The following is a 182525-nucleotide window of genomic DNA, read 5'->3' as shown; positions in this document are numbered from 1 at the left end:
AGTTGGCTCTTTCCGGCGAGGGGTCCGCGGTCCCACGGGCGATGGGACCAGGGTGAGGACGCTGGGTGCCTGGGCTCCTTCGCGTGGGCGCGCGAACTCCTCGAGGGGTAGTTGGCTCTTTCCGGCAAGGAGTCCGCAGTCCCACGGGCGACGGAACCAGGGTGGGGACGCTGGGTGCCTGGGCTCCTTCGCGTGGGCGGCCCTCCGTCCTGAGCTCTTTCGGCCGCTCGCCGTGGGGCTGACGGTCGGCTGCGGAAGCCAAGTCATTCGTGACCCTCCCGGGCTCTGATGCTACAATCGAGAGTCAGCAGTCGGACTAGCGAGGGAAGGGCGAGGTCATGGCCTATCGCGACCTGCGCGAGTTCATCCAGCGGCTCGAACAGCAGGGCCAGGTCAGGCGCATCCGGGCTCCGGTGTCTCCCAACCTGGAGATCACCGAGATCACCGATCGGGTGTCCAAGGGGCCGGCCGCGGCCAATTTCGCCCTGCTTTTCGAGCACGTACACGGCTCCACCATGCCGGTGCTCACCAACGCCTTCGGCTCCGCCCAACGGATGGCCTGGGCGCTGGGGGTGGAGCAGCTAGACGACCTCACCGCCAACCTGGAGCGCATGCTGGTCCCCGAGATCCCGGGCAGCCTGGTGGGTAAGCTCAGGCGCCTGGGCGACCTGCTGGACGTCGCCCGAGCCGGGCCTCGGATGGTAAAGGACGCTCCCTGCCAGGAGGTGATACAGACCGACAGCCCTAGCCTCGAGGGCCTGCCTATACTGAAGTGCTGGCCCGACGACGGAGGGCGGTACATCACCCTGCCGGCCGTCATCACCCGCGACCCGGCCACTGGCCGGCGCAACGTGGGGATGTACCGCCTGCAGGTCTTTGACGAGCGGACCCTGGGAATGCACTGGCAGAGGCATAAGGGAGGGGCGGAACACGAGCGGGAAGGTCGGCGGCTGGGCGAGAGCCGGCTGGAGGCGGCTATCGCTTTGGGCGGGGACCCTGCCATCACCTACTGCGCCTCCGCTCCCCTGCCCCAGGGCGTAGACGAGATGCTCCTGGCCGGCTGGCTCCGCGGTCGCGGCGTAGATATGGTCAGGTGCGTGAGCGTGGACCTAGAGGTGCCGGCGGATGCCGAGATCGTCCTCGAGGGCTACGTGGACCTAGGGGAGCGCCGGCTGGAGGGCCCCTTTGGCGATCACACCGGCTACTACAGCTTGGCCGGTCTGTACCCCGTCTTCCACCTTACCGCTCTGACTCGCCGTCGCGACGCCATCTACCCGGCGACAGTGGTGGGCCGGCCGCCCATGGAGGACTACTGGATGGGGAAGGCCACCGAGCGGCTGTTCCTGCCCCTGGTGCGCCTGATGCTGCCGGACGTGGTGGACATGAACATGCCGGCGGAGGGTGTCTTCCACAACATGGTCATCGTGTCCGTGCGCAAGCGCTACCCGGGCCACGTGCGCAGCATCATGTATGGGCTGTGGGGCCTGGGCCTATTGATGCTGGCCAAGAACCTGATCGTGGTGGACGAGCATGTCAACGTCCATGACCTGTCGGAAGTGGCCTGGCGGGTGGGCAACAGCGTGGATCCCGCCCGGGACCTGGTCCTGGCGGAGGGGCCGGTGGACGACCTGGACCACGCCAGCCTGAGGCCCGGCTATGGGGGCAAGCTGGGGATAGACGCCACTGCTAAGGACTCGGGCGACGGGTTCGACCGGGAGTGGCCGCGAGAGATCGTCATGAGCCAGGAGGTCAAGCGCTTGGTGGAGGACCGTTGGAGTGAGTACGGCCTCTAGCCGCCTGGCGCTGCTGCTGGAGAACGTCAAGTTCTCCCACACCGTCTTCGCCCTGCCTTTCGCCTACACCGGGATGGTGCTGGCGGCGCGGGGGCTGCCAACGGTGGGCCAGTTCCTGTGGATCACGCTGGCCATGGCAGGGGCGCGCACGCTGGCCATGTCGGCCAATCGCCTGATAGATGCCCGCGTGGACGCGCGCAACCGACGCACGGCCGGGCGTCCCCTCACCAGCGGGCGGCTGGGAAGGGCGGAAGTGCTGGCAGTGATGGCAGTCAGCCTGGCGGTCTACCTGCTGGCGGCCTGGAGGCTAAACGAGCTGACCCGGAGGCTGGCCCCGGTGGCGCTGGTGTTCCTCATCGGCTACTCCTACACCAAGCGGTTCACCTGGCTGAGCCACTGGGTTCTGGGAATCACCGACGGGGCCGGCGCTGCCGGCGGCTGGATCGGAGTGACGGGCCGGTTCGAGCCGGGAACCTGGGTGCTGTGGTTCGTGGTGGCAGTGTGGATCGCCGGCTTCGACTTGATCTACGCTTGCCAGGACGTGGACTTCGACCGCCGCGAGGGCTTGTACTCGGTCCCGGCCCGATTCGGGCTGGCGGCGGCCCTGAACGTGGCCCGAGCCTGCCACGTGCTCACCGCCGTGGGCTTGCTGGCGCTGGGAGTGATGCGGGGGCTTGGAGCGTTCTACTGGATGACGTGGGCGGGCGCGAGTGCCTTACTGGCCTACGAGAACTGCCTTGTGAGCCCGGGCGATCTGTCGCGGCTGGATGTGGCCTTCTTCAACGTGAATGGCTACATCAGTGTGCTGGTGTTCGTCGGGGTGTTCCTCAGTCTGGTTGTGGCCGGATAGCCCCGAGGAGGGGAGCGAGTGGCGATGAGAGAAGCGCGGTTGGTTGTGGCTCTTGGTCTACTGGCGTTGGTGCTGCTTGGGCTGGGATGTGCTCCCGCAGGGGAGACCGTAGCTGGGACGGCTGCCTCTCCCGTTTCCTCCTCTGCCGGTGACGACGTGCTCCGCATAGGCGTTCTGCCCCTGGCGGAGACGGTGCCCTTCTACGTGGCCCAGGACGAGGGCTACTTCGAGGACGAGGGGTTGCGAGTGGAGCTGGTGCCCGTGGCCAGCGCCGTCGAGCGTGACCAGCTCATGATAGCCGGGCAGCTGGACGGACAGGTGAGCGACCTGGTGGCCACCGTGCTCTTCAACGCCGAGGAGCCCCGACTGAGGATCGTGCGTCGGGCCCGCCAGGCTCGGCCCGACTCGCACCAGTTCGCCATCCTGGTGCCCGGTGACAGTCCGGTGCGGTCGGCAGCGGACCTGGCCGGGGTCGAGATCGCGGTGTCGGAGAACTCGGTCATCCAGTACGTTACCGAGAGGCTGCTGAGCATCGAGGGTCTCGAGGCGGGCGACGTGCGCACGGTGAACGTGCCCAAGATCCCAGTGCGCATGGAGCTTCTGACGCAGGGGAAGCTGGCCGCCGCCACTCTCCCTGACCCGATGTCTTCGCTGGCGCTGTTGCAGGGAGCGCGGTTGATCGTGGACGACTCACTCCACCCTGAGATCAGCCAGAGCGTGGTGGCCTTCCGTGCCGACGTCATCGAGCAGCGCGAGGACGACGTGGCCCGGTTCATGGCTGCCTACGAGAGGGCCCTGGAGGAGATCGAGGCCGATCCGCAGCGGTTCCACGACCTGCTGGTGGAGAAAGGACGGGTGCCGGATGCGCTCCGGGGCAGCTATACGTTCCCGCCGCTTCCCCCGCCCTCGGTGCCCACCGAGGACGAGTGGTCGGATGTGGTGGCGTGGGCCCAGGAGAAGGGCCTAATCTCGGCGCCGGTGGCGTATGGCGACTCGGTGGACGACCGATTCGTTCGCGAGGGGGGCAGCGCTGGGGGATGATTGAGCTCGACGGCGTCACCTTCGCCTACTCCCGCGGGTCCACGCCGGTATTCGAGTCCTTCTGCTGGGCCGTCGGCCAGGGGGAGTCCTGGGCGGTGGTGGGGCCCTCGGGGAGCGGTAAGAGCACCCTTCTGTATTTGATCGCCGGGCTGCGAGAGCCCGGCCGAGGGAGAGTGCTGATCGAGGGGGAGCCGGCGTCGTCGGGCCTGCGACGGGGGGCGGTGGGGCTGGTGCTACAGGACTATGGTCTCCTTCCCTGGGCCACCGCCCTGGAGAACGCGGCCCTGGGGTTGCGCGTGAGGCGGATGTACGGCATCCCCACCAACGGCGCCTCCGTCACTCCCGAGGGCTGGCTGGAAAGGCTCGGGATTGCCCACCTGCGGGGCAAGTACCCCAGCCAGCTATCCGGTGGGGAACGGCAACGGGTGGCCATTGCCCGGGCTCTGGCCCTGGGGCCTCGGGTGCTCCTTCTGGACGAACCCTTCTCCGCCCTGGACGCGTTGCAGAGGGAGGACATGGAACGGCTGACGCTGGCCATCGGGCGGGAGACTGGCGCCACCACTGTGTTCGTCACTCACAGCATCGAGGAGGCCGTGTACGTGGGGCGGCGCATCTTGGTGCTACGGTGGCCGCCCAACCGGGTGGCCACCGTAGTGGATAATCCGGCCAGTGGCGGCGGACCGACGGCGGACGTGGAGGCGATGGCACGTAAGTGCGCTGAAGTGAGAGAGGTTCTGACGGGGGAGGCCGGGCTGTGAGGAGGCGCGACCTCCTGGCGGCCACCCTGGCGCTGCTGGCCCTCTGGCAGGTGGCCGCCATGCTGGTGCATGCCTCCATCCTGCCTACCCCTCTCAGGGTGGTAGCAGCGCTTTGGCGCGAGGCGCCCCGCGGTCTGGGGGCGCATTTCCTGGCCAGCGCCGGACGGGTGGCGGCCAGCATCGTCATCGCCGTGGCGCTGGCCGCGCCCGCGGGGCTGGTGCTGGGGCAGAGCCGCCGGCTGAATCGTCTGCTGTCGCCGGTGGTGTACGTGCTGCACCCCATTCCCAAGATCGTGTTCCTGCCCCTGATCTTGCTGTTCCTGGGCATCGGGGACGGCTCTAAGGTGTTCATCATCTCCCTCATCCTGTTCTTCCAGGTGCTGGTGGTGGTTCGGGACGAGGCGGCCAACCTTCGTCCCGAACTGCTCTACTCGGTGCGGTCCCTGGGGGCGGGCCGGCTGGCGCTGTTACGGTTCGTGTATCTGCCGGCGGGGCTGCCTGCGGTGCTGACGGCGCTCCGTTTGAGCGTAGGCACGGCGGTGGCGGTGCTGTTCTTCGCCGAGTCTTTCGCCACCAGCGCCGGCCTGGGCTACTACATCTTCGTGGAAACCTGGACGCGGCTGGCCTATGCCGAGATGTACGCCGGGGTAGTGGCCATGAGCGTGCTGGGCCTGGGGCTCTACCTGGGGATAGACCGGCTGGAGCGGCGGCTGTGCCCGTATCTGTTCCTGGAGTGAGCCTGCCATCTCCGAGCGACAAGGCTGCCTACGTCAGCCGCATGTTCGCCAGCATCGCCGGCCGCTACGATCTTATGAACCGCCTGATGACCGCGGGCAGGGACCGGGCCTGGCGGGCGGCCGCCGTGGCTTGGCTGGACCCGCGGCCGGGCCAAGTGGTGCTGGATCTGGGTACTGGTACGGGAGACTTCCTGCCCCTGCTCGCCGGTCATGGCTGCCGGAGCGTAGGGGCAGACTTCTCTCTCCCCATGATGCAGGCTGGTCGAGCCAAACTGGCCCGGGCCTCGGCGCCGGTGTCCCTGGTAGCCGGGGATGCCACCAGGCTTCCCTTCGCCGACGCCACCTTCGACGGGCTGGTCAACGGCTTCTTGTTACGCAATGTGGCCGACCTGGACGCAGCCTTGGCCGAGATGCTCCGCGTCCTCAAGCCGGGCGGGCGGGTCGTCTGCCTGGAGATCACCTGGCCTCGATTGCCCCTCTTTCGGGAGGGTTTCGGGCTTTACTTCGGGCGGCTTGTGCCTCTGGTGGGGCGGCTCATCAGTAGGGACGCAGCAGCCTACTCCTACCTGCCTAGCTCGGTGGCTGCTTTCCTCTCCGCACCCGAACTGGCAGGCAGGATGCGGGCGGCGGGGTTCCAGGAAGTGGCCTGGCGCCGCCTGGCCCTGGGGGCGGTAGCGCTGCATCGCGGGCAGCGCTGAACCGGTCACGCTCCCTCGGGGCCGCCGATCGTGACTGTGTCCAGGAGCACTGCGCCGGAGGGCAGCGTACGCGCCGACTGCAGCGGGAGGCGTTCGCCGGTGCGCCAGTTGTACAGGCCCATGAGCAAGCGGTAGTCCCCCGGGGGCAGGTCGGGCGGTAGGTCCAGCGAGTAAGTCTCGGCCACTGCCTCCAGGGAAGGCGAAGCGGAGTCCCGGGCGCCCAGAGGGGGGCCGTCCCACTGGGCCAGGGGGTGCTCCTGGGCGTCGACCAGGTGGAGGAAGAGCGACAGGTTCAGCGGCGGGCGGTTTGGAACCCTCCAACCCAGGGTAACGTCTAGCGCTCCCCCGGGCTGGTAGTCTCCCGAGTGGACGGTCCAGCCTAGCACCGACGGTGCCTCATCGCCGAAGGCGACGGGCTCCGGGTGTTCCAGTAGGGCGAGCAGCTCCGGCGCCGCCGGCGAGATGGTGACCTCGGCGGCAACCACGGCCGATCCCCCCAGCGCCACTACCAGCTGGGCCGGACCCGGAGGCAGGTCGGTGGGGAGGACGAGGGGGATGGCCTCGGTGATCACCTCTCCGGGACGCCACAGTCGGGTGGGGAGCCCTCCCCGCAGTGGGGGCCTCTCTGGAGCCACGATCGCCTCCTGGCCGTCGGGGACGCGCAGGCTCACGCTCACCGTGAGGTCCTCATCCAGCTGTGCGAGGCACTTCCAGGTGAGGAGCAAGGATGCCGTGGTACCGGGCGTGAGAGCGGGAAGGCCACGCAGGCCGGCCCGTTCCAGCTGCACCTCTGGGCGGAGGGAAGCCTCGACCGGCCAAGTCGTGTGGGCTCTGGGAGGGTAACTGGGCAGGCGCCGATAGAGCCTCATGCGGGCGGCCGGATCTCCCTGGGCTGAGTAGTCGAACTCGGCCGCCGGCCGGTAGGCGAGGGCGAACCAGAGCTCTCTCTCCACCGCTTCCCAGGCGGTGGCGTCCAGGGCTAGAAGATATTCCGGCCAGTAGTAGTTCACTGCCAACACCAGGCTCTGCCCCCAGTCCACCAAGCGCTCGGCCAGGAATGGAGAGGCGAGACCCATGGTGTCCACCACTTCCAGGCCGGAGTAGTACCCCACCACGCCGATCTCCAGCAGGGCTACGCAATCGCCGGGCCGGGCATTGGACGCCAGCCATTCGCCGACGTCGCGATAGGCGAGCGCGCGGGCGGGACTGAGCTTCGCCATGCGCAAGGAGTGAGACAGCATTTGGCCGGCGGCCACCACCGCAGCCGCGACTACGATTGCCACCGCTGCCTTACGCAGCTGGGTGGGGCGATCGCCGATAGCCTGCAGGCCCTCGATCGCCAACACCGCGATCAGCGGCACCAGAGGCACGTAGTACCAGCCGAAGTGGGGCATGCCGGTGAGCTGGTAGGCGAGCACGTACAGGCCGCCCCACAGCACGTAGGGCCGCCACGGTGCTGAGCCGGAGGCAGGTCCCCGTGCCGTCACCCAGAGCCCGATGCCGGCTGCGCCCAGGTAGGCGGCCAGAACCGGCCACTGTCCCAGTCGAGCCCCGGCCAGAGTCAGGCCACCGTGGACGAAGTCGCCCCCGCCGAAGCCGGCGCGGTGAGCCAGGCCCGCCTTGGCGGGAAGGGAGTTGGGCAAGGGGGAACCGAAGGTCAGCCAGGCGTACAGGTACCAGGGTGCCGCGATGAGGCCGACGAGAGCCGCTTCTGGCCAGGGCAGGCGGCGTTCCCGCAGCGCGGCGGCGGCCAGGACCGCCACCACTGCCAGGCCCCCGTCCAGCCGGGTGACCGCCGCGATGGCCGCCAGGCCGGCCGCTGCTCGAGTGTGGCCGCAGCCGACCAGCCGCAAGGCAACGAGGCACAAGAGGGCATAGAGAGCCGATTCCATGCCCAGGTTCTCCACGAAGGTGGCGCTGGCGGCCAGCACCAGGAGGGGAGGTGCCACCCAGGCAGGACGGTCGCGGTATGACCAACCTAGCACTGCCACGACGCCCGCCCAGGAGAGGGCCCCGAGCCACACTGCCAGATCGGCAAGATTCAGACCTAGCCGGTGGCCCGCGGCCAGCAGGAAGGCGAACAGCGGCGTGCTGGTACCGAGGACGAGCTCACCGGGGTTGTACACCAGTCCGTGGCCTGAGGCCAGGTTCCGAGCGTAGCGGAAGGTGATGTAGGCGTCATCGGCCAGGAGACGGTCCTGGGAGGCGGCCGTCACCAGCGCCACAGCTACCGCCAGGGCTGAGAGGAGAAGAGTGGAACGACGACGGCGCTGATACGGCGACGACGGTCGCTGATCTCCCATGTGCTCGTCCCCCGTTCTGGTGACCTTGATACTACGTGCGCCAAGGCCGATAGGGAAAGCCAGGCTTCGAGGAATCAGCGGGGGGTGGTCGGCGCCATGTCGGCGTTGCCACAGTGCCATGGAAACGGGACCTTGATGGGAACAGGTCAGTTCCGTATACTCGGGCGGAATCCAGAGGCAACTGCCCGGCACACGAGGAGGCTGCGGTGAAGAAGATCATAAACGACCCCTTCCAGTTCGTGGACGAACTGCTCGAGGGCATCCTCCTGGCCTACCCTTGGCATCTCAAGCAGGTCGAGGGGGAGCGCAGGGCGCTGGTGCGCGCCGATGCCCCGGTCAGGGGAAAGGTGGGCATAACCACAGGCGGTGGTTCGGGCCACATCCCGGTGTTTCTAGGCTACGTGGGGCCGGGTCTATGCGATGGGGTGGCGATCGGCAACGTCTTCTCCTCGCCGCCGCCTGAGGCGATGCTGGCGGCGACCAAGGCGGTGGATGGTGGCGAAGGTGTGCTCTATCTGTACGGCAACTACGGCGGAGACGTGATGAACTTCGACATGGCGGCGGAGATGGCCGACATGGAAGGCATCACGGTCAAGACCGTGCTGGCTCACGACGACGTGGTCTCAGCCCCGCCCGAGCAGGCCGAGCGCCGCCGCGCGGTGGCAGGGCTCTACTTCGCCTACAAGATCGCGGGGGCCTGCGCCGCCGAGGGCAAGGACCTGGATGGGGTGGCGGAGGCGGCTCAGCGAGCAGCGGATCTGACCCGCAGCATGGGCGTGGCTCTGTCGCCGTGCACCGTGCCAGCGGCGGGCAAGCCCACCTTCGAGATCGGCGAGGACGAGATGGAGCTGGGCATGGGCATCCATGGCGAGCCGGGGCTGGAGCGGGGGAAGCTCAGGCCGGCGGACGAAATCGCGACCGCCATTGTGGAGAGGGTGGTGGCCGACTTGCCTTTCCGCAGTGGGGATGAGGTGGCTGTGCTGGTGAATGGCCTGGGGGCGACGCCGCCGGAGGAGCTCTTCGTCCTCTACCGTAAGGCTCACCAATTGCTGAGCGACCATGGCCTGAAGATTCACAAGGCCCTGGTGGGCGAGTACGCCACTTCGCTGGAGATGGCGGGAGCCTCTATTAGTCTTCTCAGGCTGGACGATGACCTGAAGCGGTGGTTGGACGCGCCGGCTTTCTCGCCCTTCCTGCTGCAGCAGCGGATGACGCCATGAAGGACTCGGTGACTGTCGAGGAGATGCGCGCGGCGCTGGACAAGGTGGGCGCCGAAGCCGCCGCCAGTGCCGAGCGGCTGCGACAGCTGGATGCGGCCGCCGGCGATGGCGACCTGGGTGTGACCATGACGGTGGGCTGGGGAGCGGTGCGGGAGGCTCTCCCCGGCCTGGGGCAGGGCGACCTGGGTAGCTTGCTGGCGCAGGCTGGCATGACCTTCAACCGCGCCGCGGCGTCCACCTTCGGCGTGCTGCTGGCGACGGCGCTCATGCGGGCCGGGAGGGAGTTGAGAGGCATGACCGAGGCACGCTTGCCGGACGTCATCAAGGCGGCGGAAGCGGCGTTCGCCGGGGTGAAGGAGCGGGGCAAGGCAGACGTGGGCGACAAGACCATGCTGGATGCTCTCGACCCGGCGATCGCGGCGCTCAAGGAGACGCAGGCAGCGGGGAAGCCTCTGAGCGAGGCACTCGATGCGGCGGCACAGGCGGCCATGCGCGGCGCCGAAGCCACCGCCGGCAAGACCCCGAAGTTCGGGCGGGCGTCGTGGCTGGGGCCGCGGGCGGCCGAGGTGCAAGACCCCGGTGCTACGGCCGTGGCCATCATGCTCCAGTCCCTGGCCGAGGCGCTTCAGTAGCAGGGTAAGTTGTCGTGAAGAGCGGTCTGGCGGGAGCAGCCCGGGCTGCTCCCCCTCTGTCTTGAGGAGTAAGTGATGCCTATTACTATCGTTGGTCTGGGACCGGGGCCGTTGGAGCAGATGAGCCTCGGTGCCTGGCGGGTACTGGAATCGGCGACGACGGTGCTCGTGCGCACGGCTCGACACCCGACCGTGCGGCAGTTGCCCCCTGAGATCCAGGTGCGCTCCTTCGACGTCGTCTACGAGAGCCACGAGGCCTTCGAGCAGGTCTACGAGGAGATCGCCGGCCAGGTGGTAGAGCTGGGCCGGGGAGAGGGGCAGGTGGTGTACGCTGTTCCCGGGCACCCGCTGGTGGGCGAGGCTACGGTGCAGCGCATCCTGGCGCTGGCGCGCCGGGAAGGCATCCGAGTGGAGATCGTGCCCAGCGAATCCTTCCTGTCCGCCATCCTGGTGGCGCTGGGTCTAGATGGCCTCGACCTGCAGGTAGTGGACGCCACCGAGGTGGCTCAGCTCTGGCACCCGCCCCTGAGGGTGGATGGGCCGGCCATCCTGGGCCAGCTCTACGACCGCAGCATCGCTTCCGAGGTCAAGCTGACCCTGCTCAACGCCTACCCGCCGGATCACGAGGTGGTTCTGGTGCGGGCCGCCGGAACCGCCGAGCAGGTAGTGCGCCGTCTTCCCCTGGAGGAGCTGGACCGTCAGCCCGACATAGACCATCTCACCTCGCTGTATGTGCCTCCGAGGGCTTCCCCCGCCAGCCTGGAGAGCTTCCAGGACACAGTGGCGCGGTTGCGCTCGCCGAGCGGCTGCCCATGGGACCGGGAGCAGACTCACCAGTCTCTACGGGAGACGCTGTTGGAGGAAGCCTACGAGGTCTTGGAGGCCCTGGACAGCCAGGACCCGCAGCAGCTCCGCGTTGAGCTGGGCGACTTGCTCATGCAGATATGCATGCACGCCCAGATTGCCACGGAGGAGGGCTTCTTCACCATCTACGATGTAGTGGCGGCCATAGATGAGAAGATCCGGCGTCGCCATCCTCACGTGTTCGGAGACACTACAGTGAGCGACTCGGAGGAGGTGTTGCGCCACTGGGAGGAGATCAAGCGCTCCGAACGCGGTGAGGAGGACTCACGTTCACTGCTGGCCGGAGTGCCGTCCGGGCTGCCGGCCCTGGCCCAGGCCAATGCCTACCAGAAGCGAGTGGCTCGGGTGGGGTTCGACTGGCGCCAGGCGGAAGGAGTCTGGAACAAGGTGGGAGAGGAGATCGCCGAGTTGCGCCGCGCCCTGCCGGAGGAGCGGGAAGCGGAGTTCGGGGATCTGCTGTTCACCCTAGTGAACCTGGCCCGGCACCTGACAGTGGATGCGGAGACGGCGCTACGGCAGGCGAACGCTCGCTTCCGGCGACGCTTCGAACGAATGCAGGAGTTGGCAGCCGAGCGCGGGTTGGAGTTGGCCAGGCTAAGCCTGGAGGAGCAGGATCGCCTGTGGGATGAGGCCAAGCGTGAGGAGCGGGGCAGGGAGGCCCAGGGCTGAGCAACATAGTGACGAGGGCCGAGGCATGACTAGGCTGATCCAGATAGGGATGGGGGGCATGGGCGGCGCCTGGCTGCGCGCCATACGGGAGTCCGACGAAGCGGAGCACGCGGCGTTCGTCGAGATCAACGACGACATCGCTCGCAGTCAGTGCCAGCAGTTCGGGCTCGATCCGGCCTTGGTCTTCCGGTCCTTGCCGGAAGCGATCGAGGCGGTGAAGGCGGACGGGGTGGTGGTGGTGACGCCGCCGCAGTTCCACCGGGAGCACTCGGTTCAGGCGCTGCGGGCGGGGCTGCCGGTCCTCTCCGAGAAGCCCTTGGCCGACAGCATGGAGGCGGCCCGGGAGATAGTGCGCGTGGCCGACGAGACGGGCGTGCTGCACATGGTGGCCCAGAACTACCGCTATAGCGCCCCGATCCAGACGCTCAAGAGCGTCCTGGATTCGTCGAGGCTAGGAGAGGTGGGGGCGGTCTCGGTGCAGTTCTTCCGGGGTCCACACTTCGGGGGCTTCCGGGAGCGGATGCCCTTCCCCCTCATCGTGGACATGAGCATCCACCACTTCGACCTGATGCGGTTCCTGTTGGGTCTAGAGGCGGTGGAGATCAGCGGGTTCAGCTTCAACCCATCGTGGAGCTGGTTCGAGGGCGACGCGTCGGCGCTCGTGTCGCTCCGCTTCGCTCAGGCTGAGGGGCGTGGCACAGGAGCGGACGTGTTCGTAGGCTATCATGCTTCCTGGTGTTCAAACGGCGCCGAGACCCCCTGGAACGGTGAGTGGCGCTTCGATTGCGAGGGGGGCGTGGTGACGCTGGAGCAGGATCGTGTAAAGGTGTATCAGGGCAGCCCGGACGGGGAATACGTCGCTCCCGTTGCTCTGGAGCGGACCGGTCAGGCGCACCTGCTGCACCAGTTCGTGGAGGCGCTCGCCGGTGGACCGAGGCCGGAGACGGTGTGTCAAGATAACATTAAGTCCCTGAAAATCGTCTTCGACACCTTGACGGCGATAGGTGATGCGTGATGCGTGATGCGTGATACACGCATCTTGATCAGTACGGGTCACGCATCACGTATCACGCATCACGCATCACGTATCACGTATCACCTATCAGTCATCGCCAGTCCATTCGGTAGAGGTCCCAGCTCCCGGGGACCTGGCCCACGCTGAGAACCTGGCGGGGCGTGCCGCCGGTTGCTTCGACCACCCAGATGCCCCATTCGCCGCCGCGGTTGGAGAGGAAGGCGAGGTACCGGCCATCGGGAGACCACGCGGGGGCAGCGTCCAGGCCCTGGTCGTCGGTGATGCGGGTGGGCTGCCTTCCTTCCCGGGTAGTCACCCAGATGCTGTGGGTGGCGGACCGGGGGGCGGAGAATGCCACTCGCGTGCCGTCGGGCGACCACACGGGCATGTCGTCGTTGGGGTTGTCCGTGAGTCTCCCGAGTGGGGTGCCATCGGGCAGCCCAAGGTACAGGCCGCAATTGTTGCCGGTAGGATCGCAGCCCCGGTAGACCAGGGTCCCGTCGGGGCCCCAATCGGGCGACTTGCCGTAGCCAATGCTGGTGGCGTCCCCACCGGTGAACCAGGACTCCGATACGTACAGCCGCCACTTGCGGTCGCTCTCGCGGGTGGAGGCGAAGGCCAGGCGACCATTGCCTGGCTCCCAAGTCGGGTACTGGTCTTCAGCGTGAGACGAGGCGGTGCTGGTGAAGGTTCCATCCCGGGCGGCTATGCTGACGCCGAGCCGGTCTGGGGCCAGGTTATGATACGCTAGGTATCCGTCATCGCGGACGGAGGGCTGCTCGCCGCTGGGGATCAGGAGCTCGGGGCGCTGCCCTGGCCCCGCCGCCAGGGTATAGATGCCGGTGACTCCGGTCTGCGGATCTACGAGGGTGAAGTACAGTTTGCCCTGGCCGGGCAGCGAGGCGAGGGCACCGCTCTCCGGCGACGTGGGTGATGGGGTGGCTCCCGGCGTGCCGGTGACGCCCGGCGTGATAACGATCGGGGGTTCCTGGCAGTAGCGCTCGGCCAGAGAGGCCTTGGTATCCACCGTCGGGCTCCGTCGGATGTCGGAAGCCAGGGCGTACTGCTCCGCTGCCTGGCACCAGGAGCCCTCCGATGAGAGCTGATCGCCGTAGCGCACGTAGGCCGTGGCGAGGCGGTCTTCCGTGTCTGCGTAGGCGGGGCTCAAGCTGTAGAGGTGGGCGAGCCTCTCCACCGCCGTGGGCCAGTCGTGGCCCCAGGCATCGGCTGCCTGCAGATAGAGGCTGGCCAGCGTTACCTGCCGCCGGACGTCCACACTGTCGGGGTTCAGCTCCAGAGCCTGTCTGAACCACTCTAGGGCGACAGCCACGTCATCGGCCTCAAGAGCCTGCGCTCCGGCGCCGTACATGCTCTGGAAAAGGAAGGTCTGTACCTGTTCGGCCTTGTAGTCGGGAGCAAGGTTCTGCACCTCCCGCAAGGTGGCGATGGCCTTGCTCCAGGCTTCCTGCTCCATCTCGTCCTGGGCTCGCGAAAGGAGGCTGGCGGCGACCTCCTCCCGCGCCTGAGAGGTGGGAGTGGGCCGGGCGAGCATGGCCTTGCGGGATTGTTCCAGCAGGCTGCCGGTATCCAAGTAGCCCGGTCGGATGCGCTCTACGTACTCGAACTCGGCCACGGCCAGGGCATAGTCGCCCACTTCCAGCGAGGCCACCCCTCGATGGTAATGTTCAGCCACGGTGGTCAGCTTGATCCGTTCGCGCTCCTGGAGCCCGCTGTAGACCCCGTAGGCCCCGGCGGCTGCCAGGAAGAGAAGCAGTCCGGCGGCGATCAGGACGCCATACAGAAGGGGACGGCTTCGCAGCCGGGGCCTCTCGGGCGTGACAGGCGGACGCCTGTCCGTATCCGGCAGGATGGCCGATACGTCGCTGTAGCTGCCGCAGTTCGGGCACTCGGTTCCGGGCCCGGGAAGAGGATGCCCGCAGACCTCGCACCTTACTTCACTGGCGATCTCCTGGGTCAAGAGATGCTTACTCCTACCCGGTGAGTGGGGGCTTCGTGGAGTGCGGGGAGCCCCTCCTCGGCGGCCTGAGTGGTGGGCAGAGCCGCCTCGTCCGGCTTGTCGGACACGCCTATCACGAGAGCACCACTAGCCTTCCAGAGCGTGATCAGCTCGGTCACTTCTCGGGTCAGCACGATCTCGGAGCGCAGGGCGTCGTGGGCTGACGGCGTGCCGGTCAGGTGACCCATGCGGGCGATAGTGGCACGGTACTCTTGGTAGCGGAACTCCTTGAAGGGCGTGGGATCGCCGGCCCGAAAGCGGCAGTACACCGAGTCATGCACCTGAGCCAGCGGGGTACCCGACAAGAGGCTGCGGTGATCGTCCACCCATTCGATGAACTGAGCGAAAGTGCGCAGAGAGCCTTCATGCACCGCCCGGACGACGTCGTCCAGGGACCGCAAGCCGGTGCCGATGACCAGACAGATGTAGACCAGGTAATCCTGGTTGTCGGCGGTGAAGGAGTGATACTCCGGCTGATTGAGGTGCTGGTAGGCGGTCAGGAAACGAGGCTCGTCGTACTGGGAACCCAACAGGTCCGTGGCGGTGGAGCGCACCCCGGCGACGCGGGCCTCATCTATGACGTGGTCGTTGCGCCCGCGCGCCCCGATAGCCGTCTTGTCGAGGTCAATCACCGCCAGGGTATCCTCTCCCGGCTCCAATCCGCGCCCTGCGAGGGACTGGTGGAAGTCGGCCAGCAAGCCCCAGCGATTGGCCACGAAGAGGCCGCATTCCACCTCCTCCAAGACGGGTGGGGCGGCAGGCTTCTCGGTGCATATGACAGCGGCGCCCTCCCAGCCCGTGACTGAACGCAGATTGGCGAATGCAGTCCCGTCGTTCAGGCGAGTGTCCCCCACGGCTAGCACCCGCGCGATCGGGCCGCGGCCTTGTAGAGCAGCGGCCTGGCGGGAGATATGGGCTACTACCAGGGCATAGTCGCTTTCGAGCTTGCGCGGAATCTGCCCTGGCGGCAGACCGAGCGCCGCAATGGATTCGCTCAGTCGCGGCAAGGACGGATTCACGGGCTCCAGGTTGCGGTAGACGATCAGGTCGCCCAGGAAGTCGCTGATGGAGTAGAGCCCATCTACGGTCACGGGCGGCCGTCCGTGAGGCGGGCTCGCATGGTCTGGGCCAGGTCGAGAACGTCCCGAAGGACAGCGGCAGCCGTGACCTCGGCTCCGGCGCCCGGGCCGGATAGCCTCAGGGGAGAGGAATACCGCGCACTGGAAATGACCACCAGGTTGTCCGGTCCCCTGAGCGCCCCGAACGCGGACTGGCGGGGGACCGAGCGCAGGCCGATGGCGACGCCATCGGGAGCGACGTGGGCCAAGTAGCGGAGCACTTCACCGCGCTCAGCGGCCGACCGGTGGCTTCGGTCGTACTCTGAGTCCAGTTGGGGCGCCTGGGCCAAGAACTCGTCCACTTCCATGTCCGCCCACTCTGAGGGATAGAGCGCCTCCACCGCGATGTCTGCCAGTTCCAGGCGCAGACCCAGGGTCCGAGCCAGGATGAGAGCCTTGCGGGCGACGTCCATACCGCCAAGGTCATCGCGGGGATCAGGTTCGGTGTATCCCTCCTCTCGCGCCTTGACCACGGCGGACGAGTAGCTGTCCCCCTCCTCGATGCGGGAGAGGAGGAAACCCAGCGTCCCGCTCAGCATACCGTCAATCTCCCGCACCTGGTCTCCGGTCTGGAGCAGGTAGGTAAGCGAGTAGACCACGGGAAGGCCGGCACCCACCGTGGCCTCATAGCGCAGCAGGCCCTCGCTGGTCAGTGAATCCCAAACCTGTTGCCGGGCGCAAAGAGGGCGCTTGTTGGCGAGGACGATGCCCCAGCCCCGCTCCACAGCCGCCAGCAAGAGGGGAAGGGTCGAGTCCGAAGCGGTGGTGTCCAGGAGAATGGTGGGCTCGTCCAGGGAAGCCAGCCAGTCGCTGAAGGCATCGGGAGAGATGCCACCGGGAACGGAGGCTAGGCTGCTGCCCCCCATCTTGGCGTCCAGCACCCTCCGCGCCTGGGAACCGGTCAAACCGGAGCCGGATACGACAGCGCCCCGACTGTCCGCCAGGGCGACCAGTTTGAGGCCCTCTGTGGGGCCCCCCTCCAGGGCCAGGTACTGCCGCAGTAGCGCCGACCCGACACCGCCTACGCCGAGCTGAGCAAGGCCGAGTGTTCTCATCCGCTGGTCTGTCCCTCTGAAGGTCGCGGCCCAGTATATGCTCCCGGTATCGGCATCGCAATGACGGGGATGCAGGCTAACACGGCGACATCAGCCACGCCTTCCCGCTTACCGAGAGCTGCCCACACCGGCTCAGGGCGAGACCGGGCCGCGCCCCCTTCTGCCGACGAAACCGAACGGACCTCGCAGGATGCTCATGGGTTACCTCTGAGCTGTGGACACACGACAGTCGGTGTAGTATGCTCGCGCCTGACCCAGCTCGAATGCCGGCCGGGCGAGCTTGGTGAGGTCGGTGGCCGGAGGGGATGGGCCGCTGCGTGCGGTTGGGATCTGCCTGGCACGCGTGTATGCGGGCCACGTCGCTGCAGGAGGCCAAGGTGAGAAGGAACGGTTTCCTCGCTATCGCCGTGCTGCTCGTCGTTCTGGCGGCCGGAGTGACTGGGTCGCTGTACCTCTGGGTGGAAGCTAGAGCGCAGCAGCAAGGGCCCACTCCCCCGGTCGTCCTTGCCCCGCAGGGGGAGGTAGTAGCTGACCACGACCCCTCGGCTCCTTTGGCGATCGAGTTCAGCCAGCCCATGGACCGAGGTACCGTGGAGTCGGCCCTGCAACTGACAGCTGGGCTGACGTTCAGGGCAGAGTGGAAGGACGACCGCACTCTGCTTCTCCACCTAGAGGGCTTGCGCCGCGGGGCCACGTACCGGGTTGGACTGGCGGCGACTGCCAGCAGCCTGGAGGGCGCAACCCTGACTAGGCCCTCTAGTTGGACGCTGCTCATCGCCGCCGCGCTGGAAATCAGCACCATGCAACCGGACGATGGCGCGGCGGACGTGCCTCTCGACTCCCCCATCACGGTTGTCTTCAGCCAGCCGGTAGTGCCGCTGGGGACGGAGCTGGACCGGACGGACCTGCCCCAACCCCTGAGCTTCGATCCGGCGGTGACCGGCCGTGGCCGGTGGGTAAGCACCAGCGTGTATCGCTTCGTCCCCTCCGTGGGGCTCGACCCCTCTACTACGTACCGGGTCTCGGTATCGCCCGCGCTCACCGACGCCCGGGGCAACTCCCTGGCGGAGCCCTTCGAGTGGTCGTTCACCACCGTCGCCCCGCACGTGCTGCGCTACTCGCCCCAGGGCATCCCGGGCAAGATGCCTGACCGCTGGGCGGTGGGGGCGCGGCCGACGGAGCCGGTGAAGATAACGTTCGCCCAGCCCATGGACCGGGAAAGCGTGGAGGAGGCCCTGGAGGTCTCCTACGTCCACGACGGCATGAGCGGGGTCGAAGGGAGGGTGCGCTGGTTCGCCAACACCCTGGTCTTCACGCCCACGAGCCCGTGGGAGCGGGGGGCGATGGTGCGGGTCAGCCTCTCGGGAGCGCTGACGGCTGGCGGCGTGATTATGGAGCCGCTGGAGTGGGAGTTCGGTGTGCTCCAGGAACTCCGCCTACTGAGCAGCGACCCCCAGGATGGGGCCGAGGGGGTGATGCCCGGCAGCTCCGTGGTGCTGCGCTTCAGCTCGCCGGTGGACTCGGAGTCCTTCGCCGAGCAACTGCAGATTAGCCCTAAGCCCGACTACTTTTACACCTACTGGGAAAGCCAGAGCACGGTGTACATGGAGTTTGGGCCCAAGGCCAGCACCACCTACCGGATCACCATTGGGGCGGACCTGAAGGACATCACCGGCTGGCGACTGGGCGAGGAGGTGGTCATCACCTTCACCACCGGCGATTACCCCCCTACGTACCAACTGCTGGATTCGTGGCAGCCCTGGGCCTTCGGCGACCAGGATGAGCCTGCCGTATACGCGTCGTACCGGAACGTGGAGCGGCTGGAGCTGGCTCTGTACTCCATGTCGCTGCCCGACTTCGTGCGCTACTACGGGGACGACTGGCGCTTCCGCGACACCTATCGTCCCGCTCCCAGGGACCTTCTGCGCGCCTGGACGGTGGAACTGGATGGGGACCGCAACGAGTGGGGTACCCTGGCAGAGCCCCTGGCCGAGGGCGGAGGACCGCTGGCTCCTGGCCTGTACTACCTTACCGCCAGCTCCCCCGAGGTACGCAAGATCTATCCAGCGGACCAGCAGCGACAGGTGGTGGTGGTAGCGGCTCAGAACGTGACGTTCAAATGGGCCGGCCAGCAGGGCCTGGCCTGGGTGATCGACTGGCACGAGGGAACGCCCGCCGCCAACGTTCGGGTGACCTTCCTCGATGCCGCCGGCAGGGAAACCAGCTCGGGAACTACGGATTCTGACGGCATCTACGTGGGCAGTCTGGCCCGACAGGAGCCCTGGACCCCGCACGCCGTTCTGGTGGGCGAACCCGGAAGCGAGGACTTCGGGCTGGTACTGAGTTCGTGGACGAACGGCATATCACCCTGGAAGTACGACGTGTACCAGTCCTGGTATGCGTCTCCCTACACGCTCTACCTCTACACGGACCGGCCCATCTACCGGCCCGGTCAGACGGTCTACTTCAAGGGCATCGTCCGGCGCGACGATGATGCTCGCTACCGCGTGCCTACTGATCTGCCTCCCTTCGACTTGGTCGCCGTGGATCCGCAGGGCCAGGAGATCATGCGGCAGCGGTTCACGCTGAACGAGATGGGCACCTTCCATGGCAGTCTCGAGCTGGCCGAGGACGCGCCGCTGGGGAGCTTCAGCCTCTGGGTCCCGAGCGACCAGTTGGAGGTCGGGTTTGGGACCAGCTTCGAGGTGGCGGAGTACCGGCGTCCCGAGTTTGAGGTGTTGGTCACCCCGGATCGGGACGAGTACATCCAGGGCGACGACGTGACTGTGGCGGTGGAGTCCAGCTACTACTTCGGCGGTCCGGTCGCCGATGCCGCGGTGCGTTGGACGGTTCTCACCCAGGACTGGTTCTTCGCCTGGACGGGCGAGGGCTACTACGACTTCAGCGATTATGACTACCTGAGAGAGCGACGCTACTTCGGCCCTTACGGCGAGGTGCTGTCAGAAGGGGAGGGCCGCACCGACTCCGAAGGTCGGTTCATCCTTACCATCCCGGCGGACATCGCCGACCGCACCCTGAGCCAGGTCTTCACCATCGAGGCTACCATCACGGACGTGAACGCGCAGGCGGTGAGCGGGCGCGCTTCGGTGGTGGTACACCGGGGCGAGTTCTACCTGGGCCTGCGGCCAGATTCATACGTTAGCCCTGCGGGCGAGGAAGCGACGGTCCACGTTCTGAGTGTGGACGGGGACAGCCAGCCCGTGCCCGGCCGGACGGTGGAGCTCACCTTCTACGAGCATCGCTGGTACAACGTCAGGCAGAAGGTCGGGGGCTACTACGAGTGGAAGACCACGGAGGAGGATATCGAGGTCGCCCGCCAGACGGTGCGGACCGACGCCGAGGGGAGGGCCCAGGCTTCCTTTGTGCCCGAAGCGGCAGGTTCGTACAAGGTAGTGGCCGAAAGCGAGGACGATCGGGGCAACGAGATTCGCTCCTCCACCTACCTGTGGGTGAGCGGCCCAGGGTACGTATCCTGGCCCGTCCAGGAGGACTACACCATCGAGCTCGTCCCGGACAAGAAGTCGTACCGGGCGGGAGAGACAGCTCGGGTGCTCATTCCCAGCCCCTACGAGGGCGCGGTGAGCTTGCTGTTCACCAGCGAGCGCGGCCGAGTTCTGGACTACGAGGTGATGAAGCTGGAGGGGAGCGCCCAGGTGCTGGAAGTGCCCATCACCGAGGAGTTCGCCCCCAACGTCTATTTCGTGGCCGTGCTCGTGCGCGGAGCCGACGAGTCGGCCTCGCTGCCGCCGTTCCAGATCGGTTTCGCTGGCGTCCAGGTGGGCACTGAGGCCCTCGAACTGACGCTGGAGCTGCAACCCGACCGGACGGGCGCTTACCGCCCCGGTGACACGGCGGAGTTCTCCATAACCGCGCGCGACCACGAGGGCCAACCGGTCGAGGCTGAGCTCTCGCTCAGCCTGGTGGACAAGTCGGTGCTGGCCCTCTCGGAGCGGCAGTCGGCGGACATCGTGGCTCACTTCTACAGCCAGCGCGGCCTGGGAGTGCAGACCGCAGTGGCGCTCACCCTCTCCACCGGCGACCTGCAGCGCCGGGCGGAGGGCGCTCTCGGCAAGGGCGGTGGCGGCGGCGAGGGAGGTGGGGTGCGCGAACGCTTCCCGGAGACGGCTTACTGGGAGCCCGTGCTGCGCACCGACGCGGCCGGCGAGGCGGAGGCCAGCATCGTCCTGCCGGACAACCTGACCACCTGGACGCTGGAGGCCAAGGCCGTCACCGAGGACACCCTGGTGGGGCAGGCGACGGTCGAGATCGTGGCCACCAAGGATCTGCTCCTGCGTCCGGTCCTGCCGCGGTTCCTGGTGGTGGGGGACCAGGCTCAGGTGGGGGCGGTGGTCCACAACAACACCCAGGACGCTCTCACCGTGGCGGTGGAGTGCGCTCTCGAGGGCCTCGAGGGGTCTCCCGAACCCCAGGAAGTCACTGTAGAGGGGGGCGGCAGGCGCCTGGTGACCTGGCTGGTGGCGGCTGAGCACAGAGGGGAGGCCAGCGTCACCGTCTCTGCCTCGGGAGGTTCGCTGTCGGATGCCGTGCGCCTGCGCTTGCCGGTGTACGCCATGACTGTGCCCGAGGTGGTGGCCACTAGCGGTGAGGTGCCGCCTCACGGCGAGGTCTATGAATCGGTAGTGCTGCCGGCCCGCTACACCGAGGGCGAGCTCTCGGTGAGGGTGGAGGCTTCTCTGGTGGCCGGGATGATCCCGGGGCTGGACTTCCTCCGGCACTATCCCTACGAGTGCGTGGAGCAGACGCTTAGCCGGTTCCTCCCTAACGTGGTCACCGCCAAGGCACTGCGGGAGGCTGGGGTCGAGGACATCGAACTGGCGCAGGGTCTGTCCCAGCAGGTCGGCATCGGGCTCCAGCGGCTGTACAACAACCAGCATGGGGACGGCGGCTGGGGATGGTGGTACCGCGATCGGAGCGATCCCTATCTGTCGGCGTACGTGGTACTGGGCCTGGTGAAGGCGCAGGAGGCGGGCTATGCGGTGGATGCCCGGGTGGTGGACCGGGCTACGGCGTTCCTGGTGGCTTCGCTGCATCAGGCTGCCGGGTCCGACAAGCGGGCTCTAGATGCGGACACGCGGGCGTACATATCGTACGTGCTGGCCGAGGCCGGCGAGGGGGACCTGGGAGCCTCAGTGAGGCTGTACGAGGAGCGCTCCAAGCTCAGCAACCGAGGCAAGGCCCACCTGCTCATGGCCCTGGCGGCGCTCAGCCCGGAGGAGGTGCGCCGGCTGGACGTGCTGCTGGATGACCTGGAGGCCGCCGCGGTGCTGAGCGCCACCACCGCTCACTGGCAGGACGAAGTGCAGTGGCGGACCATGGGCACCGATGCGGTGACCACGGCCACGGTGCTGCAGGCGCTTTCCCGCGTCGCGCCCGACCACCGCCTGACGGCGGGTGCGGCCCGTTGGCTGATGTCGGCCCGCGAACGGGGCCACTGGCGGAGCACCTACGAGACCGCCGTCAGCCTCATGGCGCTGACCGAGTTCATGGTGGCCAAGGGAGAGCTGGACGCGGGCTATGCCTGGTCGGTGGCCCTCAACGAGCGGGAACTGGGGTCAGGTACCTTCGATGCCGAGAACCTGGATGAGGCTCAGACCTTGGTGGTAGATGTGGCCCGCCTGCTGGCGCGGGAGCCGAACCTGCTGCGGCTGAGCCGACGCCCGGCCGGGGATAGCGAGGCCGATACGGGTGCGATGTACTACTCGGCCTCGCTGGAGTACTACCCTCCGGCGGATGAGCTCAGGCCGGTGAGCTCTGGGATCACGGTAGCACGGGAGTACAGCCGCGCCGATGGGGGCCAGATCGGCCTGACCTCGGCGGCCATCAACGACACGGTGCGGGTCAAGCTGACCGTCGTGGCTCCGACGGACCTCTATCACGTGGTAGTGGAGGATCCCCTGCCGGCCGGCTGCGAAGGGCTGGACACCAGCCTGCGCACCACCAGCGTGGTGGGGGTGCAGCCCGAGGTGCGGGCGGTAGACGATCCTTGGGGATGGTGGTGGTTCAGCCACACGGAGATGCGGGACGACAGGGTGGTGTTGTTCGCCAGCTACCTGCCCCAGGGGACGTACGAGTACACCTACTACATGCGGGCCAGCATCGCTGGAAACTTCAACGTACGCCCCGCCCGGGCTTATCAGATGTACTTCCCCGACGTCTACGGGCACAGCGACGGGGGCTCGTTCGCGGTGGAGGGGGAATAGGACACTGATATCGCTGATACTACGCAGAGCTCATGCCTCGCGGGGCACCACAGAGAACGAAAACGGTGTCGTAGGGGCAGACCCCCGTGTCTGCCCTCGGGCGGGCAAAGGCGCGTCTGCCCCTACGACACCGTTTCCAGGTCAGGTCACTGCTGATCAGAAGGGCGATATAAAGTCCAGATCAGCGGAAATCAGCGTAGTATCAGCGTCATCTTGCGTTCCAGCCTACTCCATGGGGACCACCTGGCCGTTGGTGGCGTCCACCGCGAGGACGGGCAGTTGGTCGCTTACTTCCAGGTTGTAGATCCACCAGATGGGCTTGCCTAGGTTCGGGTCCATGGCCAGGGCGTAGTCGAGTTCGCTGTCCCCGGGTGGGGAGGCACCCAGGCTATTGAGGTAGACCTGGCGTGCATCGCTCGAGTCGAGCGCAACCGCCTGAAGGTCGAGGGGCTGGGGCTTGGGGCGCTGTCCCAGGGCCTCCGCTTCGGTGGTGCCGGTCACCTTGCCGTCCGCCACCTGGACGTAGAACTCAATCACGTCCTCCGGCCGGCCGAAGCGATAGAACCAACCGGCTTGCGCGGGCATGAAGGGAATATTGCGCTCCATGATGAAGGAGGGCTCTATGCCCAGGAAGTGGGCCTGCTCGCTCCAGCGCTGGGCAGCCTCGGTTGCCAGATCCAGCCAGGCGAGAGCGGGCTGGCTGCGCCCGGTGTCCAGGGGAAGCCCCGGACGGGTGAACGGTATGGGCGACACCGGGCTGACGAAGATGGTCTCCGCCTGAGTGGGGGCCGGCCGGGGAGTGGCGGTGGCAGCGGCGGCCGCCGCGGTCGGCGAAGACAGGGGTGCCGGGGTATCGGTGGGCGGGGGGCTCGAGCGCCCGCAGGCGACCACCAGAAGAGCCAGGGTGGCGAGCAGGGCGATAGTTCTAGACCGCATGGAGAGGTGCTCCTTCCGAGAGAGGTGGGCGGTAGTATAGTGCGGCGTATGGCGAAGGGCCACCGGTCAGGCCGGTGGCCCTTTCGAGAGCCTTCGCTGGCTCGATCAGGCGACTACGGAGCCGGAACCGCAGTGTAAGCCAGGAGGTAATCACCCGGCGTGGCGGCGTAGCGGTCGTCGCTGTTCTCATTCACCACCACCACTAGGGGCTGGCCATTGGTGGATGTGACTGTGGCCGAGACGCTGCTGCCGTCGGGGAGAGGATCACCGGCGCCGGTGAGCTGGATGAAGTTGTAGGTGCCGTTCGGGGGCACATTGCTGGCGCTGCGGCTGTGGCCGGTGGAGTAGGTCACGGTAATGTTGGCGGCACTGCTGCCCACATTCTGCACCGTCACGGCGGAGAACCAGCCGTAGAAGGCCTTCAACACCACCGGGGCATTCACAGTCACGGCGGCCTGGGTGGGCGCGTTGTAGCTTGCCAGCAGCCCCTTGGCCTTGTCCTCCTGGTTCACCAGGACCACGATGCTGCGGCCATTGGTGGATTCGACTCGGGCGGAGAAGATGCCATTGGTGTTGCCCGAAGGCAGATTGGGATTGTTGGGCTGGTAGTACTCGACCGAGGTGCGCGGAGCCAGAGTCCTGGTTTCCACCTGACCGTTGGAGTACGTCACTCGGATCTGAGCATCGGTGGTGTCAATGTTCTGGACGGTGAGTGAGCTCACAAAGCCGTAGTAGTTGTTGAGGAGCGACGGAGCGTAGGCTGAGGTGGTGCCGGTGGTGTAGGCGTTGTAGTCGGAGTACTCGCCGTGCATGGCGGAGCTCCAGATGTTGCACACCCCCACCAAAGCGGTGTTGGACTCCACCTGAACCGAGTAGCGGCCCTGAGAGCCAGAGGGTAGCGGGGCTATGTCCTGGAGAGCGAAAACACGCGACCCGTTGCCGGGGATCGTGCCTGTAGCCGTGTGAGCTAGGGCGCCGGCGTTGTTGTAGAAGCGCATGGTCACGTTGGCCTGGGTGGCCTCAGTGTTCTGCAGCACCAGCTCCGACCAGAACCCGTAGTAATCCTTGTAGGTGCCCGGGAAGTACAGAAGGGTGCCGGCCGCGGTGGCATCAATGCCGTTGTAGGCGCCGGCGGTGCTGGGGTTGGTGGAGCTGGAGTTAGCCACCACCAGCAGCGGCACGTTGCTCTGGATGACGGCGCTGTACTGGCCGTCAGGCAGGCCCGTGACGTCGGCCGGCACGAACAGAGAACGGGAGCCGCCGTCCGGGATGGCGGAGGCGAGCGGAAAGCTCAGTTCCAGGTTGCCGTCGGCGCTGTAGAAGTTGATGGTCACGTTGGCAGCCTGACCATCGTCGGTAGGGTTCTGGATGTTGATGCTGCTCACCCAGGTGCCCGGGGCCTTGGTGGTGGTGCTGCCCTGGGCCAGCGCGCCCATGGGAAGGAACGCGACCAGTAGTGCAACTACCATGGCGAACGCTAGAGCTTTGCCGATGCGGGATGACATATCAGACCTCCAGTTCTGGATGGCACGATGGCCTCGTCTTGTGGGGTCACTGTATCCGGCCCTGCGAGACGCAGCAATACCACTTTGGTGGTACTGCTAGCGTATCGGAAGGGTTAGCTGCTTTCGTCTGGGTGACGGCAGAACCGCATGGCCGCGGCCATCAGGTCGTCGGGGGAGCCGACGTCGAGGTATGACCCCTCGGTGAAGGGATGGCAGGTGACGGTGAGGCCTGATTGAGCGGCTGAGGTGAAAGCATCGCCCAGAAGAAGCTCGCCCTGATTCTGGGCGCGTGCCCGATCGCAGAACTCGCCCAGGAAGGAGGTGAAGGCAGAACCCCAGCAGGCGATCCCCCACATGTACTGCAGGCTACTGGCGCGGGGTTTGTCCACGCATCGCACCAGACGCTGTCGCGCGTCCAGCTCCACCATGCCGAACCGCCAGGGCTCCGAGGTGGCGAACAGCCCCAAGGTGAGGTCGGCACGACGCTCCCGGTGATGGCGGAGGAGAAGGGCGAAGCAGTCGGGAGGCTCGATGATGGTGTCAGGCATGCCAAACAGGACGGTAGCATCGCCCAGCCAGGGGCGGGCCAGGTCCAGGGCGGCGGGCATGCCAGTGGGGTGCTCCTGCACCAAATAGGCCATGCTCACGCCGTGAGCGCTTCCGTCGCCGTAGAAGCGCAGTATGTCTGCCTTGCTCGAGTTCACGATCATGAATATGCGGCTGGCACCGCCGCGCACTAAGGCTTCCACCAGGTACTCGCTCACCGCCTTGGGGGACAGCTTGCGGATGCCGTTGACGTCCCGCCAGCGGAAACCGATGGGGAATAGCTCCTTGCTGGAGGGTAGGGGCGCCACCCGAGTGCCGGCCCCCGCTGCCGGGATAAGCCCCACCAGATCGCTCACGTCTCCCCCCTCTGCCTCAGGAGTAGTTGGCACGCAGCGGCGGTGGCCAGGCCGCACAGCCAGGTACCCAGGATGAGCACTAGCCGCGCAGCCACGGACAGCAGCCCCGCCGTGACCATGCCGGCCGTGGATGACAGGGCCCCGGCCAGGGCGAACTCCCGGAGGAAGCCCAGGCCGCCCAGTGCCACCGAGCCCAATATGCCGGCGACGGAGGCGGCCACCCAGGTACCATACAGCAGCGGACGCGCCGGAAGCGATGCCCCGATGGCCGTGCCCAGGCACTCCAGGTAGAGTCCCCCGACCAGCCAGACTGCCACGTAGGTGACGGTCATTGCCAGAATGGTGCCGGAGGGCAGGCGGGCAAGTGCGGCTACCCGCTCGGCCAGTGTCCCCCGCCCTAGGCGACGCACGACGCTGGCTCCCACACGCGAGAGACCACGGCGGGCCGGAGGCAATATGGGTGCTGCTACTAGGACGGCACCCGGGAGGAGCCCCCAGGGCCAGACCAGCAGGGCCAGGGCTAGGCCCGCGCCGGTGCATAGCTGAATCGCTAGCTCGACCCCCACGGCCAGCGCGGCGCCCGAAGCCGCGCCGTCCGGGCGGTAGAGGAGCAGCCGGCTGGCGGTGGACCAGTAGAAGGCACCGGGCAGATTACGCGTCAAGGCGGACACGCTGAACCGCAGCACGTCACGGAGCCAGCCGCCGTCGCCCACCAGGTCACGGGTGAGGAGGTGCCAAACGCCGGCTTGAGCCCAGTGGTTGAGGGCGACGAGGGCCAGAGCAGCGGCCAGTCGGTTCCACCGGAGGTCTGGCCTGGCGGAGACCAGAGTCCGTGCGTCCGCGCTAGTAGCGGCGGCGGCGAAGGCCAGGGAGGCCAAGGCCAACAGGCCGACGGCCAGGGGCAACAGCCATCGGCGGCGAGCAGCGAGCACCTCAACCCTCGCGCACGGCCAGCGTGGTCAGGCTCGACACCAGCCGCAACCGGCCCAAGACCCAGAAGAAGGGTGCTTCGGCCAGGCGCAGCGGGAGGGAGAAGATGGCTATCTCCATCCACCCCGGGGCTCGTCGGCTCCGGAGCCAGAAGCGCAGGCTGGTATTGAAGGCGAAGAAGGCGCCGGCGGGGGCCGTCACCTGCACCACGCGGAAGCCTCGGGACCTGAGTAGGTCGGCAAGGGCATCCTGGCGGAAGACGTTGAGGTGGCGGGGCAGTTCGTATCCTACCCAGTAGGGCCCAAAGAGCCGGGCATCCAGGCTGCCCCGATTCGGAGTTGAGAGCGCCAGGAGCCCCCCAGGACGGAGCACGCGATAGGCCTCTGCCACAGCCCACCCTGGGTCGTACAGGTGCTCCAGTACCTCCCAGAGCGTGACCACGTCGGCCGACTCGTCCGGCAGGGACGCCTCTTCCCAGCGGGCCCGGACGACCTCGGCCCCCGCCCGGGCGCAGGCCGACGCGGCCTCTGCGTTCGGCTCGACGGCGATAGCCCGCCACTGAGGCCGGGCGGCCACCTCGGCCACGAACCCGCCCGCGCCGCTACCCACGTCCACCAAGACCCCTCCGGGGATGTGACGCTCGATGAGGCGCAGGCGCTTGCGGTGGCCGTATCCCCTGTCGGCCCGCGCCAGCCGGTTACGCGTCTGCGGGGCCTGGTGCTGGTCATAGTCACCCTGGTAGAAACGAGACATCACCTCGGGCAGGGGGCGGGGGTTGAGGTAGTGATGACCACAGCGGGCGCACCGGCAAACAGTGAAAGTGCCTTGGTGGGCGAGGTTGAGGTCGGTGCGACGCACAACCACCCGGCCCTCGGGCTCCCCGCAGAGGGGACAGGTAGTGGTCTCGAAGCCTTCCGGCAGCTCTACGCCCGAGTCAGTCATGGCCGCGCCACGATTCTAGCACGCCCTCCAGGTAGGGACGCACCCGGCCGCAGTTGCCCTTGGCCGTCTCCCGCAGGGCGAACCAGGCCGTCATCAGGGCCAAGTTGGTGAGAGTACTGTGCTTGCGGTAGAAGCGCACCGAGCTTCGCCCCATGGTCCGCCACCAGCGGGCAGGGCGGGCGTCCTTCTGGGTGCTCACGGACACCTTGTGGTAGACGAGCGCATCGGGAGCAAACCCGATCGCGAGCCCGACCTGCCGCAGGCGAGCGGAGAAGTCCCAGTCGTCGTAGTAGAAGAAGTAGCCCTCATCGAAGAGGCCCACCTGGCGCAGGGCTTCCAGGCTCACGAAAAGGGTACAGGACGGAGCGTAGTCCAGGGCGAAGGGCTGGGAGTACTCCGGGCCGTCAGGCCGATCCAGGCCGATCATCTTGACGCCGGGAGGGAAGCGGCGCCAGCGCCCCCCGGCGCACCAGAGCCGGGAGTGGTCAGCGTAGTGAAGGATCTTGGGCATGAGCATGGCCGGCCGAGGCGGTTCTCCCGCCCGACGTTCCAGCGCCCCCAGCGCTCCCCGGTCGAAGGTCACGTCGTTGTTGGTGATGAGCACGTGGGTGGCCCCTGGCGGCACCCCGGCGCGCACCCCGTAGTTGTATCCCCCGGCCACGCCGAGGTTCTCCCCGCTTGACAGCACACGTACCGATGGGAACCGGGCGCGGACGGCCTCAGGAGTGCCGTCGGTGGAGCCGTTGTCGGCTACCACCACCCACTCGGGTGCTGGCCGCAGGGCCAGGAGGGAGTCCAGGCACTCCAGGGTGTCGTCCACGTGGTTCCAGGCCAGAACCAGGGCGCAGGTCTTCATAGGGGGCTAACCCAGCTCGTACAGATGGACGAAGCGGTGCACCAGTCGGTCCCAGTAGTAGCTCTCAGCGGCGGCCAGAGCGGCCCGGGAGCGCTCCTGCCTGTCGGCTGGGTCGTCCAGGGCAGCCACTATGCCCTCGGCCAGGGCCTGAGCGTCGCCGGGAGGCACGAAGTAACCCGCTGCTCCCTCGCCCAGGGTGGCGATCCGGTCGCCCACGTCGCTGGTCAGAGTGGGAGTGCCGACCGCCATGGCCTCGACTAGTTTCAGGGGTGCCCGAGCCCGGTGTGCCGGATCGTCGCGGGCCGGGTCCACCGACAGGTCGGCGGTCTGCAGCCAGGCCAGGGCCTCCTCGGGTCCCACCGCACCTACGAACAGGGCCCTCTTGCCGATGCCCAGTTGCTGGGCCCGCTCCCGCAGTGCAGGAGCATCTTCGCCCCCGCCCACGAGCACCAGCCGGAGCTGGGGACGTCGCTGGGCGGCCAGGGCAAAGCTGTCCAGCAGCAGGTCCACGGCGTGATTGGCGAGGCTGAGGCTGCCAACGTACACGACTAGAGGGCCGTCCTGCAAGCCGTGCCGACGGCGCAGCTCGGCGCCCAGGCCAGACGGCAAGGACTGCACCCTCCGGCGGTCCACTCCATTGGGTACCAGCACCACGCGCGCTTCGGGCACGCCTAGAGAGCGGACCCGGGCGGCACTGACGCTCGTATTGACGCTAACGGCCCGAGCCCGGCGGACCAGCCCGTCCTCCACCCGGGCCACCAGTGAGCGCTGCCAGCCTCGCTGGAAGTTGTTGGAGCCGGCTTCGTGGTCGTCGCAGTCCACGTAGACGCGCCCATTCCGCCACCACCCCGGCCGGGCCAGCGTAGCCAGGCCGTTGATGGGCTGGGCCTTAGCGATGTGGAGGGCGTCGGCTTCCACATCTCTCAGGGCGACGGCCATGGCGAGGGCGGCTCGGCCGGCGACCCAGGGCAGCATCCAGGCGGGGAAGTAGGTCTTGGTTCCCGCCCGCTTGCGCACGTGCATCTGAGCCACGTAGAGGACGTGGACCCCGTCGCGCGAGAAACGCCGCTGGTGGCAGGCGGCCAGGTCGGGATGAAGGCAGACCAACGTCACCCGGTGGCCGAGCCGTGCCAGCTCACGGGCCAGGGGCCAGTAGCGACCCCGACCCGACGGGTCATCGAGGCTCTGTGGGATGGCGAAGATCAGACGCATTCCCGGCCACACTTTCCAGCAGTTCCACCAGGCCCCGCCAACTGAAGCGCTCCTTTCGCTCGCTCACCCCTCGTTCCAGCGTTGGGCCCAGGCCCAGGTTGTAGAAGCGTCGCAAGGCGCAGGCGAGGTCGTCCGGGTCGCCGGGGCGAACCAGTAGACCGTTTACGCCATCTTCCACCACGTCGGGCAGCCCGCCTATGGCCGTGGTGATCACCGGCTTGCCGGCCCCGAAGGCCAGCTGCGCCACAGCGCTCTGCGTGGCCGAGAGGTAGGGCAGGACGACCGCATCGCAGGCGGAGAGGTAGGGGGCCAACTCCTCATTGGGCACGTATCCCGAGCGCCAGGTTACGCAACCAGCGATGCCGAGCTCACGGGCCAAGGCCCGGTACTCCTCGAGCGGCTCCCAAAACTCGCCCGCCACCAGCAGGCGAACGTCCCGTTGGGGGAAGGCTCGCGCCAGGGCGGCGAGTAGTATCCGCAGGCCCTTGTACGGGCGAACCAGCCCCAGGAAGAGGAGCACTCGCCCCTCGCTGATGCCGAGGAAGGCTCTGGCCTCGTCCTGAGGGGGCAGTTCTGAGAGCAGGGCGGAGTAGGTGGGGATGGGGTGCACCTCGACGGGTGGACGTAGGCCGAGGGCGCCCGCTTTCTCCCGCTCCTCTTGGGAGTGGACCACGAGCGCGGAGGCGGCACTCAGAGCCCACCGCACGGCGGCGCGGTCCCAAGCTCGTGGCTCGTGGGGCATCACGTTGTGGCACACGAAGACGGTGCGCGTTCGGCCGCGCGAGAGGAGCCGCGCCAGCGAGCCCAGTGAAGGAGCCCAGAAGGGCACCCACCATTGGGCCACCACCAGGTCAGGGCGGAACTGCTGTACTTCGCGGGCTACCGTTCGCCAGGTCCAGGGCAGCAGGGGGTCCAGGGAGAACCGGGCGGGCACGGCCAGGGGATGGGCACTGGGGTCGCGGTCGGTGTGGCCCGGGTAGAGCCAGCGTGGGTACTGGCGACGAAAGGAGAACACCCGCACCTCGTGGCGCTCGGCCAGGGCCGAGGCCAGGAGGGCGGTGTAGTGGGCAATGCCTCCGCGGTAGGGGTGCACGGGCCCTACCAGAGCGAATCTCACCGCGTCTTTCTCACGATCAGGTCCGCCAGAAGCCCGAGGGCACCGATCTGGATGGCGGTCAGGAAGATCATCAGGGTGATGGCGGGGACGTAGAAGCTGCGGTAGACGATGAAGTCGCGCAGCAGCTTGACCACAGCGATCACGAACAGCACCAGCGTGGCAGGCAGGAAGATGCGCAGGGGGTTGAAGTACATGACGCTGCGCACCACCAGCGAGATGTAGTTGTAGGTGTCACGGATGGGGTGGAAGGAGGAGCGGCCCTTCCGCGGGAAGTAGTCTATGGGCATGAAGGCCACGCTCATGCCGTTGCTCAGAGCGGCGATGGTGATGGTGCTCACCCACGAGTGAGTGTTGGGCAGTATGTTGCGGAACTCCTGCCAGACTTCTTTGCGGAAGGCACGCATGCCCGAGTTGAGGTCGGGGATGTCGGTCTGAGTCAGATAGCAGGCCAACTTGCGGATGAACCACTTGGCCGAGCTGCGCAGGAGACGAACGGTGCCGGCCTCTCGACGGCGGGCACCGATCACCATATCGTGGTTGCCCTCGATGAGCGTGGCGAACATCTGGGGAAAGTCGCGCACGGGGTAGGTGCCGTCTCCGTCGGTCATGCCCACGACTTCACCCCGAGCTGCTTGAGTGCCCGTGTTACGGGCGGCGCCAGTGCCCCGGTTCTGAGGGTGCTGCAGTAGCCGCACCCAGGGCCGCTCCCGGACCACCTCGGCGGTCCGGTCGCGGCTGCCATCGTCCACCACGATAACCTCGTAGGAGTAGGGGCTGGCGTCCATAGCCTCCCGGATGGAATCCAGGTCGGCGCCGATGGCCGCCTCCTCGTTGTACGCAGGAATGACTATGCTAACCTGAACGGAGTCACCGATCGCCTCTGGCTCCTGCACTGGCCCCCTCCTGCACGGTCACGGGGCACAGTCTAACGCAAACACCAGGGCGCCGCCATCCCGGTGTAGGAGGTGGAAGCGGGGGTGGTTCAAAAGCCTGTCGGCGGGGATGGGGCCACCCACAGAGCCTACGAACACGTGAGTGATACCGGCGTCGCAGAAGGCCTGACGCGCTTCGTCGGAGGTGGGATCCTCGGCGCTCAGGCGCGACAGAAGCTGAACCTGAGTCACGTAGCCAGGGGAGACCACCTCGGTGCCGTAGTTGATGACGGGAACAGACGCTGCCCGGCCGGTCGCCAGGGGTAGCCACCAGCCCGCGTCCGATCCCACCACCACGCCCCCCTCGCCGGAGGCAGAGAAGGAGTTCACCAGGAACCGGGCCTGTTGGGGCGTGTGGGCTCGAACCCAGTCGAAGGCGCGCACATCCTCCTCTCGGACGAGGACGTAGGTGTTGTCCACCAGATCGCCATGGGAAGCGAACCCGGCCGCCAGGCCCAGCAGGAGCACGGCCCCCAGCAGGAGGCGCTCGCTGCCAGGCGACCGGGCCCGGCGCAGGAGTCCTTCCAAGGCCATGCCCACGCCAAGCGACAGGGGCAGGTAGAGGGCCATAAAGACCGAGATGAAGGTGATCAGACTGAGGCTACGCAGACCGGTGCGGTAACCGTTAGCTGCCGCCGTGAGTGCCAGTAGCCACACGGCCAGGGCCAAGACCTGACGGCGCCACCGCCTCAACCCCAGCCCGACGCCTATGGCTGCCAGCGCCAACACCCAGGGGGAAACGTAGTCCCAGAGCCGGGGCACGCCGAAGTAGGCGCCCACGAACCCCTCGGCGTAGCTTACTGGAGCCAGAGTGGCGACCCGGCGCTGCACGGAGAGGACATGCCGGACCCAGGGAGCGCTCAGTGCCACCCCCACTGCGGCCGCGCTTGCAGGCAGCACCAGGTGCCTCCAGCGACGGCCATCTCCGGGTAGCGCGATCGCGGCCAGCCCGCAGAAGAGGCCTAGGGCGAAGATGAGGACCCGGTAGTGGACGAACACCAGGCCGGCTACCGACAGGGCCAGTAGGGCGGCCGCGCGCACCCGGGCGGGACGGCGTTCGACGGTAGCCAGACCCAGATAGGCCAGCAGCGGCAGCAGGACCTGCCCTCCCAGCTGGGGGTCGCGGCTCCAGTTGAGATAGTACTGGGGCATCAGGGTCAGCATCCCGGACGCCAGGGCAGCGCCCAGCCCCACGCGCCGGTCGCGGAAGAGGGCCAGTGCCAGCAAATACAGGCTCAGCGGAGTCACGGCATTGAGGAACCGCTCGGTCCAGAAGACGGCCCACCAGGGCTCTACCGGGGTGAGCCAGGCCACGGCCGCCGCCCAGGAGTGGAACCCGAAGTGATAGGAGAAAGTGGCGCTGGTGGGGATGAAGGGCTCCCAGTTGGGCGGGATGCCGCCGCGCACCAGGATGAGGGCGGTAGCGGCGGTGTGGTTGACTGCGTCGCCCCAGAGGGGCCAGGTTGCCTCCCGTGCCTGCCACCAGCGCAGGACCAAAGTGGCCAGCAAGATGATCAGCAGAGCCAGGCTGTCAACGCCTAGGTCGAGGTTGACCACGTAAGCAGAGGAACCGACGCTTGGCGCAGTCCGGCGAATGAGCAGGAGCAGCATGGCGAGCCCGGTCACGGTCACGTAGGCGGCTACTGCCGTGCCCGTCAGGCGCAGGCTGAGCGCGGAGGAGAGAGCGATGAGGACGGGCCAGGCGGCTAGACCGAGAAGGGTGCGGACGGCCGCGCGGGTCCAGGCGTCCTCATGCCAGAGGGGCGGGTAGAGACTGCCCAGGAGGTAACCGGCCGGGTACGAGAGAAGAGTCAGGGCCAGGAGCGACTGGAGCGCGATCAGGCGGCCACCTCCGGTAGTCCCTCCGCGCGATCAGGCCGGCGGGTCGTCAGTCCCCGGGTTTTCCCTGCCTCTCGAGCAATCCGTAGAGCAGGATCCCCGCCAGGATGGCCGTACCGGCGACCAGGCCCGTGCCTATCACCGCGTAGGCCAGCAGCCGGGGTACGGGCCCTACGGCGTAGCGCCAGGCCAGCAGGCCGCAAGCGCTGAGCAGAAAGAGCAGGCCTAGGCCCATGGCCGCCATGCTGGCCTGAAGCAGACGTTGGCGGTGCATAGCCTGCGCCGACCTCCTCAAGGCTGCGCGGCCAGCCCGCTTTCACGGGTCGCCGGCACCAGGTAACATCTTCGGCCTTGCCGCGGAGTGGAGCCAAACTTATCACTCAGGCGAGTCCAAGGTCAAGACGTTGCCGCAGGGAGCCGCCTCCGCCATAATCGCGGCGGGACGGTTCATCGGGCGTTCCGGGCCCGGTGCCAGTTGGCCACAAGGGCAGGTAGGCAATGACCCACAGAGAGGTACCACCCATCCTGGTGGTGGCGGGCTACTCCGACAGCGGCAAGACCACGCTCATAGAGCGGCTGGTACCCGAGTTGCGGCGTCGCGGCCTTCGCGTAGGGGTGGTGAAGCACCTGGGCAGCCACTTCGACCTCGATTCGCCCGGTAAGGATACCCATCGCTTCTGGGAGTCGGGGGCCGACTCGGTGGGGGTGTTGGCGCCGGATCGAACGCTGGTGATGTGGCGGGATGCCAACGCGGACCTCAAGGCCCTGGCCAGCCTGATGCCCGTGGACCTGGTGTTAGCCGAAGGCTTCAAGTCGGGCTCCGGTCCCCGAATCCTGGTGACCGGGGGGAGGGCCGATGCCGGCGCGCAATGGGGGCGGGGGCGAGAGGTGATCGCCGCGGTAGGTGGGGCGGAGGCGGAGGGGCCGTGGCCAGCGCACTCCCCTGACGACATAGCGGGAGTAGCGGATCGGGTAGAGGCGTGGCTGCTCAGCCTTCGAGACGCGCGATGATGGCCGTGCCGGCCAGGTGCCACGCAGACAGCCACAGGACCAGAATGCCGAGAGCCATCCCCAGAGCCAGATGAACCAGGTCGTGGCTCCGCCGCCGGGACGTGGGCACGCCCTGCTGGTGGCGACCGTTCCGGCTGCCTACCATGCCCAGCGCCAGGTACGACATGAGGAGAGAGGAGCCGCCGTAGCTGACGAGGGGGAGAGTGACGCCCGTGAGGGGTAGCAGGCCGCTGGTGCCGCCCGTGATGAGGACCGCCTGACCGATCAGGAGGGAAGCGACGCCCGTGGCCAGGAGGGCTTCCAGATGGGTGCGCGCCTGGAGATACGTCTGCCGGATCTGAGCCAGTAGCACCCCGTACAGACCCAGAGTCAGCAGAGTGCCCGCCAGCCCCAGACGTTCCCCTATGGGGGCGATGATGCTATCGGTGTGGGCGGCGGGGACGTGCACCGTGTCTGGCGCCAGCAACCCGCGGCCGAGCGCTCCTCCGGCTGCCAGCGCTCGCAGGCTCTGCACCACGTGGTAGGAGGCGCCGGTGGGGTCGCTCCAGGGGTCGAGCCAAGTGATGAACCGCAGGCGGACATAGGGCAGCAGAAGGTAAGCCACGCTTCCGGCCGCGGCGAGAGCGACGATGCCCAGAACCAGCCCCTTCCAGCGGCCAGTGGCGGCGAAGATCATGAGTGCGCCCACGCCGGCGACCACGAACGCGGCCCCAAGGTCGCCCTGAGCCGCCAGCACCGCCAGGCTGACGCCGATGGCCGGCAGAACCCAGGACCGACGACTGCCGGAGCTTGGTCTTGCTAGCGTCAAGGCCAGGAGGAGGGTGAGAGAGAGCTTGAGCAGCTCCGAGGGCTCGAAGTAGAAGGGCCCGACGGCCAACCACTGCTTGTGAGGACCACCCGACGGGTTGACGCCGACGACGAAGGTGAGCAGCACCAGTGCCAGTGCCAGCGAGAACAGCGGCACGCTCAGGCGGTCGAGCCGGTCTTCGTCGCCGGCGCACAGAGCTACCCCGGAGTAGGCGCCTAGAGAGAGCAAGGACCAGAAGCACTGGAGGTAGGCGAAGGCGGGGGCCTCCACGGCCAGCACGAAGAGCCCGATCAGGTTGAGGGCCAGGGCGGTGGGGAGGAGGAGGAAGCGCGTAGCCGGCGCCGCCCGGATGAAGACGACGCCGATCGTGGTGGCAGCCAGCGGTACCATCAGCATCAGCAGGGCCAGGCCCGAAGAGATGGCAGCTTCCTGGGCCAAATACGTGGTGATGGCCACAGCTGCCAGGGTCTCCAAGCCAAGGGCGACGACTAGCAAGGATCGAAGTCGTTCGCCCGACCAGGCGTGCAGCACGGCGATGGGCTTGCTACTGGTGTTGGCCAAGGATGAGCGACAACCTCTCCTGGGTCTCCGGTGGCACCAGATCGAGATCGGTCATGATAGCGTTCTTGAGGGCATCGCGGCACGTACTCTCGCACTCGAGAGGAAACCGATCAGCCAGGAGGCGGATGGCCTGGCGGGCGATGCCGATATTGGCCTGCAGGTTGGCCACAATGGCCTCCACCGTCACCGGCTCTTCCGTCTCGTGCCAGACGTCATAGTCGGTCACGTGGGCCATGCAGGCGTAGCAGAGTCCCGCCTCGCGGGCTAGTTGGGCTTCGGGGGAGGCGGTCATGCCGATTATGTCCGCGCCCCAGGAGCGGAACGCGTGCGATTCGGCCTTGGTGCTGAAGCGCGGGCCCTCGATGGTGATGAAGGTTGCCCCTTCATGGACGGTGGCGCCGCGCACTTGCCGAATGACCTCAGCCAGTACTCGGCTCAAGTGCGGGCAGAAAGGATCGGCGAAACCTATGTGGGCGACGATGCCGTGGCTGAAGAAGGTGTTGGGCTGGCGCAGTCGGGTGAAGTCTATCAGCTGATGGGGGACGACGACGTCTCTTGGCCGAAGCTCTTCCCGAAGGCTCCCGCAGGCGCTGACCGATACCACGTGAGTGACTCCAAGCGACTTGAGGGCCCAGATGTTGGCGCGGGAGTTTAGCTCGGTGGGGCTGATGCGGTGCCCACGCCCATGACGAGGGAGGAAGGCCACGGATGCCGGGCCTAGCCGGCCGAGGATGATGGTATCCGAGGGCGGGCCGAAGGGTGTATCCACTGAGACTTCGGTCACGGAGCCCAGTCCCTCGATGTCGTAAAGGCCACTTCCACCGATGATCCCCAGTTCCGCGTCGGGCATTGATCTCTCCTGCCTGGCTGCCACGGCAGAACCGGCCCAGCCGGCGCTGATGGGCCGCACCCCATGGCCGGGTGACCGGTCGCCGCGATAAGAAGGCCGCCGGCCGGTTGCGGCGGATCGCGCAATCGTGCGGCGGCCACGCTCAAGCTGCGATTGTAGGCAACCGAAGCGGGATGGTCAAGCGGGAGTCGGGCGCGCCGTCCCCCGCCAGTGCCTACCGCGCCTCGGGCGCGGATACCTCAAGAGGAGACTGGAACCTGCGAGGATGCTGGCGCCTTGCCCTTCTAGCCGGCCGAAGAGCCGGTGAGCAGAGCACCTGCGTCCGACTGCCGGCTGAACACACTCCTCCCGCCGATCCTGAGCTCTTACATCCTGAGGCCTCAACCATGCCTGGCGTCGCTCCGAGCCATGGGGTAAGATAACTAGAGTACCCACAAGGAGGATGGACCTACCCGTGAGTCAGGCGAGCCAGCGCCCGGCCGGCGTGAGCACTCCGCGCCTGGTGAACCAGAGCGAGGAGGAGTTCGCCCGATTACTGGACTATTACCAGATCGAGTGGCAGTACGAACCGCGCTCGTTCCCGTTGAGGTGGGACGCGGAGGGCCAGGTGGTGGAGGCCTTCACCCCTGACTTCTACCTACCTCAGGAGGATCTCTACATCGAGCTGACTACCATGCGGCAGAGCCTGGTGAACCGCAAGAACCGCAAGCTCCGCCGTCTCCGGGAGCTCTACCCCGAGATCAACATCAAGCTCCTGTACCGGGGCGACTATCAGGCACTGCTAGCCAAGTACGGCATCGCTGAAGAGACGGAAGAGGTGTAGCCGCACCCTCAGGTGAAGCCCTTCATGCTTGACGAGGCCATTTCCGAGGTCGTCCTTTCCCAGGAGCAGATAGCGCACCGGGTGCGGGAGTTGGGCGAAGAGATTGCCGCAGACTATGCTGATTTGGAGCCCGTACTGGTAGGCATCCTGAAAGGGATGTTCATCTTCATGGCTGACCTGGTGCGCGCCATCCCGATCTCCCTGGTGGTGGACTTCATGGCCATCTCGAGGTATGGCCCCACTGCAAAGACGAAAGGTGTGGTTCGCATCGTCAAGGACCTGGACGTCAGCATCACCGGGCGGCATGTCCTCTTCGTCGAGGACATCATAGATACAGGCATGACCCTGAACTACATCCTGAAGACGCTGTCGGCGCGGCGTCCGGCAAGCCTGAAGGTGTGTGCGCTGGTGGACGTACCGCGTCGCCGCATCATTGACCTTCCCATTGCTTACCGGGGCTTCACCATCGAAGATGGGTTCCTGGTCGGGTACGGCCTAGATTACCGCGAGCGGTATCGCAATCTGCCGTATATGGCTATGCTGGGCCAGGGGCGGCGGCCATGAGAGTGACACGTGATGCGTGGATACGTAATAAGCGGCGACCGACGGACGGCTGAGGCTACACCTCCTGCGGCCATCAGCTATCACTCTTCACGCATCATCTAGTGGTGGCGGTTCACGGTGAACCGCCAGACGATGATGTCCTCGTGGGGGGCTATGCCCGCCTTGCGCATGGCGATGCTCAGTTGCTGCTCTGAAGTCTCTACCCCCTCCAGGTCGGGGAGCAGTAGGCCGCGCCGCCATCCGGATTGGACGATGACTCCGTACCGCTTGGGGTCTAGATCCTCCAGGGAGTAGACTCTCTCTGGCGGTGAGAGCACGTCCACCGAGATGACCAGGTCGTCCAGCTCCTCCGGGCAGACGGGGGGGAAGCGAGGGTCGCGCGTGGCGGCACTGACGGCGTTCTGGATGATCTCGCAGGCCAGGTTGGGGGTGGTGGGCTCGAACGTGCCTATGCAACCTCGCAGGCTTCCGTCGCGACGGTGAATGGACACGAAAGCCCCGGCGCGTCCCTGCAACTGGGGCGGGATCTCCGCGGGGGGCTCGATCAACTCGCCCCGTTCCACGTAAGCGCGAATGGCTTGTTCTGCCAGCTTGACCGGCGCGCTGGTTCCGGTCATGCGAACCTCACGTCCTCACTCCAGTGCCGGGTCTCTCTCGCGGCGGCGCCGTATGCGCGCCAGCGGGGCTAGCACCTCGGCCAGCGTAGGCTGACCGATCTCCTGCAGCTCGTAGCGGACCCGTTCGATAGGACGGCTGACCTGCAGCACCCGGCTCAGGTCTATGGGGGTGGCGGCGATGATGAGATCGGCCGGCGTGCGCTCGATGGTTTCCTGCAACTCGTGCATCTGCCGGGGGCCGTAGCCCATGGCCGGGAGCGTGGGGCCAAGGTTGGGGTAAGCGCGGAAGGTGTCGGCGATAGAGCCTACCGCGTAGGGGCGGGGATCCACCAGTTCCGCGGCGCCGAATCGCCGCGCTGCCACCACCCCGGCGCCGAAGGCCATGCCCCCGTGGGTGACGGTCGGTCCGTCCTCCACCACCAAGACCTTCTTGCCCCGTATCATAGCGGGGTTGTCCACGGCGATGGGAGAGGCAGCCTCGATGATCTGCGCAGTGGGGTTGATGGAAGCGACGTTGTCGCGTACGGCATCAATGTCGGCGCGGGAGGCGCTATCGACTTTGTTGATGACCACGCAGTCCGCCATGCGCACGTTGGCCTCACCCGGGTGGAAGCGAAGCTCGTGGCCCGGCCGGAGAGGATCCACCACTACGATGTGCAGGTCGGGACGGTAGAAAGGCAGATCGTTGTTGCCACCGTCCCACACGATGATGTCGGAATCCGCTTCGGCCTGTTCCAGTATGGCGGCGTAGTCTATGCCGGCATAGACGGTGTGGCCTCGCTCTATGTGGGGCTCATACTCCTCGCGCTCCTCGATGGTACACGCGTGCCGGTCCAGGTCATCCAGGTTGGCGAACCGCTGGACGCGCTGACGGGTCAGGTCTCCGTAGGGCATAGGGTGGCGGACCACCGCTATCCGTCGTCCCCAGGCGGCCAGGATGTCACATACGCGTCTGGTGGTCTGGCTCTTGCCCGAGCCCGTTCGGGCGGCGCAGACCGACACGACCGGGCGAGAGGATCTGAGCGCGGTGGAGTCCATCCCCATGAGGCGGAAGTCAATCCCGACGGCCAGGCACCGGCTGGCCAGGTGCATCACCTCTTCGTGAGAGACGTCGCTGTAGGCGAAGACTGCCTCCTGAGCCCCGAGCTCACGGATCAGGGCCTCCAGTTCGGACTCGGGATGGATGGGGATGCCTTCGGGGTAGAGGGGCCCGGCCAGATCCGGTGGCAGGAGGCGACCGCTGATGTTGGGTATCTGGGTGGCGGTAAAGGCAACCACTCTGACGCTGGGGTCATCGCGGAAGGCGACGTTGAAGTTGTGGAAATCGCGGCCGGCGGCGCCAAGGATGATCACCTTCTTCTCGGGCATGTGGCGGTCTCCGTAGGCTCTACGCCAGACGGGCGAGCTGCACTCCCAACTCGTAGAGCAGCACCATTGGAGTCATCACCACCATCATGGTGACTGGGTCAGGGGTGGGAGTGACGATGGCCGCCACGACGGCCAGGATCACGACGGCATAACGCCTGCCGCTGGCGAGCTTCTTATGGTCCACCACCCCTAGCTTGCTGAGGAAGTAGATGAGCAGAGGGGTCTCGAACACGAGGCCCACCCAGAACATGAGGGTAGTGACGAAGTCAATATAGCGCTGCACCTGGTAGGTGGGCGAGATGATGTCCGCCATGAAACCGCTCAGATACCTGATGGAGAAGGGGATGACCACGAGAGCGGCGAAGACGGCCCCAGAGGCGAAGGCGATGGTGCCGGAGGGCAGCAGCCAGTAGAGGTAGCGCCGCTCGTTGGGGTACAGGCCGGGGAGGATGAACTGGACGATCTGGTAGAGGATCACCGGCATGGAGATGATGACGCCTAGAACGAGCGCTACCTTGAAGTACATGAAGATGGAGTCGGTAGGGCCCAGAGCCACTACTTCAGCCTGCTCGGGGAGGGGGCGGATGAGCAGCTCGAAAACCTGGCGTGCGAAAATGAAACCGATCACCGTTCCGATGGCCACCCCAATGACAGCCTTCATGATGCGGTCACGGAGCTCGATGAGGTGCTCCATGAGCGTCATCTCGCCCTCATTGAGCTCGGGTGGACACTCCGCTGCGGTCGGCTTAGGCAGCCGCGACGACCCGGCACCACCGGGCCGTCGCGACTCGGCCACGTCTAGAGCTTTGCTGGTCTCAGCCACGTTTCACCCTTCCTAGCCGCGCCGCCACTGCCCGGCGGGGACGCGGGTTGAGGCGAGCCGCACTTGTTGCCGGATGAGCTCGAGGCGCCCCCGGCCTGGGCGCTGCCAGGCGGGCCATCCGTGCCTCTCGCGAGGCGGCGACGAGGTCGACCTGGTGGCCGTTGCCGCTGTGGGTGGCCCGTGGGGCCTGACGCCACACCGGGAAGACCTTGGTTCCCACGACTTCATTCAGGCTGCGCCAGCCGCCGTCCTCTCCCCGGACCAGCAGCGTGCCCACTATCTCTTCCGCCAACTCCTCCTTAGCCGGCCCCTTCGCCGAGGCCACGTCTCGACCGCTCTTGGTCGCTGCTGCACTGTGCGAGGGAGCGGGGGCCGAGCTTACCGGCGCGGCTGCCTTGGCCGGGCCCGAGGCCGGTCTTGGTGCCGATGTGGCGGAGGTTGTACTAGTGCTGGCGGCGGCAGGCTGAGCCTGCGCGCTGGCTGTAGCGGTGCGCCTGGTCCCTGCAGCCTCGGCCGCCTTGGCGCCTTCGTTTACGGCGGCAGAAGCTTCCTTGACGGCCTCATCTACCGAGGCGGCTACTTCCTTGGCGGCGCCGGCCAGGTCTCGCTGAATGTCCACCACGTCGGAGCGGATGTGCTGCATTTCCTCGCGGACGGTCTCCAGGTCTCGGGTGATCTCGCGCCAGTCCTCGAGGAGCTCTGGGTCGAGGTTGTTCACCATGTTGCGCAGATCACGGACCGCTTGGCCGGCCCTGCGGGCGACCTCAGGCAGTCTCTGAGGCCCGAACACGAGCAGGGCCATGATCAGTAGAAGGAGGAACTCGCCTGGTCCGATGTTGAAGAAGTTCATACGCCCTCGGGCACTCCTAACTCCTGCCGGCGGCCTGGTAGCCGCGTACCATCGCTCCAAGCACCCCGTTCACGAAGCGTGGCGAGCTATCGGTACCATATCGCTTGGCCAACTCGACCGCTTCGTTGATGGCCACCTTCTGGGGAGAGTCGCCATAGAGAAGCTCAAAAGCGGCGAGCCGCAGTATGCTGGCGTCAACTGGGGCAACCTGCGCCAGGGGCCAGCCGGGAGCGTGATCCTCAATGGCACCATCCAGGACTGAACGGTGCTCGGCCACTCCCTCGACTAGGTGCCGGGCAAACTTGACCACGCTGGGCGAGTACTGCAGTTCCTGCAGCCGGCGCTCGAGGACGACGAGAGGATCGCGGCGGGCAACCTCCGCCTCGTAGAGGACTTCCAGTGCCAGCGCTCGGGCGATCCTTCGTGGTTTCATGACCGGTCAGGCATAGGTAGCTGCCCGTACCCCCTCGATCTCGATGTTGACATGCTGTACCTGCATGTCGGTCATCTCAGTAATGGCTCGGGCCACAGCGCTCTGCACCCGCCTGCTTACCTCGAGCAGGCTGAACCCGGCGCTGATGACGAGATGCAGCTGTATCGCCACAGTGTCCCCATCAATGCGGAGCTGCACCCCACGGACTCGACGGCCTCGTGCAACTCGAAGCCAGCGACCGCACCCCCCCTCCTGCAGCCGCGCTACCCCGGGGACCGATAAGGCCGTCAACGCAGCGATGGTGGCAATGACGCGGGGATGGACGACGATCCGATCACGGCCGGATGGCACGAGCACCCTCCATGAACGAAATGCTAATGCATCAGGAGACCACCGTCAACACTAAGGACCTGCCCGGTGATGAAGCCAGCGCGCTCTGATGCCAGAAAGACCACCGCGGCCGAGACGTCAGCGGGCTGTCCCAGCCGGCCCAGGGGAGTATTGCGCAGCGCTTCGGCCACGAGCGATTCAGGCAGCCCGGCTGTCATCTCGGTCTCGATTAGGCCCGGGGCCACCAGGTTGACGGTGATGTTGCGCGATCCGACTTCCTTGGCCAGGGCCTTGGTGAACCCTACCAGCCCGGCCTTGGCCGCGCTGTAATTGGTCTGCCCCGCGTTGCCGCCCAACCCGGACACGGAGCCGATATTGATGATGCGACCGTACCGCTGCCGCATCATGGGACGGAGGGCGGCCTTACTGCAAGCACAAGTGCCCTTGAGAACTGTATCCAAGACCAAGTCCCAGTCGTCCTCGGACAGGCGCAGGAGCAATGTGTCCCGGGTGACACCGGCGTTGTTGACTAGGATATCCAGCCGGCCCATTGCCTCTACAGCCTGCTGAACCATCTCGCCCGCGGCAGCGAAGTTCGAGACGTCTGCCTGCAGGGCAAGTGCCCGTCGCCCGAGCTCCCGGATTCGCTCCACCACTTCCTCGGCCGCCGTCCGGTTACCGCGGTAGTTCACCACCACATCGACACCACTCTCTGCCAGGTCCAGCGCCACCTGGCGGCCGATGCCTCTGCTTCCCCCGGTCACCAGAGCCACTCTATTGAAAGATGATGCTTGAATCATGGTGTCTCCTCCAGTTCCCGTATCACCGTCTCGACCTCGTCTGCCGTGGTGACGGGCCGGATCGAGGGCGCCCCTCCGATACGCCTGCATAGACCGGCCAGGACGGGGCGTGGCCCGAGCTCCCAGAGCCTCTCAGCCCCCGCCAGTACCATCTCCTGGACCACTCGAGGCCAGTGAAGGGGCCGCACGAGCTGGCTCACCATCTCCGAGCGGATGGTATCGGGGGTGCTCAGAGCCTGTATGTAGGCGTTGCCTACCACGGGGAAAGCTGGAGGCTGGATGACCGCCTGAGCGACGAAGGGAGCGAAGGCTTCGGCGGCGCTTTGCAGAAGTGTAGTATGAGACGCTACCCCGACGGCCAGGCGCACCAAACGCCGAGCGCCGCGCTCTCGGGCCAGCTTCTCTACCAGATCTAGCGACCGATTGTGCCCTGCGACGACTAGCTGGCCGGGGCAGTTGTAGTTGGCCACGGCGACATGACCACTGGTGGCCTCTCCCGCCTGGGCGCAGATCTCCTCCGTCGTCTCTTCCGTCAAGCCGAGCACGGCCAGCATGCCCGTGCCGCCATCACGGCCTGCGGCCGCATCCATGCACTGAGCACGGGCTCGGACTAGCCGAAGCCCCTCTGCGAGCTCCAGGGCTTCGGCGGCAACCAGGGCACTATACTCCCCCAGGCTGTGTCCCGCTGCGACCACGGGGTGCACACCGGTACGCTGTTGCATCACGCGCCAAAGGGCGATGCTGGTGACCAGCACGGCCGGCTGGGCGTTGCATGTACGCTCCAACTGCTCGTCGGGGCCCTGGAAGCATAGCTGGGAGAGGGGCTCGCCCAGAGCCTCGTCGGCCTCATCGAAAGCGGAGCGAGCCTCAGGGAAGCGCGCATAGAGGTCCGCGCCCATTCCGGCGAACTGAGTGCCCTGACCGGGGAATACCAAGGCGAGCCCCGAGGTGAGCACTAGCCGGCTCCCACGGTGACGTAGCGGGCAAGGCTCTGAAGGCAGGCCTCCGCCTCCGCCATGATGCGCTCGATGACTTGGGCACAGGGGAGGATGTCATTGACCAGGCCACAGGACTGGCCGCTCATGACGGACCCGGTCTCTACATCGCCCTCCAGCGCGGCACGGCGGAGCCGTCCGGTACCGAAGCGGATGACCTCTTCCTCCGAACAGCCGCTTCGCTCCAGCTCGGCGAACTCATGTGTCATCCGATTGCGGATGGCGCGCACCGGGTGCCCCAGCGAATGCCCCGTGGTCACGGTGGCGCGATCGCCTGAGCGGACGAGCTTCTGCTTGTAGTTGTCGTGGGCGATGCACTCAGTAGTGCACACAAACCGGGTTCCCATCTGAATCCCCTGAGCCCCGAGGGCTAGCGCCGCTACCAGCCCGCGGCCGTCGGCGATGCCTCCGGCTGCGATCACCGGCACGCTGACGGCATCCACCACCTGCGGGACCAGGGGCATGGTCCCCACGTCCCCGATGTGGCCTCCGGACTCGGTGCCTTCGGCGACCAAGGCATCTACTCCGGAACGGGCCAGACGCCTCGCCAGGGCCACGGAGGCGACTACGGGAATGACCACGATGCCAGCTTGCTTGAGCTTGGGAACGTGTGGGCCAGGGTTGCCGGCGCCGGTCATGATGACCCGCACTCCCTCCTCGATGCACACGTCAATGACACTGGGCACGTGAGGTGAGAAGAGGGGTATGTTGACTCCGAAGGGCCGGTCAGTGAGGCTCTTGGCCAGGCGTACCTGGTCCCGCACGTAGTCGGGAGGGCAATCGCCCCCGCCGATAACCCCCAATCCGCCGGCCTCGGAGACGGCTGCGGCGAGCTCGGCGGTAGCGATCCACGCCATGCCGCCCTGGACGATGGGATAGGTGGTACCGAGCAGGTCACATAGTGGGGTTCTGATCATGCTGCCTCCTGATGTCGGGAGCAGGCCACGGGCGCAGGGAAAGGGACGGCCGTGCACACGAGGCGCACGGCCGATCGGCTTTGAGCTCTACGCTCCGTCGGGCAGCCTAGCCTTCACCCATGTCTACCACGTCCCGACCGCGATAGGTGCCACATGAGGGGCAGACGTGGTGCGGTAGGCGCGACTCGCCGCATTGCGGGCAGCGCACGAGGTTGAGCCGGGGCAGGACATCGTGTGCCCTACGGCGATCCCTGCGCCCCTTTGATACTTTTCTCTTCGGTACTGCTCCCATGTCTTCTCCTATAACACTCCCGGTTCTACTGAGTCGCGGCCTGGTTGAAGACCTGGCGCAGGGCCTCCCACCGGGCGTCAGGCTCGGGTTCGCATTCACAAGGACCCTCGTTCAGGTCCTGCCCGCACCGCGGACAGATGCCGGCACAGGCGACGGTGCACAGGGTCTTGAGCGGCACGCTGGCTTCCAACTCCTGTCGGGCTGCCTCATCCAGGTCGAGCACATTGTTCGGCCCGATGAGCAACTCCTCTTCTATGACCTCGTCCGGTTCCGGCCAGACGCGAAAGCCAGTGCGAATGTCCACTGTGGGACGGTACTCATCGGCGATGTGCACGGTCAGGGTGGTCTCAGCCTTCTTGAGGCAGCGAGCGCAATCCACCTCGGCCTGAGAGCTCAGGTCGGCCTCGACCAGTATTCCTTTCTGCGTACGCATCAATCGGACCGAGCCGGTTATCTGGCCGACGAGCCGGGCGCCCTCGAGCTGGAACTGGGGTTCCTCGTCCACCTGGTACTGCCGCGTAGCGCCGCTCGGGCCCTTGAGGAGTTCAGCGACGTTGTACTGCATCACAGCCTCCAACCCTCAATTATAGGGTCTGCCGAGAGAGGGCAGCAAACTGATCGGTTCCGGGGGGACAGGCAGGCGAGAAGGCACCGCTAGGATAAGGAGTGACGACGTCGAGAGCTCTGCCAGCACTAGGCGCTGGCATGCCGTCCCACCTGGGCTGGCGGCGAGCTAGGAGGCAACCAACATCGGGCGCAGGGTGGCCCAAGTCCAGCGAGATTCAGAGAAGCTGACCCTCCGGCCAGGGGAGGGAACCGGCCGCCGGATCAGGCGGCGGGGGTAGGAGTAAGGGGGACCGGGAGCCCCGGCGAGGGAGGCCATCAGGTGCGCGTGCCGGTCTGCCCATCCTCGTTGGCGCTGACGCTGGCCAGTCCATTGCGCACTACTCGCTGGACGTTAGTCAGATGCTGGTCGAGTTGGCGGAGCACTTGGGCAGCGTACTCGTCGGCCCCCTGGCGGAGGGCTGCGGCCTGCTGCTCGGCCTGACGGACAATCTGCTCCGATCGAGCCCTGGCGGCTTGGGCCAGTTCGTGGTCATCTATCATGAGACTGATGCGCCGACGCGCTTCCTCGGTGATGCGGTCGGCTTCCTCCTGGGCCTCGGACACGATACGAGCCCGCTCCTGCTGCATGCGCCGAGCCGCCTTGATCTCCTCGGGGACGGCGATGCGCAACTGATCTATGATCTCGAGGAACTCCTCTTCGTTTATCACCACACTGGAGCTCAGAGGAAGGCGACGACTCCGGTTGAGCAGCGATTCCAGGCGATCTACCAGTTGGAGGATATCCATGTCCTCAACCCTCCCGGCCACTGGAGGCTGTATCTGCACGGTTCCGAAGTCGATCGGCCACGGCACGGGCGACATGCTCGGGCACCATGCACCGGATGTTGCCCCCTGCTCTGGCGACGTCCTTCACGATGGTCGAGCTGAGAAACGCATGCTCGAGGCTAGTCATCAAGCAGACGGTGTCCACCCGAGAGTCAAGCTTCCGGTTAGTCAGGGCCATCTGGTACTCGTATTCGAAGTCGTAGGTCACCCGCAGGCCACGCACGATAACACGCGCCCCCTGGGCGCGGGCAAAGGCGACTGTCAGACCTGAGTAAGGCACCACAGAGGCGTTGGTGATGTCCGCCACTGCCTCCCGGAAGAGTCCTACCCTCTCCTCCACGGAGAAGAGGAGGTCCTTGTTGGGCCTATCGTACACCCCTATTACCAGTTTGTCGAAGAGCTGGGCCGCCCTGCGCGCGATATCCAGATGGCCGTGGTGAATGGGATCGAAGGTGCCGGGATAGATCGCTACAATCACTTGCTCTCCGCCTTCAGGCCGTGGTCAGGTCGGGCTCCCAGAAGCGCACCAGGGAGGCACGCAGGTCCCGGTGTTGCGGCGCTATCAATTCAGGATCGTCCGCGATGATCCGCTGGGCTGTTGCCCTAGCCAGTTCCAGCGTTCGCATATCGCTCAGGCGGGCTACCTTGAGGTCGGGCAGGCCGCTCTGACGTGTGCCCAGGAATTCCCCAGGCCCTCTTAGCTCGAGGTCTATCTCGGCTAGCCGGAATCCGTCGGTTTCGTTCTCGATGGCCCGCAGTCTGCGCTCACCTAGCTCGCCTGCCCGATCGGAAAGGAGGATGCAGTAGGAGCGGTGCTGGCCTCGGCCCACGCGGCCGCGGAATTGATGGAGCTGTGCCAGGCCAAAGCGGTGGGCCTCCTCGACCATCATGACGGTGGCGTTGGGGACGTCTATGCCCACCTCGACCACGGACGTGGACACCAGAATGTCCAGGTCGCCTCGGGCGAAGGCCTGCATGGTCTGCTCCTTCTCGTCAGGACGCAGCCGGCCGTGGAGCAACCCCAGGCGCAGGTCAGGGAAGATCGTGGTGCGCAGCCGCTCATACTCCTCCACGGCGGCTCGTGTGTCCTCCAGCTCCGAGCCCTCGATCACGGGGCAGATCACGAAGACCTGCCGACCCCGCTCCACCTCCGTGCGGAGGAAGGCGTAGATCCGCTCTCGGTCCCTATCGCCGCGCCAGGCGGTGACGATGGTCTGACGGCCTGGAGGAAGTTCGTCCAGGGTGGAGACGTCCATGTCCCCGTACAGAGTGAGCGCCAAGGTGCGGGGGATGGGAGTAGCGCTCATCGCTAGCACGTGAGGGTGTCGGCCTTTGGCGGCCAACTCCGCCCTCTGGATCACTCCGAAGCGATGCTGCTCGTCCACCACCACTAGACCTAGGTCGTGGAATGCCACCTCCTGCTGTATCAGGGCCTGGGTGCCCACCACGAGGTTGACGCGCCCATCCGCCACCGCCTCCCTCGTGGCAGCCTTCTCTTGGGACGACAGGCTGCCAGTGAGCAGCGCTACTCGAGCGGAAGCGAAGCGGGCATCCTCGGTGTGCTCCAGGAGGCGCTGAATCCCGTGGTAGTGCTGCTCAGCCAGGATCTCCGTGGGTGCCATAAGGGCGGCCTGTTTGCCGTTGGCTATCGCCATCAGCATCGCGCCTAAGGCGACCACTGTCTTGCCCGAGCCCACGTCCCCTTGAAGGAGCCGGACCATGGGATGGCGTTGAGCCATGTCCCGTCGGATCTCCTCGAGCGCGCGCTTCTGGGCGCCGGTCAACTGGAAGGGAAGACCGCTCTGGAACTGCTCAATCCAGGCATCGTCCACCGGGAGGGGCTCACTTGGAGCCTGGTGGGCTCGGAGCCGGCGTTGCAGCAGGCCCAGCTGAAGGACGAGAAACTCATCGAACGAAAGCCGCTTGCGGGCCCGGTCTAGCTCGTCCCAATCGGCGGGAAAGTGCATCGCCTGAATGGCCCACTGTAGGTCGATCAGGCCCAGGCGCCGCCGCAGCTCCTGGGGAAGCGGATCGCGTACTGCGGCCAGGTAGGTGTCCAGGGCGCGCTTGACGACCTTGCGGACCCAGCGGTGGCCTAGTCCCTCGGTCAGGGGATAGATGGGAACCAGACGTGCGGTGTTGAGGTGCTCCCGGGTGAGGGGTTCCCACTCCGGCGACTCGAAGTTCAGCTGACCGAGGTGCTGCCCCACCCGTCCTGAGACGATGAAGTCTCGGCCTGGCCGGAGCCGACTCTCCAGCGCACGCCGGTTGAACCAAGTGGCCTGGATGCTGCCCGTGGTGTCGGAGAGAGTGGCGGTGATGACCCGAAGGTTGGTGCGCACCTGTCGGGTGCGAACGTTGGATACCCTCACCATGACGGATACCTCGTCGCCCACCCGCAGCCGGTTGATAGTCTTCAGGGCCGAGTAGTCATCGTGCCGCCGGGGGAAGAGGTACAGGAGATCGCGAATGGTGTGTACGCCCAGCCGAGCGAGCTGCCGCTTCCGCAAGCTGCCGACGCCGGGAATGTGCTCAACCGGCTGGTCAAGTTCGGCCTCGGTGGCCTCGGTCGCCCGAGTGATGTCTTCCTGCTGCTCCCGTTCCCGTGCTGGGGGGGCGCTGAAGCGATCGCGCAGCCGGCTCATCACCAGGCGAGCGGCTTGCTCGCGCTCCTCGGGGGTCTTGTTGCCATAGCCTGACAGGTGCTCGACTACTTCGGCGGCGAAGCCGCGATCGAGACCCTCGGAGGCGGCGTTCTCAGCCCAGTGCTCCAAGAAGGCGTCCAGACCGCCGATTACGGCGCGGTTAGCGTACCGTTGATCTCTCTCTTGGCGCAGGACTACGGCCAGCTTCTTCAGAGCTGCACCTACGCCGGCCGGCACCGATTGGCTCACCATCCGCCTTGCAGCCCCTCAGAGACGAACAGGCCTACGGCCGCCGTGCCCACTAAGGCGGCGACAAGCGGGCCGTAAGGGACGACGGGCACCTCTAGCCCCGGGCAGCTCTGCATGATGCGCTCTCGAAGCTCCTCCACGTCCAGCGGCAAGGGCGACGGACCAACCAAGATGGCCAGCTCAGAGACGGTGGCAAACTCGAGCACGAAGTCCGTCAGCTTCTCCACCGGAGTAGTGCGAGGAGTGACCTTCTCCAGGGGCAGAAGGCGACCCTCCTCCAAGACCACGAGGGGACGCACACCCAGTATTCCGGCCAGGATAGCCTGGGCCGGCTGAATGTCCACCGACTGCTCCAGGGATTCGAAGTCCTCACTGTAGAATAGGGTGTAGACGCGCGACATAAGGGAGCGAACCAGCTGGGTGACCTCCGGCAGCTGGGCCTCCTGGGCGGCGGCCAGGGCGACCGTCTGCACGATGCGCTTCAGACCGTAGGAGACGGACATCGAGTCTATGATCTCGATGCGGGCTCGGCCAAAGAGACCCCGGGAGACCTCCTGAATGGGTTCAGCCACTGGGACCAGCCCGTTAGCCACGTGGACGAAGAGCGCCACCTGGCCAGCGCGCGTCACAGCCTCGAGGAGAGCGGTAACGTCGTCTGTGGAAGGAGGCAGCGGGGTGACCTTGGCGTTGCCTTGTGCTAGGATCTCCATCAGCCGTTCGGTGCTGATGTCTCTGTCCTGCTTGTAGATGGTGTTGCCCACCGAGTAGCGCAGCGGCAGCACGGCCACCTGCAGTTCCTCCGCCTCTTCGGGAGTGAGTTCAGCCGCACTATCGGTGATGATCCTGACGCTATTCATGAGGAAATGCTCCTCTAGCCGTCCGCGCTCTTGAGAGCCAGTTCATTCCACTGCGACGATAAACTGATAGTGAGGCTGACCGCCGTCCACTACCTCAATCTCTAGGTCCGGATAGCGCTTGGCGATGGCCTCGGAGAGCTGCCGGGCGTCCTCTTCAGACGTGTCGCGGCCTCTGTAGATGGTGGCGATCTCATAGGCTTCGGCATCAAACTCGCGCAGGGCCCGGAGAGCCACCCGGACTACGTTGCTGCCAGTGGCGACCAAGTCTGTGTTGAGGAGAGCGATATACTCTCCCTCCTTCACCCGAATGCCATTGACTCGCGCCGCTCGAGTGGCAACGGTGAGTTCGATGGTCTGAACCTCCCGGCTGCTCTGGGTCATGGTCTCGATATTCTCATCCAGGTCGAGCTCGTAGTTGAAGGCCAGGAGGGCTCCGATGCCCTGAGGAACCGTGCGCGTGGGGACGAGAGCGACACGCTTGCGGGACATGGGCAGGACTTGCTGAGCGGCCATGATGACGTTGGTGTTGTTGGGCAGGATCACCACCGACTCATTGGGGAGCGACTCAACCGCCTCCAGCAGCTCCTCGACACTGGGATTCATCGTCTGGCCGCCCTCGACCACCACGTCCGCCCCCAAGCTCTCCAGCACTCTCCTGAAGCCCGCGCCCTGAGCCACGGCCACGATGCCGACCTTCTTCTGGGGCTTAAGCTCCGGCTCCCGGGAGCGCTCGGAGATGAAGTGCTGGTACTGCTCCTGCATGTTTTCCACCACTACGTCGCTGACGGAGCCGATGGTTACGGCGTAGTTGAGCGGGTCACCGGGTCGATCGGTGTGAATGTGGACCTTAACTGTAGTGGAGTCGCCCACCACCAGCAGGCTGTCGCCCATGCCGGCCAGCTGGGCGCGGATGTCCTCCACGTCCAGCTGGCGACCGCTGATGATGAACTGAGTGTCGTACCCGTACTCGCTCTCGGTGGCGAAGGTGGAGAGGTCTACCGTGCGGCGAAGCTCGCCATTGGCCCGCACGGTGAGGCCGCAGAGGTGGCGGTAGACCCCCTCTAGGATGATGAAAAGCCCCTGTCCCCCGGCGTCGACTACCCCTGCCTCGGCGAGCACGGGCAGAAGCGAGGGGGTGGCGGCAACGGCATGTCGGGCGGCGTCGGTAGCAACGCCCAGAAGCTGGCGCACGTCCATGCTTTCGTTACGGGCGGCGCGGGAGGTGGCTGAGGCGACCTCTTTGGCCACGGTGAGGATGGTACCCTCGACCGGGCGCATGACACCTTGATACGCCATGTCTCTGGCGGCGACGAAGGCTTCGGCCAGGGCCCGGGCACCCAGCTCCTGCACCCCCTGCAGGGCGATGGACATGCCTCTGAGCAACTGGGAAAGGATGACCCCCGAGTTGCCCCGCGCGCCCATCAGGGCGCCTCGCGCCACTGCCTGCAACACGTCGGAGATCTCACCCATCGTGCCGTTGCTGGCCTCGGCCACGGCGGCGCGAAGGGTGAGGACCATGTTGGTGCCCGTGTCCCCGTCGGGGACGGGGAAGACGTTCAGGGCGTTGATGGCCTCGGCATGGTTCTCCAGCCAGGCCAGACCGGCCGCCAGAGCCTGGTGCAGGGCTGCTCCGTCACAGCGAGCGGAGGGGGCGTTCCGACCTTCCGCAGCCGTGCTCTGGGGGAGGCCGAAGCTGCTGTCGGTCACCTGGGTCTCCTCCACTGGGCTACACTCCCGGTTGGCGTGGGCCAATGCGCACATCCTGCACGAACACGTTCACACACAGGGCCGACGTCCCGAGAGCTTGCTCCAGGCGGAAGCGTACGGCATCTATGACGTTGTCTGCCACCGTGATGATACGGGTTCCGTACTCGATGATCACGTGCAGATCCACCTCGATAGCGTCCGCAGCCACAGTGACATGGATACCCTTGGTGGGAGGAGGGCGACGGATGGCGGTCAAGAGTACCTCCTGCCAGGTGCGTGCGGACATGCCCACGACGCCGTAGCACTCGGAGACGGCTTCGGCGGCGATTGTGGCTATGGCGGAGGGACATACCTCAATGGTGCCTCTGTCGCTCATGGCGTCTCAGCTTCGGCCCAGCTGGTGTCGGCGTCCAGCCCAAAGGGGCCCAGTGGTTGGCTCCCGAAGGAGCAGGCTGGCCGCGGCAGCGGCGTCCCGAGCCGTGCCATCCCCGACATGGTGCGCCTGTGGGATTGCCCCAGTCCGAGCCAGTGTGATATGCTCTGCCGTAGCGGCGGGCGGTAGCTCGTCGCCATCGAGTGCGCAAGATATCGGGGGTGATTGCGTTGGCCAAGTGTCAAATATGCGGCAAAGGCACTGCCTTTGGCAACAACGTGAGCCATAGTAAGAGGGCGACGAAGCGAGCCTTCCGGCCCAACCTGCAGAAGACGCTGATACTCCGTGACGGGAAGCCCAAGCGGATCGTGGTGTGCACCAACTGCCTGAAGACGGTACACTCGCGCTAGCCCTGAGCACGGCCTTGAGGTTCGGCGGGCAGCCCCAAAGCGGCTGCCCGTAGTGCTCTGATGGCGGCCTCGACCGGCTTCCCGGCTGAGAAGATGGCCGCCCCCGCCACCAACACGTTCGCGCCCGCCTGCACTAGCCCGCGGGCGGTGCGGAGGCTTACCCCGCCGTCCACCTCCACGTCCAGGTGAGGACGGCCTCGTTCGGAAACCAGCGTGCGTAGGCGGGCTATCTTGTCGTACATAGTGGGGATGAACTGCTGGCCCCCGAATCCCGGCTCGACGGTCATGATCAGGATCAGATCCACGAAAGGGATCACCTCCTCGGCGCAACTGAGAGAGGTGGCGGGGTTCAGGACTAGGCCAGCGGATGAACCGGCCTCCTTGATTGACTCGATGAGCCGGTGCAAAGTCCAGTTCCCTTCCTGGTGCACCAGAAGCATATCCGCCCCGGCGTGGGCGAAGTCGGTCACATAGCGGGCCGGATCCTCTACCATTAGGTGAACGTGCAGGGGGAGCGATGTGGTGCGGCGTACCGCTTCGACCACAAGAGGGCCGACAGTTATATTGGGAACGAAGCGGCCATCCATGACGTCCACGTGAATAGCGTCGGCGCCGCCGCGCTCCGCTGCGGCCACTTCCTCTCCCAAGCGGCTGAAGTCGGCGGACAGAATGGACGGCGCGATCTTGATGGGTAGTAGAGTGGCGGTCATACCGGCCATGGTACTAGCCGGGCGGGCCCGTGGCAAGGGCTACGCAGGTGCGGGCTAGAGCCAGGGGGAACAGACAGGAGGTGCACGTGGCGACGAAGCAGCCGAGGCAATCGGTGGTGAGGGCAATGGCATTCTTGGCGTTGCTGGTCGCGAGCGTGGCGCTGATGCTATCAGGGTGCGGGTCTCGGCCGACTGCGACCCCCACCCCTACGGCGACGCCTACCACCGCCTCGACGGCTACGTCTACCGCCACATCCACACCCACGGCGACGCCCACCCCGACGATTGTTCCCACACCCACCCGCGACCCCAACCTCAATCCGCTGACTGGGCAGCCGGTGGCTGAGGCCCGGCTGCTGAGGCGGCCGCCCATCTTGGCTCGGGTGGGCAACGACCCGCCCATTCGTCCTCAGGCGGGGCTGGCCGAGGCGGACATCGTCTACGAGGACATCATGGATGGCTGGTGGGTGACGAGGCTGACGGCCATCTACCTCGCCCACGATCCGGAGACTATTGGGCCCATTCGGAGCGCGCGGTTGGTGAACATCGAGTTGGCCAACCAGTACCAGGGCGCTCTGGTGCACTCGGGGGCAAGCGATCAGGTGAGGTGGTTCATATCGCAGGAGCCCTTCATCAACCTGGACGAGTTCTTCCACCCGCAGCCCTTCTACTACGTCAATAGCCTAGGCTGGATGGGCCGCCTGCACACGTCCGCGCCTGCCATCAGGGAGTACCTGGAGAGCCGAGGCTGGAACGGCCCAGTGGAGATTGAGGGGTTCGCCTTCTCCGACGAGGCTCCCAGCGGGGAGCCGGCCGAGGTAGTGAGCATCCCCTATCCCGAGAGCAGCGCCGTCACTTTCCGCTATGACGAAGCTAGCGGCTGCTACCTTCGCTGGGTGCGCGGCGTTCCTCACTCGGACCGGAACACGGGTGAGCAGTTGGGGGTGAGCAACGTGATCGTGCAGTTCGTGGAGCATCAGGCCACGGACATCGTGGAAGACACCAACGGCGCCACCTCCATTCGGATCGTGATGATGGGCCGGGGCCCGGCCTGGCTCTTCCGGGACGGCGTGGTGCTGAAGGGCTTCTGGGAGCGAAACGAGAAGCACGAACTGACCCGCTTCGTGACTGCCGACGGAGCGGATATGGAACTGAAGCCGGGACAGACCTGGGTGGAGCTGGTGCCCCCTGGGTACGACATCGAGTACGGGACGGCGGAGTAGCCCGGCACCGCGCCCAAGAGACTGTCCCGCCGGGGCAGGTCGTCATCACAGAGGACCGATGCGCGTAAGGGCATCAAACAGGGGCTGGAGATGCACTACTGGGGTGAGTACGACGTGGTTGTGGCTGGCGGTGGCATAGCCGGAGTAGCCTCCGCCATTGAGGCAGCCCGCTGCGGAGTGTCCGTAGCCCTGGTGGAGAAGACGGTGCTCCTCGGGGGCCTGGCCACCACCGGGCTGATCCTGGTGTACCTGCCTCTGTGCGACGGCAACGGCACCCAGGTCACGTTTGGGATCGCCGAGGAGCTCCTGCACTTGAGCCTGAGATATGGGCCGGGCGAGGTGCCCAAAGGATGGCGCGAGGGCGCGGACCTGGAGGAGCCCAGCCGCTACCGGGTGGTGTTCAACCCTGCGTCGTTCGCCCTGGCGCTAGACGAAGTGGTAGAGGAAGCCGGCATCGAGGTATGGCTGGACACCCTGGTGACCCGGCCGATGGTAGAGAACGGGCGGGTCGTGGGGCTGGAGGTGGAGAACAAAGGCGGGCGGGGCGAGCTGCGCGGGCGCTGCCTTGTGGATGCCACCGGGGATGCCGACCTTGCCTGGCGCGCCGGCGCCCCGTGCGTGGAAGGGCGCAACTGGCTCAGCCTCTGGGTGCTGGAAGTAGACGCGTCGGACGGGGGCGCCGGGAGCGCCCTGCCGAAGATGACCTGGGTGGGCAGCGACGCTAACGGCCGGGGTCAGCCAGGCGATGCCCCGCAGCTGTCTGGATGCGGTCCTCGCGATGCCACTGAGTTCGTGCTTGCTGGCCGACGCTTGCTGCGGGAGCGCTATCGCGACTGCTACCAATCCGGCAAGGCGACGCGGGAGACCCTGTACCCGGTGACGCTGCCGGCGATGCCTCAGTTCCGCACCGTCAGGCGCATCGTAGGGCGCGACGGGATGCGTCCGGGACAGGCTGGCATGGCGCGCGCGGACTCGATCGGGTTGGTGGCGGATTGGCGCCGGGCCGGTCCGGTATGGGAGATCCCCTATGGCGCCCTGCTGCCGCAGGGAGTGGAGAGCCTGGTGGTAGCGGGCCGCTGCCTGGATGCCGAGGGCGACGCCTGGGAGGTGGCCCGGGTGATCCCGCCGGCGGCGCTTACGGGCCAGGCGGCCGGCGCAGCGGCAGCCCTGGCGGTGCGGGCCCAGACTACGCCGGACTTGCTGGACGTGGGGGCGCTGCAAGAGCATCTTCGCCGTCGGGGAGTGCGGCTGCATCTGAGTGAGGTGGGCCTCTAGGCCGCCGGTCCGAGGCGGTTGGAGAGGGCAGGTCGATAGCGAGTACAACCGCTCGGTGGCGTGGGGCGGCTGCCGCCAGTCTGACGCAGGAGCCAAGCCGAGCTGGCCCGCCGTCCACCCGATCGAGCTCAAGCGTGCAGCTCCGAACCGCCATGTCCCCCCAGCCGGACCGGGCGCTGGCTCGCCTGCATTCGGCACTCACGCGATCGGCCCCACCGGCGCTTCTCGCTGAGGTAGGGCCCGGAGGGGGCCTGGCCCGGTGGCGGCGATCGGCCGCCTCCACAGCTTCGCCTCACACACCGTCGTCCTCTGACCGCTATCGCCCAGCCGAGGCGCAGCAGGCGCAGGCGACAGCAGTCTTCGCGGCCTCCAAGGGCGCACGGGCTAACGCATTTCCTACACACTTCCTGTCGAACACTTATTCGCCCAGGCACCTTCCGATGCTATTATGGTGCGAACCCTATCCGATTTGGCACCATCAATCCTGGAGGTCTTCGATGAAGCGTTTGGCGATCCTTGTTCTCGTTGTACTGGCTGTCGGCCTACCTATGGGTGCCTGGGCGCATACGCAAGACAGTCCTATGAGCTCGGACCTCATAGCCGGCCAGCACACCGATGTCGGTGACGTCCTCGTTTGGAACGATAGTGAGGCTCTGTACGTGACCATCGCTGGCCGGGGATGGTGCATTGGTGAGGCGCACCTGCACGTGGCCACTAGCCTCGACAGCATTCCTCAAGCGCGTGGCAATCCCATTCCAGGCCGCTTCGAGCACAAGCGGGAGGGCGAGTGCACCCCAGGAGCCTCCAAGAGGGTGTCGCTTGGATCGTGGGGTGTCGGTACCACGTTGTACATCGCTGCTCACGCGGAGGTCTACCCCTGGATTGATAGTGGGGGTTCGTGCTGCCCGTGCCCTCCTTGTGGAGACCTGTGCGACCGTTGCGACTGCAGCGGTGAGGGTGAGACCGCTTGGGGCGCCGGGAGCCCCTTCCCTGGCGCCAACTGGGCGACCTATATCACTTACGTGGTACAATAGCGCCTCAGTCGCTCCCGGTCAGCCTGCACCCAGCCGGGGCCCGCACGCGCGGGCCCCTTCGCTTCCCCATGCGCGTTGACTCTGCCATCCCCCGCGCGTAGATTGCTGCCACTCAGATCGGATCCAGTCGTGGGGCAGGCCATCCCGGCCGACTCCACCCTGAATCTGGTGTTGGCGGGGGAGACGGCATGAAGAAGGGACTGATGTTCGCGCGCAGCTTCGGAGGGTTCCACCCGGCGGACCATGCTTTTGGGGTCGTCTCTAGAGAGTTGGAGCGGCGCGGAATTGCCACAGTGGAGAAGGCCACTGAGATGGACGCCTTCAGCCACCTGGGTGGGTACGACCTGCTCCTGGTCTATAGCGACCGGGGCGAAATGACGGACGATCAGGCCCGGTCGCTGGTCTCCTGGGTGGAAGCCGGCGGGGCTCTGGTGGTGCTGCACGGGGGCATGGCCGCATTTCCCCAGAACCGCATCTACCATGAGCTTCTGGGGGCGGACTTCAACGGCCACCCGCCGCGCATGCCCTTCACCGTCTGGACGGTGGACCGCGAGCACATGATCACCCGACGGGCCCCGGAGTCGTTCACCATCGAGGACGAGCTTTACCTGGTGACGCAGCGGTGCGACTTCCACCCCCTGTTGGAGGCGCGCCAGTTGGGCCAACCGGTGCCCATATCCTGGGTGCGCCAACAAGGCGACGGTCGGGTGTTCTACCTGGGCCTGGGGCACGACAAGCGCGCCCTGGCCGACGCCAACTTCCTCGATCTGACCTGCCACGGCACGCGGTGGGCTCTGGGCCAGCGGCCGGGGCCGGATGTGCGCCTAGCCCTGGTCGGCTACGGCAACCAGTTCGGCATGGGGCACTTCCACGGCACGCTGGCGACTGTTACCCCGGGGATCACCCTGGTGGCGGCGTGTGACCTGAACCCGAAGCAGATGGAGCTGGCCGCCGAGCACTGGCCCGGCATACGCACCTGCACCGATCCGCTGCAGATCGCCTCCGATCCCGAGGTGGACCTGGCGGTGGTCATAGTTCCCCACAACGCCCACGCATCAGTGACCCACCGGCTGCTGGACGGGGGCAAACACGTGATGGTGGAGAAGCCCTTCACCATCACAGGGGCTGAGGCGGCCGGGCTCATCGAGAAGGCAGCGGCGAAGGGGCTGACTCTGACTGTCTTCCACAACCGCCGCTGGGACCGCGACTATATGGCCGTGAGGACGGTGGCCGAGTCGGGTGAGATAGGGGAGCCCTACCTGTACGAGCTGTTCCTGGCGGGGTATGGCCACCCGGGCTACTGGTGGCGGTCGGACAAGGACGTGTCCGGGGGGCTGATGCACGACTGGGGGGCGCACGGGGTGGACTGGGGCCTGAACCTCATCCGCGATGACGTCGTGGCCGTGAGTGCGTGGACGCAGAAGCGCCGCTGGTTCGATGTCAACGTGGCCGACGCGGCCAAGATGGTAGTGAAGTTCTCCGGGGGCCAGCTGATGGACATCGAGTTCGGCACGCTTTCCGCCTCGCGCAAGGCCTACATGCGGCTACTGGGCACCCGGGGCGCGGTGGAGGTGCGACCGCCTCACCGCGACATCGGCGGCAACGTACTCGTCTACCGGGCGGGCCAGGACGGCATGGCCGAGGAGCTGCTCCCTTACCGGCCCGCGAAGAAGGGGCCGCATACCTGGTCGGACTGGTCACAGGTGGAGGACCTGTACCGCCGCCTGGCGGATCACCTCATCCTGGGCGATCCAGTGCCTGTGACCCCGGAGTCCGCAGCGCGGGTGATTGGTGTGATCGAGGCCGCGAACCGGTCCGCCGAGTCCGGTCGGCCGGAGAAGCCGACGTACTGGTAGGGAATCGTCGCAGGGAAGGGGATTCTACCGCAGAGATCGCAGAGATCGCAGAGAAGACGCATTGACTCTTCGCCCCTTCTTCTCCTCCCCTTCTCTCTGCGCTCTCTGCGGTGAGATCTCCCCTATGGATGGGATGGTGAGATGACTTCACGCGAGCGGATGCTAATTGCCATGACGGGTGGCATGCCCGACCGGGTGCCGGCCACGCCCGACATCTCCAATATGGTGCCCAGCCGGCTGACGGGCAAGCCCTTCTGGGAGGTGTACTACTTCCGCCAGCCTCCCCTGTGGCAGGCCTACACCGAGGCGGTGCGCTACTTCGGGATAGATGGTTGGTTCACGTACGGAGACATGCAGTTCCAGTACCCGGGCGAGCGTTACCAGGCCATTGAAGACATCCGGAAGGGAGATGGCCGCTGGGTGGTGATGGTGAGGGGGCTGCTGGATCGGCTTCCCTGGCGATCGGTCACTACGTACTACGAGGGAGATCCGCCCACCGTCACCGAGAAGCCCATCGAGGACCTCGAGGCCAGGTGGGACCTGGTGGAGAAGTGGATGGCGCCGCCGTTGGGGTACAACCCCTCCCTGCTGCGCCAGCAGCGGGAGGAGTGGGGCGACCTGGGCATCTTCGGGGTGGCGATGGGCTACCCCGGGTTCCAGTCATGGTACGGGCTGTTCAAGGGCAGTCTGGCGGACTTGGCCTACTGGTACTATGAGAAACACGACCTGATCGAGGCCCTGCGGCAGCTCCACCACCGATTGGCGGTGACGCAGATGGAGATGATCCTCCAGGAGCGTCCCGACTTCGTGCTCCTGGGAGGCTCAGGCACCATCACCCTCCAGTCGCCCCGGATTGCTCGTGAGCTCTCCCTGCCCACCATCAAGGCACTAACGGCCATGGCGAAGCAGGCCGGGGTGCCCACCATGCTGCACTCCTGCGGGATAGAGCGGGACCTGGTGCGGTGGTGCGCTGAGGAGACCGATCTGGACTGCATCAACCCCCTGGAAGTCCCTCCTATGGGCGACTGCGACCTGGCCGAGCTCAAGCGCACCTACGGCGACCGGATCGCTCTCATGGGCAACCTGCACACCACCGATGTGATGCTCCGGGGGACGCCCGAGGAAGTGATGCGAGCCTCGAGGGAGGCGATAGAGGCGGCGGGACATGGCGGCGGGTTCATTCTCTCCACCGGGGACCAGTGTGGCCGGGATACCCCGGACGAGAACATCCGCGCCTTGGTCGAAGCCGCGCGCATGTACGGGGAGTACTGATCTCATCGCCGAGAGCGCAGGGGAGACGCGGCGACGGGGAGAGGGGGAGACACGGAGACCGGGAGACGCGGAGACGGGAGTGACTGACCAGTCTCCCCCTCTCCGTGTCTCCGTGTCTCCGCGTCTCCCCCTGCGGTGCTCCTCTTGACGGTGAGAACATACGTTCTTATACTGGGGTCATGGTGCGGGCTCTGGGCGTGGATGAGAAGCTGGAGCTGCTGGTGGGAGCAGCCTGCGTGGAGGCCAGCTCCGCTGAGCTGGCATGCTCCCCCGGGCCGGATCTGACCGGCGCCGTCTTTCGGGCCGCGGCGGGCGGGAGACGCGTGCCTCTACTCAAGGTCCTGCTCAGCAACGCCTGTCAGAACGACTGCGCCTACTGCGCCACCCGGGCCAGTGCCCGCGTGCGGCGGTGCACTCTGAGTCCGGACCAACTGGCCCGATCCTTCGACGACATGCGGCGGAGCGGGCTGGTTCAGGGCCTGTTCCTCAGTTCAGGCCTGTGCGGCGACTCGGTGCGCACCATGGATCGGCTACTGGACACGGTGGAGATCGTGCGAGGCCGCTATCAGTTCACCGGCTATGTGCACCTGAAGGTGATGCCTGGCGCCACGGACGACCAGGTAGAGCGCGCCGGCCTCATAGCGGACCGCATCTCGGTGAATCTGGAGGCACCCAACCCCGCTCGCCTCGGCCGGATCGCGCCCGACAAGGACTTCGGGGCGCTGCTGGGGCTGATGGACCGGATGCGGGCACTCAGGGCGCGCATCCCCGGGTTCGCGCCTGCCGGCCCCACCACCCAGTTCGTGGCCGGGTCGGCAGGGGAGAGCGATCGGGAGCTGCTGGCCTGCGCCGATGGGCTCTATCGGGGCTATGGGCTCCGCCGCGCCTACTACAGCCCCTTCCGGCCCGTGCCCGATTCGCCTCTGCAGGATGTGCCCCCCATGGCCCCAGCTCGGGAGCGTCGCCTGTATCAAGCGGATGCTCTGCTGCGGGAGTACGGTTTCTCCGCCGATGAGATCCCGTACGACGACCAGGGGGATCTGGAAAGTGGCATGGACCCGAAGCTGGCCTGGGCGCTGAGGCACCCGGAGCGCTTTCCGGTGGAGGTCAACACCGCCAGCCGGCAGGCTCTGGTGCGGGTGCCAGGGATCGGCCCCACCGGCGCCCGGCGGCTGCTGGAGGCCCGCCGCCATGCTACCATCCGCGATTTGACCCAGTTGGCGCGCTTGGGGATGCGAGCCGAGACATGCGCTCCCTTCGTGCTGCTGGCTGGCCGACGTCCCCCGATGCAGATGCCTCTTCCGTTGTCCGGCTGACTCCGTGCCTCCCCCTGCCCATCTGGCTGCCGACTGTATCTCTGCTCCAGGTAGGCTGCCGGTAACAGCTCAGGATCAAGGGGACGGATTTGGAGCAGCACCGGCGCTCAGACTGCGGGAGCGGGCCCCGGCTGGATCGCCGGTACGCCCTCCTTCGAGAAGTGCGCGCCCGCCCGTGCCCTGTGTCCATGCGCCGGCCGCGCCTGGGGGCGCGGACTCCTCGGGAAGAAGGAGTGCGCGCGTGAGCGTGCCCTGTGTCCATGCGCCTGGGGGCCCGGGCTGCTCGAGAGGGACTTGAGCGCCATCGCCTTGGCCGCGCAGCCGGCCGAAGAGCCTAGCCCTAGAGCTTGTGAAGGAACCACCTACGCGGGTCTGCCCCGTACGACTGCCGCCTGAGCACCGGCGGTTGTGGGCTTCCCTCGGCCTCGCTATGATCTGCGCTCGGACAGACGGTGTGGATGGAGTTGGCCGGCGAGTTAGGATGAGTAAGCGGGCGATCGTGTTATCCCTGGCGCTTCTGGTGCTGGGAGCATCGGCTTACACGGCGGCGGACATCCTGGAGGGGATGCCTCACTGCCAGGACGAAGTGGCTTACCTCTTCCAAGCCCGGGTGCTGGCGGCCGGGCGTCTCTACCTTCCCTCCTTGCCCGAGAGTGTGCGCGGCTTCTTCGACCACGAGTTCATCGTCAACAACGGCAAGTGGTATGGGAAGTACACTCCGGGCACTTCGGCGCTGATGGCCGTCGGGGAGGCCGCGGGCGTGCCCTGGCTGGTCAACCCGTTGCTGGGAGCCGCCTGCGTGCTTCTGCTCCACCGCCTGGCGGAGAGGCTGTTCTCCCGGCGGACAGCGCTGCTGGCCACGTCGGCGTTCGCGGTCAGTCCCTTCACCTTGCTGATGTCGGCCAGCCTCATGAGTCACGCCCCGGCGCTGGTGGCCACGCTCACGTTCTTGCTGGGCGTCCTCACGCCGCGAGCCCCGGTCTCGCCGAAGGTGATGGCGGGTCGGTACCGCCTGGCGGGCGTAGGGATCGGACTCCTGTTCCTCATCCGGCCGTACAACGTTCTGCCGGTGTCGCTTATCGGCGCGGTGGCCGTTGTGGATGGCCTTCGGACTTTGGCGGTGGACCGGAGGGGGAGGCTAAGCCGGCTGGCGCATCTGGTGGTCCCGGCGGGCCTGCTTTTCCTGCTGGGGCTGGGGTACAACGTGGCGCTCACCGGGCACCCACTCCGATTCCCCCACCAGGCCTACTCCCGCTGGGACTTCATCGGCTTCGGCGAGCGGGGGGTGGAATGGGGACGCGAGTTCAGCACGAACGACGCGATAGACAACCTGGGCGACAACGCCGACGCGTTGGTAAAGACGCTGGTGGCCTGGCCGGGGGCGACGTTGTTGCTGGCCGCGCCCCTAGCCTTCCTGGGGCGCCACCGATGGGAGGCCCTGGTGATGCTCTTGCTGTTCGGGGCGCAGGCCCTGGCGTACGCTCTATACTTCCACCCAGGGGTCTACCTAGGCCCTCGTTACTGGTACGAGGTGTCCTGGGTGCCTCTCATGCTGGCCGCCGAAGGCATCTCCGTGGCTGTCGAATGGCTAGCGGGGCGGCTGAGCCGCCGTGTGATCAACACGCTGTTGGCCGTGGCGCTGATCGCCTTCATCGGGTTGTCGCTGCGGGAGGACTGGCGCCTCCTTCCCGCGTACCGGGGCCACAACAACATGCATCGTCCGGATCTTCCGCCTCTGGCCACCCCAGCGCTGGTCTTCGTGCCCGCTGGGGATTCCTGGCAGGCGTATGGCCGCTACTTTGCCCTTCAGTCCCCCTTCCTCGATTCTGAGCCGGTAGTATTCGCTCGCCATCGGGCCGAGCACAACGTGTGGGAGAACCGGGCTCCGGTGCCCAACGCCATCCTAGAGGGGCACTTTGCCGATCGGCACGTCTACTACCTGCTAGACTAGAGGATCCTGCCCTGGTGGGAGCGATCGGCCCTACTGCCCACTGCCCGCGCTACCAGGTCTTGTTTCAAGTCCCAGAGGCGCTGAGTGAGAGAGACGTGGTAGATGTGAGGATTGATAAGCCGGCGCACCCCCGCATCCAGGCGGGCCATGTCCTCGGTCCGCGCCTGGCGCATCGCCTCGATGCTGGGCATGTCATAGACCTGTGCTCCTTCTCGGAGCACCTCGACCAGCAGGGGCTCGATGGCGGAGATGTCGTTGGAGGCAAGGGTCCGGTGCGCGGTATGATCCACTGGGTGCCGAAGCAGTAAGGGGTCCATCTGCCGGGGGTCCTCGTCAGCGAGCGACAGGAGGTCGGCAGTGGCCTTGCCTCGCTGGTCGTAGATCCGCCAGGCTCTCTTGTGGCCCGGGTTGGGCACCTTGGCCGGCGTATCAGAGACTTTGATGGCCGGCACCCAGCGCCCTCGGTCTTCAATGGCCACCAGTTTGTACACCCCACCCAACGCCGGTTGTCCCTCGGAGGTTATGAGGCGGGTGCCCACCCCGAACGTGAGCCGGCCGATGAGAGCATCGGCATCGCCGCCGTTGCGGCGGCACTCCTCCTCGATCTGATGCAGGATCTGCCAGATCAGGAGTTCGTCCAGGTCACCCGACAGGACTATGGATGTGTTGGGAAACCCAGCCCGATCCAGCATCTGAGCGGTCTTCACGCTCAGGTAGGCCAGGTCCCCCGAGTCCAGCCGGACTCCCACGGGCTCGTGGCCGCGGCGGCGGAGCTCTTCGAAGACCTTGATAGCGTTGGGCACGCCGCTTTCCAGCGTATCTATGGTGTCAACCAGCAGGAGGCAGTCATCCGGATAGACGTCGGCATAGGCCCGGAAGGCGCCCAATTCCCCCTCGCCTAGGGCCATGAAGGCCTGAACCATGCTGTGGGCGTGGGTCCCTCTGGGCGGGTAGCCCAAGACGTGGGATAGCCCGGTATTGGAGGTGAAGTCAGCGCCGCCGATCAGGGCGGCCCGGGCCCCAGCATTGGCGCCCTTGTCATGGGCTCGTCTGAGCCCGAACTCCAGAATGGGCCGCCCTCTGGCGCTGTCGCGCATTCGGGCCGCCTTGGTGGCGACCAGAGTCTGGTAGTTGAGGTGGTTGAGCAGGGGAGTCTCCAGGATCTGGGCCAGGGCTAGAGGGCCCCGGACCACGGTAAGGGGCATGTTGGGGTGTACCACCCGGCCTTCCGGGATGGCGTCCATGCTGATGGCCTCGAATGAGCCATGCCCACGGAGCCAAGTGAGGAAGTCGTTGCCGAAGAGGGGAGAACCGGAGCGCGTGCGCTGCAACCGGAGGTACTCGATGTCCTCGTCGCGGAAGTGAGACTCGCGCATCCAGTCCAGAAGCCAGGCTAGGCCGGCGTTGATGCAGTAGCCGGCCTGGTGGGCGCCGTAGTCGGGATAGGAGCGGAAGAAGTGGTCAAACTGAGCCGGACGCTCGTGCAGCCCCATGCGGTAGTAGAGCTGCGCCATAGTGAGCTGGTACTCGTCCGTCATGAGGATGCCTTCGGCGGTAACCCGCTGTGAAGGAGTCATGCGAACCTCTCGTACTGGTGCTCAGCAGTGATTGCCCCTATCGGAGCTTCCTGCGGCCATAGTAACGCCCAGACGTGCCGAGGAAAAGCCCATCCACGGCCGGTGGCGCGCAGACAGGAAAGCACGGGCACTGCCCGTGCTTTCCCCCTTTCGACGATCGGTTAACGGGAGCTCAGCCGAGGAACTGGATGACAAGGGCAGCCACAGCGGCGACCGCGAGCTCGATGAGAGTGACTCGGCCGAACCTCCTGGGCAGGAGACCCTGGTTGGCGCCTTCGCGGTAGTAAGTCTCGGTGAAGATTGCCACTATGAGCCATGCCAGGCCTATCAGGAGCGTGGACCAGTTGACGAGGGCCGACCGTGCCCACTTGTCCACGAAGCCGACCGCCAGCACTATCACTGCCTGCCTTGATACCATCAAGGCCAGCAGGCCCAGGGCACAGCTAATGAGCCAGCCGCCGTAGATCGCCAAGTACTTGCCGATGTTCCTAACCATAGTAACGACCATAGTTGCTCCAGGAAAACCGTTACCTGGTCAGCTCGGCCACTCCTCGTAGAGAAAGCTCCTCAGCGAAGTGGCAGGCGGCGAAGTGCCCCGGCTTGACCTCGCGCAGAGCGGGCTCCTCCTGGGAGCAGATCGCCTGAGCGTAGCGGCACCGCGGATGGAAGTAGCATCCGCTAGGTGGGTTAGCCGGGTCGGGCACCTCACCTTCCAGGATGATCCGGTTCTTCTCCATTCTTGGGTCGGGCCGGGGCACGGCGGAAAGGAGTGCCTCGGTATAAGGCATGAGGGGGTTGGCGTAAAGCTCCTCTGTCTCAGCGGTCTCCACTAGCTTGCCGACGTACATGACAGCTACGGCGTCGCTAACGTGCTCTACTACGCTGAGGTCGTGCGCGATGAACAGGTACGACAGGCTGAACTGCTCCTGTAAGTCCTGCAGGAGGTTCAGCGTCTGAGCCTGGATGGACACGTCGAGGGCAGACACGGGCTCGTCGCACACGATGAGCTGAGGGTTGAGGGCCAGGGCGCGGGCGATCCCGATTCTCTGGCGCTGGCCGCCGCTGAAGGCGTGCGGGTAGCGACGCATGTACTCCGGCCGAAGGCCGACCAGCCGCAGCAGCTCAGCCACTCGGTCTTCGAGCTCAGAGCCCCTGGCCACCTTGTTGACCACGAGGGGCTCTCCCACGATATCCAGGAGGGTCATGCGGGGGTTGAGGGAGGAGTACGGGTCCTGGAAGATCATCTGCATGTTGCGGCGCAACTGACGCACGGTGTCCTTGTCGGCCCGGGCCACGTCAACCGGACCCAGGTCCTGATCGTGGAAGATCACCTCGCCGCTGGTGGGCTCGACGGCGCGGAGGATGCAGCGTCCGGTGGTAGTCTTGCCGCAGCCACTCTCTCCCACGAGGCCCAGGGTCTTGGCCTCGGGGACGGAGAAGGTGACGCCATCCACGGCCTTGACGTACCCGGTCACCCGGCGCATGAACCCGCGGACGATGGGAAAGTGTTTCCTGAGGTTTCGCACCTCCAAGATGGGCCTGTTGCTGTTGCCGTTGCTCTGTGCTTCAGCCATCTTCGCCTCTCTTTCCCCCTTACTGGCCGTTGTACAGCAGGCAGCTGACGAGGTGTCCGTCGCCCACATCTACCATCTTCGGCTCGGTTACGTCGCACACGCCCGGCATGTAGCTGGGGCAGCGGGTGTGGAAGGTGCATCCCGGCGGAATGTTGTACGGGTCGGGCACCATCCCCCTGATGGTATCCAGTTTCTGGCGGCTGCGCCGCCCAATCTTGGGGATCGAGCGCAGCAGGGCGCGAGTGTACGGGTGTCTGGGATCGTGAAACACGGCGTCCACGCTGGCCCGCTCCACCACTTTGCCCAGATACATGACGATCACTTCCTCCGCCATCTCGGCGATCACCCCGAGGTTGTGGGTGATGTACATGATGGCCATCCCCATCTCTTCCTGGAGCCCCCGCATCAGCGCCAGAATCTGGGCTTCCGTGGTGACGTCCAGAGCGGTGGTGGGCTCGTCCGCGATGAGCAGGCTAGGCTGGCAGGAGAGAGCCATAGCGATCATTGAGCGCTGGCGCATGCCGCCGGAGAGCTCCCAGGGGTATCGGTCGATGACGTCGTCGGCACGAGGAAGGCCGCAGTGGCGCAGCATGTCCACCGCGATTTCCCTAGCCTCTTCCTTGGTCACGTCTTGGTGCAGGAGGATGGCCTCCATGATCTGGTTGCCGATGGTGTGCACCGGGGAGAAGGAGGTCATGGGCTCCTGGAAGATGAGGGCGATCTCGGCGCCGCGAATGGCGCGAATCTCATCTCCCATAGGATCGAGCTTGGTCAAATCTATGACGCTCTCGGTCTTGCTGGAGCCGTTGCCGCCGGTGTAGCGGTGGAACAGGATGCTGCCTTCGACGATCCGTCCGGGGCTGGGCACGATCCTGAGGATGGACTGACCAGTCACGCTCTTGCCGCAACCGCTCTCACCCACCACGCCGAGCGTCTGGCCGCGTTTGATGTCGAACTGCACCCCGTCGATCGCCCGTACGGTCCCCTCATCTAGGAAGAAGTAGGTCTTGAGGTTGTTTACCTCGATGAGCAGATCTCTCTCCTGCTGTGCCGTCGCCATCTCCTCTACCTCGCATAAGGATCGAAAGCATCCCTGCAGCGTCGCTCGTGACCCGAAGCGGCTGATCATTCATCTCGCTGAACAGCCTGGCTCGGGTGCCCGCCGGGCTCAGCGCCCTACGGCTCCGCGCCTCGATGAGTACTCCGTAGCGATGGTCGGCGGGGACAAGCCCACGGAACGAAGAACGACTCGTCTACCGTAGTATTGCGCCTCGGGTTGCCGATGTCAAAGAATGCGCAGCCCGCCTGGTCATTCCGCGAGGCGGTCGGGAGGGGGACACGGGTTCAGGCCCCCTATGGGCGACGGGCGGCTGGGGCGCCCACCGAGGCTGCGGTCCCCACACCGGCTCCTCGCGTCGGCGCACCGCACTCCTTCGCCATAGCCCAGTTGCCGGACAGATGCCAGTATTATGCAGCCAATCCTTCAGTTGCGCAACATAACGACCGGGTAACTGCTTGGCGGTGGCATCGCCGAGGCCCATCGGTGTACCCAAGAAGGCTCCGGGAATGGAGCCCGCGGAGCCGCTCCCTTCGCTCTGGCCGGGGAGCCGCCTACGGAAGCAGGGCCATGGCATCGTGGCAGACTTGAGGCCATCTCCCCCGAGAAATGGGGTACCCCCAGGGCACGCTGTGTACTTGGAGGCATGGCGCGCGTGGGCGCGCGCACTCCTCTTGTGCTTTCGAGGAGCGGGCACTCCCGGGGCACGCTGTGTACTTGGAGGCATGGCGCTCGTAGGCGCGCGCACTCCTCTTGTGCTTTCGAGGAGCGGGCACTCCCGGGGCACGCTGTGTACTTGGAGGCATGGCGCGCGTGGGCGAGCGCACTCCTCTTGTGCTTTCGAGGAGTGGGTACCCCCAGGGCACGCTGTGTACTTGGAGGCATGGCGCGCGTGGGCGCGCGCACTCCTCTTGTGCTTTCGGGGAGCGGGCACGCCCAGGGTGCGCTGTGTACTTGGAGGCATGGCGCGCGTAGGCGCGCGCACTCCTCTTGTGCTTTCGGGGAGCGGGCACGCCCAGGGTGCGCCTCGAGCCCAGAGAGGACCTTCTCCCGCAGTTGGCCTTGTCTGTCCGCGAGGAAGTGGCAGGCGTGCAAGGGGTCTCCAGCAGGCTCGTCCAAGCCTCGCCGTCGGCAGGCCCCCTCCGACCGCGGGGCAGCGGAGCCGGGCTCTCTAGGGGGCGGCCGCGGTTCTCTGCCTCAGCGCCTCAAACAGGACGATGGAGCCCGCCACTGCGGCGTTGAGGCTAGCCACCCTGCCTCGCATGGGAATCTCGAGGAGCTCGTCGCAGGTCTCCCGGGTGAGGCGACGTAGCCCCTGGCCCTCGCTCCCCACTACCAGGGACACTCGTCCGGTGAGATCGGCCGTGTAGTAGGGCCGGCTGGTGGGGCTCGGCTCTAGCCCGTAGACGAAGAACCCTGCCTGCTGCAGTTGCTGCAGGGCTCGCCGGAGGTTCACCACTGCGGCCACGTTCAGGTGTTCCGCAGCACCGGCCGAGGCGTGGCTGACGGCAGGGGTCACTCCCACCTGCCGCCGCTCCTGGACCAGCACTAGGTCCACTCCGGCGGCCTCGGCCGAGCGCAGGAGCGAGCCGAAGTTCTGAGGATCCTGGAGCAGGTCCAGAGCCAGGACCATGCCGTCTCGGCGGCGGCGCACGGAGTCCAACTCCACCTCGAAGTCGGCGTAGGGGAACCCGCTTGCCTCGGCTACTACGCCTTGGTGCCCCTCGGCCAGGCGGGCGAGGTCCTGGCGGGGCACCCGGTTCAGGGGTATCCCTAGCTCCTCCGCCGCATTGAGTATGTCGTTGAGAATGGGAGCCGGCTTGAGGCCGTCCGCGAGGAGGACGCGATGAACTCGCCGCCTCCCGGCGATGAGAGCTTCGCGGACGCACTGGCGGCCGTAGAGAAGCTCGGTCATCCGGCGGCGACGAGCCGGTAGGTGGTCCCCTCCGGCTTGTCTTCCAGCTGCACTCCCAGGGCTGACAGCCGGTCGCGGATGGCGTCGGCCTTGTCCCACTGCCGGTCGGCCCGGAACTCCTGGCGCAGTTCTATGAGCAGCCGGATCAACTCCGCCTCCAGGCCGGCACCGGATTCCTCTGGTAGTTTGTCGGGCACGATGCCCAGCACCTGCCCACCGAGCTCGCGGAACACGGCATCGAGAGCCTGCAACTCCTCTCGGCTCAGCGAACGCTGGGATAGGAGGCCATTGGCGGCGCGGGCGAGGTCGAAGAGGGCAGCCAGGGCAGCGGCGGTATTGAAGTCGTCGTCCATAGCCGCCGTGAAAGCCGAGCGAGTGCTGTCCACGATCTGGCGCACCCCTTCGGCCAACGAGCCGTCCTCAGCGCGAGCGAGGGCACTCCGAAGGGCGCGGACGCCGTTATGGAGGCGCTGCAGCCCGCGCTCGGCAGCGGAGAGGGCCTCGTCCGTGAAGTCCAGGGGGGAGCGATAGTGGCTGTTGAGGATGAAGTAGCGCACCACCAGCGGGTCATAGCGACGGAACAGGTCCTTGAGGTAGATGGCGTTGCCCAAGGACTTGCCCATCTTCTGTCCGCCCACGGTGACCATGTTGTTGTGCAGCCAGTAGCGGGCCAAGGGAACGCCGCGAGCTGCCTCGCTCTGGGCGATCTCGGACTCGTGGTGGGGGAACTGGTTCTCTAGCCCACCACCGTGGATGTCGAAGGGTTGGCCCAGGTACTTGGTGCCCATGGCAGAGCACTCCAGGTGCCAGCCGGGGAAGCCCCAGCCCCAGGGGCTGCGCCAGCGCAGGATGTGACCCGGCTCTGCCTTCTTCCACAGGGCGAAGTCCAGAGGGTTGCGCTTGTCGGGGTTGACCTCCACCCGGGCGCCTTCCATCAGATCCTCTATGCGCCGGCCGGAGAGCTTGCCGTAGTCAGGGAACTTCTCCACCGAGAAGTAGACCGAGCCCTTGACCTCGTAGGCGTATCCCCGGTCGAGCAACTCCTGAACCAGCTCTATCTGCTCGGGGATGTGGGCGCTGGCCCGCGGCGAGATGTCGGGGCGGGCGTTCCCCAAGGCATCCATGTCCTCGAAGTAGCTTCGGACGTAGGTCTCGACCAGCTCCATGGGCTCGACCCGCTCAGCGGCAGCCCGGCGCACGATCTTGTCCTCGCCCTCATCGGCGTCGTCGGTGAGGTGGCCCACGTCGGTGATGTTCTGCACGTAACGTACCCGATACCCGAGATGCCTCAGGTACCGCACTATGACGTCGAAGGAGACGTAGGATTTGGCGTGCCCGATGTGGGCGTGGTCGTACACCGTTGGGCCGCAGACGTAGATGCCCACGAAGCCCTCGCGCAGGGGCTGGAACACCTCCTTTCTGCGGCCCATAGTATTGAAGACTTCCAGTGCCATTGTCATCCTCGCTTGCCGACCAGGCCAAGTGGCTGGCCCGAGAGCTCGCCTAGGCTCGCCTCGAGGCGCTCCACGCGAGCCGTCAGCTCTCCGATCCTCTGCTCGATTCCCCCAAGGTTGTGGCTCTCGGGGCTCGACGGCCGGTCTCTACAGGCTTCGTCGGTCTGGGAGTAGGCTATCACACGTCCCGGCACCCCCACAACGGTGCTGTGGGGTGGCGCATCTCGGAGCACCACCGCTCCAGCACCTATCCTGGCGCCTTGGCCGATGGTGACGGGACCGAGCACTACGGCACCTGCTCCCACGAGCACGCCATCGCCCAGGGTGGGGTGGCGCTTACTCCGGTCCTTGCCCGTTCCTCCCAGGGTCACGCCCTGGTAGAGAGTCACGTCGCTACCTATCTCGGTTGTCTCCCCGATGACCACACCCATGCCGTGGTCTATGAAGAACCGCCTGCCGATGGTGGCCCCAGGGTGGATTTCCACGCCGGTGAGGAACCGCGACAGATGGGAGAGCAGCCGCGGTACTATCGGCACCTTCCACTCCCAGAGGCGGTGGGCCACGCGGTGGAGCCAAAGGGCGTGAAGGCCGGGGTAGGTGAGCAGGACCTCCAGCAGGCTCACGGCCGCCGGGTCGCGATCGAACACTGTCTCGATGTCTTCTCGCATCCGGTGAAGGAAGCTCATGTTGCCTCCGACTGGGGTTGTTGGCCGCACCGCCAGTGGGCCGGCCGAAGCGGGCATCAGGCGATGCGGACTGATGGACGGGAGACGTAGTACCCAGCGAGACAGGGGATGCAGCGCCCTAGGAGCCGCATCCCTCGAGACAGTAGCAGGGGGGCAAGGAGGGGAAAGAGCGTATGCGCTTGGCAAGAAGGTAGGCAGCACTCATATGTCCCTGGCCAACCACTGATTGCAGGTTATAGGTTAGAAGGTATAGGTTCTAGGGATGCAAGCTCCAGACGCACCGGCTACGCCGGCAAGCGTCCCGCCCGCTGGCGCCGGCGGCGCGTTCCCTGTTCCCTATCCCCTGTAACCTATAACCTATTCGCTATCAGGGCAACTGGGCGAAGATCATCCTGCCGGCAGCCGTCTGCAGGACCTTGGTGACCACCACTTCTAGGGTGTGGTTGAGATGCCGGCGGCCGTTCTCCACTACCACCATGGTGCCGTCATCCAGGTAGCCGACCCCTTGCCCGGGCTCCTTGCCTTCCTGGATGATTCGCACCCTCACCGTCTCGCCCGGAAGCAGGACCGTCTTGACCGCATTGGCCAGCTCGTTGATGTTGAGGACGGTGACGCCCTGAAGCTGCGCCACCCGGTTGAGGTTGATGTCGTTGGTGATGACCGGCCAACGGCTTTGCTTGGCCAGCGTGACCAACCGCTCGTCCACACTCTCGGGCCCATCCACCTCGTAGTCCACGATGCGGACAGGCGTCACTGACTCCTTCTGCAGCTTGCTGAGCATGTCGAGTCCTCGGCGGCCGCGGTTCCGGCGAAGGGGGTCGGGTGAGTCGGCGATGCGCTGGAGCTCGTTGAGGACGAAGCGAGGGACCACGATGGTGCCGAAGATGAACCCGGTGCGGGTGATGTCGGCGATGCGACCGTCGATGATGGCGCTTGTATCGAGCAGGACGCTCTGGTCGCGGCCGTTGCCCGATGTCTCGCGCTCCGGCTCGTCCGCACCAGGCCGGGGACGCCCGTATCTGATGAGACGACTCAGCTCTCGCCGGCGCATGAGCATGACGGCCACGCCGGCGTAGCACAGGGTGAAGGTCTCCGCCAGGGTAATGCCTTCGCGTAGCGGAGATGGCAACAGGCTCAAAGGGATCGAGAGCAGGGATGCCAGGATGAGGCCGGTGATGAGGCCGATGATGGCAGAGACGAGCTCTTCCGCCGGCATAGAGCGAAGGGTATCGCGCAGCCACCTGTACGGGCGAATGGTGAGCCAGGGGGTGATGACCACTCCGAACCCTGATGATAGCAGTGCCAGTGCCAGAACGTCAGGGAGCGCGTCTTCGCTATTGCCGGCGAGGAAGATGCCGAACTGCCAGCCCAGCACGCCGAAGGCTATCATCCCAAGGAGGCGGATGACCAACTGGACTGCCACTGCACCCTCCACGGTGATGTCGAAATGCTACATGCTGTGCTCCTGGATTAGGCAAACCCTAGCCCGAGACCAGCACGCTTTCGGGCCTGAACTCGCGCTCGGACAAAGGGATGCTAGCACGCGAGATTCCGGAGTGTCAACCGGTTCTGATGGCACAGGGGTACACCGACGAACTGCGCTCCTTGCTGGCTGGCTGGAGTGGGGGCTGCACCTCCCGCGGTGCAGCCCCCACTCGAACGGCCACCCTTCGCCACGCACTCCTGGAGCGGCCGGGTGCCCGTCGCGTATCCGCGATATGTTGTATCCGCGATATGTTGTGGAGGTTGCCCCTCGTCGCTCCAAGCGATGTCTAGAGCCAGGGCGGAGTCACGGGTACAGCAGGAAGGGCTGCCCCTGCTGGCGGAATGAGCGGCAGAACTCGTCCCAGCCCTCGGTGATCTCATCCAGCGAGGCGCCAGCGTCAATCTGCTTGCGGGTCCGCTCTGAGCCAATGAGACGGTCGAAGTGCTGGGAGCTTGGTTCCACACCTTCCTGGAAGGGGGGCAGCCACGCGAACGGCTCCGGATAGAGCGAGCGGATAGTGCCGATGACTCCCAGCCATGTTTCCAGTGGACGCAGCGCCTGCCGGTCGGTGGCATGCGCCTGCACGCCGTGGCAGTACTGACCGTTCCACTTGCTGGCGGTAGGGAGGAAGCTATGGGCACGGAATCGCACCCCGGGCCAGCCCTGCTCATTCAGGCGCTCGGCCAGCAGCGTTCCGTCCAGCCAGGGAGCCCCGACGACCTCGAATGGCAGCGGGGTGCCGCGACCCTCGGACAGGGTTGTGCCCTCGATGAGGCAGGACCCGGGGTACTGGCACACAGCGCTGAGATGAGCCAGGGCGGGAGAAGCAGGCGCCCAGGCGAGCCCGGTGTCGTCCCAGCGCATAGAGCGACGCCAGCCCTCGCAGGGCACCACCGATACTTCCGCGGGGTGGGGGTTCCAGGTCGCGTTGATCATGAGGGAAAGCTCGCCCAGGGTCAGCCCATGCTGCACCGGCACTGGGAATCGCCCCACGAATGACGACAGATGCGGCTCCAGAGTCGGACCCCAGACTTCCTCCCCTCCCAGGGGATTGGGGCGATCGAGGATCACCACGGATACTCCGTGTTCGCCGGCTGCCTCCATGATGTAGGAGATGGTCGAGGGATAGGTGTAGTAGCGCACGCCCACGTCCTGGACGTCGCAGACGATGGCGTCCAGGCCGTCCAGCATGTCGGCCGTGGGGCGGTAGGTCTCGCCGTATAGGCTATGGACTGGCAGCCCGGTGAGCCGGTCCTTGCCGGTAACCACGCCGGCTGCATCGGGGGCGGCAGCCGACAGTCCGTGTTCGGGCGCGAAGAGCGCGACCAGGTCCACAGCACGGTCTGCCCACATAAGCTGGAGGGTGCCTCTGAGCTGTCGGTCTACAGCGCTCTGGTTAGTCATCAGGCCCACGCGCCGGCCCTTCAGCCGACGGTAGCCTTCGTCCCGGAGTACCTCGATGCCGGTCTTGACGTCCATGTCCTCTCCTTTCGGGTGTCTCGATGGCTGCGGGGCTTGGCACTACGTCGCCGGGGCGACGCTGTCGGTACGCATGTCCGGGCTGGCGCGGCCAGTCGCCCCACCAGGTGGCCCGGGCGCTACCTCCCGGCGATCCCGGTGAGATGGATGCCGCCCACGAAGTAGTGCTGGGCCAGGAAAAAGAGCACCAGCAGAGGCAGGATCATCGCCGTCGAAGCGGCCATCATTAGGTTCCAGCTGGTGGAGTAGAGGTCCTTGAAACCTTGTAGACCGATGGCCATGGTCCACTTCTTCGTGTCTTGCAGATAGATCAGGGGCAGGAAGAAGTCGTTCCAGTGATGGATGAAGGAGAAGATGGCCACGGTGGCTACGACTGGCTTGGAGAGGGGCAGGAGGATGCTGGAGTAGATGCGGAAGTTGCTCGCCCCGTCTATGCGGGCCGACTCGTCCAGATCGTAGGGGAGAGTCATGAAGAACTGGCGAATCAGGAAGATGTTGAAAGCGCCGCCGCCTAGCCACGAGGGGACGATGAGCGGCAGGAGAGTGTTGATCCACTTCAAGGCGCGGAAGACGATGAAGGTGGGAATCAGGGTGATGACGTTGGGGAGCATGATGGTTGAGAGTACCAGCCCGAAGAGGAAGCTGCGCCCGGGGAACCGCAGCCTGGCGAAGGCGAACGCGGCCATAGACGCTGTGACGAGAGTGCCCAGGGTGGCGAACACCACGATCTGGATGGTATTCCAGAAGTAGCGGTGAAACGGGACTGCCCGGAAGGCGGCCGAGTAGTTATCCCAGACAATGGGCTCCGGTATCCACTTGGGAGGCATGACGAACGTCTGCGCTCCCGTCTTCAGGGAAGTGGAAACGAGCCAGGCAAGCGGCATGGCCAGCACCACGGCGAAGAAGCTGAGCACCGCGTACCAGAAGGCGGCCCGCAGCGCCCGGCGGATCCGCTTGGCTGCTAGGCCCCAGTCAACAATGGGTCTCGCCAGTTGGGTCGTCTCTAGGCTCGCGTTGCCCTTGGTGACCATGTGCTGCTCTCTCCAGGTGCACAGCGCGACAGGAGCGCCCGCCTACGCTCGCAAGCTGCTCTCATAGAAGACCCATCGGTCCGAGATGCGGAACTGCAGCAGGGTGAAGAGGAGGATGATGGTGAATAGCACCCAGGCCATGGCGGAGGCGTACCCCATCCGGAAGTTCTCGAAGGCCATGCGGTACAGGTAGAGCACGTAGAAGAGGGTAGCGTAGTTCGGTCCGCCCTCGGTCATGATGTAAGCCTGAGTGAAGACCTGGAAGGCGCCTATTATGGCCATGATCAGGTTGAAGAACAGAGCAGGAGTAAGCAGAGGCAAGGTTATCTTCCAGAACCGCTGGCGCGTGTTGGCCCCGTCTATCTGGGCTGCCTCGTAGAAGCTCTGGGGGATGCCCTTTAGGCCGGCAAGCAGAATGACCATCTGGCCCCCGATGGTCCAGAAGCTCATGATGATGAATGAAGGCTTGGCCAGCTTAGGATCCTGGAGCCAGTAGAGCCCCTTGAGGCCGACGCTTTGCAACAGACCGTTGGCCAGACCCCACTGCGGATGGAAGATCCACAACCACAGGATGGAGTTGGCGACTGCAGGGGTGATGGAGGGCACGTAATACAAAGTGCGGAAGATGCGTATGCCGCGCAAGTCTAGGTTCACCGCGAGCGCCGCCAGCAGGGCCAGGAACAGGTGCAGAGGCACGCCGAGGAACACGTAGAAGGCCGTGTTGTACAGAGATAGGAAGAAACGGTCGTCGCGGATCAGCCTGGCGTAGTTCGCCAACCCGACCCACACCGACGGGGTGACGATCTCCCACTTGGTGAAGGAGATGTATAGCGAGGCGATCATGGGCCCGGCGGTGAAGAGGACGAAGCCCGCGATCCAGGGCAGAAGGAACAGGTAGGCATCCCTCGTCTCGGCCCACAACAGACCACCGCGTCTGCTGCGCCACCCGCTCACCAGCGCGCGCAGGCTCACGACGCCCCCATTCCGCCTGCCGAGCGGACCTCGATCATCCGGGCCGAGTGCGGCGGGAGAAGCACCTCGAGGTCAGTGAAGCCGCGGAAGGGCCCGGAAACGGCTTCTGTGCCCTCGGCGCCATGGATTGCCGCCTGCCAGCGGCCCGCCAGGCCCCATTGCTGGGCAGGATCCAGCGGCACATCTAGACCTACCGGCTCGTCGCTGATGTTCACCATGATCAGCGCCACAGAGCCGTCGGGGGCCTGCCAGGCGGCGGCTATGGCCGCAGGCACCCCGCGCTCGTGCACCACTTCGGCTGCCGATCGCTCGTAGATGGACAGGGTGATGAAGGGCAACCTAAGCCAGGGGACGTCGCAGTGTGGCGCCCGCACCAAGGTGCCGTCGCGCAGGAACATCGGCGCGGCATGGGCCAGTCGGGCTAGTTGGCTGACGAACGCCAACTCCTCGGGCCGCTGCTCCCAATGCTCGGGACGAAGGTTGGCCACCATCAGTTGGCTTCCCCAGACGAGCTGGCGCGCCAGTTCCACCCGAAGCTGCGCACTGAACTTGCGGTCGAGCAACTTTAGCCTCTCCGAAGGAGCGGTCTCCTGCGGCCACTTCTCGTCGTAAGGGGGCTCGGTGAGGGAGCTGTAACTCCCGAAGGCCAGGGCATGGCCGTGGTATACGGCGCTGAACAAGGGGATGGCCTCCCAGTGACTGCACGCCGAGTGCGTCGCCGAGTAGCGCTCGATGCTCGGGTCAAGCACCAGGAAGGCGTCGAAGGCATCTAGGTACGGTTCGGCACAACCCTCGGTGGCAACGGCTACTGCACCGTCGTCGAAATGTTCTCTTACCCCCTGCATCATGCGGTGATAGCCGCGCACCCAGTGGTTGCCTCCGCCGAGGGGGTGGCCGTGGCGCGCGTTGAAGCAGGGAACGGGACGGGCGATGGCTGCCTGATCTAGGTAGATGCCGGGAGAGCCGAGGTCGTTGGCCAGTGCCCCCAGGAGAAAGCGGATCTTGTCCTGCCAGAGGGAGTGGGCCACGCACATGGGGGCCATGGGCGCACCGGTGAAGGTGTTGTAGACTTCCTCGTAGATGCTCCCATCGGGCCCGATGGCCGCTCCCCGTTCGGCGCCCTCGGAGACCCAGCTCTCGGTGCGAAGGCCCCATAGGCGGCCATTGACATAAGGGAAGGCGTGGACGCCGCTTCGTTGCAGCTCAACTACGGCCTGGCGAAAGGAATCAGCGCCTTCGCGAGGCGGGAGGTACTCAGGGAAGCCGACGTCGTAGGGGCAGTTGTGCCACCAGTGCCAGAGCAGGTTGGTGGGCACACCGCTAGCGCGTTTCAGGGCCAGCGCCCCGGGCACCACTTCGTGAGAGGTGCCCCGGTTCCAGGCCCATAGGACGGTCTCCCGCAGCCAAGCGGGGACCGCTCCCTGGCGCAGCCGGCTGTTCCTGGCCCAGGCCTGTTCCAGGGCCCAGGCGCGGTAGATCTCTGCCACGGTGAGCCAGTCGCCCTCGAAGGTGCCAATCACGGCGTCGTAGGGCATGACGTATTGGCCGCCAGGTTCCAGGGGCAGGGAAGGGAAGTGCAGCACAGCCCATCCCAGTGTGGCTTGATCGCTGTTGCCATCCCAGACGAAAGCCTTGCTGTAGCCCGCCCCGTCCTCGCAAGCCAGGTAGAGCCCGGGCCCGCTCGTGCTGTACAGTCCCATGCACTGCATGGTAAGCGGGCCCGGGTAGAACAGCGTCCAGCCTCTGGAGCACCGACCATCCTGGCGCGGTTCCCGGATCAGACGCCCACTGCCGACCGGCAAGGCTAGTACTTCCTGGCCGGCGGCGCGCTGTAGATCGGGCGCCCGAGGGAAGTGCACGGCTCGAAGCTCAGCCTGCAAGCCACGCAGGCTCAGCCGCCAGCGGCTGAGGCCATCGTCGTCTAGCGTAACGGTGGCCTCAGCCTGGAGGTCTTGCTGGCCTCGGGCGTCGAACCCCCGCCACCGCATCAGTATGCCTTCCTTACGGGCGCCCGGTAGAGCCTGCCACTCGAAGGTAGATGCGTCCTCGGCACTGATGGGTGGCCCTTCGTCCAGCTGCAGGTGCCACAGGGAAGAGCCACCTGCTCGCTCGCTGGCGAAGTTGTGGCCGCTCCGGACATCCACCAGCCGCAGGAGGTTGCCGGTGGTGTCGTCCCACTCCAGATGGAGACGCCTGTTCCGAAGGTGCAAGCTGCTACCTCTTCCTACTCGCCTGGCACGAAGGCGATCAGTTCGTTGACCCGTTCAGCGATGGCGTCCAGCGAGGCCTGCACGTCGGGCTTCTCGATGCCGTAGATGGAGTCCAATGCCGCCTGGATCTCGCGGTGTACGCCGATCCAGTCCCCGGCCACAGGCTCGGGACGGCCGTAGGCGAAGGCGTCAATCATGATCTGGGCGTGCTCAGGCGGCTGGGTGGGATCGAGGAACTTCGGGTCCTGGGCCACCGAGATGCGAGAGGGCACTTTCAGGCCAGTGGCGACCCAGTGCCAGAACGCCTCCTCTGTGGTTAGGAACGACATCCACTGCCAGGCTGCCTGGGGCTGCTTGGTTCCAGAGTACATGCTGTGGCCAGCAGAGGCCACTCTGGTGGTCTGCACATCATCAGCGTCCCGGGGCAGGTGGGCGATGTCCCACTCGAACTCGGAGGGCATGACGTTATCGAATACCGAGAACTGGGGGAACATGCCGATGCGGCCGGTGGTGAACAGATCGCCGGTGGAGAAGCCCCCCTTCTCCACGCCGGGGATGTGGATCTGGGGGTCGTGGTGCCAGTCCTGGATCAGTGCTACCTGGGAGACGCTGGGCTCCTGGTTCATGGTGAACTGAGTGCGGTCCTGGTTGACGACGTCGCCACCCTTCTGCCACATCTTGATCCAGGTGTTGCGGTTCAGGTTCCAGTCCGCGGTGCCGTAGACTCGCTCCGCACCTTCCCCCGTGGTCATGGCCTGGGCGGCCAGCAGGAAGTCGCTCCAGGTCCAGTTGTCGGTGGGCAGAGGCAGGCCGAGTTCCTCGAACAGGGCCTTGTTGTAGATGAGGACGGTGCTGGTGGTCTCTCGAGGGATGCCGATCTGCTTGCCGGCCACATTGAAGTCCGCCCATGCGCCGGCCAGGAAGTCCTCGGGGTTGACCGACGGGTCTGCCTCGACCATGGGCTGGATGTCCATCTGGATGTCCCGCTTGGCCTGACCGGCGTTGGTATAGGTATGCGCCCAGTAGACGTCAGGCGCATCGCCGGCGGCGATGAGGGTAAGGAGCTTGGTCTGGACTTCGATGGCACCACCGGGTTCCCAGATCGGTTCCACAGTCAGGTCGGGATTTGCCTCCTGGAACATCTCGATCAGCGGTTCGTAGCGATCGAACGCCACCTGGGCGCCGCCCTGAGTGAGGAACCTCACTGTGGCCGGTGCCCTGGTTGGAGCCACCTCTTCCGGTGGGGCGGTGGCGGGCGCCGGGGCGGGAGTAGCGGGGACGCAGGCGGCCACAAACACACTAATACCGCCCACCATGGCCTGCTTGAGCAGGCGCCGACGCGAGACGCTGATGGCTTCCGCAACCATCGTGTTCCTCCTTTACTGCTACGCTACCGGCGAATCCGTCTACTGCATCGTGTACCGATCACCTCCTTTCGTTCACTGCTACGCTGCCGACGTATCGACCGTTCGGGCGGTGTACTGCTCACCCCCCTTCGGGCCCCGCCGCGGGGGTCTCCACGGCTGCCGCCAGCGGGCCGTTTCCTCTCCGTGCGCTCCTCGGCAGAAGCGCATCTTCACGTACCAACACTCGGGCCAAGACTTCCTCGCAGTAGCTGCAAGTCCGGCATTGCCTGTGGCAGGCGGAGGTCCGCTCGAACCAATCGGCTGGGAAGCGATCATTGGCGACAATGCACGGATGAAGCAGCAGGGAATGTGAGGGCTCCATCAGGTCCATCAGATTGCCGTGGAACTTGCCCCTCGCGTAAGCATCAATGACCTTGCCCGGGCTGCTGTGCATGCGCGTCGCCAGCTTCACCTGTGAGACGTACGGCTCGTAGCTAGCCACGTCCTCCGGCCGAATCCAGGTGCTCTTCATCCAGGAGACCCAATGGCCGGATTCGGCGTAGTATCGCCAGCAAGTCACTGGGTTCCAGTCGCTCCCGTTGACGGTGCGACTCACCTCCGCCTCGTGGGCCACCAGGTTGTCGTGGTAGGTCTGCCCAGAGCAAGCGTACAGGCAGCCGCTGTTGGCAAGGATGGTCAGCCTCTTGCCGTTCTGGTCAGCCCACTCCTTCAGTTCACCCAGCCTGTCGAGGTCTCGGTTGTCGTCTCGCAGGACACAGAAGCTATCGAACAGGTCGCTGAGGTACTGCATGCCCTCCACGGTGCCGATTCGCATGTTGACGGAGGCTCTCACGTCAATCTCGGGCCAGCTCTGCTTGATGACGTGGGCGACGAAGGGCGACGTGGTAGTGACGACGGCAATGTGAGCAAACGACAGCAGGTGTCGCACCAATGAGCTCACCTCATTGGCCAGGGCGGTGGACACAGCCAGGCCGCCGTAGCAGTTGGCATTCAGAAGGAGGCTCAGGCCCACGCCCATATCGGATAGGCGGGTCAAGTCGGCCTCGATCTGGTGCTGACTGCCCCAGTCAACGTCGCCGTCGTAGTGTCCTACCCTGGCCCGCCCGCTCGCCATGCCCACCCAAGCGAAGTAGACTTCGGCTATGGACTGGCGGTAGAGCCGGACCAAGTCCACTATCGTGGGCTGATCGTCCGCGAGGGGTAGTTGGTACCCGACCGAAAACCTCATTGGTCGATTCTCCAAGGCCTCCTAGTTCGGAACGGTTTGCGGAACGGCTTGGTCAGCCTCCCGGTCTCCTCGAGGTGTACCATGCAGGCGCGGATACAGCCCCTGGCGCCCTCCAGTGCCCTTCCTCCCCAGTAGGTCGGCGATGGATCGCCGAGGAAGGGGTTGTACTCGGGTGGCGGGTCCTGGAAAGCCTTCCAGCACCTTTCGATGTCGAACTTGCCCCACTCGCACTCCTTGCCGGCAACGACCACCTTCTCGGTCTCCGTGGTGCTTATGGCGTTGCCGGTGCAGTCGCGAGCGCAGAGCATGCAGCGATCGCAGATCTGCCCTTCGTACAAGGGGTCGGGTTCGAGAGGCGCATCGGTGAGCAAGCAGGCCAGTCTCTGCCTGGGACCAAACTCGGGACTCAGGAAGAGGTGACTATAGCCGATCTCACCAAGCCCAGCGGCTACAGCGGCGATCCGATAGTGGACAAACACGTCCGGCGCCGGCTTGTTCGCGTCCACAGGGATGCTCCACGGGGCGCGACCCGAGCCCGTATGCGGCTGGTAGGGGTAGACATGATGCCTCACCGCCGGCCGCTGCTCACCCGTGTGAAGAACCAGGCTGCTCCACTCGAAGGCGAAGTTAGGAAGAGGTACGGCTTCGTATCCCTCATCCTCCAGATAGTTCGTTATGCTCCATATCACCACTGGTTGTCGCACGAAGTTGATACCCATGTATCCCATGCTCGAGTAGGCATGAAACAAGGTGCCTTCCTCTATCCCCCGCAGAGCACCCCTGGGTATCCTAAAGCCGAAGACCATCATGGCCTTGGCGTCAGGGAAGATGTAGCGGGGGTCCATCTGCTTCGGTGCTCCTTCGAAGCGGTCCATGGAGGCGACGCCGACCAGGTCGGCTCCCTGAAGCTTGGCGTATTCCTTGACTCTCTGGGTGAACGCCTTGTCGGTCAGTGCGGCCATTCGGATTCTCCTCCGCCCCTGAGGGATTGGCTTCCAACGTACAGGGCAGTGTGAGCTCGGCTCCTCATGAAGCTCAGACCCAGGGCAGCTTGGCCTGGCCTTCGACGGCACCACCGGGCCCCCAGCTTGGCTCCACAGTCAGATCGGGATCCGCCTCCTGCAACATCTCAATCAGAGGCTGGTAGCAATTGCAGTCCACTTGAGCTCCGCCCTGGCCCGTCCGGTCGACCTCACCGCCGCGCCATCCGACGGGCGCCCGCCCGCTCGCCATGCCTTCGCAGGCGAAGTAGGCCTCAGCCACCGACTGGCGGTGCCCGGCCACGATGGAGGCGATCCAGTCGTCTTCCTCGTCGGCAGGCAACCGATACCCGACCGAGAGCTTCACCGCTCCAGCCTCCACGGCTCACGGCTACGGAACCGGTTGTGGAAGCTACGGTTCAGCTTGCCGGTCTCCTCCAGGTGCACCATGCAGGCTCTGATGCACCCTCGCGCTCCCTCGAGTGCCCGCCCGTAGCCGTAGGCAGGGGTGAGCTTGTACTGCTGAGCCTGGGAGACCTCCTGGGTGAACCCCCGCTCGTCCTCGGCGCTGACCATGAACGGGTTGTGCTCCCTGCTGGCGCCGCAGAAGTAGCGGCTGCACTGGTAGTGGTCGAGCCTGCCCCACTCCAGCTGCCGCCCGGCCACGGTCACTTTGATTGTCTCCGAGGGGCTGATGGCTCTGCCGGTGCAGTCGCGCACGCACAGCATACAGCGATCGCACAGCTCGCCCTCGAAGAGAGGATCGGGCTCCAGGGGGGCGTCAGTGAGCATGGCGGCCAACCTCTGCCGAGGCCCGAACTCCGGGGTGAGGAGGAGCTTGCTGTATCCTATCTCGCCCAGTCCGGCGCAGAAGGCGGCGATGCGCAGATGGATGAAGACATCAGGCGCAGGCTTGTCCGCAGAGACGGGCCGGCTCCAGGCCTCGTTGACTCGGGCGTGGACCACCGGGTCCTTGCCGTGCTTCCCGGTGTTTTCCCAGTCGAGGTGGTTGGGGATGGGCACGGCTTCCCAGCCTTCGTCCTCCAGGAAGGCGGCTACGCTCCAAAGGAGGACGGGCTGCTGCACCACGTTGATGCCGGCGTAGCCCAGGCTGGAGTAGACGTAGAAGAAGGTGCCCTCTTCGATACCGCGAAGGGTGCCCCTGGGGATGCGGAAGCCGAAGACGAGCACGGCCTTCGCGTCGGGGAAGATGTACCTCGGATCCATCTGCTTCGGGGCTCCCTCGAAGCGGTCCATACTGGCCACACCGACGAGATCGGCCCCGTGTTGCCTGGCATGCTCCTTGACTCTCTGCGTCAGCGTCCTGTCCGTTGCCTGCGACACTTGCCACGCCTCCTGTGTCCTCGTACGGTCCACCCTCGTGTGTCAAGGCAAGAGACCTAGCACCGATGACAGCAGGCCGCCACCGGCGCTGCTGCTCCCTTGGCCTCGCGGGCGGAGCAACCGCCCTGCGCGGATACCGACCAGGCCGGCAGTCGTCGCGCACTGCCGCGCCAGCGTCCCGGCAACCACGACGCCAGAGCGGCGGCACCGCTCGTGGTTGCGCGGTGGACAGCTCAGAGAGCGCGGTAACGCTGAATGCCGGCACTATACCGCGTGCTGGCGTCCTGTGTCAATGGTCATCGGGCCGTGGGGCGTGGGGCCAGGCTAGGGGTGGACGGCAGGAAGCGCGAGCGCTTCGTGTTCCCGCCGAGTGGAGCATCTGTCTGCGGGTTGAGGCATCTCGGCTGGCGGAGCCGGAGACCGTGCGCTGGGGCCTGGAGCCGGCCCGAGCCCACCGACAGGGTAGGAGGGAAGGCACTGCTCATGACGTACCCGTCGCCCGCGTGTACCTCTACAGAAACGGGCGTCGTGGCGTGGCAGCTTGCCGCCGTGCGGCATGTGGCACGCAGAATGAGGCAGAGGCCACCGAAGGGGTGAAGGGGCGGAGCACTCGAACTACGCCGATAGCGGCGAGGGACGCTGTGCAGTGGCACGCCGCGACTCCCTGCGCCCTCGGTCTGGGTCCCAGCACTGGATACGCGCTTTCGCCATCCCACTTGACAACGGGATCGCGATCTCGCTACACTAGAGACGTTCCCGGTAACGCTACCGGTCGTGCTTGGGTGGTGTTTCTCTTGTCTGCGAGGAGTTTGCCCTTGTGAGGGTCACCATCCGTGATATAGCTCGTCGGGCAGGTGTGTCCGTGAGCACGGCGAGCCGGGCTCTGAATGACAAGCCTGATGTGGCTCGTGCCACGCGGGAACGTGTTCTTGCCGCCGCCCAGGAGCTCAACTACACCGCCGACGCCTACGCACGCACACTGGTGGGCGGCAGAAGCCGCATGCTTGGCCTCATCATCCCCAACAACGGTGATTCCTTCTTCGCTCAGCTCGCGCGTGGGGTCGCAGATGCGGCCACTGCGCGCGGTTACGGCATGATCATCTACAACACCAACGAGTGCCCAGAACTGGAGCTGCAAGCTCACCGGCTGATGCTGGAGAGACGGGTAGAAGGCGTTCTGGTAGCGTCCGTGGAGAGCGGCATTCACGCACTCTCCCGCCTGATTGAGGCTGGCGTGTGTTGCGTGCTCCTCAATAGGCGCTTGGAGGGGCTAGACCTCGACTACGTGATCTCTGACTACGAGGATGGCGCCTACCAAGCAACGGCGCATTTGTGCCGCCTGGGGCACACTTGCATCGCGCACGTCACGCTGGAGGGCGACCGTTACAGCGTGCGGACGAGGCTGGCAGGCTACCGTCACGCTCTCGAGGAATATGGCGTTCGGATGGCGCCGGAGCTGGTCGTACGTTGCTCCCCAGAGCTTGCTAGCGTGTACGAGCGTGTCCTGCAGGCCTTGCCAGCGCTAAGCCCGCGTCCGACGGCCATATTTGCCTACAACGACCTTCAGTGCACTCCCATTCTTAAGGCCTTACGAGAGCTTGATTGGGCTGTGCCGGGCGATATGGCGCTCGTTGGCTATGACGATGCCGAGTTTGCGGCCTGGCTTTCTCCACCCCTGACGACCGTGTCCCAGTCTCCGTACGATGTAGGCATGAAGGGAGCTGAGCTCCTTATCGAGGGGCTTGAGCAGTCGGACGAAAGGAGCTCGGAACCGCGGCAGCTTGTGCTCAAGCCGCAGCTAGTGATCAGGCAGTCATCGGGGCCACCTGCCCGAGAGGAGAGAGTCAAGTGACGAGTGTTGAGCTCGGCGGCTGGTCCCTCGCCCCTTGCGTTAGGCGCCACGGAAGGCGCAGCCGTCCGCGTAGGAGGTAAGAGTGAGCGGTCTGCCCGGGGATGGCGCAGGGCGGCAGCGGTCGCGGTTCACCAGAGTGATGCTGTACAACGACCCGAGCGGGCTCCTTTCCTTCTGGTATTCTGCCGAGTGGCAGCTGCAGGTTGAGAGCGAGCCTTTGCCGCGTGTTCGACTGACGCCCGATGTCAGAGACCCGGACACACACATGGCCATAGCGGTGAGTGACCTTGGTGCTCCCCTCGCTCCAGGAGAGCAACCTGCGGTCCTGGAGGGAGTGCGCGAGGGGCTGGCACAGCTTGATAGGTGCGAAGTCCACTCCCTTGGCGAGATCGCAGTGGGCAGCCTCTGGGGAGTGGAGTGGCGGTGCAGCTTCGATGTGGCCGACCGGCGTTGCTGGCGGCGCGGCAGGCTGTTCTTCAGCGACCGGTATCAGTATGCAGTGGTGTTTCAAGGCTCCACCGAGGAGCGTTTTGGCTACTGGCGAGGCATGTTCGAGTGGACCATGCTTACCGTCGGCACCGGGTCCTTCGACGCCCAACGATGGCTGGCGGACCATCGGCTGGGGCTCGAGTCGAGCACAGGGGAAAGGAAGTGATGACTGCCTGATGACTACCGGCTTCCGTGGCAGGGAGGGTATCTTGGTTTGGCCGCTCGCAGAGACCATACAGGAGGACCTAAGATGGCAAGGAGATGCACGATGAACCGCAGAGCCTTCCTAAGAGCCTCAGCCATGGTTGTGGCAGCGGCAGGCGTCGGCGCCTGCGCCCCTGGTGCTCCGGCGCCAACGCCCACCGAAGCCGCCGTCGAGGTGGCGACACAAGCGCCGGAGGCCAGTCCCAGTCCAGCTGCACCGCTAGCCAAGTACAGCGAAGCGCCCATGTTGGCTGAGCTGGTGAGTGGCGGGACTCTCGAGCCGGTGGAACAACGTCTTCCGCCGACCCCTCAGATCATCGAGCCCATCGAAGAAGTAGGGCAGTACGGTGGCACGGTGCGCGTCGCTATCGGCAACGCCAATGCTCTCTTCGGCGATGGGCAGGCGGTGATAGGCACTGAGCTAGTGCTGCGTATCGACAGGGATTTCAACAGTATCACGGGCGGGTTGTTCGAGAGCTGGGAGTTCAACGACGACGCCACAGAGCAGGTCCTGTATCTGCGTAAGGGGCTGCGCTGGTCGGACGGTCAACCTATGACCACGCAGGATTGCCTCTTCGACTGGGAAGACTGCAGGCTCAACGAAGAGCTCTTCCCCGCGGGTCCCGGCGATGTGTGGCGTGCTGGGCCCGACAAGGTGCCCATGAAGATGACGGCACTCGATGATTACACTTTGAAGCTGGAATTCGCCGCCTCGTATCCGCTCATCATCCTGAACCAGGGATTCTACTCTGGCTGCCAGGGTGGTGGAATGTGGGCACCCAAGCATTACGGGCAGCAGTTTCACCCCAAGTATGCCGACCAGGAGGATCTCGACAAACTGGTCAAGGATGCCGGTTTCGAGAACTGGACGCAGCTGTTCGGGGACAAGATGCGGGTGGGCTCTACCATCCCTGCGGCTGTGGGTCTGCCAGGGATGACGGCCTTCATCCGCACGGCCGACGACCCGGATCACCACACGTATGAGCGTAACCCGTACTACTGGAAGGTAGACACAGCCGGGAACCAGTTGCCGTACTTCGACAAGGTGATCGTCTATATCGTGCCCGACAAGGAGCTGCTCACGGCAAAGCTGCTGGCCGGTGACCTCGACTTCGTCGGCCACAGCACCTACCTCAAGAACATGGAGCTGTATAAGAGGGCCGAGCAGGAGGGCAAGGTCAAGGTCTACCTCTGGAAGTCAACCCTCGTCTCCGCTGTCATCATCTACCCGAACTTGACCGCCAAGGACCCGGAGCTGCGGGACTTCTTCCAGAGATTGAACGTGCGGAGAGCTCTGTCCATTTCGATCAACCGCGACGAGATCAACGACGTTGTTCACTTCGGCCTCGGTGAGCCGCGCCAGGTCGCGCTGTGGCCCAACTCGATCTACTATAAGGAGGGCGATGAAGCGCACTACGCCGAGTACGATCCGGACAGGGCTAACCAGTTGCTGGACGAGGAGGGCTTCACACAGCGGGATTCTGAAGGGTATCGTCTCTTCCCTTCTGGCAAGCGTATAGGTTGGCTGGGTGAGTTCGACCCGGAGCAGGGCGATATCCAGCCCACTCTCGAGCTATGCATCCAGTACTGGAAGGACATCGGCATCGAGTTCAGCATCAAGCCGGTGAACCGTCAGCTCCTTAGCGAGCGGGCTATCGCCAACGAACTGCCGATGTTGTTCTGGCAGGGAGATGTCGGTTCTGACATCGTCTTTCCGTCCACCAGCAAGATCCTACATGCCGCTCCAGAGTGGGGCAACGCCCTTGGTTGGGGCCGGGCGTGGGAGGCCTACATGACCCTGAAGGGCCAGTTCCCCGATCTGGAGGAGGAGCCGCCAGACTGGGTCAAGGCGCAGTACACGGATAGGAGTGAGTTCAACGTCACCCTGGATGAGCAGGAGCGCATTGCCATCATGCGCCGCATGCTGGACCGCTTCTACGAGCACTTGCCGTGTTTCGGCACGGTCGGGGTGCCCCAGGCCATAGTCACCAAGCCCAACTTCGGCAACTTCCCCGAGGATGGTGTCTGGGGATTCGCAACTATCCGCGCTGTGCCCGTCAACCCGGAGCAGTTCTTCTACAAGTAGGCTTAGCGCTGATCGCAGGTGTCCTTCCGGCTCGGCGCCTCCCGGGCCGGAAGGACCCGAGCATATGATGCTGAGCTGGGGTCTCTTGGCATGCGGGCGTACCTGGCAAGAAGAATCCTGCAGTGCATTCCGATTCTCGTCGGCATCTCTGTCATCGCCTTTGCCATCATTCAGCTGCCGCCGGGGGATTACCTCACCACCTACGTCAACAACCTGGCAGCGCAGGGCGAGGTGATCGGAGAAAGCGAAATCGCCGCGCTCAAGCGGCAGTACGGGCTGGACCTGCCCGTATACATGCAGTACGTCAAATGGACGGCTAACTTCATCCAAGGCCGAATGGGGTATTCCTTCTACTGGAACAAGCCGGTGTCTTCCCTCATTGGCGAGCGCATTGCGCTCAGTATGATTGTGTCCATCTTCACCCTCATAGTGCAGTACAGCATCTCCATTCCCGTAGGCATCTACTCCGCGGTGAAGCAGTATTCGCTGTCTGACTACATCATCACTTTCATAGCGTTCATAGGTGTGGGGCTGCCCGCCTTCTTGGTCGCGCTGGTGGTCATGTACCTGGGCATAAGGTACTTCGGCCTTAGTGCCGGTGGGCTCTTCTCGCCGGAGTATCTCGACGCCCCGTGGAGTGTGGCGCGCGTAGTGGACTTGCTCAAGCACATGTGGCTTCCGGTAGTGGTCATTGGCATCTCGGGCACTGCGGGCACCATTCGGGTCATGCGCGCCATAACGCTCGACGAGTTGAGCCGGGCCTACGTCGAGGCAGCGCGCGCCCGTGGCCTTACTGAAGCACAGGCGGTGCTGAGATACCCCGTGCGGGTGGCCCTGAACCCGGTGATGAGCACCATAGGCTGGCAACTGCCGGCCATCGTCTCGGGGGAGACGCTCGTGGCCCTGGTCCTGGGGCTGCCAACCTGCGGTCCTCTGCTGTACACGGCGCTCATTACCCAGGACATGTTTCTCGCGGCAAGTTTCATCATGATTCTGAGCGCGCTCACGGTGCTGGGCACGCTCATATCGGATGTGTTGCTCGCCTGGATTGACCCGCGCGTGCGGTTTGGGAGGGCCGAATAGGTGGCAGAGCAGGAAATCGCTAAGCCTCAGCCACTGAGCGTGCCCGCGGCAGAGGTTGAGCTGCCGGTAGACGAGGCGGAGGAGGGTAAGCTTGCCCTTCTCTCCCACAGACAGCTTGTCTTCCTGCGCTTCCGCAAGAACAGGTTGGCAGTGCTGGGGCTATGCGTCATCACCTGTCTCTACGTCATGGTCGCCTTTGCCGAGTTCGTGGCCCCCTACGACCCGAACCGTCGGTTCCAGGGGTACGTCTACGCGCCGCCGAGCAAGATCCGCCTGCAGGCCGAGGACGGCAGCTGGCACTGGCCCTTCACCTATCCCGTCAAGCGCAAGACTGACACTATCACGTTCGAGCGCAAGTTTCTGGAAGACACGAGCACCCGCTACACGATTCGGCTCTTTGTGCGCGGGGACAGCTACAAGCTCTGGGGCCTGATCAGGACCGATCTGCATCTTTTCGGCGCCCCTGGGTACGACGGTCCCTTGACCCTATTTGGTCTGGACTACATGGGCAGGGACCTCTTCTCTCGGGTAATCTACGGCAGCCGGATTTCCCTCTCGGTGGGCCTCGTGGGCGTGCTGATGAGCCTGGTGATCGGGCTCATTCTCGGCGGGTTGTCTGGCCTCTACGGAGGAGTGGCCGACAACATCATCCAGCGCGTCATCGAGCTCATTCGCTCGATTCCTACTATACCGCTTTGGATGGGATTGGCAGCAGCTTTGCCGCCGAGCTGGCCACAGCTGCGCATCTACTTTGCCATCACCATCATCCTCTCTTTCGTTGGCTGGACAACGCTTGCCCGCGTCGTTCGCGGCAAATTCCTCTCCCTGCGGGAAGAAGATTTCGTGCTTGCTGCGCGCCAGAGCGGGGCTAGCGAATGGTTCATCATCTGGCAGCACCTTGTACCCTCTTTCATGAGCTACATATTGGTGCACCTGACGCTAGCCATCCCCGGAATGATCCTTGGGGAGACCTCTCTTAGCTTCCTGGGGCTGGGGCTAGCTCCGCCGACCATCAGCTGGGGGGTGCTCCTCAAGGACGCCCAGAAGCTGCAGGAGGTGGCGCTGCACCCGTGGATCCTTATCCCGGCGCTCTTCGTGCTCGCGGCAGTGCTTAGCTTCAACTTCCTTGGCGATGGCCTGCGCGATGCTGTCGATCCCTACGGGCAGAGGGTCTAGCGAAGATGTACGTTGATGGTGCGGGCGCAGCTGGTATCCTGGTCGAAGTGAAAGAGCTGCGGACGTACTTCGATCTTACGGAGGGTACGGTACGCGCCGTGGACGGCGTCAGCTTCCAGGTGAGCAGGGCGCGGACGCTTGGCGTGGTGGGAGAGAGTGGCTGCGGCAAGAGCGTGACAGCCCGCTCGATCATGAACATGATCCGTAGACCCGGCCGCATCGTCGGCGGCCAGATTCTATACCATCGGCGCAGGAATGGGTCGCGCAGCTCGATGGAGCAGGTGATCGACCTGGTACAGCTACCGCCAATGGGCGAGGAAATGCGGGCCATACGCGGTGGCGAGTTCGCCATGATCTTCCAGGAGCCGAAGGCTTCCTTCAGCCCGGTGCACACTGTCGGCAGCCAGATCGTTGAGGCCATCGTGCTGCACCAGAGCATCAGCAGGGAGGAGGCAAGGGAACGCGCGGTGGAGATGCTGCGTCGCGTCAGTATCCCCAACCCGGAGGAGCGCATAGATGCCTATCCGCATCAGCTCTCCGGCGGCATGTGCCAGCGGGCGATGATCGCCCTGGCGCTCTCTTGCCGGCCAGACCTACTCATAGCCGATGAACCGACTACAGCTCTGGACGTCACCACCGAAGCCCAGATACTTGACCTTATCCAGGAGTTGCAGGAGACCTACCATACGGCCGTCATGTACATAACGCATAACCTGGCGGTCCTGGCGGAGATCGCCCACGAGGTGGTGGTCATGTACATGGGCCGGGATGTGGAGCAGGCGTCTACCCAAGAGATCTTCGAGAACCCGTTGCATCCATACACTCGTGCCTTGCTGCGCTCGATCCCGCGGGTGGACCAGGACGTCGAAGAGCTTGCTGTGATCCGCGGCCGAGTGCCCGATCCCTACGCCATTCCCCGGGGATGCCCCTTTCATCCTCGGTGCGGCAGCCGCAAACCGGTGTGCAGCGCCGACGTTGAGGTCCCGCACGTGGATGCCGCGCCGGGGCACCGGGTCCGTTGCCATCTCTACTCCTGAGGGCGCGGGGGGCGTCGATGGATGCGGTAGACAATCAGCCTCTTCTCTTGGTGCGGGAGCTCAAGAAGCATTTTCCCATCACTAAGGGCCTCTTTGCTTCCGTCAAGGGCCATGTGAAAGCCGTAGACGGTGTGAGCTTCGAGGTCCCCCGGGGTGAGGTGCTCGGCCTCGTCGGTGAGAGCGGCTGTGGCAAGACGACGGCGGGGAGGGTGATCGTTCGGCTATACCGGCCGACCGCCGGTGAGATCCTCTTCCGTCTGCCCGATGGCCAGGTGGTGGATCTGGCGCGGCTGGATCATGGCGAGCTCAGGCCCCTGCGACGGTACATGCAGATGATATTCCAGGACCCGTTTTCTTCCCTCAACCCGCGCAAGACGATCCTGGACATAGTGGGGGAGCCGCTGCGGGTGAATGGCGTGGCCCAGGGGCGGCAGCTACAGGACCGGGTGGCGGAGCTCTTGCACCTGGTGGGGATGCGCCCCGAATACATGATGCGCTACCCACATGCTTTCAGCGGGGGCCAGCGGCAACGCATCGGCATAGCGCGGGCGCTGGCGCTCAACCCCCAGTTCATTGTGGCCGACGAGCCCGTCTCTGCGCTGGATGTCTCGGTGCAAGCGCAGATACTCAACCTGATGCGGTCGTTGCAGAGGCAGCTGGGCCTGACGTTCCTCTTCATCTCCCATGACTTGAGCGTGGTGAAGCACATGAGCAACCGCATCGCCGTCATGTATGTGGGTAAGCTGGTGGAAGTGGCCGACCGGGAAGCCCTGTTTGCCAGGCCGCTTCACCCCTACACTGAGGCCCTCCTCTCGGCGGTGCCAGTGCCGGATCCCCGGCGAAAGCGTACGAGGTTGGTCCTGGCGGGAGAGGTTCCCGACCCGGCCAACCCACCACCAGGCTGCCCATTCCACCCTCGCTGCCGTTACGCCGAGCCGGTCTGCGCCAAGGAGGAGCCCGAGCTGCGAGCCATGCCCGGCGAGAGGACAGTGGCCTGTCACCGGTCTGAGGACCTGGGTCTGGCCGGCGCCCTGTCCTCCTATCGGCCGGCCCAGGGGGTAAGCTCTTGACGCCCCGGGAGAGAGTGCTCACCGCGCTTTCTCGACGCGTCCCGGACTGCGTCCCCAAGACGATGTCTCTCTGCCCGAGCCAGCTTGAGCGCTTTCGGCAGGAGACTAGCGCTGAGGATCCCGCGAGCTACTTCGGCTTCGAGGTGCGGGATGTACACCCCCTGCCGGCGCGGCCCTCCGGCGACCTCACACCTTACCGGCGCGGCTACCCCGAGGGGGCGCGCGTGGATGAGTGGGGAGTCGGCTGGGCAAAGGGTTCCGAGTATCACTTCGAACGGATCCTTCACCCCCTGGCGGGGGCGCGCTCCGTGCAGGAGATAGCGCGCTACCCCTTGCCGGACCTAGCAGCAGAGGAGCGGTTTGCTGGGTTTGCCGCCGCGGTGACTTCACTGCACGAGCAGGGCCTGGCCGTGGTTGCTCACTGCACACCATTGGGCGGCACCGTATTCTGGCCTGCTTACAAACTCCGGGGCATGGAAGCCCTCATGATGGACATGATGACGACGCCAGAACTGGCCGAAGCACTCCTGGACCGTGTGACCGAGGTGTCGTCCCGTCTCGCTGCTCGTCTGGCTAGCTTCGATATCGACGTGCTTTGGCTGGCGGACGACTTTGGCACGCAGAGAGCTCTCATGATGAGGCCAGCCTTGTGGCGAAGCTGGTTCAAGCCGCGCCTCCAGCAGGTGATCGACGCTGCCAGATCGGCGCGAGCGGGCTTGTTGGTTGCCTTCCACAGTGACGGCAAGATAGACGAGATCATCCCCGATCTCATCGACATCGGAGTCGACGTACTCAATCCTCTTCAGCCCGAGGTCACGAACATAGCGGCCATCAAGAGGGAATATGGTGGGCATTTGGCCTTCTGGGGCGGGGTAGGGACGCAGACCACGCTGCCCTTCGGCTCGCCGACCGACGTGCGCCAGGCCGTGCGGGAGCTGATCCTCGCTGTCGGGGCTGGCGGTGGCCTGCTGGTTGCGCCCACCCATCTGGTGGAGCCGGAGGTACCGTGGGAGAACATCTTGGCCTTGGTGCAAGCGGTTGAGGATTACGGCTGGTACGAGTTGGGCTGAGGGCTATGGCGGGGCAAGCTGGGTTACCACCTTGCCAGCCTGCTGAGAATCCGCAGCAAGGAGGCGGACATGCCTACCGTAGAAAGAGCCTGCCCTGTAGTCAGGGTCACTGATGGGCCGTTCTATCACTTCTTTGGCTACTACGACAAGTGCCCCTGGGATGCCGCCGGTCGCAATCTCCTTTGTATGCGCGTCGCCTTTATGCACCGGCCCCCTGGCCCTGAGGACATGGCCATCATCGGAACGGTAGACCTGCAGGACGGCAACCGCTGGAGTCCTCTCGCCGAGACCACCGCTTGGAATTGGCAACAAGGTACCCACCTGCAGTGGCTCGGCTCCGCTCCTGACAGGCTGGTCATTTTCAACACCCGGGAGCGCGATCACTACGTCGCTGTGATCCTGGACGTGCACACTGGGGAGAGGCAAGTCCTGCCCCGCCCGATCTACGCCGTCTCCGCCGACGGCCGGCAGGCGGTTACCCTGAACTTCTCCCGAGTGGCCTGCACCCGTCCCGGCTACGGCTACGTGGGGGTGCCCGACGCCTGGGCGGAGGACCCCGCCCCGGCCGAGGATGGCATCTATCATATGGACCTGGCGACTGGGGCTAGCCGCCTGGTCATCAGCTTGGCGCAGATGGCCCAGTTCCAACGTGAGGCTTCGATGGAGGGCGCCGAGCACTGGTTCAACCACCTCCAGTTCAACCCCTCGGGCACGCGTTTCATCTTCCTGCATCGCTGGCGCGGACCGGGGATCCGCGGCTGGCACACGAGGCTCTTTACGGCAAGCCCTGACGGGAGCGATATCGCCTTCCTTGGCAGGGAGCACCTCGTCTCTCACTTCGATTGGCGGGACGACGACCACGTGCTTGCCTGGTCGCGCCACAACGGCGAGGACCACTTTCACCTGTATCGGGACCGATCGGACGAGGTCGAGGTGGTGGGGCGGGACGTGCTGCTCCAGGACGGTCACTGCTCGTACAGCCCCGATCGCCGGTGGCTCCTCGATGACACGTACCCGGATCCGGCACGCTCGGAGCGTACCCTGATTCTGTATCATTTGGAGAGCAATACCCGCTTCGACGTGGGCCACTTCTACGCTGCTCCCGATATCTCCGGCGAGATACGCTGTGACCTGCATCCTCGCTGGAACCGCGATGGCACCCAAGTGTGCTTCGACTCGATCCACGAAGGAGAACGGCAGGTCTACTGCATGGATGTCTCGGGGGTGCTGGGAAGCGAGGCCAAGTTGGTGTAGACAATGGCATCTGCCGATCGGCCTAGCGTGAGCTCTGGTGAGGGCCGAGTCCACAGCGCCCATGAGGACCGGCAGGATGGAATGAGACCTCTCGGGCTCCGCCTGGGCGGTGGTGTCCCCCAAGACGGCCTGGATGAAGCTGAGTGCGCGCCTACCGGAGGGTTGGGTGGTCGCGCTTGAGCCTTTGCCCCTCCAGCTCTGACAGCGGCTTCTTGGCTACTCTGCTCATGTGGATGGAGCCGATAGCGAGCAGTACGCGGTGTCCCCCTAAGGGGGCAAGGTAGGAAGCATCTCCAAGAGGTCCTGGCTGCTGACAAGCGGTGCCGGCCGCCACACGGGCTCGGGGTCTGGACCCTCGGGGTGAGGGGGCCATGGCGTTCAGCCGGATGCTCTTGGGGCACTCTCAGGCCAGGATCATGTGAGTATTGGGCAGGCTCTTTACGGCTAGCTGGTGGCTGGAAGAGAAGCCGCACTGGTCCAGGAAGGACAGGGCTGGCTGCGCTGGTTGACCTCGGAAGCGACGGGGACGGCTTGCAAGCGCGGGCTATTGTCGCTAGCATGAAACGCAAGACCTAGGCTAGCAGGGTGATGGGCTTGAGCAAGATACCACTGAAAGCCAACTACCTCAGCGAGCTGCTGCTTCACCTCAGGCTGTGGTGGCGCCTCCTGCGCGACCCCAGAGTCCCCGGCGTACTGAAGCTGGCCGTCCCCGCTCTGGCTCTCGTGTACGTGCTCTGGCCTGCCGACCTTCTGCTCGATCTGGTCCCGGTGCTGGGCCAGGTGGATGATGTGCTGGTGCTGCTGCTGGCATTGCGCCTGTTCGAGTCCTGGGCCCCGCGCTCGGTGGTGACCGAGCATCTGGCCCGCCTGCGGCGATCCGGGGCCCCCGCCGGAGCGCACGGCGACGACGTGATAGACGGCGAGTACCGCATCCTGTAGGTCCAGCTCGAAGTCACGCGTCCGGGCAGGGTAGCGGTAACTGCCCAAGGGGCGCTGGGTGGTAGGACCGTACGCTTCGGCAGGCCACGGGCGCAAGAGGTTGGTCGAGACCACGCCACCCACCACGACACCTCCCCATTGCGCTCTCGCTGGCCTGACGCCTCCGGAGGTCGAGGAATGAACCAGGTGACTCGTCGCCAGCTGTTCCGAGGGTCCGTCGCCCTTCTGACGGCTCCAGGACTTGTGAGCTTGAGTGCCTGTGCTGTGACACCGGCGCCGCTGCCCGCCAGCGAAGCATCGCCGGTCAGTACCCCGGCTTCCACGGTGGCGCTCGCAGGCGTGGTGCAGGAGGGCGAGCGGTTCACCCTCGAGGTACTGACCGATTTCCCTCCCCAATACCTCGAGTATACGACCGGGAGCATTCACCCCAGGCTGGAGGAGATGCACCCGGGCGCAACGGTGCAGTACCTTCCCTTCGATCTTACTCGGCTGGAGGAGCACCTGCTCGTAGCTCGAGCCGCCGGGGTCATGCCGGACCTCTTCCGGCTGGACGAGACGCTCCTGCCTCGCGTTGCCAATGACGAGCTGTCCCTTCCGCTGGACGAGCGCGTGGCGGAATGGGGGGTGGAGGACGACTTCTACCCGGCTGCCCTCAGCTGTGTGCGCTGGAAGGGCAGGACCTGGGGCCTCCCGCAGATGGTCAGCCCCCGCCATTACTGCTATCGGCGAGACATAACTGAGGAAGCGGGGGTTCAGATACCAGATGAGTGGACCTGGGACGACATGCTGGAGGCGGCCATTAGGCTCACTGTGGTGGAGGAGGGGAAGGTGGTGCGCCTGGGCTCTTCCTGTCCCGTGGATTTCCGGGAGTTCTGGGGAGCCCTGCGCGCAGCGGGCGGCAGGCTGATCGCGAACGGGAAGCCTGCGTTCGGTGACGAGGCCGGGCTATGGGCGCTCAAGTGGATCACGCAACGGAACACTGCCTTGGTCCCCGAGGGTACAGCGCCTCTGGACGAGTCCTCCATCCCGCATTTCGCCGCCGGCCGGTGGGCCATCGCCTACGGACACGTTGGCGGCCACTGGGCGGACGTAAGGCGGTACGCGCCCGACAAGGCGGCGCTGGTAAGCGTGCCTCAGCCCCCGCTGCAAGAGCGGCGCGTCTGCCCGATAGACACCGGATGGCTTGCCATGGCGGCCACCACCAGGTATGCGGAAGCAGCGTGGGACTACCTGAAGCTGCACCTGGAGCCAGAACCCCTGGCGGTGCTCAACCAGGGCCTGGCCTGGGTGCCGCCACGTCGGTCGGCCGCCGAGACGGCCGAGTACATGAGCGACCCGGTGATGCGGAAGACCGAACAGAACCTGGCCCAGTACGGAGAGCCATTCGAGGCTATTCCAGAGTGGCGTAGGTTCGAATGGATCATAGAGCAGGCTATCGAGGCGGCTGTTTTGGGGTTGGGGACGCCGGAGGAAGCGCTCGCCGATGCCGCCGCGCAGGCTGACAGGATCATGGCGGGCTACCCGGACTGGCCCAGAAGCTAGGACTAGTTGCGCCCAAACTAGGGAGCGGGAGTGCATCCCCGAGGGCTCCGCGTCTGGTGTCCGGACCGCTGTCCGCCCGGGCGCGCCCCACCGCCACCGGGTGCACGCCTGGCCCTGGGGCTCCCGCGTCGCGCCCCGGGGGCCCCAGGGCTACTTCCTGGCCAGATCTTCGACCGTCGGGCGCGATCAGCCCTCGCCGATTGGCTCCATGATCAGGTCGTACTCCAGGGCTTGCCGCACGCGCGCCCTCAACATGCTACCAGGGGCGAACTCCCCGCGCACGATGGCCAGTCCGTCCACCTCGGGAGCATCGCGGTAGGTCCGACCTACGCTGATGCCGTCGCCCGCGCCCTCGACCAGCACCTCCATTTCGCGTCCCACTAGCGATCGGTGTATCTCCAGAGAGATGGACTGCTGCGTCTCCAGGAGCAGACCGCGCCGCTCTTCCTTGACTGGGTCAGGCACCCAGGGTTGGAGGGTGTAAGCATAGGTGCCGGGCTCAGGGGAGTACACGAACGCGCCCACATGGTCGAAGCGCATGTCGGCTACGAACCGGAGCAGGGCCTCGAACTCAGCCTCCGTCTCGCCGGGATAGCCCACGATGAAGGCGGTGCGCAAGGCAACGTCCGGCATGGCGACGCGGATGCGCTCGATCAGGCGCACCACTGTGTCCACGTCCGGTGGACGGCGCATGCGCCGGAGTACGTCCGGGTGGGCATGTTGCAGGGGCAAGTCGAAGTAGCGGCAGACTTGCCGGTGGGTGGCCATGGTCTCGATCAACCTGTCTGTGACGTGCTGAGGATAGGCGTACATGAGCCGCACCCACGGCAGCGCCGGCGCGGCCTCCAGGATCGTCTCCAGCAGGACGGCCAGCCCGTCGTTCTCGCCCCGATCGCGCCCGTAGGCGGTGGAGTCCTGAGCAACCAGGACGATCTCCTTGTATCCATGTCCGGCCAGGTCCACCACTTCATCCACGATTTGGTGGAGGGGGCGGCTACGATAGGGCCCCTTGATGCGGGGGATGGTGCAGAAGCCGCAAGGTCCAGAGCAACCCTCCGCGATCTTGACGTAGGCAGTCGCCCCTGCCGGGCGACGGCGCAGGTCGGGGGCGGCGGTGGTGCTATCGCCTGTCCACACGAGTGGTTCCTGGCGCTGGCGCAGGAGGGCGAGGAAGGGGCCGGCCTCGTGCCAGCGCCGGGTGCTGAGGATCCCGTCCAAGCCGGGCACGGTTTCCAGGAGCAGTTCGGGGTTGAGCTCCGCTAGGCAGCCGGCCGCTACCAGCAGCTGGCTCCTTGTCCTCCTTGCGGCCAGCCGGCGCAATTCCTCTAGCGACTCCTCGCGTGCCGGCTGGATGAACCCGCAGGTGTTGACGATGATGGCATCGGCCCCGGAGGGATCATCCGTGAGGCGAAAGCCCTGCTCTGTGAGATGAGCGGCCATGGCCTCGCTATCCACCTGGTTCTTGGGGCACCCCAGCGTTACTATGGCGACCTTCTGCATTCGCGCTCCAGTGAGGTTGGATGAGGCCGGCCAACCGGTCAGGGAAGCCGGCAGGCAAGCTTCCAGGATCGGGGGGACGGGTCCTGAGATGAGCACCGCCGCTCAGGCCCTTCGCTGCGCTCAGACTACGACAGCAAGCCCTGGCTGCATTGTCGCTACACCTTCTCTGGAAAGGCGCGCCCAGGCGCGCCGTGCCTCCACTTGCCCACCACGCCTGGTGCACCTTCCGTCGGAGCAGTGCGCGCGCCCACGCGCGCCCTGTCTCCGCCTGCCCACCGCGCCTGAAGAGCGCTCCCTCCTCAGAGGGAGTCCGAACGCCGTCGCCTTGCCCTCGCACCTGGCGGAAGGGCGGGATCGGAGAGCCTGTGCAGAAGCCGCCGGCGCGGGTCTACGCCGTGCGGCTGCCGTCTGAACCGGCTCGTTCACCCGGTCCTGGGCTCTCACGCTCGCAGCAGGGAGGCTCCGTGGCAGTGTCGGGCTGTCGAGCGCTCCCGAGGCGCTGGCGTGCCCCGTAGCGGAGCGGGTCTTATCGCGCCGCCTTGACGCCCACCTAAGCCAAGTGTATCCTGCACTAGGGTCTGTTAGCCAGACTGCACCGTCGTACGGGGGAGGCTTGAAGAGCATTTCGGTTTCCTGGTCTTCGGAAGTGCAAGACGATGAAGCAGTACAGAGCCTAGCTGCCATCGTAGGTGTGATCACATCCCTCTACTACACTCGCTGGCCCTGGGGTCTCATCTCCCCCATCGTGGGGCTGCGGCCCTTCGGTAACTGGGTCATTCCGGCCTTACAGGAAGGCTCCGACTACTCCAGCTTCGACTGGTATGTGGAGAGCTCGCTAGACCCCAGCTCGGACGCTGTAGATGCCGACCGATTCCTGGAGCTGGTGGAGCACGAACCGTGGCAGCGGGAGTCGAGCCACTACGACTTCTCTGTGGTGCGCCGGCCACTGCGCCGGGCCGAGTGCTCCGAACCAGTGCCGCTGGCCTGTCGGCCGGGCGTGGCCGCGGTGGTATCCACGGATTGGGTACGCGGCTTCGGGAGCCTGGAGGGGCAGAGGCTGGCCCTACGCCGCCTCAGTATGTACGGGATCGGCAGGGCCATGGGCCTGCAGCCCCATGACGACGACGCTACCCTGTGCGCCATGCGGTCCTTCCACGGCCGGGCCGATCTTCTGTCGAAGGCTATGGACGAGCACGCCCAGAGCGTCATCTACTGCGAAGACCATCTCTCCGATCTGCTCAGCACCCTCCTCAGCGGACGTTCCCCCCTGAACTGACTGCTCCCCGGCGGATGCCTTCGGCCGGGATGATCCCCTGCCTAACCCACCGCGGGAGCCGAGCGCGGACCCCGCAGCGTAGGGGCAGAGGACCATCGGGCCGCGCCGGCCCCGGTCCACGAGGCCGAATACCTCGTGCTGCAGCTGGATCAGCGCCGTGCGATCCCGCTATAATGAGAATCTACTGCGCGGGAGGTGGGCTGTCGTGGGTGAGCTGTCTCTGGACTTCGTAGGGCTCAAGCTGCGCTCGCCCGTGATCGCTGGTTCGGCTGGCATCACCGGCACTGTAGAGGGGATGAAGCGCGCCGAAGAGGCGGGTGCAGGCGCCGTGGTTATGAAGAGCCTGTTCGCCAAGGAGGTGTGCCGGGTAGCACCCACTCCCCGCTTCCGCGTGTTGCGCCAGACAGCCGGGCGCGACCGGAGCTTCGCGCTCTACTCCTACGAGCAGGCCAGCGAGTGGGGGCCGGATCGCTACGCCGAGGAGGTGCGGCGAGCCAAGGAGGCCTTGAGCATCCCGGTGATCCCCAGCATCAATTGCCTGACCGCCGACCAGTGGCTGGAGTACTCCGCTATGATGGAGGAGGCGGGCGCGGACGCGGTAGAGCTCAACCTGTCGTGCCCCCACGGTCCCCACCTGATGGAGGGTCACGACGTGACCCGGGAGATGATCGAGATGACCCGCCTGGTGAAGGAGGCGCGAAGCATCCCGGTCATCCCCAAGATGACGCCGCAACTGAGCAACCCGCCCGGGGTGGCGGTGGCCCTAGAGCGGGCAGGGGCGGACGCCATCGTGTGCTTCAATCGCTTCACCGGCCTAGACATAGACATCGATAGCGAACGCCCCGTCATGCACGGGGGATACGCGGGGCACGGCGGTCCCTGGTCACTGCTGTACACTCTACGCTGGCTGACTGCCATCTACCCGGCGGTGCAGGTGCCCCTGTCCATGAGCGGGGGCCTGACCAGCTGGCAAGACGTGGTCAAGGCTATCCTGGCCGGGGCCACGGTGACCCAGACCGTCACCGCGGTGGTCATGCGTGGCTACGGCGAGATTACCCGATTCAACCGGGGGCTCTCCCGTTGGATGGACGAAAAGGGCTACAGCACCCTGGCTGAGTTCAGGGGGGCTGTCTGCTCTCGCATCGTCTCCATGGAGGAAGTGTATCGCGATCACGTGCTCCGGGCCGAGATCGAGCGGGCCAAATGCACGTCGTGCGGGCTCTGCCAGCGCGTGTGCATCTACGACGCTGCCATCGAGAGCGACGGGGCCTACGCCGTCCTGCCCGATCGGTGCGACGGCTGCGGCCTCTGCGTCGAGGTCTGTCCGGCGGATGCCATCGCCATGGTGGCTAGGTAGTCGTCCGGCGAGGCGGTGAGGGGTAGTGGAGAGCCTGGCTGACCGAAGGGAGGAGCACGTACGGGCGCTGGCGCAAGGGCTCCACTCGCTGCTGGGGCAGCTGCGGGCCATGCCCGGGGTGCACCGGGTCATTCTCTTCGGTTCCTATGCCCGAGGTCGCCGTGACCTGCTGACCGACCTGGACTTGTTGGTGGTGATGGATTCGGCTCTGGATTTCGTCGGCAGGACCGCCGAGCTCGCCGGACGGTTGCGGGCGGGAGTGCCGCTGGACTTGTTGGAGTACACGCCGGAGGAGTGGGAGCGCCTGCGGGAGCGACCGTTCATGCGGGAGATTGTGAAGACCGGCAAGGTGCTCTATGAGAGGTGAGCCGAGAGCTGAGGGGCGGCGCTGGCTGGAGCAGGCAGAAGCCGACCTGGGCTGGTCCCGGCATCTGCTGGAGCAGGGGGCCTATTACCTAGTCTGCTTCCTGGCCCAGCAGACGGCGGGGAAGGCTCTGAAGGCCTTCCTGTATGCCCAGGGGGAGGAGCTTGTCGTCGGTGATTCCGTCAGGCAGCTGACGGAGCGCGCGGCAGCCTATGGTGAGGGATTCGCAGCCCGCCTGGAGTCGTGGGCCATCCTCGACGCCTACTACATCCCGACCCGGTATCCGAACGGTCTGCCGGACAGCATACCGGCCCGAGTGTTCAACCTGCAGGCGGCCGAGGGCGCCCTGGAGCTGGCGGAGCAGGCGGTGGCCGAGGTGTCACGGTGGTTCGCGGACACGGAGGGCCCGAGGTGAGCAAGACGGCGCGTGAGCTGACTCAGGGGGAGCTGGAAGAGTACCGGGAGGCCTACCGGGAACGGGCCGTCGAGGAGGAGCGGGCCCGGCAGGAGCGGGAACGCCGCGCGCGGGAGCTCGCTCGTCAGGCGGCCGATCTGCTAGGGCGCCGGTTCGGAGCTACTCGTGTGGTGCTGTTCGGTTCGCTGGCCGGGGGCCACTTCACCCTCTGGTCCGATGTGGACGTGGCGGCCTGGGGGATCAAGCCGCAGGATACCCTCGCGGCGCTGGGCGCAGTGCAGGACCTGTCCGATGAGATCGCGGTCAGCTTCGTAGACGTGGGTGCGTGCCGAGCCCCAATCCTGGCCAGCATCGAGGCCGAGGGGGTCGAACTATGAGTGGGGTGCACCTGGCGCTGGCGGCCCGCATTCGTCAGGAGGTGGACAGCCTGAATCTCGTGGTAGCCAGGGCTGAGAGGGCCGCCGAGCGCATGCGTGGTCAGCCCGACCCACTGTGGGCAGACGCGGCGGCGCTCAATCTGCATGACTTCTACGCCGGCCTAGAACGTCTCTTTCGACTGATCGCCAGCCAGGTTGACGGCTCCGTACCCTCGGGGCAGGAGTGGCATCGGGACTGGCTGCGCCAGATGGGGCTGTTCCTGAAACGAGTGCGGCCGGCCGTGCTATCGCCCGAGACGGTGAAGCGCTTGGACGAGTACCTCCGTTTCCGTCACGTGGTGCGCAACGTATACGCCTTGGAGCTCGATCCGGAGCGACTGCTGCCACTGGTGCACCATTTGCGTCCCGTCTTCGGCCTGGTGCGGCAAGACCTGTTGGAGTTCGCCTTCTTCCTGGAGGATGCGTGCGGGCCGAACGGCCTGGAGGTACAGGGGTAGCGGTGCCATCAAGGGCGGACGACTGGATGAGACAGGCCCTCCGAGACCTGGAGCAAGCGCGGCGATCGCGAGATGCTGGGCTGCACGAGTGGGCGTGCTTCGCCGCCCACCAGTCTGCAAAGAAGGCGGTGAAGGCTCTGCACCTCCAGTTGGGCCAGGAGGCATGGGGACACGTGGTGGCACGGCTCCTGTCCGAGCTTCCGCGGGGAGTGTCTGTTCCTCTGGGCCTACAGGACAAGGCGCGAGTCCTGGACAACTTCTACGTGCCCACGCGAGACCCCAACGAGCATCCCGAGGGGGCACCGTTCGAGCACTATGGCTCCCTGCAGAGCGAGGAGGCGATTCGCTATGCCGGTGAGATCGTTGAGTTCGTCCGTTCTCAGGTGGCCTGACGCCGACAGGGTCCATGAGGCAGTCCAGCGGTGGGCAGAGGAGATCGCCGCCCGGCGCCCGGACGTCATCCGAGTGGGCTACTTCGGCTCCTATGCCCGCGGTGACTGGGGTGTAGGCAGCGACCTCGACCTCGTTGTCGTCGTAGGCGATTCGCGGGAGCCCTTCACCCGAAGGGCCTCGCGGTTCGATACGACGGCCCTTCCGGTGCCTGCGGACCTGCTGGTCTACACCACCTCAGAGTGGGAAGCCGTGAGCCGGAGGGGTCGGTTTGGCCGCGCTCTATCCGAGGAGGCGGTGTGGGTGCTGGAGCGGCCAGCGGCCTCCGTTGGACCGGGTCTTGAGCAGCGGTGCAGTTGCAGTGATAATGAGTGCTTCTAGATCACTCAGGGGCTCCGCCGATGAAGCCGGAGACCAGCCGAGAGGCGACGCCCAGCGAGGGCTGGGGTGACTTGCGGCAAGGAAGGGGAGTCCATGTCTACTGCCAGAGCACGGGAGCTGCCGTCCATCGGGTCTCGGACCGAGCCCTTCGTTGAGTCCGTCATCCGGGAAATGACCCGCCTAGGGGCCCAGACGGGCGCCATCAACCTGTCCCAGGGCGTGCCTGATTTCGACTCGCCCGCGGAGGTCATCGAGGCTGCGGTCGAGGCCATCCGGGGCGTGAACAACCAGTACACCTTCTCCTTCGGGAGTCCCGAGTTCCGGGCGGCCATCGCCCGCAAGTCGGCCACGTACAACCACATCCCCTGCGATCCGGAGACTGAGGTAACCGTCACCTGCGGGGTGAGCGAGGCCATCGTGTCGGCGCTCATCGGGTTGAGCAACCCGGGCGACGAGATGATCGTACTGGAGCCCTGGTTCGAGATCTACATCCCCGATTGCATCATCGCTGGCATCACACCTCGGTTCGTCCCCATGCGGGAGCCCGACTACACCTTCGATCCGGACGAGCTCCGGGCAGCCTTCAACAAGCGCACCCGGTTCATCATGGTGAACACTCCGCATAACCCCACTGGTCGCATGTACACCCAGGAGGAATTAGAGGTCATCGCTGGGCTCTGCCAGGAGTTCAACGTTATCGCCATCACCGACGAGATCTACGAGCACATCTACTTCAACGATCGCCAGCACATCAGCCTGGGTAGCCTGGAAGGCATGGAGGACCGCACGGTAACCATTAGCGGGCTGGGCAAGAGCTACTCGGTCACGGGCTGGCGCGTGGGCTGGGCTGTGGCCGACCAACGACTGACGACGCCCATCCGGCGGGTCCACGACTATCTCACCGTGTGCGCTCCGGCGCCTTTCCAGGCGGCAGGGACGGTGGCCCTGGGGCTGCCGGAGAGCTACTATCGGGAGATGCGGGCCGAGTTCGCTGCCCGGCGGGACGTGCTCACTCGTGGCATTCGGGAGGCCGGCATGACCTGCCTGGAGCCCGAAGGCGCCTACTACGTGATGGCCGATTTCGCCGAGGTAGAGTGGGACAGCGACCGGTACATGCGCCCCGGATGGACCCTGGACAGGGCGTTCGCCGAGTATATGGCTCGAGAGATCGGGGTGGCGGTGGTGCCCGGCACCAGCTTCTATGAGGGCCGGCGGCTGGGCCATACCAGGCTGCGGTTCAACTTCGCCAAGCGGGTGGACACGCTGCAGGAGGCCGCCGATCGGATGAAAAGGCTGAAAGGCTAGAACCCACCGGTCAGGCCGGCCCGGGGCTCACGGTCACTCCGACCAGTTGCCCGCGCCGCACAACCTGCCGTTCCGTGGACGCGGTTACTCGCCGGAGCCGAGGTTTTCCTTCCTGAGGTAGTACCAAGTATGGCCAATGGGCTTGTCGGGGAGTCGGGCGAAGATCGCGTATCCATTCTTGAGGTAGAAGTCGAGCGCCTGGAAGCTAGTGGTCTCTACGTGGGCTCGGGTGATGCCGACTTCGACAGCTTTCTCCTCCGCTAGGCGCAAGAGCGTGGTGCCGACACCGTGTCCACGAGCGCCTTCATGCAGCCATAGCATGGTGATGTGCAGCCAGTCCCAGGATAGAGCTGCCACCAATCCCCCCAGAACCTGGCCTGTCTCGTCCCGGACGGCCAGGGTGAGCCGGTGGTGCTCCTTTGGGCCCAGGATAGCGGCGTTGTAGTCGGCCAGACCCTTGCGGACCACATCCACCACATCGTCCGCCGCGTCGTATACGGCCTCGATATCCAACTGCTTCATCGAGTCCCGCCTCCACTGTACCCCAGAGCCGAACCCACCTAACAGTCATGTATCGCTTGGCAACACGGGCCACGCCCGCACACGCCGAGCCGGCCGGCGCGATACCGGCATTGTAAAGCATCCGGTCTCGGCTGAACAGGGCGAAGGCGTGGACGGCCCGCTACCGTTACCGCTCTGGCCGGGTGAGGTCCTCTCTCTTCAGGTAGTACCAGGTGTGCCCTCTGGGCTTCCCGTGCAGCTGGGCGAACACGGTGTAGCCATTCTTGAGGTAGAAGTCGAGGGCCTGGAAGCTGGTGGTTTCCAGGTGCGCGCGGGTGATACCCCTGGCAAGCGCCTCCGCTTCGGCGCGGCGGAGAAGCTCGGTGCCGATGCCCCTTCCCCGAAGGCTCTCGTGCAGCCACAGCTGGCTGACGTGCATCCAGTCCCAGGCGAGCTCGGCGAGGAGACCGCCCAGGACCTCACCTCGCGCATTCCTAACGGCGATGGCGAATCGGGCCCACTCCTGTTCGCCAGTGATGGCGAGGTTGTAGGCGGCTAGGCCATCGCGTATCGCCTTCGTGACCTCGTCGGTCGGCTCGTACAGGGTCTCGATTCGGAGGTCTCTCATATGGCTTCTGAAGGTGTGGTCTGCTACAAGACACGACCCCCAGTGAGGGGTCGCTCGCTGCCCAGATTGGCTCGCCTGCTGGCGTTCAGACCGATCGCTGATCCACGGCCTCCCTGCCCGCCTGGAAGGCTCGCAGATTCACGTCGCGGTACCGAGCGGGCACTCGGGCCTCGAGGGCCGAGTGCCATTCATCTTCCTGCATGGGCAACAGGCGAGACAGGGCGCCCAGGAGAACGACGTTGGTGACTCGCGGATTGCCCAGCCTGCTAGCGATCGCTCCCGCCTCTACCATGACCACCCGGCCGGCGCTTGCCGCCAAGGCCTTCGCGATGGCCTCGTCGTCGGGATAGGCTGGTCCGCCTTGAGCCCGCCTCCTGGGAGAAGCGGAGAGGGCGGCCAAAGTGGGAATGGATTCGTCATTCACTAGGGCAGTGCCCTCGGGACGAAGGTAGCTGGCCCAGCGGCAAGCCTCCAGCTTCTCGAAGGCGAGGAGGAAATCGGCTCCGCCGATGGCCACCATGGGGGAGAAGACGCGGTCGGCCAGGCGCACGTGGCTGACAACGCTTCCCCCGCGCTGGGCCATGCCGTGGACGTCGGTCTTCTTGACGTCGTAGCCGGCGGCCAGGCCCACTTGGCAGAGCACGTCGCTGGCGAGGAGGATGCCTTGCCCGCCCACACCCACTAGCACGAAGTCGAGCGGCTTCACCCTTCTGTCCTTTCGCGCGGCCCCAGGTGGATGGCGTCGTGGGGACATATCTGACCGCAGAGGTTGCAGGCAGTGCAGAGCGCCGCCAGTATCTCCACCTTGTCGCCGGCCCGCGTCAGGGCCGGGCAGCCCGCGCGCAGGCAGACTTCGCAGCCGACGCACTCATCGGGATCGACCCAGGCTACCTGCTCGCTAGGGCCACTGACCTGCAGTCGGCATGGCGCGCGTACGATGACCACGGTGGGATCGTCTGTGCGCAAGGAGCGCTCTAGCTGGGCCCTGATGGCCTCGGTATCGTAGGCGTCCACCACTACCACATCCTGCACGCCCAGCCCGCGGCAGAGGGACTCCAGGGTGACCTTCGGTGCCGGTGCACCCTGGATAGTGATGCCGCTGCCCGGATTAGGGTTCCCACCGGTCATGGCGGTGGTACCGTTGTCCATGATCACGATGGTGGTGGCGGCTCCCGATGTCACCACCTCCACCAGCCCAGTGATGCCCGAATGGTAGAACGTGCCGTCGCCGATCACGGCGACCACTCGGTGCTTATGGCCAGCCATCTCCATCCCGAGGGCGGTGCCGATGCTGGCTCCCATGCACAGGCAGGTGTCCATGGCGCTGAGGGGAGGGAGCGCCCCGAGCGTGTAGCAGCCGATGTCCCCGGTGACGATGACACGTTCCCGCTGCCGCTCTCCTCCGCGATCCCCGGCTTCCGCTGGCGCCGCGGGAGCGTGCAGGCGGCCAAGGACGTAGAAGGTGGCCCGATGAGGACAGCCGGCGCACAGGACGGGTGGCCTGGGCGGCATAGGCAGTGGTGTGACAGGCTGAGAGGAAGCGGTAGTGGACGGCGCCGCCGTTGGTGACAGGAGGCCGTGCTCTATGGCGCAGCCAGCCACCAGCTCGGTGCTCAACTCGCCCACGCCGGGAAACACGTCCCTTCCGTGGATCGGCATGCCCTGCAAGGCGGGGAGGGACCTGATCTGCTCCTCCAGGAACGGGTCGAGCTCCTCCACCACCACCAGCACCTCCACCTCGCGAGCGAACCTCGACACCAGGTCGGCGGGAAAGGGATAGGCCATGCCCAGCTTGAGGAACGACGCGGTGGGGAAGGCCTCGCGGGCGTACTGGTAGGCAATGCTTCCCGAGACTACCCCGAGCCGGCGATCCTGCCAGAGCGTCTGGTTCAGGGAAGTGGTCTCGGCGTACTGCCGCAGTCGCTTCAGCCGCTCCTCCAGCTGAAGCCGCCGGGTCCGGGCGTTGCCGGGGAGCATGACGTACTTGGCGGGTGCCCTGATGAAGGTACGAGGCCGGACGCTATCCTTCGGCGTGGGCTGGAAGAGGGCCGGATCCACCTCCACCACCGACTGGGCGTGGGAGACGCGGCCGGTAGTGCGGAGCAGCACGGGGATGTCGAACTCCTCGCTGATATCCAGCGCCACGCCCACCATGTCGAAGCACTCCTGGCTGTCGGAGGGCTCGAGAAGGGGCACCTTGGCGAACCTGGCATAGTTGCGGTTGTCCTGCTCGCCCTGAGAGGAATGCATTCCGGGGTCGTCGGCACACAGGACCACTAAGCCGGCGTTGACCCCGGTATAGGCGGCAGCGAAGAACGGATCGGCGGCCACGTTCAGGCCGACGTGCTTCATGGTGACCATGGTGCGAGCGCCTCCGAGGGAGGCGCCGATCGCCACTTCCAGTGCCACCTTCTCGTTGACGCACCACTGGGCCCGGACACCGGGATAGCGAGCGAAGTGCTCCATGATCTCAGTGCTGGGGGTGCCCGGGTAGCCCGTGGCTACGGCGACGCCGGCTGCCCGAGCTCCCAGAGCCAGGGCTTCGTTCCCCAGGAGAAGGCGCTTCACGCGGAGCCTCGCGAGGCTGCCAGAAGCGGACGCCCGCGACGGCGCCGCGTCAGTTTCCTGTAGCACATGATCATCCGTTCCTCAGGCCTTCCAGTCTAGCCCAGAACTTGCTCTGCCTTCTCGATGTCGTCCGTCTTGAGCACCACCACTGCCCTGTCGCCGACGCGCTGGCTGTAGGCGTAGATGTACTCCACATTGACGCCCGCCTTGGCCAGGGGCTCTACCACATGGCGGGCCAGCGCCCCGGGCTCATCCGGCAATTCGACCCGGAGCACTTCGGTGGTGGCGGCGGTAAGGCCTGCCTCCTGGATGGCAGCCATGGCGGCAACCGGGTCGCTCACGATGACCCGGGCGATGCCGAAGTCAGCAGTGTCAGCGATGGAGAGGGCCTCAAGGTTAACCTCGGCCCGAGCCAAGACCTGCAGGAGTTGCAGCAGCCGTCCGGGCCGGTTCTCCAGGAAGACCGATATCTGGGTGGCTTTCATGGCTTGCGCTCCTTTGAGCTTGTGGGAAACAGGTTGTAGGTTGCAGGTGATAGGGCCGTGCCGCTGGCAGACTACACCCTATTCCCGAAAACCTGAACCTACCCGGAGTACACGTCTCGGCGGTCTATGACTCGTTTAGCCTTGCCCTCGCTGCGCTGGATGGATCGGGGTTCCACCAGCTTGACTCGGGCGGTGATGCCCAGAACCTCCTGCAGCTCCCGGCGCAGCCGCTCCTCCAGGGCCTCGAGCTGCCGGACCTCGTCGGCAAACACCTCGTCCGAGACCTCGACCCACACCTCCAGGTCGTCCAGGGTCCGCTGCCGATCCACTATGATCAAGTAGTGAGGCTGGACGCCCTTGGCCTGCAAGAGCACCCCTTCGATTTGAGAGGGGAAGACGTTGATGCCCCGTACGATGATCATGTCGTCCGTGCGGCCGCTGATCTTGTCCATGCGGGTCATCGTCCGGCCACAGGCGCAGGGCTCCGGGTTGAGAGAGGTGATGTCCCCAGTGCGGTAGCGGATGACCGGCATGGCTTCCTTGGTCAGCGTAGTGAAGACGAGTTCGCCCTTCTCGCCGTAGGGCAAGGGCTCTCCGGTGGCAGGGTCCACTATCTCGGGCAGGAAGTGATCCTCGAATATGTGCAGGCCGCACTGATGCTCGCACTCGACCGAGACGCCTGGCCCGATGATCTCGCTGAGGCCGTAGATGTCAATGGCTAGGAGGCCGGTCTTGTCCTCGATCTCCCGGCGCATGCGTTCCGACCAAGGCTCGGCGCCGAATATGCCCACTCTGAGCTTGGTGTCGCGCAGGCTGGTGCCCATCTCCTCGGCGGTTTCGGCCAGGTAGAGGGCGTACGACGGAGTGCAGCAGAGCACGGTGCTGCCCAGGTCCTGAGCCAGCATGATCTGGCGTTTGCTCTGGCCTCCGGAGACGGGGATCACGGTGGCGCCCACTCGCTCGGCGCCGTAGTGGAAGCCCAGGCCGCCGGTGAAGAGTCCGTAGCCGTAGGCATTTTGTACGATGTCGTTCCGAGTCACTCCGGCGGCGGTGACGGTGCGGGCCATCACCTCCGACCACAGGTCCACGTCGGCGGCGCTGTAGGCCACGACCGTTGGCTTGCCGGTAGTGCCGCTAGAGGCATGGATGCGGACGATCTGCTCCAGGGGTACGGCCGATAGCCCCAGGGGGTAGTGGTCGCGGAAGTCGCTCTTGGTGGTGAAGGGGAGCAGGGGAAGGTCATCCAGGCTGCGGATGTGCTCTGGCCTGAGGCCTCGCTTGTCAAAGGCCTCTCGGTAGAAGGGCACGTTTTCGTGGGCTCGGGCTGCCAGGGCCCGCAGGCGCTCGCCCTGAAGGCGGCGCAGGTCGTCCCTGGGCATGGTCTCGTGCTCATGGTCCCAGATCATCTTTGTGTCCCCCCGACGGATGTGCCTGCCCGTTCGGCCCACTATCCCGGTACCGGGAAGGAGGCCCCTGGGAGCTTTCCAAAGCAGGACTCTGGCGCTATAGTATCGGCCTGACCCACACTCAGAGGCAAGCGCCGTGGCCGCCTGGTGGCACTAGTCCGGGCCGACGGTGTTGTTACGAGCAGGGGGCATGGTCGCCGGTCGTGCCGCCCCTGTCAATCCGGGGGCGTTTCTGGAGGGCGATGGGGCCCAGATCCGCTAGCTGCGCAACAGCAATCTGAAGGGGAGGAAGCTACTATGAGGCTGTCCTGGGTGGTGAGGGTTGTCCTGGCGGTAGTGCTGGTGGGGGCCAGCGCCGGTTGTGGCGCCGCCGCCACGCCCACCGCCGCTCCGGTCACGGAGTCGGCGGCGACGGGCGAAGTGTATAAGATCGGGTTTCTTGCTTCGGTCACTGGCGCAGCGGCTACACTGGGGGAGCCGGAGCGGAATGTGGCCGTCATGATCCAGGAGCAGCTGAACGCCAGCGGAGGCATCGTGGGGCCGGACGGCACGGTGCATCCGGTGGAGATCATCATTCAGGACACCCAGGGAAGCCCTGACGTCGCGGTGACCCTGATCAAGAAGCTGATTGACGATGAGGGCGTGCTGGCGATCGTAGGTCCCACCACTAGTGGTGCTTCTATGGCCGTGGTTCCCATAGCTCAGGAGGCGCGGGTTCCCCTGGTCTCGATGGCTTCCAGCAGCGCCATCGTGGAGCCGGTGGCGGAGAGGGCATGGGTGTTCAAGACGGCGGCCAGCAATGAGCACACCGCTCCTCTCCAGGTGGAGTACGCCCGGGCCAAGGGAATCACCCGGATTGCCAACCTCTACGTCAACAACGCCTATGGTGAGGACGGTGCCATCGCCATCAGGGAGGCGGCCGCGGCTGCCGGGGTGGAGATCGTCTACGAGGATACCTTCGAGGAAGCAGACACTGACATCACCTCGCAGATCACGAAGGTGAGAGCGAGCCAGGCCGAGGCCGTCCTAGTGACTGCCATACCGCCGGCGGCGGCCGTGTTCACTCGGCAGTATCGCGAGCTAGGAGTGGAGCTCCCACTCATCCACAACCACGGCATCGGCATGCCGGCTTTCGTCAGTCTGGCCGGCCCGGAGAATGCTGAGGGCGTGGTGTTCCCCATGAGCAAGCTGGTGGCCTACGAGTCCTTGCCCGATGACGACCCTCAGAAGCCGGTCATCGCTCAGTTTGTGGCCGACTACCGGGCTTCGACCAAGCAGGAGCCGAGCTCCTTCGCCGGGCACGCCTGGGACGGCCTGAACATCGTGATCGAGGCTTTGAAGCGGCTTCCGGAAGGGCTGTCACTGGCGGAGCAACGCGCCAGGCTACGGGACGAGATCGAAGCCACAAAGGACTTCGTCGGCATTGATGGGGTGTTCAACTTCACTCCGGAAGACCACGTGGGCCTCAGTGCCAACGACATGGTGCTCATCCGCATCGTAGACGGCGAGTGGCAGTACTTCCCCAGGGACCAGTGGTAGAGAGGGGGAGACGGGGAGACGCGGAGAGGGAGTGACAGGGTGAAGGGGTGACGGGAAGACGCGGAGACGGGGCTAACCGGGGGCACTCTCCCCGTCTCCGCGTCACCCTGTCTCCCCCTCTCCCCCTCTGCTAGCGGGGGTGCGTTGGCTTTTGAGCTGAAGGACTGGCTGCAATTCCTGGTCTCGGGTTTTAGCACCGGGTGCATATACGCGCTCATCGGGCTGGGGATCATCGTGATCTATAGCGTCACTCGGGTGATCAACATGGCCCAGGGCGAGTTCGTGATGCTCGGGGCGATGCTGGCGGTAGTATTCTCCCGATCGCTGGGGCTGCCGCTGGCGGTCTCCTTCATGATGGCGGTGGCTGCCACTGCCTTGATCGGGGTAGCCATCTTCCGGCTCACCATCGTGCCGGCCCGCCGCTCGTCTGAGGTCACGCAATTGCTTATCACTATCGGTACCGCCATGGGCGTGCGAGGCGTGGCCCTGACCGTCTGGGGGACGACTCCGAGGCCTCTCCCTGCCTTCACGGCCGGGGCTCCGCTCCTGATCGGGGGCGCTGCGCTTAGCCTACAGCGGGTGTGGATCATCGGGGCTACGGCGATGGCTCTCCTGGCGCTGTACGCTTTCTTCGAGTTCACGCTGCTGGGCAAGGCCTTGCGCGCCTGCTCGGTGAACCGCAAGGCAGCGGAGCTGTCGGGCGTGCCTGCCGGGGCAATGGGCGCCCTGGCGTACGGGGTGAGTGCGGCTCTGGGGGCCCTGGCCGGCATAGTCATTGCCCCGCTCACCCTGGCCAGCTACGACATGGGCCTGTCTCTGGGGCTCAAGGGCTTCGTGGTAGCGGTGATGGGCGGTTTCGTGAGCGCCCCGGCGGCGGTTCTGTCCGGCGTCTTCCTGGGTGTCCTGGAGTCGGTGGCCGCCGGGATCTTCTCCGCCGGCTTCAAGGATGCCTTGGCCTTTCTGGTGCTGTTCCTGGTGCTCTTGGTGAGGACAGCCGGCCTCCCGACCCTTCCCTGGCGGCGGGCACGGGCAGGGGCATGAGCACCAAGACGGCGCGCTCTCGTGCTGGTTCGGGAGAGCGGATGCGGGAGAGGGTCGGAGACGGGCTGCGTCTGTTGGCGCATCCCCGGGTGGGCAGGTGGGTGCCGGCGGTGACCTTTGTGGGGCTGCTGGCGGTGCTGCCACTGGTGTTCAACACTCCTTATGCCCTCTCGAACCTGACGCTGATCGGCATCTACACCCTAGTGACGCTGGGGCTATGTCTGCTGATGGGGTACGCTGGGCAGGCCTCGCTGGGTCAGGCTGGGTTTCTGGCCCTGGGGTCCTATGGCTCGGCAGTGCTGACGGCCCGATACCACTTGCCTCCGGTGGTGGCGGCGGGGGTAGCAGCGGGGGTGACGGCGGGGGTGGCCTGGTTGGTAGGCATCCCCATCCTCAAGCTGCGTGGCCACTACCTGGCCATGGGCACCCTGGCCCTCGGGGTGGTAGTCAACATCGGGTTGCGGGAGTGGAGAGCTATCACCGGGGGGCCATCGGGTCTGGCCGGCATTCCCCACCTGTCGTTGATCGGCGTCAGCATTAGGGGCGATCTGCCTTACTACTACGCGGTCTGGGCGGTGGCTACGGCCATTCTGTTGATCTCGCTCAACATCGTGGATTCACGTTTTGGCCGCTCGCTGCGGGCCATCCGCGCCAGCGAGGCGGCCGCCGAGAGCGTGGGAGTGGACGTGGGGCGCACCAAGCTGTTGGTCTTCGTCCTGGCGGCGGTGTATGCCAGCCTGGCCGGCAGCCTCTATGCTCATTACATGACCTTCATCAGCCCTTCCACCTTCGACATCGGCGCCTCCGTGCGGCTGGTGCTGATGGCGGCGGTGGGAGGGCTGGCGAGTATCTGGGGAGCTCCCTTTGGCGCTGCTACTGTAGTGCTGTTGGCCCTCGTCCTGCGCGAGGCGGCTGATGCGTTCTTCCCTAGCGTAGGCGGGGAGTATCAGAGCATCGCTTACGGGCTACTGCTCGTCGTCATCATGATCTTCATGCCGGAGGGCGTCACGGTCAGCGGGGTGCAGATGGTGCGGCGAGCGTTCCGTCAGCGGCGGCGGCTCGCCTTCTCGTATTGGCGCCGGCGGTACCTCGTGCTATGGCACCGACGCTGGGGAGGGCGGCGTGGTCGCCGAGGCTGAGTCGGCCGGCGCCGCCCGGAGGGTGCTGCTGGAGGTGGTCCGCGTGCACCAGAGCTTCGGGGGCGTGCGGGCGCTGGATGACGTGTCGTGCAAGGTCTATGAGGGTCAGACGCTAGCTCTGATCGGGCCCAACGGGGCGGGTAAGACGACACTGCTCAACGTAGTGGCGGGGACGCTGCGCCCATCCGGGGGCGAGGTGCTTATGCGGGGGCGCTCCATACTGCGGCTGTCAGCACCCGAGCGGGTGCGCCTGGGGCTAGTGCGCACCTTCCAGCAGGCCTTGCTGTTTGACGGTATGACGGCGCTGGAGAACGTTATGGTAGGCGCCCATCTGCGGGGCCGCAGGGGTCTGGCGGACGCCGCCCTTCGCACCCCGGCAAGCCGGCGCGAGGAGGAGGACCTCTACCTGGAGGGTATGCGCTACCTCAACCTGGTGGGGCTAGGGTCCAAGGCCGAGGACCCGGCGGCCAGCCTCCCCTTCGGCCAGCAGCGGCTCCTGGCCGTGGCCCGGGCCTTGGCGGCAGAGCCTTCGCTCCTGCTGCTAGATGAGCCGGGCGCGGGGCTGAACCGACTGGAGAAGGACTCCCTGGCCGACCTGATCCGTCGCATCCGGGAGATGGGCATTACAGTGGTGCTGGTGGAGCACGACATGGGCCTGGTGATGCGGCTGGCGGATTGGGTGGTGGTGCTGGACCAGGGTCGGCGCCTGGCCCAGGGGACACCGGTCGAGGTACGTCGCAACCCGGCCGTGATCGAAGCCTATCTGGGGACGGGCGACGGTGCCCATGCTTGAGGTCCGCTCCCTCAGCGTGTGGCACGGTGGGGTGCAGGCCGTTCGGCGCGTTTCGCTGGATGTGGCCGAGGGCGAGGTGGTGGCCCTGCTGGGCGCCAACGGGGCGGGGAAGAGCTCCCTGCTCAGCGCGGTGGCGGGATTGCAGCCGCCTTCGGAGGGGCAGGTGCTACTGGAGGGCCGGGAGGTAACGGGGGTCCCGGCCTGTTACCTGGCGCGCCAGGGGTTGGCGTTGGTGCCCGAGGGACGGCAGTTGGCGGGGACGATGAGCGTGCGGGACAATCTGCTCCTGGGAGGGTATCACCGCTTCGCCCGCTCCTGGCGGGACCTGCTGGCGCCTCTGCCTTGGGTGATTCGGCAGGACGGGGTGCAGCGGAAGCTGGCCGAGGTGTTCGAGCTCTTCCCCCGGCTGGCGGAGAGGCAGGGGCAGGCGGCGCAGAGCCTCAGCGGCGGCGAGCAGCAGATGCTGGCCATCGGCCGGGCGCTCATGGCTTCTCCCCGGGTGATGCTGCTGGACGAGCCTTCGGTCGGGCTGGCGCCGGATCTGGTGCGAGGCATCTTCGCTCTGCTGTCCCAGCTGAGGGAGCGGGGTCTGGCGATTCTGCTGGTGGAGCAGGATGCTTATGGGGCGCTGGCGGTGGCCCAGCGGGGCTACGTCATGGAGACGGGCCGCATCGTGGCCGAGGGGGACTCGGCGGAGCTGCTGCGGTCGGAGTCGTTGCGGAGGGCGTACCTGGGGGGCGTGTAGGGAGTACCTGTCCTCCAGCCCCCCTTCCCTTCGCTGCGCTCAGGGCAAGCTCTGGTGAGGGAAGGGGATTGGGGGGTTGGGTTCTGGCATCGCCTGATGCGGTAGGGGGAGGTGAGCGTGATCTGGAATCCGGAGCGGGAGACGATGTCCAGGGCCGAGCTGGAGGCGCTGCAGCTGGAGCGGCTGCAGCGGCAGGTGCAGCGAGCCTACGACTTGGTTCCCTTCTACCGCCAGGCCTTCCGCTCTCGCGGCCTGAGCCCGGACGACATCCGCTCGCTGGCGGACTTGACGCTGATCCCGTTTACCCGTAAGAATGACTTCCGCGACAACTACCCCTTCGGGCTGCTGGCGGTGCCCCGCCGGCAACTGGCGCGGATTCACGCCTCCAGCGGGACCACCGGCAAGCCGACCATCGTGGCCTACACGGCAGGGGACCTGGATGCCTGGAGCGAGGTGTGTGCCCGGCAGCTCGCGGGCGCGGGGGTGACCGAGGACGATACGGTGCAGGTAGCCATGGGCTACGGCCTCTTCACCGGGGCCCTGGGGTGGCACGCCGCTTGTGAGCGCCTGGGTGCCACGGTTCTGCCCATCTCGTCGGGCAATACGCGCCGTCAGATCATGCTGATGGAGGACCTGGAGACGACGGTCTTGGTGGCAACGCCCAGCTACTCGGTCTACCTGGCGGAGCAGGCGGACGAGATGGGGGTAGACCTGCGCTCGTTCAGCCTGCGGGTGGGAATCCAGGGGGCGGAGCCATGGTCGGAGGGGATGCGCCGGGAGATCGAGCAGCGCCTGGGGATCATCACCATTGACACGTACGGCCTGAGCGAGATCGTGGGGCCGGGCGTGTCGGCGGAGTGCGAGCGCCGCTGCGGGCTGCACGTGAGCGAGGATCATTTCCTGGTGGAGGTGATTGACCCGGAGACGGAGGAGACGCTGCCGCCGGGGTCGCAGGGTGAACTGGTGGTGACGACGCTGACGAAGGAAGCCCTGCCCATCTTGCGGTACCGCACGGGCGACATCACCAGCCTGGATCCGGCGCCTTGTGCCTGCGGGCGGACTCTGGCCCGTATGGCGCGGGTGAGCGGCCGGACGGACGACATGCTGGTGGTGCGGGGGGTGAATGTGTTCCCCTCGCAGGTGGAGACGGTGCTCCTGCAGATCGAGGGGGTTCGTCCGCACTACTTGATCCTGGTGGACCGGGAGAAGGGGGCGATGGACGAGCTCGAGGTGTGGGTGGAGGTGTCGCCCGAGGTGTTCACGGACGAGTTCGGGCAACTGAAGGCTCTGCAGGCGAAGGCGGAGCGGGAGATGTATGAGGTGCTGGGGGTGCAGGCCCGGGTGAGGCTGGTGGAGCCCGGGAGGATCGAGCGGAGCACGGGGAAGTCGAAGCGGGTGGTGGATCGGCGGGAGTTGTAGGCGAGGCGGAGGGTGTGGTAGTGTCTGACCTGTCTCTATCCAGGGCAGGTTGGTGCCATGAGAGCTTCCCGGCATCGCCTGAGGTCAGTGAGGTCAGGAATGATTGATTGGCCCAGCCTACGTGTTCTCGTAACTGGCGGTACCGGTTCCTTTGGCAACTTTGTGGTCCGCCAGCTGCTGGCTCTGGGTGCGGCAGAGGTTCGGGTGCTGAGCCGCGACGAGAAGAAGCAGCACGACATGCGCGTCTTCTACTCGGGAAGTCAGAACCTCAGTCTCGTCGTGGGGGACATCCGCGATCGGGAGGTCGTCGACGAGGCGATGGCGGGCATACACATGGTCTTCCAGGCCGCCGCGCTGAAGCAGGTTCCCAACTGCGAGCGCTATCCCATGGAAGCCATTCGGACCAACGTGCTCGGGGTCGAGAACGTGGTGCAGTCCGCCCTTGCCAATGGTGTTCAGGTGCTAGTTGCCATCAGCACTGACAAGGCGGTCAAGCCGGTCAACGTCATGGGGATGACTAAGGCCCTGCAGGAACGCTTGGTTCTCCGCGCGAACCTCTCACGGGCCAATCGTGGCACCAGGCTGTCATGTGTACGGTACGGCAATGTCCTTCGCTCGCGGGGCTCGGTGGTCCCGTTCTTCCGCGGCCAACTGGCCCAGGGCAAGCGGCTGACGATCACGGATGAGCGTATGACTCGCTTTCTGCTCACCCTACATGATGCTATCGATCTGGTTCTCTACGCAGCCGAGTATGCCCAGGGGGGCGAGATCTTCGTCCGAAAGGCCCCGAGCGCGCGCATACTTGACATCGCGCAGGTCCTGTGCGAAGAGGCCGGTAGAGAGTTCGAATACGAGGTGATTGGCGTCCTGCCCGGGGAGAAGCTCAACGAGATCCTGGTCTCAGAAGAGGAACTCGCGCGCACCGCGGACTGCGGTGAGTACTACCGGGTGCATCCATGGTGGTCGACGGAACGGCCGGCGGCCCTGCAGCAGGAGTACTCGTCTCGGGACGAACTGGTTGGCCGGGAGGAGGTGAGGAGCCTTATCGCCCGGGCGGACGCTGAGTTCGAGGCCATGGAGCTGCTCGGGGGTGAGTTCGCCAGGTTCTAGTGCTCTCGGGGGCGCCGCGACGTTTACGATTGCTGACGACCTTCGTGGGTGCGGACAGAGGACGGAGGTGGTACTCGTGTTCCCGACCTGGAGCGTGCCTTGTCTGCTGGAATTGGCCTAGAGATGGTGATGCGGCTGCTTAGGAAGGCCAAGCAGTTGGTGACGGGTCCGCTGGAGCACCAGTACCTCAAGTGTTTGAGGGCCGAGGTTGTCGCGTCCTGCGGCACACTGTTGGACGTAGGATGCGGGTCCAACTCGCCCGCCGGCCATCTGACCCCGGACCTAGCGTGGACAGTTGGCGTCGACGCCTTCCGACCCGCCCTCGAGGAGAGCAGGGCCAAGGGGTTTCACAGTGAGTACCTCCAACTGGACATTCGTGCTCTAGGGCAACACTTCGCGCCAGGGAGCTTTGATTGCGTGCTTGCTTCGGACGTGATCGAGCATCTCCACAAGCAAGAGGGACTGGCTCTGATCTCGCACATGGAGACCATCGCGCGGAAGCGCGTGATCATTTACACGCCGAACGGCTTCCTACCACAGGGGGAAGCATACGGAAACCCCATGCAGAGGCACCTGTCGGGTTGGACGGTGGATGAGATGCTGGGCCTGGGATTTAGGGTCATCGGCATTGAGGGTCTGAGGCCGCTGAGGGGTGAAGGGGCGAGGCCTCGATGGAGACCGTCTTGGTTCTGGCGGAACGTGTCGCTGGTTACTCAGCCTCTGGTCAGGGACCGGCCTCGCCTCGCGTTCCGCCTGCTCTGCGTGAAAGATGTGCGGATGTAAGAGGTGGCACGGGTGGGCATCGCGCTCCGACGGTCCACGTAGTAGGAGGTTAGCGGGGTGCGCGTTCTGGTCCTCGGCGCCACAGGTATGCTGGGTCACAAGGTCTTCCAGACGCTACGGGAGGCCTACGAAGTCTGGGGCACGGTGCGCTCTAGCCCCTCCGGATACGCAGGGCATCCGGTCCTGGAGCCAAGCCGCCTGATAGGCGGCGTGGATGCCCGGGTCTTCGACTCTGTAGTGCGTGCTCTTGCTGAGACCCGGGCAGATGTGGCAGTCAACTGCGTGGGTATCGTCAAGCAGGTGAGCCAGGCCAAGGATCCTATCGTATCTCTCGAAGTGAATGCGCTATTCCCCCATCGCTTGGCCGATCTCTGCGCGGCCTGCGGTGCCAGGCTTCTCCATGTAAGCACCGACTGCGTCTTCTCTGGCAGTGCCGGAATGTACAGCGAGGAAGACCGTCCGGACGCCACCGATCTCTATGGAAGGAGCAAGCTGCTTGGCGAGCTAGATCGGGAAAACTGCCTAACACTAAGGACATCTATCATCGGTCGGGAACTCGCCGCGACTACCGGCCTGGTTGAGTGGTTCCTGAGCCAAACAGGAAAGACAGTGCGGGGGTACAGCCGAGCTGTGTTCTCCGGACTCCCGACGCTTATCCTGTCTCGTCTGCTGGTGGACGTGATCGCGCGGCACCCGGCATTGCAGGGGGTGTACCACGTTGCCTCGACGCCCATCTCGAAGTATGACCTGCTCTGTCTCTTGCGAAGTCGGTTCTCAGTGGCTGTCGAGATCGAGCCGTTCCCGGAGGTAGTGATAGATCGTAGCCTGAACGGGCAGCGCTTCTCGGCGGCCACAGGTTGGGTAGCACCCTCGTGGCTGGAAATGATCGACGCTATGGCCAACGACCCTACCCCGTACGCCAGCATCCGAGCCGGTCGCCGAGCTGCAACGTAGCCCATGGCTCGCTCTCTAAGGGTACCTGAACCTGTTGGCTCGGATGGCCCCGGCGGCTGGCAACGACGTGGCAGACTCCCTGCTGCCAGCCCATTCTTGCCCGCAGCATAGGCACGAGTGACCCTACTTCGGCGGAACGTACTGGCAAACTACGTTGGCCGAGGCGCCAGCGTGGCTCTGGGCTGGCTCTTCGTACCCGTCTACGCGAATCTGCTTGGGGTCGAAGCCTACGGCCTAGTTGGGTTCTACACCGTCCTCCTCGGCCTCCTCAGTTTCCTGGATATCGGCCTGAGTGGAACACTCAACCGCGAGGTCGCTCGGCTTTCTGCATCAGGTCAATCTGCATCACAATGCAGGGAGCTGGTCCGGACCATCGAGACCGTGTTCTGGGGCATCTCCATCACGATAGCGGTCGGGATCGTGGCTGGCTCTGCCCTAATCGCGGTCAGATGGGTGACCGTCGAGACACTGACCGTGACGCAGGTGCAGAATGCGGTTGTGCTCATGGGTCTGGCGGTCTCCCTTCAGCTCCCGTCTGCCATGTACTTGGGTGGTCTGATGGGCCTGCAGCGCCAGGTGCTGTCAAACGGTATCGTCATCGCGGCAGGCCTGGTTCGCGGGCTGGGCGCCGTGGCGGTGTTGGTATTCGTCTCTCCGTCGATCGAGGCTTACTTCTGGTGGCAAGTGGCTGTGAATGCCGGCCAGGTTGTGGCGATCAGACATGCTCTCTGGCGGGCGCTGCCCGTCGCCGACAGGCCGCCCTCGTTCAGGCCTGAGGTGCTGAGGGGCGTCTGGCGCTACTCTGCGGGGATGGCGGGCATCACCGTTCTGAGTGGCGTTCTTACCCAGATCGACAAACTTGTCGTTAGCAGGACCTTCACCCTGGAGGTTCTCGGCTACTACAGTCTGGCCAGCGTTGTGGCTCAGGTTCCACTACTACTGTCTAGACCGATGACGAATGCCCTCTTCCCCAGGATGACCGAGCTCGTCTCAGCCAATGACCTGTCCCGATTGGTGGTTCTCTACCACAGGAGTTCGCAGGTGGTAGCGGCTCTTGTCTTGCCGCCGGCCCTGTTACTGGTGGCCTTCCCAGGGGAAGTGGTCTTGGCCTGGACGGGGGATGTAGCCACGGCGCAGCAGACTGGCCGGCTGGTAGCGGTACTGGTGGCCGGATCGGCCTGCCTAGCTCTCACGACGGTACCACATGTGCTTACTCTTGCCAGCGGATGGACAGATCTCAGCCTCAAGATCGGCCTGGCAGGTGCTGCTGCTACGGTTCCGGTGCTGATGCTGCTCGTTGACCGGATTGGGGTGGTGGGTGCCTGTGTGGCTTGGATGTTGCTGAATGGCCTGTCGTTGCCCGCGTACATCGCTATGTTGCATAGACGGCTGCCCTTGGGGAGTCCGTGGCATTGGTATGTTGCCGATGTCCTTCCACCTGCGCTCGTGAGCGGAGCATTTCTTGGTCTGGCCAAGTGGCTAGTGCCGCCTCCCTCCTCCAGGCTTGAGCTGATCATCTGGATAGTGGGATTGGCTGGCCTTGCCTTGCTTGGTTCGGCCCTGTCCTCCTCGGAGACTCGCCGCCTGGCCGCTGGCTTCGCCTCCGGGCTCGGAGTGATTGGAAGAGCGCTATGACTGACCACCGCCGTACCGCCTGGGGCTATCAGAACCTGCTTGCGCTGCGATGGGCGAGGTAGCAGTGCAACCACTTTTGTCCGTGATCGTCCCAACCAGGAATCGACAGCAGTATGCAGCACGTCTTGCAGGACTGGTGCTCGGAATGCCGAGCGCTCGTGTTGAGCTGGTGATCTACGACACCAGCGACGATGATGGTCTGGGCTCGCAACTAGAGTCCTGGTCGGGCGACTCAAGACTGGTGTACCACCATACCCCAGCCTCTGGAGCGATGGCGGATGACTTCGATGCAGCGCTGTGTCATGCTACTGGGGAGTATGTTTGCTTCCTGGGAGATGACGATGGCATCAATCCCGAAGCTGTTGCGGTGCTTGAGTGGGCCAGTGCGGAAGGAGTAGACGCCGTCTGGAACAGGCCTTTGGCGGACTACTACTGGCCGGATGTGGCCGTTCATCCACGACTGATGCCCTTCGCTGGCAACCTATATGTCCGTCCGTTCTGCGGTGGTTTGACCTACCACGACGCTGAGTGCGAGATGCGAAGGTGTGTCCGTCGGGCGGCGCAGCGCTACTACGAGACAGGGCTCCCGAGGGTCTACCATGGGTTCGTGAAGAGGCGGTGCCTGGAGGAAGTCCGGGCTCGGACCGGGGCGTACTTCAAAGGTTTGAGTCCAGACGTGTACGGAGCGTTGGCTGTGGCCAACTTCACAACTAGGTTGTGCAGCGTGGACTACCCCCTCATCATGGGCGGCACCTCGGCGTGGAGCGGGGCGGGCAGCAGCTCCGCCAGGAAGCACAAGGGCCGGCTCGAGGACGCGCCTCTCCTGAAGGGGAAGCAGGATTACCACTGGAGTGATGTTGTACCTCGTTTCTACAGCGTGCAGACTGTGTGGGCAGACTCGGCCTTGGCAGCGCTGCGCGAGGTGGGGCGAGAGGATCTTGTGGCGGAGTTCAACCTGCCTCTGCTGATGGCGCTGTGCGTGTCGCACCATCCAGACTACCTTGGCGCCACGCTACGCGCGTTTCCCCACACATGCCGAGCCCTGGGCGTCGCAATGCCGTACGGCGCAGCGATGGTCTTAGGTTCGGCGCTTGCGGACCTGACTCCAAAGCTCATCCGCCGGGTGCGTCGCCGCCTTGGACGCGCGCCCGTCGGGCCCTCGCCTGCGGCGACCGCACTGGCCGACGCACCGGCAGCACTCGCTGCGTTGCTCAGCCATATCAGAGCGAGCGGCGTGTCGATTGCGCTGTCCGGGTCCGCTTGTGTGCTTCATACCGGCGTGGCTCGCTGAAGTGGTACATCCGGGGATCCGCGAGGAGGGGCGTGGCGCGGGCGGCAAAGGGGCTCGAAGCGGATCTCCACAGTGCACTAGACGGCTTGTTCCTGGGCTCTCCGAGTGCTAGAGGCAGAAGGCCGAACTGGGTGCGTGGAAAGCACCTGAGAGGAGGCAATTGGCTTCTGGGAACGTAGCAGACCTGCCCACCGCGCAGTTCGTGGCGGGGTTGTAGTGGTAGCTGGCGGCCTCGCACTAGCTGCATGTCTGGGCACCATCAGCGCGTCTGTCTGGGCGGCCAAGCCGAGAGCAGGTCTGGTGCTGTTGTGCATCGTGATTCCGTTCAGTCAGTCCATACCCTTGGTGACTATACAGGAACGCACCGTACACTTGGGGACTGACACGGTCGTGATCCTTGGCCTGGTGCTCGGGTGGTGCTTGCGAATGTTGGTTTGCGGCCACCCACGACCGAGATTGGTGCAGACGTCTGGGCAGTTGTTGCTTCTCCTGGGTTGGCAGACGATCGCGCTCATCCTTGGTGCCAGGCACCTATCCTCAGGGCAGCTTGCCGACGCCGGTCTCGTGCTTCTCCGGTTGGCACAATACCTCCCGGTCCTAGTGTTCATGACAAGCCTTCGCCTTAGTGTGGCTGATGTCAGACGCCTGGCGCGGGTGCTGGTGCGCACTGCCACGGCGGTGGCATTGGTGAGTGTCCTTGAGTACCTCATGTTGCCTAGGTCGGACCTGATGCGAGGAGCCGCTGGCGCAACCAGAGGGTTGTTTGTCGAAGGAGCAGCTAACTACAACGTGGTCGCGGCCTACCTTACCTTTGTGGCGCTCGTGATGCTGCCCCTGGCTGTCAAGGCTGGGCACCAGTGGAGAGCCCGATGGACAGCCTGGTTTGGCCTGATGGTCACTGGAGTCGTGTTGACCAGCTCGCGCAGTGCCGTGCTGGCCCTTCTGGCCACCGCGGGATTGTACGGCTGGCGCTACTTGCCCCGGCGGACCCTTCAACTGGCAGCGCTTGCCCTCCCAGTTGTTGTCGTAGGGGCGTATGTGATGCGCGGGTCGGCGCTCGTGGTGGCACTCGCCAAGCTCCGCTACCTGCCCGCGGCCTTGCCCATGCTGGCAGGCACAGAAGCTGACTACCTGGGCATCCCGCCTTGGGCCCTGGGGACGGTATCGCGTTTCGGGCAATGGCGACTGACATGGGATCTGGTCGCGCAGAGCCCGATATGGGGGAACGGCCTACGCTACACTCGCTGGAGCCTGGGCGCAGACCAGTACTTCACGGCCGACAACTACTATCTGGAGACACTGGCCGACACAGGTGCCGTTGGCCTGCTGCTCCTGTGTGCACTGCTGGCTGGCCTGTACCTACGTGCGAGACGGGCCTACACGTTCATCCGACCTGGGGACTACCTACGTCTGCTGACCGTTGGCTACGTAATGGCTCTGGTGGCACTGGTGCTGATGAACCTCGTAGGCGGGTTGTTCGCCTCACAGAAGGTATGGGGTACTTTTATCTTCGTGAGCGGGATGCTGTGTAGTGCCTGGAAGGGTGTGCCGTTCGTCGAGGTGGGGCACCGATCAGCGGGGTGTCTGCGCAGCAGCGATTGGGGGAGGCGCGGGGTTACGCCCACGAGCCTGGTTGGTGAGTCGTCTGCAAGCTGCTGCGACTCACTTGCACTGAGCGACATATGACTACGACCATGAAGGTGGCCATTCCGGTTCTGCGCTTGTCCAGGTCAGGAGGAGTCCGAGTGCTGACCGAGTTTGCCAGCCGCCTCGTAGCGCGTGGCCACGATGTGACGCTGCCCGTAGCGCAGGCAGAGGGCTCGGCTGCTCCATTCCCCCTAGACGAACGCGTGCGCATCGTCTATCGCGGCTCAGGTTCAGGCATGGCTGCACCGATGTACCGTCTGTTGAGTGCCCTTGGGCCAGAGTATGACACGGTGGTGGCCAACTACTATCCGACCGCATATGCAGCAGCTCTATGGGGCCTGGGACACGGCAAGCCGGCCCACTACCTGGTGCAAGGATACGAGCCAGGCTTCATCGCGATAGATCCGCAGCGAAGATGTCGTCATGCCAAGGCTGCTCTGGCAGCTCTCAGCTACCGCTTACCCCTACGGATCATAGCAGTGTCAACGTGGCTAGGTGCTGCCATCTCGCGCGCGGGCGGGAGACCGCGCGCCATCGTCAGCGCCGGGGTGGACACGATCAGGTTCTCGGGTGAACATGACAGCCCGGACAGGGAGTCACGGCTGGTGATGGTGCTGGCGCGTAGAGAGCCGTGGAAGGGCCTTGATGTGCTGCTCCGGGGCCTTAGGTCGGTGCCGGGAGACTGCGCAGGCCTGAGGCTGCTAGCTGTCACACAGGATCCGACTCTGCGGTTGGACACCGATGTCCCTGTGGAATACTGCTATCCTCGAGACGACCTGGAGCTGGCCGCCTGCTATAGGAGGGCCTCAGTGTTTGTGTTCCCGTCCCTCATGGAGGGCTTCGGGCTCCCGCCACTGGAAGCGATGGCGTGTGGTGCTCCTGTGGTGGTCGCCGACTGTGGCGGTGTGCGGGACTTCGCAGTCCACGGAAAGAACGCGATCGTGGTGCAGCCGGGCGACAGCGAGGGGCTTATGGCAGGTGTGTTCCGAGTGCTGGGAGACCCTCGACTGGCGGCCGAGCTGGCACGCGACGGCAAGCTTACCGCTCGGCATATGGACTGGGAGCGGGCAACGGACAGATTGGAGCGTGTACTCACCGGTCAACAGGTCGGTAGCGAGTTCCAGGGGAGAGGACTTTGTTCCTAGTGAGCGGGGCATGACGGGTATCGAGGAGCACGGCAGTACCACCATGGCCAACGTATCAGTGGTAGTCGTGAACTACAACTCCGACGACGATTTGCGAGGATGTCTCGCATCCCTCAGTTCCGAGGGAGCGGCTGTGCCCCTGGACGTGTGCGTGGTGGACAATGCCTCGAGCACGGGCGACGTCAAGATGGTGGCTGCCGGGTTTCCTGGCACGTCGCTGCTGATAAACGAGAGCAATCGGGGGTTCGCCGCTGCCTGCAACCAGGCGCTGGCGCTTGTGGGAGCGCCATACATCCTCCTACTCAATCCTGACACAGTGGTGAGGCCGGCAGCCATTCAGCGCATGGGCAGATTCCTGGACCAGCATCCAGAAGCTGGAGGGGTGGGATGCAGACTCTTGAATGAGGACGGGACTCTTCAGCCCTCCATAACGAGCTTCCCGCAGCCCCTGCGAGAAGCAATCAGCGTCGGACTGCGGGGTATCCTTAGGAATGACGCCAGAGCCAGGTCTGCCCTCTCGAGGCTCGCTCGACCGCTGGGCCTTGCTGTGTCCAGGTTCGACACTCATGATGAGGCCAAGTCGGTGGACTTCGTTAGAGGCGCATGTCTGATGGTACGGCGCCGAGCCGTAGAGGAGGTCGGCCCGCTTGACCCGGCCTACTTCTTCACTGGCGAGGAGATGGACTGGTGCTACCGGATGAGGAAGGCTGGATGGCGCATATACTACTATCCCGAGGCCGAGGTCATCCACTTTGATCACGGCTCGACAAGAAACATCATGGGCCGTGTCTTCGTTCAGACCAGGAAGAGCACTCTGGTGTTCTATGAAAAGCACTATCCGAAACACGCCACCTTCATGATGAAAGTCCTGACCTCACTGGCTTTGGCGGCGAAGGCATTGTTCCTCACTGGGAGACTGGCTACCGGGTGGTCGGAGCGTGACGCTGACCTGGCCTTGCGCGAGGCAAGCTGGTTTGTGGCGCGGATGAACTTCAGCCGCCGGCTCCGGAGCGGCAACCTGCTCCTCGACCACCAGTTCAGGTACCTGCGGTGAGCTTGTCCGAGTCTGTTGCTCTCTACTGGAACACTGCCCGCCATCTGACGCCGGAACAGATGGCGGGCCGGCTGAGCTCTCTAGTTCGCAAGACTCTGGACCGCCGTACTGGATTCCCCTCGTGGCTGTACCGCCGTCAGCTTCGAAGCGCAGCCTCGAACTTACGGGAGCGATCCGACTGGGCTTCACAGCAGACTCACGAGCTTCTGACTCGCGGTGACCTCCTGAGGTGCGTAGACGAGCCTCCTTCCTACCACTTCACCTTTCTTGGTAGGAGTCGGTCATATCAACGCGGCAAGATCGATTGGGGAGCCTGCGGCGAAACTCTGCTCTGGCGCTACAACCTACATTACTTTGAGTACGCCTATGATCTCGCCATCGCCTTCCGGTACCACGGTGACGATCGTGCCTATCGTGCCTTTCGCAGTCTGGTAACGGACTGGATTGCCTGCAACGCCATCGGCAAGACTGTCGGATGGGACCCGTATCCTACCTCACTGCGAATCGTCAATTGGCTCAAGGCCTGCCACCTAATGCGCGTAGCATTGGCCTGCGACCATGAGTTCCGGCAGGTTCTGGTTCGCTCGCTCCATGAACAGGCACTTCACCTACGACGGAACCTGGAAGTGCACCTCCTAAACAACCATGTGATCGAGAACGCCAGGGCCTTGATCTGGGCCGGCCTGTTCCTCGAGGGAAGCCTACCTGAGCGGTGGCTGTCCCAGGGCAGGGCTCTGCTGATCAAAGAGCTGGGGAGGCAGGTACTCCCGGATGGTGCTCAGTTCGAGCGAAGCCCGATGTATCATTGCGCGGTGCTGCTGGACTGTGCTGAGCTCGCGGCGCTTCTGCGAGATACCGAGCAATCGCTGCCTCCACAAGTCCTCGACGTCCTTAGCAGCATGGTGAGCTGTGCTGAAGCCATGCTATTCCCGGATGGAGAGACGGCCTATCTGAACGATTGCGCTCAGGGTATGACGGTGCCAAGCCTGCGTCTGATAGCTGCGGCCAAGGCACTTCTCGGAGTGGCTGCGAGAGAGCCAGCAGAATGCAGCGAGCTCGCTGGGCCTGTGCCCGTAGCTCTGCCGGCAGCCGGCTACTACTGGATTCGCGACCGAACCCGGAATGCCCATCTGGTTGTTGATTGCGGCGAGCTGGGGCCCTCCTTTCAGCCTGGCCACGGTCACTGTGACCTTCTGAGCTACGAGTGGAGCGTGGACGGAGAGCGAGTGGTCATCGACAGCGGAGCCGATGACTATTACGGCCCAGTGGAGTGGCGTAAGTACTATCGGAGTACCTGCGCGCACAACACCATCTCCGTGAACGGGCAGGAGCAGAGTGAGATCTGGGGACGCTTTCGGGTTGGGCGACGAGCTCGGCCGCTCGGTGTCACCTGGCAAGTCTCCGCTGAGGGCGGGACCATCACGGCTGGCTACTCCGGGTTCCCGACCGTGCCCGGGTGGGTTCGGCACTGGCGAGCCATTGGAGTCATCGGTGGCGGCTGTCTCGTTGTCCTCGATGTCGTCACCGGTGCGGGTGAGTTCGGGGTCGACAGTTTCGTGCATCTGGCCCCAGGGTACTTACTGCAGTCAACCACCGCATCTACCGTGGAGGTGGCTTCATGTGGTTGGCAAGCATGCTTCCGCCCGATCATCCCGCCACTGTCGGTAGAGGTCAGCCATGGATCCTATGATCCGATCCAAGGGTGGTGCGCTCACCGCTTGGGAGCGGCCATGCCCCACACTGTCATCCGTGCCCGATGGGGTGGTGCAGGCACAGTGGTCGCTGGGTACTGCCTGACTGTCTCTCAAGGCCTAGTCTCTCGACCCACCGTGCGAGCGTCAGAGGCTGGACACGTGATCGAGGTCACGGCAGGTGGGTGTACCTACCGGGTCCACTGCACTGTTGAGGCTGGCAGACCCAAGATAGAGATGGCAACAATTGGCTAGCGTCAGAATCCCTGATACTGGGCAGCTTCCGAGATGAGCGACTCTGTCTCTGATCATCCGCAAGTGACCGTCGTCATCCCGTTGCGCAATGAAGCTGCCCACCTGGCGCATGTGATGCACGCGCTCAGGGCACAGACTTATGCACGGCACATCGCCCAGGTCCTTTTTGTAGACGGCATGTCCACCGATCGAACGCGGGCGGTGATTGGGGAGAACTCTCGCGGACTCCCAGCCGTGCGGATCATCGACAACCCTCAGATCGCCGTTCCTCAGGCGATGAACCGAGGCATCCGGGCCGCTTCCGGCGATATCATCATCCGCTTGGATGCCCATTGCGAACCTGCCCCCGACTACGTGGAGCGCTGCGTCCACCACTTGCGGGAGACCGGCGCCTGGAACGTCGGTGGCCCGATGAGGGCCCGAGGCCAGGGGTACGTGGGGCAAGCGGTGGCCCTAGCCACGACGTCCCCCTTCGGAATCGGGGGATCGCCCTTCCATTACTCAGACGAGCCCCAGTACGTGGACACGGTCTACCTGGGCGCCTTTCCCCGCTGGGTCTTCGACAAGGTCGGGCTATACGACGAGCGGTTCGTACGCAACCAGGACTACGAGCTCAACCATAGGATACGCAAAGCCGGCGGCGCGATCTTTCTGGCCCCAGACATCAGGATCACCTACTTCCCGCGGGATTCGCTGCGCGCTCTGTGGCGACAGTACTTCCAGTACGGCTTCTGGAAGGTGCAAACGCTGCGCAAGCACCCGGACTCCCTCAAGTGGCGCCATCTGGTGGCGCCTGCCTTCGTAGCCGGGCTTGTTGGTGGCCTTCTCGTAGGCCTCCTGTGGCGGCCGGCCCTGGTGCTCTGGATGCTGGCTGTGGGTCTATACATCATCCTTGCACTCGCCTTCTCGCTGATGCGAGCGCGCAGGGAGCCGGGCGGACTGCGCTATCTGCCGCTGATGCCCGTCGTATTCGCCACTCTGCACGTCGCCTGGGGCCTCGGCTTCTGGTGGGCGTGGGTCGCCCTTCTCCTGGGTCGGGACCCGCTCGCCGTTCCGGATCCGGCAGCTGAGCGCGCGACTGACTCGGCTCCCGCCCCGGAGTAGGCGCTCAGGCGCTTGACAGCTCCCTCACCCTGGCCTACCTTTCGACCCTGACACATCTACGGCTCCGGCCTATTCGGGGGGAGGTCGGTCATGCGTCGCACTGCCGTCGGGGTCATTCTGGCCGCCTCAGCCCTCACCCTCGCTGCCCTGCATGCCACCACCCTGGCCCAGTCTGCCACCGGCGTCGTCATCTCCGAGGTCGCCTACAACCTGGGGGACGACTGGATCGAGCTGTACAACCGCGGTCCGGAGGCTGTCCAGCTTGACGGCTGGACGCTCTCCGTGGATAGCTCCTACGCCCATCCCCAAGCATTGACCGGATCCATCGGTGCGGGCGAGTTCCTCGTGCTGGTGCCGACCTACGGGCTGCTCGATTCCGGCGACTACGTCAGGCTGCAGATGCCCAACGGCCTCAGCGATGCTGTCTCCTTCGGGGATCGCACCGTTATCTGCTCTGGCCTCACCGCCGCGAGCGGCCAGTCGCTGCATCTGATGGACCTCACCGCTGCTGCCGGCTCCTGCGGCTACGTAGCCGGTGCCCCCTCTCCCGGCGGCCCACCGCCTGCGCCCACTCCCACCCCGACGGCGACGGACACGCCCACCGCCACTCCCACGGCCACTGCCACCGTCTCGCCCGGCTCGGTGGCCCTCACCGAGGTCTACTACCAGGGCGCTTGCGAGCTCGAGTGGGTAGAGATCGCCAACGTCGCCGCTGTGCCCGTCGCCATGGACGGCTGGCGCCTCCGCGACAACAACGGCTACCATTCGCTCGCCCTCAGCCTGGCCCCGGGGGAGGTGGTGGTAGTGCAGGGCGGCGCGGGGGCGATCGTGCCCGAGTGTGGTGCCACAACGGCTCGGGCCGACGGCTCCTGCATGGGCATCAAGCTCGCCGACGAGGGAGACGCGGTCGAGCTGGTGGATGGGAACGGGCGGGTGCTGGCCTCGCTGGTCTACGGCGGTGCCTCCACCCCGGGCGCCGTGCCTCTGGCGCCGGCCGGGCACTCCCTGGCCCGGCTGCGCCTGCCCGACGGCTCCCTGATGCCCTGGATGGCGTCCACGCCGGTGCCCGGATGCCTGCAGCTGGCGCCCACTCCCACGGCCACGCCGACCGTCACCGCCACTCCCACTCTCATCCCCACGCCGACGGCCACCGTCGCTCCCGGGTCTGTAGCGCTGACCGAGGTGTTCTACCAGGGGAACTGCGACCGGGAGTGGGTGGAGATCGCCAACCTGAGCCGAGCGGAGATCGTCCTCGACGGATGGCGTCTGACGGACAACGGGGGCTCCACCTCCCTTCGCCTGACGCTCTCGCCCGGAGAAGTGGTGCTGATCCAGCCGTCCGGCAGCCAGGTGACTCCGGGATGCGCCGGGCGCGGTTACCTGACGCAAGGGGCTTGCCTGGGCAACGGCCTGGCCGACGACGGCGACCGGGTCGAGCTGACCGACGCTACCGGCAGGATGCTGGACTCCGTGTACTACGGTCCCGCCACCACTCCCGGGGCCGTACCTCTGGCGCCGGCCGGCCTGTCTCTGGCGCGCCCGCGCGAGGCCGATGGGACGTTGGACGGCTGGCAGGCGCTGGCTCCCGATCCGGGCTGTCTTCAGGGCGCTTCCTCACCTACAGCGCCCGGTCCCGAGCCCTCGGCCACGCTCACACCGGAGCCACCACCGGACGCCACCCCTACCGCGATCCCGCCTCGCGAGCAGGTCGTCCACCTGGCCTACCTCCCCCTGGCCTCCTGCCGCGCCGCAGCCGCGCCCCTGGCGTCCCTCTTGATCTCGGAAGTGCTCTACCAGGGCATCACGGCTGACGAAGGGGACGAGTTCGTGGAGCTGCGCGGGTTCACCGGCCTGCCGCTGGACCTCACCGGCCACAAGCTGGGGGACGCCGAGTACGCCGGAGATGGCGAAGGGATGTACCTCTTCCCGGGCGGCACCTTCCTGCCAGCCGGTGGAACTCTGGTGGTGGCCCGGTGCGCGAACTCCTTCGCCGCTCGTTTCGGCCGCCCTCCGGACCTCGAGTTCGCCCCCGGTGGCTGTCTGGACTCGCCCGAAGTGCCCAACATGCAGCGCTACACCGCCTGGGGGCGAGGCTCGTTCAACCTGGCCAACAGCGGGGACGAGGTGCTGCTCCTGGGCCCGGACGACGCTGTCCTGGATGCGGTGGCCTACGGCTCTGGTGCCTTCGGCCTGCTCGGCCTGGTCGGCGAGGCCAACGCCCCGGCCCCGCTGTCGCTCCAGCGGGTGGGGGCCCTGGACCGGGACGACATGAGCCTGGACTTCGGGCACGAGGGCCCATCGCCGGGCACCGGGCTGGACGTGCCAGTGGCGCCGCTTCCGGCGCCCGGGCCATCGTGGGCCGGCCTCACCGCGTTCTGGGGCAACCTGCACTCCCACTCCTCTTACTCCGACGGCGCCGGCCCTCCCGAGTTGGCCTTCGCCCGCGCCCGTCAGGCCGGGCTGAACTTCTACGCCGTCACCGACCACGGCTGGATGCTGCGCGCGGTCGAATGGTCGCGACTCCGGGGTGTGGCCAGCGACGCCACCGTGCCCGGGCGCTTCCTGGCTCTGGCTGGGTTCGAATGGACCCACCGGACCGAGGGCCACATCAACGTGTTCGGCACCACCGAGCTGGCCAGCCGCGACCTTCCCGAGACCTCGAATGTGGCCGGCCTGTTGCGCTGGGCCGAGCAGCAGCCTGGGGCCGTGCTCCAGTCCAACCACCCTGGGCTGGGTGGCAGCCACGTGGGGCAGGAGGCAGTGAACGGCCGGGTGGATCGGCTGCATCTGCAGGAGGTAGTCAGCGGTCGGGGCACAATGGCCCGCACCTACGAGGAGGCCCTGCTGGAAGCCTGGCGCAACGGCTGGCAGGTGGCGCCCACGGCCGGGTCGGACACAGATGGCTGGTTCTGGGGGAGCGATACGGCGGCACGTACGGGCGTCTGGGCCCTGGAGCTCACTGAGGCCGCCGTGCTGGAGGCCCTGCGTCACGGGAGGGCCTTCGCCACGGAGGATGCCAACCTGGCGGTCGCCTGGCGCTGCGGTGACGACTGGATGGGTGCCTCATCTTTGGCGGCAGAGGGCTCATGCACTGCCTTCTACGCCGACGGCGACGGCGAGCCGGCCACGTTGGCCCTGCTCGATCTGGCCGGACGGACGCTGGCGAGCTGGGGCGCGCTGTCCGGCGAGGAGAGCCCATTCTCGGCACCCCCTGAGCCCGGATTCTGGCTGAGAGCGACCCAGGCCGACGGCGATCGCGCCTGGACGCCGCCGATCTGGGCCGGGGAATAGCACGCTGATCTCGCTGAGGAAACGCAGATTCGCGCTGATGAGAAAGGGATAATGTTCAAAGATCAGCGGAAATCAGCGTAGCATCAGCGCCATCCGCGTTCCATAGCGCGGCAAGGTCGCCTTGTCTTCTTCTCCGGTGAAGGCTACAATGCCGGCGTTTGTCCGGCGACATCGGATCCGCGTGGGGCTATGGCGTCAATCCGGAGTCATCTGCGCACCAAGCTGGCGGCAGTGCTACTGGCCGCGATTGCGTTCCTGTATTTCAGCGCACCCTGGCTCACCTCGCTGGCGCGCTCGGAGTTGGGTGGAGTGGCACTGCACCGAGGCCTGGCTCTGATGGAGGAGCGTCCGTCCGAACCGAATCCCTACCTGGACCGGGCCCTGCGCCACTTCCAGGCCGCGGTAGCCTCGAACGATGCCAATGCCCACGCCTGGCGCCAACTCGGGGAGCTGTACCTGGTCCTGGGGCAGAACGAAGAGGCGCGGCAGGCGCTGTCACGGGCCGTGATGCTTAGACCGTCCTTTCCCTTGTACCACGTGCTCCTGGGTGATGCCTATGATGGTCTAGGCGCGGCGCGGGAGGCCATAGACACGTGGCGCGAGGGGCGAGGTGGCATCCTGCGCCGAGACCAGATCGCGGCCAACGCCTGCAAAATCGCCGACGCCCACATCCAGGCCGGCGACCCGCTGTCGGCCGTGCCGGTGCTTCGGGACGAGGTGTTGCCGGTGGATCCCGACAACTTGTTCGCCCTGGCGTACATCGTGTCAACCTACGACGGTGCGGTCAGCGGTCCTCATCCCCTCGCTGACCCCTATCGAGAGTCGGCGGTCTATCCCCCTCCGGGTGGCTTTCGGGTCAGCTCCGACGCGCGGCTGGCCGCCTTCCAGGCTCGGGGGGCAGTGCGGCTGTACTCCGCCGGTTACTGGGACGCCGGGCTGATGGTGAACACGATCCGCTACTGGGCCTCTCAGGGCCACCCTGCGGCCGTGATGGCGGCGCGGGAGCTGTGGCAGTCGGCGCCCGAGGACGAAACCTGGCTCCTCGCCTACGCTGAGGCCCTGGTGCGGTCCGGCCTTCATCAGGAAGCGCTCACGTTACTGGAGGAAGGAGCCGCCGGGTCGCCTGGGGTACTGCGGTGGCGGGCACTGGCGTGGGTCGAGGCGGCCCGGAGGGGCGACCGAGACGAGTATTGGCGGGGAGCCAGGGAGGCGCTGCTGGCATACCGGGCGGCTGCGCCCGACGATCTGTGGCCTCTGGCGGTTCTGCCCCAGGTATGCCAGCGGTTGGGGGCGCCAGAAGAGGCCGAGCGGTGGCAGGCGGATCTCAAGCGACGCACCGAGGATGCCGATAGGGAAGCGGTAGCCGAGGCCCTACAGGTCGAGGCTGAGGCTGTGCGACTGGGTGCCAATCTGGTGTTGAACGGGGGCTTCGAGCTGTGGGCAGGCGATCGGCCCGAGCACTGGACCTGGTCCAACATGGCTACCGGGGACCCCTGGAATCTGGCGTTCTATGCCGGCGGGCCGGAGGAGGTGCAGGCTCTGCTCGGTGCGAGCGCCAGGGTCCAGGGAATATGGCGGCAGGAGAGACAGGATAGGGAGCCTGCTCGGGCTGGGTACTGGCTCTACGACCAGTCGGCTCGGGCACTGCGTGAACTGAAGGTCACGCCGGGCCTAACCTACGTCGTGTCTCTCGACTACTTCACCGAGGTGGGCGGAGCGGTTCAGCCCACCGTGTGGTTGTCCTATGCCGACTCGCCCTGTTGGGCTGGAGACCGGCGATTGGCTCCCACCGAGGGCGAGTGGCGCCACTTCACCTTCGTCTGCGGCCCGGCGGCTGAAGGTGACGACCCGCTGAGGCCCTTGCTCCGCCTGTTTGGGACCGGTACGGTCCTATTCGACAACCTCGCGGTGCGGGAAGTGATTCTCGCCGGGGAGCAGGAGGGAGGTTAGCCGGTATGGCCGGCGAGTCGCAGTCAGCTTTGTGGGGGATGGAGGCCGTCGCAGTGCGACGGACCGGCCTGTTGACGCCTGCGGGCCGGAGGGCGTTCCTGCTGGCGGTGGACCTGATCATCGTGCTGGCATCGGTTCTTGGCGGACTGGCGGTGTGGGCACACCGGGGCCACATCCCCTTCGGGGAGCGCTTCATCCGTCTTCACTGGGAGTGGTTTCCCTTCATGACTCTCACCTGGCTGGTTGCGGCGGTGCTGAATGACCTGTACCGCCCCAGCTTGATCGGCCGGGTTCGCGGCCTGTTGCGGAGGCTGCTGCGCGCTCAGGCGGTTCTGGTGTTCGTGTACCTGGTGGTGTACTTCGTGTCCACTCCCCGCTCGCTCCCTCGCGGCCTGCTGCTCTACTACGCTGCCATCGCTACCCCGCTGTTGTTCGCGGCGCGAGGAGTGCTGACTGTATGGTTCGCCCAGCCTCGCTTCCGCTTTCGGACCCTGGTCGTGGGCGCTGGCTGGGCTGGGCGCACTGCCATCGAGGTCATCCAGGAGCAACTGCAGACCGAGTTCGTCCTGGTAGGCCTGGTGGATGACGACGAAGAGAAGCGGGGTCAGACGGTCCGTGGCGTGCGTGTGCTTGGTGGCGGCGACGTACTGCCGGAACTGGCGCGGATCAATAACATTGACCTGTTGGTGATCGCCATCACCCGCGGGATCTCGCCCTCCCTATTTCGCAACGTGCTGCTGTGCCAGCAAGCGGGGATCGGTGTGGTAGGCATGGCGTCTCTCTATGAGCGCACGCTAGAGCGCACCCCCGTCCACCATTTGCCCGAGCAGTGGTTCATGGAGTTTGAGCCCCCGGATGTGCTTACCCAGGCGGCTAAGCGGCTGCTGGACCTGGGATTCGCCGTGGTGGCAGGTTTGGGCTTGGGATTGCTCCTGCCTTTCATCGCCGCGGCTATCTACATCGAGAGCCCCGGCAGCATCTTCTACCGACAGCAGCGTCTGGGCCGGAACGGGAAGCCATTCTGGGTTTACAAGCTGAGGTCTATGGTGCCGGACGCAGAGAGCGACGGGGCCCAATGGGCACGGGAGAATGACCCCCGCGTGACTCGGGTGGGCCGCCTGCTGCGCAAGACGCGTCTGGACGAACTTCCCCAGGTGTGGAATGTGTTACGAGGGGAGATGAGCCTGATCGGGCCGCGCCCGGAGAGACCGGAGTTCGTAGCGCAGCTACAGGAACAGATCCCGTACTATCGCTCCCGATTGAGCGTCAAGCCCGGGCTCACCGGTTGGGCCCAGGTGCGGTACCGCTACGGCAACACCGTCGAGGATGCCCGCATCAAACTGGAATATGACTTGTACTACATAAAGCACCAGTCACTGCTGCTGGACCTGTCCATCCTGTTTCGAACTGTCGGAGTGGTGCTGAGGATGGGCGGGACGTGACTGGCACTGCCGGCGCCGGGCTCAAGATCCTGGTCACCGGAGGTGCTGGGTTCATAGGATCACATGTGGCCGAGGCGCTCTCCCAGGCTGGCCATCGGGTGGCCGTGCTCGATAATCTGAGCCGAGGCAAGCGAGAGAACCTGAGCCCGTCGATCCCGCTGCATCACATGGACCTGCGCGACCCTGGCCTGGAGCAACTGCTGGCCGACGAGCGCTACGACGTGGTCAGCCACCACGCTGCCCAGATAGACGTTCGGCTGTCGGTGGCTGACCCTCTGGCGGACGCCGACGTGAACGTGATGGGGTCATTGCGGCTGCTGGCTGCCTGCGTGCGATGGGGCGTGAGGAAGGTGATATACGCCTCCAGTGGGGGCGCCATCTATGGTGAGCCTCGCTACCTGCCCACCGATGAGGACCACCCGATCGAGCCCGTCTCGCCGTACGGAGTCAGCAAGTACGCTGTGGAGCTGTACCTGCGCCAGTTCGCCGCCACCCACGGGCTCCGGTACACCGTGCTTCGCTACCCCAACGTCTATGGGCCCCGGCAGGACCCATTGGGTGAAGGCGGGGTCGTCGCCATCTTCGCCCGCCGCATGCTAGCTCATGAGACTGTGTATATCTATGGCTCGGGCGAACAGGAGAGGGACTTCGTTTACGTGGGCGACTGCGCTCAAGCGAACCTTATGGCCCTGAGTGCCGGTGACGGCCGAGCCTACAACTTGGGTACCGGCACCGGGGTCAGCGTCAACTCCCTGTTTCGTATCATGGCCGCGCTTACCGGTTACGAGCAGGACCCGGTCTACCGGCCGGCGCGCCCTGGTGAGACTATGCGGATGGCAGTGGACGCCACGCGGGCAGAGCGAGAGCTTGGGTGGCGGCCGAAGGTTGCGCTTGAGGAGGGGATTCGCCGCACGATCGCCGCTGTGGCTCAGGGCAGGGAGTCTTGAGGCAGGCCCCTCCTGCTACCCAGTGGGAACGGTGGGCGCTACCCCTGCTGCTTGCCCTGGGCTTGGCCCATGGGGTGGCCTACGCCGTCATGGTGCCTCCCTGGCAGGCACCTGACGAGCCGGGACACTTCGAGCACGTGCGGCTGCTAGCACAGCAGTGGCGTTTCACCAGTGCCGTCGCCCCTGACCCCGCTCTCGAACGAGAGATCATTGCCTCTCTCTATGCCAACCACTACTGGGATTTCGTCCCTCACCCCATGCCTCAGGATCTTCCCGGGCGGCTGAGCGACCTGGACACGTTTGCCGGTCGGAGCCGCACCCTGGCCCGCCCTTCTCTCTCGTATGTGCCCTACGCACTCGTGGTCTGGCCGCTAAGACACCAGGATGTTGACCTGCAGTTGACGGTGCTACGGCTGTTCTCGGCATTGCAGCTGCCTTTGGTGGTGTACATGGGCTGGCGCTGCGCCCGCACCTTGTTCCCCGATGACATCGGTCCGGCATTAGTGGTGGGAGGGTTCGCAGCTCTGCTTCCCCAGCATGCTCACCTCATGGCCTCGGTGAGCGACGGCAACCTGGCCGAAGTGCTGGCGTCTGCCTACTTTCTGGTGACAGCCGTGGCAGCCCGAAGGGGGCTAACGCTGCGACGAGCGCTGACGCTGGGGATGCTGGCCATGTTGGCGCTTGCCAGCAAGAACACCGCTCTCTTCCTGGTACCGACCACCGTCGTGGCTCTTCCGGTTCTGGCTCGACGCAGACGCGTCAGAGGGTGGGCGTGGCTGGCGGGGGGTGTTGGGGCTCTGGCGCTGGTCCTGGTTGGCATCCGGTTTGCACCGCGTAAGGTTCAGGTGCGCTCGCTCATCGCCAGCTGGGAGTCTCTGGTACTGCCCGCGTCGTATGCGCCGGACAGGTTGGGCCATTACTGGATCTGGTGTGTCATGACCTTCGAGAGCTTCTGGGGCCGCTTCGGTTGGATGAACGTGCGTATGGGCGATGCCGCCTACGTGGTGTTGGCCGGGCTCACTGCTGCCGCCGCCGTGGGGGTGATGGCGCGGTCGGTTCTGCCGCAGCTCCGCAGTCGCTTGCGCCCAGGGGCAGGGTGGTGCCTGGGGCTGTATGCTCTTTCGGTGGCGTTCGCCCTGGCCTTTGTGCTGGGCACCTTTGTCGTCTACTATTCGCCTTATGGCAACTTCTCCCAGGGACGCTACCTCTTCCCGGCCTTGCTGCCTCTAGCAGTGCTGGCCGGGTACGGTACCGGGGCGTCAGCGCTGCACCGGTTTGGCCGTGCCTCGGCGGTGCTTGTAGTGGGCGCATTGGCAATCCTGTCGCTCCACGCCCTCTTCGGCACTGTAGCACCCACCTTTCTCTGGGGGAACTGAATCTGGAGGACGCAGACTTGAGTGAACGATCGGTTCTCACGCAAGCCTTTCGAACAGGGCTGAGGCTGCTGGTTCTGCCGGTGGCGGTGGCTCTCCTCGCGATCGCTGTGGCCAGCCCGGTGGCCGCGCAGGGCACCGGCACTACGGTGTACCTTCCCGTCATACCCCGGAACCAGCCCGGGCTGATCGGCGACCCACAGTGGGTCTCGCCCTTTGGCATCGTGATGTACGGGGGGCTAGATGAAGCCACCCTGACCCGAATGCGTAGTGCCGGCTCTTCCTGGGTGGTGACTATGCTCAGCTGGCAACGGGTGGAGTCCAGCCAGGGCAGTCTGAACTGGTCCACCTACGATGCGGAGTTCCTGGCCGCCAAGAACGCCGGTATGATGGATGTGGCGGTACTGGTGACGGGTGTGCCCGAGTGGGCACGAGGCACTTCCTACCCCTACCCCGGAGGCGGCCCGGGCATGAACGTAGGTGCCCTGGCCAGCTTCTTGGGCCAGGCAGCGGAGCGGTACGACGGCGATGGGGTTGCCGACGCCCCTGGTCGCCCGGTGGTGAAGTACTGGACCCTCTTCGCCGAGCCTGACTACTGTGGCTATGTCAGCAATGGAGTCTGTGTGCCGCGCCTCGGCGAGGAGTACAAGGGAGTATGGGGCATAAGCGGTCAGGCGTATGCCCAGATGCTACAGGTCGCCCGCGCCGCCATCAAGGCTGCGGCGCCCAGGGCTCTGGTGATGAACGGCGGGGTAGCCTTCGACTACTTCACCCACATCACATACGAGAATCCCACTCGCAAGGGGATCTACGTCAGGCAGTTCATGGCCGACGTGATCGCCGCGGGGGGTGGTCAGCACATGGATATGCTGGCCGTGCACTATTATCCCGTAAGTATGGCGGACTGGGCGGAGAAGCTGACCCAGCTCTTCGGCACCGTGTATAGCCAGTCGCAATCCGAGCAGATGCGCTCGCTGCCGTTGATCTCACCCGAGATGGGATACTGGTCCTCGGAGGATGCCGGAAGCAGCGAGAGGCTCCAGGCCGCCCGGCTGGTGCAGATGTTCACTCGCGGGTTGTCCCAGGGTGTTCAGCGGCTGGCCTGGTTCGCCGTCTTCGACGGGCCGCCCGATGTCCCCACTGAGTCGCACGGTCTCTTCCGCGGCTCCAATCCGAACGATCCTAGGCCGGCCTTCTGGGCCTACAAGACCATGACCACCGTGCTCTATGGTTTCAGGTATGAGGCGCCACTCTACACCGAACCTGCCGGCTTCCCTTCCAGTTGGGACCACGAGGCCTACCTGTTCCGGCGGGCCGCGGACGACGCCCGCATGGTGGTGGCCTGGGCCAACGGAGGGGCTCAGAATCCCGACGGGGTGAGCGAACTGGTGCTCGATGCCTCACGAGTCACGGTCGTGAACATGCTGGGGCTGAGCGCCACCAACCCCCATGTCCCTCGGAGCCTGGTGGTGCAGGATGGCTTGGGCGCTGACCTAGATGGCCAGGCCAATGGGCAGATCATGCTGAGGATCACGCAGGAGCCCGTGTACATACTGCTTCCATGACCGACCAGGCGGCGTCCATCACTTTCGATCGCGTCTGCAAGCGGTATGTGTGGCGGCCGGAGCGGGCGCGTACGTTCCTGGATGTGTTTGCCGGGCTGATGCGAGGGCGCGAGCCGGATCAGGAGTTCTGGGCTCTTCGTGACCTCAGCCTGGTGGTTGGCCCCGGAGAGGCAGTGGCGCTCATCGGGCCCAACGGGGCGGGGAAGAGCACGGCTTTGAAGTTGGCCTCGCGGGTGATCGTGCCCACCTCTGGCACAGTGACCGTCGTGGGCAGGGTATCGGCCTTGCTCGAGCTGGCGGCAGGCTTTCACCCCGACCTCACCGGGCGAGAGAACGTTTTCCTGTCAGGCGCCCTGATGGGGCTTTCCCGCCGTGCCATGCTGGACCGCTTCGACCAGATCCTCGAGTTCTCCGGCGTGAGCGAGTTCATAGACTCGCCCGTACGTCATTACTCTTCCGGCATGGCCATGCGGCTGGGCTTCGCTGTGGCCAGCTCTGTGGAGCCCAGGGTACTTCTGATAGACGAGGTCCTGGCCGTGGGCGACCGGGCCTTCAGCCAGCGATGTGTGGACCGCATCTTTGGGCTGAAGGAGCGAGGCACGGCCATCCTGTTCGTGTCGCATGACCTAGACGCGGTCAGAAACCTGTGCGAACGGGCCATATTGCTGGAGCGAGGGGAAACAATAGAGTCCGGACCGACCGACCGCGTCATCTCGCGGTACCTTCGGCGGCTCTCTCAGACCGAGGGCAAGGACGTTCGGCAAGAGCGAGAGGAGCGCTGGGGAAGCGGGGAGGTGGCTATCGTTGAAGTGTGGCTAGAGGATGATCGAGGGGAGAGGGTATCCGGCCTAGGTGCGGGAGAGCCCTTCGCTGTGGGCATACGCTATCGGGTGACCGGGGATGTGGAGCAGCCAGTGTTTGGCCTCGCCTTCCGTGACGGATCCGGGTATCTCCTCAGTGGGCCCAACACTCGGTTCGATGGGGTGAGCGTTCCCCTGGGTGACAAGGAGGGAGTGCTCCGCTACCGCGTGCCTCGCCCGCCCCTCCAACCTGGGCACTATTTCCTGTCCACCAGCATCTATGACCAACGGTTGGTGCACGCCTACGACCACTGGGAGTACTGCCTGGCTTTCGACGTGTACCCGACCGAAGGATCACGCTGTTTCGGCACCGTGTCCCTGTCGGGGTCGTGGCTGACGTCGGAACCGACGCCAGACGGGTGTTGCTGATGGCGGTCGAGCCCGAAGTCAGCGTGGTGGTTCCGTACTACCGCGGCCGGGAGCACCTCCCCGCTCTCTTGGAGTCTATTGCGGGCCAGCAGTTCCCCCTCGAGCGGCTGGAGTGCATCCTGGTGATGAACGGCGCCGACGACGGCGCCCTAGATCTGGTCCGGAGTCGGTTCCCCTGGGTCCGCACCGTCGATCCGGGTGAGAACCTGGGGTACGGGGGCGGCTGCAACCTAGGCGCTCGGGAGGCCAGGGGGAAGTGGGTAGCCTTCCTGAACACCGACATGCGGGTGGATTCCCGGTGGCTCACCGAGTTGCTCGCCGGCGCCGAGCGACATCCGGACTCTGTGTGCTTCGGGTCGGCCATTCTCTCCTGGAACGGCAAACGCATTGACTTCGCCGGCAGCAGCATGAACTTCCTGGGAGTGGGCTATCAGCCCTATCACGGTGGACCGGCCGCCTGGTTGCCGGACTCCGACAGACAGGAGTTGTTCGTCTGTGGAGGAGCCACGTTCGTCCGACGCGAAGTGTACCTGGACGTGGGCGGTTTCGATGAGGACTTCTGGGCCTACTACGAGGACGTAGACCTGGGCTGGCGCCTCTGGGTACTGGGTTATGATGTCTGGTTGGTACCATCCTCCGTGGTCTATCACCGACACCACGGCTCCTTCAGCCGGGTGGGTCAGGAGCGCACGCGACTGCTCTACGAGCGCAACGCCCTGCTCTCTCTGATTAAGAACTACGGACAGGACAATCTGGACCGCATCCTGCCTGTGGCGCTGATGCTAGCGGCTAAGAGGGCCTTCCTGGCCACCGGAGTGGACCCCGGCCGTTTCCGCATCGGGCGAACGCCTCCGCACGCCGTGGCCCCCTCCGCAGGAGTGTTCGGGCTGCGTTACTACCTGGACGAGGCCTCTCGCACACTCAGGAACGAGGGGTTGGGGGAACTGTGGAAGCGCGTTCGGGCCGAGCTGGGCCGCCGCCTGAGCTTCGGTGGCAACGCTCCGTATGGAGCCCCTCGGAAGCCGGCGGAAGCTAGCGCCCGGGGCCTGGTGGTGCCGGAGGTGGGGGTCGCCCATCTCCTGGCCCTGGCCGACGTCGCCGACCTGTATCCCCATATGCTAGAGAAGCGGCGCTGGATCCAGGAGCGCCGCCGGCGCAGCGATGCTGAGATCGCCCCCTTGTTCCGCCTGTGCTTCGCCCTCAACTTCTACGACTCCCGCTACCATGCCTGCATGGTAGACTTGGTCAGGGCGACCGGCCTGGAGCAGCGCCTGGGTGAGCGGATACAGCTGGGCCGAGAGCGATGAGTCGGGTGCTCGTCGTTAGCCACGATGTGGTGGGCGAACGCATGGCGGGACCGGCGATCCGGGCGGTGGAGCTGTCCCGAGTGCTGGCCGGGTGCCATGATGTGACCCTCGCCGTCCCCAACGATTGCTCACTCGATACCGGCCTGAGATCCGTGAGGTATCGCCCCTCGGAGCTGGAGTCGCTCGCCGTGGGGCAGGATGTGGTTCTGGTGGGAGGACTCACCCTCGCTCTCTGTCCGGCTTTGGCCGACACCGGCGTGCCTCTGGTGGTGGACATCTACGATCCCTTCACCCTGGAGAACTTGCAGCTGTTCTCGGGACGAGAGATGCCTACCCGCCTACAGGACAGCGAGGGGCTCCTCAACGCTCTGCTACTCCAGCTTCGCCGGGGCGACTTCTACCTCTGTGCCAGTGAGAAGCAGAGGGACTTCTGGCTGGGGATGCTGCATGCAGCTGGGAGACTCAATCCCTACACCTACGACCACGATCGCTCCCTGAGAAAGCTGGTGGACGTGGTGCCCTTCGGCGTGCCCGAGGAGGCACCGGTGGCGCGAGAGCCGGCCCTGAAGGGCAGACACCCTGGGATCGGCTCCGACGACCTGGTGGTGCTCTGGGGCGGCGGAATCTACGACTGGTTCGACCCGCTGACTGCCATCCGCGCAGTGTCGCTCGCTTCCGAGCGCGAACCACGCCTGAAGCTCTTCTTCATGGGGGTGCGCCATCCTAACCCAGCGGTCCATCGCATGGGCATGGTGGACGAGGCGGTGCGTCTGGCCCACTCCCTCGGCCTCACCGACAAGTCCGTGTTCTTCAACGATTGGGTCCCCTATGCTAGGCGGGCCGATTACCTGCTGGATGCCGACATCGGCATCAGCCTCCACCTGGACCACCTGGAGACGGCCTACTCCTTCCGTACTCGCATTCTGGACTACCTGTGGGCCGGCCTGCCCATCGTGGCCACGTCAGGAGACTCGCTGGCTACCGCCATCGAGCAGCGCGGGATGGGCATAGTCGTGCCGCCTGAGGACCCTCAGTCGGTGGCAGAGGCCCTGCTGCAGATGGTGGATGCCAGGGCTCGGCAGGAGATGGGCGGTCGTGCCCGGGAGATGGCCCTCAAGTTGACCTGGCGGCGGTGCGCTGAGCCGCTGCTGGCGTTTTGTGATCGGCCTGCAGTTGCGGCGGACCGGCGGGTGGGCTACAGTCCTGGCCGCACGGGGCCGGATGACCGTCGGGACGCGGGCTTCGGGCCGGTCCGGAAAGTGTGGGCGAGCCTCCGCCAAGGGGGGCCTGCCCAGCTGGTGCGGGACATCCGTGCCTACATCTCCTGGCGACTAGGGCGCTGAGCCAAGTTCCTTACTGGCCGGGTACCATCGGCCTATCCAGTCCACACCTTCCTCGTCGAGACCTCCTTTACCACGCTTCGGAAGCCGGCCTGGCGGGGCCTCAGCCCCGAGTTGAGAGGTTGTCATAATGACGAGAGCAGTGCTCATTTTCGGTCTCGTGGTGACGTGCCTGGCCCTCGGTGCCACGCCCGCTTTGGCCGAGGGAAGCATCACCCTGAACGCTCCTGCGACCACTCTGGGCAACGGGGACGACTTTGCTACCACCATTCTGGGCGACCCTTGGGACATGGACAAGCTCCAGGACATCGGTTGGGAGGAGAACGTAAGCTCGATCTCGGTAGCCGACGGCGTGTGGTCCGGCCGGGTCACCGTGACCAACCCGGCAGCCGGGGTTAGTGGGTACGTGTTTCCCCTCTTCCAGGGGTTCGCGGGAGCCTGGCCGGTGGGCCAGATTGGTGCCAACTATCCGATAGACACCTCGCGCTACACTCAACTCTCCTATCGCATGTACGTGAGCGACCGCTCCAACGGCAATCATGCTGTCTACTGGACTCACGAGGTGGACTGGCCGGACGGAAGCGACTTCTTCGCTCGGGCCGACACTACCCCCAACGGGTGGAAGATCTACAGCTTCGACATGACGGCGGACAATGGGCAGGGCACGCACCAGAGCGGTTCCTGGCAGAGTGGGCCGGTGTACGGACTGCGGATAGACCCCAACCCGGCCCGGAGCGACTACGATCTCAAGGTAGACTGGGTGCGGTTGACCGATCCCAGCACCTCGCCGCGGTACACGATCACCTGGAACTTCAGCGGGCTGAGCGACACCAGCGCGGCTCAGATCTACGTGGACACCGATGCTCAAGGATACGACGGCGACGCGGTGGCTTCGGTGCTGGTGGGGCAGCGTCGCTACGAACTGCCTACCTGCATCCTGCCCGGCGGGGACTACTACCTCTACTTGCGTTCGGGCGACGTAGTCAGTAACTACGGTCAGCGGCTCCGGATCAACAACCCTCCCACTCTTCGGTGGGACCTGACGGCTATGGGCCAGGACTACGCCACGACCGAGCTGGGAAATCCGTGGGATATGTCCGACAGGACGGACCTCACCAACTTGGGCGATGTCTTCCTGAATGACCCGGAGCTGTACGGCCTGCGGCAGTTGTACGATTGGAGGTTCGAGGACGGCGTGTTCTCTGCCACGGCGGACTCCAACTTCGCCTTCGAAAACTACAGCCCCCTAAAGCAGTCTGACGTGCAGCTGTGGCCCAACATTGACTCGGGTCGGCCGGTGGATACGGGCCGCTACCGCTATCTCGTGGTCCGCATCAAGGTGGATGACCCGTTGAACCGCACCCGCTCTGAGCTAGTGCAGGACGGGTGGATCGGGCGGGTGGTGTGGTGGAACCAGGACATAGGCGTAGACGGGTTCGTCACCGACGAGATAGTCTACCACAAAGGCTGGAACACCTACGTGATTGACCTGGCGGCGAGAGACCGCCCGGCTGGATATGACCCGGGCAGGCCGATGCCTCCATGGCGAGACATGGGTACGGTGAGATACATGCGCTACGACCCGCTGGAGGTATCCACCGATACCCGCTTCCACGTGGACGAGATGCGGCTTCTCAGCCAGCCGACCGCCGACCAGATCCTCCGGTTGTACCTAGGGGTGGGCGACTCCGATGGCCAGCCCCTCGACCTCACCTACTACTACGACACCGATGGGGCCGGCTTCGACGGCATCCCGCTGATGCCCGTTTCGGGGGCTTGGGCGGGTGCGCAGGCTGTCGAGCAGGAAGGGGTGGCGGGGAGGCGCACCTACCTACCCATAGTGCCTCAGCGGGCCGCTGTCGGGCTCAGCCCTATACCCGAGGACTCCGGCCTCACCCTGCGCGAGGTCTCGCTGCGGATGGGCTCTGTGCCCCGGGGTACATACTTCATCTACGCCTGTGCCTCGGACGGCATCGCCGAGACCTGCCACTACCTGCCCGTTCCGGTGACGGTGTCTCACCCATAGGCAGCCCATGGAACGCTGATGACGCTGATAGCACGCAGATCAGCGCAGATCAGGAAGATAGCACCACGACCAGAGCGGCATGGCAGCAGCGTTCCGGTCTCTTTGGCAGGGGCGGGCGCGGTGCGTATACTCGCCCTGACGGAGTCCAGGGAGGGGGCAGCATGCAGGAGCAGTGGGTGGACGTCAGGGAGCGCGTCCGAGAGGTGGAGTTCTTGCTCGGGGCGATGCGCGAGTCCCTGGCGGCAGGGGGTGAGTACCTGGCCGAAAGGCGGCACCCCAACGGTCCCATCTGCCACGACCGCAACCTGAGCTACATGCACAAGGCGGCCTGGGGCATGTACGCTGCCGGTGTGTCGCCTGAGATTGTGACCGAGTTGCTGGATTGGGCGGCCGAGGAGGCGCTGCAGCCCAATGGGGACTTCTTCTTCCCCGAGGAGGAACCCCAGTACCGCGTGATGCAGCGGGTGTATCGGCCGCTGACTTTCCTTAAGGTGGCCGTGTGGCTCGATCACCCGCTGGCGTCCAACCGGGCGGTGATCGAGCGCATCTTCCAGTACCAGCACTCCAGCGGGGGCACCTTCAACTACATCGGGGAAGACCCCGCGAGGGTGGAGCAACAGGCGACCCTAGGCACGCTCAACTCCTCCTTCTTCGGGCACTTGATGGTGGCGCTGGGCGAGAGAGAGCGGGCCCTGGTGACGGGGGACTTCCTCCGCCGCTTCGTGGAGCTGAACCGGGCGCACCTGCGCCAGGGCCGCTTCTACACCCAGATGACTCCGGCGGGCGAACTGGTCACCGACGTGGCGCCTGGGCAGAGGTACTCCCACGTAGTGCAGGCGTCTGAGCCCAAGCAGGAGTTCTGGCAGACGGGCACGACGATGGCCTACCTGGCGGTGCTCTACGAGGTGGTGCGGGAGCGCTGGGGAGGGGAAGAGGAGGCGCGGCCTTACTTGGACGCTGCCCTGGAGTTGCTTGCCTTCGACGCCGCTATGCCCCTGGAGGGGTACCTGTGGCCCTCCAAGTGCAAGGTCGGCTGGGGAGCGGGGGAGTTGCTGCGGGTGATGGTCAAGTACGGGCTGGGCACGGCGGGCCAGGTCGAGGATGCTTACCAGGTGGCCCGCAAGGTGGCGGTGCACACCTTCATCGGCAACCAGTTGCCGCATGGTGGCTGGTCGGCCATGCATTACCCCCTGAGCGAGCTGGATCCGGAGTTCCGGCTGAGCTACGTGCCCTTGCGGGGGAGAGTGCACGTGCCGCAGGTCGCGATCGAGGGGTTCAGCAAGCTGTTCCTGCCGGCGGAGGAGCTGACTGGGGAGTGCTTGGGGGAGATGGAGGCCATCTACCGCGGGATGGCCGCCTACCGAGAAAGGCTGCAGTAGCCCCCTCGGGGCGCGGCGCTTCTCCTTTGCCGGCGCCCTGGCGTGGATTCTGTTCCGAAGTTGTCCTGCCTTTCCTCCTGGAAGCCGACCCACCCTGGGAAGGGTGCACGCGCGTCCCGAGAGCGGTCGGCGGTGTCTGGGAGCGCGGTGCGGCACGTCATGCGAGCGGTGCCGGCGACGGCGTCGAGTGGCCGACGCGGGGCCGTTGTAGAAGGGGTGTCGGTGTGCTATGCTGCGGCCCTGCCCAAGCATCCACTACCCAAAGGGGCCGCTCTCTCCGTGACTGCCGTTGTCACTGCGCCGCGAGCACATTCGCTTCGCCGCCTCATCCCCTCTGCCTACCGGGCCGATCCCTTTGCGGGGCAGCTGGCCAGGGCGTTGCTCCTGGCCCTGCTTCTGCGGCTTCTGTTCATGCCCTTCGCCGCCCACAACGACTACCTCTCCGAGCACTGGGTGGCGGCCAGGATAGCCTTCCTGGGGGACCTGTATCCTTCGCCCGATCAGCTCCTCTCCCACTACCTTGACGCGGCTTTCCTGTGGCTTGTAGCACCGGTGGTGCCTGCGGTCAAGAGGCTGCTCCTCCCGCCGGCGGAGCTGGGTGCAGCCCTGCATGCCTCGCCCCTGCACTTCCTGACGTTCGCCGCGGACCCGGCGGCCAACCGGGTGCTGTTCGTGACCAAGCTGCCCTATCTGGCGGCTGACCTGGCGGGAGCGCGGGTGCTCCTGTCGCTGGCTGATCGGCCCGAGGAGGGGGTGCGGGCCTGGTGTTGGTGGCTGCTCAACCCTTTCAGCCTGTTCGCGACCTACATCTACGGTCGGCAGGAGCCGTACGGTCTGCTACTCGTGGGGCTCGCCACCTTCTACATGCTTCGTGACCGCATCTGGCGGGCTGCTCTCTTCCTCGGGCTGGCGGTGTCGGCACGGGTCACGCCTCTCGCCCTGGCGCCGCTGCTCGTGGGCACGGCGAGCAAGCGTTGGCGAGAGCGGGCCGGCCTGGTTGCGGTCATTGCCACCAGCGCGGCGGCGATGCCGCTGCTGTTGCAGGGGGTGCTCGGCCTTAAGGCCAGTGTGGTCGTCTCCGGCGATCGCGAGCTGCTGCCGGGGATGTGGAACGCCATCGGCAGCACGTATCCGGTCTACGTCTTCTTCGTGCTGTACGGCTTGCTGCTGATTGTGGCCGAATCTCTCGGCGGGGCGCGGCCGCGGTTCCTGGAGCTGGGGGCGATTTCCTACATGCTCATGTTCGCCTTGACCTGGCAGAGCGTGCATTACTACTGCTGGGCCCTCCCGTTCGTGGTGCCGCTCCTGGCGCGAGGCAGACTGCCGGCCAGGCTCTACGTCTCTCACATGGCCACCTGGGCTGGTTACTGGTGCCTCGCCGGCAGCTCCGGCGTCTTCTCCCTCTACCTCTTGAGTCCACTCTCGACCAGCCTGTGTTGCCTAACGGGTGCAGCTGAGCTTGTCGCTGAGCTCTTGCCGTCGTTGCCTCCGGACAGGCTTGTCGTGCTCTTGAGGAGTGGGCTCACTGCGACTTCCCTGGCGTGCGCGGCCTGTCTGGCCATGGCGATGGCGCGGGACTGGCTGGGTGACCGTGCTTAGCCTGGTCCGTTGGTGGCTGGCCTGGCGGGTGGCCGGCGATCCAGCCTTTTTCGCCGGGTGGGCGGCGCTTACCGGAGCGGTGGGGGCCGCTCTCCTGGCCTCCCGGTCTAGGCTGCTCATCCGTCTCAGCGTGGCGTCGGCAGTGGGAGTCGCGGTGGTGGCCGCGGTATTCACGGTGCCTTCGCCGCCGGCGCTTCTGGCGCAGCAGCCGGGCACGCCCAACCCGATCCTGCGCCGTTTCGGCGACGGCCTGTACCTGGTGGGGTACGAGACGGAGCGGAAAGGCGCGGGGCTGATCCTTCGCCTCTACTGGACGGGAGACGGCTCTGAGACCCGTGACTGGACGGTCTTCGCCCACCTGCTCGATGGCAGAAGCGTGGTCGTGGGCCAGCACGATGGGCAGCCGGCCGGCGGCCTCTCGCCTACCAGTCACTGGGCTCGGTGGCAGGTGATCACCGACGAGCACCCGATCGCTCCCACGGTGGCGCTGACGCCGGGGGAGTATCGCCTCGAGGTCGGCTTCTACCGGCCTGAGACTGGCGAGCGTCTGCCTGCGTACGAGGGAGAGAAGGTGCTGGACCAGAACCGAGTCCTCCTGCCGACGGTATGCCTCGCGGACGGCGCTGGCAGCCTAACGTGCACTTCAGGTGGCGATGGACGCGGGAGGCCGGCGAGCCGCCGAGCCCGGTGAACAGTCGTAGGTGGCCGTCGCCGCTGGCTGGGGCAGCCGGATGGCCGGCTCGCGCTTGCCTCGGCCTGCCTTCCAGGCCGGGCCAGGCCGAGCGCACGCTGCCGGTGAGGTGGAGGGATGCCGCTACTCCAAGCGCCCGGCGGAGTTCTGCAGGAGTACGGAGACACAAGGAGGCCGATCATAGAAGAGGCATTGGTCAGGACTGTGGGAGTAGCACTGGGCGGATTCCTGCTCGGGGGCTTCCCTACCGGCTATTTGGTGGGCCGCGTGTGGGGAAAGGACGTCCGGCTGTGGGGATCGGGCCGGACGGGCGGCACCAACGTACTCCGGACTTGCGGCCCGGTGGCAGCAGCGGTGACAGTATTGGGGGATGTGGCCAAAGCGGTGGTCGCCATCTGGCTGTCCTCGGTTCTCCTGGGTACAGATTGGGGGAGGGTGCTGGCAGGGTCTACCGCGGTATTGGGTCACATCTATACCCCCTTCCTCAGTTGGCGCGGGGGCAGGGGAGTGGCTACGGCGCTGGCGGTGCTGGGGGTGCTATGCCTGCCTTGCGCCGCGGCGGTCATGGTGGCGGGGGCCGCGGTGGTATTGGCCTCCAGGTACGTATCGCTGGCCTCGCTCACGACCGCTGCCCTGATGCCGGTAACACTCCTGGCCTACCTCTTCGTGTTCGGAGGCGACCCGTGGTGGGTGGCCTACGGGGTGGTGGCTGCTCTGGCCATCTGGGTGGCCCACCGGGACAACCTGGTGCGGCTGCTGCAGGGGACTGAGAGGCGGCTGGGGGAGAAGGCGACCCCGGTCCCCTGAGTATGGCTGGCCCGGCTCACCTGCTGGCGCAGGTTGGCGCCTTCGCGGGGGCGCAAGAGCTCGCTGCCTCCGGGCTCGGTCGGGTGCATCTCGGAATCACCGTGTTACCCACGTGAGTAGGAGCTCGGGATCGAGAGGACGGGTGCATTCAGGCGGCAGTCGCCGTAGGTAGGGCCGCGCAGGCGGTGTCCTCACAGGGTCTGAGGGCAGGCTCTGCGGCTGGTTACGAGACAGCGCGCGTGGGCGCGCGCACTCCTCGAACGGGGGTGCCCCAGGCTCCCAGGGTGTCAGGGGGCTCCTGACGCCACGACGAGCCTGTCTACAGCCTGCCTATCTCATGGGCCGATCCGCCACCCGTTCCCCACCACCGGCAGGGCGCGAGTGCGAGGTGTGTCCCTGCGGCAGGGATGGCAGGTGTGGGGCGTGGCTGCCGCCACCGGCCCCCAGGCTGAGACGCGCCCTTGTCGCCCACCTCATTGCTGCTCGTGAGGCCGGGCGCTATAATCCGTAATGAAGGTTAGTGTTCCCCGGACCTGCATCGGTCTCTCGCTAGAAGGATGGACATGGTTGCCGAAACGGCGCTGGTGCGGTCGCAGCAAGCTGTGACCCAGGAAGTGCAAGGGCTGCCCCGCTCCTTGCGAGATAGGATCCCGGAGACGGAGCAACCCGCGGTGGCGCGGGCTTACTCCTTTGCCTCCGCGGCGCATCAGGGCCAGACCCGAGCTTCAGGAGAGCCGTTCATCCAGCACTCTCTGGCGGTGGCCGAGATCCTGGCGGACTTGCGGCTGGACACGCGTACCATCATCGCTGGCCTTCTGCACGACGTGGTGGAGGACACCGGAGTCTCGCTGGAGGATGTGCGGCGGGAGTTCGGCGACGAAGTCGCGGCTTTGGTCGATGGAGTGACCAAGCTGAGCCACATAGACCTGATGGGCCGACTGCAGGAAGGGATTCAGGCGGACGCGAGGGCGGAGAGCCTGCGCAAGATGTTCCTCGCCATGGTGGACGATGTGCGGGTGGTCCTCATCAAGCTGGCGGACCGGCTTCACAACATGCGCACCCTGGGCGCCATGCCGGAGGACAAGCGTAGACGGACCGCTCAGGAGACCCTGGAGATCTTCGCTCCCCTGGCCAACCGTCTGGGCATCTGGCAGATGAAGTGGGAGCTGGAGGATCTGTCCCTGCGTCATCTGGACCCGGAGGGGTATCGGCAATTGGCCCGCGACCTGGAGGAACGGCGCCAGGACCGGGACACCGAGATCCAGCAGATTGTTGCCCTGTTGCGGGAGCGCCTGCACCAACAAGGCATCGAGGCCGAGGTCACCGGGCGCGCGAAGCATATCTACAGCATCTACAAGAAGATGCAGCGCAAGGACCTGGACTTCGACCACGTCTACGACGTCCGCGGCGTGCGCATAATAGTGGACACGGTCCAGGACTGCTACGCTGCCCTAGGGGTGGTCCACTCGCTCTGGCGTCCCATTCATGGCACCTTCGATGACTTCATCGCCACGCCCAAGGACAACATGTACCAGTCCCTCCATAGCGCTGTGGTGGGTCCGGGGGGCAAGCCGCTCGAGGTGCAGATCCGTACCTGGGACATGCACCGGACCGCCGAGTACGGCATCGCCGCTCACTGGCGCTACAAGGAGCCAGGCGCCCGTCGCGACGTGATCTTCGAGAACAAGATCGCCTGGCTGCGGCAGCTCATGGAGTGGCGCCAGGACGTCACCGACGCGCGGGACTTCCTCGATAGCGTCAAGACAGACGTCTTCCGCGATCGAGTGTACGTCTTCACGCCCAAGGGCGACATCATCGACCTTCCCGCCGGTGCCACGCCCATAGACTTCGCCTATCACGTGCACACCGACGTGGGCCATCGTTGCCGAGGGGCGAAGGTCAACGGGCAACTGGTAGGACTCGACTATAACCTGAAGAGCGGCGACCAAGTCGAGATACTTACGGCCAAGCGGGGCGGTCCCAGCCGGGACTGGCTCAACGCCGACCTGGGCTACGTGCGTACTGCCCGAGCCCGGCAGAAGATACGCGCCTGGTTCAAGCGCCAGGATCGGGAGCAGAATATCTCCCTCGGCCGGGACATGCTGGAGCGTGAGCTGAAGCGCCTCGGATACCAGGGGAGCCTGGATCAGGTGGCGGCGGCGCTGGGCTATGAGTCGGTGGACGACCTACACGCAGCCATCGGCTACGGCGACCTGAACACGCAGCAGGTGGCCACCCGGCTGCTGGAGACGGAGGAGAGGCCGCCGGTCGAGGAGCCCTTACAGGACGTGCAGGCGCCGGCGGCTGTGTCCGAGATCCACGTGCGCGGGGTGGGCAGCATACTCACTAGCCTGGCCAAGTGCTGCCGGCCCGTGCCCGGAGACGACATAATCGGATACGTGACTCGTGGCCGCGGGGTAACGGTGCACCGGCGCGACTGCCCCAACATCCTCAATAGCAGCGAGCCGGAGCGGATGATCGAGGTGGAGTGGGGCGGAGGCGATGACGAGCACCGCTACCCGGTGTCGGTGCACATTCGCGCCTGGGATCGGGGCGGCCTCTTGAGGGATATCGCGGCCGTGGTGGCGGACGAAGACATCAACATGAGCGCCGCCAACGTGGTGACCCACAAGAAGGAGAACATGGCCACCATCACGGCCACGCTGGAGATCCGCAACATGGCCCAGCTGAGCCGCACCCTGGCCCGTCTGGAGCACCTCCCCAATGTGCTGGAGGCGAGGCGGCTGGTAGGATGATGCGTGATACGTGATGCGTGATACGTGATGCGTGATGCGTGATACGTAATGCGTGACTGACGCTGCATGTCACGTATCACGTATCACGTATCACGTGTCACGTGTCACGTATCACTGCGTGATGTCAGCTACGGTCGCCTTTGTGGCGCGGAGCAGATCCCCCGGTGTGAGACTGATTGCGGCATCGGCGCGGCCTCCGCTGATGCTCACCTGCTCCAGCTCCATTACTGCCTGATCCACCACAATGGGTAGGTGACGCTTGAGCCCGAATGGACTGACTGAGCCTGGCTCGTAACCGGTCACTATCGCCACGTGGTCGTGGGGAGCCATCTCCAGCCCTTTCTGCCCCAGCACTGTCCCTAGCTTGTGCAGGCTGAGTTTCTTGTCGCCCTGCACCAGAGCCAGAGCGTACCTGCGGCCAGGCAACAGCACCAGCAAGGATTTGACGATCTGCGACAGGGGGATGCCGCGCTCCTGGGCGGCCGTCTCGGCATCGTGGATGGGCCGGTGCCAGGAGGCCTGGTAGGGCACGCCCAGGTTGTCCAGCTGACGCATGGCGATGGTCTTGTTAGGCTTGGCCTCGCGTCGGGCCACGGGCTTGGGCATGGCGACTTCGCTCCTTCCACCTCTGCTCCAGGCCTCGCTACTCCAAAGGCACTCTCTCGACCTGACCTGTCTCCAGCGACCGGTTAGCGGTCATGGTCACCAGGTGGGTTTTCACTGCATCGGGGTAGGTGGAGCGCAGGCGGGAGGCGTCGCCGGTGGCCACCGCCTCTACGAAGGCCTGGTCTTCGACTAGGTAGGGGTCTACGAGGGCGTCGTAAGTGGTGCGTTCGCCCCGCCGGTAGACGGTGAGGGTGCGGTTGGCGTGCTCGACCCGCACGTCCCGGCCGATTAGGTCCAGTCCGATCTTACCCGCGCCGCTGGGCAGTAAGTCGGTGGAGGCGATGGTGGCGATGGTTCCGGAGGCGAACTTGAGCGTCACCACGCTAGCATCCTCGGTGGAGTAGTCTTGCACGTCGCTCATCAGCCCTTGGAAGCCGACTGCGTGCACCCACTCCACTTCGCCCAGCAGATACCGAGCCAGATCGAAGATGTGGGTCGTCTGCTCCACGATCTGGCCGCCGGACTGGTCCTTGCGGCGCCACCAGGGGACGCCGGGCATCCCGCCCAGCCAGTAGCCCAAGGCCAAGGCGATAGGGGTGGTCTTGAGTATCTCCCGCGCCCGGTCGGTGATGTCCAGCCAGCGCCAGTTGTAGCCCACCGCCGCGATCACGCCTGCACGCTGGATGGCCTCGTTGATCTCCCGAGCCCGCTCTATGGTGATGGCGATGGGTTTCTCCACGAACAGGTTGACCCCGGCAGCCGCAGCGTCTATCTCCTGTCGTTCGTGGGCAAACGGGGGCAGGCACACGTACACCGCGTCCAGGCTGCCCTGTTCCAGGAGCGCCTGATAGCTCTGGTAGACTCGAGCCTCGGCAAACATGAGGGCGGCCGCCTGCGCCCGGTCCGGATCCACGTCGAACACTCCGACCACCTGTGCCTGCTCCAGGCGCTGCAGGTTGCGCAGGTGCATCTGAGCGATGCCGCCCGTGCCGATGAAGCCGATGCGAACTGCCATGTTAGCTACCCTCCTGCGATCACCTCGACGAACGGCGAAGCCGTGCGCCCGGTTGGCATTCGGGCAAGGGGCAGCGTACACTGCCCCTATCCCGCACCGGAGGACGCCAGTTGACCCTGCGCCCGGCGCTCGACCGTCATCTTCCCGCGGTGGACTCGTTGCTGCGCGACATACTAGCTGCCCCGTCAGAGCGCTTCAAGTGCCTCTATGGCATGATGCAGTACCACCACGGCTGGCTGGACGAGCAGTTGCGCCCGGTGCAGGCGGACGCCGGCAAACGCTTACGTCCGGCTCTCTGTCTCCTTAGCTGTGAAGCCTGCGGCGGCGACGCGGATACTGCGCTGCCTCTGGCCGCAGCGGTGGAGCTCATCCACAGCTTCTCTCTCGTCCACGACGACATTCAGGACAACAGCCCGCTCCGCCGACATCGCCCGACGGTGTGGGCCCTGTGGGGGGCCGCCCAGGCGATCAACGTGGGCGACATCCTCTTCGCTGCTGCCTACGGGGCCCTGCTGCGACTGCGGGGGAAGGTACCGTCCGATCTGATCGTATCGCTGGCAGAGGCCCTCCAATCCACTTGTGTGCGCATCTGCGAAGGGCAGTACCTCGACATGGGGTTCGAGACCGCAACCGATGTGTCCTGGGAAGACTACTTCTCCATGATCGAGCGTAAGACGGGCGTCCTGGTCTCCTTCGCCACCTGGTCAGGAGCCACCGTGGCGGGAGCCGACGCCGAGCGAGCGGACCTGTTGGGGGCTTTCGGCAGGGAGCTGGGGATAGGCTTCCAGATCCAGGACGACGTGCTGGGCATCTGGGGTCAGGAGGAGGAGACGGGCAAGTCCGGATCCTCGGATATTGCCTCGGCCAAGAAGACTCTGCCCTTCCTGCACGCCCTTCGGTCGCTCCCCTGGGACCAAGCGCAAGAGCTGGCGGGGCTGTATGCCGCTACCGAGCGCGATGAGAACGCGGTCCGACGCGCCAGGGCGCTCATCGAGGCCTCCGGAGCGCGGGAGCACTGCCAAGACCTAGCCACCCAGTGGTACGAGCGTGCGCTTCAGTCCCTACGGGCGGCAGCTCCCGAACCGGGACCGGGACAGGCACTGGAGGAGCTGGTCGAGATGCTGGCCGCCCGTCGCAGCTAACCGGGGCGTGACTCCAAGTGCTTCCGGCAGAAGGTCAAGGCTCGGTGTAGCTGCTGGAGGAGCAGGCGGGCCCCGCTGCTGTGGGCCACACTGAAGGAGCCCAGCTGCACGGAGTCGCTGCCGGAGAACTGATCGATGGCCAGGGTCTGGATCAGCTGCGCCAGGGCAAGAGGGCCAGTCTCCGGTAGCTGATGGTGCTGCTGGGGCCCGTGGTCGCTCAGGTGGACGTGAGCCAGCCGGCCGCCCTGGCGCCGAGCCCTGAGCCGCAGCGTCAGTGCTACGAACACGGGAGAGGCGAGGGCGATCGCCGCCGCGGCCATCCCCACCCATGAGACATGGCGCTCGACGGTCAGGGCGTCCACCGAGATGGTGCCGCCGACAACAACGATGGTGGTGTCGTGCTCAGCGTCCGCCAGGCCGGTCGCTACCGGAAAAGTGACCCAACCCCCGTCGAGCTCCAGGCGTTTCTCCCCGTGGGAGTCGGTCTGCACCTCTATGGCTCCTGGGCCCCGCAGCGTCAGATGAAGATCGGTGCCGCGCCAGCGCAGGGCCAGTGACCCTATGGTAGTGGACATCACGGTGCCGAGTTGTGCCTCGGGCACCTCCTCCCGCCGCCAATCGCCCTGGTAGTGCAGGGCCCAATGGTCCTCCTGGTGTAGGCCCAGTCCCACCACGGAAGTAGAGTGGGCAAGCCGGCTGACGGCGGCGTATACGGGCATGGGGGTGAAGTCGGGCTCGACCATGCGGAAGTAGTACATGGGCTGGTCCTGCTCCAGGTCGGTGGCCCGCTTGAAGTACCACAGGTTCACCACTCCCACCCAGGGCCACTCCAGTTGCGCCCGCCGGTACGCCTCCACCACGTACTCCGCCTGCTGCTCCAGGCTGTAGCGCCCGAACATGGGGTGGGCGGGGTGATCCGGGGGAATGGCGTTCCAGTTCATCTCCGAAATCCAGATGGGCTTGTGCGCGTCGCCGTTCTTCACCATCAAGTCCCGAACGTAGATGGGGCGGGAGAAGTTGAGCACGCGAGGCCTCATGCGCCGATCGTAGGGACCGCTCCATAGACCGTAGCCCTGCATGCTGAGCACGTCGAAGTAGGGAGCGGCGCCGGCGTCGTAGAGCCGCTGCAGGAAGACGAAGTCGCTCATCCCGTAAGGGTAGAGGTCGTTCTGGATGGTGGCTGCCAGGGCGCCGCAGATGATGACCACCTCCGGGTCCACGGCCTTGGCCCGGGTATAGGCCTCGCGGAGCAGGAGGGCGTACTCCTCGGGGTTGACCGGCTTCTCGCCCCACTCGGGATAGATGTTGGGCTCGTTCCAGATCTGATAATAGCGCACTCGGCCCCGGTAGCGGCGAACCACCGTCTCCACGAAGTCGCCGAAGTCGGCCAGGTCGTCTGGGGGGCCCAGGGTGCCACCCTCGTTGCCGGCAGCGCGAGACCAAGCGGGCGGGTTGCTCAGGCGGACGATCAACTCCAGCCCGTACGCTTCCGCCAGGTCCACGATGTGGTCGTACTTGTCCCAGGCCGAACGGTGAGGCTCGGTGCGGCGATCCTCGAAGTCGCCCTTCCCGTGAATCTCAATGTCCTCCCAGGGAAACTCCTGGCGCACCCAGTGGAAGCCAGCCTGGGCTATCATGGCCACAGCCTGCTCGCGCTTCTCCGGCTCCACTTCTTGCTCCAGGAAGGTGTTCACCCCGAAGGGGTTGACTCCAGCGTGCTGCACCGGCACGTAGTCGGCGGTCTCTGGGCGAGGGCGCAGCAGCCCAGAGCCCAGATGCCAGACGCCCCGAATCTGGGGCAGGAGCTCCTCCTCCCCAGTCCAGCGACGCAGGAGGCTCGTCTGAGACGCCCACCCTAGGGCGAGGGCGAGAAGCAGGGCCACGCCTGTGAGGGCAAGCACCCATCGAGGGATGGGGAAGAGCGACGGAAGGCGGCCTCTCATGGGTGTAGCTCCCACCGGTGGAGGAGGCATGGCCGGACGGTGAGGGCCGCAGTCAGTACCAGGGCCACCGCCGAAAGCCCGGCGCCGGCACGGAACGACCCGGGCCGGTACTCGAGGGCTACTACATGGGTGCCGGCGGGGACGGGCACGGCCAGGAACAGGCCGTCAGCCAGCACCCACTCAGTTGGCCGACCGTCCACGTAGGCGGTCCAGCCGGGGTAGGCCACCTGGGAGAAGACAGCCAGCCCGGGGCTCGAGACGGTCACGCCGGCCTCGACTCGCTCCGGCTCCCAGGTGACGTACGCCAGCGTGGGCGGGATGGTGGCTGGCATCACCGAGACTTCTGCCTCGGGCGAGACCACTGCGACCTGCGAGGGGTCGAGGTGCTCTCCGGCCAGAAGCTCCCAGACTTCCTCGTCTCGGGCGCGCTCCAGCTGGTGCACGAGGCGCACCGCTGGGGCCGGCTGGCGCAGGGCGTAGACGGAGGGCTCCCCGCTTTGGACGAGGGCCAGAGCCTGCCCTGGATCCGCCGAAGGGTCCCGCTCGGGCTGCACCGATGAAGGCAGCAAGACGATGGCTACCGAAAGCAGCTGCCACTGCCGCCACTCCGCGACGCGTTCCTGGAAGCGGGCGTACGACTGCAGCCTGAGGGGCGTGTTGCCGGTAGTGTCGGCAAAGCCGTAGAGAAGCCCGGCGTTGGGCCCCTCCGGGAGCAGGCCGCCGGTGGAGGCTCGCTGTCCCGGCTGCAGGCGAGTGCGTAGGAGAGCGGACAGGGAGGCGCCCGGCCGTGACACTGCAGGCGACGCCTCTCCCAGGTGGTAGCGCCAGTTGACGCTAGCCAGGTTGGCGGCCAATAGAAGGGCGAATGCCGTAGCCAGCCAGTGGTCGGACACGTGGCCGCGCGCGCGCCAGTGCCAGAAGATGCCGGACAGGCCCAGCCCGGCCACCAGCCAGACGTGTTGCTTGAGGAAGCCGCCGAACAGGTTCACGCCCGAGTCCGGAGCGGGCAGGCCAGTCCCGGCGAGGAGCAGGCCGCCGAAGGCCACCGCCACGGCGGTGGCCCGCCGGAGGAAGCGGCGGGCTCGCCCTGCTGATGATCCCTCTGCCGCGAGCCCCATCGCTACGCGTGCGGCACCCAGGCCGGCGAGAACCGCCAGAGCTAGAGCCAGCCACAGGACGGTCCGCTCCTGGTTCCGAGAGGCGGAGAACCCGGGTAGCAGGATATAGATCAGGGGACCCAAGGCCGTACTCCCACCGAAAGAGAGGAGTAACCCTGCCAGCCCCAGGCCGAGCCAGTAGCCCGTCTCTCGCCAGGGCAGGGAGAGCGCTGCTGCTGTCGCCAGAAGCAGGACTACTGCACCGGCATACTGAGGGGTGCCTCCGAAGTAGCCAGGGTAGAGCAAGCCGGCGATCTCGTGGAGCCCGAACCCGACAGTGGCGGCCTCGAATCCCAGTGAGCTGCGGGTCGAGAGGGACATGAACTCGAGGGTGGGCAGCAGCTGGACGGCCGTCAGGGCCAGCCCCAGCAGCGCTCCGCCCGCCACGGTGAGCATCCGAGCACGGGTAGGGTGGGTCCAGTGCCGACGCCAGAGAACGTAGCCTAGGGCGGCGTAGGCGGCTAGCATGGCCGTCTGGGGGTGGCCCGCCAGCACGGTCAGAGCGGTGATGGCGGCCACGGCGGCGCCGCCCCGGGCTAGGGGGAAGCGCCCTTCCAGGGCCTGATCCAGAAGGAGAAGCAGCCACGGCAGCCAGGCAGCCGTAGAGAGGATGGTGATCTGCTGTACCGGGAACGAGGTCAGGCAGCCGCCCAGAACGAAGGCAGCTCCAGCCACCGCCCCCCCGAGGCGCGAGGAGGACAAGCGATGGGCGAGCCAGTACATCCCCACGGCGGCCAGGCTGAGGTGCAGGACGGCCTGAAGCTGCAAGTCCTGCATGCCAAAGTCGGGTCCTCGGAACGCCAGCCACACCAGGTTGGGCGGGTAGAGCAGGGCAGTCTGTATGTCTGCCAGGCCGGGCTGGCCTCCGAAGACGTAGGGGCTCCAAAGGGGGATCTCGCCCTGGGCCAGTCGGGTGGCGGCGTAGACTCGTAGGGGAAGGTACTGGGAGGAGAGGTCGCCCTCGACCAGGTAAGCCCGGTCCGCAGCCACAGGGGTGAGCAGGCGCCAGAAGAGGAGGAAGGGGAGAAGGCCAATCGCCGCTGCCGTGCCGAGCGACCGCCATCCGACGGCGCTCCCCCGCAAGCCTGGTCGGGCAGTCACGCCAGCAACTGCAGCGCCGCGGCCTCGACCTCCTCCACCGTGATGCTCCGGATGCACTCCATCGCGCACTGGGGGCGCCGCTCCTTCTGGCGGAAGCAGGGGCTGCAGGGCTGTGGGTGCCAGATGGCGCGGTGGCGGACGCCGTAGGGGGCGTACATGGCCGGGTCGGTGGGGCCAAACAGGCCTACCACGGGCGTATTGACGGCTGCGGCCAGGTGCATCACTCCGGTATCATTGGCGACGAGAAGCTTGGCCTGCTGCAGTAGGGCCCCGCACCCACTGAGAGAGAGGCGGCCACAGAGGTTGAGCGAGGCACCCTCGCTGGCCTGCTCGGCTATGGTCGCCGCTTCGTGATCCTGCGGTCCGCCAATGATCAGGGAAAGGTAGCCGTGCCTGGCCAGCCGCGCGGCCAGACGCCCAAAGCTCTCGGCTGGCCAGCGCTTGGCGGTGAGCTCGGTCCCCGGGTTGATGCCGCCCCCAGGAGCCAGCACCACCCACGGGGAGCCGTTGCCCGGCATCAACCTGGCGACCTCGAGTCGGTCGGCCTCAGAGGGGTAGAACTCGGTCGTGACTCCACTCACGTCCAACCCTACGGCTCGGGCCAGGTCCAGGGCGGCCTCAGCCTCCTGGCGGCGCGGTCGCAGCGGTACTCGCTTGGTAAGGGCGACACCTCGGCCCTGGTTGTCCAGTCCAATGCGATCAGGAATGCCAGCCAGCCAGGCGGCCAGGGAGAAGAGAGGGGAGCGCTCCAGGACAAAGCAGGCGTCCCACCCGCCCCGTCGGAGGCGATTGACCAGGCCCAGCAAGGCCCCTAGTGAGGGCTTCCTGCCCCCGACGACGGTGCCCGTATCCACCAGCTGGTCGATGTGGGGGTTGTTCTCCAGCACCGGGCGAGACCAAGCGCCCACGGCATAGCCCAGGCGAATCCCCGGCAGGGCGCGACGCAGGGCGGCCACCAAGGCCGTGGACTGCAGGATGTCGCCTATGCAACACGGGCGCAGAATGAGGACCGATCGCCAGTCTCTGGGTGAGGGCTCGGACTGTCGGAAGAGGGGCCGAAGGAGGTGGTAGGGCAGATCACCCAGGTCCCGGTTGGGAGGGAGGACAGGCATGCTAGACCTGCCTGCGGACCCGACTGGCCCGAGAACGGGAACGGCCACGGTAGGGGGGAGCTACGATAGGGACGATGAGACAGCGCGACTTATCCATCAACCTCACCTTCAGGCGTGGATCAATATCCTCCAGGGTCAAGCTGGTGGTGATAACGGTGGGCAGCCTGGCGTTGAACCGGTAGCTGAACAGCTGGTGCAGCTTCTCGTCCCACGGTGTGGAGCTCTGCACGCCCAGGTTGTCTAGAACCAGGAGGGGGGCACGGCGGACCTGCTGCAGTCGCTTATCGTACGACACAAGAGCTGAGGGTTCAAATGCAGCCCGGAGGTAGTCCAGCAAGTCGGGTACCTCGACGAACAGGGCCTGCAGTCCCTGGGCCTGACGCGCGTTGGCTATCGCAGCGGCCAAGTGCGTCTTCCCGCAGTAGTGATCGCCCTGAAGGAGGAGGAAACCCTGGGGCTCCTCGGCAAACTGACGGGCAGCGGCGTAGGCGCAACTCAGGTTCTCGCGGGTATCAGCATCCAGTTCCCTGGCACGCAGGTCGAAACTCTCGAATGTCTGGTCGGCATGTAGAGAGAGAGTGCTGAGGTCGCTGATGGGGCCAGTGGCACCGGAGCCCCGGTAGTCGGGCGCGGTGATGGCCACTCTGCGAACCAGGGCCTCGTCGGTCAGGCGCGAGCGCAGCCGGGGATCCAGTTCCTCCAGGGGCACGTTGGTTGTGATGACGGTGGGAAGCCGGTTGTTGTAGCGGTGGTTCAGTATCTGGTACAGCTTCTCAAGCGCCCAGGGAGTGGTGTTCTGGGCGCCCAGATCGTCGAGGACGAGGCAGGGCGCCTCACGCACGTCCTGGAAGAGCTGGTCGTAGCCTACGGCGCTGCGAGGCCCATAGGTAGCGCGGAGGTGATCGAGGAGATCGGGCACCGTCTGGAAGAGCACCGCCACCCCTCTCTCAACCAGGGTCACGGTGATGGCAGCCGCCAAGTGAGTCTTGCCGCACCCGTAGGTACCCGTTATCAGCAGCCAGCCCTCGGGGTGGGCGCTGAACTCCTTGCAGGTCTGATAGGCGTTGCGCAGGTTGCGCCGGTCGCTCGCGTTCAGAGCGACGCCCTCGGGATGGAAGTTGTCGAAGGTGTTCTGGGCCAGGAGGCCCAAGTTGGAGAGGCGAAGAAGGCGGTCGGCTCGGCGGGCAGTCAGGACCTCTTGGCGGCACTGGCAGGGATACACCTTGCCGAACTCCGGGTCGCCCGGAGGCACGTCGGGAGTGACGAACCCGAGCCCGCGGCAATGAGGGCAGGCGTCAGAGCCGCCGGTACTCTTCGTATTCGCCTGAGAGGTAGCGCCTTCGGTCACGTTGATCACTTGGGCTGGTCTCGTCCCGCCCCTGACGTCGCCAGCGTTCGAGCACGCTGCGGACGTAACGCCAGTTGCGGGCGTTATGCTGGGCTGCCACGCGGAAAGCGTCCTCGACCCACTGCTGCGGGTAGGAACGCTCTGCTTCCTCCAGCTCGTCGGCGATGATGGGCTGGAGAGGCCCGATGTTCTGCTCATAGAGCACGAAGATGTTGGGCTTCTGAGGTAGAGGCCGCTCCTCGGCAGTCACGTCGGCATCCGGTACAGACAGCTCGCCTGCTCGCACTCGTTCCAGAGTCCGCCGACCCCGCTCCGTATTGAGGAGATACCAGTTCCGTGGACCGGTGGGAGTCGTGCCTCTTACCTCCAAGAGAGTGCCACGTTCCAGCGCTTTTCGCAATCCCTCGCGCAGGCACTCCCGGGTGTTGCGGCCTAGACACTCCAGACTCCGCAAAAGGACCCCATCGCGCTCCAGTTCGGCCAGGCTGACCCACAGGGGCTCAGCTCGGCGCCGCTGCAGGAGCCACATCAGGTGCAGGGTGACCTTAAGCTCCGCCAGGTCGTCTATCTGAGGCAGCAACTCGACGAAGAACAGATCCGGAACGGAGACGACGGCAAGGCCGCCGCCGGGGAAGCCCGGAAACGTGGACATGATGGCCGCAGCTCCAGAAGAATGCCGGCCCCCCGGCGTCGCCGGGGTCGGTGCAGGCAATGATGGCGGCGCTAGTAATCGAGGGGCTCTACCCTCATCTCGACTTCCAAGAACTGTGCCAGCTCGCTACGGAAGAAGAGAGGCACGGTTCCTGTAGGACCGTTGCGATGTTTGGCCACGATGAGCTCGGCTATGTTGGGTTGATCGGTGTCGGGGTTATACATCTCATCGCGGTAGATGAACATCACCACGTCGGCGTCCTGCTCGATACTTCCGGAATCGCGGAGGTCGGACAGCATGGGCCTCTTGTCGTGACGGGACTCGACCGCTCGGGAGAGCTGAGAGGCGGCCAGGACGGGCACGTTAAGCTCCCGCGCTACCTGCTTGAGGGTGCGGGAGATGGCGCTTATCTCCTGCACGCGATTCTCGGTGCGGTGGTCGCCCTGCATAAGCTGGAGGTAATCCACCGTGATCAGGTCCACGCCGTGCTCGGCTGCCAGCCGTCTGCACTTGGTGCGGAACTCGGAGGTGGTCAGGGCGGGAGTATCGTCCATGAAGACCGACAAGCCCGCCAGGCTGCTCACGCTGTGCTCCAGTCGGGGCCATTCCTCTGCCGTAAGACGCCCAGTGCGCAGTCGCTGCGACTCGATTCCGGTGTCGGCAGCCACCAGGCGCTGCACGATCTGCTCGTTGGACATCTCCAATGAGAAGATGGCCACGCGCTGGCGGAAGCGGCGAGCGGCGGCGGCGGCGATCCCCAGGAGGAGGCTAGTCTTGCCCACACCGGGGCGCGCGGCCAGGATCAGAAGGTCGGAGCGCTGCATCCCCCCGAGCAGTCGGTCCAGCTTGGCGAACCCGCTGGGCACGCCGATCATCTCGCCCTGGTGGGCGTAGAGGTAACCGATGCGCTCGTAGTAGGCGCGCAGCACCTCCTGGATGGGTACCAATTCCCGAGACAGACGCCGCTCGCTGATGCTGAACAGGATCTGCTCGGCTCGGTCAACCACTTCGTTGGCGTCTGCCTCTTCGGAGTCGTAGGCAAGGCCCGCGATGCGGGAGGCGGCGTCTATCAGCCGCCGCAGGGTGGAGTTGCGCTCGACGATGTGAGCGTAATGTTCGATGTGGATGGCGGTAGGGACGCTATTGAGAAGGGTCGTCAGGTAGGCTGCGCCTCCTACCTGGTCCAGTTGCCCACGTCGTTCCAGTTCGTCGCTGAGGGTCACGAAGTCGGCCGGCTCGCGGCGCTCGTGCAGGGCGAGGATGGCCGCGTAGATGATGGCGTGAGCCTCGCGGTAGAAGTCGTCCGGGCGCAGGAAAGGCGCCACCCTGATGATGGCGTCGGGGTCTATCAGAATGCTGCCGAGCACCGACTGCTCGGCTTCTACGTTCTGTGGCGGCAGACGCTCCGGAGGCATGGGTCAAGCTCGTTGGCGAAGGCTCACTGGTCTAGGTCGCCCAGGTCCAGCGAGTCTATGAAGTCGCGGAAGGCGCCCATGTCTTCCTCATCAGCGACCTCGGGTCGGATGCCGTTGATCCAGGGCGAAGGGTCGGGCTCGTTGCCCGCCTGCTCCATGACCGACTCGCTGACGAACACGGGCACGCCGGCCCGTACGGCTAGGGCCAGGGCATCGCTAGGACGTGAGTCTATAGCCTGTTCCTCGCCATCCTGCCGAACGTATATGTTGGCGAAGAAGGTGTCGCTGCGGAGATCGGTCACCACCACGCGCAGCACCTCGCCCCCCAGCTGCCCGATGCAACGCAGGAGGAGGTCATGCGTCATGGGCCGCCACAGAGCTGCCCCCTGCAGGCGGATGGTGATGGCGTCGGCCTCGAAGGCTCCTATGTAGATGGGGAGGTACCGGTTTCCTCCCTGCTCGCCCAGAATGACCACCCGCTGCTGGGACACCAGGCTAACTCTGACGCTCTGTATGGTAACCGGGACCATCAAAAAACCTCCCTTGGTCCTGATCGGAGCTCTCGATGGCATTATACCATAGGCCAGGCCGAGCTCTAGCTACGACGTCCCTCCGATTCGACGTCGCTTCCGAAGCTGTCCTCTCTCGCCCTGCTCGTCTAGGGCGGGCGCACAGCGCCGTACGGTCGGCCGGCGGGTACGCACCGTGCACGGCGGGGCCCCCGACAGCGTAAGCCAGTGCGCCGTCGTTGCCCATTTGGGCCTGACCAGGCGCAGGTGTTGCCGCCGGAACGAAACGACCGGGCATCTGACCTCAGGCAGGGGGAGGCCGGCAGGCAGACCCGGCCGCCGGCCTCAACCCAGCCGTGGGCATAGCCCGAGGGCGTCGGAGAGGCTCAGAGGGAGATGTCGTTCTCCACGAAGGCCAGGAGCAGATTGACCGCGGCTTCAGCGTCGCGCTCGTCTATCATCTCGGAGGGAGTGTGAATGTAGCGGCAGGGGACGGAGACGGCTCCAGTGGGCACTCCGGCTCGAGTGGTCTGCATCACCCGCGCGTCTGTGGTCCCGCCCTCGAGGACCTCCAGTTGATAGGGGATGCCCTTCTCCTCGGCCCGGGCCACGAGCAGATCCTTCACCGCCGGGTGGGCGAGCATGCCGCCATCTCGGACCTTGATAGCCGCGCCCTCACCCAGCGACACCGCCATCACAGGGCACTTGGGCGTATCGCCTGTGCCGGTTACATCTACAGCCAGGGCCACCTGAGGGTCCACGCAGTAAGCACAAGTGGTGGCGCCACGCAGGCCAACCTCCTCCTGAGTGGTGAAAGCGAAGTGGACCTCGTTCCGGGGCCGGTCCAGGCGGCGCAGGGTCTCGATTAGGACAGCGCATCCGGCCCGGTCGTCCATGGCCTTGCCGATGAAGCGGCTGCCGCACTGGCCAAAGGGTCGATCCATGGAAGCGATGTCGCCCACCTTCACGCGCACGTCGTCCCGGCTGCGAGCGCCGACGTCTATGAACAGCTTGGATAGCGCGGGTATCTTGTCCCCGTCTTCGAGCTTCTCCACTCCGATGACGCCAGTGGAGCCGTCGGCGAAGCGCACCCGGCTGCCCACCAGGCCCAGAGCACGAACCCCGCCGATGGTGCCGAAGCGGAGGAAGCCCTTCTCATCAATGTGGCTGACGATGATGCCTATCTCGTCCATGTGGGCGGCCAGCATCACCCGCCGCCCGCCGCTGCCCTTGACGGCCACCAGGTTGCCCAGGGCGTCGACGGTAACCACGTCGGCCAGGCCCTCGACCTCGCTGCGAATCAGGTCTCTTATCTGGCCCTCGTTGCCGGACGGGCCGTAGGCTTGGCTCAGCTTGCACAGTGTATCCTTCACGAGATCCTCCCCATGCTAGGGCGTCACGGGCGAACGCACGGGCCGCGCCGGCGTCGTGCCTGGCGAGCCGGTCCTACGACGAGGTCCAGGCCTCGGGCAGGCGGCGAAGAGCAGCCTCCATCAGTCTCACAGCGTGGTGGAGGTCCAGGAGGTCTAGCACCGATTCGGGCGAGTGCAGGTACCGGCAGGGCACGGCCACCGCCACCGAGGGAATGCCCTCGCGCTGGAGGTGGACGGCGCCGGCGTCGGTCCCGCCGATGTTGGGCTGCTTTATCTGGTACGGTATCCCTTCGCCGAGGGCGGTTTGCACGAGCAGATCCACCAGGCGCCGGTCCGAGATCACGCTGGCGTCGGCGACGGTGACGGCCGGGCCCCGGCCCATGACGGTGGTGGGGCTGACGTCGTCCTCCTTGGGCGAATCGTCACAGACGGTGCCTTCCAGGGCAAAGGCCAAGGTAGGGGCAACGGCATAGGCGGCCGTTTTGGCCCCCCGCAGTCCTACCTCCTCCTGGACGCTGAAGACGCCGTACAAGTCGAAGTCGAACTGGTGTTCCAGCAGGGAGGCCAGGACGAAGCAACCGGCTCGGTCGTCGAAAGCCTTGCCGCTCGCCCTACCCACGGGAGGACGGTCCTCAGGCCGGCATCCCTGCAGGTAGTGGAAGGGCGTATCGAAAGTGACGTACTCCCCCATGGGGGCGGCGCCCAGAGCCTCATCTTTGTTCTTGGCTCCGATGTCAATGTAGAGCTGGTCGGCCCTGATGACGTTCTTGCGCTCGGACGGTTCGGTGAGGTGCACCGGCTTGACCCCGATGATGCCCGGGATCCTGTCCTTGCCCACCAGCACTCGGTTGGCGAGCAGGACTCTAGGATCTATGCCACCCACGGGCTGGAAGCGCAGGAAGCCGTTGGCGTCGGCACCTGTGACCATGAGCCCCACTTCGTCCATGTGGGCTACTACCATCACGCGCAAGGAGGACCGGCCCGTGCCCCGGCGCAGGGCGATGAGGTTGCCGATGGTGTCGGTCCTCAACTCGTCCACGGTGCCCTTGAGCGAGCGGGCCAGCAGGCCTCGGACTTCTCCCTCGTCGCCCGACACGCCGCGTGCCTCGGAGAGGGTCTGCAGGAAGGCGATGTCCATTCTCATTCCTCCGGCAACGCGGGCCTGAAGCGGTCCAGGATGGCGTCGTCCAGGTCGGCGATGAAGTGGGCCATCAGCCGGCCACAGCGCTCCACGTCCCGCAGGCATAGGGTCTCGACCGGCGTGTGCATGTAGCGCAGTGGCAGCCCCAGGAGGCCCGTAGGTACTCCTTCGCGGCACACCTGTATGGCCCAGGCGTCAGTGCCGCTGCGGCCTGGTATGGCTTCGCACTGGTAAGGTATCTCGTGCTTCTTGGCTGTCTCCACCAGCCGCTCGTACATCACGGGGTGAAGGTTGGGGCCGCGAGCGATGCCCGGTCCCTTGTCCGCCTCGATCGTTCTCATCTCAGGTACGTCGGGCGTGCGGGCGAAGGTCACGTCCACCGCTATGGCCGCCTGGGGCTCCACCCCGTAGCTGCTGGTCATGGCCCCTCGGAGTCCCACTTCCTCCTGCACCGTGGCCACGGCGTAGACATCCCACCGCTGGCGCATCCCCTGGAGCACCTGAAGGCAATGGTGGAGCGCGGCCACTCCAGCACGGTCATCCATGGCCTTGCTGGCGACGAACCCGTTCCTCAGCTCTACGTAACCGCGCCGCAGGGTGATCAGGTCACCCACGCGAACCTGGCCGCCGATCTGGTCGGCGGTAAGGCCCACGTCAACAAACAGGTCCTCCATGGGGAGGACCTTGTCGCGCTCCTCGGCCGACATCACGTGCGGCGGCCGCATACCTATCACCCCGGGCATGGTCTGACGGCCGTGGACCCATACGGGCTGGCCAGGCAGGACGCGCACGTCGAAGCCGCCTACCTGGGTGAACCGAAGCACGTCCTTGTCGATGGCTTTCACTATCAACCCGATCTCGTCCATGTGGCCGGCCAGCATGATCCGGTGCTCGCCAGGGGAGCCCCGCTTGATGCCCCAGACGCTTCCCATGGCATCGGTGCTCACCTCGTCGCACAGCAGGCCAAACTCTGCGGTGACCAGGCCGCGGACCTCATGCTCGTAGCCGGAGACGCCAGACGCCTCGGTGAGGGCTTTCAGGAACTCGGCGGTGTTCACGGATGCCTCCCGTGCTGCTGGTCCAGCGCCAGCAGGGTGGAGCGCAAGCCCTCGCGGACGTTCTCCAGGTACGTGATCTGGAGGAACTCGTCCCACAGGGGCGACTGGGCGTCGGTAGCGGCGGCGATGCTGGCGAGGCGGCGTCGCTCATCTCCGGGGTTATGCCGGGCATAGAGCGAGTGCAACCGCCCTTCTACGGCGAGCAGGGCTCGGCTCAGGTAAGGCGCCGTAGCCTGCGAGGGACCGAGGGCGCGCGACGGGCGGGGTAATCCTTTGACGACCAAGCTATGCCTCCACTGTTCCACTGCCGTAGGAGGATAGCACCGCGTGGGAGCGGCGGTCAAAGCCGGGCACGGGCTCCAGCCCCAGCGGCCCTGCTACTCGTGTTCCCGGGCTACTTCGACGAACGCCGCCACGTTCTCCCGGGGTGTGCGCCGGCACAGCTCCGTCATCATGTGGCGCATGCCGGCATCCACCGCGGCGGTGTAGGTGGTGCGTATGGTCGCCGGGGTGCCGTCGAGCATGTCCCGCACGGTGTGCAGGTTCCAGGACACGTCCATGTGGCCTACTAGGCCGATGACGTCCTCGACCTGCAGGTACTGGTCGTTACCGGGGTCGTAGGCGTCTATCCTAAGTTCCCGAAGGAAGCGAAGGTGGTCGGGGCGTAACAGCTCGGTATGAACGCTGCGGCGACCGGGACCTAGCTCCTCGTAGATGCGCAGCCAGTAGGGCAGCACGAACTCCGGCCACAAGGCAGGTGGGAGCATGCCGGCCATGTCGTCGGCGATGCCGGTGTTGCCGGTCTCGGGCTGGCCGTTGATGCGTCTCGCGTAGCGTACGAAGCTGATGTACGTCTGGGTGACTACCCCCAGGAGGTGATGGGCCACCTCGGGGTCGTCCAAGACATCGAGGAAGAAACGGTCCCCGCGCAGCAGAACGGCCGAGGTGATGGGGCCCTCCTGGCCGGCGCCAAGAGGAGGAAGCTTGCCCAGTATGCGGCCCATTTCCTCTCGCATGGCGAGATAGCGCTGCAGCCAGTCGCTTGCCTCTGGCACGGCCGGTCGCAGCGCCAGCACCGAGTCGCGGTCGGCCAGGACCCGGCCCAGGTTAGCCACCATCGGTGGGTGGTCGTCGGGCAGCACCAGCTTGGCCCCCAGCGAGGCCACGCCCACGTACGCAGGAACGGGGACCGCGACGCCCCCGACATCCACTCCATAGGCCGACTGGAAGAGCTCGCGGGCCCGGATCTGGGTGTGGACGGCCACGTCGGCGCGGGTGTAATAGTCGCCCAGCGTGGTGCCTACATACTCGGTCTCGACCTCGGGAGGAACGGCGAGCCGCCAGCGAACTCCGCTGCTCTGGCTCATGTGGCGCTCCTCTCGACTTCGTAGCCGGCGAACTCCCGCGCCACGTCCACCAGGGCTATGAAGTGACGGGCCGCCCGCTCGATGTAGATGCCCGAGCTAGTGCCGCCCAGCATGAAGCTTCGTGTTCCTGTTCTCCTCAATGTGTCCCGCGCTAGCGACAGCACCTCGTCCGTCGTTCTGGTCTCCAGTACCTCCATGTCATCCAGCCCGCCTACCAGGCAGACGCGATCCCCGATGCGGCGGATGGCGTCGCCCAGGTCCACGTTGCCGAAGGGGGGCACCTCCAGAGGATCGAGGGAGTCTATTCCCAGATCGGCTAGGAGCTCGAGGTAGCGGTCTACGTCTCCATGATTGTGGTAGTGGGCAATTCCGCCACACTCGTGGATGAGGGACACGAGGGAAGTATCGAAGGGGGTGATCAGGGCGGAGAATGCGCGAGGGCCGAGCATTTCGCTGGCGTACTCGCCGCCGATGATGCGATAGGCGTCCACGCCCTGAGCGGAGGCTCGGCGCACGAAATCCTCCACGCGGCGGCTCGCCTCGGCGACCACGTCGCGCATGAAAGCGGGAGCCTCAGCCCAGAGCAGGCAGGTGTCCTCCGGGGACATCATGGTAGCCGGGAGGCAGATGCCGTTGTCTATGCTGACGAGCACCAGGCCATCCTGGCCGATCTCGGCCTTGCGGCGCAGGAAAGGCTCCACGTCTACCACTGCGGGCTTCCAGGGCATGGCCATGAAGGCATCGAGGTCCTGGGCCGAGCGGCAGGGGAACTGGGTGGTATACCCGGTGATCTCGGTGCGATGGAAGACGCGGGTCAGGTCCCCTGTCGGGGTGTGGTACACAGTGATGGTATCGGGGCCATCCTGAACAACGGAGATGTCCGGGTCGGCGCCCAGAAACGGATTGCCCCCGGCTGGGGCCAGGATGAAAGGATCGGTCTTCTCGATCAGCTCGGCAGCCACCTCGCCCGCAGGGTCCAGGCGGCCCAGCCCGAAGGGGGCTACGGGCACCCGGTCCACAGGCTGGTGCCCAATGGCTGCCAGCATGCGCTGACGCGACGTCATCTCCTCCACAGTCGCCTCCGAGGTGTTGGCACTGCAGGTGGCGGCCGAGAAGCTGGACGCCACGAGGGCAGCGGAGTTGGCGAACAGGGCCACATATTACAGATGTTGCCAGCGGGCCGCCAATGCTCAGACGTGCTGAGCTGGGGGAGGCCGACCCTCAGGAGGAAACAGAGGGCGGCGGAAGACCGCCGGCGCAGTTGGGGGTCTTTGGCCTGCTCCCATGGCCACGGGTAAGATTGACTCAATGATGGGAGCCGGGTGGCCGGCACAGGAGGGAGGCTTGGACGAACGGGGAACGATGATCTGCGTCTCGATTGCGGCGCCGGACATGCTGGGAGCGTTGCGGGCGGTGGCCCAGGCGGCGAAGGGAGGGGCCGACCTGGTCGAGCTGCGGCTGGACCTAATACCCGGCTTCGACCTGGAGGCTCTGCTTTGCGAGCGCCCCCTTCCGGTCATCGTGACCTGCAGGCCCAGGCGTGCCGGAGGCAGGTTCGAGGGGGCCGAGGAGGATAGGCTGGCCGTTCTGGGGCGGGCCATGCGTCTCGGCGCCGAGTACGTGGACGCAGAGCACGACGTGGTGCACCGGCTGGCCCGGGAGGGGCACAGCAAGATGATCGCCTCCTACCACGACTTTGAGGGCCTGCCCCGACCACTGTCCCGCATCTACGACGATCTGGCGGCGATGGGAGCGGACACGGTCAAGGTCGCGGTGACAGCAAGACGAATCGAGGACAACCTGGAGGTCTTCTCGCTGCTGCAGAGGGCGGACCGGCCTACGATCGCCCTGGCCATGGGCGAGGCGGGCGTAATCAGCCGCATCCTGGCCGGCCGCTATGGTGCCCTGCTCACCTTCGCCGCCCTCGAGGAGGGAGCGGAGGTAGCACCCGGCCAGGTGCCCCTTTCTGACATGGTGGGCATGTACCGGGTGCGAGCGATCACGCCCGCCACTGATCTCTATGGGGTGGTGGCCAACCCGGTGGGCCACTCCATGAGCCCGGCGGTGCATAACGCCGCCTTCGCTCACTGCGGGCTGGATGCGGTGTACGTGCCCCTGCTGGTGGAGGAGCCGGTATCCTTCTTGCGGGAGTTCACGCCTCTGGGATTCCGTGGCTATAGCGTCACTATCCCTCACAAGCAGGCGGTAGTGGCCGCCATGGACGAGGTCGAGCCGTTAGCCCTCCGGCTGCAGGCGGTCAACACGGTGGTGGTGAGCGACGGACGATTCCACGGGTACAACACGGACGTGGCCGGCGCGCTGATCAGCATCGAGGAAGCCTTGCCGGCCGGGTCGCGGCTAGAGGACATGCGAGCCCTGGTAGTGGGAGCAGGTGGGCTGGGCCGGGCGCTGGCGCATGGGCTGGCGGCGCGCGGGGTGAGGGTGGTGATCGCCAACCGAACCGAGAGCCGGGGTCGGGCCCTGGCCCAGGAGGTGGGGGCAGAATTCGTGCCTCTGGAGGAGATGGCCAGCGTGCCTACCGATCTGCTGCTCCAGACCACTAGCGTGGGGATGCATCCGCGGGCGGACGCGTCGGTGGTCCCGGCGGAGATGCTCCGACCTGGGCTGGTGGTGTACGACGCCGTCTACAACCCCCTGGAGACGCGGCTCCTGCGCGAGGCTCGCAGGGCCGGTTGCCGCACGGTGTCGGGGCTGGGGCACTTCGTGCACCAGGCGGCCCGGCAGTTCGAACTCTGGACCGGGCGGAAGGCACCGATGGAGGTGATGCGCCGGGCGATGCTGGAGCGGCTGGGGGAGGTGACGGGCGGCGCGTGATGCGCGCTTCCGACCCTGGGGCGGTCGCGCGGGTTGGCGGCGAGGGTTCAGAGGCGCAGGTAGGTGGGCGACCGGCCCCGATGGAGCGCTGTCCCGGGCGGTGCGAGGGCATGATGTGAGCGCTGCGGAGAGCGGGTCGGGCACACCGGCCGAGACGGCTGTGGTAGGATGTCATCACAGGGCCTACCGGTTGCCGACTCGGGCGGAGATCTGAGCTCGGAGGGTAGCGCGGTGCCCGGCGGAATGAGGCAGGATAGGAGGACGTGTGAGCATCACGCGCGTAGAGGAGCGGGAGGAGGCCCGTCTCCTCGTGGAGCGGGTGCCTGACGCGGACTTGACTGCCCTGGTGCACATACTGCGCCGGCTGGCGACCTGCGAGGATCCGGTGTTGGCTGCCTTCGAAAGCGCGCACGAGGACGATGAAGGCGAACTGAGCGAGGAGACTTCGGCTGCTATCGCCGAGAGCAGGCGGGCTGCCGAAGAGCGAAACCTGGTGTCGGCAGAGGAAGTGCTGCGGCAGCTTGGGCTATGACCCTGCGCGTCACCCGTACGGGCCCAGCCCGCCAGAGCCTGCGCCGACTGGATGGGCAGGTTGCCAGATAGGTTACCTAGGCCGTAGGACGGCTGGCGGAGACGGGTCAGGGAGATGGGGCCCGGCTGCGGGCGCCCGAGACGGGCTACTGGCTGAGAGTGCGAGACTGGCGCCTGTTCCTGGACACAGACACGAACGCTGGCATCATCGTGGTGCCCTGTGTCGAGCACAGGAGCAAGGCCCAAAAGCACCGCTGACCCGATGAGGGCGCACTTCCTGGTTCGCCTCACTGGTAAGGCTGTAGCCCCAGGAGGTTCCTGGGTCGCCCGTCGGTTGTTGGCCGTCCCTGTCTAGAGCTCACCCGCCGCATAGAGGGCCAGGGCGGCGAGGACGGGCCCCGCCGTCTCGGCGCGCAGGATGCGCGGGCCCAGGGAGACGATGGTCAAGCCGGCGGCCTGGGCTGCCTCCGCCTCTTCGGAGGTGAAGCCACCCTCGGGGCCCACGAACAGCGCCAGCACGTCCTGAGTGGCGAGTTCTGGGAGGGCTGACTTCAGGGGGCGGCGCGAGTCCTCCCAGGCCAGCAGACCGGGCCCGCTCAGGCCTCCCAAGGCCGCCTGCAGCGTGGCCGGCGCGGTCACTTCGGGGAGCAGGGCGCGATGGCTCTGCTCGGCGGCAGCCCTGACCACTGCCTGCCAGCGGCTCCTCTTGCGGGCGAGGTCACCGGCAGGAGGACGGGCGGTGCAGCGGGTGGTGACGAGGGGGACGAAGCGAGCCACCCCTATCTCAGTGCCCTTCTCCAGGACCCACTCGAAGCGATCGCTGGGCAGCAGGGCCTGATAGAGCACCAGATGCAGGCGGGGCTCGGTGTTGGGGCAGGTGACTCCCAGGGCTCGGGCGCGCACGGCATCGCGACTGATAGAGAGAATCTCAGCTTCTACCTCCCGGCCTAGGCCGTTCAGCAGGGAGATGCGGTCGCCCACCTGCAGCCGGAGTACCCGGCCGACGCGGTGAGCCAGGTCCCGTCCCAGAGTGATCTCGCTGGAGGCCAGAGTCTCCGGCGGGACGAAGAAGCGGTGGGCGGACACTGATCTACCCGGCGGGAACGCGCAGCGTCAGGGCGACCCAGTCTCCGTCCTGGCTCCGCATTGTGACCGTGGCCTTGCCGGTGAAGGCTTCTAGGACCAAGTGCTCGCGTTCCAGTATGATCCCGGAAGCGATGATGATGCCTCCCGGGCGGGTGAGCCCGAGAAGCACCGGTGCCATCTCGGCGATGACCTCGGCGATGATGTTCACCAGGACCAGGTCGTGCGGCCCGTTCCGGTAGATGGAGGGGTCGGGACCATCGTGGGCCTCGACCGGGATCACCGAGGCCAGGGATACGCTCACTCGATCCCCCACTCCGTTGATGCGGACGTTGTCAGTGGCTGCCTGGACGGCGGCTGGCTCCACATCCATCGCTTCGACCCTGCCAGCACCGAGTTTGGCTGCCGCTATGGCCAGAATGCCGGTGCCCGTGCCCACGTCTAGCACCCGGTCGCCCGGGCGCAGGTAGTTCTCCAGAGCCGAGAGGCAGAGCTGAGTACTTGGGTGCAGGCCGGTGCCGAAGGCCAGTCCAGGGTCCACGGCCACCACGACCTCTCCCTGGCGGGGTTGATACTGGCGCCAGGTGGGGACGATGACAATACGCTCCCCCACATGGAGGACGGGGAAGTGGTCCTTCCACGCGTCAGTCCAGTCGCGCTCGGTGAGGCAGCGGAAGGCGGGTGAGGACACAGGAAGCAGTTGGGAAAGGTGCCACAGACCTTCTTCGATGGCGCGCCGGTGCTTGGACGCCCGACGGGCCTCGAGGTAACAGCGCACCGTCACAGCTGGCTCGTGAGAGGACCCATTGCTGGGGCCAGCACGAACCTCTTCTACGGCCACCGCACCGTAGCGGGAGAGAAAGGCAGAGACAGCTTCGGCGGCTTCTCCGCCCACTGCCACACTGACTTCCACCCACTTCACGGCCGGTCTCCTGGCGCGGCTGGCCGTTAGAGGCCGAGTACGCCCTTCATGCGCTCCACGAAGCTGGGCTCATCCTTGGCTATGTTGTTCTCGCCCAGGCTCTCGGCCAGCTCCTCCATCAACTTGCGCTGTCTGGGGTTCAGATTGGTAGGCGTTAGCACCCGTATTATTACTACCTGATCACCCCGCCCCGGGCGCTGCAGATGAGGGACACCCTTGCCCCGCAGCCGAAAGACGCGGCCGCTCTGCGTGCCAGGAGGCACTCGGAGCCTCTCCTCACCCTCCAGCGTGGGCACCTCCACGGTGGCTCCGAGCGCCGCTTGAGCCACGTTTATGGGCCACTCCAGGATCAGGTCATCTCCCTGTCGCTGGAACTGAGCATCTTCCTCCACCTGAAGGGTGACGTACAGGTTGCCTGGGGGGCCGCCGTTCAGGCCCACGTTTCCCTCGCCAGATAGGCGTATGCGGGTGCCGTCACTGACTCCGGGCGGCACCTTGACCTGTATAGTGCGCGTGCGCCGGATCTGCATCTCGCCGACGCACTGGGAGCAGCGCGTGGTGACCACCTCGCCCCGGCCTCCACAGCTGGGGCAGGTGCTGACGTTGACGAAGGACCCTAGGACCGTCTGCTGCACCCGCCGCACTTCACCGGTGCCATTGCAGGTAGGACAGCGGGTGGGCGATGTGCCTGGCTCAGCGCCAGTACCCCCGCAACGGTCACACGGTTCGAGCCGCGTTACCTCGAGCTCCTGTGTGGTGCCGAACACGGCGTCACGGAAAGAGAGGTGAAGGGAGTAATGCAGGTCGGTACCCCGCTGAGGGGCACGCCGGGCCTGGGCCGAGGTGCGCATGCCGAAGCCGAACAGGTCTTCGAAGATGTCGCCCAGGCCACCGAACCCGTTGAAGCCCTCGAACCCGTTCATCCCCGATAGGCCCGCCTGCCCGAAGCGGTCGTAGGCACGGCGCCGCTCAGGGTCGCTGAGGACGTGGTAGGCTTCGTTGACGGCCTTGAACGTCTCCGCTGCCTCGGGGGACCGGTTTACGTCCGGGTGATACTCTCTCGCCAGGCGGCGGTACGCGCGGCGTATATCTTCGGGATCGGCGTTGCGCGGGACCCCGAGCACCTCGTAGTAGTCCCTGGTGTCTGCCATACTCCACTGCATGAAAAGGAGGCGGGTTCAGTATACCCGCCTCCTCTCCCGCGATCCAATCTAGGCTTCCGTGAAGTCGCCCTCGACCACGTCTTCGTCCGGCTGGCCGGCTCCCTGCCGGCCGCCGTCAGGGCCGCGCTCGGCCTGGCCCGTCGGAGACTGCTCGTACATGGCGGCACCGATGCGCTGCATGGCCTGGGAAAGCTCGTTCGTACGGTTCCGGATCGCCTGGGTGTCTTCCCCCTGCATGACGGAGCGAAGCTGCTCCACCTTCCTCTCTACGTCCTGCCGCACGTCCGCAGGAACCTTGTCGCCCAGGTCGCGCAGGCTCTTCTCCGCCGAGTAGATCAGCGAGTCGGCCATGTTGCGGGCCTCGATGCGCTCTCGCTGTCGCTGGTCCTCGGCCTGATGTGCCTGGGCCTCGCGAACCATACGATCTATCTCTTCCTTGGTCAGGCCACTCGAAGGCTTGATGGTGATCTTCTGCTCCCGACCGGTGGCCTTATCCTTGGCGGAGACTCCCAGGATGCCGTCAGCATCTATGTCGAAGGTGACCTCGATCTGAGGCACGCCTCGGGGCGCAGGGGGAATGCCGTCCAGTATGAACCGGCCTAGCGTCTTGTTGTCGGCAGCCATGGGTCGCTCGCCCTGGACCACGTGGATCTCCACCTGAGTCTGGCCGTCGGAGGCGGTGCTGAACACCTGGCTCTTGCGGACGGGAATGGTGGTGTTCCGCTCTATGATGGGCGTGGCCACACCGCCAAGCGTCTCGATGCTGAGAGTGAGGGGAGTGACGTCCAGAAGCAATACGTCCTTGACCTCACCACCCAGCACGCCTGCCTGGATGGCAGCCCCCACGGCGACGACCTCATCGGGGTTGACGCCCTTGTGGGGTTCCTTGCCGAAGAACTTGCGCACGGCTTCCTGTACCGCGGGCATTCGGGTCTGCCCACCGACGAGGACGATCTCGTCTATCTGATCAACGGTGTAGCCGGCATCCTTTAGGGCCAGCCGGCAGGGCTCTATGGTTCGTTGGATGAGGTCCGCTACCAGAGATTCCAGCTTGGCCCGGGTCAAGGTCATCTGCAGGTGTTTGGGCCCGGAGGCGTCAGCGGTGATGAAGGGCAGGTTGATCTCAGTCTGCATGACTGAGGACAGCTCAATCTTGGCCCTTTCGGCAGCCTCCTTGAGGCGCTGCAGGGCCAGCCTATCCTGGCGGAGGTCTATGCCGTTCTCTCGCTTGAACTCGTCCGCCACCCAATCGATTACCCGCTGGTCGAAGTCGTCTCCGCCCAGGAAGGTATCGCCGTTGGTGGACTTGACTTCGAACACGCCATCGCCGACATCCAGTATGGAGATGTCGAAAGTGCCCCCACCTAGGTCGTAGACAGCGATTCTCTCGTCCTTCTTCTTGTCGAGCCCGTAGGCCAATGCGGCTGCGGTGGGCTCGTTGATGATGCGGAGCACCTCGAGGCCGGCGATCTGCCCGGCGTCCTTGGTTGCCTGGCGCTGGGCATCATCGAAGTAGGCCGGCACCGTGATGACGGCCTGAGTGATGGACTCGCCCAGGTAGGCCTCGGCGTCGGCCCTGATCTTCTGCAGGATCATGGCCGAGATCTCCGGCGGCGAGTACTCCCTCCCGCCCATCACCACGCGCACATCGCCGTTGGGAGCCTGCGCGACGCGGTAGGGCAGGCGTTTGATGGCCTGCTGCACCACGGGGTCGCTGTACTTGCGGCCCATGAATCTCTTGATGGAGTAGATGGTGTTCTCCGGGTTGGTGACCGCCTGGCGACGGGCCGACTGGCCTACCAGGCGTTCGTCAGTCTTGGGGTTAATGGCCACCACCGAGGGAAACAGCCGTCCCCCCTCGGCACTGGGCACAATGGTGGGCTCTCCGCCCTCCATGACGGCGCCCACCGAGTTGGTGGTGCCCAGGTCAATTCCGATGATCCTAGCCATACTCAGTCTCCTTACCTAATTGGTCTCACTTCGTGTCGTACTGCTCCGCTCGAGCGCGGTGGCAGCTGCGCCCGAGCGCCTGCTAACTGGATTTTGCCACCCGAACCACACTGCAACGAAGTATGCGATCGCCCAGGCGATATCCCTTCAACACCTGACCGATAACGTCGCCTTCGGCAAAGCCCTCCGCCTCCTCGTGGGTGATGGCCTCGTGTACCTCGGGATCGAACTTGCAGCCCTCAGCTTCGATCTCTTCTACCCCAAGGCTCTCCAGCAACTGGCGGAACTTTCGCTCCACCATGCGCACGCCCTCGACCCAGGGATGCCCTGCAAGCTCCTCCGGGATGTCGCCGCAGGCGCGCTCCAGGTCGTCCAGGAGGGGCAGAAACTGGCAGATGAAATCCTCCAGTGCCGCCTGGGAGATGGAGGTGCGTTCCTCTTCGATCCTCCGGCGGTAGTTGGCGAAGGAGGCTCGCTCTCTCTGCCAGCCGTCCAGGTACTCCTTCGCCTGCCGCTCTGCCTCGGCTAGGCTGGCCTCCAACTCGCCAATTCTCTGCTCCAACTGGCACACGCGCTCCTCGGTGGCAGGAGCGTCCATCTCCGCCGCCCCGAGGCTTTCCTGATCAGCGTCACTAACCATTACTGGCAACCTCCCCTTTGCCCTGGCCCGCCTTACCTTCGAGATCGAGCCCATCTACTTCGCCGGGGCCGAAGAGACCCCAAATCAGCTCGCTCAGCAGTGATGCCATGTAGCGGACCGCTGGGATGACAGTCTCGTAGTTCATGCGTACGGGGCCCAGGACGCCCAACGCTCCCACCAGTTCCTGCTGTACCCCATACCGCGACAATACCAGACCGTACTCGCCCACGTTCGCGCCCTCGCCGCCATGGCCCAGCAGAACGGTCACGCCGTTGGTGGCAGTCACCTGCGGAAGGATGCTGGCGGCCAGCCAGTCGCTCTCCAGAAGGCTCATAGCCCGGCTCACCGCCGTGCTGTCGGCGAACTCGGGCTGGCTCAGTAGGTGTCGCAAGCCCTCTCGGTAGGCCTCCACGCTGGCAGCCCGATCCAGATCGCGCATGCAGGCGGCAACCAGTTGGAGCACCTCCCGATCGAAGGCCGTGAGCTCGTCCGTGAGCGATTCGATCTCATGGGCCTGGAGGCCCCGGCAGAGAGCCGACAACCGATCGGAAACCTGACTGAGCGCCTCCTGAGACACGGGCTGGCGCGTCACCAGACCGTGCTGCCTGACGACGCCGTTCTGCAGTACCAACACCAGCAACACGGAGTTGCCGTAGGTCGAGATGAGCTCCAGGTGCTTGAAGCGCACCTGAGGCCCCCTGGGTGCGGTGACCACAGCCGCATTGCGGACGGTGTCGGCCAGTATGGCAGCAGAAAGCTGGAGCCACTGGTCCAACTCGAGGCCCAACTGGTGGAACTGATGGCTGATTCTGCGCCGCTCGGTGAGGGGTAGCTCCCGCTCCGGCATGAGGTACTCGATGAAGTACCGGTAGCCGGCATCGGTGGGCACCCGCCCGGCGGAAGTATGAGGGTGCGTGAGCAGCCCCAATTCCTCCAGCCGCGCCAGTTCGTTCCTGATGGTCGCCGAGCTGACTTTCAGCCCGTACTGATCCACCAACACCTTGGAGCTGACCGGAGTTGCCGAACGGGTATACTCCCGCACCACCAGGCGCAGGACCAGCTTCTGCCGCGACGTTAGCCCCGGCAGATGTATTTGCGCGCTAGACACCCTAGCACTCCGACCCATCGAGTGCCAAGTCTAGCACTCAGCCGCAGGCATGTCAAGGGCACAAGGGCATGGGCAGGGCTTTCTCAAAGTCCTATGGCAAGCGACCAGAGATGCCTATCAGAGCCAGTCTGGGCGCTATCGGATGCTGCATCGCCTCTGTTCCTCGCCTGCTCGCTGGCCGGCCGTGGTTGCTGGCCAGC

The 182525-nt window shown here is 65.6% G+C and carries 156 protein-coding genes; 75 read left to right on the top strand and 81 right to left on the bottom strand.

The genetic code is table 11. From position 1 onward, the window contains the following. Positions 1-338 precede the first annotated feature (338 nt). From HPY83_00780 to HPY83_00755, 6 genes are read left to right on the top strand one after another with little or no spacing between them, the layout of a single operon-like run. Complete coding sequence (locus HPY83_00780) at positions 339-1793, top strand: menaquinone biosynthesis decarboxylase (protein ID NPV06480.1); 1455 nt, start codon at positions 339-341, stop codon at positions 1791-1793. Between the two features lie 4 nt (positions 1794-1797). Further along, on the top strand, positions 1798-2643 hold the full coding sequence (locus HPY83_00775; protein NPV06479.1) for a UbiA family prenyltransferase: 846 nt from the start codon (positions 1798-1800) through the stop codon (positions 2641-2643). 18 nt (positions 2644-2661) lie between these two features. Next, the gene (locus HPY83_00770; protein NPV06478.1) at positions 2662-3684 is read left to right on the top strand and encodes an ABC transporter substrate-binding protein; all 1023 of its coding nucleotides are present in this window, start codon (positions 2662-2664) and stop codon (positions 3682-3684) included. Next, positions 3681-4442 (top strand): ATP-binding cassette domain-containing protein, encoded by a 762-nt coding sequence (locus tag HPY83_00765; GenBank protein ID NPV06477.1) that lies wholly within the window; start codon positions 3681-3683, stop codon positions 4440-4442. The genes HPY83_00770 and HPY83_00765 overlap by 4 nt, the downstream gene beginning before the upstream one ends. Before the next feature lie 59 nt (positions 4443-4501). After that, entirely contained in the window at positions 4502-5179 is a 678-nt protein-coding gene (locus HPY83_00760) for an ABC transporter permease (protein NPV06476.1), read from the top strand. Positions 5180-5220: 41 nt separating this feature from the next. Further along, the gene (locus HPY83_00755; protein NPV06475.1) at positions 5221-5877 is read left to right on the top strand and encodes a ubiquinone/menaquinone biosynthesis methyltransferase; all 657 of its coding nucleotides are present in this window, start codon (positions 5221-5223) and stop codon (positions 5875-5877) included. A 5-nt stretch (positions 5878-5882) separates the two neighbouring features. Here the strand turns inward: HPY83_00755 and HPY83_00750 are convergent, their stop codons facing one another. Beyond that, the gene (locus HPY83_00750; protein NPV06474.1) at positions 5883-8180 is read right to left on the bottom strand and encodes a hypothetical protein; all 2298 of its coding nucleotides are present in this window, start codon (positions 8178-8180) and stop codon (positions 5883-5885) included. Between the two features lie 206 nt (positions 8181-8386). On the opposite strand from HPY83_00750, the gene dhaK reads away from it, so the two are divergent. From dhaK to HPY83_00730, 4 genes are all read left to right on the top strand, one after another. Next, a complete protein-coding gene (dhaK, locus tag HPY83_00745) occupies positions 8387-9400 on the top strand; it encodes a dihydroxyacetone kinase subunit DhaK (GenBank protein NPV06473.1) in 1014 nt (337 codons plus the stop codon). Beyond that, the gene (locus tag HPY83_00740; GenBank protein NPV06472.1) at positions 9397-10032 is read left to right on the top strand and encodes a DAK2 domain-containing protein; all 636 of its coding nucleotides are present in this window, start codon (positions 9397-9399) and stop codon (positions 10030-10032) included. Before dhaK ends, HPY83_00740 begins: the two co-directional genes overlap by 4 nt. Before the next feature lie 72 nt (positions 10033-10104). Then, a complete protein-coding gene (gene mazG / locus HPY83_00735; protein ID NPV06471.1) occupies positions 10105-11565 on the top strand; it encodes a nucleoside triphosphate pyrophosphohydrolase in 1461 nt (486 codons plus the stop codon). A 25-nt stretch (positions 11566-11590) separates the two neighbouring features. Beyond that, the gene (locus tag HPY83_00730; protein NPV06470.1) at positions 11591-12580 is read left to right on the top strand and encodes a Gfo/Idh/MocA family oxidoreductase; all 990 of its coding nucleotides are present in this window, start codon (positions 11591-11593) and stop codon (positions 12578-12580) included. 91 nt (positions 12581-12671) lie between these two features. On the opposite strand, the gene HPY83_00725 is transcribed toward HPY83_00730, so the two are convergent. From HPY83_00725 to HPY83_00715, 3 genes are read right to left on the bottom strand one after another with little or no spacing between them, the layout of a single operon-like run. Next, a complete protein-coding gene (locus tag HPY83_00725; protein ID NPV06469.1) occupies positions 12672-14558 on the bottom strand; it encodes a hypothetical protein in 1887 nt (628 codons plus the stop codon). Then, positions 14555-15688 carry a hypothetical protein gene (locus tag HPY83_00720; GenBank protein ID NPV06468.1) on the bottom strand — a complete coding sequence of 378 codons (1134 nt, stop codon included), beginning with the start codon at positions 15686-15688 and terminating at the stop codon, positions 14555-14557. Before HPY83_00720 ends, HPY83_00725 begins: the two co-directional genes overlap by 4 nt. Beyond that, positions 15685-16770 (bottom strand): homoserine dehydrogenase, encoded by a 1086-nt coding sequence (locus HPY83_00715; protein NPV06467.1) that lies wholly within the window; start codon positions 16768-16770, stop codon positions 15685-15687. The genes HPY83_00720 and HPY83_00715 overlap by 4 nt, the downstream gene beginning before the upstream one ends. A 377-nt stretch (positions 16771-17147) precedes the next feature. On the opposite strand from HPY83_00715, the gene HPY83_00710 reads away from it, so the two are divergent. Continuing rightward, complete coding sequence (locus HPY83_00710; GenBank protein NPV06466.1) at positions 17148-23012, top strand: hypothetical protein; 5865 nt, start codon at positions 17148-17150, stop codon at positions 23010-23012. A gap of 225 nt (positions 23013-23237) precedes the next feature. Here the strand turns inward: HPY83_00710 and HPY83_00705 are convergent, their stop codons facing one another. The 11 genes from HPY83_00705 to HPY83_00655 all read right to left on the bottom strand — a co-directional run bounded on the left by HPY83_00705 (position 23238) and on the right by HPY83_00655 (position 34457). After that, complete coding sequence (locus tag HPY83_00705) at positions 23238-23948, bottom strand: hypothetical protein (GenBank protein ID NPV06465.1); 711 nt, start codon at positions 23946-23948, stop codon at positions 23238-23240. A gap of 113 nt (positions 23949-24061) precedes the next feature. After that, positions 24062-25453, bottom strand: coding sequence for a hypothetical protein (locus HPY83_00700; GenBank protein NPV06464.1), 1392 nt, complete (start codon positions 25451-25453; stop codon positions 24062-24064). Positions 25454-25566: 113 nt separating this feature from the next. Beyond that, positions 25567-26355: a nucleotidyltransferase family protein gene (locus HPY83_00695; GenBank protein ID NPV06463.1), complete on the bottom strand. Its 789-nt coding sequence runs from the start codon at positions 26353-26355 to the stop codon at positions 25567-25569. Continuing rightward, on the bottom strand, positions 26352-27287 hold the full coding sequence (locus HPY83_00690) for a hypothetical protein (protein ID NPV06462.1): 936 nt from the start codon (positions 27285-27287) through the stop codon (positions 26352-26354). Before HPY83_00690 ends, HPY83_00695 begins: the two co-directional genes overlap by 4 nt. Position 27288: 1 nt before the next feature. Then, on the bottom strand, positions 27289-28227 hold the full coding sequence (locus tag HPY83_00685; GenBank protein NPV06461.1) for a class I SAM-dependent methyltransferase: 939 nt from the start codon (positions 28225-28227) through the stop codon (positions 27289-27291). Next, positions 28220-29083: a glycosyltransferase family 2 protein gene (locus HPY83_00680; protein NPV06460.1), complete on the bottom strand. Its 864-nt coding sequence runs from the start codon at positions 29081-29083 to the stop codon at positions 28220-28222. The genes HPY83_00685 and HPY83_00680 overlap by 8 nt, the downstream gene beginning before the upstream one ends. A 6-nt stretch (positions 29084-29089) precedes the next feature. Then, entirely contained in the window at positions 29090-30295 is a 1206-nt protein-coding gene (locus HPY83_00675) for a glycosyltransferase family 4 protein (GenBank protein NPV06459.1), read from the bottom strand. Next, a complete protein-coding gene (locus HPY83_00670) occupies positions 30258-31412 on the bottom strand; it encodes a glycosyltransferase (GenBank protein ID NPV06458.1) in 1155 nt (384 codons plus the stop codon). Before HPY83_00670 ends, HPY83_00675 begins: the two co-directional genes overlap by 38 nt. Further along, entirely contained in the window at positions 31409-32305 is an 897-nt protein-coding gene (locus HPY83_00665) for a glycosyltransferase family 2 protein (protein ID NPV06457.1), read from the bottom strand. The genes HPY83_00670 and HPY83_00665 overlap by 4 nt, the downstream gene beginning before the upstream one ends. Positions 32306-32323: 18 nt before the next feature. Continuing rightward, positions 32324-33976: a hypothetical protein gene (locus HPY83_00660; protein ID NPV06456.1), complete on the bottom strand. Its 1653-nt coding sequence runs from the start codon at positions 33974-33976 to the stop codon at positions 32324-32326. 256 nt (positions 33977-34232) lie between these two features. After that, positions 34233-34457 carry a hypothetical protein gene (locus HPY83_00655; protein ID NPV06455.1) on the bottom strand — a complete coding sequence of 75 codons (225 nt, stop codon included), beginning with the start codon at positions 34455-34457 and terminating at the stop codon, positions 34233-34235. Positions 34458-34681: 224 nt separating this feature from the next. On the opposite strand from HPY83_00655, the gene mobB reads away from it, so the two are divergent. Beyond that, positions 34682-35194, top strand: a complete 513-nt coding sequence (mobB, locus tag HPY83_00650) for a molybdopterin-guanine dinucleotide biosynthesis protein B (protein NPV06454.1) — start codon at positions 34682-34684, stop codon at positions 35192-35194. Here the strand turns inward: mobB and HPY83_00645 are convergent. Beyond that, positions 35172-36563, bottom strand: coding sequence for an FtsW/RodA/SpoVE family cell cycle protein (locus HPY83_00645; GenBank protein NPV06453.1), 1392 nt, complete (start codon positions 36561-36563; stop codon positions 35172-35174). The genes mobB and HPY83_00645 overlap by 23 nt on opposite strands. Beyond that, entirely contained in the window at positions 36547-37413 is an 867-nt protein-coding gene (mtnP, locus tag HPY83_00640) for an S-methyl-5'-thioadenosine phosphorylase (GenBank protein NPV06452.1), read from the bottom strand. Before mtnP ends, HPY83_00645 begins: the two co-directional genes overlap by 17 nt. 454 nt (positions 37414-37867) lie before the next feature. On the opposite strand from mtnP, the gene HPY83_00635 reads away from it, so the two are divergent. Further along, the gene (locus HPY83_00635) at positions 37868-38236 is read left to right on the top strand and encodes a hypothetical protein (GenBank protein NPV06451.1); all 369 of its coding nucleotides are present in this window, start codon (positions 37868-37870) and stop codon (positions 38234-38236) included. A 24-nt stretch (positions 38237-38260) separates the two neighbouring features. Further along, on the top strand, positions 38261-38800 hold the full coding sequence (gene hpt / locus HPY83_00630; protein NPV06450.1) for a hypoxanthine phosphoribosyltransferase: 540 nt from the start codon (positions 38261-38263) through the stop codon (positions 38798-38800). A 98-nt stretch (positions 38801-38898) separates the two neighbouring features. Here hpt and amrA read toward each other — a convergent pair whose 3' ends face one another. The 17 genes from amrA to HPY83_00545 form a co-directional block, all read right to left on the bottom strand. Continuing rightward, on the bottom strand, positions 38899-39417 hold the full coding sequence (gene amrA, locus HPY83_00625) for an AmmeMemoRadiSam system protein A (protein NPV06449.1): 519 nt from the start codon (positions 39415-39417) through the stop codon (positions 38899-38901). Between the two features lie 15 nt (positions 39418-39432). Beyond that, on the bottom strand, positions 39433-40785 hold the full coding sequence (locus HPY83_00620) for a GTPase (GenBank protein ID NPV06448.1): 1353 nt from the start codon (positions 40783-40785) through the stop codon (positions 39433-39435). A 19-nt stretch (positions 40786-40804) separates the two neighbouring features. Then, positions 40805-41608, bottom strand: coding sequence for a twin-arginine translocase subunit TatC (gene tatC, locus HPY83_00615; protein NPV06447.1), 804 nt, complete (start codon positions 41606-41608; stop codon positions 40805-40807). Next, positions 41601-42458, bottom strand: coding sequence for a hypothetical protein (locus tag HPY83_00610; protein NPV06446.1), 858 nt, complete (start codon positions 42456-42458; stop codon positions 41601-41603). The genes tatC and HPY83_00610 overlap by 8 nt, the downstream gene beginning before the upstream one ends. A gap of 16 nt (positions 42459-42474) precedes the next feature. Continuing rightward, positions 42475-42891 (bottom strand): transcription antitermination factor NusB, encoded by a 417-nt coding sequence (gene nusB, locus HPY83_00605; protein NPV06445.1) that lies wholly within the window; start codon positions 42889-42891, stop codon positions 42475-42477. A 6-nt stretch (positions 42892-42897) separates the two neighbouring features. After that, a complete protein-coding gene (locus tag HPY83_00600) occupies positions 42898-43242 on the bottom strand; it encodes an Asp23/Gls24 family envelope stress response protein (GenBank protein NPV06444.1) in 345 nt (114 codons plus the stop codon). A gap of 23 nt (positions 43243-43265) precedes the next feature. Continuing rightward, positions 43266-44021, bottom strand: a complete 756-nt coding sequence (gene fabG / locus HPY83_00595) for a 3-oxoacyl-[acyl-carrier-protein] reductase (GenBank protein ID NPV06443.1) — start codon at positions 44019-44021, stop codon at positions 43266-43268. Then, entirely contained in the window at positions 44018-44977 is a 960-nt protein-coding gene (gene fabD / locus HPY83_00590; protein NPV06442.1) for an ACP S-malonyltransferase, read from the bottom strand. Before fabD ends, fabG begins: the two co-directional genes overlap by 4 nt. Beyond that, positions 44977-45933: an enoyl-[acyl-carrier-protein] reductase FabK gene (fabK, locus tag HPY83_00585; GenBank protein NPV06441.1), complete on the bottom strand. Its 957-nt coding sequence runs from the start codon at positions 45931-45933 to the stop codon at positions 44977-44979. Before fabK ends, fabD begins: the two co-directional genes overlap by 1 nt. 106 nt (positions 45934-46039) lie before the next feature. Next, positions 46040-46225: a 50S ribosomal protein L32 gene (gene rpmF / locus HPY83_00580; protein NPV06440.1), complete on the bottom strand. Its 186-nt coding sequence runs from the start codon at positions 46223-46225 to the stop codon at positions 46040-46042. A 25-nt stretch (positions 46226-46250) separates the two neighbouring features. Beyond that, entirely contained in the window at positions 46251-46790 is a 540-nt protein-coding gene (locus tag HPY83_00575) for a DUF177 domain-containing protein (GenBank protein NPV06439.1), read from the bottom strand. Positions 46791-47107: 317 nt separating this feature from the next. After that, a complete protein-coding gene (locus tag HPY83_00570; protein NPV06438.1) occupies positions 47108-47578 on the bottom strand; it encodes an ATPase in 471 nt (156 codons plus the stop codon). Positions 47579-47582: 4 nt separating this feature from the next. Then, a complete protein-coding gene (gene coaD, locus HPY83_00565; GenBank protein ID NPV06437.1) occupies positions 47583-48095 on the bottom strand; it encodes a pantetheine-phosphate adenylyltransferase in 513 nt (170 codons plus the stop codon). A gap of 13 nt (positions 48096-48108) precedes the next feature. Continuing rightward, the gene (gene recG, locus HPY83_00560; GenBank protein ID NPV06436.1) at positions 48109-50514 is read right to left on the bottom strand and encodes an ATP-dependent DNA helicase RecG; all 2406 of its coding nucleotides are present in this window, start codon (positions 50512-50514) and stop codon (positions 48109-48111) included. Further along, positions 50508-51368, bottom strand: a complete 861-nt coding sequence (locus HPY83_00555; protein NPV06435.1) for a DegV family EDD domain-containing protein — start codon at positions 51366-51368, stop codon at positions 50508-50510. Before HPY83_00555 ends, recG begins: the two co-directional genes overlap by 7 nt. A gap of 42 nt (positions 51369-51410) precedes the next feature. Beyond that, the gene (locus HPY83_00550) at positions 51411-53075 is read right to left on the bottom strand and encodes a DAK2 domain-containing protein (protein ID NPV06434.1); all 1665 of its coding nucleotides are present in this window, start codon (positions 53073-53075) and stop codon (positions 51411-51413) included. Between the two features lie 19 nt (positions 53076-53094). After that, positions 53095-53451: an Asp23/Gls24 family envelope stress response protein gene (locus tag HPY83_00545; protein NPV06433.1), complete on the bottom strand. Its 357-nt coding sequence runs from the start codon at positions 53449-53451 to the stop codon at positions 53095-53097. Between the two features lie 227 nt (positions 53452-53678). On the opposite strand from HPY83_00545, the gene HPY83_00540 reads away from it, so the two are divergent. Continuing rightward, on the top strand, positions 53679-53858 hold the full coding sequence (locus tag HPY83_00540) for a 50S ribosomal protein L28 (GenBank protein NPV06432.1): 180 nt from the start codon (positions 53679-53681) through the stop codon (positions 53856-53858). Here HPY83_00540 and HPY83_00535 read toward each other — a convergent pair. Both HPY83_00535 and HPY83_00530 read right to left on the bottom strand, forming a co-directional pair. Further along, positions 53855-54568, bottom strand: a complete 714-nt coding sequence (locus HPY83_00535) for a ribulose-phosphate 3-epimerase (protein ID NPV06431.1) — start codon at positions 54566-54568, stop codon at positions 53855-53857. The genes HPY83_00540 and HPY83_00535 overlap by 4 nt on opposite strands. A 13-nt stretch (positions 54569-54581) precedes the next feature. Continuing rightward, complete coding sequence (locus HPY83_00530; protein NPV06430.1) at positions 54582-54869, bottom strand: hypothetical protein; 288 nt, start codon at positions 54867-54869, stop codon at positions 54582-54584. A gap of 37 nt (positions 54870-54906) precedes the next feature. Here HPY83_00530 and HPY83_00525 point away from each other — a divergent pair, with 37 nt between their 5' ends. The 6 genes from HPY83_00525 to HPY83_00500 all read left to right on the top strand — a co-directional run bounded on the left by HPY83_00525 (position 54907) and on the right by HPY83_00500 (position 64495). Further along, positions 54907-55791 carry a DUF3048 domain-containing protein gene (locus HPY83_00525; protein NPV06429.1) on the top strand — a complete coding sequence of 295 codons (885 nt, stop codon included), beginning with the start codon at positions 54907-54909 and terminating at the stop codon, positions 55789-55791. 90 nt (positions 55792-55881) lie between these two features. Then, on the top strand, positions 55882-57066 hold the full coding sequence (locus HPY83_00520) for an FAD-dependent oxidoreductase (GenBank protein ID NPV06428.1): 1185 nt from the start codon (positions 55882-55884) through the stop codon (positions 57064-57066). Between the two features lie 1222 nt (positions 57067-58288). After that, entirely contained in the window at positions 58289-59956 is a 1668-nt protein-coding gene (locus HPY83_00515; protein NPV06427.1) for a Gfo/Idh/MocA family oxidoreductase, read from the top strand. 141 nt (positions 59957-60097) lie between these two features. Further along, positions 60098-61228, top strand: coding sequence for a hypothetical protein (locus HPY83_00510; GenBank protein ID NPV06426.1), 1131 nt, complete (start codon positions 60098-60100; stop codon positions 61226-61228). A gap of 182 nt (positions 61229-61410) precedes the next feature. After that, complete coding sequence (locus HPY83_00505; GenBank protein ID NPV06425.1) at positions 61411-62544, top strand: radical SAM protein; 1134 nt, start codon at positions 61411-61413, stop codon at positions 62542-62544. 481 nt (positions 62545-63025) lie between these two features. Next, positions 63026-64495, top strand: a complete 1470-nt coding sequence (locus HPY83_00500) for a hypothetical protein (protein NPV06424.1) — start codon at positions 63026-63028, stop codon at positions 64493-64495. On the opposite strand, the gene HPY83_00495 is transcribed toward HPY83_00500, so the two are convergent. The 17 genes from HPY83_00495 to HPY83_00415 all read right to left on the bottom strand — a co-directional run bounded on the left by HPY83_00495 (position 64492) and on the right by HPY83_00415 (position 84855). After that, a complete protein-coding gene (locus HPY83_00495; GenBank protein NPV06423.1) occupies positions 64492-66072 on the bottom strand; it encodes a nicotinate phosphoribosyltransferase in 1581 nt (526 codons plus the stop codon). The two genes, HPY83_00500 and HPY83_00495, sit on opposite strands and share 4 nt — an antisense overlap. A 172-nt stretch (positions 66073-66244) precedes the next feature. Then, complete coding sequence (locus tag HPY83_00490) at positions 66245-66580, bottom strand: hypothetical protein (protein NPV06422.1); 336 nt, start codon at positions 66578-66580, stop codon at positions 66245-66247. Between the two features lie 19 nt (positions 66581-66599). Further along, a complete protein-coding gene (locus HPY83_00485) occupies positions 66600-67646 on the bottom strand; it encodes a dipeptide ABC transporter ATP-binding protein (protein NPV06421.1) in 1047 nt (348 codons plus the stop codon). 19 nt (positions 67647-67665) lie between these two features. Continuing rightward, on the bottom strand, positions 67666-68706 hold the full coding sequence (locus tag HPY83_00480) for an ABC transporter ATP-binding protein (GenBank protein NPV06420.1): 1041 nt from the start codon (positions 68704-68706) through the stop codon (positions 67666-67668). Between the two features lie 1168 nt (positions 68707-69874). Then, positions 69875-70618 carry a 23S rRNA (guanosine(2251)-2'-O)-methyltransferase RlmB gene (gene rlmB / locus HPY83_00475; GenBank protein ID NPV06419.1) on the bottom strand — a complete coding sequence of 248 codons (744 nt, stop codon included), beginning with the start codon at positions 70616-70618 and terminating at the stop codon, positions 69875-69877. Next, positions 70615-72072 carry a cysteine--tRNA ligase gene (locus HPY83_00470; GenBank protein ID NPV06418.1) on the bottom strand — a complete coding sequence of 486 codons (1458 nt, stop codon included), beginning with the start codon at positions 72070-72072 and terminating at the stop codon, positions 70615-70617. Before HPY83_00470 ends, rlmB begins: the two co-directional genes overlap by 4 nt. Before the next feature lie 2 nt (positions 72073-72074). Next, positions 72075-72758, bottom strand: coding sequence for a serine O-acetyltransferase (cysE, locus tag HPY83_00465; GenBank protein NPV06417.1), 684 nt, complete (start codon positions 72756-72758; stop codon positions 72075-72077). A gap of 367 nt (positions 72759-73125) precedes the next feature. Continuing rightward, complete coding sequence (locus tag HPY83_00460) at positions 73126-74181, bottom strand: TRAM domain-containing protein (GenBank protein ID NPV06416.1); 1056 nt, start codon at positions 74179-74181, stop codon at positions 73126-73128. Positions 74182-74547: 366 nt separating this feature from the next. Continuing rightward, positions 74548-75723, bottom strand: coding sequence for a DUF1343 domain-containing protein (locus HPY83_00455; protein ID NPV06415.1), 1176 nt, complete (start codon positions 75721-75723; stop codon positions 74548-74550). A gap of 119 nt (positions 75724-75842) precedes the next feature. Then, a complete protein-coding gene (locus tag HPY83_00450) occupies positions 75843-76754 on the bottom strand; it encodes a carbohydrate ABC transporter permease (protein ID NPV06414.1) in 912 nt (303 codons plus the stop codon). A gap of 42 nt (positions 76755-76796) precedes the next feature. Further along, the gene (locus tag HPY83_00445; protein ID NPV06413.1) at positions 76797-77597 is read right to left on the bottom strand and encodes a sugar ABC transporter permease; all 801 of its coding nucleotides are present in this window, start codon (positions 77595-77597) and stop codon (positions 76797-76799) included. A 125-nt stretch (positions 77598-77722) separates the two neighbouring features. After that, positions 77723-79936 carry a hypothetical protein gene (locus tag HPY83_00440; GenBank protein NPV06412.1) on the bottom strand — a complete coding sequence of 738 codons (2214 nt, stop codon included), beginning with the start codon at positions 79934-79936 and terminating at the stop codon, positions 77723-77725. Positions 79937-79950: 14 nt separating this feature from the next. Further along, entirely contained in the window at positions 79951-81303 is a 1353-nt protein-coding gene (locus tag HPY83_00435; protein NPV06411.1) for a sugar ABC transporter substrate-binding protein, read from the bottom strand. Between the two features lie 118 nt (positions 81304-81421). Continuing rightward, a complete protein-coding gene (locus HPY83_00430; GenBank protein NPV06410.1) occupies positions 81422-82531 on the bottom strand; it encodes a hypothetical protein in 1110 nt (369 codons plus the stop codon). Next, a complete protein-coding gene (locus HPY83_00425; GenBank protein ID NPV06409.1) occupies positions 82528-83493 on the bottom strand; it encodes an epoxyqueuosine reductase in 966 nt (321 codons plus the stop codon). Before HPY83_00425 ends, HPY83_00430 begins: the two co-directional genes overlap by 4 nt. A gap of 73 nt (positions 83494-83566) precedes the next feature. After that, positions 83567-83878, bottom strand: coding sequence for a hypothetical protein (locus tag HPY83_00420; protein ID NPV06408.1), 312 nt, complete (start codon positions 83876-83878; stop codon positions 83567-83569). Then, on the bottom strand, positions 83875-84855 hold the full coding sequence (locus tag HPY83_00415; GenBank protein NPV06407.1) for an epoxyqueuosine reductase: 981 nt from the start codon (positions 84853-84855) through the stop codon (positions 83875-83877). Before HPY83_00415 ends, HPY83_00420 begins: the two co-directional genes overlap by 4 nt. A gap of 862 nt (positions 84856-85717) precedes the next feature. Here HPY83_00415 and HPY83_00410 point away from each other — a divergent pair. The 11 genes from HPY83_00410 to HPY83_00360 all read left to right on the top strand — a co-directional run bounded on the left by HPY83_00410 (position 85718) and on the right by HPY83_00360 (position 98657). After that, the gene (locus HPY83_00410) at positions 85718-86707 is read left to right on the top strand and encodes a LacI family DNA-binding transcriptional regulator (GenBank protein ID NPV06406.1); all 990 of its coding nucleotides are present in this window, start codon (positions 85718-85720) and stop codon (positions 86705-86707) included. Between the two features lie 82 nt (positions 86708-86789). After that, positions 86790-87362, top strand: a complete 573-nt coding sequence (locus HPY83_00405; protein ID NPV06405.1) for a hypothetical protein — start codon at positions 86790-86792, stop codon at positions 87360-87362. Positions 87363-87464: 102 nt separating this feature from the next. Beyond that, a complete protein-coding gene (locus tag HPY83_00400; protein ID NPV06404.1) occupies positions 87465-89486 on the top strand; it encodes an ABC transporter substrate-binding protein in 2022 nt (673 codons plus the stop codon). 90 nt (positions 89487-89576) lie between these two features. Continuing rightward, the gene (locus HPY83_00395) at positions 89577-90569 is read left to right on the top strand and encodes an ABC transporter permease (GenBank protein NPV06403.1); all 993 of its coding nucleotides are present in this window, start codon (positions 89577-89579) and stop codon (positions 90567-90569) included. Positions 90570-90602: 33 nt separating this feature from the next. Then, entirely contained in the window at positions 90603-91745 is a 1143-nt protein-coding gene (locus HPY83_00390; protein ID NPV06402.1) for an ABC transporter permease, read from the top strand. A 5-nt stretch (positions 91746-91750) separates the two neighbouring features. Continuing rightward, positions 91751-92782 (top strand): ABC transporter ATP-binding protein, encoded by a 1032-nt coding sequence (locus HPY83_00385; GenBank protein NPV06401.1) that lies wholly within the window; start codon positions 91751-91753, stop codon positions 92780-92782. A gap of 17 nt (positions 92783-92799) precedes the next feature. Then, positions 92800-93852, top strand: coding sequence for a dipeptide ABC transporter ATP-binding protein (locus HPY83_00380; protein ID NPV06400.1), 1053 nt, complete (start codon positions 92800-92802; stop codon positions 93850-93852). Then, a complete protein-coding gene (locus HPY83_00375; GenBank protein ID NPV06399.1) occupies positions 93849-94922 on the top strand; it encodes a hypothetical protein in 1074 nt (357 codons plus the stop codon). The genes HPY83_00380 and HPY83_00375 overlap by 4 nt, the downstream gene beginning before the upstream one ends. A gap of 69 nt (positions 94923-94991) precedes the next feature. Beyond that, a complete protein-coding gene (locus HPY83_00370) occupies positions 94992-96176 on the top strand; it encodes a hypothetical protein (protein NPV06398.1) in 1185 nt (394 codons plus the stop codon). 594 nt (positions 96177-96770) lie between these two features. Then, on the top strand, positions 96771-97115 hold the full coding sequence (locus tag HPY83_00365) for a DUF1232 domain-containing protein (protein NPV06397.1): 345 nt from the start codon (positions 96771-96773) through the stop codon (positions 97113-97115). Between the two features lie 177 nt (positions 97116-97292). Further along, positions 97293-98657: an extracellular solute-binding protein gene (locus tag HPY83_00360; GenBank protein NPV06396.1), complete on the top strand. Its 1365-nt coding sequence runs from the start codon at positions 97293-97295 to the stop codon at positions 98655-98657. Positions 98658-98843: 186 nt separating this feature from the next. On the opposite strand, the gene rimO is transcribed toward HPY83_00360, so the two are convergent. Then, complete coding sequence (rimO, locus tag HPY83_00355) at positions 98844-100157, bottom strand: 30S ribosomal protein S12 methylthiotransferase RimO (GenBank protein ID NPV06395.1); 1314 nt, start codon at positions 100155-100157, stop codon at positions 98844-98846. A gap of 613 nt (positions 100158-100770) precedes the next feature. On the opposite strand from rimO, the gene HPY83_00350 reads away from it, so the two are divergent. From HPY83_00350 to HPY83_00310, 9 genes are all read left to right on the top strand, one after another. Beyond that, a complete protein-coding gene (locus HPY83_00350; protein NPV06394.1) occupies positions 100771-101433 on the top strand; it encodes a hypothetical protein in 663 nt (220 codons plus the stop codon). Between the two features lie 205 nt (positions 101434-101638). Next, the gene (locus HPY83_00345) at positions 101639-102790 is read left to right on the top strand and encodes a 4Fe-4S binding protein (GenBank protein NPV06393.1); all 1152 of its coding nucleotides are present in this window, start codon (positions 101639-101641) and stop codon (positions 102788-102790) included. 109 nt (positions 102791-102899) lie between these two features. Further along, a complete protein-coding gene (locus tag HPY83_00340; protein NPV06392.1) occupies positions 102900-103157 on the top strand; it encodes a nucleotidyltransferase domain-containing protein in 258 nt (85 codons plus the stop codon). Then, on the top strand, positions 103147-103569 hold the full coding sequence (locus HPY83_00335) for a HEPN domain-containing protein (GenBank protein NPV06391.1): 423 nt from the start codon (positions 103147-103149) through the stop codon (positions 103567-103569). Before HPY83_00340 ends, HPY83_00335 begins: the two co-directional genes overlap by 11 nt. Then, positions 103566-103946, top strand: a complete 381-nt coding sequence (locus tag HPY83_00330; protein NPV06390.1) for a nucleotidyltransferase domain-containing protein — start codon at positions 103566-103568, stop codon at positions 103944-103946. Before HPY83_00335 ends, HPY83_00330 begins: the two co-directional genes overlap by 4 nt. Further along, a complete protein-coding gene (locus HPY83_00325; GenBank protein ID NPV06389.1) occupies positions 103943-104443 on the top strand; it encodes a hypothetical protein in 501 nt (166 codons plus the stop codon). The genes HPY83_00330 and HPY83_00325 overlap by 4 nt, the downstream gene beginning before the upstream one ends. A 26-nt stretch (positions 104444-104469) precedes the next feature. After that, entirely contained in the window at positions 104470-104835 is a 366-nt protein-coding gene (locus tag HPY83_00320; GenBank protein NPV06388.1) for a HEPN domain-containing protein, read from the top strand. Further along, positions 104792-105214 (top strand): nucleotidyltransferase domain-containing protein, encoded by a 423-nt coding sequence (locus HPY83_00315; protein NPV06387.1) that lies wholly within the window; start codon positions 104792-104794, stop codon positions 105212-105214. Before HPY83_00320 ends, HPY83_00315 begins: the two co-directional genes overlap by 44 nt. Positions 105215-105307: 93 nt before the next feature. Next, positions 105308-106519 (top strand): aminotransferase class I/II-fold pyridoxal phosphate-dependent enzyme, encoded by a 1212-nt coding sequence (locus tag HPY83_00310; protein NPV06386.1) that lies wholly within the window; start codon positions 105308-105310, stop codon positions 106517-106519. Between the two features lie 84 nt (positions 106520-106603). Here HPY83_00310 and HPY83_00305 read toward each other — a convergent pair whose 3' ends face one another. From HPY83_00305 to HPY83_00280, 6 genes are all read right to left on the bottom strand, one after another. Next, a complete protein-coding gene (locus HPY83_00305) occupies positions 106604-107041 on the bottom strand; it encodes a GNAT family N-acetyltransferase (GenBank protein ID NPV06385.1) in 438 nt (145 codons plus the stop codon). A 166-nt stretch (positions 107042-107207) separates the two neighbouring features. Beyond that, complete coding sequence (locus HPY83_00300) at positions 107208-107648, bottom strand: GNAT family N-acetyltransferase (protein NPV06384.1); 441 nt, start codon at positions 107646-107648, stop codon at positions 107208-107210. A gap of 85 nt (positions 107649-107733) precedes the next feature. Next, positions 107734-108402, bottom strand: a complete 669-nt coding sequence (locus tag HPY83_00295; GenBank protein NPV06383.1) for an indolepyruvate oxidoreductase subunit beta — start codon at positions 108400-108402, stop codon at positions 107734-107736. Continuing rightward, positions 108351-110216 (bottom strand): indolepyruvate ferredoxin oxidoreductase subunit alpha, encoded by a 1866-nt coding sequence (gene iorA / locus HPY83_00290; protein ID NPV06382.1) that lies wholly within the window; start codon positions 110214-110216, stop codon positions 108351-108353. Before iorA ends, HPY83_00295 begins: the two co-directional genes overlap by 52 nt. A 95-nt stretch (positions 110217-110311) precedes the next feature. Then, on the bottom strand, positions 110312-110701 hold the full coding sequence (locus HPY83_00285; protein ID NPV06381.1) for an ACT domain-containing protein: 390 nt from the start codon (positions 110699-110701) through the stop codon (positions 110312-110314). A gap of 98 nt (positions 110702-110799) precedes the next feature. Then, entirely contained in the window at positions 110800-112107 is a 1308-nt protein-coding gene (locus tag HPY83_00280) for a phenylacetate--CoA ligase (protein NPV06380.1), read from the bottom strand. A 297-nt stretch (positions 112108-112404) separates the two neighbouring features. Between HPY83_00280 and HPY83_00275 the strand changes: the two genes are divergently transcribed. The 31 genes from HPY83_00275 (at position 112405) to relA (ending at position 155154) form a co-directional block, all read left to right on the top strand. After that, positions 112405-113646: an ABC transporter substrate-binding protein gene (locus HPY83_00275; protein NPV06379.1), complete on the top strand. Its 1242-nt coding sequence runs from the start codon at positions 112405-112407 to the stop codon at positions 113644-113646. A 144-nt stretch (positions 113647-113790) separates the two neighbouring features. Further along, on the top strand, positions 113791-114687 hold the full coding sequence (locus HPY83_00270; GenBank protein ID NPV06378.1) for a branched-chain amino acid ABC transporter permease: 897 nt from the start codon (positions 113791-113793) through the stop codon (positions 114685-114687). A 41-nt stretch (positions 114688-114728) separates the two neighbouring features. After that, positions 114729-115826, top strand: a complete 1098-nt coding sequence (locus tag HPY83_00265) for a branched-chain amino acid ABC transporter permease (GenBank protein NPV06377.1) — start codon at positions 114729-114731, stop codon at positions 115824-115826. Positions 115827-115848: 22 nt separating this feature from the next. After that, a complete protein-coding gene (locus HPY83_00260) occupies positions 115849-116619 on the top strand; it encodes an ABC transporter ATP-binding protein (GenBank protein ID NPV06376.1) in 771 nt (256 codons plus the stop codon). Continuing rightward, the gene (locus tag HPY83_00255; GenBank protein ID NPV06375.1) at positions 116612-117364 is read left to right on the top strand and encodes an ABC transporter ATP-binding protein; all 753 of its coding nucleotides are present in this window, start codon (positions 116612-116614) and stop codon (positions 117362-117364) included. Before HPY83_00260 ends, HPY83_00255 begins: the two co-directional genes overlap by 8 nt. Positions 117365-117481: 117 nt before the next feature. Continuing rightward, entirely contained in the window at positions 117482-118783 is a 1302-nt protein-coding gene (locus tag HPY83_00250; protein NPV06374.1) for a phenylacetate--CoA ligase, read from the top strand. Positions 118784-118882: 99 nt separating this feature from the next. Continuing rightward, positions 118883-119893: a polysaccharide biosynthesis protein gene (locus HPY83_00245; GenBank protein NPV06373.1), complete on the top strand. Its 1011-nt coding sequence runs from the start codon at positions 118883-118885 to the stop codon at positions 119891-119893. A 129-nt stretch (positions 119894-120022) separates the two neighbouring features. After that, on the top strand, positions 120023-120676 hold the full coding sequence (locus tag HPY83_00240) for a class I SAM-dependent methyltransferase (protein ID NPV06372.1): 654 nt from the start codon (positions 120023-120025) through the stop codon (positions 120674-120676). Between the two features lie 57 nt (positions 120677-120733). Then, entirely contained in the window at positions 120734-121630 is an 897-nt protein-coding gene (locus HPY83_00235) for an SDR family oxidoreductase (protein NPV06371.1), read from the top strand. A 171-nt stretch (positions 121631-121801) separates the two neighbouring features. Then, positions 121802-123265 carry an oligosaccharide flippase family protein gene (locus tag HPY83_00230; protein NPV06370.1) on the top strand — a complete coding sequence of 488 codons (1464 nt, stop codon included), beginning with the start codon at positions 121802-121804 and terminating at the stop codon, positions 123263-123265. A 64-nt stretch (positions 123266-123329) separates the two neighbouring features. Then, on the top strand, positions 123330-124556 hold the full coding sequence (locus HPY83_00225; protein ID NPV06369.1) for a glycosyltransferase: 1227 nt from the start codon (positions 123330-123332) through the stop codon (positions 124554-124556). A 627-nt stretch (positions 124557-125183) separates the two neighbouring features. Next, on the top strand, positions 125184-126242 hold the full coding sequence (locus tag HPY83_00220; GenBank protein NPV06368.1) for an O-antigen ligase family protein: 1059 nt from the start codon (positions 125184-125186) through the stop codon (positions 126240-126242). 59 nt (positions 126243-126301) lie between these two features. After that, on the top strand, positions 126302-127348 hold the full coding sequence (locus HPY83_00215) for a glycosyltransferase family 4 protein (GenBank protein ID NPV06367.1): 1047 nt from the start codon (positions 126302-126304) through the stop codon (positions 127346-127348). A 10-nt stretch (positions 127349-127358) separates the two neighbouring features. Next, the gene (locus HPY83_00210; protein NPV06366.1) at positions 127359-128402 is read left to right on the top strand and encodes a glycosyltransferase family 2 protein; all 1044 of its coding nucleotides are present in this window, start codon (positions 127359-127361) and stop codon (positions 128400-128402) included. Between the two features lie 2 nt (positions 128403-128404). Beyond that, positions 128405-130348: an alginate lyase family protein gene (locus HPY83_00205; GenBank protein ID NPV06365.1), complete on the top strand. Its 1944-nt coding sequence runs from the start codon at positions 128405-128407 to the stop codon at positions 130346-130348. 33 nt (positions 130349-130381) lie between these two features. Next, the gene (locus HPY83_00200; protein NPV06364.1) at positions 130382-131452 is read left to right on the top strand and encodes a glycosyltransferase family 2 protein; all 1071 of its coding nucleotides are present in this window, start codon (positions 130382-130384) and stop codon (positions 131450-131452) included. 90 nt (positions 131453-131542) lie between these two features. Continuing rightward, positions 131543-134743 carry a CehA/McbA family metallohydrolase gene (locus HPY83_00195; protein NPV06363.1) on the top strand — a complete coding sequence of 1067 codons (3201 nt, stop codon included), beginning with the start codon at positions 131543-131545 and terminating at the stop codon, positions 134741-134743. Positions 134744-134932: 189 nt separating this feature from the next. After that, entirely contained in the window at positions 134933-136693 is a 1761-nt protein-coding gene (locus HPY83_00190) for a tetratricopeptide repeat protein (protein NPV06362.1), read from the top strand. 5 nt (positions 136694-136698) lie between these two features. Next, a complete protein-coding gene (locus tag HPY83_00185; protein ID NPV06361.1) occupies positions 136699-138135 on the top strand; it encodes a sugar transferase in 1437 nt (478 codons plus the stop codon). After that, complete coding sequence (locus HPY83_00180) at positions 138132-139082, top strand: NAD-dependent epimerase/dehydratase family protein (protein NPV06360.1); 951 nt, start codon at positions 138132-138134, stop codon at positions 139080-139082. Before HPY83_00185 ends, HPY83_00180 begins: the two co-directional genes overlap by 4 nt. After that, the gene (locus HPY83_00175; GenBank protein NPV06359.1) at positions 139079-140458 is read left to right on the top strand and encodes a hypothetical protein; all 1380 of its coding nucleotides are present in this window, start codon (positions 139079-139081) and stop codon (positions 140456-140458) included. Before HPY83_00180 ends, HPY83_00175 begins: the two co-directional genes overlap by 4 nt. A gap of 17 nt (positions 140459-140475) precedes the next feature. Next, positions 140476-142020 carry a hypothetical protein gene (locus HPY83_00170; protein ID NPV06358.1) on the top strand — a complete coding sequence of 515 codons (1545 nt, stop codon included), beginning with the start codon at positions 140476-140478 and terminating at the stop codon, positions 142018-142020. Continuing rightward, the gene (locus HPY83_00165; protein ID NPV06357.1) at positions 142017-143249 is read left to right on the top strand and encodes an ABC transporter ATP-binding protein; all 1233 of its coding nucleotides are present in this window, start codon (positions 142017-142019) and stop codon (positions 143247-143249) included. Before HPY83_00170 ends, HPY83_00165 begins: the two co-directional genes overlap by 4 nt. Then, positions 143210-144556, top strand: a complete 1347-nt coding sequence (locus HPY83_00160; GenBank protein NPV06356.1) for a glycosyltransferase family 2 protein — start codon at positions 143210-143212, stop codon at positions 144554-144556. Before HPY83_00165 ends, HPY83_00160 begins: the two co-directional genes overlap by 40 nt. Continuing rightward, positions 144553-145899, top strand: coding sequence for a glycosyltransferase (locus HPY83_00155; GenBank protein ID NPV06355.1), 1347 nt, complete (start codon positions 144553-144555; stop codon positions 145897-145899). The genes HPY83_00160 and HPY83_00155 overlap by 4 nt, the downstream gene beginning before the upstream one ends. 127 nt (positions 145900-146026) lie before the next feature. Beyond that, positions 146027-147922 carry a hypothetical protein gene (locus tag HPY83_00150; GenBank protein NPV06354.1) on the top strand — a complete coding sequence of 632 codons (1896 nt, stop codon included), beginning with the start codon at positions 146027-146029 and terminating at the stop codon, positions 147920-147922. A gap of 161 nt (positions 147923-148083) precedes the next feature. Then, positions 148084-149301, top strand: a complete 1218-nt coding sequence (locus HPY83_00145) for a hypothetical protein (GenBank protein ID NPV06353.1) — start codon at positions 148084-148086, stop codon at positions 149299-149301. A 279-nt stretch (positions 149302-149580) separates the two neighbouring features. Further along, a complete protein-coding gene (locus HPY83_00140; protein NPV06352.1) occupies positions 149581-150900 on the top strand; it encodes a DUF2029 domain-containing protein in 1320 nt (439 codons plus the stop codon). Beyond that, complete coding sequence (locus HPY83_00135; protein ID NPV06351.1) at positions 150887-151591, top strand: hypothetical protein; 705 nt, start codon at positions 150887-150889, stop codon at positions 151589-151591. The genes HPY83_00140 and HPY83_00135 overlap by 14 nt, the downstream gene beginning before the upstream one ends. Positions 151592-151783: 192 nt before the next feature. Continuing rightward, positions 151784-152398, top strand: coding sequence for a glycerol-3-phosphate acyltransferase (locus HPY83_00130; GenBank protein ID NPV06350.1), 615 nt, complete (start codon positions 151784-151786; stop codon positions 152396-152398). A gap of 563 nt (positions 152399-152961) precedes the next feature. Further along, positions 152962-155154 carry a GTP diphosphokinase gene (gene relA / locus HPY83_00125; GenBank protein ID NPV06349.1) on the top strand — a complete coding sequence of 731 codons (2193 nt, stop codon included), beginning with the start codon at positions 152962-152964 and terminating at the stop codon, positions 155152-155154. A gap of 111 nt (positions 155155-155265) precedes the next feature. Here relA and HPY83_00120 read toward each other — a convergent pair whose 3' ends face one another. Together HPY83_00120 and HPY83_00115 are read right to left on the bottom strand one after the other, a co-directional pair. Beyond that, on the bottom strand, positions 155266-155760 hold the full coding sequence (locus HPY83_00120) for a Cys-tRNA(Pro) deacylase (GenBank protein ID NPV06348.1): 495 nt from the start codon (positions 155758-155760) through the stop codon (positions 155266-155268). A gap of 37 nt (positions 155761-155797) precedes the next feature. Then, positions 155798-156775, bottom strand: a complete 978-nt coding sequence (locus tag HPY83_00115) for a Gfo/Idh/MocA family oxidoreductase (GenBank protein NPV06347.1) — start codon at positions 156773-156775, stop codon at positions 155798-155800. Between the two features lie 110 nt (positions 156776-156885). Here HPY83_00115 and HPY83_00110 point away from each other — a divergent pair, with 110 nt between their 5' ends. Continuing rightward, on the top strand, positions 156886-157917 hold the full coding sequence (locus HPY83_00110) for a polyprenyl synthetase family protein (protein NPV06346.1): 1032 nt from the start codon (positions 156886-156888) through the stop codon (positions 157915-157917). Here HPY83_00110 and HPY83_00105 read toward each other — a convergent pair. The 13 genes from HPY83_00105 to HPY83_00045 all read right to left on the bottom strand — a co-directional run bounded on the left by HPY83_00105 (position 157914) and on the right by HPY83_00045 (position 173166). Next, positions 157914-159860, bottom strand: a complete 1947-nt coding sequence (locus tag HPY83_00105; protein ID NPV06345.1) for a cellulase family glycosylhydrolase — start codon at positions 159858-159860, stop codon at positions 157914-157916. The two genes, HPY83_00110 and HPY83_00105, sit on opposite strands and share 4 nt — an antisense overlap. Beyond that, entirely contained in the window at positions 159857-162118 is a 2262-nt protein-coding gene (locus HPY83_00100) for a YfhO family protein (GenBank protein ID NPV06344.1), read from the bottom strand. The genes HPY83_00105 and HPY83_00100 overlap by 4 nt, the downstream gene beginning before the upstream one ends. Further along, positions 162115-163230, bottom strand: coding sequence for a lipopolysaccharide heptosyltransferase II (waaF, locus tag HPY83_00095; protein ID NPV06343.1), 1116 nt, complete (start codon positions 163228-163230; stop codon positions 162115-162117). The genes HPY83_00100 and waaF overlap by 4 nt, the downstream gene beginning before the upstream one ends. A gap of 1 nt (position 163231) precedes the next feature. Further along, positions 163232-164587: an ATP-binding protein gene (locus tag HPY83_00090; GenBank protein NPV06342.1), complete on the bottom strand. Its 1356-nt coding sequence runs from the start codon at positions 164585-164587 to the stop codon at positions 163232-163234. Beyond that, a complete protein-coding gene (locus HPY83_00085; GenBank protein ID NPV06341.1) occupies positions 164526-165230 on the bottom strand; it encodes a DnaD domain protein in 705 nt (234 codons plus the stop codon). Before HPY83_00085 ends, HPY83_00090 begins: the two co-directional genes overlap by 62 nt. 71 nt (positions 165231-165301) lie before the next feature. Continuing rightward, positions 165302-166645 carry a replicative DNA helicase gene (dnaB, locus tag HPY83_00080; protein ID NPV06340.1) on the bottom strand — a complete coding sequence of 448 codons (1344 nt, stop codon included), beginning with the start codon at positions 166643-166645 and terminating at the stop codon, positions 165302-165304. Between the two features lie 23 nt (positions 166646-166668). Continuing rightward, complete coding sequence (locus HPY83_00075) at positions 166669-167175, bottom strand: bifunctional nuclease family protein (protein NPV06339.1); 507 nt, start codon at positions 167173-167175, stop codon at positions 166669-166671. Positions 167176-167540: 365 nt separating this feature from the next. Beyond that, entirely contained in the window at positions 167541-168527 is a 987-nt protein-coding gene (locus HPY83_00070) for a M42 family metallopeptidase (protein NPV06338.1), read from the bottom strand. Between the two features lie 73 nt (positions 168528-168600). After that, complete coding sequence (locus HPY83_00065; protein ID NPV06337.1) at positions 168601-169665, bottom strand: M42 family metallopeptidase; 1065 nt, start codon at positions 169663-169665, stop codon at positions 168601-168603. Between the two features lie 2 nt (positions 169666-169667). Further along, entirely contained in the window at positions 169668-170726 is a 1059-nt protein-coding gene (locus HPY83_00060) for a M42 family metallopeptidase (protein ID NPV06336.1), read from the bottom strand. Then, positions 170723-171010 (bottom strand): hypothetical protein, encoded by a 288-nt coding sequence (locus HPY83_00055; protein ID NPV06335.1) that lies wholly within the window; start codon positions 171008-171010, stop codon positions 170723-170725. Before HPY83_00055 ends, HPY83_00060 begins: the two co-directional genes overlap by 4 nt. A gap of 93 nt (positions 171011-171103) precedes the next feature. After that, on the bottom strand, positions 171104-172093 hold the full coding sequence (locus HPY83_00050; protein NPV06334.1) for a hypothetical protein: 990 nt from the start codon (positions 172091-172093) through the stop codon (positions 171104-171106). Further along, positions 172090-173166 carry a hypothetical protein gene (locus HPY83_00045; protein NPV06333.1) on the bottom strand — a complete coding sequence of 359 codons (1077 nt, stop codon included), beginning with the start codon at positions 173164-173166 and terminating at the stop codon, positions 172090-172092. Before HPY83_00045 ends, HPY83_00050 begins: the two co-directional genes overlap by 4 nt. A 271-nt stretch (positions 173167-173437) precedes the next feature. On the opposite strand from HPY83_00045, the gene aroE reads away from it, so the two are divergent. Together aroE and HPY83_00035 are read left to right on the top strand one after the other, a co-directional pair. Beyond that, positions 173438-174928 carry a shikimate dehydrogenase gene (gene aroE / locus HPY83_00040; GenBank protein NPV06332.1) on the top strand — a complete coding sequence of 497 codons (1491 nt, stop codon included), beginning with the start codon at positions 173438-173440 and terminating at the stop codon, positions 174926-174928. Between the two features lie 265 nt (positions 174929-175193). Next, a complete protein-coding gene (locus tag HPY83_00035; GenBank protein NPV06331.1) occupies positions 175194-175460 on the top strand; it encodes a hypothetical protein in 267 nt (88 codons plus the stop codon). 350 nt (positions 175461-175810) lie between these two features. On the opposite strand, the gene HPY83_00030 is transcribed toward HPY83_00035, so the two are convergent. The 6 genes from HPY83_00030 to hrcA form a co-directional block, all read right to left on the bottom strand. Then, a complete protein-coding gene (locus HPY83_00030; GenBank protein NPV06330.1) occupies positions 175811-176545 on the bottom strand; it encodes a 16S rRNA (uracil(1498)-N(3))-methyltransferase in 735 nt (244 codons plus the stop codon). Positions 176546-176549: 4 nt separating this feature from the next. After that, positions 176550-177464 carry a 50S ribosomal protein L11 methyltransferase gene (gene prmA, locus HPY83_00025; GenBank protein NPV06329.1) on the bottom strand — a complete coding sequence of 305 codons (915 nt, stop codon included), beginning with the start codon at positions 177462-177464 and terminating at the stop codon, positions 176550-176552. A 26-nt stretch (positions 177465-177490) separates the two neighbouring features. Continuing rightward, positions 177491-178615 carry a molecular chaperone DnaJ gene (dnaJ, locus tag HPY83_00020; GenBank protein NPV06328.1) on the bottom strand — a complete coding sequence of 375 codons (1125 nt, stop codon included), beginning with the start codon at positions 178613-178615 and terminating at the stop codon, positions 177491-177493. A 60-nt stretch (positions 178616-178675) separates the two neighbouring features. Then, entirely contained in the window at positions 178676-180577 is a 1902-nt protein-coding gene (dnaK, locus tag HPY83_00015) for a molecular chaperone DnaK (protein NPV06327.1), read from the bottom strand. An 82-nt stretch (positions 180578-180659) separates the two neighbouring features. Then, a complete protein-coding gene (locus HPY83_00010; GenBank protein ID NPV06326.1) occupies positions 180660-181217 on the bottom strand; it encodes a nucleotide exchange factor GrpE in 558 nt (185 codons plus the stop codon). Further along, positions 181210-182325, bottom strand: a complete 1116-nt coding sequence (gene hrcA / locus HPY83_00005; protein NPV06325.1) for a heat-inducible transcription repressor HrcA — start codon at positions 182323-182325, stop codon at positions 181210-181212. The genes HPY83_00010 and hrcA overlap by 8 nt, the downstream gene beginning before the upstream one ends. Positions 182326-182525: the final 200 nt, after the last annotated feature.

The sequence above is a fragment of the Anaerolineae bacterium genome (assembly GCA_013178015.1).
Classification (GTDB): domain Bacteria; phylum Chloroflexota; class Anaerolineae; order DRVO01; family DRVO01; genus Ch71.
The sequence above is the reverse complement of the archived record's forward strand: the minus strand, read 5'-3'. Positions and strand labels throughout refer to the sequence as shown.

What these genes read in the sequence shown, in the direction of transcription:
- HPY83_00520 (NPV06428.1), top strand. Translation starts at nt 55,882, where the DNA reads ATGCACTACTGGGGTGAGTACGACGTGGTTGTGGCTGGCGGTGGCATA.
- HPY83_00485 (NPV06421.1), bottom strand. Translation starts at nt 67,646, where the DNA reads ATGGCTGAAGCACAGAGCAACGGCAACAGCAACAGGCCCATCTTGGAG.
- HPY83_00495 (NPV06423.1), bottom strand. Translation starts at nt 66,072, where the DNA reads ATGACTCCTTCACAGCGGGTTACCGCCGAAGGCATCCTCATGACGGAC.
- HPY83_00115 (NPV06347.1), bottom strand. Translation starts at nt 156,775, where the DNA reads ATGGCAGTTCGCATCGGCTTCATCGGCACGGGCGGCATCGCTCAGATG.
- HPY83_00265 (NPV06377.1), top strand. Translation starts at nt 114,729, where the DNA reads ATGCGGGAGAGGGTCGGAGACGGGCTGCGTCTGTTGGCGCATCCCCGG.
- HPY83_00500 (NPV06424.1), top strand. Translation starts at nt 63,026, where the DNA reads ATGAGTAAGCGGGCGATCGTGTTATCCCTGGCGCTTCTGGTGCTGGGA.
- HPY83_00155 (NPV06355.1), top strand. Translation starts at nt 144,553, where the DNA reads ATGAGTCGGGTGCTCGTCGTTAGCCACGATGTGGTGGGCGAACGCATG.
- HPY83_00730 (NPV06470.1), top strand. Translation starts at nt 11,591, where the DNA reads ATGACTAGGCTGATCCAGATAGGGATGGGGGGCATGGGCGGCGCCTGG.
- mtnP (NPV06452.1), bottom strand. Translation starts at nt 37,413, where the DNA reads ATGCCCGACGCGGAACTGGGGATCATCGGTGGAAGTGGCCTTTACGAC.
- HPY83_00655 (NPV06455.1), bottom strand. Translation starts at nt 34,457, where the DNA reads ATGCACCGCCAACGTCTGCTTCAGGCCAGCATGGCGGCCATGGGCCTA.
- HPY83_00450 (NPV06414.1), bottom strand. Translation starts at nt 76,754, where the DNA reads ATGGTCACCAAGGGCAACGCGAGCCTAGAGACGACCCAACTGGCGAGA.
- HPY83_00240 (NPV06372.1), top strand. Translation starts at nt 120,023, where the DNA reads ATGCGGCTGCTTAGGAAGGCCAAGCAGTTGGTGACGGGTCCGCTGGAG.
- HPY83_00535 (NPV06431.1), bottom strand. Translation starts at nt 54,568, where the DNA reads ATGACCGCCACTCTACTACCCATCAAGATCGCGCCGTCCATTCTGTCC.
- HPY83_00685 (NPV06461.1), bottom strand. Translation starts at nt 28,227, where the DNA reads ATGACTGACTCGGGCGTAGAGCTGCCGGAAGGCTTCGAGACCACTACC.
- HPY83_00195 (NPV06363.1), top strand. Translation starts at nt 131,543, where the DNA reads ATGCGTCGCACTGCCGTCGGGGTCATTCTGGCCGCCTCAGCCCTCACC.
- HPY83_00575 (NPV06439.1), bottom strand. Translation starts at nt 46,790, where the DNA reads ATGCAGTACAACGTCGCTGAACTCCTCAAGGGCCCGAGCGGCGCTACG.
- HPY83_00165 (NPV06357.1), top strand. Translation starts at nt 142,017, where the DNA reads ATGACCGACCAGGCGGCGTCCATCACTTTCGATCGCGTCTGCAAGCGG.
- HPY83_00285 (NPV06381.1), bottom strand. Translation starts at nt 110,701, where the DNA reads ATGAAAGCCACCCAGATATCGGTCTTCCTGGAGAACCGGCCCGGACGG.
- HPY83_00750 (NPV06474.1), bottom strand. Translation starts at nt 8,180, where the DNA reads ATGGGAGATCAGCGACCGTCGTCGCCGTATCAGCGCCGTCGTCGTTCC.
- HPY83_00705 (NPV06465.1), bottom strand. Translation starts at nt 23,948, where the DNA reads ATGCGGTCTAGAACTATCGCCCTGCTCGCCACCCTGGCTCTTCTGGTG.
- HPY83_00445 (NPV06413.1), bottom strand. Translation starts at nt 77,597, where the DNA reads ATGATCGCCTCGCTATACATCTCCTTCACCAAGTGGGAGATCGTCACC.
- recG (NPV06436.1), bottom strand. Translation starts at nt 50,514, where the DNA reads ATGGTGAGCCAATCGGTGCCGGCCGGCGTAGGTGCAGCTCTGAAGAAG.
- HPY83_00210 (NPV06366.1), top strand. Translation starts at nt 127,359, where the DNA reads ATGACGGGTATCGAGGAGCACGGCAGTACCACCATGGCCAACGTATCA.
- HPY83_00010 (NPV06326.1), bottom strand. Translation starts at nt 181,217, where the DNA reads ATGGTTAGTGACGCTGATCAGGAAAGCCTCGGGGCGGCGGAGATGGAC.
- dnaJ (NPV06328.1), bottom strand. Translation starts at nt 178,615, where the DNA reads ATGGCAGACACCAGGGACTACTACGAGGTGCTCGGGGTCCCGCGCAAC.
- HPY83_00050 (NPV06334.1), bottom strand. Translation starts at nt 172,093, where the DNA reads ATGAGCCAGAGCAGCGGAGTTCGCTGGCGGCTCGCCGTTCCTCCCGAG.
- HPY83_00425 (NPV06409.1), bottom strand. Translation starts at nt 83,493, where the DNA reads ATGGCCGCACTGACCGACAAGGCGTTCACCCAGAGAGTCAAGGAATAC.
- dnaK (NPV06327.1), bottom strand. Translation starts at nt 180,577, where the DNA reads ATGGCTAGGATCATCGGAATTGACCTGGGCACCACCAACTCGGTGGGC.
- HPY83_00325 (NPV06389.1), top strand. Translation starts at nt 103,943, where the DNA reads ATGAGTGGGGTGCACCTGGCGCTGGCGGCCCGCATTCGTCAGGAGGTG.
- HPY83_00430 (NPV06410.1), bottom strand. Translation starts at nt 82,531, where the DNA reads ATGAGGTTTTCGGTCGGGTACCAACTACCCCTCGCGGACGATCAGCCC.
- HPY83_00280 (NPV06380.1), bottom strand. Translation starts at nt 112,107, where the DNA reads ATGATCTGGGACCATGAGCACGAGACCATGCCCAGGGACGACCTGCGC.
- HPY83_00255 (NPV06375.1), top strand. Translation starts at nt 116,612, where the DNA reads ATGCTTGAGGTCCGCTCCCTCAGCGTGTGGCACGGTGGGGTGCAGGCC.
- HPY83_00455 (NPV06415.1), bottom strand. Translation starts at nt 75,723, where the DNA reads ATGGACGTCAAGACCGGCATCGAGGTACTCCGGGACGAAGGCTACCGT.
- HPY83_00340 (NPV06392.1), top strand. Translation starts at nt 102,900, where the DNA reads ATGCCCGGGGTGCACCGGGTCATTCTCTTCGGTTCCTATGCCCGAGGT.
- HPY83_00370 (NPV06398.1), top strand. Translation starts at nt 94,992, where the DNA reads ATGCCTACCGTAGAAAGAGCCTGCCCTGTAGTCAGGGTCACTGATGGG.
- HPY83_00480 (NPV06420.1), bottom strand. Translation starts at nt 68,706, where the DNA reads ATGGCGACGGCACAGCAGGAGAGAGATCTGCTCATCGAGGTAAACAAC.
- HPY83_00150 (NPV06354.1), top strand. Translation starts at nt 146,027, where the DNA reads ATGACGAGAGCAGTGCTCATTTTCGGTCTCGTGGTGACGTGCCTGGCC.
- nusB (NPV06445.1), bottom strand. Translation starts at nt 42,891, where the DNA reads ATGAAACCACGAAGGATCGCCCGAGCGCTGGCACTGGAAGTCCTCTAC.
- HPY83_00545 (NPV06433.1), bottom strand. Translation starts at nt 53,451, where the DNA reads ATGAGCGACAGAGGCACCATTGAGGTATGTCCCTCCGCCATAGCCACA.
- HPY83_00620 (NPV06448.1), bottom strand. Translation starts at nt 40,785, where the DNA reads ATGCCCGAGAAGAAGGTGATCATCCTTGGCGCCGCCGGCCGCGATTTC.
- HPY83_00385 (NPV06401.1), top strand. Translation starts at nt 91,751, where the DNA reads ATGTACGTTGATGGTGCGGGCGCAGCTGGTATCCTGGTCGAAGTGAAA.
- HPY83_00490 (NPV06422.1), bottom strand. Translation starts at nt 66,580, where the DNA reads ATGGTCGTTACTATGGTTAGGAACATCGGCAAGTACTTGGCGATCTAC.
- HPY83_00555 (NPV06435.1), bottom strand. Translation starts at nt 51,368, where the DNA reads ATGAATAGCGTCAGGATCATCACCGATAGTGCGGCTGAACTCACTCCC.
- HPY83_00380 (NPV06400.1), top strand. Translation starts at nt 92,800, where the DNA reads ATGGATGCGGTAGACAATCAGCCTCTTCTCTTGGTGCGGGAGCTCAAG.
- waaF (NPV06343.1), bottom strand. Translation starts at nt 163,230, where the DNA reads ATGCCTGTCCTCCCTCCCAACCGGGACCTGGGTGATCTGCCCTACCAC.
- HPY83_00185 (NPV06361.1), top strand. Translation starts at nt 136,699, where the DNA reads ATGGCCGGCGAGTCGCAGTCAGCTTTGTGGGGGATGGAGGCCGTCGCA.
- HPY83_00295 (NPV06383.1), bottom strand. Translation starts at nt 108,402, where the DNA reads ATGTCCCCACGACGCCATCCACCTGGGGCCGCGCGAAAGGACAGAAGG.
- HPY83_00120 (NPV06348.1), bottom strand. Translation starts at nt 155,760, where the DNA reads ATGCCCAAGCCCGTGGCCCGACGCGAGGCCAAGCCTAACAAGACCATC.
- HPY83_00245 (NPV06373.1), top strand. Translation starts at nt 118,883, where the DNA reads ATGATTGATTGGCCCAGCCTACGTGTTCTCGTAACTGGCGGTACCGGT.
- HPY83_00085 (NPV06341.1), bottom strand. Translation starts at nt 165,230, where the DNA reads ATGTCCACGTTTCCGGGCTTCCCCGGCGGCGGCCTTGCCGTCGTCTCC.
- HPY83_00360 (NPV06396.1), top strand. Translation starts at nt 97,293, where the DNA reads ATGAACCAGGTGACTCGTCGCCAGCTGTTCCGAGGGTCCGTCGCCCTT.
- mobB (NPV06454.1), top strand. Translation starts at nt 34,682, where the DNA reads ATGACCCACAGAGAGGTACCACCCATCCTGGTGGTGGCGGGCTACTCC.
- rlmB (NPV06419.1), bottom strand. Translation starts at nt 70,618, where the DNA reads ATGACCGAGCTTCTCTACGGCCGCCAGTGCGTCCGCGAAGCTCTCATC.
- HPY83_00400 (NPV06404.1), top strand. Translation starts at nt 87,465, where the DNA reads ATGAACCGCAGAGCCTTCCTAAGAGCCTCAGCCATGGTTGTGGCAGCG.
- HPY83_00700 (NPV06464.1), bottom strand. Translation starts at nt 25,453, where the DNA reads ATGTCATCCCGCATCGGCAAAGCTCTAGCGTTCGCCATGGTAGTTGCA.
- HPY83_00320 (NPV06388.1), top strand. Translation starts at nt 104,470, where the DNA reads ATGAGACAGGCCCTCCGAGACCTGGAGCAAGCGCGGCGATCGCGAGAT.
- HPY83_00740 (NPV06472.1), top strand. Translation starts at nt 9,397, where the DNA reads ATGAAGGACTCGGTGACTGTCGAGGAGATGCGCGCGGCGCTGGACAAG.
- HPY83_00065 (NPV06337.1), bottom strand. Translation starts at nt 169,665, where the DNA reads ATGGACATCGCCTTCCTGCAGACCCTCTCCGAGGCACGCGGCGTGTCG.
- fabK (NPV06441.1), bottom strand. Translation starts at nt 45,933, where the DNA reads ATGATCAGAACCCCACTATGTGACCTGCTCGGTACCACCTATCCCATC.
- HPY83_00765 (NPV06477.1), top strand. Translation starts at nt 3,681, where the DNA reads ATGATTGAGCTCGACGGCGTCACCTTCGCCTACTCCCGCGGGTCCACG.
- HPY83_00310 (NPV06386.1), top strand. Translation starts at nt 105,308, where the DNA reads ATGTCTACTGCCAGAGCACGGGAGCTGCCGTCCATCGGGTCTCGGACC.
- HPY83_00335 (NPV06391.1), top strand. Translation starts at nt 103,147, where the DNA reads ATGAGAGGTGAGCCGAGAGCTGAGGGGCGGCGCTGGCTGGAGCAGGCA.
- relA (NPV06349.1), top strand. Translation starts at nt 152,962, where the DNA reads ATGGTTGCCGAAACGGCGCTGGTGCGGTCGCAGCAAGCTGTGACCCAG.
- HPY83_00680 (NPV06460.1), bottom strand. Translation starts at nt 29,083, where the DNA reads ATGAAGACCTGCGCCCTGGTTCTGGCCTGGAACCACGTGGACGACACC.
- HPY83_00435 (NPV06411.1), bottom strand. Translation starts at nt 81,303, where the DNA reads ATGGTTGCGGAAGCCATCAGCGTCTCGCGTCGGCGCCTGCTCAAGCAG.
- HPY83_00075 (NPV06339.1), bottom strand. Translation starts at nt 167,175, where the DNA reads ATGGTCCCGGTTACCATACAGAGCGTCAGAGTTAGCCTGGTGTCCCAG.
- HPY83_00145 (NPV06353.1), top strand. Translation starts at nt 148,084, where the DNA reads ATGCAGGAGCAGTGGGTGGACGTCAGGGAGCGCGTCCGAGAGGTGGAG.
- HPY83_00715 (NPV06467.1), bottom strand. Translation starts at nt 16,770, where the DNA reads ATGAGAACACTCGGCCTTGCTCAGCTCGGCGTAGGCGGTGTCGGGTCG.
- cysE (NPV06417.1), bottom strand. Translation starts at nt 72,758, where the DNA reads ATGAGCTTCCTTCACCGGATGCGAGAAGACATCGAGACAGTGTTCGAT.
- fabG (NPV06443.1), bottom strand. Translation starts at nt 44,021, where the DNA reads ATGATTCAAGCATCATCTTTCAATAGAGTGGCTCTGGTGACCGGGGGA.
- HPY83_00515 (NPV06427.1), top strand. Translation starts at nt 58,289, where the DNA reads ATGAAGAAGGGACTGATGTTCGCGCGCAGCTTCGGAGGGTTCCACCCG.
- rpmF (NPV06440.1), bottom strand. Translation starts at nt 46,225, where the DNA reads ATGGGAGCAGTACCGAAGAGAAAAGTATCAAAGGGGCGCAGGGATCGC.
- HPY83_00190 (NPV06362.1), top strand. Translation starts at nt 134,933, where the DNA reads ATGGCGTCAATCCGGAGTCATCTGCGCACCAAGCTGGCGGCAGTGCTA.
- HPY83_00395 (NPV06403.1), top strand. Translation starts at nt 89,577, where the DNA reads ATGCGGGCGTACCTGGCAAGAAGAATCCTGCAGTGCATTCCGATTCTC.
- HPY83_00305 (NPV06385.1), bottom strand. Translation starts at nt 107,041, where the DNA reads ATGAAGCAGTTGGATATCGAGGCCGTATACGACGCGGCGGACGATGTG.
- HPY83_00570 (NPV06438.1), bottom strand. Translation starts at nt 47,578, where the DNA reads ATGGATATCCTCCAACTGGTAGATCGCCTGGAATCGCTGCTCAACCGG.
- HPY83_00755 (NPV06475.1), top strand. Translation starts at nt 5,221, where the DNA reads ATGTTCGCCAGCATCGCCGGCCGCTACGATCTTATGAACCGCCTGATG.
- HPY83_00610 (NPV06446.1), bottom strand. Translation starts at nt 42,458, where the DNA reads ATGAACTTCTTCAACATCGGACCAGGCGAGTTCCTCCTTCTACTGATC.
- HPY83_00510 (NPV06426.1), top strand. Translation starts at nt 60,098, where the DNA reads ATGACTTCACGCGAGCGGATGCTAATTGCCATGACGGGTGGCATGCCC.
- HPY83_00470 (NPV06418.1), bottom strand. Translation starts at nt 72,072, where the DNA reads ATGGCACTGGAAGTCTTCAATACTATGGGCCGCAGAAAGGAGGTGTTC.
- dnaB (NPV06340.1), bottom strand. Translation starts at nt 166,645, where the DNA reads ATGCCTCCGGAGCGTCTGCCGCCACAGAACGTAGAAGCCGAGCAGTCG.
- HPY83_00105 (NPV06345.1), bottom strand. Translation starts at nt 159,860, where the DNA reads ATGAGAGGCCGCCTTCCGTCGCTCTTCCCCATCCCTCGATGGGTGCTT.
- HPY83_00675 (NPV06459.1), bottom strand. Translation starts at nt 30,295, where the DNA reads ATGCGTCTGATCTTCGCCATCCCACAGAGCCTCGATGACCCGTCGGGT.
- HPY83_00275 (NPV06379.1), top strand. Translation starts at nt 112,405, where the DNA reads ATGAGGCTGTCCTGGGTGGTGAGGGTTGTCCTGGCGGTAGTGCTGGTG.
- HPY83_00780 (NPV06480.1), top strand. Translation starts at nt 339, where the DNA reads ATGGCCTATCGCGACCTGCGCGAGTTCATCCAGCGGCTCGAACAGCAG.
- amrA (NPV06449.1), bottom strand. Translation starts at nt 39,417, where the DNA reads ATGACCGGAACCAGCGCGCCGGTCAAGCTGGCAGAACAAGCCATTCGC.
- HPY83_00760 (NPV06476.1), top strand. Translation starts at nt 4,502, where the DNA reads ATGCTGGTGCATGCCTCCATCCTGCCTACCCCTCTCAGGGTGGTAGCA.
- HPY83_00200 (NPV06364.1), top strand. Translation starts at nt 130,382, where the DNA reads ATGAGCGACTCTGTCTCTGATCATCCGCAAGTGACCGTCGTCATCCCG.
- rimO (NPV06395.1), bottom strand. Translation starts at nt 100,157, where the DNA reads ATGCAGAAGGTCGCCATAGTAACGCTGGGGTGCCCCAAGAACCAGGTG.
- HPY83_00315 (NPV06387.1), top strand. Translation starts at nt 104,792, where the DNA reads ATGCCGGTGAGATCGTTGAGTTCGTCCGTTCTCAGGTGGCCTGACGCC.
- hpt (NPV06450.1), top strand. Translation starts at nt 38,261, where the DNA reads ATGCTTGACGAGGCCATTTCCGAGGTCGTCCTTTCCCAGGAGCAGATA.
- HPY83_00300 (NPV06384.1), bottom strand. Translation starts at nt 107,648, where the DNA reads ATGAGAGACCTCCGAATCGAGACCCTGTACGAGCCGACCGACGAGGTC.